At 72.0% G+C, this 230,686-nt stretch carries 156 protein-coding genes and 31 pseudogenes (1 of these 187 cut by a window edge); 92 read left to right on the top strand and 95 right to left on the bottom strand.

The features are described from left to right. The first annotated feature begins 149 nt into the window (after positions 1–149). Positions 150–1,241 (top strand): glycosyl hydrolase family 18 protein, encoded by a 1,092-nt coding sequence (locus tag ACEXOX_RS04695; protein ID WP_406519218.1) that lies wholly within the window; start codon positions 150–152, stop codon positions 1,239–1,241. Positions 1,242–1,295: 54 nt separating this feature from the next. Here the strand turns inward: ACEXOX_RS04695 and ACEXOX_RS04690 are convergent. Continuing rightward, a pseudogene (locus ACEXOX_RS04690) lies at positions 1,296–1,817 on the bottom strand (transcriptional regulator); the annotation flags it as partial. 289 nt (positions 1,818–2,106) lie between these two features. On the opposite strand from ACEXOX_RS04690, the gene ACEXOX_RS04685 reads away from it, so the two are divergent. The 4 genes and pseudogenes from ACEXOX_RS04685 to ACEXOX_RS04670 all read left to right on the top strand — a co-directional run bounded on the left by ACEXOX_RS04685 (position 2,107) and on the right by ACEXOX_RS04670 (position 6,376). Next, the gene (locus tag ACEXOX_RS04685; RefSeq protein WP_406519217.1) at positions 2,107–3,102 is read left to right on the top strand and encodes an NADPH:quinone oxidoreductase family protein; all 996 of its coding nucleotides are present in this window, start codon (positions 2,107–2,109) and stop codon (positions 3,100–3,102) included. Beyond that, positions 3,102–4,309, top strand: a pseudogene (locus tag ACEXOX_RS04680) (acyl-CoA dehydrogenase family protein). The gene ACEXOX_RS04685 and the pseudogene ACEXOX_RS04680 overlap by 1 nt, the downstream one beginning before the upstream one ends. Further along, the gene (locus ACEXOX_RS04675) at positions 4,306–5,475 is read left to right on the top strand and encodes an acyl-CoA dehydrogenase family protein (protein WP_406519216.1); all 1,170 of its coding nucleotides are present in this window, start codon (positions 4,306–4,308) and stop codon (positions 5,473–5,475) included. The pseudogene ACEXOX_RS04680 and the gene ACEXOX_RS04675 overlap by 4 nt, the downstream one beginning before the upstream one ends. A gap of 268 nt (positions 5,476–5,743) precedes the next feature. Then, positions 5,744–6,376 carry a hypothetical protein gene (locus ACEXOX_RS04670; RefSeq protein WP_406519215.1) on the top strand — a complete coding sequence of 211 codons (633 nt, stop codon included), beginning with the start codon at positions 5,744–5,746 and terminating at the stop codon, positions 6,374–6,376. A gap of 119 nt (positions 6,377–6,495) precedes the next feature. Here ACEXOX_RS04670 and ACEXOX_RS04665 read toward each other — a convergent pair whose 3' ends face one another. After that, positions 6,496–6,894 carry a hypothetical protein gene (locus ACEXOX_RS04665; RefSeq protein WP_406519214.1) on the bottom strand — a complete coding sequence of 133 codons (399 nt, stop codon included), beginning with the start codon at positions 6,892–6,894 and terminating at the stop codon, positions 6,496–6,498. A 237-nt stretch (positions 6,895–7,131) separates the two neighbouring features. Between ACEXOX_RS04665 and ACEXOX_RS04660 the strand changes: the two genes are divergently transcribed. Continuing rightward, positions 7,132–8,529, top strand: a complete 1,398-nt coding sequence (locus tag ACEXOX_RS04660; RefSeq protein WP_406519213.1) for a hypothetical protein — start codon at positions 7,132–7,134, stop codon at positions 8,527–8,529. Between the two features lie 24 nt (positions 8,530–8,553). Here ACEXOX_RS04660 and ACEXOX_RS04655 read toward each other — a convergent pair whose 3' ends face one another. Then, on the bottom strand, positions 8,554–9,015 hold the full coding sequence (locus tag ACEXOX_RS04655) for a cell wall hydrolase (protein WP_406519212.1): 462 nt from the start codon (positions 9,013–9,015) through the stop codon (positions 8,554–8,556). 111 nt (positions 9,016–9,126) lie between these two features. Between ACEXOX_RS04655 and ACEXOX_RS04650 the strand changes: the two genes are divergently transcribed. From ACEXOX_RS04650 to ACEXOX_RS04630, 5 genes and pseudogenes are all read left to right on the top strand, one after another. Next, a complete protein-coding gene (locus tag ACEXOX_RS04650; protein WP_406519211.1) occupies positions 9,127–10,725 on the top strand; it encodes an ABC transporter substrate-binding protein in 1,599 nt (532 codons plus the stop codon). Between the two features lie 29 nt (positions 10,726–10,754). Beyond that, a pseudogene (locus ACEXOX_RS04645) lies at positions 10,755–11,719 on the top strand (ABC transporter permease). After that, positions 11,712–12,632 (top strand): ABC transporter permease, encoded by a 921-nt coding sequence (locus ACEXOX_RS04640; protein WP_406519210.1) that lies wholly within the window; start codon positions 11,712–11,714, stop codon positions 12,630–12,632. The pseudogene ACEXOX_RS04645 and the gene ACEXOX_RS04640 overlap by 8 nt, the downstream one beginning before the upstream one ends. Before the next feature lie 65 nt (positions 12,633–12,697). Next, positions 12,698–13,684, top strand: coding sequence for an ABC transporter ATP-binding protein (locus tag ACEXOX_RS04635; protein ID WP_406526227.1), 987 nt, complete (start codon positions 12,698–12,700; stop codon positions 13,682–13,684). Continuing rightward, a pseudogene (locus ACEXOX_RS04630) lies at positions 13,677–14,315 on the top strand (ABC transporter ATP-binding protein); the annotation flags it as partial. The gene ACEXOX_RS04635 and the pseudogene ACEXOX_RS04630, both read left to right, overlap by 8 nt. A 63-nt stretch (positions 14,316–14,378) precedes the next feature. On the opposite strand, the gene ACEXOX_RS04625 reads toward ACEXOX_RS04630, so the two are convergent. Beyond that, a complete protein-coding gene (locus ACEXOX_RS04625; protein WP_406519209.1) occupies positions 14,379–15,587 on the bottom strand; it encodes a cytochrome P450 in 1,209 nt (402 codons plus the stop codon). A 184-nt stretch (positions 15,588–15,771) separates the two neighbouring features. On the opposite strand from ACEXOX_RS04625, the gene ACEXOX_RS04620 reads away from it, so the two are divergent. Next, positions 15,772–16,446: a MarR family transcriptional regulator gene (locus ACEXOX_RS04620; protein ID WP_406519208.1), complete on the top strand. Its 675-nt coding sequence runs from the start codon at positions 15,772–15,774 to the stop codon at positions 16,444–16,446. A 46-nt stretch (positions 16,447–16,492) separates the two neighbouring features. Here ACEXOX_RS04620 and ACEXOX_RS04615 read toward each other — a convergent pair whose 3' ends face one another. Together ACEXOX_RS04615 and ACEXOX_RS04610 are read right to left on the bottom strand one after the other, a co-directional pair. Beyond that, positions 16,493–16,978, bottom strand: coding sequence for an SRPBCC family protein (locus ACEXOX_RS04615; protein WP_406519207.1), 486 nt, complete (start codon positions 16,976–16,978; stop codon positions 16,493–16,495). A 321-nt stretch (positions 16,979–17,299) separates the two neighbouring features. Further along, on the bottom strand, positions 17,300–18,820 hold the full coding sequence (locus ACEXOX_RS04610; RefSeq protein ID WP_406519206.1) for an acyl-CoA synthetase: 1,521 nt from the start codon (positions 18,818–18,820) through the stop codon (positions 17,300–17,302). Between the two features lie 132 nt (positions 18,821–18,952). Here ACEXOX_RS04610 and ACEXOX_RS04605 point away from each other — a divergent pair, with 132 nt between their 5' ends. The 5 genes and pseudogenes from ACEXOX_RS04605 to ACEXOX_RS04585 all read left to right on the top strand — a co-directional run bounded on the left by ACEXOX_RS04605 (position 18,953) and on the right by ACEXOX_RS04585 (position 23,488). Continuing rightward, on the top strand, positions 18,953–19,546 hold the full coding sequence (locus ACEXOX_RS04605) for a hypothetical protein (protein ID WP_406519205.1): 594 nt from the start codon (positions 18,953–18,955) through the stop codon (positions 19,544–19,546). Then, positions 19,543–20,217, top strand: coding sequence for a cytochrome P450 (locus tag ACEXOX_RS04600; RefSeq protein WP_406519204.1), 675 nt, complete (start codon positions 19,543–19,545; stop codon positions 20,215–20,217). Before ACEXOX_RS04605 ends, ACEXOX_RS04600 begins: the two co-directional genes overlap by 4 nt. Continuing rightward, on the top strand, positions 20,217–21,281 hold the full coding sequence (locus ACEXOX_RS04595) for a beta-ketoacyl-[acyl-carrier-protein] synthase family protein (RefSeq protein ID WP_406519203.1): 1,065 nt from the start codon (positions 20,217–20,219) through the stop codon (positions 21,279–21,281). Before ACEXOX_RS04600 ends, ACEXOX_RS04595 begins: the two co-directional genes overlap by 1 nt. A 95-nt stretch (positions 21,282–21,376) precedes the next feature. Further along, the gene (locus ACEXOX_RS04590; RefSeq protein ID WP_406519202.1) at positions 21,377–21,892 is read left to right on the top strand and encodes a hypothetical protein; all 516 of its coding nucleotides are present in this window, start codon (positions 21,377–21,379) and stop codon (positions 21,890–21,892) included. A 109-nt stretch (positions 21,893–22,001) separates the two neighbouring features. Continuing rightward, a pseudogene (locus tag ACEXOX_RS04585) lies at positions 22,002–23,488 on the top strand (aromatic amino acid ammonia-lyase). 66 nt (positions 23,489–23,554) lie between these two features. Here the strand turns inward: ACEXOX_RS04585 and ACEXOX_RS04580 are convergent. Then, positions 23,555–24,334, bottom strand: a complete 780-nt coding sequence (locus ACEXOX_RS04580; RefSeq protein ID WP_030023320.1) for a DeoR/GlpR family DNA-binding transcription regulator — start codon at positions 24,332–24,334, stop codon at positions 23,555–23,557. A gap of 269 nt (positions 24,335–24,603) precedes the next feature. Between ACEXOX_RS04580 and ACEXOX_RS04575 the strand changes: the two genes are divergently transcribed. Genes ACEXOX_RS04575 through ACEXOX_RS04560 form a run of 4 tightly spaced genes read left to right on the top strand, consistent with a single transcriptional unit; the run spans position 24,604 to position 30,746 of the window. Continuing rightward, on the top strand, positions 24,604–25,911 hold the full coding sequence (locus ACEXOX_RS04575; RefSeq protein ID WP_406519201.1) for an MFS transporter: 1,308 nt from the start codon (positions 24,604–24,606) through the stop codon (positions 25,909–25,911). A 13-nt stretch (positions 25,912–25,924) separates the two neighbouring features. Continuing rightward, the gene (locus ACEXOX_RS04570) at positions 25,925–29,017 is read left to right on the top strand and encodes an FGGY family carbohydrate kinase (RefSeq protein WP_406519200.1); all 3,093 of its coding nucleotides are present in this window, start codon (positions 25,925–25,927) and stop codon (positions 29,015–29,017) included. Then, entirely contained in the window at positions 29,014–29,646 is a 633-nt protein-coding gene (locus ACEXOX_RS04565) for a histidine phosphatase family protein (RefSeq protein ID WP_406519199.1), read from the top strand. The genes ACEXOX_RS04570 and ACEXOX_RS04565 overlap by 4 nt, the downstream gene beginning before the upstream one ends. Before the next feature lie 50 nt (positions 29,647–29,696). Further along, the gene (locus ACEXOX_RS04560) at positions 29,697–30,746 is read left to right on the top strand and encodes a 2-hydroxyacid dehydrogenase (RefSeq protein WP_406519198.1); all 1,050 of its coding nucleotides are present in this window, start codon (positions 29,697–29,699) and stop codon (positions 30,744–30,746) included. Between the two features lie 147 nt (positions 30,747–30,893). Here the strand turns inward: ACEXOX_RS04560 and lysX are convergent, their stop codons facing one another. Further along, on the bottom strand, positions 30,894–34,211 hold the full coding sequence (gene lysX, locus ACEXOX_RS04555; RefSeq protein ID WP_406519197.1) for a bifunctional lysylphosphatidylglycerol synthetase/lysine--tRNA ligase LysX: 3,318 nt from the start codon (positions 34,209–34,211) through the stop codon (positions 30,894–30,896). Between the two features lie 26 nt (positions 34,212–34,237). After that, positions 34,238–35,449, bottom strand: coding sequence for an Ig-like domain-containing protein (locus ACEXOX_RS04550; RefSeq protein ID WP_406519196.1), 1,212 nt, complete (start codon positions 35,447–35,449; stop codon positions 34,238–34,240). A gap of 236 nt (positions 35,450–35,685) precedes the next feature. On the opposite strand from ACEXOX_RS04550, the gene ACEXOX_RS04545 reads away from it, so the two are divergent. The 4 genes from ACEXOX_RS04545 to ACEXOX_RS04530 all read left to right on the top strand — a co-directional run bounded on the left by ACEXOX_RS04545 (position 35,686) and on the right by ACEXOX_RS04530 (position 39,101). After that, on the top strand, positions 35,686–36,648 hold the full coding sequence (locus ACEXOX_RS04545) for an ABC transporter substrate-binding protein (protein ID WP_406519195.1): 963 nt from the start codon (positions 35,686–35,688) through the stop codon (positions 36,646–36,648). Further along, positions 36,645–37,454, top strand: a complete 810-nt coding sequence (locus tag ACEXOX_RS04540) for an ABC transporter permease (RefSeq protein WP_406519194.1) — start codon at positions 36,645–36,647, stop codon at positions 37,452–37,454. The genes ACEXOX_RS04545 and ACEXOX_RS04540 overlap by 4 nt, the downstream gene beginning before the upstream one ends. A gap of 62 nt (positions 37,455–37,516) precedes the next feature. Continuing rightward, the gene (locus ACEXOX_RS04535; RefSeq protein ID WP_406526226.1) at positions 37,517–38,296 is read left to right on the top strand and encodes an ABC transporter permease; all 780 of its coding nucleotides are present in this window, start codon (positions 37,517–37,519) and stop codon (positions 38,294–38,296) included. Continuing rightward, positions 38,289–39,101 (top strand): ABC transporter ATP-binding protein, encoded by an 813-nt coding sequence (locus ACEXOX_RS04530; RefSeq protein ID WP_406519193.1) that lies wholly within the window; start codon positions 38,289–38,291, stop codon positions 39,099–39,101. Before ACEXOX_RS04535 ends, ACEXOX_RS04530 begins: the two co-directional genes overlap by 8 nt. 31 nt (positions 39,102–39,132) lie before the next feature. Here the strand turns inward: ACEXOX_RS04530 and ACEXOX_RS04525 are convergent, their stop codons facing one another. After that, positions 39,133–39,903 carry a YwiC-like family protein gene (locus ACEXOX_RS04525; protein ID WP_406519192.1) on the bottom strand — a complete coding sequence of 257 codons (771 nt, stop codon included), beginning with the start codon at positions 39,901–39,903 and terminating at the stop codon, positions 39,133–39,135. A gap of 376 nt (positions 39,904–40,279) precedes the next feature. Here ACEXOX_RS04525 and ACEXOX_RS04520 point away from each other — a divergent pair, with 376 nt between their 5' ends. Continuing rightward, positions 40,280–40,474: a hypothetical protein gene (locus ACEXOX_RS04520; RefSeq protein ID WP_030023303.1), complete on the top strand. Its 195-nt coding sequence runs from the start codon at positions 40,280–40,282 to the stop codon at positions 40,472–40,474. 33 nt (positions 40,475–40,507) lie between these two features. On the opposite strand, the gene ACEXOX_RS04515 is transcribed toward ACEXOX_RS04520, so the two are convergent. Both ACEXOX_RS04515 and ACEXOX_RS04510 read right to left on the bottom strand, forming a co-directional pair. After that, the gene (locus tag ACEXOX_RS04515; protein WP_406526225.1) at positions 40,508–41,710 is read right to left on the bottom strand and encodes a phosphodiester glycosidase family protein; all 1,203 of its coding nucleotides are present in this window, start codon (positions 41,708–41,710) and stop codon (positions 40,508–40,510) included. A 319-nt stretch (positions 41,711–42,029) separates the two neighbouring features. Next, complete coding sequence (locus ACEXOX_RS04510) at positions 42,030–42,572, bottom strand: hypothetical protein (RefSeq protein WP_406519191.1); 543 nt, start codon at positions 42,570–42,572, stop codon at positions 42,030–42,032. Positions 42,573–43,152: 580 nt separating this feature from the next. Between ACEXOX_RS04510 and ACEXOX_RS04505 the strand changes: the two are divergent. After that, a pseudogene (locus ACEXOX_RS04505) lies at positions 43,153–43,757 on the top strand (DinB family protein). Positions 43,758–44,143: 386 nt separating this feature from the next. Here ACEXOX_RS04505 and ACEXOX_RS04500 read toward each other — a convergent pair. From ACEXOX_RS04500 to xylB, 4 genes and pseudogenes are all read right to left on the bottom strand, one after another. Then, positions 44,144–45,561: pseudogene (locus ACEXOX_RS04500) on the bottom strand (family 2B encapsulin nanocompartment shell protein). 96 nt (positions 45,562–45,657) lie between these two features. Continuing rightward, positions 45,658–47,067 carry a family 2B encapsulin nanocompartment shell protein gene (locus ACEXOX_RS04495; protein WP_406519190.1) on the bottom strand — a complete coding sequence of 470 codons (1,410 nt, stop codon included), beginning with the start codon at positions 47,065–47,067 and terminating at the stop codon, positions 45,658–45,660. A gap of 398 nt (positions 47,068–47,465) precedes the next feature. Next, on the bottom strand, positions 47,466–47,768 hold the full coding sequence (locus ACEXOX_RS04490; protein ID WP_406519189.1) for a hypothetical protein: 303 nt from the start codon (positions 47,766–47,768) through the stop codon (positions 47,466–47,468). Between the two features lie 107 nt (positions 47,769–47,875). Beyond that, positions 47,876–49,338 (bottom strand): annotated as a pseudogene (gene xylB / locus ACEXOX_RS04485) (xylulokinase). 147 nt (positions 49,339–49,485) lie between these two features. On the opposite strand from xylB, the gene xylA reads away from it, so the two are divergent. Next, the gene (gene xylA / locus ACEXOX_RS04480) at positions 49,486–50,649 is read left to right on the top strand and encodes a xylose isomerase (protein WP_406519188.1); all 1,164 of its coding nucleotides are present in this window, start codon (positions 49,486–49,488) and stop codon (positions 50,647–50,649) included. Positions 50,650–50,685: 36 nt separating this feature from the next. On the opposite strand, the gene ACEXOX_RS04475 is transcribed toward xylA, so the two are convergent. The 7 genes and pseudogenes from ACEXOX_RS04475 to ACEXOX_RS04445 form a co-directional block, all read right to left on the bottom strand. After that, positions 50,686–51,651, bottom strand: a complete 966-nt coding sequence (locus tag ACEXOX_RS04475) for an acetylxylan esterase (RefSeq protein ID WP_406519187.1) — start codon at positions 51,649–51,651, stop codon at positions 50,686–50,688. A 104-nt stretch (positions 51,652–51,755) separates the two neighbouring features. Further along, positions 51,756–52,598, bottom strand: coding sequence for an amino acid ABC transporter ATP-binding protein (locus tag ACEXOX_RS04470; RefSeq protein ID WP_406519186.1), 843 nt, complete (start codon positions 52,596–52,598; stop codon positions 51,756–51,758). Further along, positions 52,595–53,380, bottom strand: coding sequence for an amino acid ABC transporter permease (locus ACEXOX_RS04465; RefSeq protein ID WP_406519185.1), 786 nt, complete (start codon positions 53,378–53,380; stop codon positions 52,595–52,597). Before ACEXOX_RS04465 ends, ACEXOX_RS04470 begins: the two co-directional genes overlap by 4 nt. Before the next feature lie 30 nt (positions 53,381–53,410). Then, positions 53,411–54,208: an ABC transporter substrate-binding protein gene (locus ACEXOX_RS04460; RefSeq protein ID WP_406526224.1), complete on the bottom strand. Its 798-nt coding sequence runs from the start codon at positions 54,206–54,208 to the stop codon at positions 53,411–53,413. Positions 54,209–54,446: 238 nt separating this feature from the next. Then, positions 54,447–55,369: pseudogene (gene mmuM, locus ACEXOX_RS04455) on the bottom strand (homocysteine S-methyltransferase). 112 nt (positions 55,370–55,481) lie between these two features. Then, entirely contained in the window at positions 55,482–56,360 is an 879-nt protein-coding gene (locus tag ACEXOX_RS04450) for a YceI family protein (RefSeq protein WP_406519184.1), read from the bottom strand. Positions 56,361–56,470: 110 nt separating this feature from the next. Beyond that, positions 56,471–59,460: pseudogene (locus tag ACEXOX_RS04445) on the bottom strand (glycoside hydrolase family 2 TIM barrel-domain containing protein). Positions 59,461–59,799: 339 nt separating this feature from the next. Between ACEXOX_RS04445 and ACEXOX_RS04440 the strand changes: the two are divergent. Continuing rightward, positions 59,800–60,015: pseudogene (locus ACEXOX_RS04440) on the top strand (DUF6480 family protein); the annotation flags it as partial. A gap of 111 nt (positions 60,016–60,126) precedes the next feature. Here the strand turns inward: ACEXOX_RS04440 and ACEXOX_RS04435 are convergent. From ACEXOX_RS04435 to ACEXOX_RS04425, 3 genes and pseudogenes are all read right to left on the bottom strand, one after another. Then, complete coding sequence (locus ACEXOX_RS04435; protein ID WP_406519183.1) at positions 60,127–60,504, bottom strand: nuclear transport factor 2 family protein; 378 nt, start codon at positions 60,502–60,504, stop codon at positions 60,127–60,129. 145 nt (positions 60,505–60,649) lie between these two features. Continuing rightward, positions 60,650–62,010: pseudogene (locus ACEXOX_RS04430) on the bottom strand (SWF or SNF family helicase). Further along, a pseudogene (locus tag ACEXOX_RS04425) lies at positions 62,007–65,129 on the bottom strand (DEAD/DEAH box helicase). The pseudogenes ACEXOX_RS04430 and ACEXOX_RS04425 overlap by 4 nt, the downstream one beginning before the upstream one ends. 189 nt (positions 65,130–65,318) lie before the next feature. Here ACEXOX_RS04425 and ACEXOX_RS04420 point away from each other — a divergent pair. Then, entirely contained in the window at positions 65,319–65,501 is a 183-nt protein-coding gene (locus tag ACEXOX_RS04420; RefSeq protein ID WP_406519182.1) for a hypothetical protein, read from the top strand. 133 nt (positions 65,502–65,634) lie between these two features. Here the strand turns inward: ACEXOX_RS04420 and ACEXOX_RS04415 are convergent, their stop codons facing one another. Continuing rightward, on the bottom strand, positions 65,635–66,462 hold the full coding sequence (locus ACEXOX_RS04415; RefSeq protein ID WP_406519181.1) for a hypothetical protein: 828 nt from the start codon (positions 66,460–66,462) through the stop codon (positions 65,635–65,637). Between the two features lie 154 nt (positions 66,463–66,616). Further along, positions 66,617–66,957 (bottom strand): annotated as a pseudogene (locus tag ACEXOX_RS04410) (hypothetical protein). An 89-nt stretch (positions 66,958–67,046) separates the two neighbouring features. Between ACEXOX_RS04410 and ACEXOX_RS04405 the strand changes: the two are divergent. Continuing rightward, positions 67,047–67,922: an oxygenase MpaB family protein gene (locus ACEXOX_RS04405; RefSeq protein ID WP_406519180.1), complete on the top strand. Its 876-nt coding sequence runs from the start codon at positions 67,047–67,049 to the stop codon at positions 67,920–67,922. Between the two features lie 184 nt (positions 67,923–68,106). Further along, entirely contained in the window at positions 68,107–68,997 is an 891-nt protein-coding gene (locus ACEXOX_RS04400) for a hypothetical protein (RefSeq protein ID WP_406519179.1), read from the top strand. Here ACEXOX_RS04400 and ACEXOX_RS04395 read toward each other — a convergent pair. Continuing rightward, entirely contained in the window at positions 68,884–69,516 is a 633-nt protein-coding gene (locus ACEXOX_RS04395; protein ID WP_406519178.1) for a class I SAM-dependent methyltransferase, read from the bottom strand. The genes ACEXOX_RS04400 and ACEXOX_RS04395 overlap by 114 nt on opposite strands. 273 nt (positions 69,517–69,789) lie before the next feature. On the opposite strand from ACEXOX_RS04395, the gene ACEXOX_RS04390 reads away from it, so the two are divergent. Both ACEXOX_RS04390 and ACEXOX_RS04385 read left to right on the top strand, forming a co-directional pair. Beyond that, a complete protein-coding gene (locus ACEXOX_RS04390; RefSeq protein ID WP_406519177.1) occupies positions 69,790–69,981 on the top strand; it encodes a hypothetical protein in 192 nt (63 codons plus the stop codon). Then, the gene (locus tag ACEXOX_RS04385) at positions 69,960–70,967 is read left to right on the top strand and encodes a NosD domain-containing protein (RefSeq protein ID WP_406519176.1); all 1,008 of its coding nucleotides are present in this window, start codon (positions 69,960–69,962) and stop codon (positions 70,965–70,967) included. The genes ACEXOX_RS04390 and ACEXOX_RS04385 overlap by 22 nt, the downstream gene beginning before the upstream one ends. Before the next feature lie 87 nt (positions 70,968–71,054). Here ACEXOX_RS04385 and ACEXOX_RS04380 read toward each other — a convergent pair whose 3' ends face one another. Both ACEXOX_RS04380 and ACEXOX_RS04375 read right to left on the bottom strand, forming a co-directional pair. Further along, positions 71,055–71,723: an O-methyltransferase gene (locus ACEXOX_RS04380; RefSeq protein ID WP_406519175.1), complete on the bottom strand. Its 669-nt coding sequence runs from the start codon at positions 71,721–71,723 to the stop codon at positions 71,055–71,057. A 111-nt stretch (positions 71,724–71,834) separates the two neighbouring features. Continuing rightward, complete coding sequence (locus tag ACEXOX_RS04375; protein ID WP_406519174.1) at positions 71,835–72,080, bottom strand: hypothetical protein; 246 nt, start codon at positions 72,078–72,080, stop codon at positions 71,835–71,837. 160 nt (positions 72,081–72,240) lie between these two features. Here ACEXOX_RS04375 and ACEXOX_RS04370 point away from each other — a divergent pair, with 160 nt between their 5' ends. Next, positions 72,241–72,909: a GTP-binding protein gene (locus ACEXOX_RS04370; protein WP_406519173.1), complete on the top strand. Its 669-nt coding sequence runs from the start codon at positions 72,241–72,243 to the stop codon at positions 72,907–72,909. 61 nt (positions 72,910–72,970) lie between these two features. On the opposite strand, the gene ACEXOX_RS04365 is transcribed toward ACEXOX_RS04370, so the two are convergent. Then, positions 72,971–73,399, bottom strand: a complete 429-nt coding sequence (locus ACEXOX_RS04365; protein ID WP_406519172.1) for a PPOX class F420-dependent oxidoreductase — start codon at positions 73,397–73,399, stop codon at positions 72,971–72,973. A 141-nt stretch (positions 73,400–73,540) separates the two neighbouring features. Here ACEXOX_RS04365 and ACEXOX_RS04360 point away from each other — a divergent pair, with 141 nt between their 5' ends. Both ACEXOX_RS04360 and ACEXOX_RS04355 read left to right on the top strand, forming a co-directional pair. Continuing rightward, complete coding sequence (locus ACEXOX_RS04360) at positions 73,541–73,948, top strand: roadblock/LC7 domain-containing protein (RefSeq protein WP_030023263.1); 408 nt, start codon at positions 73,541–73,543, stop codon at positions 73,946–73,948. 87 nt (positions 73,949–74,035) lie between these two features. Then, positions 74,036–75,084: pseudogene (locus ACEXOX_RS04355) on the top strand (DUF6397 family protein). A 35-nt stretch (positions 75,085–75,119) separates the two neighbouring features. Here ACEXOX_RS04355 and ACEXOX_RS04350 read toward each other — a convergent pair. Together ACEXOX_RS04350 and ACEXOX_RS04345 are read right to left on the bottom strand one after the other, a co-directional pair. After that, a complete protein-coding gene (locus ACEXOX_RS04350; RefSeq protein ID WP_406519171.1) occupies positions 75,120–76,031 on the bottom strand; it encodes an acyl-CoA thioesterase in 912 nt (303 codons plus the stop codon). Between the two features lie 73 nt (positions 76,032–76,104). Further along, the gene (locus ACEXOX_RS04345) at positions 76,105–78,618 is read right to left on the bottom strand and encodes an RNA helicase (RefSeq protein WP_030023260.1); all 2,514 of its coding nucleotides are present in this window, start codon (positions 78,616–78,618) and stop codon (positions 76,105–76,107) included. A gap of 145 nt (positions 78,619–78,763) precedes the next feature. Here ACEXOX_RS04345 and ACEXOX_RS04340 point away from each other — a divergent pair, with 145 nt between their 5' ends. Then, complete coding sequence (locus ACEXOX_RS04340) at positions 78,764–79,555, top strand: metal-dependent hydrolase (protein ID WP_406519170.1); 792 nt, start codon at positions 78,764–78,766, stop codon at positions 79,553–79,555. A gap of 254 nt (positions 79,556–79,809) precedes the next feature. Further along, positions 79,810–80,052 (top strand): hypothetical protein, encoded by a 243-nt coding sequence (locus tag ACEXOX_RS04335; RefSeq protein ID WP_406519169.1) that lies wholly within the window; start codon positions 79,810–79,812, stop codon positions 80,050–80,052. A 220-nt stretch (positions 80,053–80,272) separates the two neighbouring features. On the opposite strand, the gene ACEXOX_RS04330 is transcribed toward ACEXOX_RS04335, so the two are convergent. Both ACEXOX_RS04330 and ACEXOX_RS04325 read right to left on the bottom strand, forming a co-directional pair. Beyond that, a complete protein-coding gene (locus ACEXOX_RS04330) occupies positions 80,273–82,054 on the bottom strand; it encodes an ABC transporter ATP-binding protein (protein WP_406519168.1) in 1,782 nt (593 codons plus the stop codon). Further along, a complete protein-coding gene (locus tag ACEXOX_RS04325; protein WP_406519167.1) occupies positions 82,051–84,051 on the bottom strand; it encodes an ABC transporter transmembrane domain-containing protein in 2,001 nt (666 codons plus the stop codon). Before ACEXOX_RS04325 ends, ACEXOX_RS04330 begins: the two co-directional genes overlap by 4 nt. Positions 84,052–84,357: 306 nt before the next feature. Here ACEXOX_RS04325 and ACEXOX_RS04320 point away from each other — a divergent pair, with 306 nt between their 5' ends. Further along, on the top strand, positions 84,358–85,092 hold the full coding sequence (locus ACEXOX_RS04320) for a L,D-transpeptidase family protein (protein ID WP_406519166.1): 735 nt from the start codon (positions 84,358–84,360) through the stop codon (positions 85,090–85,092). 134 nt (positions 85,093–85,226) lie between these two features. Here the strand turns inward: ACEXOX_RS04320 and ACEXOX_RS04315 are convergent. The 3 genes and pseudogenes from ACEXOX_RS04315 to ACEXOX_RS04305 all read right to left on the bottom strand — a co-directional run bounded on the left by ACEXOX_RS04315 (position 85,227) and on the right by ACEXOX_RS04305 (position 90,745). Next, positions 85,227–86,680, bottom strand: a pseudogene (locus tag ACEXOX_RS04315) (Gfo/Idh/MocA family protein). Between the two features lie 654 nt (positions 86,681–87,334). Then, positions 87,335–90,285 (bottom strand): annotated as a pseudogene (locus ACEXOX_RS04310) (FAD-binding and (Fe-S)-binding domain-containing protein). A 67-nt stretch (positions 90,286–90,352) separates the two neighbouring features. Next, entirely contained in the window at positions 90,353–90,745 is a 393-nt protein-coding gene (locus ACEXOX_RS04305) for a MarR family winged helix-turn-helix transcriptional regulator (protein WP_406526223.1), read from the bottom strand. Positions 90,746–90,998: 253 nt separating this feature from the next. Here ACEXOX_RS04305 and ACEXOX_RS04300 point away from each other — a divergent pair. From ACEXOX_RS04300 to ACEXOX_RS04290, 3 genes and pseudogenes are all read left to right on the top strand, one after another. Further along, positions 90,999–92,854: pseudogene (locus tag ACEXOX_RS04300) on the top strand (ABC transporter ATP-binding protein). Between the two features lie 118 nt (positions 92,855–92,972). Beyond that, a complete protein-coding gene (locus ACEXOX_RS04295) occupies positions 92,973–93,332 on the top strand; it encodes a hypothetical protein (RefSeq protein WP_406526222.1) in 360 nt (119 codons plus the stop codon). A gap of 44 nt (positions 93,333–93,376) precedes the next feature. Further along, positions 93,377–93,799, top strand: coding sequence for an ASCH domain-containing protein (locus tag ACEXOX_RS04290; protein WP_406519165.1), 423 nt, complete (start codon positions 93,377–93,379; stop codon positions 93,797–93,799). A 21-nt stretch (positions 93,800–93,820) separates the two neighbouring features. On the opposite strand, the gene ACEXOX_RS04285 is transcribed toward ACEXOX_RS04290, so the two are convergent. After that, complete coding sequence (locus ACEXOX_RS04285) at positions 93,821–94,189, bottom strand: hypothetical protein (RefSeq protein ID WP_406519164.1); 369 nt, start codon at positions 94,187–94,189, stop codon at positions 93,821–93,823. 23 nt (positions 94,190–94,212) lie between these two features. Continuing rightward, positions 94,213–94,746: a hypothetical protein gene (locus ACEXOX_RS04280; protein ID WP_406519163.1), complete on the bottom strand. Its 534-nt coding sequence runs from the start codon at positions 94,744–94,746 to the stop codon at positions 94,213–94,215. A gap of 211 nt (positions 94,747–94,957) precedes the next feature. Between ACEXOX_RS04280 and ACEXOX_RS04275 the strand changes: the two genes are divergently transcribed. After that, positions 94,958–95,947 (top strand): hypothetical protein, encoded by a 990-nt coding sequence (locus tag ACEXOX_RS04275; RefSeq protein WP_406519162.1) that lies wholly within the window; start codon positions 94,958–94,960, stop codon positions 95,945–95,947. A 59-nt stretch (positions 95,948–96,006) separates the two neighbouring features. Here the strand turns inward: ACEXOX_RS04275 and ACEXOX_RS04270 are convergent, their stop codons facing one another. The 4 genes and pseudogenes from ACEXOX_RS04270 to ACEXOX_RS04255 form a co-directional block, all read right to left on the bottom strand. Then, a complete protein-coding gene (locus ACEXOX_RS04270) occupies positions 96,007–99,201 on the bottom strand; it encodes a glycoside hydrolase family 2 TIM barrel-domain containing protein (protein WP_406519161.1) in 3,195 nt (1,064 codons plus the stop codon). Positions 99,202–99,504: 303 nt separating this feature from the next. Continuing rightward, positions 99,505–100,152 carry a lactate utilization protein C gene (locus ACEXOX_RS04265; protein WP_406519160.1) on the bottom strand — a complete coding sequence of 216 codons (648 nt, stop codon included), beginning with the start codon at positions 100,150–100,152 and terminating at the stop codon, positions 99,505–99,507. Continuing rightward, complete coding sequence (locus ACEXOX_RS04260; protein WP_406519159.1) at positions 100,149–101,624, bottom strand: lactate utilization protein B; 1,476 nt, start codon at positions 101,622–101,624, stop codon at positions 100,149–100,151. The genes ACEXOX_RS04265 and ACEXOX_RS04260 overlap by 4 nt, the downstream gene beginning before the upstream one ends. Further along, positions 101,621–102,414: pseudogene (locus tag ACEXOX_RS04255) on the bottom strand ((Fe-S)-binding protein). Before ACEXOX_RS04255 ends, ACEXOX_RS04260 begins: the two are co-directional and overlap by 4 nt. A 188-nt stretch (positions 102,415–102,602) precedes the next feature. On the opposite strand from ACEXOX_RS04255, the gene ACEXOX_RS04250 reads away from it, so the two are divergent. Then, a complete protein-coding gene (locus ACEXOX_RS04250) occupies positions 102,603–103,853 on the top strand; it encodes an MFS transporter (RefSeq protein WP_406519158.1) in 1,251 nt (416 codons plus the stop codon). A gap of 91 nt (positions 103,854–103,944) precedes the next feature. Here the strand turns inward: ACEXOX_RS04250 and ACEXOX_RS04245 are convergent, their stop codons facing one another. From ACEXOX_RS04245 to ACEXOX_RS04230, 4 genes are all read right to left on the bottom strand, one after another. Further along, positions 103,945–104,988 carry a methyltransferase gene (locus ACEXOX_RS04245; protein ID WP_406519157.1) on the bottom strand — a complete coding sequence of 348 codons (1,044 nt, stop codon included), beginning with the start codon at positions 104,986–104,988 and terminating at the stop codon, positions 103,945–103,947. Positions 104,989–105,244: 256 nt separating this feature from the next. Further along, positions 105,245–105,709: a hypothetical protein gene (locus ACEXOX_RS04240; RefSeq protein WP_406519156.1), complete on the bottom strand. Its 465-nt coding sequence runs from the start codon at positions 105,707–105,709 to the stop codon at positions 105,245–105,247. A gap of 17 nt (positions 105,710–105,726) precedes the next feature. Continuing rightward, positions 105,727–107,169, bottom strand: coding sequence for a DUF1996 domain-containing protein (locus ACEXOX_RS04235; RefSeq protein WP_406519155.1), 1,443 nt, complete (start codon positions 107,167–107,169; stop codon positions 105,727–105,729). Positions 107,170–107,173: 4 nt separating this feature from the next. Next, positions 107,174–107,899, bottom strand: a complete 726-nt coding sequence (locus ACEXOX_RS04230) for a DUF4142 domain-containing protein (RefSeq protein ID WP_406519154.1) — start codon at positions 107,897–107,899, stop codon at positions 107,174–107,176. Positions 107,900–108,236: 337 nt separating this feature from the next. Here ACEXOX_RS04230 and ACEXOX_RS04225 point away from each other — a divergent pair, with 337 nt between their 5' ends. Continuing rightward, on the top strand, positions 108,237–108,920 hold the full coding sequence (locus tag ACEXOX_RS04225) for a hypothetical protein (RefSeq protein ID WP_406519153.1): 684 nt from the start codon (positions 108,237–108,239) through the stop codon (positions 108,918–108,920). A 262-nt stretch (positions 108,921–109,182) separates the two neighbouring features. Continuing rightward, positions 109,183–110,220: a D-alanine--D-alanine ligase gene (locus ACEXOX_RS04220; protein ID WP_406519152.1), complete on the top strand. Its 1,038-nt coding sequence runs from the start codon at positions 109,183–109,185 to the stop codon at positions 110,218–110,220. A gap of 57 nt (positions 110,221–110,277) precedes the next feature. Here ACEXOX_RS04220 and ACEXOX_RS04215 read toward each other — a convergent pair whose 3' ends face one another. Together ACEXOX_RS04215 and ACEXOX_RS04210 are read right to left on the bottom strand one after the other, a co-directional pair. Beyond that, a complete protein-coding gene (locus tag ACEXOX_RS04215; protein WP_406519151.1) occupies positions 110,278–110,841 on the bottom strand; it encodes a GNAT family N-acetyltransferase in 564 nt (187 codons plus the stop codon). Positions 110,842–111,064: 223 nt separating this feature from the next. Next, entirely contained in the window at positions 111,065–111,463 is a 399-nt protein-coding gene (locus ACEXOX_RS04210; RefSeq protein ID WP_406519150.1) for a hypothetical protein, read from the bottom strand. Positions 111,464–111,607: 144 nt separating this feature from the next. On the opposite strand from ACEXOX_RS04210, the gene ACEXOX_RS04205 reads away from it, so the two are divergent. After that, positions 111,608–112,111, top strand: a complete 504-nt coding sequence (locus ACEXOX_RS04205; RefSeq protein ID WP_406519149.1) for a LysE family transporter — start codon at positions 111,608–111,610, stop codon at positions 112,109–112,111. 17 nt (positions 112,112–112,128) lie between these two features. Here the strand turns inward: ACEXOX_RS04205 and ACEXOX_RS04200 are convergent. Together ACEXOX_RS04200 and ACEXOX_RS04195 are read right to left on the bottom strand one after the other, a co-directional pair. Next, positions 112,129–113,840, bottom strand: a pseudogene (locus ACEXOX_RS04200) (alpha/beta hydrolase). A 14-nt stretch (positions 113,841–113,854) separates the two neighbouring features. Beyond that, a complete protein-coding gene (locus ACEXOX_RS04195) occupies positions 113,855–115,084 on the bottom strand; it encodes a serine hydrolase domain-containing protein (RefSeq protein WP_406519148.1) in 1,230 nt (409 codons plus the stop codon). Between the two features lie 264 nt (positions 115,085–115,348). On the opposite strand from ACEXOX_RS04195, the gene ACEXOX_RS04190 reads away from it, so the two are divergent. Next, positions 115,349–116,956, top strand: coding sequence for an amidase (locus tag ACEXOX_RS04190; RefSeq protein ID WP_406519147.1), 1,608 nt, complete (start codon positions 115,349–115,351; stop codon positions 116,954–116,956). Between the two features lie 114 nt (positions 116,957–117,070). Here the strand turns inward: ACEXOX_RS04190 and ACEXOX_RS04185 are convergent, their stop codons facing one another. Then, on the bottom strand, positions 117,071–117,271 hold the full coding sequence (locus tag ACEXOX_RS04185; RefSeq protein ID WP_406519146.1) for a hypothetical protein: 201 nt from the start codon (positions 117,269–117,271) through the stop codon (positions 117,071–117,073). 115 nt (positions 117,272–117,386) lie between these two features. On the opposite strand from ACEXOX_RS04185, the gene ACEXOX_RS04180 reads away from it, so the two are divergent. The 4 genes from ACEXOX_RS04180 to ACEXOX_RS04165 all read left to right on the top strand — a co-directional run bounded on the left by ACEXOX_RS04180 (position 117,387) and on the right by ACEXOX_RS04165 (position 120,396). Beyond that, a complete protein-coding gene (locus ACEXOX_RS04180; RefSeq protein WP_406519145.1) occupies positions 117,387–117,956 on the top strand; it encodes a GNAT family N-acetyltransferase in 570 nt (189 codons plus the stop codon). 99 nt (positions 117,957–118,055) lie between these two features. Further along, positions 118,056–118,625 (top strand): DinB family protein, encoded by a 570-nt coding sequence (locus tag ACEXOX_RS04175; protein WP_406519144.1) that lies wholly within the window; start codon positions 118,056–118,058, stop codon positions 118,623–118,625. A 129-nt stretch (positions 118,626–118,754) separates the two neighbouring features. Next, the gene (locus ACEXOX_RS04170) at positions 118,755–119,297 is read left to right on the top strand and encodes a hypothetical protein (protein ID WP_406519143.1); all 543 of its coding nucleotides are present in this window, start codon (positions 118,755–118,757) and stop codon (positions 119,295–119,297) included. A gap of 433 nt (positions 119,298–119,730) precedes the next feature. Next, complete coding sequence (locus ACEXOX_RS04165) at positions 119,731–120,396, top strand: hypothetical protein (protein WP_406519142.1); 666 nt, start codon at positions 119,731–119,733, stop codon at positions 120,394–120,396. A 66-nt stretch (positions 120,397–120,462) separates the two neighbouring features. Here the strand turns inward: ACEXOX_RS04165 and ACEXOX_RS04160 are convergent, their stop codons facing one another. Next, positions 120,463–123,675, bottom strand: a complete 3,213-nt coding sequence (locus tag ACEXOX_RS04160) for an ATP-binding protein (RefSeq protein WP_406519141.1) — start codon at positions 123,673–123,675, stop codon at positions 120,463–120,465. A 430-nt stretch (positions 123,676–124,105) separates the two neighbouring features. On the opposite strand from ACEXOX_RS04160, the gene ACEXOX_RS04155 reads away from it, so the two are divergent. Further along, complete coding sequence (locus ACEXOX_RS04155) at positions 124,106–125,242, top strand: FAD-dependent oxidoreductase (protein ID WP_406519140.1); 1,137 nt, start codon at positions 124,106–124,108, stop codon at positions 125,240–125,242. On the opposite strand, the gene ACEXOX_RS04150 is transcribed toward ACEXOX_RS04155, so the two are convergent. Then, positions 125,237–126,202 carry a sigma-70 family RNA polymerase sigma factor gene (locus ACEXOX_RS04150; RefSeq protein ID WP_406519139.1) on the bottom strand — a complete coding sequence of 322 codons (966 nt, stop codon included), beginning with the start codon at positions 126,200–126,202 and terminating at the stop codon, positions 125,237–125,239. The two genes, ACEXOX_RS04155 and ACEXOX_RS04150, sit on opposite strands and share 6 nt — an antisense overlap. Before the next feature lie 140 nt (positions 126,203–126,342). Here ACEXOX_RS04150 and ACEXOX_RS04145 point away from each other — a divergent pair, with 140 nt between their 5' ends. Next, the gene (locus ACEXOX_RS04145) at positions 126,343–126,732 is read left to right on the top strand and encodes a hypothetical protein (RefSeq protein WP_406526221.1); all 390 of its coding nucleotides are present in this window, start codon (positions 126,343–126,345) and stop codon (positions 126,730–126,732) included. A 27-nt stretch (positions 126,733–126,759) separates the two neighbouring features. On the opposite strand, the pseudogene ACEXOX_RS04140 reads toward ACEXOX_RS04145, so the two are convergent. From ACEXOX_RS04140 to ACEXOX_RS04115, 6 genes and pseudogenes are all read right to left on the bottom strand, one after another. Further along, a pseudogene (locus tag ACEXOX_RS04140) lies at positions 126,760–127,842 on the bottom strand (NAD(P)-binding domain-containing protein); the annotation flags it as partial. 74 nt (positions 127,843–127,916) lie between these two features. Beyond that, entirely contained in the window at positions 127,917–129,119 is a 1,203-nt protein-coding gene (locus ACEXOX_RS04135) for an LLM class flavin-dependent oxidoreductase (RefSeq protein WP_406519138.1), read from the bottom strand. Between the two features lie 5 nt (positions 129,120–129,124). After that, positions 129,125–130,267: an ABC transporter substrate-binding protein gene (locus ACEXOX_RS04130; protein WP_406519137.1), complete on the bottom strand. Its 1,143-nt coding sequence runs from the start codon at positions 130,265–130,267 to the stop codon at positions 129,125–129,127. 34 nt (positions 130,268–130,301) lie between these two features. Then, on the bottom strand, positions 130,302–131,135 hold the full coding sequence (locus tag ACEXOX_RS04125; RefSeq protein WP_406519136.1) for an ABC transporter ATP-binding protein: 834 nt from the start codon (positions 131,133–131,135) through the stop codon (positions 130,302–130,304). Then, positions 131,108–132,007: an ABC transporter permease gene (locus tag ACEXOX_RS04120; RefSeq protein WP_406519135.1), complete on the bottom strand. Its 900-nt coding sequence runs from the start codon at positions 132,005–132,007 to the stop codon at positions 131,108–131,110. Before ACEXOX_RS04120 ends, ACEXOX_RS04125 begins: the two co-directional genes overlap by 28 nt. Before the next feature lie 250 nt (positions 132,008–132,257). Beyond that, entirely contained in the window at positions 132,258–132,341 is an 84-nt protein-coding gene (locus ACEXOX_RS04115) for a putative leader peptide (RefSeq protein ID WP_358970165.1), read from the bottom strand. Positions 132,342–132,478: 137 nt separating this feature from the next. Here ACEXOX_RS04115 and ACEXOX_RS04110 point away from each other — a divergent pair, with 137 nt between their 5' ends. From ACEXOX_RS04110 to ACEXOX_RS04060, 11 genes and pseudogenes are all read left to right on the top strand, one after another. Beyond that, on the top strand, positions 132,479–132,901 hold the full coding sequence (locus ACEXOX_RS04110; RefSeq protein WP_406519134.1) for a YjbQ family protein: 423 nt from the start codon (positions 132,479–132,481) through the stop codon (positions 132,899–132,901). A 1,186-nt stretch (positions 132,902–134,087) separates the two neighbouring features. Then, positions 134,088–134,444, top strand: coding sequence for a hypothetical protein (locus tag ACEXOX_RS04105; protein WP_406519133.1), 357 nt, complete (start codon positions 134,088–134,090; stop codon positions 134,442–134,444). Between the two features lie 311 nt (positions 134,445–134,755). After that, positions 134,756–136,510 carry a CBS domain-containing protein gene (locus ACEXOX_RS04100; protein WP_406519132.1) on the top strand — a complete coding sequence of 585 codons (1,755 nt, stop codon included), beginning with the start codon at positions 134,756–134,758 and terminating at the stop codon, positions 136,508–136,510. A gap of 193 nt (positions 136,511–136,703) precedes the next feature. Continuing rightward, a complete protein-coding gene (locus tag ACEXOX_RS04095; RefSeq protein WP_406519131.1) occupies positions 136,704–137,255 on the top strand; it encodes a serine/threonine-protein kinase in 552 nt (183 codons plus the stop codon). Continuing rightward, positions 137,252–137,800 (top strand): protein kinase, encoded by a 549-nt coding sequence (locus ACEXOX_RS04090; RefSeq protein ID WP_406519130.1) that lies wholly within the window; start codon positions 137,252–137,254, stop codon positions 137,798–137,800. The genes ACEXOX_RS04095 and ACEXOX_RS04090 overlap by 4 nt, the downstream gene beginning before the upstream one ends. A gap of 112 nt (positions 137,801–137,912) precedes the next feature. Then, positions 137,913–141,038: an SNF2-related protein gene (locus ACEXOX_RS04085; RefSeq protein ID WP_406519129.1), complete on the top strand. Its 3,126-nt coding sequence runs from the start codon at positions 137,913–137,915 to the stop codon at positions 141,036–141,038. Then, positions 141,035–144,493, top strand: a complete 3,459-nt coding sequence (locus ACEXOX_RS04080; RefSeq protein ID WP_406519128.1) for a hypothetical protein — start codon at positions 141,035–141,037, stop codon at positions 144,491–144,493. Before ACEXOX_RS04085 ends, ACEXOX_RS04080 begins: the two co-directional genes overlap by 4 nt. A gap of 14 nt (positions 144,494–144,507) precedes the next feature. After that, the gene (locus tag ACEXOX_RS04075; RefSeq protein ID WP_406519127.1) at positions 144,508–146,454 is read left to right on the top strand and encodes a hypothetical protein; all 1,947 of its coding nucleotides are present in this window, start codon (positions 144,508–144,510) and stop codon (positions 146,452–146,454) included. After that, a pseudogene (locus ACEXOX_RS04070) lies at positions 146,363–147,208 on the top strand (DEAD/DEAH box helicase); the annotation flags it as partial. The gene ACEXOX_RS04075 and the pseudogene ACEXOX_RS04070, both read left to right, overlap by 92 nt. Before the next feature lie 2,444 nt (positions 147,209–149,652). After that, entirely contained in the window at positions 149,653–153,120 is a 3,468-nt protein-coding gene (locus ACEXOX_RS04065; protein ID WP_406519126.1) for a Zn-binding domain-containing protein, read from the top strand. After that, positions 153,117–155,545: pseudogene (locus tag ACEXOX_RS04060) on the top strand (UvrD-helicase domain-containing protein). The gene ACEXOX_RS04065 and the pseudogene ACEXOX_RS04060 overlap by 4 nt, the downstream one beginning before the upstream one ends. A 1,333-nt stretch (positions 155,546–156,878) precedes the next feature. Here the strand turns inward: ACEXOX_RS04060 and ACEXOX_RS04055 are convergent. Beyond that, positions 156,879–157,454, bottom strand: coding sequence for a DUF1345 domain-containing protein (locus tag ACEXOX_RS04055; RefSeq protein ID WP_406526220.1), 576 nt, complete (start codon positions 157,452–157,454; stop codon positions 156,879–156,881). Between the two features lie 336 nt (positions 157,455–157,790). Next, on the bottom strand, positions 157,791–159,173 hold the full coding sequence (locus ACEXOX_RS04050; protein ID WP_406519125.1) for a flavin monoamine oxidase family protein: 1,383 nt from the start codon (positions 159,171–159,173) through the stop codon (positions 157,791–157,793). 140 nt (positions 159,174–159,313) lie between these two features. Here ACEXOX_RS04050 and ACEXOX_RS04045 point away from each other — a divergent pair, with 140 nt between their 5' ends. The 4 genes from ACEXOX_RS04045 (at position 159,314) to ACEXOX_RS04030 (ending at position 163,146) form a co-directional block, all read left to right on the top strand. Next, the gene (locus tag ACEXOX_RS04045) at positions 159,314–159,943 is read left to right on the top strand and encodes a TetR/AcrR family transcriptional regulator (protein ID WP_406519124.1); all 630 of its coding nucleotides are present in this window, start codon (positions 159,314–159,316) and stop codon (positions 159,941–159,943) included. Positions 159,944–160,501: 558 nt separating this feature from the next. Further along, a complete protein-coding gene (locus tag ACEXOX_RS04040; protein ID WP_406519123.1) occupies positions 160,502–161,683 on the top strand; it encodes an NAD(P)/FAD-dependent oxidoreductase in 1,182 nt (393 codons plus the stop codon). 47 nt (positions 161,684–161,730) lie between these two features. Next, positions 161,731–162,582 (top strand): MBL fold metallo-hydrolase, encoded by an 852-nt coding sequence (locus ACEXOX_RS04035; protein WP_406519122.1) that lies wholly within the window; start codon positions 161,731–161,733, stop codon positions 162,580–162,582. Between the two features lie 171 nt (positions 162,583–162,753). Further along, positions 162,754–163,146 (top strand): caspase family protein, encoded by a 393-nt coding sequence (locus ACEXOX_RS04030; protein WP_406519121.1) that lies wholly within the window; start codon positions 162,754–162,756, stop codon positions 163,144–163,146. 10 nt (positions 163,147–163,156) lie between these two features. On the opposite strand, the pseudogene ACEXOX_RS04025 reads toward ACEXOX_RS04030, so the two are convergent. Together ACEXOX_RS04025 and ACEXOX_RS04020 are read right to left on the bottom strand one after the other, a co-directional pair. Next, positions 163,157–165,501: pseudogene (locus ACEXOX_RS04025) on the bottom strand (FUSC family protein). Positions 165,502–165,903: 402 nt separating this feature from the next. Then, positions 165,904–166,965 (bottom strand): ATP-dependent DNA ligase, encoded by a 1,062-nt coding sequence (locus tag ACEXOX_RS04020; protein WP_406519120.1) that lies wholly within the window; start codon positions 166,963–166,965, stop codon positions 165,904–165,906. Between the two features lie 89 nt (positions 166,966–167,054). Here ACEXOX_RS04020 and ligD point away from each other — a divergent pair, with 89 nt between their 5' ends. Beyond that, positions 167,055–168,059, top strand: coding sequence for a non-homologous end-joining DNA ligase (gene ligD / locus ACEXOX_RS04015; protein ID WP_406519119.1), 1,005 nt, complete (start codon positions 167,055–167,057; stop codon positions 168,057–168,059). 29 nt (positions 168,060–168,088) lie between these two features. On the opposite strand, the gene ACEXOX_RS04010 is transcribed toward ligD, so the two are convergent. From ACEXOX_RS04010 to ACEXOX_RS03980, 7 genes and pseudogenes are all read right to left on the bottom strand, one after another. Beyond that, positions 168,089–168,808 carry a hypothetical protein gene (locus tag ACEXOX_RS04010; protein WP_406519118.1) on the bottom strand — a complete coding sequence of 240 codons (720 nt, stop codon included), beginning with the start codon at positions 168,806–168,808 and terminating at the stop codon, positions 168,089–168,091. Further along, a complete protein-coding gene (locus tag ACEXOX_RS04005; protein ID WP_406519117.1) occupies positions 168,808–169,374 on the bottom strand; it encodes a SigE family RNA polymerase sigma factor in 567 nt (188 codons plus the stop codon). Before ACEXOX_RS04005 ends, ACEXOX_RS04010 begins: the two co-directional genes overlap by 1 nt. A 308-nt stretch (positions 169,375–169,682) precedes the next feature. Next, on the bottom strand, positions 169,683–170,048 hold the full coding sequence (locus ACEXOX_RS04000; protein WP_406519116.1) for a hypothetical protein: 366 nt from the start codon (positions 170,046–170,048) through the stop codon (positions 169,683–169,685). A gap of 80 nt (positions 170,049–170,128) precedes the next feature. Beyond that, the gene (locus ACEXOX_RS03995) at positions 170,129–170,293 is read right to left on the bottom strand and encodes a hypothetical protein (protein WP_406519115.1); all 165 of its coding nucleotides are present in this window, start codon (positions 170,291–170,293) and stop codon (positions 170,129–170,131) included. 338 nt (positions 170,294–170,631) lie between these two features. Next, on the bottom strand, positions 170,632–171,375 hold the full coding sequence (locus tag ACEXOX_RS03990) for an HAD family hydrolase (RefSeq protein WP_406519114.1): 744 nt from the start codon (positions 171,373–171,375) through the stop codon (positions 170,632–170,634). Between the two features lie 24 nt (positions 171,376–171,399). Beyond that, entirely contained in the window at positions 171,400–171,879 is a 480-nt protein-coding gene (locus tag ACEXOX_RS03985; protein ID WP_030019122.1) for an Lrp/AsnC family transcriptional regulator, read from the bottom strand. 217 nt (positions 171,880–172,096) lie between these two features. Next, positions 172,097–173,387, bottom strand: a pseudogene (locus ACEXOX_RS03980) (YeeE/YedE family protein). An 815-nt stretch (positions 173,388–174,202) separates the two neighbouring features. Here ACEXOX_RS03980 and ACEXOX_RS03975 point away from each other — a divergent pair. Both ACEXOX_RS03975 and ACEXOX_RS03970 read left to right on the top strand, forming a co-directional pair. Further along, positions 174,203–175,714 carry an FUSC family protein gene (locus ACEXOX_RS03975; RefSeq protein WP_406519113.1) on the top strand — a complete coding sequence of 504 codons (1,512 nt, stop codon included), beginning with the start codon at positions 174,203–174,205 and terminating at the stop codon, positions 175,712–175,714. Between the two features lie 208 nt (positions 175,715–175,922). Further along, positions 175,923–176,966, top strand: coding sequence for a lactonase family protein (locus tag ACEXOX_RS03970; RefSeq protein WP_406519112.1), 1,044 nt, complete (start codon positions 175,923–175,925; stop codon positions 176,964–176,966). A 73-nt stretch (positions 176,967–177,039) separates the two neighbouring features. Here ACEXOX_RS03970 and ACEXOX_RS03965 read toward each other — a convergent pair. The 7 genes and pseudogenes from ACEXOX_RS03965 to ACEXOX_RS03935 all read right to left on the bottom strand — a co-directional run bounded on the left by ACEXOX_RS03965 (position 177,040) and on the right by ACEXOX_RS03935 (position 183,445). Next, a pseudogene (locus ACEXOX_RS03965) lies at positions 177,040–177,908 on the bottom strand (sirohydrochlorin chelatase). Positions 177,909–178,309: 401 nt separating this feature from the next. Further along, entirely contained in the window at positions 178,310–179,320 is a 1,011-nt protein-coding gene (locus ACEXOX_RS03960) for an N-acetylglucosamine kinase (protein WP_406519111.1), read from the bottom strand. After that, positions 179,313–180,392 (bottom strand): phospholipid scramblase-related protein, encoded by a 1,080-nt coding sequence (locus tag ACEXOX_RS03955; protein ID WP_406519110.1) that lies wholly within the window; start codon positions 180,390–180,392, stop codon positions 179,313–179,315. Before ACEXOX_RS03955 ends, ACEXOX_RS03960 begins: the two co-directional genes overlap by 8 nt. A 22-nt stretch (positions 180,393–180,414) precedes the next feature. Further along, on the bottom strand, positions 180,415–181,092 hold the full coding sequence (locus tag ACEXOX_RS03950; RefSeq protein ID WP_030019129.1) for a uracil-DNA glycosylase: 678 nt from the start codon (positions 181,090–181,092) through the stop codon (positions 180,415–180,417). A 63-nt stretch (positions 181,093–181,155) separates the two neighbouring features. Further along, entirely contained in the window at positions 181,156–182,265 is a 1,110-nt protein-coding gene (locus ACEXOX_RS03945) for a WD40/YVTN/BNR-like repeat-containing protein (RefSeq protein WP_406519109.1), read from the bottom strand. A gap of 263 nt (positions 182,266–182,528) precedes the next feature. Beyond that, positions 182,529–182,798 carry a GlsB/YeaQ/YmgE family stress response membrane protein gene (locus ACEXOX_RS03940; RefSeq protein WP_030019131.1) on the bottom strand — a complete coding sequence of 90 codons (270 nt, stop codon included), beginning with the start codon at positions 182,796–182,798 and terminating at the stop codon, positions 182,529–182,531. A 134-nt stretch (positions 182,799–182,932) separates the two neighbouring features. Further along, positions 182,933–183,445, bottom strand: coding sequence for a VOC family protein (locus ACEXOX_RS03935; RefSeq protein WP_406519108.1), 513 nt, complete (start codon positions 183,443–183,445; stop codon positions 182,933–182,935). A 481-nt stretch (positions 183,446–183,926) separates the two neighbouring features. Between ACEXOX_RS03935 and ACEXOX_RS03930 the strand changes: the two genes are divergently transcribed. Both ACEXOX_RS03930 and ACEXOX_RS03925 read left to right on the top strand, forming a co-directional pair. Continuing rightward, positions 183,927–185,027, top strand: a complete 1,101-nt coding sequence (locus ACEXOX_RS03930; protein WP_406519107.1) for an NADH:flavin oxidoreductase/NADH oxidase — start codon at positions 183,927–183,929, stop codon at positions 185,025–185,027. Between the two features lie 190 nt (positions 185,028–185,217). Next, entirely contained in the window at positions 185,218–186,666 is a 1,449-nt protein-coding gene (locus ACEXOX_RS03925) for a glyceraldehyde-3-phosphate dehydrogenase (protein WP_406519106.1), read from the top strand. A gap of 182 nt (positions 186,667–186,848) precedes the next feature. Here the strand turns inward: ACEXOX_RS03925 and ACEXOX_RS03920 are convergent, their stop codons facing one another. The 4 genes from ACEXOX_RS03920 to ACEXOX_RS03905 all read right to left on the bottom strand — a co-directional run bounded on the left by ACEXOX_RS03920 (position 186,849) and on the right by ACEXOX_RS03905 (position 190,277). Further along, entirely contained in the window at positions 186,849–186,998 is a 150-nt protein-coding gene (locus tag ACEXOX_RS03920; protein ID WP_406519105.1) for a hypothetical protein, read from the bottom strand. A 79-nt stretch (positions 186,999–187,077) separates the two neighbouring features. Continuing rightward, positions 187,078–187,254: a hypothetical protein gene (locus ACEXOX_RS03915; RefSeq protein ID WP_406519104.1), complete on the bottom strand. Its 177-nt coding sequence runs from the start codon at positions 187,252–187,254 to the stop codon at positions 187,078–187,080. 285 nt (positions 187,255–187,539) lie between these two features. Beyond that, positions 187,540–187,779, bottom strand: a complete 240-nt coding sequence (locus tag ACEXOX_RS03910) for a hypothetical protein (RefSeq protein WP_406519103.1) — start codon at positions 187,777–187,779, stop codon at positions 187,540–187,542. After that, positions 187,776–190,277 (bottom strand): ATP-binding protein, encoded by a 2,502-nt coding sequence (locus ACEXOX_RS03905; RefSeq protein ID WP_406519102.1) that lies wholly within the window; start codon positions 190,275–190,277, stop codon positions 187,776–187,778. Before ACEXOX_RS03905 ends, ACEXOX_RS03910 begins: the two co-directional genes overlap by 4 nt. Positions 190,278–190,660: 383 nt before the next feature. Between ACEXOX_RS03905 and ACEXOX_RS03900 the strand changes: the two are divergent. The 10 genes and pseudogenes from ACEXOX_RS03900 (at position 190,661) to ACEXOX_RS03855 (ending at position 203,186) form a co-directional block, all read left to right on the top strand. Next, positions 190,661–193,407 (top strand): annotated as a pseudogene (locus tag ACEXOX_RS03900) (Pls/PosA family non-ribosomal peptide synthetase). A 16-nt stretch (positions 193,408–193,423) separates the two neighbouring features. Continuing rightward, complete coding sequence (locus tag ACEXOX_RS03895; RefSeq protein ID WP_406519101.1) at positions 193,424–196,573, top strand: non-ribosomal peptide synthetase; 3,150 nt, start codon at positions 193,424–193,426, stop codon at positions 196,571–196,573. Positions 196,574–196,674: 101 nt separating this feature from the next. Continuing rightward, entirely contained in the window at positions 196,675–197,679 is a 1,005-nt protein-coding gene (locus ACEXOX_RS03890) for a TauD/TfdA family dioxygenase (RefSeq protein ID WP_406519100.1), read from the top strand. Beyond that, positions 197,676–198,773, top strand: coding sequence for a 2,3-diaminopropionate biosynthesis protein SbnB (gene sbnB / locus ACEXOX_RS03885; RefSeq protein ID WP_406519099.1), 1,098 nt, complete (start codon positions 197,676–197,678; stop codon positions 198,771–198,773). Before ACEXOX_RS03890 ends, sbnB begins: the two co-directional genes overlap by 4 nt. A 78-nt stretch (positions 198,774–198,851) precedes the next feature. Then, positions 198,852–199,835, top strand: coding sequence for a 2,3-diaminopropionate biosynthesis protein SbnA (sbnA, locus tag ACEXOX_RS03880; protein ID WP_406519098.1), 984 nt, complete (start codon positions 198,852–198,854; stop codon positions 199,833–199,835). Between the two features lie 198 nt (positions 199,836–200,033). After that, complete coding sequence (locus ACEXOX_RS03875; RefSeq protein WP_406526219.1) at positions 200,034–201,125, top strand: glutamate--cysteine ligase; 1,092 nt, start codon at positions 200,034–200,036, stop codon at positions 201,123–201,125. 75 nt (positions 201,126–201,200) lie between these two features. Continuing rightward, positions 201,201–202,043, top strand: a complete 843-nt coding sequence (locus tag ACEXOX_RS03870) for an SDR family NAD(P)-dependent oxidoreductase (protein ID WP_406519097.1) — start codon at positions 201,201–201,203, stop codon at positions 202,041–202,043. After that, positions 202,040–202,399 carry a WHG domain-containing protein gene (locus ACEXOX_RS03865; RefSeq protein ID WP_406519096.1) on the top strand — a complete coding sequence of 120 codons (360 nt, stop codon included), beginning with the start codon at positions 202,040–202,042 and terminating at the stop codon, positions 202,397–202,399. Before ACEXOX_RS03870 ends, ACEXOX_RS03865 begins: the two co-directional genes overlap by 4 nt. A gap of 101 nt (positions 202,400–202,500) precedes the next feature. Next, positions 202,501–202,872, top strand: coding sequence for a hypothetical protein (locus ACEXOX_RS03860; RefSeq protein ID WP_406519095.1), 372 nt, complete (start codon positions 202,501–202,503; stop codon positions 202,870–202,872). Further along, a complete protein-coding gene (locus ACEXOX_RS03855) occupies positions 202,779–203,186 on the top strand; it encodes an ANTAR domain-containing protein (RefSeq protein ID WP_406519094.1) in 408 nt (135 codons plus the stop codon). The genes ACEXOX_RS03860 and ACEXOX_RS03855 overlap by 94 nt, the downstream gene beginning before the upstream one ends. 128 nt (positions 203,187–203,314) lie before the next feature. On the opposite strand, the gene ACEXOX_RS03850 is transcribed toward ACEXOX_RS03855, so the two are convergent. Together ACEXOX_RS03850 and ACEXOX_RS03845 are read right to left on the bottom strand one after the other, a co-directional pair. Then, positions 203,315–203,554: a chaplin gene (locus ACEXOX_RS03850; RefSeq protein WP_406519093.1), complete on the bottom strand. Its 240-nt coding sequence runs from the start codon at positions 203,552–203,554 to the stop codon at positions 203,315–203,317. 361 nt (positions 203,555–203,915) lie between these two features. Continuing rightward, positions 203,916–205,580 (bottom strand): annotated as a pseudogene (locus tag ACEXOX_RS03845) (glycosyl hydrolase); the annotation flags it as partial. Between ACEXOX_RS03845 and ACEXOX_RS03840 the strand changes: the two are divergent. After that, complete coding sequence (locus tag ACEXOX_RS03840) at positions 205,570–205,743, top strand: hypothetical protein (RefSeq protein WP_406526682.1); 174 nt, start codon at positions 205,570–205,572, stop codon at positions 205,741–205,743. The pseudogene ACEXOX_RS03845 and the gene ACEXOX_RS03840 sit on opposite strands and share 11 nt — an antisense overlap. Positions 205,744–206,026: 283 nt before the next feature. Here ACEXOX_RS03840 and ACEXOX_RS03835 read toward each other — a convergent pair. From ACEXOX_RS03835 to ACEXOX_RS03805, 7 genes and pseudogenes are all read right to left on the bottom strand, one after another. Further along, positions 206,027–206,416, bottom strand: a pseudogene (locus tag ACEXOX_RS03835) (discoidin domain-containing protein); the annotation flags it as partial. A 41-nt stretch (positions 206,417–206,457) separates the two neighbouring features. Then, a complete protein-coding gene (locus tag ACEXOX_RS03830; protein WP_406519092.1) occupies positions 206,458–208,023 on the bottom strand; it encodes an alpha-amylase family glycosyl hydrolase in 1,566 nt (521 codons plus the stop codon). Between the two features lie 60 nt (positions 208,024–208,083). Then, positions 208,084–208,965 carry a carbohydrate ABC transporter permease gene (locus ACEXOX_RS03825; RefSeq protein ID WP_406519091.1) on the bottom strand — a complete coding sequence of 294 codons (882 nt, stop codon included), beginning with the start codon at positions 208,963–208,965 and terminating at the stop codon, positions 208,084–208,086. Beyond that, positions 208,965–209,912, bottom strand: a complete 948-nt coding sequence (locus ACEXOX_RS03820) for a carbohydrate ABC transporter permease (protein ID WP_406519090.1) — start codon at positions 209,910–209,912, stop codon at positions 208,965–208,967. The genes ACEXOX_RS03825 and ACEXOX_RS03820 overlap by 1 nt, the downstream gene beginning before the upstream one ends. Beyond that, positions 209,909–211,282 (bottom strand): ABC transporter substrate-binding protein, encoded by a 1,374-nt coding sequence (locus ACEXOX_RS03815; protein ID WP_406519089.1) that lies wholly within the window; start codon positions 211,280–211,282, stop codon positions 209,909–209,911. The genes ACEXOX_RS03820 and ACEXOX_RS03815 overlap by 4 nt, the downstream gene beginning before the upstream one ends. 226 nt (positions 211,283–211,508) lie before the next feature. Then, complete coding sequence (locus ACEXOX_RS03810; RefSeq protein ID WP_030019155.1) at positions 211,509–212,522, bottom strand: LacI family DNA-binding transcriptional regulator; 1,014 nt, start codon at positions 212,520–212,522, stop codon at positions 211,509–211,511. Between the two features lie 160 nt (positions 212,523–212,682). Further along, positions 212,683–213,099: a cysteine/serine endopeptidase inhibitor gene (locus ACEXOX_RS03805; protein WP_406519088.1), complete on the bottom strand. Its 417-nt coding sequence runs from the start codon at positions 213,097–213,099 to the stop codon at positions 212,683–212,685. A 465-nt stretch (positions 213,100–213,564) separates the two neighbouring features. On the opposite strand from ACEXOX_RS03805, the gene ACEXOX_RS03800 reads away from it, so the two are divergent. After that, entirely contained in the window at positions 213,565–214,275 is a 711-nt protein-coding gene (locus ACEXOX_RS03800; RefSeq protein ID WP_406519087.1) for a class I SAM-dependent methyltransferase, read from the top strand. Between the two features lie 78 nt (positions 214,276–214,353). Here the strand turns inward: ACEXOX_RS03800 and ACEXOX_RS03795 are convergent, their stop codons facing one another. Together ACEXOX_RS03795 and ACEXOX_RS03790 are read right to left on the bottom strand one after the other, a co-directional pair. Continuing rightward, complete coding sequence (locus ACEXOX_RS03795) at positions 214,354–216,774, bottom strand: ATP-binding protein (protein ID WP_406519086.1); 2,421 nt, start codon at positions 216,772–216,774, stop codon at positions 214,354–214,356. A 244-nt stretch (positions 216,775–217,018) separates the two neighbouring features. Next, positions 217,019–217,720: pseudogene (locus ACEXOX_RS03790) on the bottom strand (BTAD domain-containing putative transcriptional regulator); the annotation flags it as partial. Positions 217,721–218,262: 542 nt separating this feature from the next. On the opposite strand from ACEXOX_RS03790, the gene ACEXOX_RS03785 reads away from it, so the two are divergent. The 5 genes and pseudogenes from ACEXOX_RS03785 to ACEXOX_RS03765 form a co-directional block, all read left to right on the top strand. After that, positions 218,263–219,213: an ACP S-malonyltransferase gene (locus tag ACEXOX_RS03785; protein WP_406519085.1), complete on the top strand. Its 951-nt coding sequence runs from the start codon at positions 218,263–218,265 to the stop codon at positions 219,211–219,213. Further along, complete coding sequence (locus ACEXOX_RS03780) at positions 219,144–219,434, top strand: acyl carrier protein (protein ID WP_406519084.1); 291 nt, start codon at positions 219,144–219,146, stop codon at positions 219,432–219,434. Before ACEXOX_RS03785 ends, ACEXOX_RS03780 begins: the two co-directional genes overlap by 70 nt. Next, entirely contained in the window at positions 219,422–221,413 is a 1,992-nt protein-coding gene (asnB, locus tag ACEXOX_RS03775) for an asparagine synthase (glutamine-hydrolyzing) (protein ID WP_406519083.1), read from the top strand. The genes ACEXOX_RS03780 and asnB overlap by 13 nt, the downstream gene beginning before the upstream one ends. After that, complete coding sequence (locus ACEXOX_RS03770) at positions 221,410–227,274, top strand: SDR family NAD(P)-dependent oxidoreductase (RefSeq protein ID WP_406519082.1); 5,865 nt, start codon at positions 221,410–221,412, stop codon at positions 227,272–227,274. The genes asnB and ACEXOX_RS03770 overlap by 4 nt, the downstream gene beginning before the upstream one ends. Continuing rightward, positions 227,271–230,686 (top strand): annotated as a pseudogene (locus ACEXOX_RS03765) (phosphopantetheine-binding protein); it runs 1,816 nt beyond the window's last position. Before ACEXOX_RS03770 ends, ACEXOX_RS03765 begins: the two are co-directional and overlap by 4 nt.

Below are 230,686 nucleotides of genomic sequence, written 5' to 3'. Positions count from 1 at the left end.
TTCCGACCGTTCGCGGTGCGGGGGCTTCGTTTCCGATCCGTTCGGGGTACGGGAGCTTCGTTTCCCATCCGTTCGCGCTACGGAGGACGGCACAGCCGTTCGGCGCAACCGGCGCGGCGGGCCCGCCGTACCCGGGACAAGCTCGGGACATGGACCAAGCATCGGCTCCCCGGGCCCGGCTCGGGCTCGTCTTCCTGCTGTCGGCGGCCGGGATCGCCGCTGCCCTCACCCCCGGCGCCGCGGCCCAGGACCGTACGGGCGCCTCGGCTCCCGCCGCCGCGGAGCCCGCCCGTACGGCCTCCGCCTGGCTGCCCTACTGGGACGACACCAAGGCCGCCTACCGCGACGCCCTCCAGCACGCCGCGCAACTGCACACCGTCAGCCCCTTCTGGTACCGGGCCACCTCCGCCACCACCATCAAGAGCCAGCACGGCGCGGGCGACAAACAGGTCATCGCGGGCCTGCACCGGGCCGGGATCAAGGTCGTACCGACCGTCAACGAGTCCATGGACGCCACCGCGATGGCCGCGCTGCTGCACGACCGGTCCCGCCGCCACGCGCACATCGCGGCGCTGCTGCGGCTGGTGGCCTCGCGCGCGTACGACGGCATCGACCTCGACTACGAAACGATGGCGACCACCGGCAGCGCCCGGATGCGCGAGCGCGTACGCACCGGGTACGCGCTGTTCGCCGACGAGCTGTGCGCCAGGCTGCACGCCAAGGGCAAGACCTGCGTCATCACCGTCATGGCCCGCACCGGCACCTCCGGCAAGGCGTACGACTACACGCGCCTCGGCAAGGCCGCCGACCGCGTCCGCATCATGGGCTACGACCTGCACTGGGCCGAGGGCTCCCCGGGGCCGCTGTCCTCGCTCGCCTGGTACGAGGAGTTCCTGCGCTACGCCACCCGCACCGTGCCGCGCGACAAGCTCGAAGTGGCCTTCCCCGGTTACGGCTGGGACTGGACCCAGGGCGTCAAGGCCCGCGCCAAGCACCTGACCTGGAAGGAGGCGGAGGCGCTGCGCCGCCGCAAGGGTGCCGCCTACCGCTTCGACACGAAGTCCGGCACGCCCCACTTCACATACAAGGTGGGCCGGGCCGTGCACCACGTCTGGTACCAGGACGCACGCGGGGTCGCCGCGCACCTGCCGCTGCTGAAGAAGTACGGCGTACGGAACACCGGGCTGTGGGCGCTCGGGTTCGAGGACCCGCGGTTCTGGAAGGCGCTGGGCGGCGAGTAGCCGCAGCGCCGCCTCGGACGGGCTGCCGGCCCGCGCGGTGAACATCGGCAGGCCCTGCCCGGACGCGTCCGGCGTGTGCAGCATCTCGAAGTCCAGCTCCATGGCGCCCACCAGCGGGTGGTGGAAACTCCTCACGCCGAAGCTGCGGTCGTTGAACGTGTGCCGCGACCAGAGCGTGCTGAACTCGGCGCTCTTCATGGGCAGCTCGCCGATCAGCTCGGCCAGCTGCTGGTCGTCCGGATGCTGCCCGGCCGCCATGCGCAGCGCGGCGACGGCCCGCCGAGTCTTCGTCTCGCGGTCCGGGTACAGCTCGCGGGTGTGCGGGTGCAGGAACAGCAACCGCTGGGTGTTGGGCCGGTCCAGCGGCCGTCCGGGGCTGTCGAAGTCCAGGTGCCCGGCGACCAGCGCGTGCCCCGCAGGATTCCACGCCAGCTCCTCACGGCGCAGGCCCGGTACGCGGCGCCGGGCGCCGTAGGAGACCAGGCCGACGTCCTCCGGCTGGAGGCGGGCGCGGCGGGCCCGGAGGAAGTTGCCCAACTCGGCGGTGGTGTGTCCGTAGGGGGCAGTGTCGTCCACCGGGCGGTGCGGTGCCCGACCCTGCCGGTACCAGGCTCCGGGCGCCGCCGGTCGCGGAGTTCGACGGCCCGGGCAGGCTCCGGGCGGCCGCCGGTCGCGGACCTCGACGCCCCACGTACCGGGCTCCGGGCGCTGCCAGGTCGCGGACTGCGCAGCCCCCGGTGCCAGCCTGCCCGCGATCGGCTGTTCCCTCAGGTATACCGACCGCTTAGTATGCCGAGGGTCGCGGGACCCCGGCGGGATCCGGCACCCCGCGCTCCCCGCGTACCCGAGGTCTGTGGAGGCACCTGTGAAGGCATGGCGCGTACACGAGAACGGCGAGCCTCGCGAGGTGATGCGGCTGGAAGAAGTGCCGGACCCGCGGCCCGGGCCGGGACAACTGCTGCTGCGGGTGCGGGCGGCCAACGTCAACTTCCCCGACGCGCTGCTGTGCCGCGGCCAGTACCAGGTACGTCCGCCGCTCCCCTTCACGCCGGGCGTGGAGATCTGCGGCGAGGTGCTCGCCGCGGGCGAGGGCGCGTCCGCCGAGGTGGGCGCCCGGGTCCTGGCCCAGCCCCCGCTGCCGGACGGCGGCTTCGCCGAACTGGCCCTCGCGGACGCCGCGACGGTACGCCCCGCACCGGGCGCCCTGGACGACGCGGAGGCGGCCGCGCTGCACATCGGCTACCAGACCGGCTGGTTCGGCCTGCACCGCCGGGCCCGCCTCCAGCCCGGCGAGACGCTGCTCGTGCACGCCGCGGCGGGCGGGGTCGGCAGCGCCGCCGTCCAGCTCGGCAAGGCCGCGGGGGCGCGGGTCATCGGGGTGGTGGGCGGCCCCGACAAGGCGGCCGTCGCCCGTGAACTGGGCTGCGACGTGGTGCTGGACCGCCGCACCGACGACCTCGTGGCCGCCGTCAAGGAGGCGACCGGCGGCCGGGGCGCGGACGTGGTCTACGACCCGGTGGGCGGTGACGCGTACGCCAAGTCCGTCAAGTGCGTCGCCTTCGAGGGCCGCATCGTGGTCGTCGGCTTCGCCAGCGGCGCCGTACCGGCACCCGGCCTCAACCACGCCCTCGTGAAGAACTACACGATCCTCGGCCTGCACTGGGGCCTGTACAACACCAAGGACCCGGCCGCGGTCGACGCCTGCCACGAGGAGCTGACCAAGCTGGCCGCACAGGGCGTCGTCAAGCCGCTGATCGGCGGCCGGGTGCCGCTGTCCGGCGCGGCCGAGGCGGTCCAGCGCGTCTTCGACGGCACCACCACCGGCCGCCTCGTCGTCGTCCCCGGTCCGGAGGACGCGTGATGACCGAGGAGATCACCGAGGCCGGGAGCCTCGATGCCGAAGGACTGCGCCGCCGCACCGCCGACCTGCTCGCCGCCCATCCGCCCGCTACCACCGACCCGCTCGACTTCCTGCGCGCCCGCTTCGACGCCGGGCTGGCCTGGGTCCACTTCCCCCGGGCCTCGGCGGACTCGACGCGCCGCGCGCGCTCCAAGTCGTCGTGGACACCGAGCTGGAGGCGGCGGGCGCACCGGACAACAACCCCCGCCGCATCGGCATCGGCCTGGGCATGGCCGCCCCCACCATCCTCCGCTTCGGCACCGACGAGCAGAAGAAGCGCTTCCTGCGGCCGCTGTGGACCGGCGAGGAGGTGTGGTGCCAGCTGTTCAGCGAACCCGGCGCCGGATCGGACCTGGCCGCGCTCGCCACCCGCGCCGTACGGGACGGCGACCACTGGACGGTGGACGGCCAGAAGGTCTGGACGTCCGGCGCCCACCAGGCCCGCTGGGCGATCCTCATCGCCCGTACGGACCCGGAGCTGCCCAAACACCGCGGCATCACCTACTTCGTGTGCGACCTGACCGACCCCGGCGTCGACGTGCGGCCGCTGCGGCAGATCACCGGCGAGGCCGAGTTCAACGAGGTCTTCCTGACGGGCGTACGGATTCCCGACGCGCACCGCCTCGGCGCGGTGGGGGAGGGCTGGAAGGTCGCGCAGACCACGCTGATGAACGAGCGGGTGGCGATCGGCGGTGCCCGCATGCCGCGCGAGGGCGGCATGATCGGCGTGGCCGCCCAGGCGTGGCGGGCACGACCGGAAGCGCGTACCCACGACCTCCACCAGCGGCTGCTCGGCCTGTGGGTGGAGGCCGAGGTCGCCCGCCTCACGGGGGAGCGGCTGCGCCAGCAGCTCGCGAAGGGGCAGCCGGGGCCGGAAGGCAGCGGCATGAAGCTGGCGTTCGCCCGGCTGGCGCAGCAGATCAGCGGCTGGGAGGTGGAGTTCCTGGCCGAGGACGGGCTGGCGTACGACGACTGGACGCTGCGCCGCCCCGAGGGCGTGGACTTCACCGGACGCGAGGCCGGCTACCGCTACCTGCGCGCCAAGGGCAACTCCATCGAGGGCGGCACCTCCGAGGTGCTGCTCAACATCGTCGCCGAACGCGTCCTGGGGCTGCCGCCCGAGCCGCGCACCGACAAGGACGTCGCGTGGAAGGATCTCCCCCGATGACCGCTCCGAGCAGGGCCCAGGCAGCCCCCGCGCCGCCCGGCGCCGCCCCCGACCTCCTCTACTCGGAGCCGGAGGACGACCTGCGGGCCGCTGTCCGTTCGCTGCTCACCGACCGCGGCGGCCCGGCCGCCGTTCTCGCCGACCTGGAGAGCGGCCGGACGCACGACACCGGACTGTGGCGCTCTCTGGCCGCCGACATGGGCACGGCCGGGCTGCTGGTCCCCGAGAAGCTCGGCGGGCAGGGCGCGAGTGCCCGCGAGGCCGCCGTCGTGCTGGAGGAACTGGGCCGCTCGGTGGCGCCCGTTCCGTACCTGACCAGCGCGGTACTGGCCGTGACGGCGCTGCTCGGCTGCGAGACGGACCGCCCGGAAGTGGCCGCGCCGCTCGCCGCGCTCGCCGAAGGGCGCAGCGTCGGCGTGCTCGCCGTACCCCTGCCGACGGGTCCGGGCACCCTGCCGGAACCGGCCGTACGGGCCGACGCGGACGGAGCGTTGAGCGGCGAGGTGACCGGTGTCGCGGACGCCGCCGCCGCGGACGTGCTGCTCGTACCGGCCGACGGCCCGTACGGATACGCGCTGTACGCCGTGGACGCGACGGCCGACGGGGTGCGGACCGCGCCCGGCACACCGCTCGACCTGACTCGCACCCCGGCCCGGGTCACCCTCGACCGCGCCGCCGGACGGCTGCTGGCCGGACAGGACACGGCCCGGGCGGCGGTGACCGGGGCGCTGCTCGCGGGCGCGGGGCTGCTCGCCTCCGAACAGCTCGGCATCGCCGAATGGTGTCTGGCCGAAACCGTGCGGCACACCGCCCAGCGCACCCAGTTCGGGCGTCCGGTCGGCTCGTTCCAGGCGCTCAAGCACCGGATGGCCGCGCTCTGGCTGGAGGTCGCCTCGGCCCGGGCGGCGGCCCGCAACGCCGCCGACGCGCTGGCCACCGGCAGCCCGGACGCGCGGGTGGCGGTGGCGGTCGCGCAGGCGTACTGCGCGCCCGTCGCGGTGCGCGCGGCCGAGGAGTGCATCCAGCTGCACGGCGGCATCGGCATGACCTGGGAACACCCCGCGCACCTGTTCCTCAAGCGCGCCAAGGCCGACGAGATCGCCCTGGGGACACCGGGCCGGCACCGTGAAGCGCTGGCGGAGCTGGTGGAGCTCCCGGCTCCGTAGGCGCTTCCGGCGCGCTGGTGCCCCGTACGGCCCGGTTCCGCACCGGTCCGTGCGGGGCGCCGTGCGTCCTGGCGACGGCGAGGGCCGGTATTCGGCCTGCTTCCGCAGCTTGCGAAAAATGGCCATATGCAAGACATCTACGGCTTTCCCGGAGTGGACGATACGACCGGCCTGATGCGGGATGTCCTCGCAGAGCACAGGGCCGAGCGGGCGGCACGGGTCCTGACCGCCGAGGAGGCCGCGGCGTTCGCCAGCTGGTCGCGCGCGCGTGTCCGCCGAGGAGGAGACGCGCTGGCTGGCCGCGCTGACCGGCGACGACGGGTTGCTCGGCTTCGAACCACCGGCGCGCCCCGACAGTGCCTGGGTCCTGCACGCCAAGTACGAGGTCCCGCGGCGCCCGGCCGACGCGGACGCCACGACGGGCTCGGACGACTGCCGTGGCGAAACGGGCTGGCACACGCCATCCGGGCCCCACTGGCGGCGCCTGCGCTGGTCGGAACTGGCCGAACACCTCGGCGCCCCGGTCGTCGAGGAAGGCTCCCACCCGGACCGTTACCAAGTGCGCCCACGCGGCTCCTGGGACTTCGGCCTGCCGGGCGACGTGCTGTGGTCGAGCGAGGGCAGCCTCGACCATGAGACCTGGCACCGGCTGGTCGACCTGCTCATCGAGCAGAGCCCGGACGGCCCGGACACCCGCTGCCTGGTCCACTTCCGCCGGAACATGTTCTATTTCCACGTCCCCACGGTGCTCACCGGCCGCCTGGGCGACGCCCACGGCCTCTGCCACCACCCCGCCTGGGGGCCTACAGCCCCTCCAACATCTGGCCGGTGGACCGGAGCTGGGTCACCTTCACCCACTACGACCTGCACGGCACCAAGGTCGCCGGGCCCACCCCGCTGATCGAGGCCCTCCTCGCCGATCCCGTTCTCGAAGCGCTCCGGCTTCCGTGGGCGCCCTGAACCGTATGTGGGCGCCCTGAACCGTCCGGGCAAGCCCTGAACCGTCCGCGGGCGGTCGTCCTATCCGACGAGACTCAGGGGCCCGCTGACATCGCTCTCCTTGCCGTCCTGAGTCGTCACCTCGACCGTGTAGGAGGTGCCCGGCGGCACGGTGGGCAGGGTCGCCAGGGCCTCGCCGGCCTTCTTGCTGCCCGCCTTGGGTGCCACCAGCGACAGCCGGTCGTGTCCGCCGGACGGCGTGCGGGTGCTCAGCCAGACGTCCACCTCCTTCCCGGTGGTGTTCGACCACTGGACGAGGAGGCTGCCCGCCACCTTCGCACTGGAGCCGGCGGCCGGTGTCGTGACCTTCAGGGCCGGATCGGCGGCGGACGGGGCGGCGGCCGGTCCGACCGCGAGGGCGGCCGCCACGGCGGCGGTGGCGGCTCCGACGGCTATGCCCTGGGCCTTCGCCGTACGCATGATGACCTCCGTTTCGTCGGGGGCGGTCGGGCGAAGCTTCCCCGCGCGGTGAGATCATCACGGGTGCCGGGGCGACGGCCACCTCACCGGGGGCCCTTGAGTGGCCGGGGCGCCGCGGCTGTACGACACTGTGTCCGCGCGGCGGTACCACGCCCGGTGTCCAGGTGCGTGCGGCAGGGCTCCGCCCGTTACGGAACCGTTATGTCTAAAAAGTGCGGTTCGGGTAGCGTCGTCATCATGAAGATCGCACCCCGTCGCCCCTCGGCCTCCGGGACGGCGCTCCGCCGGTACCCGCAGGCCGGCCCGGCGTCCCTGCTGGCCGCCGTCCTCCTGGCGGTGCTCACCGCCGTGGCCCCCGGCGCGCGGGCCGCCGGAGGACTCGACGAGGCGGCGGACGCCCTGAAGCAGGGCCCGGTGTACGTGGACCCGCGGGCGTCCGGCGAGCTGTCGTCCGCCGACGCGGACGCCCTCGCCAAGAAGATCAAGGACTCCGGGAAGCCGGTCTTCGTCGCGGTGCTGCCCAAGGCCGCCGAGTACCGGCCCGAGACCCTGCTGCCCGACCTGCGGACCAAGACCGGTGTCAGCGGCGTCTACGCCGTCGAACTCGGCGACCGGTTCAACGCGGCCGCCGACGCCCGGGTGATGTCCCACAGCTCCGTACGCAACCTCGTCGGCGCGGTCCAGCGCTCCGGCTACGGCACCACCAAGGAACGCCTGAACAGCTTCGTGGACACCGCGACCCAGCAGGCGTCCGGCCACGAGCCGGCCTCCTGGGGCGGTGACGGCGCCGGTGTCAGCACCGGCGCGCTCGTCGGCCTGGGCGCGCTGGTGGTGGTCGGCGGCGGTGGCGCCTTCGCGCTGCACCGCCGCAACAAGAAGCGGCGGGCCGAGGAGGAGCGGGCCGCGCTGGAACAGCTGCGCGTCGTGGTGGACGAGGACATCACCGCTTTCGGTGAGGAACTGGACCGGCTCGACTTCACCCCGGGCGAGCCCGGCGCCGACGACGCGATGCGCGCCGACTACAGCCACGCGCTGGACGCGTACGAGAGCGCCAAGACGGCGATGGCCGGCGCCGAGCGCCCCGGCGACGTCGAACAGGTCACCAAGGCCCTGGAGGACGGCCGGTTCGCGCTGGCCACGCTGGCCGCGCGGCGCGAGGGCAAGCCGCTGCCCGAACGCCGGGTGCCGTGCTTCTTCGACCCGCGGCACGGGCCGTCCGTCGCGGACGCGGAGTGGGCGCCGGACGGCGCGGCACCGCGCACGGTCCCGGTCTGCGCCGCCGACCAGGCGCGCCTGGCGGACGGCCAGGAGCCGATGGCCCGCACGGTGCAGACCGAGTACGGGCAGCGTCCTTACTGGGACGCGGGCCCGGCCTACGGCCCCTGGGCGGGCGGTTACTTCGGCGGCGGCATGCTGCCGGGCCTCCTCATGGGCACCATGCTCGGCAGCGTCATGATGGGCCCGTCCGCCTACGCCTCCGACTTCGGCGGCGGCCAGCAGGGCGCGGAGGGCGGTGACGTCTCCGGGGCGGACTTCAACCCGGACGACTTCTCCGGCGGCTTCGGTGGCGGCGGGGACTTCGGCGGCTTCGGCGGCGGCGACAGTGGTGGCGGCTTCGGCGGCGGGGACTGGTGACGCGCGCCGCCCGGCCGGTGGCGGCTACCGGCTGACCGGCGCCGCCCGCACCCGCTTCGCGCCCAGGAACCGCGCGTAGCGGGCCCGCCGGGCGAAGTCCGCGTACGTCCACACAGCGGGCCGTCCGGCCTCCTTGCACAGGTGCAGCACCTGGCCGGGCGCCAGGTGCACGCCCACGTGCGCCCCGTACCCGGCGGGCCGTCCCGGCGCCTCCCCGGCGTCGAAGAGCACCAGGTCCAGCGGGAGCGGCGGATCGGCCCGTACGGTCGCCACGGTGTCGGCCCACAGCTCGGCGGACCGCAGCGGCGGCACCTCGCGTCCGAAGTGGCGCAGCACGGCGTAGGCGTAGAGCTGGCAGTTGGCGCCCGCCGTCACGTCGTACGGGTGGCGGCCGCCCGGCAGCGGGCCGGCGCCGGGGTGCCGGGAGCCGGCGTACGGCACGTCCCGGAGGGCGGCGGGCAGGTACGAGAGCGGGTCGGAGATCATCCGCCCATCGTGCCGGGCACCGTGGTGGGGGGTGGCGAGGATTCCGCTTCTCACATGTTGTTTAATTGCCTGCACTTTGCAACAACGTACGGTCTTCAGTAGGGAGTGGGCATGAGGTCCCGGTCGATACGCTCGGCGGCCGCCACGGCACTGGCGGGAACGGTAGCGCTCACGGCGGCGGCCTGCTCGACGCCCGGCAGCGACAAGGGCGGCGCGTCCGGAGCCCAGGACTCCGCCGTGGTCGGCATCGCCTACGAGCCGGAGTCGCTGAGCCCGCTGCTGGGCTACGGCAAGGACGGCAACTCCAAGATCTTCGACGGGCTGCTCACCCACGACGCGGACATGAAGCTGAAGCCCGCGCTGGCCGCCAAGCTGCCCGAGGTCTCCGACGACGGCAAGACCTGGACGTACACGCTGCGCGACGGCGTCACCTTCAGCGACGGCAAGCCCTTCACCGCCGACGACGTGGTCTTCACCTACGAGACCATCCTCGACGCGAAGACCAACAACGCCTCCAAGGCCGAACTGGACGCCCTGGAGAAGGTCGAGAAGAAGGACGCCCGCACCGTCGTCTTCCACCTCAAGTACCCCTATGCGCCCTTCGCCGAGCGCACCGTCCTGCCGATCGCCCCGCAGCACGTCGCGGGCAAGCAGGACATCAACCACGGCTCCTTCACCACCGCGCCGATCGGCACCGGCCCCTACATCCTCACCAAGTGGTCCAAGGGCGAGAAGCTCTCCTTCAAGGCCAACCCGCACTACTGGGGCGGCGCCCCCAAGGTGAAGAACTTCACCATGGCGATCATCAAGGACGACGACGTACGCGCCACCCGGCTGCGCTCCGGCGACCTCGACGGCGCGATCCTGCCGCCCAATCTCGCCGCCACCTTCAAGGCCGACAAGGACAAGAAGTCCCTGGCCGCCAAGACGTTCGACTACCGCACCGTCACCCTGCCCACCGCCAACGAGGTCACCGGGGACCAGGCCGTCCGCCGGGCCCTGGACATCGCGGTGGACCGCAAGGCCATGGTCGACGGCATCCTCGACGGCGCCGGCAAGCCCGCCTACGGGCCCGTACCGACCGACAGCCCCTGGTTCGCCAAGGGCACCGAGCGCACCCACGACCTGAAGAAGGCCGAGCAGCTCCTCGACGACGCCGGCTGGAAGAAGGGCGAGAACGGCATCCGCGCCAAGGACGGCCGGCCCGCCTCCTTCAAGCTCTGGTACCTGGCCGGCGACAAGCTCCGCCAGGAGCACGCGCTCGCCTTCGCCTCCGACGCCAAGAAGGCCGGCATCGAGGTGAAGGTCGAGTCCGGCCCCTGGGAAGCGATCATGCCGAACATGAAGACCGACGCGGTCCTCGCGGGCGGCGGCAGCCCCGCCGATCCGGACTTCGACCAGTACCTGCTGCTGCACTCCTCGCTGGCCGGCGACGGCTTCAACAACATGTCGCGCTACGACAACCCCAAGGTGGACAAGGCGCTGGTGGACGCCCGCCGCACCGACGACAAGGCCGCGCGCAAGGCCGGCTACGACGCCGTGCAGCGCGAACTCGTCGACGACCCGGCGTACGTCTTCCTCACCCACATCGACCACCTCTACGTGGTCAAGGACCGGTGGAAGGACCTCACCACCCAGGTCGAGCCGCACGACCACGGCCTGGCCTCCGGCCCGTGGTGGAACGTGGAGGACTGGCAGCCCGCCACGTGAACCGCCTCGCACAGCTGCCCTGGGGCCCCATGGCGCGGATGACGGGACGGCGCGCCCTGTTCGCCGTACCCGTCCTCCTCGCCGTCACCCTCGGCGTGTTCGCCGTCGCGGCCGCCGCGCCCTTCGACCCGGTCAGGGCGTACGCGGGCACCGCCGGGCTCACCGCCTCCCAGGCGAACCTCGACCAGATCCGGCAGAATCTCGGCGTCGACCAGCCGCTGCTGGGCCGCTGGTGGCACTGGCTGACCGGCGCGCTCACCGGCGACCTCGGCGACTCCGCGACGCTGCGCGCACCCGTCTCCCAGGTCATCGGCGAACGCATCGGCTGGTCGGTGCTGCTGTGCGCCCTGGCGTTCGTGACCGCCATCGTCCTGGGCACGCTGCTGGGCGTCCTGGCGGCCCGGCGGCCCGGCTCGATGCTCGACCGCGCCGTCACCTCCGCCGCGTACACCCTGGAGGCCGCCCCGCCGTTCTGGCTCGGACTGCTGGCCGTCTGGCTGTTCGCGCTCAAGCTGGGCGTGCTGCCGGCCGGCGGGCTGACCGACACCGGCAGCGAGGTCGCCACGGCCGGCCAGATCGCGCGCCACGTCATCCTCCCGGCCCTGGTCCTCGCCGTCTCCCAACTTCCCTGGTTCGTGCTGTACGTACGGCAGGGGTCGGCGACGCCCTGGAGGAGGACCCGGTGCGCGGCGCGCGGGCCCGCGGCCTCAGCGAGCGCACCGTCCTGTGTCGGCACGCCCTGCGCTCCGGGCTGCTGCCGGTCCTCACCCTGATCGGCTCGCGGGTACCGGAACTGATCACCGGCGCGCTGCTGGTGGAGTCCGTCTTCAGCTGGCCGGGCATCGCCGCCGCCACCGTCGACGCGGCGACGAGCGTGGACTTCCCGCTGCTGGCCGCGCTGACGGTGCTCGCCACGATCGCCGTGCTGATCGGCAACCTGCTCTCCGACCTGATGTACGGACTCGCCGACCCGAGGGTGGGCTTCGATGGCTGAGACGATGAAGGCACCCGGCGGGACGACCCGGACCCCCACCGCCACCCACTGGCACCAGCGCCCCGCACGGCGCGGCGGCACCCGCACCCGTACCCGGACCCTGCGCGTCCGCACCTCCGCCGTCCTGGTGGCGGCCGTCGTGCTGGCCGTGCTCGTCGTCCCCCTCCTGTTCCCCCTGGACCAGCAGGCCGTCGACCTCGCCGCCAAACTCCGGGCGCCCTCCCTCTCCCACCCCTTCGGCACCGACGACGTGGGCCGCGACCTGCTGCTGCGCTGTGTGTACGGGCTGCGCGTCTCGCTGCTGGTCGGCGTGGTCGCGGCGCTCGTCGCCACCGTCATCGGCACCGCGGTCGGCGCGCTGGCCGGAGCGCTCGGCGGCTGGGCGGACCGCGCCGTGATGCGTGTCGTGGACCTGTTCTCCTCCGTGCCGCACCTGCTGCTCGGCATCTTCATCGTGGCGATGTTCCGGCCCGGTGTCTGGCCCGTGATCATCTCGGTGGCGCTGACCCACTGGCTGTCCACCGCCCGGATCGTCCGGGCCGAGGTGCTCTCCCTGCGCTCGCGCCCGTACATCGACGCGGCCGTCTCCGGCGGCGCCTCGCGGTGGCGGGTCGCCGTCCGCCACCTGCTGCCGGGCGTACTGCCGCAGGCCGGACTCGCCGCCGTCCTGATGGTCCCGCACGCCATCTGGCACGAGTCCGCCCTGTCCTTCCTGGGACTCGGACTGCCCGCCCACGAGGCGAGCCTCGGCAACATGGTCAACAGCGCGCGCAGTTCGCTGCTCGCGGGGGACTGGTGGCCGACCCTCTTCCCGGGCCTGTTCATCATCGTCCCCACGCTGGCCATCGCGGGCCTGGCCGGCGTCTGGCGCGAACGCATCAACCCACGCCGCCGATCGGAGCTGATGCTGTGACCACGCCGCCCGCACCCCCGGCCGCTCCCGTACTGTCCGTGCGCGACCTCTCCGTACGCTTCCGGATGCGCGGCGGGCGGCACGTCGCCGCCGTCACCGGCGTCTCCTTCGACCTCGCGCCCGGCCAGTGCCTCGCGCTCGTCGGCGAGAGCGGCTGCGGAAAGTCCGTCCTGGCCTCCGCGCTGCTCGGCCTCCTGCCGGGCAACGCGCAGACCGCGGGCACCGCACACCTGGACGGCACGGAACTGCTCACCGCCTCCGAACGCGAACTGTCCCGCTCCGTACGCGGCCGCCGCATCGGCCTGGTGCCCCAGAGCCCCGCCGCCCACCTCACCCCCGTACGCACCGTACGGGCGCAGCTGGAGGAGACCGTCCGGGAGCTGACCGGCACCCCCAAGCACGCACTACGGGCCGCCGCCGAGCAGGCCGCGGCGCGTGCCGCTTTCCCCGCCGACCACCTCGACCGCCACCCCCACGAACTCTCCGGCGGCCTCGCCCAGCGCGCCGCCACCGCCCTCGCGCTGGTCGGCGACGCCCCGCTGCTGCTCGCCGACGAACCGACGACCGGTCTGGACCGCGACCTGGTGGACCGTACGGTCGACGAACTGCGCCGCCACATCGACGCGCCCGGGGACACCGGAGGTGTCGGCGCCCCCGGAGACTCCGGAGCCCCCGGGCGCGCCCTCCTCATGATCACCCACGACCTGGCGGCGGCCGAGCGGATCGCCGACCGGGTGGCCGTCATGTACGCCGGCCGGATCGTCGAACTCGCCGACGCGACGGATTTCTTCACCACTCCCGGACCGCGCCACCCCTACGCCCGAGGCCTGCTCGAAGCCCTCCCCGGCCGTGCCTTCACCCCCATCCCCGGCATGCCCCCGGAACTGGGCGACCTCCCGCCGGGCTGCGCCTTCGCCGCCCGCTGCGACCGGGCCACGGACCGCTGCGCGACCGCCGTGCCCGCGCTGACGGACGGCGCCGCCTGCCACCACCCGCTGGGAGAACCGGGGGAGCCCGTGGCCGCCGTACGAGAGGGAGCAGCCGGTGCTTGAACTGTGTGCCGTCACCGCCGGGTACGACCGCGCCCGCCCCGTCGTCCGGGACGTCTCGCTGCGCGTCGAAGCCGGCGAGGCCGTCGGCCTGCTCGGCCCCAGCGGCTGCGGCAAGTCGACCCTGGCCCGGGTAGCCGCGCTGCTGCACCGCCCGGACGCCGGCACCGTCGTCCTCGACGGCCGGCCCGTCAGCGGCTACCGCCACCGTGCCACCCCCGCCGAGCGCACCGCGTACGGCGTGGTCTTCCAGCAGCCCCGGCTGTCCGCCGACCCGCGCCTCCGCCTCGCCGACCTGATCACCGAACCCCTGCGCGCCGCCGGCCGCCGCACCGAGGTCCCCACCCGCCTCGCCGAACTGGCCCCCACCGTGGGCCTCTCCGGCGACCTCCTGTCCCGCCGCCCGCACGAGGTGAGCGACGGCCAGCTCCAACGCGCCTGCCTGGCCCGCGCCCTGGTCCTGCGTCCGCGCTGGCTGATCTGCGACGAGATGACCGCGATGCTCGACGCGTCGACGACGGCCGCGCTGGTGGCGGTGGTCGAGGACTACCGGCGCGAGTCGGGGGCGGGACTGCTGGCGGTGGGACACGATCGCGTCCTGCTGGAGCGGTGGTGCGACCGGACGGTGGGGTGGGGGAGCTGGGCTCCTCCGGGACGGGCGGCTGAGCGGGCACGGGCAGCGCCTCGGGGCTCCCGGTCACACGTCCCAGGCGACCGGCAGGCGCTTGACCCCGTAGATGTCCGCGGTCTCCGGGCGCAGGCCGACCTCTTCGGCCGGTACGGCCAGGCGCAGCGTGGGGAAACGGTTGACCAGCGCGGGGAACGCGACCCGCATCTCGACACGGGCCAGCTGCTGGCCCAGGCACTGGTGGACGCCGTGGCCGAAGGCCAGGTGCCCGCCGCCCTGCCGCCGGAGGTCGAGCACGTGGGGATCGGCGAAGCGCTCGGGGTCACGGTTGGCGGTGTTGATCGACAGGATCACCGGCGAGCCGGCTTCGATGGTGTGGCCGCCCAGTTCGACGTCCTCCAGCGGCATCCTCATGAACGTCTTGGCGACACTCAGATACCGCAGCAGCTCCTCCACGGCCCGGTCGGCGAGCGCGGGGTCGCCGCGCAGCGCGGCCAGCTGCGCCGGGTTCCGCAACAGCGCGAAGGTGCCCAGTGCCAGCATGTTCGCGGTGGTGTCGAGCCCGGCCGCCAGCAGGATCAGGCTGATCCCGCGCAGCTCCTCCTCGGTCAGGTCGCTGTCGGTGAGTTCGCTGAGCACGTCGTCGGTGGGGTGCGCGCGCTTGGCGGCCACCAGCTCCGCGAGGTAGGTCTGTACCGCCGTGTAGGCCGCTATCAGCTCCTCGTCGGTCGTCTCCCCGTTCATGAACGACTCGACCTGTGTCTGGAAGGAGCCCCGGTCCTCGTACGGCACCCCCAGCAGCTCGCAGATCATGACGGCGGGGATGGGCTTGGCGAACGCGGTCACCAGATCCGTCGGCGGTCCGGTCTTCTCCATGGCGTCCAGGCAGTCGGCGGTGATCTGCTCGACGCGCTCGGTGAGCAGCCGCATCCGCCGGACGGTGAACTTGCCCGCCAGCGGCTTGCGGTACCGCCGGTGCTCCGGGTCGTCCGTGAGGAGGAACTCGCCGGGCGGCGCCGGGGGGACCTCGATGTCGCCGTAGTCGATGGTCGGGTGGTAGCGCATCAGCTCCTTGCGTGAGCTGAACCGCGGGTCGGCCAGGACCGCGCGGACCAGGTCGTATCCGGTGATCAGCCAGCCGGGTTTGCCGCCGGGGAAGGTGTAGCGGCTGATCGGGCCGTGCCGGCGGGCGTCGGTCAGCCCGGCCGGCGGGTCGAAGGGGCAGCCGGGCTCACGTGCTGCCGACAGCGTGCTGACGGTGTGGAGGGGTGCGCTCATGACCGGTCCTCATATCGCGATAGTACGTGTTTTGGCGTGCCTCGAAAGCTACGTTGCGTTTGGCACCTCGTCAATCGCCCAAAAACCGTAACCGCAGGTGTACGAGGGGAATTTGATGCAATGACGCTGGCATCGAACGCAACGGTGCGTTGCAACGAGCGTCGGCGAAGGCAATACTGCCGCCATGCCAGGAGGACGACTGACCCAGCAGGACCGCCAGCGCGTCGCGGCCGGACTCGCCGACGGGCTCACGTACGCCGAGATCGCCAGGCGGCTCGGCCGGCCGACCTCGACGATCAGCCGGGAGGTCGCACGCAACGGCGGCGCCGGCGGCTACCGGCCCCAGCAGGCGCACCGGGCGACGGCCCGGAGGGCGCGGCGCGGCACACCGGCACCGCCCCGGGCATCCGGAGGGCCGGGCAGCCCGATGGAACAGGAGGTGGTGGAGCTGGCGGTCAGGTCGGGGCTGCCGAAGACCACGGCGCGCGTGCACGTCGACCTGCTGCTGGCCGAGGACGGCAGACGCACCGCGGCCGAGCTGACCCGCAGGCTCGGCGTCAGCCCGGCCTCCGTGTCCGTGGCCGTGAACTACCTGGTGCAGCACGGATATGTGCGGCGCGAGCGCGACCCGCACCGGCGCCGCGACGTCTACGTGGTCGACGACGACGCCTGGTACCACTCGGTCGTGCTCAGCGCCCGGCGGACGCTGGAGTCGGCGCAGGCCGCACTGGCGGCGGCGGAGGCGTTCGGGCCCGACAGTCCCGTGGGGGAACGGCTGGCCAGGTCGGGAACGTTCCTGGAACGGGTCGTCCTGGACCTGTGGGAATCGGCCGACCGCTGGCGTTCCCTCCTGTCGTGACGCCTGACGTGACGCCTGTCGTGACGGGGCGTCCGCCGCCGGGTGTTCAGGCTCGGGGCGCCGGTGCGGCCAGCCCGGCCAAGTGGTGCAGTGAACGGGTGAGATGCTCCGGGCCGAACGGCGGGAAGTGGAGGTACTCCCGGATGGACTGCGGTACCGCCGACCAGTCGTAGGTGAGCGTGACCTCGGTCCCGGACGCGCCGAGCGGTGTGAGGTCGTAGCGCCAGAACCAGCCGCCGAACTCCAGGCGCCCGTCTTCCTTCTCCTGACCGGTCAGCCAGCTGATGGTGCGCGGCGGGTCGAGCACCTCGACCTGGTTGGCCACCTGGTAGTCACCGTCGGGATGGTCGACGTGGTACATCGCCATCCGGAATATCTGCCCCACCTCGGTCAACGGCGCCCGGTCGACGGGTTCCCGGACCCAGCCGGTGCCGTCGATCGTGGAATGGGCCGCCGGGTCCGCCAGCACCGCGAAGACGGTCGCGGCGGGCGCCGCGACCGTCAGGGTGGCGCTCACGCTCTCCTGGTCCATGGTGTGCACACTCCTTGTCGTCTCGTCGGTCGGGTGGGTGGAACAGGCGCACGCCCGCCCTGACCTGCGCCTGCGGCCCATTGTCAGTGGCTGCTGGGATGGTTGGCACAGTTCGGCGCACCGGCCGAAGCCGGTGCCCGGGCCGCCGCGTGCGGCACCGCACGCACCTTACGCCGCGTCAGGAGGAGCGCTGTACACGTCTGTTCGCCGGTTCGTGCCCGAATGAGCATCGAGTCGGAAGTCGTCGACGCGGTGTACGAGCCCGTGCCGGCCAGGGGCGCGCCCGTTGTGGGGGCGGGAGAGAGGGGTGGGGAGGTTGGGTCAGGACGAGCCGTAGCGGGCCCTGAGGTGTCGGCGGGCGGTCTTGCCGGTGCCGGAGCGGGGGAGGTCCGGGGCGATGACGGCGGAGCGGGGGATCTTGTAGCGGGCCAGGCGGCCGGCCAGGGAGGCGAGGACCTCGGCCGGGTCGGGGGCCGCGCCCGGGGCCGCCACCAGGACCGCGAGGCCGACCTCGCCCCACTCGGGGTCGGGCACCGGGATCACGGCGCAGTCGGCGACGTCCGGGTGGGCCAGCAGCGCGTGCTCGACCTCGGAGGGGTAGATGTTCTCGCCGCCCGAGATGATCACCTCTTTGATGCGGTCGACGATGGTCACTCCGCCGTCGGTGTCCGTGCGGGCGGCGTCGCCCGTGCGCAGCCAGCCGTCCGTGAAGGCCGCTTCGGTCTCGTGCGGGCGGTTCCAGTAGCCGGTCATGACGTTGGGGCCGTGGACGAGGAGTTCGCCGACGGCGTCGGTGGAGGGGGCGGGCACGGACGTGGGGGCGGGCGCGGGTGCGGGGTGCGCCACGCGGACGTCGGTGAAGAAATGCGGGACGCCTGCGCGGCCCCGGCCGGGGTCGGTGCGGCCGTCGTGGGTCAGCAGGACGCCAGGGGCCGCTTCGGTCATGCCGTACCCCTGGCGCAGGGTGAGCCCGCGGTGGGCGAAGGTGTCGATCAGGGGCTGGGGGGTCGGTGCTCCGCCGCACACCAGGGTGCGCAGGGACGACAGGTCGGCGTCCGGCCAGCGCGGGTGGGCGGCGATCCGGCGGAACATCGTGGGGACACCGAACAAGGACGTGACGCGGTGCCGTTCGACGGCTTCGAGCGCCGCGCCCGCGTCGAAGGTCTCCAGCAGGACGCACGTGCCGCCCTTCAGCAGCACCGGCAGAGCCTGCATGCCCAGGGCCGCGGCGTGGTAGAGCGGCGCGGCGACCAGGGCGGTCTCGTCGGCCGTCAGGTCCTCGTCGATCAGGACGTTGACGGCGTTCCAGGTGAGGTTGGCGTGGGTGAGCACGGCGCCTTTGGGGCGGCCGGTGGTGCCGGAGGTGTAGAGGATGAGGCAGGGGTCGTCGGGCGCCACGGCCTCGTCGATCGGGTCGGGCACGGGGGCGGAGGCGGGCGCGGGGGCGGTGCATCGGGGCGGGGGCGCCTCGATCAGCCGTACGTCGCCGTCCGGGGGCGGGCCGGGGGAGTGGCCGCAGTGCAGCAGTACCCGGGCGCCGCAGTCCGTCAGTTGCCAGGACAGTTCGGGCGGGGCGAGCCGTACGTTGAAGGGCACGAACACGGCGCCGAGCAGACCGGTGGCGAAGAGGGACGCGAGGAACTCGGGCCGGTTGGGGCCGCGGAAGCCGACCCGGTCGCCCTTGCGTACGCCGTGCTGCCGCAGGGTGTGGGCGATGCGCGTGGCGTGGGCGTGGAGGGCGGCGTAGGTCACCCGGAGCCCGCCGTCGTGGATCAGTGCGGTGCGGTGCGGTGTGCGCCGCGCCCGCCGTGCGGTCCAGGCGCCGATGCCTTGGTTGTGCATGGGTGTCCCTGTCCGGTCTGCTGCGGTGATCTGTTGCCGCGTCATCCGTTTGAGGGGGATGACGGAGTGACATGGTATTACTGATGGTAATTTATTGATGACACTGTGTATTCCAAGTGTGGGGAGGCTGTGGTGGCCGCTGGTCCCGGTACGGCACTTCTGATGGACGCGCGGGTCCGCCTCAGTCCCGAGGCCGAGCGCATCGACACCCGGGGCGAGCCCCCGGTGTGGCGTGCGGAGCTGCCCGACGGCTCGCCCGTCTGGGTCGCGAGCGGATACGACGCCGCGCGCCGGGTGATGACGGACGGCGGCTTCGCCAAGCCGGCCGTCCGCGGCGGCGAGCGATGGACGCGCTATCTGGGATTCACCGGCCCGCAGGTCACCGACAGCATCGTCCGCAGCATGCTCAACACCGACGGCGATCTGCACCGCCGGCTGCGGGAGCTGGGCGCGTCGGCGTTCACGCCCGACCGCGTACGGGCCGCCGTCGACCGCGCCGAAGAGACCGCGGCGGAGCTGCTGGACGAGATCGCCGGGCGCGGCCGCGCCGACCTCGTCCGCGAGTTCGCCCATCCGTTCGGCGTCCGGGCGGTCACCGGACTGCTGGGATATCCGCCCGACTTCGTCCGGCGCGTGCTGGAGCTGCGGCGCTGGGGCCCGTCCCCGCTGTTCGATCCCCGGGCTCGCCCGACCGCGTGGAGTACGCGGCCGACCGCGAAGCCATGAGTGAGCTGATGCACGACCTCGTGGCCTACCGGCGGCGCAGACCCGGGGCCGACGCCGTCAGCGCGATGATCGCGCACGCCGATGCCGCCGGCCTCGACGAAGGCCAGCTCACCTCCACCCTCTTCCTGCTGCTGGTCTCCGCCTACGAGCCCGTCGCCGACTTCCTCACGTCGAGTCTGTACGCGCTCTGGCACCGCCCCGACCTCCTCGCCGAGCCCGCCCTGGTCTTCGAAGGCTTCGACGAACTGCTGCGCTACACCTCGCCCCTGGCGGCCACCATGCCCCGCTTCGCCCTGGAGCCCACCGAGCTGTACGGCGCGGAGCTGGCACCGGGCGATGCCGTCATCGTGCACATCGCCCTCGCCAACCGTGACCCGCGGCGGTTCGCCGCCCCCAACCGCCTCGACCTGACGCGCACCGTCGGCCAGGACCTCGCCTTCGCCCACGGCCCGCACTTCTGCCTCGGCAGCGGCCTCGCCGTCGGCCTGTGCCGTACCGCCCTCGGCGCCGTACTGCGCCGTCTGCCCGGTCTCGCCGCCGCCCAGCCGCTCGACACGCTGCCCTGGCAGCGCGGTTCCACCGGCGGCATCACCCACCTGCACGTCACCGCGGGCCTGACGGCGCTGCCCGTCACCTACCAGTCACAGTCCCGGCACGCGGTGGTCTCCTGATGGCCCGCGTCACCGGCCTGTCGGTCCTCACCGCGTACGGCCACGGCCCGGACGCCCTCTGGAAGGGCCTGACCTCCGCGACACCCGCCACCTCCCCGGTCACCCGCTTCGACACCGCGCGCCACCGGGCCCGTCACGCCGCCACGCTCCCCGGCACCCCCGACCTGTACGGGGAGCTGGCCGACCTCATCGGTGAAGCCTGCGACCAGGCCGAACTGTCCCCCGACGACCGGGCTGCCACGCCGCTCGTCCTCGCCCTGCACGCGGGCCCGGACACGGCCTCCCTGGCCGTCGAACTGGCGGGCGCCTGCGGCCTGCGCGAGGTGCTCACCGTCCACACCGCCGCCTGCGCCGCCTCCAACACCGCCGTCGCCGAGGCCGCCCACCTCGTCAGGACCACGGCCGAGCGGCGGGCCGTCGTGGCCGGCGGCAGCTTCGTGGACGCGAGCATGTTCGCCGCCTTCGACAGCGCCGGCATCCTCGCCCCGGACGGCGTCTGCCGCCCCTTCAGCGCGGGCCGCGAAGGCCTGGTGCTGGGCGACGGCGCGGCCGCCGTGGTCCTCGAACACACCGGCACCGCACCGCCGTGGGCCACCGTCCGCGGCTGGGGCAACGCCGCCGAGGCCCACCATGTCTGCCGCCCCCACCCCGACGGCCGGGGCCCCGCCGCGGCCGTCACCACCGCACTGCGCCGCGCCGGGGTCACCGGCGACCGGATCGGCTATCTCAACGCCCATGCGACCGCCACCCCCGCCTTCGACGCGGGTGAGGCCGCCGCCATCGTCAGCGCGCTCTCCCCGCACGGCGTACGGGTCCCCGTCAGCTCCACCAAGGCCCTGCACGGACACTGCCTGGAAGCCTCCGGCCTGGTCGAACTGGCCGTCTGCGCCCTCGCCTTCCGCCACGGGGAGCTGCCCGTCAACGCCAACCACCTCGCCCCGGACGAGGACTGCCCCCTCGATCTGGTGCTCGAACCGGGCCGCGCCCCGCAGTCCCGCTACGCGCTCAGTCTCAACAGCGGTTTCGGCGGCGTCTGCACGGCCCTCCTCCTGGCGATGCCGTAACCGCACCGCAGCCATGCCGCCACAGCCGTGCCGCCATCCCCGACCACCCCGTACCGCACGACGCCATGAGTGCGGAGGAGCCTCATGAGGACGCCATGGAACTGATCGTAGAGACCCGCGCCCAATGGCCGCCGGCGGACGACCCGGCAGCGCGCCTCCCGGAGGTCCCGCGCTTCGACACCTCCGCCTTCGCACCCCTGCTGGTGGCCGTCGGCGAACGCTGCCTCGCCGACCGCTACGGCACACCGCCGCTGCCCCCGGCGCTCGGCGCGCGCACCGCGCTCGTCCTCGCGGCCACCCGCGGCGACGTGGTCACCCAGACCGCCATCGACGACGCGGTGGCCGGACAGCAGCAGGTGCCCAAGCCCCTGCTCTTCCAGAACGTGCCCTCCACGGCGCTCGGTCACCTGAGCACCGTATGGGGCCTGACCGGCCCGCTCGTCGCCACGCTCGCCATCGGCGACCCGCTGGTCGCGGCCCGCACCGCCGCCGCGCGCGTCATCGCCACCGGCGACGCCGACCAGGCCCTGGCCATCGCCGCCGACCCCGGCGACAGCCCGCGGTCGCCCGGTACGGCCTGGGCCCACCTGTTCACGGCCGGTCGGCGCTGACTGCCCGCACCGGCCCTACCGGGACCGGCTGCCCGCCGCGCTCCCGACCGTCACCGTTGCCGCGCATCCCCGCCCGCGGCGGCACCGTCGTCCCCACCCAAGGAAAGCGATGCCCTCGAACCTGCCGCCCTCCCCGGCCGAGCTGCGATTCCCCTCGGTCCTGACCCCCGAGACGCTCGAAACCGCCGCCGGGCCCGTCACCGTACGGCTCGACGACGCCTCCCGCGCCGCCGTCGCCCGCAGCCACGACTACCTGCACACCTGCATCGGCGAGGGCCGCGAGATCTACGGCACCACCACCGGCTTCGGCCCCCTCGTCGTCTACGCGGGCCAGGACCAGGGCGCCGACCAGTGCGAGAACGTGCTCTGCCACCTCGAAGTCGGCCAGGGGCCCGACCTGGAACCGCCGGTGGCCCGGGCCGCCCTGCTCACCCGCCTGTGGAGCCTGGCCAAGGGCCGCTCCGGCGTGGCGCCCGGCGCCGTGGACGCCCTCGTGGCGATGCTCGGCACGTCCTTCGCGCCGGTGATGCCCGAGTACGGATCGGTCGGCGCCAGCGGTGACCTCGCACCGCTGGCCCATGCCCTCAGATCCCTCCAGGGGCGGGGCGACGCCTACGTCGGCACCACCCGCATGGCCGCGGCGAAGGCCCTCGCCGAGACCGGGCTGCTGCCCGTGGAACTCACCGGCAGGGACGCGCTCGGCATGGTCAACGGCACGTCCGTGACCGCGGCCGGTGCCGGGCTCGCGCTCGCCCAGCTGCACCGCTCGGTGGTCGCCGGCACCGCGCTGACCGCCCTGCTCGCCGGTGTCCTCGGCTGCCGCCCCGACTTCACCGCCCCCGAGATCTTCGAGGCGCTGGGCCATGAGGACACCGCCGAGCGCGCCGCCGACCTGCGCGAACGGCTCGCCGGTCACGAGCCGAGCGGCACCCGCGCCCTCCAGGAGCCCTACACCCTGCGCTGCGCGCCGCACATCCTCGGCGCCGCGGCGACCAGCCTGCGCCACGCCCGCCAGGTCGTCACCGACGATCTCAACGGCATCAGCGACAACCCCCTGCTCTTCCCCGAACGCGACGTCGTCGCGCACGGCGGCAACTTCTTCGGCCAGCAGGTCGCCTTCGTCGCCGATCTGATGTCCATCACCGCGGCCCAGCTCGCCAACCTCGCCGAACGCCAGCTCGATCTGCTGATCGACCCCGCCGCAACGGCGGCCTCAACCCGATGCTCGCCGAGGACCCCGGCCGCGACCACGGCGTGCAGGGCATCCAGCTCGCCGCGACGTCCCTGGTGGTCGCGATGCGCCGGGCCGCCACCCCCGCCGCCATGCAGAGCGTCCCCACCAACTGGCACAACCAGGACATCGTCCCCTTCGGCACCCAGGCCGCGTTCACCGCGCTCCGGCAGGCCAGGACGCTGCGCCTGCTGCACGGTTCGCTCGCCGTCGCCCTGCGCCAGGCCGTCCACGTCGGCACCCGGCGCCCCACCGCCGACGCCGGCGTCCGCCTCCTGGACGCGCTGGAGCCGACCGTGGCGCCGGACCGGCCGTGGGCGGTGTCCGTACGCGACGCCGCCGACGTGCTCGACCGCGTGTGCTGATCCGGAGGCGGTACGTGCCGATCCGGAGGCGGTGCCTGCCGATCCGGTCACCGCTCACCCGTGCGCTCAGGGCCGCGGCACCACCAGCACCTCGGTGCCCCGCGCCCGTACGGCCCGGATCTCGGCCGCAGGCAGTCCGTCGTCCACGATCAGCAGGTCGAAGTCGGTCAGCGGCGCGAGCGCGTACAGGCCGCCCTTGACGAACTTGGTGTGGTCGGCGACCAGCACCCGCCGCGCCGCGCTCCCCATCATCGCCCGCTTGACCTGCACCGTCTCCGGCGAGGTGTGGTAGCAGCGGCCGTTGGTGACGGCGGTGGTCGACAGGAACAGCACATCGGCGCGGAAGTCCCGTACCGCGTCCGCCGTGTGCGGGCCCATGAACGCGTCGTACGCCGGGAAGTAGGCACCGCCCAGCGTGATCAGCGAGATGCCGGGCTCCTTGGCGAGGGTGGTGACGGCCGGCAGCGAGTTGGTGATGACGGTCAGCGGCGTGTGTTCGGCGAACCGGTGCGCCAGCAGGAGGCAGGTGGTGCTGTCGTCGAGCAGGACGGTCTGGCCGGGTACCAGCAGGGTCGCCGCGGCCCGCGCCAGAGCCTGCTTGACCGGCGCCATCACCGCCATCCGGTCGGCCACGCTCCCGTGGAACTGCGCCGACGGCAGACCGGTCGCCCCGCCGCGTACCTTGCGCAGCCAGCCCTGCGCCTGGAGGGCGTCCAGGTCGCGGTGGGCGGTCATCAGGCTGACGCCGTACTCCTCGGCGAGGTCCGAGGTGCGGACGAAGCCGCGGGCGATGACGGTGTCGCGCAGGCGGCGGCGCCGCTCCTCCTGGGCTTCGAGCCGGTCCATGGTGCCTGCCTTCCGCGCCGTGCCAGGGCCGCCCGGCGGTCGGGGCGCGGCGTACGCCGTGTGAATTCGCCGCGTTATGTTCGCACGGATTTAACGTGGCGTGCGCGCGGAGCGCGGCCCTCACCGGGGGTGCCGGTATGACACAACATGGCAGGCCACCGGCCCGGTGCGAAGATTTCCGGCCACCATTGACGCCCGTTTCGGCCGAACTGTTGCATCGGCTCCGTCCGCTCCGCAGGCCCCTTGCCGCCTTAGAAAGGGGAGATTCGATGACGAACCCTCCTCCGCGTTCGCTGATCACACGCCTGGGCATACCGCCGACCCTGGCCTGGGGCTACCTGGGCCTGCTGCTGTTCATGATCGGCGACGGTGTCGAGTCCGGTTACCTCTCGCCGTACCTGATCGACCAGGGGGTCCCGGAGCCCCGGGTGGCGCTGCTGTTCACCGTCTACGGCATCGCGGCGGGCGTCGCCGCCTGGCTCTCCGGCGTGCTGTCCGAGCTGTGGGGCCCGCGCCGCGTCATGTGGACCGGCCTGGCGATCTGGGGTGCCTTCCAGGTCGTCTTCCTCGCCGCGGCGGTCCCGCTGGGGAGCTACCCCCTGATGATGCTGGGCTACGGCCTGCGCGGCCTGGGCTATCCGCTGTTCGCGTACGGGTTCCTCGTCTGGATCGCCGGGGTCGCGCCGCGGGCGCGGCTCAGCACCGCCATGGGCTGGTTCTGGTTCGCCTTCACGGGCGGTCTGCCCACCCTCGGCTCGCTGGTCGCCAGTGGCCTCATCCCGCACATCGGCGCGTATGCCACGCTGTGGGCCGCGCTCGTCCTGGTCGCCGTCGGCGGCCTGATCGCCCTGCTGCTGGTCCGCGACGACCGCGGTGGCCCCCGGCCACGCTCCGAGGGCGACGGCCCGCTCGCCACCCTGCTCGGCAGCGTCACGATCCTGTGGCGCAACCCTCGGGTCGGCACCGGCGCGCTCGTACGGACCGTCAACACGGCCTCGCAGTTCGGTTTCTTCGTCATCCTGCCGGTGCACTTCACCCGGACCGTCGGCTTCAGCCTCACCCAGTGGCTGCACCTGCTCAGCGCGATGTTCGCGACCAACATCGTCGCCAACCTGCTGTGCGGGATGATCGGCGACCGGTTCGGCTGGCGCCGCACCATCGCCTGGTGCGGCGGCGCGGGCTGCACCGTCAGCACCCTGCTGCTCTTCTACGTACCGCAGGCGGCGGGTGCCAACTTCGGCCTCGCCCTGGTGGTCGCCGCGTTCTACGGCGCTACGCTGGCGGGATACGTCCCGATATCGGCACTGATGCCCTCGCTGGAGCCGCACCACAAGGGCCAGGCACTGGCGGCGCTCAACCTGGGCGCGGGCGCCAGCACCTTCGTCGGACCGGCCGTCGTCGCCGTCTTCGCCGGACCGCTCGGCGTCGAAGGGGTGGTCTGGATCTTCGCGGGGATGTACGCGGTCAGTACCGTGCTCACCGTCTTCCTGAAGCTGCCGGACGAGCCGGGCACGGCGCCGGGCCGAGCGGCCACCGCCGCCGCGCCCGCCGCGCCGTCCGCCTCCGCACCGGCGTGAGAGGACGCACCTGATGTCCGTACTGACCATCGACGTCGGCACCACGATGATCAAGTCCGTGGTCTTCGACGACCGGGGCCGCGAGATCGCGGTCTCCCGGCTCGGCACCGAAGTGCTCCGCCCCCACCCGGGCCGCGCCGAGCAGGACATGGACGCCGTCTGGAACGCCGTCGTCTTCACCGTACGCAACGCCCTGTCCGAACTCGCCGGCCGACCCGGCCCGGCCGACCCCGTATGGCTGGTCTCCTTCACCGCCCAGGGAGACGGCGCCTGGCTCGTCGACGACCGCGGCCGCCCCACCGGGCCCGCGATCCTGTGGTCCGACGGCCGGGCGGGCGACCTCGTCCGCCAGTGGCAGCAGGACGGCGTCCTCGAAGCCGCCTTCCGCCGCAACGGTTCGTTGACCTGCGCCGGAATGCCCAACGCCATCTTCGCGTGGCTGGCCCGGCACGACCCGGACCGGCTCGCCCGCTCGCACGCCGCGCTCACCGCCGCCGGCTGGCTCTTCCTGCGGCTGACCGGCGTCACCGCCGTCGACGAGTCGGACGCCTCGGCGCCGTTCCTCGACCACGCCACCGGCGCGTACGACCCGTACCTGATCGACCTCTTCGGCCTGGCCGCGTACGAGCGGCTGCTGCCGAAGGTGCTGGGCGAGCACGAGCGGATCGCCGAGATCACCTCCGAGGCGGCCGGCCGGCTCGGGCTGCCCGCCGGCCTCCCGGTCGTCATGGCCCCGTACGACATCGCCGCCACCGCGCGCGGCGTCGGCGTGGTCAACCCCGGCCAGGCGTGCAGCATCCTCGGCACCACCCTGTGCACCGAGATCGTCCGTACGACCGTGGACACCACCGGCGAACCGTCCGGCATCACCATCGCCTACCGCGGCCGGGAGCGCGTCCTGCGCGCCTTCCCGACCCTCAACGGCGCCGAAGTGCTCGGCTGGGCGGCCCGCACACTGCACCTGTCCGGACCGCCGGAACTGTCGCGGCTGGCCTTCGAGTCCGAACCGGGCGCGAACGGCCTGATGTTCCTGCCGTACCTCTCCCCGGCGGGCGAGCGGGCCCCGTTCCTCGACGGACACGCCCGCGGCGGGTTCTGGGGCCTGTCCCTGGAACACACCCGCGCCGACCTGGCCCGCGCGGTCTTCGACGGCCTCTCGCTCGTGCTGCGCGACTCGCTGACCGCCTCCCGTACCCACGTCACCGAACTGCGCCTGTGCGGCGGCGGCGCCAACAGCGACGCGTGGTGCGCGCTCATCGCGGACGCGACGGGCGTACCGACCGCCCGCTCCGGCGACACCGAACTCGGCGCCAAGGGCGCCTTCCTCACCGGCCTGGTGCTGTCCGGAGCCGAGTCCAGCATGCACAGCGCCGCCACCAAGTACGTACGGATGCGGTCCAGCTGGGAGCCCGACCCGGAGCGTACCGCCCGGTACGCGGAGCTGTACGAGGACTTCCTGTACTGGCGTGACCTGGCCCGTGAGGCGGGCTGGCGCCCCGGGGCCGGGCGGAGGAACACCCCCGAAGCCCCCGACCGTCCACCGGCCCGGCCGCACCCGATACCCGCACCGCCCGAACACCCCGACCGAGGAGCCCCCACCGTGTCTGACGCCCTGACCGCCGACGCCGTCTGGCTCGGCCTCGACCTCGGCACGCAGAGCGCCCGCTGCGTCGCCGTCGACGGGACCGGGCAGTTGCTCGCCGCCGCCTCCCGGCCGCTCACGAGCCACCGCGACGGCAGGCGCCACGAGCAGGACCCCGAGCAGTGGTGGAGCGCGCTGTCCGCCGCCTGCCGCGCGGCCCTCGCCGGAATCGACCCGGCCCGGGTGCGCGGCCTGGCCCTCGACGCCACCTCCGGTACGGTCCTCCTCGCCGACGCCGACGGCACCCCGCTCACCCCCGGCCTGATGTACGACGACGGGCGCGCCGCCGATCAGGCCGAGGCCGTCAACGAGGCCGGGGGAGCGGTGTGGCAGGACCTCGGCTACCGCACCATGCAGCCCTCCTGGGCCCTGCCCAAACTGCTCTGGCTGCTGCGCCAGGACCCCGGCCTCGGCGAGCGGGCCCGGCTGCTGCACCAGCCCGACCTCGTCACCTGGCGGCTGACCGGCCACCAGGTGCCGTCCGACGCCAGCCACGCCCTCAAGACCGGCTACCACCTCACGGAGGAGCGCTGGCCGTCGGCGGAGCTGACCCGGCTCGGTGTGCCCGAGCGCGTCCTGCCGCAGGTCGTACGGCCCGGAACCGTCCTCGGTACGGTCTGCCCGGCGGCCGCCGCGGCCACCGGCATCCCCGAAGGCACCACCGTCGTCGCCGGGATGACCGACGGCTGCGCCGCCCAGATCGGCGCCGGAGCCCTCGCCCCCGGCGCCTGGAACGCCGTGCTCGGCACCACCCTCGTCCTCAAGGGCACCAGCCCGCACCTGATCCGCGACCCGCACGGCGTCGTCTACTGCCACCGCGGACCGGACGGCAACTGGCTGCCCGGCGGCGCCTCCAGCTCCGGCGCGGGCGTCATCGCCCGGCACTTCACCCCGGGGAACGGCGACGACCTCGACGCGCTCACCGCACAGGCCGCGCGCGAAGGCCGGGACTGGGACGCGGTCACCTACCCGCTCGTGTCGGCGGGCGGAGAGCGCTTCCCCTTCCGCGCCACCGACGCCGAACCGTTCACCCTCGGCGACGTCCCCACCCGCGCCCAGGAGTTCCACGCCTGCCTGCTCGGCGTCGCCTGCGTCGAACGCCTCTGCTTCGACTACCTCGACCACCTCGGCGCCCCTGTCGACGGACCGCTCACCTTCACCGGCGGCGGCGCCCGCAACGCCTACTGGTCGCAGCTCCGCGCCGACCTGCTCGGCCGCCCCGTCCACCTGCCCGAACAGGCCGAAGGCGCCCTCGGCATGGCCGTGCTCGCCGCCACCTCCGGCGGCGTCACCCTCCAGGAGGCCGCGGCCGCCATGGTCCGCACCGGCACACCGGTCACGCCCGACCCGGCCCGTACCGCCCGCCTGCTCCCCGCCTACCTCCGCTTCCTCGACGAACTGACCCGCCGTGGCTGGCTCGACCAGACCGTGGCCGACCACGCCCGCAGGAGGGCCGCACCGTGACCGACTTCATCCTCGTACGCCACGGCGAGACCGAATGGCACGCCGAGAACCGCTACGCCGGGCTCACCGACGTGGCGCTGACCGGACGCGGTGAGGAGCAGGCGGCGGCCCTCGCCGACTGGGCCGCCACCGCCCGCCTGGACGCCGTCTGGTGCTCCCCGCTGTCCCGCGCCCGCCGCACCGCCGCACCCGCCGCCGCGGCCTGCGGCCTGACCCCGCACATCGACGAACGCCTCTACGAGGTGGACTTCGGCCGCGGCGAGGGCCTGACCAAGGCCGAGATGCGCCGGCGCTTCCCGCAGGAACTGGAGGCGTTCCTCGCCGACCCGGTGGGCCACCACCTGCCCGGGGGCGAGGACCCCCGCGCCGCCGCCCTGCGCGCCGCCGACTGCCTCGCCGACATCGAACGCGCCCACCCGGACGGCCGGGTCCTGATCGTCGCCCACTCCACCCTCGTCCGAGTCCTGCTCTGCCATCTGCTGGGCATCCCGCTAGCCGACTACCGGCGCGTCTTCCCGCAGCTCCTCAACGGCGCGCTGACCGAACTGCGCGTCCGTGACGGCCAGGCCGCGCTGCTGCGCCTCAACGCCCCCGCCATGCCCGCACCGGTCCCCACCGCACCGCACTGACCCGCCTCCCGTACGTACGCCGACACCGCACACCCAGGAGAAAGACCCCCATGAGCAGCCCCACCGTCCTCGCCGCCGGCAACCACTTCATCCTCCCCAGCCTGCTCACCGAGGCGGTCCAGGAGGCCACCGGCGGCACGGTGACCGCCGACGCGATCCGGGAGCTGCAACTGCCCTGGCCGCACACCCCGCTCGGCAAGGTCGCCGAGGTCGACGAGGCGTCCGGTACGGAGGACCAGCTCATCGAGGCGCTCCAAGGCGTCCGGATCTGCGTCACCGAGCACGCCGCCCTCACCGAGCGCATCCTCGCCCACTGCCCGGACCTGGAACTGTTCTGCGTCGGCCGCGGCGGGCCGGTCAACGCCAACCTGGCCGCCGCCACCCGGCACGGCGTCGCCGTCTGCTACGCCCCCGGCCGCAACGCCACCGCCACCGCCGAGCACACCCTCACCCTGCTCCTCGCGGCCGCCCGCGGCGTCGGTGACACCCACACCGACCTGCGCCGGGGCGTGTGGCGCGGCGACTACTACGACTACGACAAGTGCGGCATCGAGATCGAGGGCACCACCGTCGGCCTGGTCGGGTACGGGGCGATCGGCAGCCGGGTCGCCAAGGTGCTGGCCGCGATGGGCGCGCACGTCCTCGTCCACGACCCGTACGCCGCCCCCGAGGCGCTGGTCGGCGTCGCCGAGCAGGTCGGCCTGGACGAGCTGCTGAGCCGTTCCCGCATCGTGTCCCTGCACGCCCGCCTCACCGAGGAGACCCGCGGCATGATCGGCCGCGCGCAGCTCGCCGCCATGCCGCACGGCTCCGTCCTGGTCAACTGCGCCCGTGGCGCCCTCGTGGACTACGACGCGGTCTGCGACGCGCTGGAGTCCGGGCAGCTCAGGGGCGCCGGCTTCGACGTCTTCCCCGAGGAGCCGGTCCCGGCGGGCTCCCGCCTGCTGGCCGCGCCCGGCGTGGTGCTGACCCCGCACATCGCGGGCGGCAGCCGCCAGGTCGCGCACAAGGCGGCCCGGATCGTCGCCGCCGAGGCCGCCCGTTTCCTGCGCGGGGAGCCGCTCGCGCACTGCGCCAACCCGGACGTGCTGGGCGGCTGACCCAGGCTCGTACCGGCCTTCCCGGCACAGGCTTTCCCGGTACGAGCCTTTCGGTACGTGCCTTCCCGGCACACGCCTCCCGGCACACGCCTCCCGGTACGACGAAGGGCCGCCCCCAGACGGGGACGGCCCTTCACCCGCAGGTGCCTACCGGCGCCGCACCAGCGGGAACGGCAGCGTCTCGCGGATCGACAGGCCGGTGAGGAACATGACCAGCCGGTCCACGCCGATGCCCAGACCACCGGTCGGCGGCATCGCGTATTCGAGGGCCTGGAGGAAGTCCTCGTCCAGTTCCATGGCCTCCGGGTCGCCGCCCGCCGCCAGCAGCGACTGGGCGGTCAGCCTGCGGCGCTGCTCGACGGGGTCGGTCAGCTCGGAGTAGGCGGTGCCCAGCTCCGTGCCGAAGGCGACCAGGTCCCAGCGCTCGGCGAGCCGCGGGTCCTTGCGGTGCTGGCGGGTCAGCGGCGAGACGTCGGTGGGGAAGTCCTTGTAGAAGGTGGGCAGCGTGGTCTTCTCCTCGACCAGCCGCTCGTACATCTCCAGGACGACGTCACCGCGGCCCATCTCCGGCTTCACCGGCACCCCGGACCGCTGGCACAGACGCCGCAGCACGTCCGGGTCCGTGTCCGCGTCGACCTCTTCGCCCAAGGCCTCCGAGATCGCGCCGTAGACCGTCTTGACCGGCCAGATGCCCGAGATGTCGTGCTCGACGAGCTTGCCGTTCGCATCCGCCTTGCGGGCGGTGGCGCTGCCGAACGCGGAGACGGCCGCGCCCTGGATCAGCTCACGGGTCAGGTCGAGCATCACGTCGTAGTCGGCGAACGCCTGGTACGCCTCCAGCATCGTGAACTCGGGGTTGTGCTTGTAGGAGATGCCCTCGTTACGGAACGTGCGTCCCATCTCGAAGACCTTCTCCATACCGCCCACGCACAGCCGCTTGAGGTACAGCTCGGGCGCGATGCGCAGATACAGGTCGAGATCGTAGGCGTTGATGTGGGTCTGGAAGGGACGCGCGTTGGCGCCGCCGTGGATCTGCTGGAGCATCGGCGTCTCGACTTCGAGATAGCCGCGCTCGATCAGACCCTGGCGCAGCGCCTGCACCGCGGTGCTGCGGGCCCGCAGGTTGTCCCGCGAGTCCGGCGAGACGACCAGGTCCACGTAGCGCTGGCGGACCTTGGCCTCCGGGTCGGTCAGACCGCGCCGCTTGTCGGGCAGCGGGCGCAGGCACTTGGCCGTCAGCCGCCAGTGGGTGACGAAGGCCGTCAGCTCACCGCGGTCACTCGCGCCGACCTCGCCCTCGGCCTCGATGTGGTCGCCCAGGTCGATGTCGCCGGAGAACCGTGCCAGCTCCTCGGCACCGGTGCCCTCGCGGGTCAGCGCGACCTGGAGGTCGCCCGACCAGTCGCGCAGCACCGCGAACAGCACCCCGCCGTGGTCACGGGTCAGCAGCACCCGGCCGGCGATCCGTACGACCTTGCCGGTACGCGTACCGGGCTCCAGGTCCGGGTGCTCGTCGCGGACGGCACCCAGCGTGTGGGTGCGCTGCACACCGACCGGGTACGGATCGGTGCCCTCCGTGCGCAGCCGCTCCAGCTTGCGGTGCCGGATGCGGACCTGCTCCGGCAGCGCCGCCAGCTCCCGCTCGCGCAGCTCCTCCTCACTGGCGGCGGGCTTCTCCACCAGGCCCAGCTCGTCCAGGGACGGCAGGTTGGCGGTGCTGGCCGGGGTGAGCGCCCGCTTCTTGTGGCCCTTGCCCCACAGCTTGCCCAGGCTCGGTACGGCCACGAAGCCCTCGGCGATGCCGGACGCCATGCCGATACGGGCCAGGGCGCCGGTGTCCGCGTAGCACAGGAAGCGCGGGTACCACTCGGGCGCGTACTTGGCGTTGGAGCGGTACAGCGCCTCCAGTTGCCACCACTTGGAGAAGAACAGCAGCAGCTTGCGCCACACCTTCAGCACCGGACCGGCGCCGATCCGGGCGCCCTCCTCGAAGGCCGACCGGAAGACCGCGAAGTTCAGCGAGATGCGGCGCACCCCGATCTGTCCGGCCTGCGCGCACAGCTGGGCGACCATGTACTCCATCACGCCGTTGGGCGCGCTGCGGTCGCGGCGCATCACGTCCAGCGAGATGCCGTCCTTGCCCCACGGCACGAACGACAGCAGGGCCATCATGTTGCCGTCGCCGTCGAACGCCTCGGCCAGCAGGCAGTCACCGTCCTCGGGGTCGCCGAGCCGGTCCAGCGCCATCGAGAAGCCGCGCTCGGTCTCGGTGTCGCGCCAGGCGTCCGCCCGGTGGATGACCTCCTGCATCTCCGCGTCGGACAGCTCGGAGTGCCGGCGGACCCGGAAGGTGGCGCCGGTGCGCTCGACCCGGTTGACGGCCTGGCGGGTCACCCGCATCTCGCGGCCGTCCAGGTCGAAGTCCTTGACGTGCAGGATCGCCTCGTCGCCGAGCTGCAAGGCGCTCAGGCCGCTGCGCGCGAACGCCTTGGCGCCGTCCTCGCTGGCGCCCATGACGGCGGGCTGCCAGCCGTAACGTCCGGCGACCTTGAGCCACTCCTCGATGGCCGGGCCCCACGCCTCCCGGTCACCGACCGGGTCACCGCTGGCCAGGCAGACGCCGACCTCCACACGGTAGGTGACGGCGGCCTTGCCGCTGGGCGAGAAGACCACGGCCTTGTCCCGGCGGGTGGCGAAGTAGCCGAGCGAGTCCCGGCCGCCGTAACGGGCCAGCAGCGCCCGGATACGGGTCTCCTCGTCACCGTGGAGCGCGGCCTCCATGCGCTGCGACCGGAAGAGCACCCGGGCCGCGTTCAGCAGCGCCACCGCGCCGAACAGACCGAGCAGGAAGATGATCCAGTGCGGCGGGTGGCCGTGGAACTGGTGGTTGCTGAGCAGACCGCCGCAGACCCGGTCGGCCGCCCACAGCAGCCGGCTGTCGGCGCCGCGCTCCAGGCTGCCCGGGAACAGCGACACCAGGCCCCAGCCGACGAGGATCGAGACCACCAGGCCCGCGACCAGCACCCCGGCGGCACGCCAGAACGCGCCGCGGCGGGTGATCGCGTAGAACTCGCGGTGCGCGACCAGCAGCAGGACCAGCGCGGCCGTGCACAGCACCAGGGAGAAGTAGTACTCCGGGTAGCCGTCGATCACGAAGAGCGCGTCGGTCAGGGTGACCAGCACCATGTAGACGACGGCGAACCACAGGGCGACCCGTTTGCGTGCGGTCATGGCCGCGGCCAGCAGCGAGAGGAAGACCGCGTACGCGAGGTTCGGTTCGACCACGATGGTCAGGGTGTCCAGCCATTGGATGACCGGTTTCAGGGCGCGTCGCAGCGGCCCGATCAGCGCCGTGACGGCGCAGAACAGCCCCAGAAGGCTGAAGAAGATGGCGAAGCCGTTGGGCACGCGGCGGCGACAACGCGCCCACGCCGTTATTTGGTCCTGGTCCTGCACGGTGCTCATTCCGTCACACTAGGCTCTGTAAGGGGTCAGCTGCTCGATGGAAGGGCGCTCTTCTTCTGCCACTGGGACCAGTCGACCATCCAGTCCCCGAGTCCGTTGTTCTCGGCCGCCCTCCCCCGTTCGGAGGAACCGGTGACCTCGAACGGGTCACCGACGCGGACCTTCGCGTACAGCCAGTCGGCGTCGGCGTCGGTCAGCCCGATGCAGCCGGAACTGTCGTTGACCCGGCCCACCTTGCCGGCGTCCCACGGCGCCGCGTGCGCGTAGGTGCCGGAGCTGGTGAGCTTCATGGCGTCGCGGACCGTCTTCTCGTACGCGTCGGCCGGCCCCACGGTCTCGGAGTTCATGGTGATCGTGCCCTCCTTCGCCATGAGCGGGAAGATGCCTGTCCAGGTGGAGTGCCGCGAATCCGGCTTGCCGGCGGAGAAGGGGATGTCCTTCACCTCCTTTCCGTTCTCGGTGAACGTCAGGTGCTTGCTGTCCAGGTCGACCGTGATCACATGGCGGTCGCCGATGGTGAAGTTCAGGTCGTAGTCCTTGGCGAAGTAGCGGCCGCCGCCGGAGTCCACGCCGTTCAGATCGGCGCGCAGCCCCACCCTGGTGCCCGGCCGCCAGTACTCCTTCGGCCGCCAGTCCACCCGGTCCTTGCCGGAGAAGTCCTTGACCCAGCCCCACGCGCCGGCCGTGCCGTTGTCGGTGGTGACCTTCAGGTGCTTCTCCACGGCGGCCTTGTCGGTCACGGGGAAGTCGAAGGTGATCGAGACGGGCTGCGCCACGCCGACGGTGGCGCCCTGCGAGCCGGGGCTCAGCACGAGCTTGTTCAGCTTGTCGGCCTGGGCGGTGGTCAGCGACTCCTTGACCGTGTTCGTACCGCCCTGGGCGTTCCGCGCCTCGGCCGCGACCGAGTACCTGGTGTCCGGGACGGTCGGCTCGTGGGAGGTCCACACCCGGCCGCCGTCGCCCAGCCCGCCGGGCAGCCGACGGCCCTTCGGATCGGTCACGACGACCTTGACCAGACTGCCGCCCTCCGCGCTGACCTGCAGTTTGTCCCCTGCCTGCACCGTCTTCACGCCGTTCGCCGCACTCAGCGACACCCGTACCGGAGCGCCCTTGGACGCGGATGCCGCGGGGCCTCCGCAGGCGGTCAGCGCACCGATGCCGAGCAGCGGCACCAGGACCAGCGCGGCCCGCGCAGGGCGCGGCACGAGGCGGCGGTGCGGGGCGGGGGCAGGGGTCATCTAAGGGCTTTCCGTTGCAGCGGTCCGGCGGATGTCGGCCGCTAAGACGCGAACCATCTGCAATTCGTTGCGGTGCGTGACGTGATCCATGACACGTCGCGCCACCGGCGGGCGTCGCGCCCGCGCGCCGGCGTGGTCCGTGGTCCGCTCCTCCGGTGTGCCGCCTCGCCGGCTCCCTTCCGTCCCGATGCCCGTGCACCGTTGACGACGGCACCGCCCGCCCCTACGGTTCCCGCGTGTATCGCTTACGGACCACCGCGGCGGCAGCAGCAGCACTCCTCCTCACCCTCACCGCGTGCGGGAACGACGGATCCGGGCCGGGCGGCGACGGCCGGGACAGCATCGAGATCGGCGCGCTCTCCATCGTGGACACCGCACCCGTCCACCTGGCCCGGTCGCTCGGCTTCTTCGCCAAGCAGGGCATCGACGCGAAGATCACGCCGGTGCAGGGCGGCGCGTACAGCTCCTCCGGTGTCGTCAGCGGCCAGTTCGACTTCGGCTTCAGCAACACCACCACCCTGCTCACCGCCCGGGAACAGGGACTGCCGCTCAAGGCCGTGGCCAGCGGGGTGGCCTCCACCGGGCAGACCGGACGCGGCAAGGACTACAGCGCCGTCCTCGTGCCCGAGGGCAGCGCCATCAAGTCGGCCAAGGACCTGCCCGGCCACAAGATCGCCGTCAACCAGCTGAAGAACATCGGCGACACCACCATCCGCGCCGCCGTGCGCCGGGCCGGCGGGGACCCCGAGAAGCTCGAATTCACCGAGATCCCGCTCACCGACATGCCCGCCGCCCTGGCCGCCGGACGGGTGGACGCCATCTGGACCGTGGAGCCCTTCCAGACGCAGGCCAAGGACCAGGGCGCCCACGAGGTGTGCTGGCCGTTCGCCGAAGCCACCGACAACCTCACCGTCGCGATGTACTTCACCAGCGAGAAACTGCTCCGCGAGAAACCGGACCTGGTCAAACGCTTCACCGCCGCCGTCAACCAGGCGCTGGCGCACGCCCGCGCGCACCCCGAGGCGGTACGCGCGGAACTGGCCAAGTACACCAAGATCCCGCCCGCGGTCATCCGGCGGATCGTGCTGCCCAAGTGGCCCACCGCGATCAACCGCCCGTCCGTGCAGGCCATCGCCGACTTCGCCCGCGAGGACGGGGTCCTCTCACGGCCCGCCGACGTCGGCGCGCTGCTGCCGTGACCCGCCGAGGGGCACGCGCCGGGGCGCCGCTGAGCACACCACGCGCCGCCGGACTCGGCCTCCTGGGCCTGGCCTGCCTCTTCGCCGTCGCCGAGGCGGTGCCCCGGCTCGGCCTCGTCGACCCCCGCCACCTGCCGCCCGCCACCGCGATCCTGCGCCGCCTCGCCACCGAACTGGGCGACGCGACCCTGTGGACCGCGCTCGGCGAGACCCTGCGCTCCTGGGCGCTCGGCCTCGCCATCGCCTGCTGCCTGGCCGTCGCCCTCGGCGTCCTCATCGACGCCGTACCGGGGCTGCGCGCCGCCACCGCCTCCACCATCGAGTTCCTGCGGCCCATCCCGTCCGTGGCACTGATCCCGCTGGCCACCCTCCTCTTCGGCGCCGAGACCGGCTCCACCCTCCTCCTCGTCGTCTACGCCTCCTTCTGGCAGGTGCTCATCCAGGTGCTGTACGGCGTGGCCGACGTGGACCCGGTCGCCCGCGAGACCGCCCGCAGCTACCGCCTCGGCCGCTGGGCGCACCTGCGCCACCTCGTGTGGCCGACGGCCCTGCCGTACGTGATGACCGGCCTGCGGCTGGCCGCCGCGGTGGCCTTCATCCTCGCCGTCACCGCCGAACTGGTCATCGGCAGTCCCGGGCTGGGCCTGCGCATCCAGCTCGCCCAGTCCGGCGGCGCGGTCACCGAGGTCTACGCGCTGATCGTGCTGGCCGGGCTGGTCGGGGTCACCGTCAACGCGGGGGTGCGGGCTGTGGAGCGCCGGGTGCTCGCCTGGCACCCGTCCGTACGGGGCGAGGCGGCGCGGTGAGCACGGCACGTACGGGGCGGGACAAGGGGACGAGCGCGGCAGGCGAGCGTCCCGCCGGGCCGCTGCGGCGCGCGGGCCTGCGCCTGCTGCGCGTTCTGGGCCTGCCGGCCCTGCTGATCCTCGGCTGGTGGGCCTACAGCTCCGCAAGCCCCACCTTCTACCTGCCGACGCCAGGCCGGGTCGCCACCGCCTTCGCTAAGGTGTGGTTCTCGGCGCGGATCACCGAGGACGTCCTGCCCAGCGTGGGCCGGCTGCTCACCGGCTACGCCCTCGCGGGCCTGCTCGGCGTCGGCCTCGGCGTCGCCATAGGCTCCTCGCGCGCCCTGCGGGCCGCCGCCGAACCCGTACTGGAGTTCTTCCGCGCCGTACCGCCGCCCGTCCTCGTCCCGCTCATCATGCTGCTCGCGGGGCTGGACACCGCGATGAAGGTCCTGGTCATCGTCTCCGGCTGTGTGTGGCCCGTGCTGCTCAACACCGTCGAGGGCGTCCGCGCCGTGGACGAGGTGCTGGACGACACCGGCCGCTGCTTCGGGCTGCGCGGGGTCGCCAGGCTGCGCCATCTCGTGCTGCCCGCCGCGAGCCCGCAGATCATGGCGGGCCTGCGGCAGGCCCTGTCGGTCGGCATCATCCTCATGGTCATCGGGGAGATGTTCGCCAGCACCTCCGGCCTCGGTCACACCGTCGTCCTCTTCCAGCGCGGCTTCGCCATCCCGGAGATGTGGAGCGGCATCGTCGTCCTCGGACTGCTCGGGTTCGGCCTCTCGGTCGCCTTCCGGGCCGTCGAACGCCGCATACTGGCCTGGCACTTGGCGCGTGGCGAGGAGCGGGGACGGCATGCTTGAGATCACCGGGCTGGGCAAGGTCTACGAGGGGCGCGGCGGCGTCGAGGCACTACGGAAGATCGACTTCCGGGTGGCCGACGGCGACCTGGTGTGCGTCGTGGGGCCCTCCGGCTGCGGCAAGACGACCCTGCTCAAGTGCCTCGCCGGGCTGCTGTCACCGACGACGGGCGAGGTACGGGTCGCGGGCCGCCGGGTCACCGGCCCGCCGCCCGGCATGGCCGTCGTCTTCCAGGAGTACGGGCGCAGCCTCTTCCCCTGGATGACCGTGCGCAAGAACGTCGAACTCCCGCTGCGCGAGAAGAAGGTGCCCGCGCCACGCCGCCGCGAACTGGTCGAGGAGGCCCTGACCGCCGTCGGCCTCGCGGACGCCGCGGCGGCCCACCCGTGGCAGCTCTCCGGCGGCATGCAGCAGCGCGTCGCCATCGCCCGCGCCCTCGCGTACGAGCCGCGGGTCCTCCTGATGGACGAGCCGTTCGCCGCCGTCGACGCGCAGACCCGGGCGGAGCTGGAGGACCTGCTGCTCACCCTGTGGCGACGGCTGGGAGTGACGACGCTGCTGGTCACCCACGACATCGACGAGGCGGTCTACCTGGGGCGGCGGGTGATCGTCCTGTCCTCGGCGCCCACCGTCGTCCAGGAGGACCTTCCGATCGACCTGCCGGCCGCCCGCGACCAGATCGCCACCCGCTCCGCCCCGCGCTTCGCCGAGCTGCGGGCCCATGTCTACGCGCAGATCCAGCACGCGAAGAACGGCGTAGCGGGAGGGGACGCTCCGGTGCGGGAGGCGGAGCAGTCCGAACCGTAGGGACTCGGCGGGGAATTCCGGCCGTGCGCCCTCAGCCGGTGAACAGCCGCCCGCACACGAGGAAGGCCAACAGCAGCACCGAGCACAGCACCTCCACGGCGCCGACCACCGCCACCGGCACCCGGCGCGTGGGTAGCGCCATCGCCCGTACGAAGTACAGGACGAAGGGCACCGCCAGCCACGGGTCCAGCGAGACGGCGGCCACCACCGCGAGTCCGTGATAAACGGCCGACGCCACCCGGAAGGTCCCGCTCCCGCGCTCGCGGATCATCGTCTTCACGTACAGCACGGTTCCGGTGAAATACAGCAGACAGGCCGCGGCGGCCCGCCAGGCACCGGAATCGACGGTGCCGCTGCCCAGCCGGTACGAGACGAGCAGCATTCCGCAGGCGGGCACCACGGCCGTGATTCCGTTGACCGTGGCGCGTTCCTTGTTGCGGTACGCGTAGCCGATGTTCACGGCGAAGAACGGCGCCGCACACAAGGCCGCGATCAGCAGCCGGGGACGCGCCACCGCGAGCGGTACGGCGCATACGGCGAATGCCGCGCCGAATCCGGTGAGCGGAGCGAGATGACGGCGCGGCGCCCGCGGATTGCGGGAGACGCGGCGCAGCCGGACGTATTGCTGGGCGTGGAATGCCGCGCAATAGGCCAGCAGCCACGCGGGCAGCAGGACGGCGTGCCACCCGTCGAATCCGCCCAGCAGCGCCCCCGCCAGAAGGGGCACGACCAGCATGGCCCAGGCGCCGTGCTGGTTCGGTATCCAGCGGCGGAGGGCGCGCCGCCCGGGCGAAGTGCTCATCCCACGAATATAGGTGCTGCGCAAGCCGGTTCGGGCGGCCGAAGGTCCGGGACCTAGGTCCCGCGTGGCGGGTGCCTTTCTTTCCGTGCGCTCCCTCCGGTCCCTTTCCGTACGCCCCCTCCCCGACATCCCCCGCCTTTCCCCCCGGCGCCCTGCCCGACTTCTCCGGCTTCCCCCTGACTTTCGGCCCGGCTCTCCCACCCGGCTTTCCCGCCCGGCCCGGGCCGGTAATTGCGGCCGGTCGCGCGTGCGTCCGCCGGTGACCCGTAGTGATCACCTGTATGGCGCACCCGCGAAGACAGGGGAAAAGGGGCGGAATGGGCCACACTGGCGGCCGTTGTCGTCCGTTCGGGCGGCGGGGTGAGGAGGTTCTGTCGTGGCTGTCTCGATCTCGGTCGTCGTGCTGCTCGTCGTGCTGACCGTCGTCTTCCTTCGCAGCGGACGACTGAAATTCACGCATGCCCTCGTCTGTATGCTGCTCGGTTTCTATCTGGCGGGCAGCAATCTGGCGCCCGACATCCAGAACGGGCTGTCCGGCGCGGCGGACGTGGTGAGCAGCGTCCGCCCCTGAGCGCGCCGGCGTGCGGCCCGCAGTCGCCGGCTCTCACCCCCGCGCGAACACGCCGACGGCGTTCGGGACCGGCCGTTCCGCGCCCGCCGACGGGTGGTTGCGCACGATCGAACCGGGGCTGCCCGGCTCGCGCGTGACGAGCGTGGAGGAGCCGCCGCCGTCCAGGTTGACCGCGTCCCGGGCGCCCAGCCGGTCCATCAGGCCGGCCAGTTCGCGTACCGTCGCCCCCGCCCGTCCCGGCGCGCCGTCCAGGGCCAGCAGCAACAGCCGGTGCCCGCCCGCGCCGACGCCGGCGGCGGTCCGTACGGCCGGGGTGACGGTGTCCAGACCGGCCAGCGGCTCGTCGTCGCGGACGATCGGGAAGCCGCCGACGGCGAAGCGCAGCGGTGCGGGCCGTCGCCCGGTCAGGGCGTGGCCGACCCGGACCCGGTCGCCGACGTGCAGTTCGCGCAGCTGCCGGGCGCCCTCCTCCCGGCCGACCAGCGTCGTCGTCCCACGGGGGATGCCGCCCCGGCCGGGCACCTGCGCGGCTTGCGTCACCCGGCCCTGCCGGACCGTGACCTCGTACGTCTCCGTACTGCACGGCGCGGCCCGGTCGGTGTCCGTGCCGCAGGTCGCCCGGACGCGCGAGGTGGTGCCCCACCGGGACGTGAACGCGCCGATGCCGTTCACCGGCAGCGCGTACTGGTTCAGGCCCTTCAGGGGGAGCGCGCCCGCCGACGTCAGGACGGCGCCGCGCAGGGACAGCCGGTCCAGTCGCGCGCGGCGGTCGAATCCCACCCCGATGACGTCCTTGTTGTTCGTCCCCGGGGGCAGGGCGGGGCCGAAGCGCTGGCCGTCGGGCACCGCCGCTTTCAGATGCCGCCCGGAGGCGATGGCCGGGCCCACGGGGGCGCCGGTCGCCTCCACACCGGGGTGCTGGGTCTCGCTGATGTTGAAGAAGTCCGCGTTGACGGCGGCCACCGCGGCCTTCGCGTCGGCCAGCCGGGAGACCGGGGCCCGCGCGCCGACCGCGCCGGGGTACAGCAGGTCCACCGCGACACGCCGGTCGGTCAGATCCACCGTCAGAAGGTGGCCGTGCGCGATGCCGCGCCCCACGGGGATGTCGAAGGCGCGGTACGTCACTCCCGGCGCGACGCGGACCGCGCGCCCCGGCTGTGAGGTGCTGTCCTGAGCGGTGGCCCCGGAGGCCACTCCGCTCCCGGCCAGAACGCCCCAGGCCGTGAGCGCCGTCAGCACCGCCCGAGCACGAACGAATCGATTCTTCACGCTCCCCCCAGACGTCGCGGTAACGGTCTCACGGGTACGAGCAGCCCACTATGGCCCGGAGGTGTCGGAAAACCGTACAACCGCCGTACGGCCGTCGTGTCGCTTTCGTCCCCCGGGCACCGGAACCGCTCCGCCGCGCCAGGGGCGTGGCCACGGCCCTGGACCGGCGGAGCGGAAAGCTGAGGGGGACGGAAGGGGACGGAAACGCGTGCGGGGGCCGCGCCGGTGCGGTGCCGGCGGGGGAAGGCGGTCCTGCCGCGCGGAACGCGCGGACGGTGCGGCCGGGTCAGGCCTGCGCGCCCGCCGGGGGAGTGGTCGGGCAGATCACGCGGGTGGCGGGGGTGAAGTAGGTGCCGTCCTTGGCGGGCTGGCCACCGGCGAACTCGGTGTAGACGTACGAGTAGAAGGCGACGTCCGGGTAGCCGCAGGAGGAGTCGGCGCCGATGGTGTAGGTCATGGTGACCGTACGGGTGGCGCCGGGGGCGATCGGCACGGCGTACGAGGCGCCCTGACCGGCGGTGCAGGTCACGCCGGGGTCGGCGGTACAGGTCTTCCAGGTGTACTTCAGGCCGCTCGCGGAAGAGGTCTCCCACGTGGGCTGGAACGACTGCCACACGAACCGCACGTCGGCGGTGCCGGTGTTGGTGAACGTCATGGTCACGGTGACGTCCGAGCCCGGGGTGGCCTGCGCCTTGTCCACGGTGAAGGCGAGCGCCGGGGTGTCGGCGGCGGACGCCGGGGAGGCGCCGGCCAGGCCGAGGACGGAGACGACGAGGGCGAGGAGGGCGGCGAAACCGGCCCTGCTGAAGCTGCTCATTGTTCTGCGCATGACCAGGGAGCGTAAGGCGTGATCCGCTCTTCGGGGCGGTTCCGGGAGAACCCGTTCTTTCGACCGAAAAGGACGGGCCACCCCGCAAATGACCTCCTCGCGGCCGGAATCGCGCGAAGCGGCCGGATTGGGATACCGGGCGGCGCCCGGTTCCGTACGGTCGTCGCGGGGGCGGCGAGCGCTCCGGCGAGGCCCGTCGGGCGGCGCACGGAGAGGGGCCGGCGGGCCCGGCCGGGCGGAGACGCAGCGGTAGGAAGGACGCGTGCGGCGGCGCGCGACGGCCCGTCGGCTGCGCCGGCCTCCCGGGGCCCACGGACCACAGCGGCGGCGAGCGGCTGCCGCATGCCGATTCCGGCCAGGCCGTGTCCGCGTACCGGTACGCGCCCGACGCCGCCCGGCCTGGCGTGAAGCAGCCGCCCGGGGAGGGCGGAAGACGCGGCTCAGCGCCCCACAGGCCCCCCAGTCACTGCCGGCACACGGTCAACGGCCCGCCGTACGGCATGGTTCCCGGCCCGGCCCACGCGCCGCGGAGCCCGCCTCGGGGAACATCGGTACGGGATCTTGAGACCACGAGCAGCCCATGACAGGCTCACGCCGCATGATCGATGAGTTCGCGAAGGACAACCTGCACGGGAGACTGCGGCGGGACCGCGAGGCACTGCTCTGGAAACTCGACGGCTTGTCCGAGTACGACGCCCGCCGGCCTTTGACAGTGACCGGGACCAACCTCCTGGGCCTGGTCAAACACGTGGCCACCGTCGAGGCCAGGTACTTCGGCGAGGTCTTCGGCCGCCCTTCCCCGGAACCGCTGCCCCGGTGGCAGGACTCCGACGGCAGCGATCTGTGGGCGGCCGAGGACGAGACCCGCGATCAGATCACCGGGTTCTACCGGCGCACGTGGGAACACTCGGACGCGACGGTCAACGCGCTTCCCTCGACGCCCCCGGCTGCGTGCCGTGGTGGCCGGAGCCGCATGCCCGCACGAACCTGTTCGCCGTCATGGTTCATGTCCTCGGCGAGTCCATCCGGCATGCCGGGCACGCCGATGTCCTGCGCGAGGGCCTCGACGGCCGCACCGGGTTGCGCGCCGAACACGAGAAGCGGATCGACGAGGAAGCCCGTGCGGCCTACTGCGCGAAGATCGAGCGGGCCGCCGCCAGGACGGCCGCCCCCACCAAGGCCTAGTCGGACGTACCGGGCAGCCTGACATCAGCTCCCCTGCCGGCGCTTGCGATGTCCGGGCACCCCGGCCACCTGATGTGCCCGCGACACCCGATGCGGGCGGCCGGCCCACGCCTACGTCCTCCTCGTCCAGTTCGGGCGCGTCCGGGGCGCGCGGCGGGCGCAGGGCCCCGGTGGCCGGCCGGAGGGGAACGCACTCCGCCCGCCGCTCCGGCGCCCTGCGGGCGGGAGCGGCGGGCGGTGTCCGGCCGGAGCTGCGGTCCGGCCGGACGGAGGCGTGGCCCGGCGCCGGGCGGGGCGGAGGCGCGGCTCGGCGCCGGGCGTGTTGGAGGTGCGGCTCGGCGCCGGGCGTGTTGGAGGTGCGGCCTGGCGCCGGCCGGAGGCGCGGCCTAGTGACCGATCTCCACGTCCTCCAGCACGCCCAGCGCGTCCGGCACCAGTACGGCCGCCGAATAGTAGGCGCTGACCAGGTAGTTGATGACCGCCTGTTCGTTGATGCCCATGAAACGGACCGACAGGCCCGGCTGGTACTCGTCGGGGATGCCCGTCTGGTGCAGCCCCACCACGCCCTGGTTCTCCTCGCCGACCCGCATGGCGATGACCGAGCTGGTCTGGTCGGGGTTGACCGGGATCTTGTTGCACGGCAGCAGCGGGATACCGCGCCAGGCCCGGACGGCCGTGCCGCCGATCTCCGCGCCGGTCGGGTAGATGCCGCGGGCGTTCCACTCCCGGCCGATCGCCGCGATGGTGCGCGGATGGGCGAGGAGGTACTGGGTCTTGCGGCGCCGCGAGATCAGCTCGTCGAGGTCGTCGGGGGTGGGCGGGCCGCTGTGGGTGTGGATGCGCTGGGTGAGGTCGGCGTTGTGCAGCAGGCCGAACTCGCGGTTGTTGACCATCTCGTGCTCCTGGCGCTCGCGCAGCGCCTCGATGGTCAGCCGCAGCTGCTGGTCCAGCTGGTTCATGGGGTCGTTGTAGAGGTCGGCGACCCGGGTGTGGATCTTCAGCACGGTCTGCGCGACGCTCAGTTCGTACTCCCGCGGCGCCAGCTCGTAGTCGACGAAGGTGCCCGGCAGCGCGGGCTCGCCCACATGGCCGGAGGTGACGTCGATGGCCGCCTCGCCGTGCTTGTTCTGCGGCGGCACCTGGGCCGTGCGGAAGCGCTCCAGGTGTTCGCGCAGCGCGGGGAGCGGTCCGCGAGCTGTTCGTACTCGGCACGGGGCAGCGTCAGTACGGTCACCCGCGTCACGGCCCGTACGGAGTGCTCCCAGGTTGCGTCCGGCGACAGCAGCGCCGCCTCGCCCAGGTGGTCGCCGTCCGCGAGCACGCCCAGGACCGTTTCGTCACCGTACTTTCCGGCGCCGATCCGGTTGAGCTTGCCGTGCGCGATCAGGACGACCCGGTCGGCCGGCGTGCCCCGCTCGACCAGGACGTCACCGGGCGCGTACTCCTCCTGGACGAACCGGCCGGCCAGCGCCTCCAGCGCCGACGGGTCGTCGAAGTCGCGCAGCGGCGGCAGTTCCCGCAGCTCCGCGGGGATGACCCGGACCTCGGAACCGGTGCTGGTGAACTCGATCCGGCCGTCCCCGAGGGTGTGGGTCAGGCGCCGGTTGACGCGGTACGTACCGCCGGAGACCTGGGTCCAGGGCAGCACGCGCAGCAGCCAGCGGGAGGAGATCCCCTGCATCTGCGGCACGGTCTTGGTCGTGGTGGCCAGATTGCGTGCCGCGGCTGTCGCCAGGCTCGTGCGCGCCTGGTCGGTGCCCGGGACGGCGCCGGGGCCGGACGTCGGGTCCGCCGGTGTGGTCATGGGGGGATTCACCTGTTCCTGTCGGTCGTTCCGCGTCGTGCGTCATTTCTCGGCAAACGGTTCTTCAATGGTTTGCCATGGCTGGAATGCGGTGGCTCATCGGCCGGTCTGCACGTCTTCCAGAATTCCCAGTGCGTCCGGTACGAGAATCGCGGCGGAGTAGTAGGCGCTCACCAGGTAGTTGGCGATCGCCTGGTCGCTGACGCCCATGAAGCGGACCGAGAGGCCCGGCTCGTATTCGTCGGGAATTCCCGTCTGGTGCAGGCCGACGACCCCCTGCTTCTCCTCGCCGGTGCGCATCACCAGAAAGGAGCTGGTGCCGTCGGCGGAGACCGGGATCTTGTTGCAGGGGAAGATGGGCACGCCGCGCCAGGAGGGCAGCGAGTGCCCCATGAAGTCGACCGCCGTCGGGTACAGGCCGCGGGCGCTGCACTGCCGGCCGAAGGCGGAGATGGCCTTGGGGTGGGCGAGCAGGAAGGCCGGGTCCTTCCAGACCGTCGCGAGCAGTTCGTCCAGGTCGTCGGGGGTGGGCGGGCCGCTGCGGGTACGGACGCGCTGGGTGAGGTCGGCGTTGTGCAGCAGGCCGAACTCGCGGTTGTTGACCATCTCGTGCTCCTGGCGCTCGCGCAGCGCCTGGATGGTCAGCCGCAGCTGTTCCTCGACCTGGTTCATCGGGTCGCTGTACAGGTCGCCGACGCGTGTGTGGGCCCGCAGCACGGTTTGTGCGACGCTCAGTTCGTACTCGCGCGGCGTGAGTTCGTAGTCGGCGAAGGTGCCGGGCACGCGTGGTTCGCCGTGGTGGCCGGAGGCGACCTCGATGGCCGACTCGCCACTGGCGTTGCGCGGCGGCGCGGCGTCCGTCCCGGCTGCCGCGAGGTGTTCGCGCAGTTGCGGGGAGCGGTCCGTGATCTCCTGCGCGGCCTGCCGGGGCAGTGCCATGACGGTGACCCGGGTGACCGCGCGGTAGGTGTACTGCCAGGAAGCGGCGGTGTCGGTGAGCAGCTCGTCGCCGAGGTGGTCACCCCCGGCCAGGGCTCCCAGAACCGTTTCGTCGCCGTACTTGCCGGCGCCGATCCGGTCGACCCGGCCGTGCGCGACGAGCACCAGGCGGTCGGCCGGCGTGCCCGCCGCGGCGATCACGTCCCCGGGCGCGTACTCGTGCTGGACGAAGCGCTCGCCGAGCGCGCCGAGCACCTCGCTGTCGGTGAAGTCGCGCAGCGCGGGCAGCTCGCGCAGTTCGTCGGGGATGACCGATACTTCGGTGCCGGAGACGGCGAAGTCGACGCGCCCGTCCCCGACGGTGTAGGTCAGCCGCCGGTTGACGCGGTACGTGCCGCCCGAGACCTGCACCCAGGGCAGCAGCCGCAGCAGCCAGCGCGAGGTGACGCCCTGCATCTGCGGGACGGTCTTGGTGGTCGTGGCCAGATTGCGTGCCGCGCCCGTCGTCAGACTGGAATTCTGCGTCTCGCCCCCGGGGCCGGGAATGGTCTCGTCGGTAACCGTCACGTCTTCGCCACCAATCTAGGGAAGTTGACAATCGGACGGCGGCCGGAGCCACGGCCGTTCCGTGCGACGAGGCCCGTGCCGCTCGCCGCACTGAACATAGACGTGTTGTTTTAATGTGGGCAATCACTCAAAAGAGTGGCATGAAAATTAATTGAGATGGACAGGTTTAGTGGAATCCGTCGTTGGAAAGTGTGCCGTGGTGATTCCGCTGGAGCAGCAGCGGACGGCACGGTGACGACGGAAGGCCGACGAGCTGACGGAGCGGAACATTCACCGGACCGGACCGGAAAGAAACCGGCGCGCGGCGGCCGCGCGGGCAGCGGGTCTCCGAGTCTCGTCAGTGGGTACGTACGTACGGATACGGGTGCGGGGCGTCCGAGCGGGCCTCGGACACCGTCTCAGCCGGCGACGTCCGGCCGGCCGGCCCCGAGCGGCCCGTACATCTCGGCGAACGCCATGTCGGCGCACCGGCCCAGACTCGTCAGCAGCCCGGCGGCGTTCTCCTGGGGTGCCGGAGAGGCCGCCGGGCCGGCGTACTCCTCCAGCACCAGGTAGGCCCCGGGCTCGGGGAGGGGGAACCAGCGATAGGTCGGGCCGCACGGCTCCGGACCGGCCGCCTCGTGCAGAGCGGTGGCACTCCGCTCGGTGCCGTCCTGCCGACGGTCGCGGACATCGAACCGGGCACGAACAAAGATGCTCATGCCCGGCACCCCATCACAAGATCCGCGCTCGCGGTACGGCGCCGTCCGAATCCGCTGCCCGGATGCGGACTTCCGCCGACCGCTTGCCCCACGGGAATATGCCCCGGTCAGGCCCCCAGCAGCGGCCCGCCCGCCGCCAGCGTCTCCGCCAGCCGCTCCCGCGCCGCCGTGTCGCACGGCACCGCCGGATACTCGGCGCCGCGTGCCGTCCCCCACCGACGCGCCACCGCCGCCGGGTCCTCGCCCAGCAGCAGCCCCGCCGCCTGCGCCGCCGCGCCCAGGGCGACCAGCTCGCGGGCCTCCGGCACCACCACCGGCCGCCCCGAGAGGCGGCGCACGGTGTCCCGCCACGCGTTCCCGCGGGCTCCGCCGCCGATGAGAAGCAGCGGCGCGTCGGCCGGTACGTCCTCGTCCACGATCCGGTCCAGCGCCTGGAGCAGCGCGAACACCGCACCGTCGTACGCCGCTTGGAGCAGCTGACCGCGTGTCGTGTCGTGCCGCAGGCCGTGCAGCAGCCCGGACGCCCGCGGCAGGTCGGGCGTGCGCTCACCGTCGAGGAAGGGCAGCATCACCGCCGACCCGCCGGGCTCGACGTGCTCCCGGTCCAGCCCGAGCAGGGCCGCGACCCGGTCCACGGCCAGCGTGCAGTTCAGGGTGCAGGCCAGCGGCAGCCAGTCGCCGCGCGCGTCGGCGAACCCGGCGACCGTGCCCGTCGGATCGCCGTCCGGGCGCCGGGTGGACACCGCGTAGACCGTGCCCGACGTCCCGAGGCTCAGTACGGGCTGCCCGGGGCGCAGCCCGAGTCCCAGCGCCGCCGCCATGTTGTCGCCGGTGCCCGTGGCGACCAGCGCGCCGTGGGACAGGGGAGTTCGCCGTCCTGTACGGTGCCCGCCGCCTCACCCGGCAGAGCGACCCGCGGCAGTGCCTTCGGGTCCAGGCCGATGTGCCCGAGGATCTCCGCGTCGTACGCCTCGTCGGCCGGCGACCACCAGCCGGTACCGGAGGCGTCGCCGCGGTCGGTGACCGCCGCGCCGCCGATGCGTTCGGTGAGGTAGTCGTGCGGCAGCCGCACCGCGGCCGTCGCGTCGGCCGCCGCGGGTTCGTTCTCGCGCAGCCAGGCCCACTTCGTCACGGTGAACGCCGGCAGCGGCACGCTCCCCACCCGCCGCGCCCACGCCCCCGGCCCGCCGTAGTCCGCGAGCAGGCGCCGGTGCTGAGGCGCCGACCGTACGTCGTTCCACAGCAAGGCTGGCCGCACCGGCCGCCCCGACGCGTCGAGGGTGACCAGACCGTGCTGCTGGCCGGCGACGGACACGGCCGCCGCCTGCCGCGCGGCGTCACCACACTGGTCCAGCGCCGCGCCGAGCGCGCGCCACCACTGTTCGGGGTCGCTCTCCTTGCCCGCGCCGCCGAGGTCCGAACCGTCGGCGGCCGTGCCGCCGGTGACCACGTGCGGAGCCTGGCCGCGGGCCACGACCCGGCCGGTCGCGGCGTCCACCACGAGCGCCTTGGCCGACTGGGTGGAGCTGTCCACGCCGACGACGAGCGGTCCCGCTGCCTGTGTGCTCAACGCGCTCTCCTCTTCGCACCGCGGGGAACGCCCCGCCGGACACCGGATACCTCGCCCGTCCCGGGGCTTCCCCGGCGTGCTGCCGCATATTAGTTTGGCCCCGCCTTATTGTGTAAAGCGCCATGACGAATGGGCCGAGGAGTCGCGATGAGCTGTCAGCCCGTGCCCGAGGACAAGTTCAGTTTCGGCCTGTGGACGGTCGGCTGGCAGGGCCGCGACCCCTTCGGGGACGCCACCCGCCGCCCGCTCGACCCCGTCGAGTCCGTCCACCGGCTGGCGGAACTGGGCGCGTACGGCATCACCTTCCACGACGACGACCTGATCCCCTTCGGCTCCGGCGACATCGCGCGCGAGGCGGCGGTCAAACGTTTCCGCCAGGCACTGGACGCCACCGGCCTGACCGTGCCGATGGCCACGACCAACCTCTTCACCCATCCCGTCTTCAAGGACGGCGCGTTCACCGCCAACGACCGCGACGTCCGGCGCTACGCCCTGCGCAAGACCCTGCGCAACATCGACCTCGCGGCCGAGCTGGGCGCCCGTACGTACGTGGCGTGGGGCGGGCGTGAGGGCGCGGAGTCCGGCGCGGCCAAGGACGTTCGCGCGGCGCTGGACCGGATGCGGGAGGCATTCGACCTGCTCGGCCAGTACGTCGTCGAGCAGGGCTACGACCTGCGGTTCGCCATCGAGCCCAAGCCCAACGAGCCGCGGGGCGACATCCTGCTGCCCACCGTCGGCCACGCGCTCGCCTTCATCGGGCAGCTGGAGCGGCCCGAGCTGTACGGCGTCAACCCGGAGGTCGGGCACGAGCAGATGGCCGGGCTCAACGTCCCGCACGGCATCGCCCAGGCCCTGTGGGCCGGCAAGCTCTTCCACATCGACCTGAACGGGCAGTCCGGCGCCAAGTACGACCAGGACCTGCGCTTCGGCGCCGGGGACCTGCGCGCCGCCTTCTGGCTGGTGGACCTGCTGGAGACGGCGGGCTACGAGGGCCCCAGGCACTTCGACTTCAAGCCGGCGCGCACCGAGGATCTGGACGGGGTGTGGGCCTCGGCGGCCGGCTGCATGCGCACCTACCTGCTTCTCAAGGAGCGCGCCGCGGCCTTCCGCGCCGACCCGGCCGTCCAGGAAGCCCTGCGCGCCTCCCGGGTGGACGAGCTGGCCCGGCCCACAGCCGAGGACGGACTCGCCGGTCTCCTCGCGGACCGTACGGCGTACGAGTCCTTCGACGTGGAGGCGGCCGCCACCCGCGGCATGGCGTTCGAACAACTCGACCAGCTGGCCATGGACCACCTGCTGCGGGCCCGCTGACCCGCCCCCAGGGGGACGGCTCGCACGAGAGCCCGGTCAGCTGAACAGCTTGCGCAGGAAGCGGATCTCCTCCGTCCGCTGATGCCCGCCGCCGCCCTCGTGCCCGTTGAACCGCCACAGCCGCAACTCCTTGGGGCCCGCGTAGTGGTGGTACGCGGCGAAGCCGGTGGAGGCGGGCGTGATCGGGTCGCGCAGCGCGGTCCCGAAGAGCGCGGGGGCACTCGCGCGGGCCGCGAAGTTCAGGCCGTCGAAGTGGTCGAGGGTGTGGAGGGCGGCGTCGACCTCGGTCCGGGCCCCCGCGAAGTAGCGGGAGAGTTCGCCGTACGGGCCTTCGTCGGTGATCTCGACGGCGCGCCGCACATGCGTCAGGAACGGTACGTCGATCAGCGCGCCCGCGAGCCCGGGCACCAGCCCGGCGACGGCCAGCGCGATGGCACCGCCCTGGCTGCCGCCCGCCACTACGACACGCCCGGCGTCCACCGCCGCGTGGCCGCGCGCTGCCGCCACGGCCCGTACGCCGTCGGTGTAGACCCGGCGGTAGTAGTAGTCGTCCGGGTCGAGCAGCCCTTGCGTCATCTTGCCGGGCACACCCGGGTGAGGGGAGCCTACGGGGTCTGGGGTGGAGCCGGGCCGGTTGGGGCCGCTCTGTCCCCGGGTGTCCATGACCAGTGTCGCGTAGCCCGACACCGGCCACATCAGCCAGTCCTGCGGATGCAGCCGGCCGCCTCCGTACCCGAGGTACTGCACGACGCAGGGCAGCGGGCCGCTGATCTCCCGGGGCAGCAGGAACCAGCCCCGGATGCGGTGTCCGTCGTAGCCCGAGAACTCCGCGTCGTACGTATGCAGCAGTGACAGGCCCGCGTCGGTCTCCTCGAAGCGCGCGTCGAGGTCGTACGCACCGGCCTCGTCCAGCGTGCGCCGCCAGAACGCGTCGAATCCGTCGGGTTCGGGCAGCGGCGGACGGTAGCTGCGCAGCTGGTCCAGGGGCAGGTCGACGAACAAGCGGTGCCTCCAGGTCGGGAGTGGACGGCGGGCCCGCGGCAGTCTCCGGCGCTCGCCGGGTACCGGGCGCGCAACCTACCAGCCGCCGCCCGCCGCCCGCTCGGTCACGGCGCGGGCCGCTCCTCCTCCGGCCCTGGTGCACCGGCCTCCGACACCTCGCTGAGCCCGGCGGCCGCCGGATCGAGCACCCGGGCCAGGAACGTCCGCGTCCGCTCGTGCTGCGGATCGGCCACCACCCGTTCCGGTGGCCCCTCCTCGACGATCACCCCGCCGTCCATGAACACCACCCGGTCGGCGACCTCCCGCGCGAAACTCATCTCATGGGTGACGACGAGCATCGTCATACCGTCCTGGGCGAGGGACCGCATCACCGCCAGCACATCACCCACCAGCTCCGGATCGAGCGCCGAGGTCGGCTCGTCGAAGAGCATCAGCTCCGGCTCCATGGACAGCGCGCGGGCGATGGCCACCCGCTGCTGCTGGCCGCCCGACAACTGCGCCGGATACGCGGTCTCCTTGTCGCTCAGACCGACCCGCGCGAGATTGGCGCGCGCGACCCGCTGCGCCGCGGCCCGGTCGCGACGCAGCACCCGTCGCTGGGCGATGGTCAGATTCTCCCGGACGGTCAGGTGCGGGAAGAGGTTGAAGGACTGGAAGACCATCCCGATCCGGCGCCGGACCCGGTCGATGTCCACATCCGGGTCGGTGACCTCGGTGCCCGCCACGGTGACCCGGCCCGCGGTCGGCTCCTCCAGCAGATTCACACACCGCAGCAGCGTCGACTTGCCCGACCCCGAAGGACCGATGACGCACACCACCTCGCCCCGCTCCACGGAGAAGTCGATGCCCTTGAGCACCTCCAGCGCGCCGAAGGACTTGTGCAGTCCCTCGACCTCGATCGCCCGTCCTGCCGTCGCCGGCTCGCCGTCGGTGCGCACCGCCGTCACCTCGCCTTCGCCGTACGGGCCTCCAGCCGCCGGACCAGCTGGCCCAGGGGGAGGGTGATGACGAGATAGAGCAGGCCGGCCACGAGGATCGGCGTCAGGCTCTTGTGCTCGTTGAGGGCGTCCCGCCCGAAGTTCGCCAGCTCGAACTGACCGAGCGACAGACCGAGCAGATAGACCAGCGAGGAGTCCTTGGTGAGCAGGATCAGCTCGTTGGTCAGCGGCGGCAGGACGATCCGGAACGCCTGCGGTATGACGATCGAACGCATCGCGCGGCCCGACGACATCCCCAGCGAACGCGCCGCCTCGGCCTGCCCCTTGGGCACGGCCTGGATGCCGGCCCGGATGGTCTCCGCCATGTACGCGGCGCCGACCAGGCCCAGCGAGAGCATCACCGTGATGTTCATGTCCAGCGCGACCTCGAAGGCCAGCGGCACGCCGAAGCCGAGCGCGATGAACACCAGCAGCGCCGGCACCCCGCGGAAGAACTCGATGTAGGTGACGGCGAGCCAGCGGTACGGCGGCACCCGCGACAGCCGCATCAGCGCCAGCACCAGCCCGAGCCCCAGACCGAACCCGAAGCCGAGCAGGGTGTACAGGACGGTGTTGACCAGCGCGGTGGTGATGATGTCGGGAAACAGCGCCTTGGCGACTTCCACGTCGAAGAACGCGTGGCGCAGCGTCCCCCAGTCGGCGACCAGGGCGAGGACGAGCACGGCGGCGGCCAGCACGGCGTACTGACCGCCGCGCAGGAGGCGGGCCCTCCGGCGTCGGGACAGGGGCATCGGTGTCGGCTCCTCTTGCTGGCCGCGGGATCAGCGCTGCTTGGGCGTGGTGCCGAACCACTTCTTGTAGATCCGGTCGTAACTGCCGTCGGACCGGGCCTGCTTCAGCACCTCGTTGATCTTCTTGCGCAGCGCGTCGTTGCCGGTGCGCACGCCGATCCCGTAGTGCTCACCGGTGTCGAACTCCGCCGTCACCGCCGTGTCCGGGTTCTGCTTGACGTAGTCGAACAGCACCCCGTTGTCGTTGATGCCCGCGTCCACCTGCCCGGACTTCACGGCGGTCAGCAGCAGCCCCAGGTCCTCGAACTCGACCAGCTCGACGCCCGCGCCGTGCTTCTTGGCGTACTCGGCGCCGGTGGTGGCCTTCTGGTAGCCGAGTTTCTTCCCCTTGAGGTCCTCGACCTTCTTGTAGGCGCCGCCCTTCTTGGTGATGAGCGCCTGGGTGGCGTCGAAGTACGGGTCGGAGAAGTCCATGACCTGGTCGCGCTTGGCGTTGATGGTCATGCCCGCCGCGGCCAGGTCGCACTTGCGGATGTTGAAGTCCTGGCCGGTTTCGATGCCTTCGAAGGGCGTGTTGACGATCTCCTGCGGCACCTTCAGCGCCTTGGCGACCAGATCGACCAGGTCCACGTCGAACCCGACGATCTTGCCCTCCTTCTTCACCTGGAAGGGCGCGTACGGCAGGTGGGTGCAGGTCTTGAGCGTGCCGGGGGAGACGAGCTGGACGCCAGAGGCCGACTTCTCGCCGGCCGCCCCGCCCGACTTGGTGCTGGTGCAGCCCGTGGCGAGGAGGGCGGCGGCCGCGACGAGGGCGGCCGTGGCGGACATCGAGGAGCGAACGGACACTGGTCCTCCGGATCAGGATGCGGCCCCACACTCACCGGTCGGAGGTGAGTTGGCTGCATCCTGCCACCGGCCAGGGCCGATGTCGCCGTCGTCAGTGTTGCGACCGGGTAACGACCGGTGCCGGTCCGTGCCGCCCATGGCGCTGCGTACGGCGGGGCTCCCGAGCCCGTGTTCGCGTCCCGGCCCGCGTGCGGACGTCGGCTTTCAGCCGGTCAGCCGGTCAGCCGGTCAGCTGCCGCGCCAGCGCCGCCACCGCGTCCGGCCCCACCCGGCAGCAGCCGCCGACGAGCCGGGCTCCCGCGGCGGTCCAGGCCGCGACCCGGTCCGCGCTGAAGGCGGGCGTACCGCACCAGGCGCGGGCCTGGGCGTCCCAGCTCTCGCCGCTGTTCGGGTAGACGACCACCGGTTTGCCGGCCGCGCGGGCCGCCACCGCCACGGCCCGGTCGGCGTCCTCGGGGGTGCAGCAGTTCACGCCCACCGCCACCACCTCGGGGACGTCGGCGGCCAGTGCGAAGGCGTCCGCCAGCGGCTGCCCGGCCCGCGTGCGGTCCCCGGCCGCGCTGAACGACAGCCAGGCCGGCACACCGAGGTCGCGCACCGCCCGCAGCAGGGCCAGCGCCTCGTCCGCGTCCGGCACGGTCTCCAGCGCCAGTACGTCGGGACCGGCCGCGGCCAGCACCTCCAGCCGCGGACGGTGGAACCGTTCGAGTTCGGCCACCGACAGCCCGTAGGCCCCCGGTATTCGGAGCCGTCCGCCAGCATCGCGCCGTACGGACCCGCCGACGCGGCGACGTACAGCGGCCCCGCCGCGCCGGCCGCCGTCGCCTGCCGCGCCGCCTCGCGCGCCAGCTCCACACTGCGCCGCAGCAGCCCGGCGGTCTCCGTCGCACCGATGCCCCGCGCGGCGAACCCCTCGAAGGTCGCCTGATAGCTGGACGTGATGGCCACCTGGGCGCCCGCCTCGTAGTACGCGCGGTGCGCCGCGACCACGGCGTTCGGGTCCTCGGCGAGCAGCCGCGCCGACCACAGCGCGTCGCCGAGGTCGTGTCCGGCGGACTCCAGCTGGTTGGACAGCCCGCCGTCCAGGACGAGCGGGCCCGCGGCGAGGGCGGCGGCGAACGAGGGCGCGGCAGTGGTGCTCATGCCGTCCAGCTTCTCACCCGGTGCCGACAGGACGTCTGCCCCGCACCCGGTCCGGGTGCCCGCCGCACACCCGGCCACGCCCGGATGCCCGCCGCGCATCCGGACACCCCGGTCACTGCGCCTCGACGGCCTGGATGTCCATCTCCACGCGGATCGTCGCGCCGATGGCCGCGATGCCCCGGGCGAGCATCTTGCGCCAGTCGAGCGTGAAGTCCTCCCGGTGCAGCTCGGTCACCGCTGTGCACGCCGTACGCGTCTCGCCGCCCATGCCGGTGCCGAGGCCCAGGTACCGGGTGTCCAGCTGCACCGACCGGCTGACGCCGTGCAGGTGCAGCACCCCCTGCACGGCCCAGCGGGCCCCGCCCTTGTGCACGAACCGCTCCCCGGCGAACTGCAGATACGGGTAGCGCGCCACGTCCAGGAACTCCGCCGAACGCAGGTGGTCGTCGCGCATCTTCACCCCCGAGTCGATGCTCGCCGCGTCGATCGTCACCTCCACCCGCGAGTCCCGCATGTCCGGCGCGATCCACAGGCCGCCCTCGAAGTGGTTGAACCGGCCGTGGATCTCGGCCAGTCCGATGTGCCGGGCGGTGAAGCGGATGGACGAGTGGTCGGGGTCCAGCCGCCACTGCCCCGGCGTGGGCATCTGCGGTGCCGGGGCCGGCTCCAGCCCCAGGGGCCGCGGCGCGGTCCGCACTCCCTCGGTCACCAGGCTGTCGAACCGCTCCGGACGGAAGCCGTCGCAGGTGACCACCACGTGGTATGCGGCGGGTGCCAGCGTCGCGGTGAACATGCCGTTGGGGTCCGTCTGGCCGCGCGTGACCTCGGTGCCCTCGGTGTTGCGCACCGACACCCCGGCCCGTGCCATCGGCAGCCCGACGGGGTCCTGGACGCTGAGGTCCAGCGCACCGGCACCGCGCGGGATCGGGGCCGGTGCGGGGGCACTGCGGGCGGAGCGGTCACGAAGACGGGTGAGGATGGCGAGCGCCATGGCAGGACGGGGCCTCTCGGTCAGTTGTGTCGAAAAAGGTGCATCTCCATCCTGTCATTGGTTTAGACCGCTGAGTACGACAGCTGTCAATACCCGATGAAACGTGAAATTCATCGCACCGGGGAGAAGGTGATGGCGAACCGGGCGGGAGCCACCGTCAGCTCGTGCTGCGGCAGCACCCCGGGCCCGCAGGAAGCGCTGCCGATGCCGTGCTGGGCATGGTCGAGGTGGATCCAGATCCAGTCGCCCGGGGTGAGGTCGGTGGTGTGCCGGGCGGCGTCCAGCTGCTCGCTCGTCCAGCGGCGCGCGCTGAACCAGAAGGACGGCTCGCCCTCGGCACGCAACGCCGAGCCGTCGATGCGGGACAGCTCCACCCAGCGCACGTCCGCCCGCGCCCCGTTCTCCTGCGGACGCACGTACGGCGTCTGCAACGAGTCCACCGGCATCCGCCACAGTCCGGTCCGCGACGCCGCCCTCGTGTCCGGATACGCCTCGCCCGGACCGCCCCCGTACCACCGCGCCGTCGAGAGGTTGCCACACACACCCAGCCGCACACCGAGCCTGGGCAGCGGGCAGGGCCAGTCGCCGTACGGCCGGACCGACACCTCCAGCCGCAGCCGCTCGCTGTCGGCGGTCCAGCGGTACTCCGTGTCGAGCGCGAGGTCCGTACCGGCCGGCGCGACCCGGGTGCGTACTACTACCGCGTGCCGGTCGCACTCCACGGACGCGACACGGTGCCGCATCCGGTGCAGACCGATACGGCGCCACTCTGCCGCGCGGTGCGGGCCCGGCTGCCAGGGCGCACCCTCGTCGTTGTCGGTCGGCGCCCGCCACACGTCCAGCTGGGGCCCCTTCAGGTGGCAGCCGTCGAGATACCGGAGCACACCGGTGGTGGCGTCGAAGGCGCCCGGGCCGAGGAGGATGAGGTTGCCCTCGCCGCGCCGGGGCGACGCGCTCGGGGCGGTCGGACGGGGCGTGGGGCGCGGCGGGGTGGCGGGCAGCTGTCCCCAGGCGACCTCGTGACCGGCCATGGCCCAGGCCGTGTCCCCGGCCAGGGACGCCCGCACCGTCCACAGCGCCTCGCGGCCGCGCCGCCCGCCGGGCTCCGGGGGAGCTTCACCTCGGCGTGAGCGCCGGGGGCGAGCGGCGGCACGGCCAGCGGCCCTTCGGCGAGCACCTCGCCCTCGGCCTCGTAGGACCAGTGGAACGCCAGGTGGGCCAGGTCGCTGAAGTCGTGCAGATTGGTGATCCGGACGGTGCCGGGCGCGGCGCCCTCCCGGCCGCCGTCCTCGCCCGCGGCGTCGATCCGTACCGGCTCGACGACCTTCTTGAACTCCACCAGCCCCGGCGACGGCGCCCGGTCGGGGAAGACCAGGCCGTCGCAGACGAAGTTGCCGTCGTGCAGCTCCTCGCCGAAGTCGCCCCCGTACGCGTGGAACACCTCGCCGTGCGGGGTGCGCTGCCGCAGCCCGTGGTCGATCCACTCCCACACGAAGCCGCCCTGGCAGCGTTCGTACGTCTCGAAGAGCCGCTGGTACTCGCGCAGCCCGCCGGGCCCGTTGCCCATCGCGTGCGCGTACTCGCAGAGGATGAACGGCAGGGCACGGCGCCGGGCGTCCGCGGCCGGGTCGGCGAGCGGCTCCTCCTCCCGCCGGCCGATCCGTTCGACCTCGGCGTGCTCCGCGTACATCCGGGAGTAGACGTCGGTGTCGGCGCACGACGGGTCGCCCTCGTAGTGCAGCGGCCGGGCGGGGTCGCGGTCGCGGGCCCAGGCGGCCATGGCGGACAGGCCGCGGCCGGTGCCGCACTCGTTGCCCAGCGACCACATGATCACGCTGGGGTGGTTCTTGTCGCGCTCGACCATCCGTCGCATACGGTCCACCAGGGCCGGGGTCCACGCCTCGTCGTCCACCGGGTTGTCCCGCCAGTCCTGCTGCCCGAAGCCGTGCGTCTCCAGGTCGCACTCCTCGACGACCCACAGGCCCAGCTCGTCGCACAGGTCGAGGAAGGCGGGATGCGGCGGGTAGTGACTGGTGCGGACGGCGTTGACGTTGTGCTGCTTCATCAGCAGCAGATCGCGGCGCATCGCGTCGGGGCCCAGCGTGCGGCCGTGCCGCGGGTCGAACTCGTGCCGGTTGACGCCGCGGAACAGGACACGGCGCCCGTTGACCTTCAGCAGACCGTCTTCGACGCACACGGTGCGGAAGCCGACGCGCAGGGGCACGCGCTCGCCGGATGTGCGCAGCTCGGCGTCGTACAGCTGCGGGGCCTCGGCCGTCCACGGTATGACGGGCACGGTCGCGCTCTCCCCGGTCGCCAGGTCCAGGCCGAGCGCGGGAACGGTGACCCGGCCCGCCGGCGCGCAGTCCACCCGGAGGGTGCCGTGGCCGGTGCGGTGGTCGTAGGAGGCGTGCACGAAGTGGTCCAGGACGGCGCCCGCGGGCCGGTGGTGCAGCGTGACGTCCCGGAAGACGCCGGGCAGCCACCACTGGTCCTGGTCCTCCAGATAGCTGCCCGAGGACCACTGGTGGACGCGGACCGCGAGCACGTTGCGGCGCGCCCGCAGCAGATGGCCCACCTCGAACTCGTGCGGCAGCCTGCTGCCCTTGAAGTGCCCCAGCTCCTTTCCGTTGAGCCACACCCGTGCACAGGACTCCACACCTTCGAAACGCAGCAGCGCGGGCCCGGGTTCCCACGTGTCCGGAAGGTCGAAGGTGTGCCGGTGGTCGCCCGTCGGGTTCTCGTCGGGCAGCCGCGGCGGATCGACGGGGAACGGGTAGCGGGTGTTGGTGTAGGCGGGCGCGCCGTGGCCCGCGAGCACCCAGTGGCCCGGCACCCGCAGCCCCGGCCAGTCCGTGTCGTCGAAGTCAGGCCGGGCGAAGGAGACGTCCGCGGAGCGGGCGGTCGGGAGGAGGCGGAACCGCCACATCCCGTGCAGCGACATCCGCCGCGCGTCCGAGCGGGCGAACCAGGCACGCGGCGGGCGGCAGCCCCGGCCGGGGGAGACGTCCTCGTAGTACGGGAGGTGCTGCGGGGCGCGGGGGACGGGTGGGGCGGTTTCGGAGTGCCCGGCGGGGGCCGGGCGGTTTTCGGCGGCGATGTGTCTTTCGGGTGCGGTGTGTGCTCCGGGAGTGCGTCGTGCGGGTGCGGTGCGATCGGCGTCGGGTGCGGTGCGGGGACCGACGTGTTCGGCGTCGGGCAGGGGCAAGGGTCCTCCTAGCTGCGGGGACACGGCGAGGCGTGGGGGATCACGTCAGCGAACCACGCGCGGCCGCGTGCCGCGACCACATACGAATGATTGATTGCTGAAGCACTCGCTCCGCTTCGTAGGGGTCCCGAGCGCCTTTGCCCGTGCCGAGGGAGCCGGGTACTCCGGGCCGTACGCCCCCCATTTTGGATCAGCGGGTGACAACCGCTCGTCCCCGGGCACCCGGGCAGCATGAACGATGCACCGAAGAATCCGGACCCGGTACCGGAGCACACCGCCGGACTGGAGCCGGGCGGCGGGGTCCCGCCGGGCGAGACACCGCCCGCCGAGGGCAGCACCCCGGACGCCGGGCCCCTGGAGACGCACAACCCGACCCGCGGCTGGTCCAAGGGGCCGGTGCTGGCGCTCGCCGTCGTGGTCGTCCTTGTCGCCGCCTTCTTCATCGCCCGTATCTGGGGGTGTAGGCACGCGGGCCGGGTACGGGAGACAGGGCGGTGGCCGCGCGGGTCAGGTACGGGCGGGCGGTGCGAGACCGCGCAGGCCAGATACGGGCGTGGCTCAAGACGGCTTGCGCAACGGCCCGGTGTAGTCACGGAACAGCAGGATCTCGCCGTCCCGGATACGGAACAGTTGCACCGAGCGCCCCTCGAACGCGTCGCCACGCCCCACGCCCTTGGCGAGCGTCTCCGTGACGACGACCTCCGGGTCCTCGGTGCGGTGCACGGCGAGCGTCCGGAGCACGTCGACGCGCAGGGCGGACATCGCCGCCCGTGCGAACGCGCGGATCGCCTCCCGGCCCTCGATGCGGTCGGGGATGTCCGGGCCCGCGAACGGCAGCTCGATCACGCCGTCCGGCGCGAACAGGTCCGCGAAGGCGTCCGTGTCCTGCGCCGTGACCGCGACGCACCGCTGTTCGAGGACGTCCAGGGGGCTCACAGCAGGCATGGTCCCTCCGATCCCGCGCCGCCGGGCCGGCGGTCGGCGCACCGGCCTCTGACGCCGAGCAGAGTAGCGCCGTGCCGCACGGGCAGTCAGCCCGCGCGGCACGCGTGGCGGCTCGGCGCCCCCGCCCTAGTACCGGCTACCCGGCCTCCTCCTCGCCACCGCGCACCGCCGCGAGAGCGGCCGCGGGGTCCTCGGCCGCCGGACCCGCGGGCCCCCACTGCCCGCGCTCCTTCCGGTACGGCCACCATCGCCCGTCACGCCCGAGTCTGAGCTGTGCGCCGCCGCCGGCCACGGTCCAGCGATTGCGGTCGTGGCGCAGCTGTGGTGGTGGTTCGTCCGCCTCCCAGGCGTCGGCGAGCTGAGCCGTCGCGCGGGCCAGGGCCGCCGGTTGCGGGGTCCACTCCTCCTCCAGTACGGCAAGCGCCGGTACGCCGCCGTACTCCCACGCTTGTACGGCCAGGGACAGCGCTCTGGCCGTACGTCCTGAGCCGGTCGCCAGTCGTGCGACGGTCCGGGAGTCCGGCCCGAGCGCTGCCAGACGTACGGCGTCCTGGGCGCGGGTCAGCGCTGCTTGTGGCGGCGCATCGGCATGCCCGGGGGCCAGCGCGTCGGCCAGCAGCCGCTGAGCGCGCGCCGCCGTGTCACCCACCAAGAACTCCAGCGCCGGCACGTCCACTCCGGGAGCTGGATCCGTCCCCCTCCGAGGACCGGAGCGGCGCCCGGCTCGACCACGGCGGGCGGGGGCGCGGGCAGCGGCGGCAGGATGTCGCGTGCGGCGTACGCCTCCGTCGCCGGTATGCCCTCGGACGCCGCCGGTTCCACCGCGCACTCACTGGACGCGAGCTGCTCAGTGGCTTCCCGCGCGCGCATGGCGGTACGGGCCTGAAGGTCCTCCAACAGCTCCTGCTCGCCCCGCCCGCGCATCAGCAGCAGCACGAAAGGGTCCTCGTCCAGAAGGCGGGCCGTCTGGTGGCAGAGCGCGGCAGTGTGGGAACAGTGGTCCCATGCCCCGCAACCGCACTCCGCCTCCAGGTCACCGATGCCCGGGAGCAGTTCGATGCCTGCGGCGGCCGCGTCCTCCACCAGATGCGGCGGCATGTCGTGGTCCAGCAGCGCCGCGATGTGCCCGGCCCGGTCCGCGACCAGGTCCAGGAAGCGGTCCCAGTCCGCCGCGCTCAGCTCCTGGAGCAGCACGTCGCAACGGTACGGCGTACCGTCACGGTCCCTGACGACCGCCGTGATCCGGCCCGGCTGTACGGAGACCGCGCCCACCGCCCCCGCCCGCGCGTGCCGGCGGCCCTGCTTGACCTGCTGGCCGTCCAGCGCGCTGTCCGCCAGCGCCTTCAGCCAGGCCAGGCCCCACCAGGTCCGCGCGAAGCCACGGCCGTGCGCCGGCGGCAGGGCGGCGAAGGTACGCTCCCTGCCCGGCCCCGGAAGGCGCGTGTCCCCGGAAGGTTCCGGGCGAGCTTCCCTGGCGTCCTCGTACAGGTTCCTCATCGCTCGCTCCCTCGCAGTGCCACCAGGTCCGCCAGCTCGGCGTCGGTGAGTTCGGTCAGCGCGGCCTCGCCGGACCCGAGCACCGCGTCCGCCAGCCGCTGTTTGCGCGCCAGCAGGCCGGCGATCCGGTCCTCGACCGTGCCCTCGGCGATCATCCGGTGGACCTGCACCGGCCGGGTCTGGCCGATGCGGTACGCACGGTCGGTGGCCTGCGCCTCGACCGCCGGATTCCACCAGCGGTCGTAGTGCACGACATGGGCGGCCCTGGTCAGGTTCAGCCCCGTACCCGCCGCCTTCAACGACAGCAGGAACACCGGCACCGCACCGTCCTGGAAGCGGCGCACCATCTCCTCGCGCCGCGCGACCGGCGTGCCGCCGTGCAGCAGCTGCGTCGGCACGCCGCGCCCCGCCAGGTGCGTTTCGAGCAGCCGCGCCATCCGCACGTACTGCGTGAACACCAGCACCCCCGCGTCCTCGGCGAGAATCGTCTCCAGCAGCTCGTCCAGCAGCTCCAGCTTCCCGGAACGGCCCGCGATCAGCGGCCGCTCCTCCTTGAGGAACTGCGCCGGGTGGTTGCAGACCTGCTTGAGCGAGGTCAGCAGTTTGACGACCAGACCGCGCCGCGCGAGGCCGTCCGCCGCCGCGATCTCGCCGAGGCCCTCGCGCACCACCGCCTCGTACAGCCCGGCCTGCTCCTTGGTCAGCGCCACCGCCCGGTCGGTCTCCGTCTTCGGCGGCAGTTCGGGCGCGATGCCCGGATCGGACTTGCGGCGGCGCAGCATGAAGGGGCGGACGAGCCGGGCCAGCCGGTCGGCGGCAGCCGGGTCGGCGCCGCCCTCGACAGCCGTGGCGTAGCGCTCGCGGAAGCGGCCCAACGACCCCAGCAGCCCCGGCGTGGTCCAGTCGAGAATGGCCCACAGCTCGGACAGGTTGTTCTCGACCGGCGTGCCGGTGAGCGCCACCCGGGCGCCCGCGGGAAGGCGGCGCAGCGCCTTGGCCGTCGCCGAGAACGGATTCTTCACGTGCTGCGCCTCGTCGGCGACGACCAGGCCCCAGCGGGTCGTCGCGAGCTTCGCCGCGTCCAGCCGCATCGTGCCGTACGTGGTGAGGACGAACCCGCCGTCCGTCAGGTCCGCGAGGCTGCGCCGGTCCGCGTGGAAGCGGTGTACCGGGGTACCGGGCGCGAACTTCTCGATCTCCCGCTGCCAGTTGCCCATCAGGGAGGCCGGGCAGACGACGAGCGTGGGCCCGGCGGAGGCGGGGTCGCTCTGCCGGTGCAGATGCAGGGCGATGAGGGTGATGGTCTTCCCCAGTCCCATGTCGTCGGCGAGACAGCCGCCGAGGCCGAGGGAGGTCATGCGGTGCAGCCAGTCGAGGCCGCGCAGTTGGTAGTCGCGGAGGGTGGCGGCCAGGGCGGGGGTTGCGATATGGGCTGCTCGGTGGCGGTGTTCGGGCCGGTGGCGTCCGGAGCAGTGGCTTCCGGAGTGATGGCTTCCGGAGTGGTGGCTTTCATTACGGCGGTGTCCGGTGCGGTGGCTTCCGGTACGGCGGTGTCCGGTGCGGTGAGCCGGTCGCGGAGGCGGGCCAGCCAGCCGGACGCCTGCACCTCCACCCGGGCGCCGTCCCCGGACTCGGCGGTCCCGGTGAGCGCCGCGCCGAGCGCGTCGATGGGCGTCACCTTGCGGTCCTGGCGGTCACGGGCCGCCCGCAGCGCCTCGGGATCGACGAGCACCCACTGGTCACGCAGCCGTACCAGCGGACGTCCCGACTCGGCCAGCCGGTCCAGCTCCGCCCTGCTGATCTCCTGGTCACCGACGGCGAAGCGCCAGCTGAACGCGAGCAGCGCGTCGGCCGAGAGGAAGGACGGCACGCCGGACGCGGCGCGGTCCCGACCGGCAGCGTCGTCGTCCGGGCCCGCTTGCGCGTGCGGTGGCGCGTCGTCCTGGTCGGGCGGCCCCACCACGGCCCGGGTACTGAGCCCACGTACCAGGTCCCGTGGCCAGTGCACCTGCACACCGGCGGCGGCCAGCGCACGCGAGGCCGGTCCGAGCAGCTCGGCGATCTCCTCGTCGGCGAGGTCCACCGCGTCCGGCACGGCGGCGGACAGCAGGGGCGTGAGCGGCGCCCAGGCAGCGGCGGCGCGGCGCAGCGTGAGCAGGGTGTCCATCCTGGCCCGCGGGCCGAACGCCTGCCCGGTGGGGAGTCGCCCGCCCACACCTCGGCGGCGTCGGCGACCAGGGCCGGGTCGGTGGGGTCGTGCAGTTGGAGAACGGCGGTGAAGCCGGCGCGGCCGGTGGCGGCGGCCACGGGGCGGTCCGTGTCCGTTCCGGGCAGTTCGGTGATCTCCACACGCAGGGAGATCCGTACGCCCGCGTCGTGCCCGGCCGCCACATCGGCGGCCCAGTCGCGCTGTTCGGGGATGTGCTGCGGCTCGGGCGCGGCGAACGCCGGTCCGCCGGTGACCAGGGGGCGGCGGGGGAGCGGGGCAGGCCGTCCGCCACCGCGTCCAGGAAGTCGCGTACCAGGCGCTCCGGATCCGGCAGCAGTACGGGGCCGGAGCCGGGGCCGGCGCTGCCGGAGAGCGGGACGGCGTGCGCCTGCGGCGGCAGCGATGCCGCCAGTTCGCGCAGCCGCTCGACATCGTCGGGGTCGAGCGGGCCGACGCGCCACGCGTCGTGACCGGAACGGCTCACTCCGGGCAGCAGCCGCCCGCGGGCGACGAGTTGCAGCGCCAGTACGGCGGCGGCACCCCAGAAGGCCGCTGCCGGGTCGGACGTACGGGACGCACGGGCGCGGGTGAGGACGGGCAAGGCGTCGGCGACGGGCAGCACGACGGCCGGAACGTCGATCAGCTCGATGCCGTCCCCGTTGCCGGCCCTGTCTCCGTTCCCGTTCCCCTTCCCGCTCCCGTCGCTGTGGCTGTCGTCCGGTCCTGGGGCGGTCGGGACGGCGATGGTCAGCGACTGCGTCGGCCACCCGGTCCCTTCGTCGTCTGCCGTGCCGTCCGCACGCCAGAAGGCGACCTGCCCCGTACGGGCGGGATCGGCGGGCAGGAAGACCGCCGCGCAGTGCGCGAGCGCGGCCGGTGGTGCGGAAGGTGCCGAGGGAAGAAGTGCCACGTGCAGCAAGCTCCTCAAGTTTGACTACTGGCGACCGGAGCGCCCGAGGGTACAGCACGACCGGGGGTGGCGCCGACCGCTGCCCGCGGTGGCCCGGCGGCCCGTCGGCACGGAGGGAACCCCTGGGGCCGAAAAGGCGTTCAATGGGGTACAGCGAGCGCGGCAACCGCCGCGGAAGGGACGTGGAGGATGTCCACGAACGCAAAGGTCGCCGTCGGCGGCGTGGCGGCGGGAGTGATCCTGCTGTGGCTGCTGCCGTTCTGGGCGGCGGTGCTGGTCATGGTCGGTGTGCCGGCGGTGTCGTATCTGACGCTGGATCCCTCGCAGCGGCGCAGGCTGCGCCGCGTGACCCGCAAGGAGATAGGCCGCTGACCGGGTGGCCGGTGCCCGGACGTCCGGCGGTGTGAGCCGGGCGGGCGGCCGGGCCGCGACGACGTCCCCGTCAGCTGGACCCGTGGGCGAACGGCTCACGGGTGGGGCGCCGCCACGGCTCAGGACCGGACCGTCAAGCCGGCCGGACCGCCAGCGCTTCCAGCGCCCGCAGCAGCCCCGGCAGCTCGGGCCCACGTCCCACCGGCAGTATCTCGCCGGGCTGCTCGTCCAGGAGGACGAACGCGATGTCGTCGGTACGGGCCACCAAGCTCCAGCTCGGGCCGTCCACACGGAGCGTACGGGCCTCGTCGGCGGCGAAGGACGAGCGGATGCGCCCCGGTGGTGGCGGCTCGGCCACGTAACCGCGTGCCTCGGTCAGGGCCCGCCGTACCCCGGCGTGCGGCTGGGCCCCCGGATCGACGAACGTGACCTCGCCCTCGACCTGTTCGCGCCAGGCCGCCCATTGGAGCGCGATCCCGTCCGCGCCCATCCGGCGCTGCGCCGGCCCCCACTGGGTGGCGTCCGGCGGCCTGAGTACGGCCGGACCGCCCTCCTCCGGTTCCGGGTCGTGCGGCGCGGGCACCCCCGGCGCCGCGACGGCGAGCGCGATCGGCCAGCCGGGCAGTGCCTCGACCATGCTGTCCTCGTCGGGTGAGAGGTCGTACTCCATCCCGCAGTCCCAGGCCGCGACAGCGCACGCGACGAGCGAGACGTCGTCCGTCACCACGGTCCAGCGCGCACCCGTGCCGTCCTGCCCGAGGACCAGGCCGTACCCCTGCTCGTACGGTGCGAGGCCGAGCCCGGCGCACACCTCGGGATAGTCGTTGCCGAGCACGCTCGGGAACTGCGCGGGCGTCAGCAGTACGGCCGACAGGACGAGCAACTGGTCCTCGGCGACGCCCTCGGGCGTGGCTCCGCCGGAGTTTTTGGCCGTGGACGTACCGGCGCTCTCGGTCGACACCCGGGGCCTCCCCATCCGATGCGCATCCGATCAGTCGTCGGCGCACCCTAGTTGGCCGGGCGGCGGCTTGTCACCAGTCGTACGCCACTGCCCCGGAAACCGGCCACCCGGAGCTCGGCCCCTGCCTCGGCCCCGGTCCTCCTGTCTCGGGCTCTCAGGCCACCGGCAGATTGAGCAGATCACGCGCCACCGTCTGCGGCGACTCGCCGCGCTCCCGGGCGAGCGCGATCACCGCCCGGCAGGCCAGCTCGTTGATGCCGAAGGCGAGCGCCTCGGGGAGACCCACTCCGCCGACTCGGTGCTGCGCTCGTCGTCGTCCTCGGCACACGCCGCCACATGGGCGGCCGCGGCCTCGAAGATGTTGTGCCGCCGCTTCGCCCCGGGGGCCCGGGGCTCGTCGCTGCCCCGAAGGTGCGTCCCGGTGCGGTCGTGGGTGAAGAAGTCCCGAAGGTCACGGAAAAATTCGGCTATTTCGCGCAAGAATCCGGTCATCATGTCCCCCATATCCGGTTCCCGTTCCGGTCGTTCCAGTGTGCCCCCGACGCTTACGATGGGAACTTCGGCGACGAAAGGGCGGGTACTCGGTGCGGCGTTATGACTGGCTCAAGGAGATCCAGCGGCTGGACCCGGAACGGGACTTTCTGCGTATCCACCGCATCACCACGACGTACGAATTCCCGTGGGACGTCGCGCGCGCCCTGGAGCTGGCGCTCTACCGCACCTACGCCGTTCCCAGCATCGGCCGGCTGCTGGCCGAAACCGCCGAGCTGACGGACCGTACGCAAAAGCGCTACGACGACACCGCGCTCCTCCTCGACTCGGTGATGGAGCACGGCTTCGACTCCGAGGACGGCCGGACCGCGATCCGCCGCATCAACCAGATGCACCGCGGTTACGACATCACCAACGACGACATGCGGTACGTGCTCAGCACCTTCGTGGTGGTTCCCAAGCGCTGGCTCGACCAGTTCGGCTGGCGCCGGATGAGCGAGCACGAAAAGCATGCCTCGGCCGTCTACTACCGCACCCTCGGGCGTCATATGGGTATCACCGGCATCCCGCGGGACTTCCAGGAGTTCGAACGCTGCCTGGACGATTACGAGCACGCGCATTTCGGCTGGGACGAGGGCGGGCGCCGGGTCTCGGACGCGACACTCGGCCTGATGGCGGGCTGGTACGGTCCGCTGGCCCCGGTGGTGCGCCGCGCGAGCATGGCGCTGCTGGACGACGCCCTGCTGAACGCCTTCCGCTACGAGCGTCCCGGACCGGCTGTCCGTGCCGCGGTGCACGGCGCGCTGCGGCTGCGCGCCAAGTCCGTACGCCTGCTGCCGCCGCGCCGGCGCCCGCACTACGCCCGCCAGAACCCGGAGATCAAGGGCTATCCGAACGGCTTCACCATCGCCGACCTCGGCACCTTCCCCCAGGGCCGCCCCACGGGCGGCTGCCCCGTACCGCATTGAGACGTCTGGCGAGCGCAACTGTCTCCGCATGATCGCCGTCGCTCGTTCCGGCGCCATACTTGAGCGGTGACCGAGGAAGACAGGAAGTACGCCCGACGGTGGCCGGCCGAGCACGGCGTCACCCCGGACGGCGGACGCGTGGTGCGACCAGCAGGCGCCGGGCGAGGTCCTGACACCGAACGAGGTGGCGCACGCGTGGGCGGACGAGGCGCTGTCCGACTGCGCCCTGGACGCGTCCGCCCGTCTGCGGCTCGCGTTCGGCCTCCTGGACCTGCTGGGCGACTACTGGGTCATCTGCGAGCTCCGCTTCGCCGTACGGGACGAGCGGCACCCGTTGCCGGCGGACCCGTTCTGGGACGCCTGCCGTCGGCGGCTGGAAGGGCCTGAAGAGCCCGAAGTCCTCCTCCACTCACTCTGGGCGGACTGGTTCGAGGACCGGGCCACCGCGGAGGAGGCGTTCGCCGAGGTGCTGGGCGACGACGTGAACGCCATGGGTGCACCGGACGACGGCACCGCAGAGACACCGGGTCCGACGATGACGGTCCGCGCGGCGCCGGGTCTCACGACGCCGCATGTCACGATGCCCGAACTCGCGACGCCGGACGGTGCGACGCCGGACCTTGCGACGCCGGACGGTGTGGCACGGGACGCCATGCTCCGTCGCGCCGCCCGGGTCATCGGCGTCTCGGGGCCCGTGCCCTGGCCGGTGAAGCACGCCGCGTACCGGACCGCCGCGACGGTCCCGCACCTCCACCCCGCGCTGTTCCGCGGCCTCCTCGGCAGCTACCACGACCTGTACGGCGATCTCGACCCCCGCGCCGCTCTCGCTCTCCTGGACGAGCTGGACCTGCCGACCGCCACCGAGCACCTGGCTCCGCTGCGCGCGGCCCTCACGGCTGGCCACCGCAACCACTACAGCGCACCGGACGCCTGGCCCCGGGTGCCGGGTGCCGGACGCGTCTCAGGCCCCCTGACGCACGGCCAGCGCCAGGTAACGGGCGTCCTCGTCCACGTACCGCACCAGGTCCCAGCCGGAACGCGCCAGCAGCGGCCGCAGATTGGGCTCGGCCCGTAGGTCGCCCGGCGTGATCGGGCGCCCCTTCCGTGCCGCCAGCGCGGCCCGCCCGACCGGGTGGAACAGCGCGAGCCGGCCGCCGGGCCGGACGACCCGGGCGAGTTCCGCGAGACCCGCCCGGGGGTCGGCCAGATGGGACAGCAGACCGGCGGCGAAGACCGCGTCGAGCGCGGCATCCGGCAGGGGGAGCCGCTGCACGTCAGCGAGCACCAGAGGCGCCAGACGCCCACGTCCGGCCCGCACGGCTGCCGCGAGCATCTCGGGGGTCAGGTCGGCGCCCAGCACCGTCCCGCCCACCCCGACGGCGGCCCGCAGGACAGGCAGCGCCCGCCCCGTACCGCAGCCCGCGTCCAGCACCCTGTCTCCGGCGCGCAGCTCCATCGCCGCGACGCCCGCCTGGTAGGCGGGACCGTCGTCGGGGAACCGCGCGTCCCAGTCGTGCGCCCGGGAGCCGAAGAACTCCCGCACGTCATGCGCCTGAGCGGTGTCCTCGGGAGCCTTGGCGGCGTCGTCGTCCATACGGCAACTCTAGGGCGCTTCTGACGGATCTCCGCGGCATCGCGACGCCGCACCCACTCTCGCCGCACGGCGCAAAGGGACAGGTGGCTCCACCACATGACCCTTCACACCGCACGCCGAGCGCACGCACCGAACACCGCTCAGTGTGCTCCACGGAGATCCATCAGAAACGCCCTGGGCGCCGCTGATCGTCGGCGGGTCGCGGTGGTTGGTGCCGCAACTGTTTCCCCTCGACGTCTTACGTTCCCGGCCGCCCGGCGTAATCATGCAGGCATGACGGACACGGGGAAGTGGAATTTCGTCGACCATTTCGGTGCCGATCCGCAGGGCCTCGTCGACGCGGCGGCTCTCCTGCAGCACGCGGTGACCACCATCTGTGACGCCGGCGGTGGCACGCTGGTGATTCCCCCGGGCGTTACCGGATGCACAGCACGGGAACGGTGGTGCCGGATCCGGGAAACCTGACCGTGATCGCCTACGGCGCCCATATTTTCCGCAGCGACACCTCCACCATCGACACACTCTGGGGCGGTGGTTTCTCCCACGACGGCTACAACGGTGCGTCCAACATCAGCATCCACGGCGGTCTGTGGGACGGCGGCCCGGGAAATCCGCGGCCGCTGGACATGTTCGCCTTCTGCTCCGCGGAGAACATCCTGTACGCGGACCTGGTGGTCGAGAACATTCCGGACTGGCACGCGATCGAGTTCCACGGCGTCCGCAACGGCACGGCGCGCAACTGTGTCTTCCGGCGCTTCAAGGCCACCACGCCGACCCGCTTCTTCTCCGAGGCGATCGAGGTCCAGGAAGCGCCGGACGGTACGCACAGCAGCGGCATCGTCGTGGACGGCTGCTCGGCCGACGGGTATGGAGCCCTGGTGGGTACGCACACGGCCACTTTCCCGGGCCGTTTCCACGACGGCCTGCGGGTGGTGAACAACAGGATCACCAACACCAAGAACTACGCCGTACGCGCGCACAACTGGCGTCACGCGGTCATCGCGAACAACCTCATCGAGGACTGCAACAGCGGAATTCACGTACAGGTGGATCCCGCCGCGCAGTACCGGTCGTGGTACTGGTCGCAGACCGAGGACATCATCATCGCGCACAACGTCCTGACGCACATGGGGCTGGAGAAGCAGCCGGGCCAGGGAGCGCGGCACGCCACCATCGGTGTGTACGGAATGGCGGACACACCGATGGAGAACGTCGTCGTGACGGGGAACATCATCCGTGACTGGGCCAGTTCGAACGGCATAGCGTTGCAGTACGTGCACGAAGCTGTGGTCACCGGAAACGTCGTGAAATACAGCCAGGGCGGCGACGGCACCGCGATACTGTTCGCCTCCTGTTCCGGCGGAACGGCCACCGGAAACAATGTCCGTTACGCCGGTTCGGGCGTGGTCGGCGCCGAAGTCTCCGCCGGAAACAGGATCAGTCTCCGGTGAGCGCGGTGCGTCGTGGTGCCGCGCGGCGCGTGGTGCCTACGGTGAACGCGGGCGGCTGGGCGGCCGAGCGGTCAGCGGGTCCGTCGGTCAGTCGTTCACCCGGGCCAGTGAGAACCCGTCGTAGCCCTTGCGGCCCACGGTCTGCACCGCGGTGGCGGTCAGCTTCGGGTTCTCGGCGATGAGTTCCAGGAACCGGCGGATGCCGCGGATCGAGGGATCCGTACTGTCGGCATCGGCGATGTTCCCGCCCCGCACGACATTGTCCCCGATGATCAGGCTGCCGGGGCGGGTGAGTTCGAGCGCCCGCTCCAGGTAGTGCGGGTTGTTCGGCTTGTCCGCGTCGATGAAGACCAGGTCGAACGGTTCGGCGTGCTCGGCGACGAGCTGCGCGAGGCTGTCGAGCGCCGGAGCGACGCGGACCTCGGTGCGCTCCGCGAGGCCGGCGCGCGCCAGGTTGGCGCGGGCTACCGCGGCGTGCGTGGGGTTCGCCTCCAGGGAGATCAGACGGCCGTCGGCGGGCAGGGCGCGGCCGAGCCAGATGGTGCTGTAGCCGCCGAGCGTGCCGATCTCCAGGATGCGCCGGGCGCCTTGAGTCCGGGCCAGGAGGTGGAGCAGTTTGCCCTGCGTGGGGGTGACGCTGATGTGGGGTAGACCGGCCGCTTCGCTGTCACGCAAGGCCGCATGCAGCGCTTCGTCGTCCGGGGCGAGCAAGGAGTCGAAGTAGTCGTCGACCGTGTTCCACTGCTGCTGAGACATGGGATCCCTTCGCCTACCTATTTAGGTTCGCTAACCAAACTGTACGGGCGCGTGCGCCTGTCCGGGTGATCTGCGTACGGACACCGATGCCGCTGCGGTCACGCCCGCCTCTCAGGTGCGGTGGCCCCGCTCGTGCAGCGGCGTGAGGTGGTCGCACAGTTCGCACCGTGGCGCGTCGTGGGCGGCCCGGATGCCGAGCAGCGGCTCGCCGCAGATGGCGACCAGCGGCCGTACGGGCGACTCCCGCGGATGGCAGATGCGGCAGACGTTGTGCCAGGGGCCGGCCTCGTTGTCGCCCGCGGCGGGAACGGCCGCGATGTCCGCGCCGGTACCGGTGGCCTCATGGGTGGACATCATCAGCCTTCTTTCTCGCGTCCCGCCGGCGCGTCGGCCGGTCTGCGGCGCGGGCTCCCCGTTGGTGGCACCCGGCCGGACCGTGGCCGGGGCTTTCTTCCGAAGCGTATGAACTTGTCAACTCCGTGCCACGCTGTGTAGCGAAAGGAGTACGGTCCTCGCCATGGTTTTCGAGGCGCACGACGAACCCCACGACGTACCTGTAGCGCCTGCTGCCGGGCCCGCGAACACCCCGGACGACAGTGCGGACGACGGCGTCGACGACAGTGTGCTGGCTCTGAAGATCCTCGTGGCGGGCGGATTCGGGGTCGGCAAGACGACGCTGGTCGGCGCCGTCAGCGAGATCCGGCCGCTGCGCACGGAGGAGCAGCTCAGCGAGGCGGGCGCCGCGCTGGACGACGCCCGGGACGTGGTGCGCAAGCCCACGACCACCGTGGCGATGGACTTCGGCCGCATCACCATCAGGGCCGGACTGTCGCTGTACCTCTTCGGCACGCCGGGGCAGGACCGTTTCTGGTTTCTCTGGGACGACCTGGCGCAGGGCGCGCTGGGCGCCGTGGTACTGGCCGACACACGCAGGCTGGAGGACTGCTTCCCCGCCGTGGACTACTTCGAGAACCGCGGGATTCCCTTCCTGGTGGCCGTCAACTGCTTCGCCGAAGCGCGCGCTTACGGGGCAGACGAAGTGGCGCGGGCGCTCGACCTGGACCGGGGCACGCCGGTGGTGCTGTGTGACGCGCGGGACCGCGACTCGGGGAAGGAAGTGCTGATACGGCTGGTCGAGCACGCCGGGCGGGTGTACACCGCCAGGCTGCTCGACTCGGTGGGGTGAGCGCGCGCCCACGGCTGTCACCCTCCGGCGCGCCTCGTCGCCGGAGCGCGGCCCGGCGGCATCAGCGGGCGAGATCGGCGACAGCGACGACCTTGCTGATCCGGACCCGCACGAGCAGCTCCCCGGGGACGCCGTTTCGCGCGCCGTACTCCTCGGCCCGCCCCTCGCCCATGTAGCGGGCCGCGATACGGGTGGCCCAAGCGCGCACCTCGGAGAGTTCGTCGCTGGTCTCGGCCAGGCCCTCCACGATCACGAAGCTGAACGGCGGGCGGTCGTCGTCCACACAGAGCGCGATACGGCCGTCCAGGGCGAGGTTGCGTCCCTTGACCGTGTCGGCGCCGGTGTTGAAGACGAGGTCGTCGCCGTCCAGCAGGAACCACACCGGCGCGATGTGCGGGCTGCCGTCGGCCCGTACGGTCGACAGCTTGCCGGTGCGGGTGCCCTCGGACAGGAAGCCCTGCCACTCGTCCTTGCTCATTTTGCGTGCCATACCGCCATCCTCCGCCATGCGGCGCGAACGGGCCGCGCGGCCGCACCGAGCGCGTCGGCCCGGCCGGGTCGCTTGCCCGGACGGCGCGGGTGGTCCAGGCTTGCACGGCAGTTGCCCACGGGGACACGGGGAGGAAGAGGTATGGCTCTGAGCAGCGGACTCGACTGGCTGCTGGACGATCTGACCGAACGGATCGACCAGGTGCGGCACGCCTTGGTGCTGTCCAACGACGGACTCGTCACGAGCGCGAGCGAGCGGCTGGCGCGGGAGGACGCCGAACACCTGGCGGCGGTCGCGTCGGGGCTGCACAGCCTCGCCAAGGGCTCCGGGCGGCACTTCGAGGCCGGGCGGGTGCGGCAGACGATGGTCGAGTTCGACGACGGCGTGCTGTTCGTGACGGCGGCGGGGGATGGCAGCTGTCTGTGCGTACTGGCGGGTCCTGAGGCCGACATGGGGCAAATCGCCTACGAAATGGCGCTGTTGGTCAACCGTGTGGGGGAACACCTGGGGGTTGCGGCCCGGCGGCCGGAAAGTTGTCCACAGGGCTGAAGTCGGGGGTTGACCGACTGTCGTACCCCACCGCTATCGTCGTCACTGTCGGTAACGAACCGGCGGGGATCCGTGGCGGATCCCGCGATGGAAGCGATGACGGGGGAGTGCGGCATGACGGTGATGTGCGACGGGCGGCAGGCGCCGGCGACGCTCACGGCGGAGGAAGAGCCCATCGCGGGGCTGCTGCTCACGCCTGGGCGAGCGGCCCGCGAACTGGGCCTGCGAAGCGGAGAGTTCGAGCTGGCGGCCCAGTTGGGGGAAATCCTGACGCTGCCGCCGGAACCCGAAGCGCGGCCCGGTCCGGCCGGTCCGTGGAGGCGGCGCAGGGTGCCGGCGGAAGAGGTCCGGCGGCTGCGCGCCGAAGAAGGCTTCCCCGGCACGCTGCGTGAGCGCCTGCGGACGGTCGGCGCGGCCGAGGCCGCCGAACTGCTGGGCATCGGCGCGGGCCGTTTCCTGCGGCTGGCCCGCGCCGGCTGCTTCGTCCCGGTCCGCTTCTACGTGAACCGCTACGGCGCCGTGGTCTGGCTCTACCTCGCCACGGAGCTGACGGAATGCGCCGCCCGTCAGCCGGAGCTGCTGCGGGGCGACCTCCCCTGGTGATCAGGGTCATGCTCGACGGCGGGCAGGACTGGCGCGGCCGGAAGTGGCGCAGCCGCCGGGTGGCCCGGCTGATGGGCCAGGCGGTGGACGACTGGGAGTCGGCGGCGGTGATCGCCGCGGTACTGCCGCCCGAGGAGCTGGCCTCGGTCGTCGAAGACCCACTGGAGCGTTCCGTGCTACGACGCCTGCGCCCGGCCCTGGCCCTGCCGGGGGTGAGCCCGGCAGCCCGGGAGGCGGTCGAGCGGGCGACGACGGCGGAAGAGTTCGACGAGGTGCTCTGGTACCGCGTCAACCTCTCCCGCTCCCTCGACCGTGCCCGCCACCGACAACCGGCGGCCGGCCGTCTACGCCACCCCACCCGACCAGGCGGCACCGCACCGACCGGACCGGAAGGCGCTCCCTTCCGTATTCCCGCGGCCCCCACAGCTCCCACGAGCCCTGCGACCGCCGCGGCTCCCGCATCCTCCCTGCCGCCGCTGCGGTCACCCGTCCTGGCGGCGCCCGCCCCGAGGCCGACACCTCGCGAGACCTGACCTGTGCGCCATGACCCGGGGACGGCCGGAACCGTCTACGCTCCCGTCCCCTCCGCGTACGGCTGCTCCAGGCTGTGGTCCTTGGTGTGGGGGCGCAGGAGACCTTCCTGGACGACGGAGACGAGGAGGTTGCCCGCGCGGTCGTAGATGCGGCCGCGGGCCAGGCCGCGGCCGCCGGTGGCGATGGGGGACTCCTGGTCGTAGAGGAACCACTCGTCCGCGCGGAAGGGGCGGTGGAACCACATCGCGTGGTCGAGGGAGGCCATGTCGAAGCCGCGCGGGCCCCAGAGCGGTTCGATCGGGATGCGGACGGCGTCCAGCAGGGTCATGTCACTGGCGTAGGTCAGCGCGCAGGTGTGGATCAGCGGGTCCTCGCCCAGCGGCCCGACCGCGCGCATCCAGACCGCGCTGCGCGGCTCCGCGCCCTCGATCTCCTCCGGCTTCCAGCGGAGCCGGTCGACGTAACGGATGTCGAAGGGCTGCCGGCGGGCCATCCGCTCCAGCGCCTCGGGCAGCCCGCCCAGGTGCTCGCGCACCTCGTCGGCGACGGTCGGCAGCTCCTCGGGGGCGGGGACCACGCGGCGCATCGGCAGTTGATGTTCGAAGCCCGGTTCGGGCCGATGGAAGGAGGCGGTCAGATTGAAGATCGTACGACCCTGCTGGACGGCGACCACCCGGCGCGTGGTGAAGGATCGGCCGTCCCGTACCCGCTCCACTTGGTACACGATCGGCACGCCCGGCCGTCCCGGGCGCAGGAAGTACGCGTGCAGCGAGTGCACGGGCCGGTCGCCCTCGGTGGTCCGCCCGGCCGCGACCAGCGCCTGTCCGGCCACCTGCCCGCCGAAGACGCGCTGGAGGCTTTCCTGCGGGCTGCGGCCGCGGAAGATGTTCACCTCGATCTGCTCCAGGTCCAGCAGATCCACCAGGCGCTCGGCGGGATTGGTCATGGCCGTACGTCCTCCGTCGGGTGTCTCGACGCCCTTGCTCGGTGGTGCGCCCCGCGAAGGGCGCACCACCCGGTCACAGCTGGCCCACGGCGGTGACGCGCACGACCGCGCGCCCCTCCTCGTCGGAGGCCGTCAGGTCCACCTCGGCGGAGATGCCCCAGTCGTGATCGCCGTTGGGGTCGGCGAAAGTCTGCCGTACCTTCCACAGCCCGTGCTCGGGTTCCTCCTGAATCTGCAACAGCTTGGGCCCGCGCGCATCCGGACCGGTGCCCAGCTCGTCGTACTCGTCCCAGTACGCGTCCATCGCCTCGCCCCAGGCGTCCGCGTCCCAGCCGGACTCCGCGTCCATCTCGCCGAGCTCCTCGACCTTGTCCAGCGCCGCCAGCTCGACCCGCCGGAACAGGGCGTTGCGTACCAGCACCCGGAACGCCCGCGCGTTCGCGGTGACCGGCTTGACCTGGTCCGCCCGCTCGGCGGCCTCCTCGGCCGTCTCCTCCGCCGGGTTGGCCAGCTGCTCCCACTCGTCCAGCAGGCTGGAGTCCACCTGGCGGACCATTTCGCCCAGCCAGGCGATGATGTCCTCGAAGTCCTCGGATTTCAGGTCGTCCGGCACGGTGTGGTCGAGCGCCTTGTACGCGCTCGCCAGGTAGCGCAGCACGATGCCCTCGGTGCGGGCGAGCTCGTAGAACGAGGTGAACTCGGTGAAGGTCATCGCCCGCTCGTACATGTCGCGGATGACCGACTTCGGCGACAGCGGGTGGTCGCCCACCCACGGGTGGCTCTTGCGGTAGAGGTTGTACGCGTGCGAGAGCAGCTCCTCCAGCGGCTTGGGGTACTCGACGTCCATGAGGCGCTCCATGCGGTCCTCGTACTCGACGCCGTCGGCCTTCATCTGGGCCACCGCCTCGCCCTTGGCCTTGTTCTGCTGGGCCGCGAGGATCTGCCGCGGGTCGTCGAGGGTGGACTCCACGACCGAGACCATGTCCAGCGCGTAGGAGGGCGACTCCGGGTCCAGCAGGTCGAACGCCGCCAGCGCGAAGGTGGACAGCGGCTGGTTGAGCGCGAAGTCCTGCTGGAGGTCGACGGTCAGGCGGACGATCCGCCCCTCCGCGTCCGGTTCGGCGAGGCGCTCGACGATGCCGCCGTCCAGCAGCGAACGGTAGATGGCGATGGCACGGCGGATGTGCCGCAGCTGGTTGCGGCGCGGCTCGTGGTTGTCCTCCAGCAGCTTGCGCATCGCCTCGAAGGCGTTGCCGGGCCGCGCGATCACGGACAGCAGCATGGCGTGGGTGACCCGGAAGCGGGAGGTCAGCGGCTCCGGCTCGGAGGCGATCAGCTTCTCGAAGGTGTTCTGGCCCCAGTTGACGAAGCCCTCCGGCGCCTTCTTGCGGACGACCTTGCGGCGCTTCTTGGGGTCGTCACCGGCCTTGGCGAGCGCCTTCTCGTTCTCCACGACGTGCTCGGGCGCCTGGGCGACGACGAAACCGGCGGTGTCGAAACCGGCCCGTCCCGCGCGGCCCGCGATCTGGTGGAACTCCCGGGCCCGCAGGGTGCGCACGCGCGTGCCGTCGTACTTGGTCAGAGCGGTGAACAGGACCGTACGGATGGGGACGTTGACGCCGACGCCGAGCGTGTCCGTACCGCAGATGACCTTCAGCAGGCCCGCCTGGGCGAGCTTCTCGACCAGTCGGCGGTACTTGGGCAGCATGCCGGCGTGGTGCACACCGATACCATGCCGGACATAACGGGACAGATTCCGTCCGAACTTGGTCGTGAAGCGGAAGTTGCCGATGAGCGCGGCGATCTCGTCCTTCTCGGCGCGGGTGCACATGTTGATGCTCATCAGCGCCTGCGCCCGCTCCACGGCCGCGGCCTGCGTGAAGTGCACGATGTAGACGGGGGCCTGCCGCGTCTCCAGCAGCTCGGTCAGGGTCTCCGTCATCGGGGTCGCCCGGTATTCGTACGACAGCGGCACCGGCCGGGTCGCGGAGCGCACCACCGCCGTCGGCCTGCCGGTGCGCCGGGTCAGGTCCCCCTCGAACCGCGACATGTCGCCGAGCGTCGCCGACATCAGCACGAACTGGGCCTGCGGCAGTTCCAGCAGCGGGATCTGCCAGGCCCAGCCGCGGTCCGGCTCGGCGTAGAAGTGGAACTCGTCCATGACGACCTGGCCGATGTCGGCGTCCTTGCCGTCCCGCAGCGCTATGGAGGCGAGCACCTCGGCGGTGCAGCAGATGACGGGGGCGTCCGCGTTGACGGAGGCGTCGCCGGTGAGCATGCCGACGTTCTCGGTGCCGAAGAGCTTGCACAGGTCGAAGAACTTCTCCGACACCAGCGCCTTGATCGGCGCGGTGTAGAAGGTCACCTCGTCACGGGCCAGCGCGCTGAAGTGCGCACCCGCGGCGACCAGGCTCTTTCCCGACCCGGTGGGGGTGGACACCACGACGTTCGCCCCCGAGACCACCTCGATCAGCGCTTCTTCCTGGGCAGGGTAGAGCGCGATGCCCTGCTGTTCGGCCCAGCTCGAAAAGGCTTCGAAGAGGGCATCGGGGTCGGCGTCGTTCGGGAGATGATCGATGAGGGTCACGCCCCCATACTGCCTTCCCGTGGTCCGGATCGGACAACCGGCGGGTCAGACCTAGATCATCTGACGCTACGCTGTGTCGCCGACCCGGCGTCAGAACCCGGGGATCCGAGCACATGTCCAGATCGATCCGGGATGGGGAACGACCATGATGGGACCGGCGCACTCGCTGTCCGGCGCCGCGGCCTGGCTGGGGGTGGGCGCGGCGACGGCGGCCGCGGGCTGTCCGATGCCCTGGCCGGTGCTCGTCGTCGGCGCGCTGATCAGCGCCGGCGCGGCACTCGCCCCCGACCTGGACCACAAGTCGGCCACGATCTCCCGTGCCTTCGGACCGCTCTCGCGGACGGTGTGCGGCGTCGTCGACACCATCTCGCACGCGGTCTACAAGGCCACGAAGATGCGTGGCGACTCGCAGCGCAACGGCGGGCACCGCACCCTCACCCATACGTGGGTGTGGGCGGTCCTGGTCGGCGGCGGGATGTCCCTCCTGGCGGTCCAGGGCGGCCGCTGGGCGGTGCTCGGCATCCTCTTCGTCCACATGGTGCTGGCGATCGAAGGACTGCTGTGGCGGGCGGCCCGGGTCTCCAGCGACGTCCTGGTGTGGCTGCTGGGCGCCGCGACGGCCTGGATCCTCGCCGGAGTCCTGGACCAGCCGGGCAACGGGGCGGGCTGGCTGTTCACCGAGCCCGGCCAGGAGTATCTGTGGCTGGGGCTGCCGATCGTGCTCGGCGCGCTGGTCCACGACATCGGCGACGCGCTGACCGTCTCCGGCTGCCCGATCCTGTGGCCCATCCCGATAGGCCGCAAGCGCTGGTACCCGCTCGGCCCGCCGAAGGCCATGCGGTTCCGCGCCGGAAGCTGGGTGGAGCTGAAGGTACTGATGCCCGCGTTCATGCTGCTGGGCGGCATCGGAGCGCTGGGGGCGCTGGGCTACATCTGACGGGCGGCGGGACGGCCCGGGCGGCGTGGGGCAGACGGCATGGCGGGGGGCTTCGCCTCCACCCGGCAGGTCGCCCGCCACCCGGCCGGTGTCGTGCCCGGCTCTTGATCGTCGGCCCTTCCGCAAGGACAGGGCTGGTGCGCTGGTTCGCTGCTGCTCCCGGGAGGAGAGGTACGGCGACGGTCCGGGCCGCGATGTCCCGGAGGGCCGCCATGACGAGGCCCAAGACCGTTTTGTCCGCGGATGGCCCGATCATGTTCGAGGGCCGATGGCAGAGCCTGATGCTGTCGAATCTCTACAGTCACCTGGGCCGGACCCGTACCTCCGCCGAAGCGGCCGTCGGAGGTGGCCGGACCCGTCCCGTCGTTCTGCTGGTCTACACGGAGATCCCGGAGCGTTTCCGGGCCGGTGTGACACAGATCAAGGCGACCGACGTGGCCATGAGACCGGTGTGGCCGGGGAGCGGCTGTTCACCGGTGTGGCCGCCGTCGATCTGATCCGCAGCGCCACGGGCGCTCTCGGTTCCCGGCAGCGGAGCCGCGCTCCCTGGAGCCGTCGGCGTCGCGGTCCCGGAGCCACCCGGTGGCGCGGCCCATCGGCACCCCGCCACCGGGCTGCGCCCCGTCCTTCCGCTTCGCTCTCCACCCGACCGCCCAGCTACCCGGCCACCCGGCCACCGCCCCCGTCACCCGTGCCCCGGCCTCCGGCTCCCGCCCCCTACCCGTGCCAGGACCGCCACAGCGCCGCATACGCCCCGTCCGCCGCGACCAGCTCGTCGTGGCTGCCGAGTTCGCTGATCCGGCCCTCCTCGACCACCGCGATCACGTCCGCGTCGTGCGCGGTGTGCAGCCGGTGTGCGATCGCCACGACCGTACGGCCGTCCAGGACCCGGCCCAGGGAGCGCTCCAGGTGCCGGGCCGCGCGTGGGTCCAGCAGCGAGGTCGCCTCGTCGAGGACGAGGGTGTGCGGGTCGGCGAGTACCAGCCGGGCCAGTGCGATCTGCTGGGCCTGGGCCGGTGTCAGGGTGTGGCCGCCCGAACCGACCTCGGTGTCCAGGCCCGCCTTCAGGGCCCGCGCCCAGCCGTCCGCGTCGACCGCGACGAGTGCGGCCCACAGCTCGGCGTCCTCGGCCTCCGTACGGGCCAGCAGCAGGTTGTCGCGCAGCGAACCCACGAAGACGTGGTGCTCCTGGTTGACCAGCGCGACGTGCGTGCGCACCCGCTCCGGCGGCATCCGGGACAGTTCGGCGCCGCCGAGCGTGATCTCGCCGGTACGCGGGGCGTAGATCCCGGCGAGCAGCCGCCCGAGGGTCGACTTGCCCGCACCGGACGGCCCGACCAGGGCCATCCGCGTCCCCGGCCGGACCCGCAGGGAGACCTCGTGCAGGACGTCGACACCGGCGCGGTAGCCGAACCGCACCCCGTCGGCCCGTACGACCCGCCCCGACGGCTCCGTCCGCTCGTCGGCGGCGTCCGGTTCGATCTCCCGTACGCCCACCAGCCGTGCGATGGACACCTGGGCGACCTGGAGCTCGTCGTACCAGCGCAGAATCATCGACACGGGCTCGCTCATCATCTGCGCGAGCAGCGCACCCGTCGTGAGCTGACCGGGCGTGATCCAGCCGCGCAGCACGAACAGGCCGCCGAGCAGCAGCACCGAGGCCAGGATCAGCACATGCGTCACGTTGACGACCGGGAAGAGCACCGAGCGGAGGTAGAGGGTGTAGCGCTCCCACTGAGTCCAGGAACGGACCCGCTGCTCGGACAGCTTGATGCGGCGTTCGCCGAGCCGGTGCGCCTCGATGGTGCGGCCCGCGTCCACCGACTCGGTCAGCGCCGCCGAGACCGCGGCGTACCCGGCCGCCTCGGAGCGGTAGGCGTGCGGAGCCCGCTTGAAGTACCAGCGGCAGCCGACGAGCAGGACCGGCAGGCCGACGAGGACGGACAGCGCCAGCGGGGGCGCGGTGACGGTCATGCCACCGAGCAGCAGCACGATCCAGACCACGCCGATGGACAGCTGCGGCACCGCCTCACGCATCGCGTTGGACAGCCGGTCGATGTCCGTCGTGATGCGGGACAGCAGGTCGCCGGTCCCGGCCCGTTCCAGCACGCCCGGCGGCAGGGCCACGGACCGTACCAGGAAGTCCTCGCGCAGGTCGGCCAGCATCTCCTCGCCGAGCATCGCGCCGCGCAGCCGTACCAGGCGTACGAACACGGTCTGGACGGCCAGCGCGAGGACGAACAGGGCGATGGCGCGCGGCAGGTGGAGCTCACGGGCCCCGGCGCCCAGGTCCTCGACCAGCCCGCCGAGCAGGTACGGGCCGACCATGGAGGCGACCACGGCGATCGCGTTCACGGCCACCAGCAGGACGAAGGCGCGCCGGTGCCGACGGATCAGTCCGCCCACGTAGGCGCGTACGGTGGCGGGCGAGCCGACCGGCAGGGTCGTGGCCGTCCGCGGGGCGTCCGGATCGTGCTCCGGTGGCGCCAGGCCGATCATGCGCTCTCCTCGATCTGGTCGATCCGGTTGATCTTGTCGAATTCGTCGATCCGGCCGATCCGGTCGGTCTCGAAGGGCCGGTCGGTCTCGACGAGCTGGTCGGTCTTGTCGGGCCGGTCGGTCTGGTTGATGTGCTCGCTGCCGGTACGGACGAACCGCCCGCCGGACGCCGCAGGAACGGCCACGGACCCGGCCGGACCGGCCACGACTCCGGCCCCCGCCGCACCGGCCACGGACGCCGTCGCCGGTTCCGGTTCTTCTTCGGTCTCCCGGGTCACCACGGCCCGGTACGCGGGGACGCTGCGCAGGAGTTCACGGTGCGTGCCGGTGCCCGCGACCTGGTCGGCGTCGAGGAAGACCACCCGTTCGGCGCGGTCCAGCAGCAGCGGGCTGGAGGTCAGCACCACGGTCGTGCGGCCCGTGCGCAGGGCCCGCAGCCCGTCCGCGATCCGGGCCTCGGTGTGCGAGTCGACGGCGCTGGTGGGCTCGTCCAGTACCAGCACCTCGGGGTCGGTGACCAGCGACCTGGCCAGCGTCAGCCGCTGCCGCTGCCCGCCCGACAGGGACCGGCCGCGCTCGGTGATGTGGGTACGCATCGGGTCGCCGGAGTCGTCGGCCGAGCCCTGCGCCAGCGCGGTCAGCACGTCGCCGCACTGTGCCGCCGCCAGCGCGTCCTCGGCCCGTACGGCTCCGGAGGACGGGATGTCCAGCAGCTCGCCGAGCGTCCCGGAGAGCAGGACGGGGTCCTTGTCCTGGACGAGGACGGCCGTACGGGCGGCCTCGCGTGGCACGTCGTCCAGGGCGGTGCCGCCCAGCAGCACCGACGGGGTGCCGTCCGGCACGTCGGCGGGGTGGCCGCCGAGCCGGTCGGCGAGCCGTCCCGCGGCGTCCGGGTCGCCGCACACCACCGCGGTCAGCTGCCCGCTCGGTACGCACAGCCCGGTGACCGGGTCGTACAGGTCGCCGCCGAGCGCTGCGGTCCCGGTGATCCGCCCTTCGGCGGGTCGGCTCAACGCCAGGACGCGCGCGGTGCGTTTGGCCGACGGTTTGGAGAAGGAGTAGGCCATCGCGATCTCTTCGAAGTGCCGCAGGGGGTAGAGCAGGAAGGTCACCGCGCTGTAGACGGTGACCAGTTCGCCGACCCCGACCCGTCCGTCGAGCGCCAGCCTGGTCCCGTACCAGACCACCGCGATCAGCAGCAGCCCCGGCAGGACGACCTGGACGGCGGAGATCATGGACCACATGCGGGCGCTGCGCACGGCGGCCCGGCGGACGTCCTGGGACGCGCTCCGGTAGCGGCCGAGGAAGAGTTCCTCGCCGCCGATGCCGCGCAGGACGCGCAGGCCCGCGACGGTGTCGGAGGCCAGTTCGGTCGCCCGGCCCGCCTTCTCGCGCTGATCGTCGGCGCGGCGGGTCGCGGGCGGCAGCAGTGGCAGGACGGCCAGGGCGAGGACGGGCACACCGACGGCCACCACGACGCCCAGCGTGGGCTGGTAGACCACCAGGGCCACACAGACGCCGACGGAGGTGAGCGCCGCGGCGCCGAACCGGGAGACGGCCTCGACGAACCAGCCGATCTTCTCCAGGTCGCCGGTGCTCACGGCGACGACCTCACCGGCGGCGACCCGCCGGGTCATGGCGGACCCCAGCTCCGTGGTCTTGCGGGCCAGCAGTTGCTGGAGGCGGGCCACCGACGTGATCCAGTTGGTGATCGCGGCGCGGTGCAGCATCACGTCGCCGACCGCGACCAGCGCGCCGAGCAGCAGCAACAGTCCGCCGGCGAGCAGCAGCCGGGAGCCGGAACGGTCCACGACGGCCTGCACCGCGATGCCCACCGGGACGGGGAAGGAGGCCACACCCCCGGTGTGCACCAGTCCCCAGCACAGTGCCTTGGTCTGGCCGCCGAGCTGCTGCCGGTAGAGCCACCGGAGCAGGCGGCCACCGGAGCGGACGTCCGGAACTCCTGGATCGGCATGAGGAAGATCGCGAATGTGCATGATGTCCAAAGTTCGGTTCGGATGACGACGTTGCGGGTCTGGACGTGGCCGGGTGTCGGACGGGAGGCCCGTGGGCCCGTACACCGGAGGCCGGTAAGCGCGGTGGCCCGTAGGCCCGGAGGGCGGCCCGTGGCGTGGTGAGGTGTGCCGGGCGCCGTACGGGCGCGCGGGCAGGAAGAAGGACGGTGCTTCGGGGAGCCATGGAAGACTGGCGCGTCGCGGAGCTCCGGTTCAACCGGTTTTCCGCGCGGGGCGCACACAACGGGCCACCGCCGTACGGTCCGTACGCGCCGTCCGGGTGCGACCATGGGAGTCATGCGAACTGCGTGCTGCATGGTACGAAGGGCGACACTGGCCACGATGGGACTGGTCCTGCTGGCGGGTTGCGGCGCCGGCGGCGGATCGGCGAAGGACGACGGAAAGGGCCGCGGCGGCCGCACCACGGGGGCCGCCGCGTACACGAAGAGCATCCCGGGCGTGGGGGCGAAGCTGCGCTCCCGCATTCCTGGGGACGCACGGCAGGTCGTGGCCGTGTACGGAAAGGGCGCCGATGCGCCGGACGCCACGCTGGTCCTGTACACGAAGGCCCCGAAGGGGTGGGAGCGCACCGCGACCTGGCCCGCGCACAACGGCAGGAAGGGCTGGACCACCGATCATCACGAGGACGACCTGCGCAGCCCGGTCGGCGTCTTCGGCCTCTCCGACGCGGGCGGCGTGCTGCCCGATCCGGGCGCGAAGCTGCCGTACACCCACTCGTCGGCCTTCACCCCGCCGCCGTACTGGGAGAAGAAGACCCGGCACGACTTCGACCATGTCATCGCGATCGACTACAACCGCGTCAAGGGCACCACACCCCTGGACCCGACCCGGCCGCAGGGGAAGAAGAAGGGCGGCGGCATCTGGCTCCACCTGGACCATGGCGACGGCACGTCCGGCTGCGTGAGCATCCCGAAGGCGGGGATGGTCTCGCTGCTGCGCACGCTCGACCCGCGGCAGCATCCCGTCGTGGTCATGGGGGACGCCGCACATCTCGCCGCCTGAGCCGGCCGTACGGTACCGGGGTCCGTGCCGCGACCATGCGGAACCCCGGACCGCGCCGCGACCGTACCGTGCCGTGCCATGCCAAGCCGTGACGGCCGGGCCGGACGGGTCTCGAACCCGCCCGGCCCCGCCCGTCACCCCTTCGGCTTCGGCGAGTCCACGCCCTGCCGCGGCTTGCGCCACAGCCCCCGGGTGAAGTCCGGGATCTCCTGCGGCTCGCCCTTCGCCCTGATCGAGGCGTGGCTCAGCGGCACCGGCGCGCTCCAGGTCGCCGCGTCGTACACGTCGAAGTCCGGTACGAGCCCGAGGTGGAAGCACTGCATGAGCCGGTACAGCATGATGTAGTCCATGCCGCCGTGGCCGCCGGGCGGGTTGGCGTGCTCCTTCCACAGCCAGTGGTCCCACTCCGCGTACTTGCTGAAGTCCCCCACTCGTCGTTGGTGTGGTCGGGCTCGATGTAGATCCGCTCCGGGTAGTCCTCGAAGACGCCCTTGGTGCCGCCGAGGCTGTTGATCCGGCTGTACGGGTGCGGGGTGGACACGTCGTGCTCCAGCCGCAGCACCCGGCCCTTGGCGGTCTGTATGAGGCTGAAGGTGCGGTCGCTCTCGATGTAGGTCTCCCGCCAGCTCGGGTCGCCGGGCGGCATGTGCGCCTCGCGGTACTCGGCGAGGCCCAGGGCGGGGGTGCCGAAGCTGGAGATCCGGACCACCCGGTCGCCGCGGTTGATGTCCATGTAGTTGGCGATCGGCCCGAAGCCGTGGGTGGGGTAGAGGTCGCCGCGCAGCCGGGTGTGCCACAGCCGCCGCCACGGGCCCTCGTAGTACGTCGGGTCGAACATCAGCTGGCGCAGGTCGTGGTTGTACGCGCCCGCGGCGTGCAGCAGCCTGCCGAAGCGGCCCGCGTGCGCCATGCGCAGGACGCGCATCTCGTTGCGGCCGTAGCAGCAGTTCTCCACCTGCATACAGTGGCGGCGGGTGCGTTCGGAGAGGTCGACGAGGTCCCAGAGCTCGTCCATGCGCATGGCCACCGGGCATTCCACACCGGCGTGCTTGCCGTTCAGCAGCGCCGACTTGGCCATCGCGAAGTGCCAGTCCCACGGGGTGGCGATGTACACGTAGTCGAGGTCGCCGCGCTTGCACAGGTTCTCGAAGTCGTGGTCGCCCTTGGTGTAGGCGGTCGGCGCGGGCTGACCGGCGGCGGTGACCAGTTGCACCGCCTTCGCGGCCTTGTCCCTGACCGGGTCGCAGACCGCCACCACCCGTACACCCGGGATGGCGAGGTAGAGGGGCAGCATTCCCATGCCGCGGTTGCCCAGGCCGATGAGGCCGATCCGTACCGTGCTGCGTCTTTCGAACGGTACGCCGATCATGGTCTTGTGCCGGCCTCCCGGAGCCGCCGCCGTTCCCTGGCCCGCGCCGGCCGCGGCGGCGCTGCCCGTCCCCAGTCCGCCGATGCCGAGGCCGGCTCCCGCCGCTCCGGCGGTCCACAGAACGGAGCGCCTGGTGGGACCGGTGCCGTCGGGCCCGGAGCCCGCCTCGTGGCCGTCGTTCTCGTGGGGCTCGTGGTTCTGCGATGGTGCCTCGTTCATCGGTCCTCCATAGGAACGGATGGTGCGTGGCGGAAGCGTGAACCTCGCTGAGGACGCTTGTGCGGCTCGCTGCACAAGAGGGCCGCCAGGACTGATCTTTTGTGCGGAGGTCCGGAGCCTGCCTGGTACGGACCGCGGCGGAGTGCGTTCCGCTTCCTGCGCAACTCCCTGGAATCCCTTGCGGAAGCACTTCACGGGTCAACCGGCGGAAGCTCAGGCTCCCTCGGACATTCCCTCCACGGCGGCCCGGTACGCGGCTCCCCGCGCGAAGACGGCCCGCGGTGCCCTGCCACCGTGACTGCCGGGGCACGGCGCTTCCCGCAGGCCCGACCGTCACGGTTCCCGCCGCCCCGGTGCGGGTATCCCCCGCCGGGGGGACGCTCACGTTCGATTTGCCCCGTAGGCCGTCACCCGTCCCGCCACGCCCTCCGGCCACGCCCTCCGGCCTGTGCCGCCCTCCGGGCCGCGCCCCCACCCAGGCCACACCGGCCAGCCGCATCCCTCCGGCCTGTGCCGCCCCCCGCTCACGACCGCGCCCGCTCACGGCCGCGCCCCTCCACCCCGTCTCGCCCCCCCGGCTCACGCCGCGCCCCTCCACCCCGTACCGCCCCTCCACCCACGCCCCGCCCCGCCCCCCTCCCGCCTCCCGCCCCGTCACCCCCGCGTAGCCCACTCCAAAGCAAGCAGCGCCGAGTAATACCCCCGGCCGCCCGTAGCGTGGTCCATCCCCACCTCGCACATCCGGTTCGCCGACAGGTGCGCGTCGAAGTGCCGGGACGTCACCTCCGCCGCCTCCTTGGCGGTCGCCGCCTCCGTCAGCTCCTTGTGGAGCATGCCGCGGTCGCCCGCGAAGGCGCAGCAGCCCGCGTCGTCCGGGACGACCACCTCCGTCGCGCACGCCTCGGCGACCGCGCGCAGCTGTGCCTCGTCGCCCAGGTGCCGCATGGAGCACGTCGGGTGGAGTACGGCGGAGCCGACCGTCCGCAGCACCTCCAGGTGCGGCAGCAACTCCTCCGCTGCCCACACCACCGAGTCGACGACGGTCAGTTCGGCGTGCAGCTCCCGGTTGTCCGGGGTGAGGTACGGCACGACCTCGTGGGCGATGCCCAGCGTGCACGAGGACGCGTCCACGACCAGCGGCAGCCGCCCGCCCGCCGTCCAGCCCCACGCGGCCTCGACGATGCGGTTGGCCATCACCGTGTTGCCCTCGTCGTAGCCCTTGGAGTGCCAGATGGTGGCGCAGCAGGTGCCGTTCACGTCGTCGGGGATCCACACCGGCCTGCCCGCCCGCGCGGACACCGCCACGACGGCCTCGGGCAGCGACGGGCCGTCGAAGCCGTCCGGTTCGCCGAAGATACGGTTCACGCAGGCCGGGTAGTAGACCGCGGCGGCGCCCGCGCGCCGGGTCGCGGGCAGTCGGCGGGCCGCCGCGCCGGGAAGCTGCGGCAGCCACTCCGGTACGAGGTCGGGGCGTACGGCCTTGCGTGCCGCGCCGGTCAGGGACTGCAACAGCCGGTCGGCGCGCCCGTCACCGATCCGGTCGCCGATCTTCGCGGCGGCGGCCACCGCCAGCCGTGCCGACCGTTCGACCGTCTTGAAGTGCCGGGCGGTCAGGGCCGCGGCGCGTTCCTCCCTGGGGAGTGGCGCCGGTGCCGGAACTCCTTCATCATCGCGCCGGTGTCGATACCGACCGGGCAGGCCAGCTTGCAGGTGGAGTCGCCCGCGCAGGTGTCCACCGCGTCGTACCCGTACGCGTCCAGGAGCGCGCCGGTGACCGGTGAGACCGGGGCCTGGCGCATCATCTCCCGGCGCAGCACGATGCGCTGGCGCGGCGTCGTGGTGAGGTCCTGGCTGGGGCAGGTCGGTTCGCAGAAGCCGCATTCGATGCAGGGGTCGGCGACCGCCTCGACCTGCGGAATGGTCTTCAGGCCGCGCAGATGCGCCTTCGGGTCGCGGTCGAGCAGGACGCGCGGGGCCAGGATGCCGTGCGGGTCCACGGTCTGCTTGACGCGCCACATCAACTCCGTCGCGCGCGGGCCCCATTCGAGCTCCAGGAACGGGGCGATGTTGCGGCCGGTGGCGTGCTCGGCCTTCAGGGAGCCGTCGAAGCGCTCGACGGCCAGCGTGCAGAACTCGTCCATGAAGGCGGCGTAGCGCTCCACGTCCGCGGGTCGGGCGGCGTCGAAGGCGAGCAGGAAGTGCAGGTTGCCGTGGGCGGCGTGGCCCGCGACCGCCGCGTCGAAGCCGTGCCGGGCCTGGAGTTCGAGCAGCGCGGTGCAGGCTTCGGCGAGCCGGGACGGCGGTACGGCGAAGTCCTCGGTGATCAGCGTCGTACCGGACGGGCGGGAGCCGCCGACCGCGGTGACGAAGGCCTTGCGGGCCTTCCAGTATCCGGCGATGTCCCCGGCGTCGCGGGTGAATTCATTGGTGACGGAGGCGACGGGCGCGACCAGCTCCAGTCCCGCCAGCACCTCGCGCGCGGCCTCCTCCTGCGCCTCCCGCGCCGCCTCGTCGGGCGCGCGGAACTCGACCAGCAGCGCGGTGGTCGTCTTCGGCAGCTCCGCCCAGTCGGCCGGCACGCCGGACACGCTCACCGAGGCGCGCAAAGTGTTGCCGTCCATCAGCTCGACGGCGATCGCGCCCGCCTCGTTGAACAGCGGCACCGCGGCGGCCGCGGCGCTCAGGGTCGGGAAGAACAGCAGGGCGGTGGAGGTGTACCGGTCCAGGGGCAGCGTCTCGAAGACGGTCTCGGCGATGAAGCCGAGGGTGCCTTCGGAGCCGACCGTCAGTCCGCGCAGGATCTCGACGGGGGTGGCGCCGTCCAGGAAGGCGTCCAGGCGGTAGCCGTTGGTGTTCTTGATCTCGTACTTGGCGCGGATCCGGGCCACCAGCTCCGGGTCCGCCTCGATCTCCGCCTTCAGCGCCATGAGTCCCTCGCACAGGGCGGGCTCGGCGTGCGCCAGCTCCTCGTCGGCCGCCGGGTCACCGGTGTCCACGATCGTGCCGGAGGGCAGGACGAGGGTGACCGAGGCGAGTGTCCGGTAGGAGTTGCGGGTGGTGCCCGCCGTCATGCCGGACGCGTTGTTGGCGACCACGCCGCCGAGTGTGCAGGCGATGGCGCTGGCGGGGTCCGGGCCGAGCAGGCGGCCGTACCGGGCGAGTGCGGCGTTGGCTCGTACGACCGTGGTGCCGGGCCGGATACGGGCCCGGGCGCCGTCGTCCAGCACCTCGACGCCCGCCCAGTGCCGGCGTACGTCGACGAGGATGTCCTCGCCCTGCGCCTGCCCGTTGAGCGAGGTGCCGGCGGCACGGAACACGACGTCGCGGCCCTTGCCGTGCGCGTAGGAGAACACCGCGGAGATGTCGTCGACGTCCTCGGCCAGGACGACGACCTGCGGGACGAACCGATAGGGGCTCGCGTCGGAGGCGTACCGCACCAGGTCGGAGATCGTGTGCAGCACCTTGTCCGGGCCGAGCAGCGCCGTCAGCTCGTCGCGCAGCCGCTGCGGTGTGCCGGACGCCTGCCGGTCGGGCACCCGGTCGGGGTACGGGCCTTCGGTGGTGGCCGGCCGCAGGGTCCAGGGCTTCGGTTCCAGCAGGGGCATGACGACTCTCCTCCGGTCTGGTTCCGGCGGCGCTCCGGCGTCCGACGCGACCGCCCGGTCCAGTGTTTCAGCAGCGTGCGGCAGGTCCGTCCACCAGGGTGGACAGCAGGCCGCCGAGCACCTCCCGCTGTTCCGCGGTCAGTGGCGCCAGGATGTCGCGCGCGGCGTCCCGGCGCGCGCCGCGCAACGCGTGCAGCGTCGAACGGCCGGTGTCGGTCAGCTCGATCCGTATCACGCGGCGGTTGGCGGGGTCCGGCACCCGGCGGACCGCGTCCTTCGCCTCCAGGGCGTCGACCAGCGTCGTCACGGCTCGCGGTACGACCTCCAGGCGCGCGGCCAGGTCTGCCATCCGGGGCGGTGTCCCGTCGCGGTAGTGGTCCACGATGCGCAGCAGCCGGGTCTGCGCAGGGGTCAGCGCGATGTCGAGCGTCGCCATGTGCCGCTTCTGCGCGCGGTGCATCCGGCGGGTGAGCCGTACGAGCTGCTCCGCCAGGTCGGGGTCGGCGAGGGCTGGACCGATGTCGGCGGGACCGGGACCGGGATCGGCGAGGACGGGACCGGAACCGGAATCGGGATCGGGACCGGGATCGGTGGTGGCCGGATCGGGGGAGGAGGACATGGCCGGAGGGTATCAGGACCACGTTCATTGTGAGTATAGGTAACCATTGGTTATGCTCGGCGGGACCCGCATCCGTACCCCTGCGAAGGAGCCCATGCGCCCCGACGGACCCGAGTGGACCCCGCCGCCCAGAGACCCGGCCCAGCCGGCCCAGGTGCGGCGCATCCTCGCCCTCTTCCGCCCCTATCGCGGCCGGCTGGCCACGGTCGGCCTGCTGGTGGCCGCCTCCTCCCTGGTCTCGGTCGCCTCCCCTTCCTGCTCCGCGCCGTCCTGGACGTGGCGATCCCCCAGGGCCGCACCGGCCTGCTGACCCTGCTCGCCGCCGGCATGATCGTCACCGCCGTGCTGACCAGCGTCTTCGGCGTCCTGCAGACCCTGATCTCGACCACCGTCGGCCAGCGCGTCATGCACGACCTGCGCACCGCGGTCTACGCCAAGCTCCAGCGGATGCCGCTGGCGTTCTTCACCCGCACCCGCACCGGCGAGGTGCAGTCCCGCATCGCCAACGACATCGGCGGCATGCAGGCCACCGTCACCTCCACCGCGACCTCCCTGGTCTCCAACCTCACCTCCGTCGTCGCCACCGTCGTCGCCATGCTCGCCCTCGACTGGCGGCTGACCCTGGTCTCCCTGCTGCTGCTCCCGCTCTTCGTCTGGATCAGCCGCCGGGTCGGCAACGAACGCAAGCGGATCACCACCGCGCGGCAGAAGCAGATGGCCGCGATGTCCGCGATGGTCACCGAGTCACTGTCGGTCAGCGGCATCCTGCTCGGCCGCACCATGGGCCGCGCCGACTCGCTCACGGCGAACTTCGCCACCGAGTCCGAGCGGCTGGTCGGCCTGGAGGTCCGCGCCAACATGGCCGGACGCTGGCGGATGGCCACCATCGGCATCGTCATGGCCGCCATGCCCGCCGTCATCTACTGGTCGGCCGGACTCGTCCTCCAACTCGGCGGCCCGGCCTTCTCCATCGGCACCCTCGTCGCCTTCGTCACCCTCCAGCAGGGCCTGCTGCGCCCCACCGTCTCGCTGCTGTCCACCGGCGTGCAGATGCAGACCTCGGTCGCACTATTCCAACGCATCTTCGAATACCTCGACCTGCCGGTGACCATCACCGAACCGGCGCACCCGGTACGCCTGGCCGAGCCGCGCGGCGAGGTCCGCTTCGAGCACGTCACGTTCGCGTACGACGACCCGGAGCGCGAGGACGGCGCCGCGCCCGCCCCGGCGACCCTGTGCGACATCGACCTGGACGTCCCGGCCGGCAGCAGCCTGGCCGTCGTCGGGCCGACCGGCAGCGGCAAGAGCACCCTGAGCTACCTGGTGCCGCGGCTGTACGACGTGACGGACGGCCGGGTCACCCTGGACGGTACCGACGTCCGCGACCTGGACTTCGACTCCCTCGCCCGCGCCGTCGGCGTGGTCTCCCAGGAGACGTACCTCTTCCACGCCTCCGTCGCCGACAACCTCCGCTTCGCCAAGCCGGACGCCACCGACGAGGAGATCGAACGCGCCGCCCGCGCGGCCCAGATACACGACCACATCGCGGGCCTCCCGGACGGCTACGACACCCTCGTGGGCGAACGCGGCCACCGCTTCTCCGGCGGCGAGAAGCAGCGCCTGGCCATCGCCCGGACGATCCTGCGCGACCCGCCCGTCCTCGTCCTCGACGAGGCCACCAGCGCGCTGGACACCCGGACCGAACACGCGGTGCAGCAGGCCATCGACGCCCTCTCCAAGGGCCGTACGACGATCACCATCGCGCACCGACTGTCCACCGTCCGCGACGCCGACCAGATCGTCGTCCTCGACGCGGGCCGGATCGCCGAACGCGGCACCCACGGCGAACTCCTCGCCGCCGACGGCCGTTACGCGGCCCTGGTCAAGCGTGACGCACACCTCGTCCCCGACGGTGATCGCCCCCTGTCCGCCGACCTGACCCACGGGTAAGGTCGGCCCCGACCGCACCGGACCGACCTCAGGAGCGCCCGTGGCAGCCACCGACCGCACCGCAGACCGTTCCACAGACCGATCCGCCGGCCGTTCCACCGACCGCTCCGCTCTGACGATGGCCCGGATGCTCGGCGGCATGGGGGCGCTCCACTTCCTCGCCCCCAAGCCGTTCGACGCGATCGTCCCCCGCGCCCTGCCGGGCTCCCCGCGCACCTGGACGTACGTCAGCGGCGCCGCGGAACTCGCCGTGGCCGCCGCGGTCGCCCTGCCGCGCACCCGCCGGGCCGGCGCGCTGGCCGCCGCCGGCCTGTTCGCCGCCGTCTTCCCCGCCAACATCAAGATGGCCCGCGACTGGCGCCACCGCCCGGCGCCCCTCAAGGCCGTCGCCTACGGCCGCCTGCCACTCCAACTGCCCATGGTCGCCTGGGCCCTGCACACGGCACGAGCCACCGGCCGGCAGGAAGCCCGCCCCTGAAATGCAGGGGCGGGCCGCACCACCCTCCCCCTAGGGTGAGCCGCATGCCTGCCCACGAAGCCCTGCCGCCCCTCGAATTCGCCTTCCCCGGCCCCCTCCGGGACCGCCTCGTCGCCGCCGTCCTCTCCGGTGCCAAGACCACCACGTCGGGCCTGCTGGCGGACTACGAGCGCGAAAACGACCCACTGCCGCGCGCCGGCGACCGCTACCAGGTCCCCGACTCCGACGGCCGCCCCGTAGCCGTCATCGAGGTGACGGAGGTACGGGTACTGCGCCTGGCCGACGTGGACCTGCAACACGCCGTGGACGAGGGCGAGGGCAACGAGACAGTGGCCGACTGGCGAGCCGACCACGAAAGCTTCTGGCACAGCCCCGAAATGCGCGAGGCCCTCGGCGACCCGGAGTTCCATGTCGACGACGACACCCAGGTGGTGGCCGAGCGGTTTCGGGTGGTCGAGCGCCTGTAGGGCGGAGACGCTGCGGCGGGCTCAGAGGCACGCCGCATCCACCACCTCCGCCATCGCCCGATACTCGGCGTCCCCAAGATGCTTACGATCGCCGCTGTCGTAAGCGGGCAGCAGTGCCAGCGGATTTGTCGGGTCCGCCAGGGCCGTCGCGATCAGGTCGCGGTAGCCCTCGATGAGCTGTGCGGCGGACAGGTCCGGGTTCGGGCGGTACGTCGGGAAGCCCGTCTTGTCCACCTCGCTGAATCCGATGTCGTCCAGGCCGGCGAGGACGATCACCGTCCGTACCCCTGGCTTGTCCAGGACGTCCCGCCGGAAGCGTGCGCCGGCCCGCTCGCCGAACCAGGGCGCGTCGTCGAGCAGCAGGTTTCCGCCGATGCCGGCGTTGAGCACCGGGCGGTCCAGGCCCGCGGCGGTCAGCCGGTCGCCCTCGGCGCGGCAGGCGGTGGTGAACGCCTGGGCGTGGAAGGTGGTGGGGCCGGTCGGCGAGGGAAGTACAGGCTCACCGTGAGCTGGTCGAAGGGGGTCACGGGGAGTTCGGCCGCGTCGCTCCAGACCTCGCCGCCCGCCGGGATGCGGACGGATTCGGTGCCCGAGAAGGCCAGTCGGCGTGTCGTTTCGGTTCGCACGGCCGCGCCCTGGGCCGTACGGGCGAGGGTGGTGCCGCCGACCTCCAGGGGAGCGCTGCCGAAGCGGTTGGAGAAGCGGACGCGGGCCGCCGTGCCGGAGCCGGTGACCCGGACGACCTGACGTGCCGTCTGGTCCGCGAAACCCTCCTCGGACCAGTTCTTGTCGAGCCGGTGCTGGGGCGCTGTACGGAGGTTGTCCAGCCGGCGTTCCGCACGGTGGTGTCGCTCATGGTGATCACTCGCTCTTCCGTCGTCGTTGCGGTGATCACGAGTCTGGCGAGCGGGTGGAGGGACACCCAGACCTCTGAGCTGCGTACGCATCCGGTGCCTATCAGCGGGAGGGACACCCTGCGGGGGCCGCCGCCCCGCCCGGCGGTCAAAGGTGGCGCAATCTTGATCGTGAGGCGTCAGGAAGCGTGCTGAGTGGAGTTTCACCCGATCACACCCGGCAAGGCGAACGGCACACACCCCACGGGACATCACCCTGATTCCCCGAAACCCCGACGGACACGAACGCACACAAGGAGGCGACGTGCTCGACAGCACAGCCGAGCCGGGCCGCCGGAGCGCCCTGGCCGTCACCGCCGCGGCGGGCCTCAGCCTTCTCACCGCCTGCGCCGGTACGGCGGACAGCGACACGTCACCACGCGGCGCGCCACCGCCCCGGGCCTCGGGCACCCCCGGCAGCCGGACGGGCAGCCCCACACCCGAGCCGGCCAGGAAGCGGCCCCAGCTGCCGCGCGGCGGCCGCGAACTGTTCCCCCGTCACCGGCTCGCCGGTTACTGCGGCCTGCCCGGAGCCGCCGCCCTCGGCCGCCTCGGCACCGGTGACCTGGACCAGCGCGCCCGCGAGATCGAGAAGCTCGCGCAGACCTACGCCACCGACCGCGAACCACTGCCCGTCCTGGAACTCCTCGCCGTGGTCGCCAACTCCAGCGCCGGCCCGGACGGCACCTACCGCACCCGCACCTCCGCCGACACCGTCCGCCGCTTCCACGAAGCGGCCCGCAAGCACCGTGCGCTGCTGCTCCTGAACATTCAGCCGGGCCGTGCCTCGGCGCTCGGCGAGGTCAAGGCGCTGCGCGAGTGGCTGGTGCACCCGGATGTGGGGGTCGCGCTCGATCCCGAGTGGGAGATGGGCCCGGGCGAGAAGCCGGGCGACTCCTACGGGAGCACCGACGGCGGCGAACTCACCGAGATCGCCCGCTACCTCTCCGGCCTGGTCCGCGAGCACGACCTGCCGGAGAAGGCGTTCGTCTTCCACCAGGTGGCGACCTCGGTGGTCGAGGAGCAGCACGCGTTCCGGCCGCAGCCGGGTGTCGCCGCCATCAAATGCGCCGACGGCATCGGATCGCCGGGACTGAAGCGCGGCACCTGGAACGACCTGGTCAGAAACCTGCCCCGCGGAATGCACACCGGCTTCAAGCTCTTCTACGACGAGGACACCGAAGGCAGCCGCCTGATGACCCACAAGGAGGTCCTGGCGCTGCGCCCGCAGCCCGAGTACGTCATGTACGAGTGACGGCGCGCCGGCCCGCGTGCCCCGCTCCGCGACCGACACCCGGAGCGGGGGCACCGGCTTCACGCCGGCCGCAGCCGGTACGCGTAGCTGTAGGGCCGGTCGGCGTGCAGCAGGTACGTGTCTAGCGGCGGCGCGCCCCACGAATCGTTTCCGCCGACACCCGTCTGCCGGTGATTGACGCCGAGGACCGTCTCAGGGCGCCGCTTCAGCTCGTACGGATGCTCGTGCCGCTCGCTCTCCAGGTCGGAGGGCGCGTGGTGCAGGGCGCTCAGTTCCAGCAGCGGCGCGCCGTCGCCGGGCTCCGCGCGTACGGTCAGTCCCGTGCCGTCGCGGCCGGTGAGCGAGGCGCTGCGGACGTCGGTCACGTTGCCGGTCTGCTGCGGCCGGACGTAGTTGCCGAGCTGGGCGTCGACGCTGCCGCGATACCGGCCGACGAAGGCCGCCGTGTGCCGGTCCCAGTAGTTCTCGTGGGGCCCGCGCCCGTACCAGCTGAAGATCTCCAGCCCGGCCGGTACGGTCAGCAGCGCGCCCACCACGGGCAGGTCGGGCAGCCCGGCGCCGGGGGTCAGGGTGTGCCGGACGCGCACCTCGCCGTCGCCGCGCACGGTGAAGACCGTGTCCCACCGGGAGACGGCAGGGGAGGTCGGCAGGGTGGCCGAGACGTCGATGGTCACTTCGGAGGCGGACGGCTGGGCAGGCTTGACCCGTGTCACCGTGCGTTTGGCGCCCGCTTCGCGCCAGGTGCGCAGCGTGTTCTGCGCGCCCCGGCCGATGTCGTTGTCCGTGGGGCCGCGCCAGAAGTTGGGCACCGGACCGGCGGTCAGCAGGGCCCGTCCGCGGTGGCGGTAGGCCGACAGGGTGCCGCTCGCCTTGTCGAGGACGAGTTCGAGGTCGGGCCCGCTCACGGTGACCGCGCGGTCCGACTCGGTGAGCCGCAGGGGCGGCAGCCCGGCGGGGGAGGGCTCGGCGGGCGCGGGGGTGTGCCAGGGCAGCGCGAGTTGTTCGGCGGCGACGCTGTGGCCCGCGTCGGCCCAGGTGGTGGCGTGCCGTAGCACGAAGGAGAGATTCAGCCAGTACTCGGCGCCGGGGGCGGGCCGTTCGGGCCGGCTGAACGGAATGCGTACGGTCGTGTCCCGGCCCGGTGCGGCCTTCGGCGCGGGAAGGGTGCCGTGCTGGACGCGTTCGCCGTCCCGGGTGACTTCCCAGCGCAGCTCGTAGGCGTCCAGGCCGAGGAACAGCTGCCGGTTGGTGATCCGTACGGTGCCCGTGGCGAGGTCGGCGGCGGCCATCCGGACGGCCTGGTAGACCTTCTTGACCTCGTGGATGGCCGGGTGCGGCGCGCGGTCGGCGGCGACGATGCCGTTGCAGCTGAAGTTCCAGTCGGTGGGGTAACCGGGGTGCCAGTCGCCGCCGTAGGACAGGTACGTGCGCTTCGGGTCGCCGGGGACGGGCAGCCGGATGGCCTGGTCGACGAAGTCCCAGATGAAGCCGCCGTGCAGGTTGGGGTAGCGCTCAAAGACGTCCCAGTACTCCTGGAAGTTGCCGGTGCTGTTGCCCATGGAGTGCGCGTATTCGCACAGGATGAACGGTTTCGGGTTGCCGGATCTGCCGTACCGCTCGACCTCGTCCGGCGTGCTGTACATGCGGCTCTCGATGTCGGCGACCGCGTTCATGCCCTCGTAGTGCAGCGGCCGGGACGGGTCGCGGCGGCGCGTCCAGTTGGCCATCGCGACGAAGTTGAGCCCCTGACCTGCCTCGTTGCCCAGCGACCACACCACGACGGACGGGTGGTTCTTGTCCCGCTCGACCATCGACCGCATCCGGTCCAGGCACGCCCCGGTCCACGCGGGGAGACTGCCGGGCAGCCGGTCGCGGACCCCGTGCGACTCCAGGTTGGCCTCGCCGATCACGTACAGGCCGTACTCGTCGCACAGCTCCAGCCAGCGCGGATCGGCCGGGTAGTGGGACGTGCGGACGGCGTTGATGTTGTGCTGCTTCATGATGCGGATGTCCTGGAGCATCCGCTCCTCGGGAACGGCCTGCCCGTGGTCGGGGTCGGTCTCGTGCCGGTTGACGCCGCGGAAGACGACGGGCTGCCCGTTGACGGTGAGCTTGCCGGGCCCGTACGCGACGGAGCGGAAGCCGACCCGGGTGCTCTGCACGTCGGCGGTGCGGCCCGCCGGATCGGTGAGGGTCAGCACGAGCGTGTAGAGGTGCGGGGCCTCGGCGGACCACAGGCCGGGGGCGCGGACGGTGGTCTTCGGGGTGACCGTGGCGTCCTGCCCGCCGGTGAAGCGGACCGGCGCGGTCAGCGGGGCCGGCAGCGCCGGCCGCCCGTGCCCGTCGTACAGCTCCGCTCTGAGCCGGTGTTCACCCGCCGCTGCCGCGCCCCGGTTCCGTACCGTCGCGGCCACGGTCAGTTCCGCGTCGCGGTGGGCGGCGTCCAGGGCGGTGTGGACGTGCAGGTCCTGAAGGTGCACGGGTGCGAGGGAGTACAGGTACACGTCGCGGAAGATCCCGGACAGGTCGATCATGTCCTGGTCCTCCAGCCAGCTGCCGTCGGACCACCGGTAGACCTCCACGGCCAGCACGTTCGTGCCGGGACGCAGCCGCTCGGTGATGTCGAACTCGGCCGGGGTGTAGCTGTCCTCGCTGTAGCCGACCCGCTCGCCGTTGACCCACACGAAGAACGCCGACTTCACGCCCTGGAAGGAGAGCAGGGTGCGGCGGCCGTCCCAGTCACCGGGCACGGTGAAGGCGCGCCGGTAGGAGCCGACGGGGTTGAAGCCGTGCGGGACGTGCGGCGGCCGGGGGTCCTCGTAGCCGATCCACGGGTACTTGACGTTGAGGTAGATCGGTTCCGGGTAGCCCTCGATCTCCCAGTTGGAGGGCACGGTGATGCGGTCCCAGCCGCTGTCGTCGTACTGCGGCGCGAAGAAGTCGCGGGGCCGCTCGTCGGGGTTCTTCGACCAGCGGAAGCGCCAGCTGCCGTTGAGCGAGCGGTAGTACGGGGACGCGCGGAACTTCCCGGTACGCGCCGCCCGGTCGTCCCCGTACGGGACGAGGCGGGCGCGGGCCGGTTCGCGGTTGACCTGGAAGGTCCGCGGGGCGGCGTCCCACTCGGCGGGGGCGGTGGGGACGGGTGTTCCGGTCGTGGCAGCGAAGGAGCGTTTCTGCGCGGCGAACGCGGCCCATCCGGCCAGGGCGGCGCCGGTGGCGAGGAACGACCTGCGGTCGATGCGGCGTACGTTCATGAGAGGGCTCCGAACGTAAGGCAACAGGAAGCGTCAGGGTCGAACACTGGCGCCGAGCATGACAAGGCATCCGCACGCCACTTCCCGCCGCCGCACCCCGGACGCGTCCCTCAAGAGCCTGTGTCATAACCCCGGCCGGGCGCCCGCCGCCTGGCACGCACTCCCCCAGCTACCGCTGGGAGGTGCCCCCACGCTGCGTTGCCGAAACGCCCACGTAGCTCCGCTACGAAGACGCTCCGGCGCCTTGCGATCGCACGCACCAGACGACGGGCGCTGATCCGACCGGGGGTATGACACAGGCTCTCACCCCTCCGACAACAGCACGACCTCCAGCTTCCGCGGCCCGTGCACCCCTTCGACCCGGTCCAGCTCGATGTCGCTGGTCGCCGACGGGCCGGAGATCCACGTCAACGGGCGGGCCGGGTCCAGCCGTTCGAGCGCCTGCGGCACCGAGTCGACGACCTGGTCGGGTACCCGGACCACGCAGATGTGATGGTCCGGAATGAGCGTGATCCGGCGACGGCCCTGGTCGGGCGAGCCGTCCAGCACGATGGTGCCCGTCTCGGCGATCGCCACCGCGCAGCCGGTGACGACACTGCCCACCGAGTCGAGCTCGCGCGCGGTGCTCGCCGCCCGGTCATGGACACGGGTGGGACCGGTGGCGGCCGTCCACCGCGGGTCCAGCCCGGGCGGCACGAGCACCGTCTGCGAGCCGTGGCGGGCCAGCAGGCGCTCGATCAGCAGGTGCACGTCGTCCGCGGCGCAGCGGTGCACCAGCGCCCGGTACTCCGCGAGGTGCTCGGCCAGCAGCGCCACCCGCTCCTCCGGCGTACGGGAACCGTGGACGCGCAGGTAGTCGCGGGGGACCGGCGGGTCCTCGTACCCCTCACCGCGCGGTACGTCCGCCAGCGCCCGGCGCACCCGCGCCAGCACCACATCCCGGCTGCTCACTTCGCCCGCTCCTCTCCCCGCGTACGCCGCCACCAGTCCCGGAAGGACTCGGCCGGCACCACCGGCAGATCCCGGGTGTCCGTCCAGGCACGCCCCGGGCCCGGCAGCCGGCGCGGATGCAGCCGCCGGGTACGGGCCGCCAGCCGCTGCCCCGTACGCAGCACCCCCGGGTGGTCGAACGCGAAGCCCGCCGCGCGCATCGCCGCCCGCTCAGCGGCGTGCCCCTTGGCCGGTTTGAGGACGGTCTTCACGCCGCGCCGCGTCACCCGGCCACCCTGCACCACCCGCTCCCGCAAGTGCACCAGCACCTCGGGAATGTCGATGGCCACCGGGCACACCTCGTAGCAGGCGCCGCACAGCGACGACGCGTACGGCAACGAGGCGTCCAGCTCGCTCGCCGTACCACGCAGCTGCGGGGTGAGGATCGCGCCGATCGGCCCCGGGTACACCGAGCCGTACGCGTGCCCGCCGGCCCGCTCGTACACCGGGCACACGTTCAGACAGGCCGAGCAGCGGATGCAGCGCAGCGCCTGGCGGCCCACCGTGTCGGCGAGGGTGTCGGTGCGCCCGTTGTCGAGCAGCACGAGGTGGAAGGCGCGCGGCCCGTCGCCGTCCGTCGTGCCGGTCCACATCGAGGTGTACGGGTTCATCCGCTCGGCCGTCGAGGACCGGGGCAGCAGCTGGAGGAAGATCTCCAGGTCCTGCCAGGTCGGCACCACCTTCTCGATGCCGACGACCGAGATCAGCGTCTCCGGCAGGGTCAGGCACATCCGGCCGTTGCCCTCGGACTCCACGACCACCAGCGTCCCGGTGTCGGCCACCATGAAGTTGGCACCCGAGACGCCGACCTTCGCGGTCAGGAACTTCTCGCGCAGATGCAGCCGCGCCGCCTCCGCCAGCTCGGCCGGCGCGTCCGACAGGTTCTCCGGCGCCGGACGGCCCCAACGGCTCATCCGCTCCCGGAAGATGTCCCGGATCTCGCCCCGGTTGCGGTGGATTGCGGGCACCAGGATGTGCGACGGCCGATCGTCGCCGAGCTGCACGATCAGCTCCGCCAGATCTGTCTCGTACGCGCTGATGCCCGCCTCGGCCAGCGCCCGGTTCAGCTCGGTCTCCTGCGTGGCCATCGACTTGACCTTGACGACCTCGCGCTCACCCGTCTCCCGCACCAGCCGGGCGACGATGGCGTTGGCCTCGGCGGCGTCGGCCGCCCAGTGCACCTGCCCGCCGGCGGCCGTCACCGACTCCTCCAGCTGTTCCAGGTAGTGGTCGAGGTGGCGCAGCGTACGGTCCTTGACGGCGGCGCCCGCGGCCCGCAGCCGCGCCCAGTCGTCCAGCTCCGCCACCGCCTTGGCCCGCTTGTCGCGGATGGTGTGGGTGGCATGGCGCAGATTGCCCCGCAGCCGGGCGTCCTGCGTGGAGGACGCGGCGGCCGCGGGGAACGCGGGCATGCCGAGATACGTACCGCTCACCGCTGGCTCCCTTCCGTGGGGCGGGCGCGGGCCGGTCCCCGCGCGTCGGCCTCCGTGGCGGCCAGGATCTCCGCGATGTGCACGGGCCGGGCCGCCGCGCCCTGCCGCTGGAGTGTGCCGCCGATGTGCATCAGGCAGGAGTTGTCGACCGTGCAGACCGCCTCCGCCCCCGTCTCCCGGACCGCCCGTGCCTTGTCGGCGCCCATCGCGGCCGACACCGCCGGGTTCTTCACCGCGAAGGTGCCGCCGAAACCGCAGCACTCCTCGGCACCCGGCAGCTCCCGCAGCTCCAGCCCCCGTACGTGCTCCAGCAGCCGGCGCGGCCGGTCGCCCAGGCCCAGCATCCGCAGGCCGTGGCAGGTGGGGTGGTAGGTGACGGTGTGCGGGTAGTACGCGCCCACGTCCGTCACCTTCAGCACGTCGACCAGGAACTCGGTCAGCTCGTACGTCTTGGGCACGGCGCTCGCCGCCGCCCGCGCCAGCTCCCGCCCGGCGCGCCCCTCGTCCCGGGCCCTCGCCGCGATCCGCGGATAGTTGTCCCGCACCATCGCCGCGCACGATCCGGAGGGGTGACCACGTAGTCGTAGTCGGCGAAGGCGCGGTCGAAGCGGTGCACCAGCGGCTCCGTCAGATGCCGGTAACCGGTGTTGAACTGGGGCTGACCGCAGCAACTCTGCTCCACCGGGAATCCCACCTCGACCCCGAGGCGTTCCAGCAGCGTGATCACTGCCCGGCCGGTGTCCGGGTAGAGCGTGTCGTTGATGCAGGTGACGAACAATGCTACGCGCACGTTGCCATCTCCTTTCGGCTGCCGTCGACCGCTGGCGGCGGGCCGTCTCACCGGTACATGATCACCTGTCGGCTCATCCTGCCCCAGCGGCGGGCGAAGGAGAAGGACCCGGAGCGGAGGACCATGACACGTGCGGAGCAGGCCGAGGCCGGAACGGAGGAGGGGCGCCGGACGGCGCGCCGCGGCAGGTGTCGCAGCTGCGGCAGCTGGCCGCGGCGTCGGTCGGCAACGCCGTGGAATGGTACGACTGGTACGCGTACTCCTTCCTGGCCGTCTACATCGCCGACCGGGTCTTTCCCCAGGGCACCGGCAACTCCCTGGTGCCGCTGCTGTCCACCTTCGCGGTGTTCGCGGTGGGCTTCTTCATGCGGCCGGTCGGCGGGCTGCTGATGGGCGCGGTCGCCGACCGCCGCGGCCGCCGGGCCGCGCTGACCCTGACCATCCTGCTGATGGGCGGCGGCAGCCTGCTCGTCGCCGTCACCCCCACCTACGCGGCCACCGGCGTGCTCGCGCCGATCGTGCTGGTCGTCGCCCGGCTGGTGCAGGGGCTCTCGGTGGGCGGCGAGTTCGCCGCCTCCACGACCTTCCTCGTCGAGTCGGCCGGGCCCGGCCGGCGCGGGCTGTTCTCCAGCTTCCAGTACGTCTCCACCACCGCGGGCCAGCTGCTGGCGTCCGGCACCGCCGCCCTGCTGGCGGGCGTACTGACCGACGGCCAGATGGGGCAGTGGGGCTGGCGCCTGGTGTTCCTGATCGGCGCGGTGTTCAGCCTGCTCGGTCTGTGGATCCGCAGCGGGGCGCGCGAGACGCGCAGCGAGGAGCAGCGGGCAGCCACCCGCCCCGGCATCTTCGAGGCGCTGCGCCGCTACCCGCGCCAGTCCCTGCTGATCTGCGGCATCACCGCGGGCGGCACCCTCGCGTACTACACCTGGACCACCTACCTGCCCACGTACGCGCAGGTGAACGCCGGATTCGACAAGAGCGAGGCGCTCACCGTCGGCACCTTGTCGCTGCTGTTCTTCGCCCTGCTCCAGCCGCTCGGCGGCCTGCTGTCGGACCGTATCGGCCGCAAGCCGCTGCTGCTCGGCTTCGCGCTGGGCTTCGCGGTGCTCGCCGTACCGCTGCTGCACCTGGTGACCGACGCGTTCTGGTCGCTGCTGCTCGTGCAGTGCGCGGGCATGGTGCTGCTGACCGGGTACACCGCGGTCGCCGCCGCCGTGAACGCCGAGGTCTTCCCGGCCCGGGTACGGGCCGCCGGCATCGGCTTCCCGTACTCGCTGACCGTGGCGCTCTTCGGCGGCACCGCGCCGTACGTGGGCACCTGGTTCAAGCAGGCCGGGAACGCGGACCTCTTCCCCTGGTACGTGTCCGCCCTCTGCCTGGTCTCCTTCGTCGTGTACCTGACCCTGCCGGAGACCGCCAAGCAGAAGCTGGACACCTGAGAGGGATGTGCGTGCGGGCCGTTCACGGTCCGCACGCACATCCCGAACGGCCCGCACACCGCTGGGGGCCGGGTACGTCACACCGGGAGCGTCACTTGCGGGCGACGATCGCCGCGTTGGCGCCGGGCGCCTCGAACGGCACCTTGCGGACCTCCGAGAACCCGGCGTCGGCCAGCCAGGAGCTGTACTCCGCCGCCGTGTAGTTACGCCCGCCCTCCGTCTCGACCAGCATGTTCAGGCTCATCAGGGCGGCCGGGGCGGGCCCGGTCAGGTCGTCGTCGACCATCAGCTCGCTGATCACCAGCGTGCCGCCGGGCGGCAGCGCCGCACAGCACTTGTCCAGCAGCATGCGGTTGGTGGCCTCGTCCCAGTCGTGCAGGATCATCGACAGCACGATGATGTCGTGCCCGCCGGGCAGGTCGGGCTCGGCGAGGAAGTCGCCGGGGTGGGTGCCGATCCGGTCGTCCAGTCCGGCGTCGGCGACGTTGCGTTCCGCGACCGGGCACACCTTCGGCAGGTCGTAGACCGTCGCCTTCAGCCCCGGGTGCCGCCGGCACAGCTCGATGGCGTACGCGCCGGAGCCGCCGCCCACGTCCAGCAGCCGCGCTCCGGCGGTCAGGTCCACCACCGCGCCCAGCCGCTGCGCGGTCCACGACGACAGCGCGTGCATCGCCTCCCAGAAGACGGCCAGCAGGCCCGGGTCCTCGGTGGCGAACAGATGCGGCTGCTTGTCGGGGTCCCAGGTGGTGGGCCGGTTGGTGCGCACGGCCTCACCGAGCCGGCCCCAGCCGGGATACAGCCGCTGGTCCAGCATCCGCAGCCAGCCGCTGAAGTGGTACGGGCGGCCCGGCACCAGATAGGCGTCGGTCAGCGCCGAGTTGACGAAGCGGCCGTCCCCCCGGCGCTCCAGCAGGTCCAGCGCCGCGCAGCCGGTCAGCAGCATCCCCGCCGGCCGTACACCGATCTCCAGCTCCTCGGCGCACTCCTCGACCGTGCCGCCGCCCAGCCGGTCGAGCACCCCGAACAGGCCCAGCTCGTCGGCGGTCGCCAGCGTCTTGAACGCCCAGAACCCGGTGGCTAACTGCATCAGCGGCAGCGGGGACGCAGTCGGCGCGACGGGGTGCGGGGATGCCATGGGATGCCTCCAGCAATCGGTACGGGATTGGTACGGGGACGTGCGGGGGAGCGCACGGAAGTTCACGGACGCGAACATACGTCCGTGTGCGTGATCACTTCCACCGCCGGGAGGCTGTCACACACGGAAAACGGGCACCGAAGGCGGTGCCCGGGAAGCGGAACGAACGGTGCCGTTCCGCCCTGGCGCGGGCGGGACGGCACCGTTCGGGTACGGGGCGGGGCGGCTGGGGAGCGCCGGGCCGCGCCTCGGCGCGTCAGGGGGAGTGGCCGTGCCCGGCGCCCGACTCGACGGTGCCGCCCAGGCTGTCCCGCAGCGGCAGCAGCGCGTCACGGGAAGGGCCGGTGACCGACCAGCGGGTGCCGACGAGATAGGTGCCCCCGTACGCCTGAGCCTCGGTGAGCCAGGCGCGCTTCTTGGCGTCGCCGCTGAAGGTCAGGATACGGAAGACACCGGCGCCGGTGGTGCAACCGCCTTCCCGCAGTTCCTGCGCGTCGAGAATGATGTCGGCACGGCAGCCGAGAGCGGCGGCGATCCGTGCCATGGAGGCGGGCGGGCCGGCCGGGCCGGGGGAGGGGGCGGTGGGGTCGGCGGGCACGGTGTGCCGGGTGGGCTGGGGAGCCGGGGCGGGGGTGCCGTTCGCGTAGCCCGCCACGACGATCGCGCAGGCCAGGCCGCCCGCCGCCAGGAGGGGAAGGGCGGGCCCGGACGGTAACCTCATGGGGAGATCCGTTCTCTTCAGCGGCAGTCGCGACCGGAATTGATGCAGTCCACGGCCGTACGCATCAGCCGCTGTGGCATCAGGTTGATGAAGTCGCCGTGATCCGTGACCGGGTTGTGCAACTGGTCGGGGAAACTGTCCACCGCGTACAGCGTGTTCGGCGGAATGGCATAGGTCAGCCGCTGCACCAATCGCGGAACGGCCCGGAATCCGTTACGGCACTGCCCGTTCCGGCCCGGGAAGACCAGGTGCGTACGGTGATTGGCGCTGTCGACATTGCGCCCGTCCCAGCAGCTGGGAAAAACCAGTGACCGTACGACGTTGCTGCCTCGCGGACAGATCGGGTACTTGTTCCTCAGCTGCCGGTCCTCGAAACCGGTGCAGCTCCACGAGGCGTTGGCGTTGGCCGGGCCGTTGGTCAGCGCTTTCGCGTCACCGGTGAGATCGCGCAGGAAAGGCGGCATGGCGGTGACCTTTTCCGCCCCGCTCCCGTCGAAGGTCAGCGAGACCTCGGCGGGTCGTACGATCGTGCCCACATTGCCGTCCTGGCCCCCGCCGGGCGCGTCGGCGTCCTTTTCCCGCCCGTTGTCCCGCAGTCGCAGCACCGGCCAGTAATAGGCGGACCTGTCCCCGTTGCCGCACGTCGTGCCGGCCCCGGCCAGTTCGTTGTCGGAGGAGAACGCGTCCGTCGCCAGATTTCCGACGTAGTCGTGCAGGTGGTGAGCGCCGTTGCTCACCCCCGGCGCCACGATCAGGTTGTCCGGGTTGTTGTGACCGTTCTCGTTGCGCCCGCATTCCGACCGGAAGGAACCGCCTCGCCCGCCCGGTGATCCGCCGCCGCTGGTGTTCGGCCGTACGGTGGTGATGCCGACGAAATCGCTGCGGAACGGGCCGTTGTCCGCGCTGTTTCCGTCCCGCGCACCCCGGGGAGCGCTCTGTACGGCGGCGGTCCTCCCCGTCGTGCGGCACGCGCTGAGCCGGTCGAGCGCGCCGGGCTGCCCGCCGGCCCGGCGCAGAGCCTCCGTGATGCGTCCGATGGTGGCGCCGCGGTTCCGCTCCAGCTCGGTCAGCACCCGGTCCCGCGCGCCGGGGTCGGCCGACCAGCGCTGGAACGCCCTGGCGACCTGGCTCTCCAACTGCCCGAGTTTCCGGTTCACCTCGGGGGCTGCCTGCGCCGGAAGGCTGCGCAGCCGCTGGCCCACGTCCGGGCAGCTGATCGTTTGTCCGGCCACCGTGGCCTCGTCCCCCACTCCGCCCGCTCCCGGCCCACCTGCCCCCGGCCCACCCGCTCCGGTGCCGGCCAGCGCCTGGGCGGCGATCACCGCCGTACCCCCGCACGCCGCCAGCGCCGTGACGATCAGCGCTCCGCTCCGCTTCGACAGACGTGCTCTCTTGTGCGGACGTGTCGTCCTCCGCCGAGGACGCACCGCCCGCGCCGTTATCCGCTGCTGCCGTTTCATGACATCACTTCGCTTCACTTCGCGGGTGGCGGCGCCACCGTAGCCGTGCCGGGCCCGCCGGAGGCCGCCCGCCGTCGAGTGCTCCGAAATCGACCAGTCCGGTCTGTTCCAGGGCCGTGATGTGATCGAGGACGACGGTATTGGCACGTGTGGCCAGGTCCCGGATCACCGCATTACGGGTGTTCGCCCGTACTTGGGCGACGAGGGAGAACACCTTTCCGTGCGCGCGACGCGCCAGATTCACGAATAGCCGCTCGTACGTGTCGCCTTCGGCCGTGTCGAGCTGGGTGAGCCAGCCCTGCTGCTCCGGAGTCGGCTGTCCGGGGAGCGTGACGGCCAGCGCCCGGGCCGCGTCGGCGGCCCGCTGATTGAGATCGGTGTGCCCCTCCGCCAAATGCCGGCCGGCGTGCTGCACGGCCTGCCGCTTTCCGCGTCGCAGCGCCTGCCGGCCGGCGGGAAGTTCCCACAGCCCGGCCTGTCGTACCTTGGTGACGAATTCCCGGTCGAGCGGTGTCAAAGGGCCCGACGGTGTGTTCCACACCCCGGGCCCGTCGTTCCGCGCGGCGGGAACGGAACTGTCCGCGGCGCTGCCGCTGCTCGCGAACAACTGCACCGGCAGCAGAATGGCCACGGCCGTCAGGGAAAGACCGGCGACGACCAGCCCGGTGCCCACCGAGAACCGCGACCGCACACCGACGGTCACCGAACGCCGCCGTCCGACGCTTCGCAAGGTGCCCTCCTTCTCCGGGTGACGGGAAAGAGGACGCTAATGCGGAGCCGGGCCGCCACCGCCGTGTTGGCGCCAACCGGACAAAGAACCGCCACGGCGCCCATCGCTTGCTACAGTGCCCGGCCGCGCCGACCGGCGCGGGAATGCCGACCCGTACCCCTTTACGCCCTCACAGCCGGTGAAGCCCAGGGCGACACGCCGGTCGATGCGGGGCAATCGGGTGATTCGGTGCCGTCTGCGTCACCAACGGCAGCACAGCGTCAATACCTTCAGCAAACACAGCAACGCTGCCGGTCAGCCGTGGCCGACCGCAGCCGTACATGAAGGAGACGTCCCCATGTCCGCACCGCGCCGCCTGCTGACCACGGCCTGTGTGACCGCGCTCGCCCTCACCGCGCCACTCGGCGGCGGCCTCTCGGCGGCCGCCACCCCGGAGGGCCCGCGCCCGGTGCCCGCACCCCAGGGGGACCTGACCCGGGTGGGCAAGGGCAGCGGGGAGTTCTGCCTGGCACCGGGAGCCGGCCGCGCCCTCGCCAAGGCCCATGTACGGATGAACGCCGTCCGCCCGGCCCGGCTGACCGGCACCCGTGAGCAGCGGTGCGTCAGCGCACCGATCACCGGCGGGACGTTCGACCGCAGCCTCTCCAAGGGCGAACTGCGCTTCGACGGAGGCTTCGAGTTCACCCGCGGCGGCCGCTACCTGCGCGTCAACCACCTGAAAGCGGACTTCGCCACCGGCCGGATCTCCGGGGACGTCCGGGGCGCCCGGCCCGCCCGGGCGGCCTTCCTGGCGTTCACCCTGGACCGGAAGAACGTCCGGGTCTCCTCCGGCAAGGTCACGGCACGCATCACCTTCACCCTGACCAGCCAGGGCGCCGCGTCCTTCAAGAGCGCCTTCGGCACCGCCCCGGTCGAGGCGGGTGACCGGCTCTTCGAGGGCACCGGCACCGCCGACGTCCACATGCCCCACCCGGCCAACACCCTCCGCCCGGCCCGGACGACGCTCGATGTGCAGCAGTGACCGGTCGCGAGTGCTGAAACATGGGCTGCGTGCGCTGAACACCGGTTGCGTCCGTTGAGCACCGGCCGCGCTCACTGAATAGCGGCCGGGGTGGGCCCTACGTCCCGCGCGTCACGCACCCGACACAGGGTCCGCCCCGGCCGCCCTGCGCCCGGAGCCCGGTGACAAGATCAGTGCGGCCCCGGCCGTGATTCGGGACGCGTCCGGCGGCGGCACGGCGCAGCTACGGGCCCCGGCCACCCGGGTGCGGCAGAATCCCCGTATGCGTGTTGTGATCTTGAGTGGTGGAGAGAGTTCGGAGCGAGACGTCTCCCTGGCCTCGGGCTGGTCGGCCGCCCGGGCCCTGCTGGCACGGGGACACGAGGTGACGCTGGTCGACCCGGCCGCCGCGGCGCCGGTCCTGGCCGGGCCACTGGGTCCCGGGGACACGGTCGAGGGCGTCGCGGTCGGCAAGGAGCCGCCGTCCCGCGCGGAGCGCCACCGGCTGCGGTCCCGCATGCACGCCGCCCTGACCGGCGGCCCGGTCCTGGAACTGCTGCGCGGCGCCGACCTGGTGTTCCTGGCCCTGCACGGCGGTTGGGGCGAGGACGGGCACGTACAGGCCGTGCTGGAGATGGCCGGCGTACCGTTCACCGGCGCGGACAGTGCGACCTGTGCGGCGGCGTGGCACAAGGGGCGGACGCAGGCGGTGCTGGGCGCGGCGGGGCTGCGGGTGGCCGAGCGGGCACTGTGGCGGCCCGCGGCGTCCGACGTGCCGCCGGCCGTCGAGCGGCTGGTGGCGGCCGGGCCGGTGGTGGCCAAGCCGGTCGCGGACGGTTCGAGTGTGTCCGTCCACCGCGTCGACTCGCTGTCGCAACTGGCGCAGATCGCCGCCGAGCTGCGCTCCGAGGACGTGGAACTGATGGTGGAACCGTTCCTGCCCGGGCGGGAGTTCACCGTGGCGGTGGTCGGTGACCAGGTGCTTCCGGTGATCGAGATCGAGCTGACGACGCCGGTGTTCGACTACACGGCCAAGTACCAGCCCGGGGCGGCCGTCGAGGTCTGCCCGGCGCGCGTCCCGGACGACTTCGCGTCCCGGCTCCAGGAGCAGGCCCTGCGGGCGCACCGGGCCCTGGGGTTCGGCAGCGGCACGTACTCGCGTACCGACTTCCGCTGCGACGCGGCCGGCGAGCCGTTGTGCCTCGAAGTGAACGCGCTCCCGGGCCTGACGGCGACGAGCCTGGTGCCGCTCGCGGCGGCCGGGGCCGGCTGGACCTACCCCGACCTGGTCCAGCGCATCGTGGACCTCGCGACGCGCTGAGCGGGCAGCCCGCCGGGCCGGTGCCGTAGAGGGGCCGTAGCAGGGGCCGCAGTGGGATCAGGCGGTCGCGCGCAGGAGATGCAGATGGCCGTCGAGCGGGTAGAGCGGCGGCGACGCCGGCAGGATCCGGTCGAACCCGTAGCCGCACTTCTCCGCGACACGGCAGGACGCCAGGTTGTCCGCCTGGTGCAGGAGTTCGAGGCATTCCAGACCGTCGGCCCGGAACGTGTCGAAGGACCAGGTGGTCAGGGCTTGAAGGGCCCGGGGAGCCACACCTCGCCCCCGGGCCCACGCCGCGGTCCAGTAGCCGACCTCGGCGACGGGCTTGCCGGGCACGGCGCCCTTGAGCACCGCATTGCCCACCAGCCGCGGTGGCGCATCGGGGACGGCTTCCAGCACGGCGAAAGCGAGCCGGTCGCCCGCGGCCCAGTCCTCCTCCTGGACCGCGATCCAGCGCAGTCCGTCGGCCTCGCTCTCCAGCGGAGTGCTTTCCCAGCGGTACAGCTGCGGATCCCGGTACGCCTCGATCAGTGCGGCAGCGTCACCGCCGTTCCAGGGGCGCAGGGTGAGCGCGGGTGCGGCCGGCGTCGCGGCGGCCGTGAGTAAGACGGAGGTGTGCACCGGCCGATCATAGGCACTAGCACTCGCGTTCGGGACGGCTGAGGACCGACGCGACGGCTCGGCGCCTCCCCGTACGTACCGCTCCGGCACTGACCACGATGACCCTCGCGATCGTCATCCGTTCAGCCGCGGAAAGCGGGCGCCCGCGCGGGCGTTGTACCTGAGAACGTGACCTCCGTGAGTCCGTGAGGCCGTAGGCGTACTGGGCCGGTGCACGCCGCCGTTACGGGATCGGCTCGCCCGGCGGGACGAAGGCGTCGGCGCCGTCGGCGTCTTCGACGTACCCCTGGGCGTCGACCGTGATGGCGGTCGCCTTCCCCTGCGACGTGATCAGCCACGCCAGCACCTGTTCCGTCAGCGGACTTCCGCCAGGGCCCTGGTCCGTCCAGTGCACGCGCCACCCGTCACCGGGCACCGCGGCCACCACCTGGTCGGCCTGTTCGAGGTGGGAGAAGTCCTCGTAATCCATGACCGGGCGCAGGGCGCCGCGCTCGGTGTCGACCACGAGCGCCGCTCCGGTCGCCGGGTCCCAGGCCTCTACCTTGACCGTGCGCCCGGTCCTGGAATCCGTGCCGTTGAAGATGGCGGTCCAGCCGGTCTGATTGAAATAGCGAAAGTTCACTTCCGTATTGTCGCGTACCGCGACGGGCGCCCGTCCCGCGGCGACAATGGCTTGGCCTTCGCGTGCTGTATCCGCGCCTGTACTGGTGGTCTGTACCCGCCCCCGCTCCTGCCCCCGCTCCCTCCCCGCCCCCGGCGGCCCGAGATGACCGAAGCGCTTCTGACCGGACTGCTCGCCGGCTACGGCATCGCCATGCCGGTCGGCGCCGTGTCGGTGCTCATCGTCACGCTCCCCGCGCAGGTCTCGTTGCGCCACGGCCTGGCGGCCGCACTCGGTGTCGCCACGGCCGACGGGCTGTACGCGCTCGTCGCCGTCGTCGGTGGTGCGGCGTTCGCGGCGGTGATCGCCTCTGTCACCCGTCCTCTGCGACTCACCGCCGCGGCCGTACTCGTCCTCCTGGCCCTGCGCGGCCTGGTGACCGCTGTGCGCGCTCACCAGGCCGCTGCTCCCACAACCGCCGTCAGCGCGGTCTTCGTGGCCGCCGAGTTCGCCGCCTCGGCGAGCTGGCAGCTCCTGCTGGCCTCGGGCGGCGCCCTGTTCGGCCGTCTGCTCACCGGTGCCCGGGGCCGCCTGGCCATGGCAGTCCTCGGCAACAGCGTGATACTGCTGCTCGCTGTCCGTCTCGGCTGGACGGCCATGGCCTCCTGAAGAAGGGGCTGGGCGGCCTACTTGACGCAGGTCTCGTCGGCCGCCGGCAGTTTCCCGGTGGCCAGGTACCGGTTGACCTTGGCGTCCACGCAGGCGTTGCCGTACCTGCCGTACAGGGCGTGGCGGTCGGCGCCCTTGAGCGTGAGGAGCTTGGAGCTCGGCAGCAGGCCGTGCAGCGCCACACTGCTCCGGTACGTGGTCCGCGGGTCGCCGGTGGCGGCCACGATCAGGACCGGGGCGTCGCGTCGTACCTGGGTGGGCTCTTCGCGCGGCCGGTCCCAGAAGGCGCACGGGCTGATGTTGTCGGCCATCGCGCCGAGCAGCGGATGCTTGGCACGGCCGCGCTGGATGTCCCGCCAGTAGACCTCGGGGTCGCGCGGGGCGGCCTTGTCCCCGCAGAGGATCGCGGTCTGTACGCCGCCGGGCTGATCGTCGGTCTGGATGAACCGCAGTACGCCGATGAACTCCGGCGACAGCCGGGTCGGTTGCCCGGCCACGGCCTTGGCGAGTACGGAGAGCTGCTCGCCGAGCCCGGCCCGAGCCTGGTCGGTGTCGTCGGCTATCGCGGCGAAGAGCAGGAGCGGCACCTGCGTGTCGTCGATACGGTAGCGTTCCGGCGCGGTGCCGATCGTCAGCGGACGCCGCGCGGACGCTTCGAGGATCCGGCCGATGGTGTCGAGCACCTCGGCGCGCGTGCGGCCGAGGTGGTAGGTGGCGTCGCGGCGGGCCGCCCAGTCGGCCCAGGCAGCGAGGGCCTGGTCGTTCTCCTCGATGGCGTACTGCAGTTGTCGGGGAGTGTAGTCGTCGGGAGCGAGCGCCCCGTCGAGCACCACCCGGTCGAAGCGGCCCGGGAACATCTGGGTGTAGACGGTGCCCAGGTAGGTTCCGTACGAGTACCCCAGGTAGGAGATCTTCCGTTCGCCGAGCGCGCCTCGGACGACGTCCATGTCGCGAGCCGTGTTGCGAGTGCTGATGTGGGGCAGAACCGTCGGCGCGGCGGCCCGGCACTTGTCGGCCAGGCTCTTCTGGAAGGCGACCTGACGCTCGAAGCTCGCGCGGCTCAGACCGGCCGAGAGGAAGTGGGTGCCCACGGGCCAGCCGCAGTTCAGCGGGGTGCTGCGGCCGACGAAGCGCGGGTCGAAGCCGATGATGTCGTAGCGCGGCCCGACCTTCTTCATCGCTTTGCGGATGTCCGGCGGGGACGAGAGGCGGGCCCGCCGGGCCCGCCGTTGTTGAGCAGGATCGCACCGATGCGGTGGTGGGTGTCGGTCGCCTTGAGCCGGGAGACGGCGATGGTGATCGTGCGGCCCTGGGGGTCGGAGTAGTCGAGCGGTACGGTCGCGTCCGCGCACTGCACGCCGGCCCGGTCCAGGTCGCGGCCCATTGCGTCGTCGGGGCCCTTGGCGCAACTGCCCCAGCCGAGACGCTGGTGGTAGTAGCGGTCGAGCCCGGCCCCGGGACCGGTGCGGCGGTCGGCGGCATCCGCCGTACCCGCTGCACTGGCCGTGGCGTCGTGGTTCCCGGCGGGGGCTGAGGCGGGTGTGGCGGCATGGGCCAGGCCGGGGGATGCGGTGAGGCAGGCTGCCAGGGCCAGGCCGGCCGCCGCGGAGCGGCGCACGGTCGGGCGGGCGGCAGTCGCCTGTCCGGCCGAGGTCTCCGGGGCCGAGGCGGTCACCGGGTCCGGGGTGGTCGCCAGGTCCGAGGCAGGCACCGCTCCGGGAGAGGACATCGGGCCGGGGGCAGTCATGAGGTCTCCTTGGGCTGCTGACGACGAGTGGGAGCGCAGAAGGCGGTCTCGGCGGCGGCACGGTAGTCCGCTTCGGCCTGTTCGGTGCCGGGTATTGCGGTCAGGGCGAGCGCGATGCCCCGGCCGCCGGGACCGACAGCGCCCAGCGCACGGTGTCCGCCGGGCACCGTCCCGCCGTGCCCCCACCACCAGCCGCCGCACTCCAGCGGCGAGGCGATCAGCCCGAGTCCGTACCGGGCGCCGGGCCACAGCCGGTCCGGGTCGGCGGGCACGGTGCGCTTCATCTCGGCCAGCCAGCGCGCGGGCAGCAGTTCCCCGCCGAACAGGCCGCGGAAGAACCGGTTCACGTCGGTGGGCGTGGAGACCAGCGCGCCACCGGCGCCACCGAAGGTCATGTTCCACGCGGTGCCGTCGGACAGCGGCGCGCCCGGCTCGTCGGTGGCGGAGAAGTAACTGTGCGAGTGCGAACCGCGGATACGCGGACTGTCACCGGGCCAGTAGGTGTCGCGCAGGCCGAGCGGCCGCAGGATCCGGCGGGTCACTTCCGCCTCGACGCCGTGCCCGGTGACCTTCTCGACGATGAGGCCGGCGAGGAGGTAGTTGGTGGTCGCGTAGTGCCACTTCTTCTCGGGAGGCGGCATTTTCAGTGCGGTGGCGATCAGTTCGCGGGGTTCGGCGTGGCGGAACCGCCACTGTTCCACGGGCAGCTGGACGAGGGCCGCGGTGTAGTCGGGAAGGCCGCTGGTGTGCTGGAGCAACTGCCGTACGGTGATCGTGCGGCCGTCGTAGCCGTTGCCGCGGACCAGGCCGGGGAGGTAGCGCTCGACCGGCGCGTCCAGCGCGATCCGGCCCTCCGCGGCGAGCTGCAGGACGACCGTCGCGGTGAACGTCTTGGTCACGCTGCCGATCCTGAACCGGTCCTCGGCACGCATCGGGCGCCCGGTCTTCCGGTCGGCGACACCACGGGCGACGTCCCACCGGCCGCAGCGCGGGTCGCTCGTCTCGGCCGCGACGCCCGGTATCCCGTGCCGGGTGACGAGCGTGTCCAGGGAGGCGGCGAGCGTGCCGCGCGCTGCCGCACAGTCGGCGGATCCGGCCGAGCGTCCGGCGGGCCCGGTCGTCCCCGCTCCGGCCGAGCGTCCGGCGGTGCCCGGAGCGCCCGCGCCCGACCCGGCCGCTTCCGCGGCGGGCGCCACGAGGGCCAGTACGACCGATGCCGTCGCCAACGCCGCCGCGCACCGGCCCGGTCGGCGCGTACCGGCGGATGATCTCTTCACAAGGTTCGGTGTGTGTCTCACATCGACAGACGCTAGAGGCACAGGCGTCCGTCCGCACTGCGGAAATCCCGCCGTCACCAGGGTGGCCAACCCCCTGCGTTCGCGGCGGAATTGTGCTGCTTCTGCCCGCCTGCCCAGGCCCGAAGCGGTCGGCCCGGGGAAGGGGAGCGACACCCTTGCGCCGCGAGCGCCCCGTGTAGTCGGCTGTCCCTCATGGTGAAGCGGAGAATTGCCACACTGATCGCCTTCCTGGTCACCGGCTCCCTGGCCACGGGCGTACCGGTCCCTCGCGCCGAAGCCGCCGGGCCCGGCGCCGGCGGTGCGTCACCGGCCGCCGGTTCGTCCGCGCTGCCGGGCATCGATCTCGACACCGTGACGATCCCGGAATTGCGGACGCGGATGACGGACGGCTCGCTGACCTCCTCGGCACTGACCAGGGCCTATCTGTGCCGGATCAAGGCCGTCGACCCCAGGATCCACGCGGTCCTGCGCACCGACCCCACCGCCCTGCGCCAGGCCGCCGCCAGCGACGCCAGACACCGGCGCGGCGACACCCTGGGACCGCTGGACGGCATCCCCGTCCTCCTCAAGGACAACATCGACACCCGCGACATGCCCACCACGGCCGGATCGCTGGCCCTGGCCGGCAGCCCGCCGGACACCGACGCCGCCCTCGTGACGCGGCTCCGGGAAGCGGGCGCGGTGATCCTCGGCAAGACGAACCTGTCGGAATGGGCGAACTTCCGCGCGACGAAGCCGACGTCCGGCTGGTCGGCGGTCGGCGGGCAGACCCGCAACCCGTACGTACTGGACCGCAACCCGTGCGGCTCGTCCTCCGGATCGGCCGCCGCCCTCGCCGCCTCGCTGGCGCAGGTGGCGATCGGCACCGAGACGGACGGCTCCATCGTGTGCCCGGCGGGGATGACCGGAGTGGTCGGCCACAAACCCAGCCTCGGCCTGGTCAGCGGCTCCGGCGTCGTACCGATCTCCGCCGAGCAGGACACCGCGGGGCCCATGGCCCGTAACGTCACCGACGCCGCGCTCACCCTCTCGGTGCTCAGCGGCGGCGCCACCGGGCCCCGGCAGGACGCCGCCCGCGCCCTCGCGGAGGCGGCACAGCGGCACCCCGGGTCGCTGCGCGGCAAACGGATCGGGCTGTGGCGGCTGCCGTCGCTCGGCGCCGAGGTGGACGCCGTGATGTCCCGTACGGCGGCACGGCTGCGCAAGGCCGGGGCGCAGGTGGTCGAGGTGACGCCGCCCTACCAGAAGCGCCTCGCCGAGCTGGAGTTCCCCGCCCTGCTGAGCGAGTTCCACCGGGACATCGACGCCTACCTCGCCACCCGCAAGGGCCCGCGCGACCTCGCCGAACTGATCGAGTTCAACCGTACCCACCCGGCCGAACGCACCTGCTTCGCCGGTCAGGAACTGTTCGAGCAGGCGCTCGCCGCGCCGCCCACCACCGATCCGGGATACCGGGCGATGCGCGCCGAGTTGAAGGACCTCTCCCAGCGGTCCATCGACGAGACCCTGGCCGCCCACCGCCTGGACGCCATCGCCGCTCCGACGAACCCGCCCGCGTGGACGACGGACTGCGCACGGGGCGACAACGACGTGATCCCGTCGTCCACCCCCGCGGCCGTGGCCGGCTACCCGTCGCTGTCCGTCCCCGCCGGATTCGTGGGCGAACTGCCCGTCGGCGTACTCCTGACGGCCGGAAACCACCAGGACGCCGAGCTGCTGGCCCTGGGAGCGGCGATGGAGCACCGTCTGGACGCCTGGCGGGCACCGCGCTACCTGCCGACATTGGGCGAGGGCGGCTGACAACGGCGTCCGGCCGTCCGGCCACGCAGCCGTACGCGCTGAACTGAGCACCACGGCGCGCCCGGTCGCGAACCGAGGCGCCCAAGAGGTGAGGACCCGGGCCGAGACGGCCGATCACCAGGCACCCCGGGTCCCCGGGAACGGCGGCACCTCGTCCATCGCCCGCAGCAGCCTGCGCGCCGGTTCGGCCTCCTCCGGCCGTACGGACAAGGCGAGACCCGCGACGAGCGGCCGCCCCGCACGTACGGCCGCTCGCGCGGCCGCCTCCCAGCCGGGCTGCTCCCGGTAATGCGCGCGGTACTTGTCGGCGCGCATCAATCCTGGCCTGATGTCGACCTAACGGGCAGCTAACGCTCATCCGGCGGTGGCCGGAAGAGCGGGGCAGGCCACCTTTGGACGTCGGGCGGTGCCGGAACGGTACGGTAGGCACGTGGCGTCGACACACAGCAGGTCAGCAAGGGGTGAGGCGGCGGAGGCCATCACCTACCGGGCGGCGGAGAGCGAGCGGGACCGGTCTGCCGTCATCAAGGGCGAGTTCACCTCGGACACCGTTTTCGAAGTGGTCCGCTCCGAGCACGGGTTCACTCTTCGGCCAGTGCCGCTGGACCCGCCGGTGCACAAAGTGTTCCCTGACGACGAGTCGGAGAGCGACGAGGCCACGGGCGACGAGCGCCGGTTCGTCGCGTTGGACGGCGATCACGTGTGCGGCTATGTGGACACCGCGTACGAGCCCTGGAACCGGCGGCTGACCATCGTCGACATTGAGGTGGCCGGGCCGTACCAGGGACGGGGCATCGGCCGCACGCTGATGCGATACGCCGTCGAACGGGCCCGGGAGTGCGGCGCCGGGCACGTGTGGCTGGAAGTCACGAACGTCAACGGTCCGGCCGTCCGCGCCTACCAGCGGATGGGGTTCGGTTTCTGTGGCCTGGACACGACGCTGTACAGCGGTACCGCGTCCGAGGGCGAGACGGCGCTGTTCATGAGCCTGCCTCTGTAGGCGGTTCCTCGACGGTCCCTCGACCGAGCAACGGCCGGTGCGTCCGTACCGGACATCGGGTCGACCAAGTACTGGCGGGCCCGGCCCGTGCGGTCGACCATGGCACGCATGAGTGACCACCCCGCACGCTGGAGCCGGGCGACCACCTACCCCGACATGTGGGCCGACCCGGACGACGACCCCCGCGACTCCGAAGGCGACGGACCCGAGGGCGAGTCGGCGACATTGCTGGACTTCCTGACGAACTACCGCCTCACCCTCCGCATGAAGTGCGAGGGCCTGGACGCGGAGCAACTGGCACGCCGGTCGGTACCACCGTCGACGATGTCCCTGCTCGGCCTGGTCCGGCACCTCGCCGAGGCGGAACGGGACTGGCGCAACTGGATCAGCGACGGCGACCCGCTGCCGAAGCTGTACAGCGCGCGGGACGCGGACTTCGACCAGGCCGTCGCCGAGCAGTCCGAGGCCGACACCGCGTACCGCGACCTGGAGCGCGAACAGGCCGCGACCGATGCCGCGCTGGCCGGCCACCCGGATCTCGGCGAGCGCCTGGGCAGGGAGCGCGTCTCCGTCCGGGAACTGCTGGTGCACCGGATCGAGGAGTACGCCCGCCACTGCGGCCACGCCGACCTGTTGCGCGAGCGCATCGACGGAAGGGTGGGCCAGTAGCGCCCGCGTCCCGCCGGAACGCCGTTCCTCCCCGAGCTGCGTGATCGCTTCTGGCATCCGCCGGTTCCCGTCACGCGCCCCCAGGGCAGAGCCGCCTCACCGGGAGGCGGCCGGACCCGGGGAGCCCCCATGGCACCGACCGCACCCGACTTCGGCCCCCGCATCGACCCGTACGCACCGTACGATCCGCAGCGCGACTGCGACCCCACGGCCAAACCCGGCGTCATCGGCTTTCGCGACCTGGTCCTCGCCGCCTACGCGGGCACCAGGGACCTGGGCATCAGCCGGTCCTGCGGCAGCGGCGGACAGAGCGAGCACAAGGAAGGCCGGGCCTGGGACTGGGGCGTCGAGGTCAACGGCCAGGCCCACCTCGCCGACGACTTGATCACCTGGTTGCACGCCACCGACCGGCACGGCAACCCCCACGCGCTGGCCCGCCGCTTCGGCATCATGTACATGATCTGGAACCGCCGCATCTGGATGGCGAACCGCCCCGACGCCGGCTGGCAGCCGTACCGGGGCAGCAACCCCCACACCAACCACATCCACTTCAGCTTCTCCTGGCCCGGCGCCCGCAAGGAGACGACCTGGTGGACGGGCGCGGCCCCCGGGCGGCCGTCCGGGCGAGCGTGGGAATTCCGTCGGTGGTGGACACGGGTTCGGGCATGGTGATCTTCGGGGTGGAGGCGTCGGGCGGGGTCACCCATCGGTGGCAGACCGCTCCTGGGGGCGCGTGGTCGGGATGGACCGGGCTGGGGCGTCCGGGGAGCCGGGCGGTGGGCCGGCCGTGGGCTCTGGTGGGGCGTTACGGCAAGTTGGTCGTCTTCGTGCGGGGGGAGGACGGCGCGCTGTGGCACACCTGGCAGTCGGAGGCGGGGGAGTGGGCGCCTGACTGGGTGGCGTTGGGCGGGCGTCCGGCAAGTGATCCGGCGGTGGTTCTGAGTCCGAATGGCGCGTTGTCGGTGTTCGCCCGCGATGCGGGGGCCGGGTGACGCACACGTGGCAGCGGGGGCCGGAGCAGGGGTTCGCCTGGAATGACACCTGGGTGGACATGGAGGGTTCCGTCCGTGGGCGGCCTGTTGTTCTGGTGGGACGTGACGGTGGGATGGTGCTGTTCGCGCGGGGCGCCGACGACGGGTTGCAGCACCGCTGGCAGACGGGTGTTGGGGGACCGTGGTCGGCGTGGACACCGTTGCAGGGGCGTCTGGCGAGTGACCCGGCGGTGGTTCTGAGTCCGCATGGTGCGCTGTCGGTGTTCGCCCGCGATCCCGGTGGGCGCGTCACCCATACCTGGCAGCGTGGCCCGGAGCATGGTCATACGTGGAACGATGGGTGGGTGGACATGGAGGGGTCGGTGCGCGGGCGTCCTACGGTTCTGGTGGGGCGCGATGGCGGGATGGTGCTGTTCGCGCGGGGTGCCGACGATGGGTTGCAGCACCGCTGGCAGACCGGTGTCGGAGGTCCGTGGTCTGGCTGGGCTCCCTTGCACGGGCACCTCGTGAACGATCCGGCCGTCGTGCTCGACCCGCACGGTTCTCTCTCCGTCTTCGGGCGGGGGCCGGACGGCCGTGTCACGCACACGTGGCAGCGGGGGCCGGAACAGGGCCATGCCTGGAACGACACCTGGGTCGACATGGGAGGCGACCTGTCCGACGACCCACCGGAGGCCGGGGCCGGGGCCGGATCCGGAGCCGAGAGGGAGACCCACGCCGAGACCGAAACCGGCGGCGCCTCCGGTACCGCTCCCCTCCCCACCCTGACGTCCGGATAGACGTCGCCGACTCCGCCGTACGGCCGTCCCGCGCACACGGGGGTGCGGGGCGGCCGTACGGCGGCTTCACAAGTGCCAGCGGGCTTCCTCGGCCGGCGCGTAGCGGCACATCGCGCCGGTCGACACGGACGCCTGGAGGTGGGCTGCGAGTTCGGGGTGGTGCGCCGCCAGGCGGCGCAGGCTGTCGCGGATACGGGCGGTCACGTTCTTGCGGGCGCGGTCGGTCTCGTCGCCCAGGCGGCGGGGGCGTCCGGCGAGCCCGGCGGCGTTTCGGAGTTCGGCGAGGAGGGCTTCCCGCTCGCGGTCGTATGCCGCGGCCGTGCGGTCGTCGCCGCGGGCAGCTGCCCTGTCGATCTCGTCGTCCAGAACTTCCAGGCGACGCCGGTAGCGGGTCTTCGCCTCGTCGTCCAGGACCGCATCGCTTCCGAGGGCGCCCGCGGCCGCGGCCACGGGCGCACTGTCCGGGTACAGCAGGCGCATGGCCGGGACGTCCTGGCCTGGACGGCCGAGCAGCGTGTGCAGGTCCGCCAGTCCTTTGGCGTCGGGTACGTGGGCGGTGCGGCCTGCGTAGCGGAGACGCCATACAGCTCCGATACGTGCGAACTCCCGTGCTGGTGAAGTGGACTGTGTGGACGGAGTGGGTGTGGGCGAGGGGCGGAGACTGCGGGAGCGGTCGGCGATGTGCGGCATGCCCAGTTCGCGAGCCTCGGACTCGGCGTCGCGGAGCAGCGCGGTGGCCCGGTCCTCGTCGTCGGGGCCCGCGCGGGCGAGCAGGGCGCGGGCCAGTTCCATACGGGCGCGTACCAACCAGGGGCGGCCATGGAGCCGGTCGGCGGACTGCCGGGCAGCGCTGAGGTCCCGTACCGCTGCTTCCCATCGCTCCTCCGCAGCGTGCAGCAGGCCCGACCACAGTGCTGCCGGGCCGCTGATGTCCCAGCCGAACAGGGAGACCAGCCACTGCCCCCGGTACGGCTCCAACGCGGCGTGCGCCTGTCGGCAGCGCGCCGGGTCCTGGGACGCGGCCGCGCTCTGCGCCAGCAACCGGACCCGCAGCGGGGCGATACCGCGCTCCAGCACGCTGTCGCCGGGCGGACCGTCCCCGGGCCAGGGCACCGCTCCGGCCGAGGCGTTGCCCCGCTCCAGTGCGGTGATGCCCGCCAACAGGTGGGTGTACAGAGGGTCATGTCCCGGTGTCGCGTGGTGGGCCCGTTCCGCTTCCGGGAAGGTGCCCTGGAGGAGGGAGAGCGCCCAGCGGTGGTGGCCGATGAAGTACTGGTAGTAGTTGACGTGGGTGCCGCTGAGGGACAGGGTCCGGGCGAGCAGGTCGTCGGCCTCGGGGAAGGGCCCCATGAACGCGTAGACGACGCTGCGGTCGATGACCGAGATCATGCTGGTCCGGGGCAGTCCGCAGGCGTCCTCGCCGGCCACCATGGCGTAGAACTGCCGGAGGAACGCGGGGTCGTCCAGTTCGAGCAGGGCGACCCAGCGCATGGAGGCCGCCAGGTGCTCCATCCAGGCATCGGCCCGGCGGCGGGACACCTCCATCAACTCTCCGGCGACGGCGACCCGCTGTGCCGCCGTGCGCGGCTCCCACACCGCGTGCAGGCGCGCCCACAGCCCCAGGTGCAGGGCATCGTCGTCCCCGGCGGCGCGGGCGGCCGCCACGACACGGCAGGCCACCTCCTCCACGGGCCCGGCACCGCCGGGAGCACCGGGGGCTCCGACTCCGTTGCCTTCAGGACGAGCACCGACCCCGCCGCCCTCAGGACGAGCACCGGTAACCAGTACGCGGCGTGCCTCCCGCAGCATCCGGGACTTGAGCCCGGTCCCGTCGCCCCGGCCGTCCGCGTTGTGCAGCGTGAGCGCCACGCGGCCCACGAGCGCGGCGTCGCCCGTGCCGGACGCCAGCGTCGCGGCGTCCTCGTACACCAGCCAGGAACGCTCGTGCTCGCCGAGGAGTTGGAGTTCGGCGCCGAGGTCGAGGGCGAGCAGCACGTGGCGGCGTGGATCGCCGGTCCCGAGCCGTTCCAGCGCGCGCCGGTAGTGCCCCACCGCCTCTTCGCTGGCCAGCCTGCACACCGCGTGCCGGGCCGCGGCCGCCAGGATGTCGACCGCCTCGCCGGCGTCGAGGTCCGGGCCGGCGAAGTAGGCATGTCGGGCCAGATCGGTCGGCCGCGCCCGGTCCCCGGCGCCGGCCGTGCACCGCAGCGCGCGTACGGCGGCGGCGTGCAGGTGGCGGCGCCGGTCCTCCGCCAGCCCGTCGTACAGGGCCTCCCGTACCAGGTCGTGGGTGAAGACGTACGTATCGGCCGCCGCCGGCTCCAACAGCCCGGCCGCGACCGTCTCCCCGAGGAGTACGGCGGCGTCCGGCTCCGGCGTCCCGGCCGTACGGGCCAGCGTTCCCGGCTCGAAGCGGCGGCCCAGCACGGCGGCGGCACCGAGCAGCCGTACGGTGGGCCCGCCGAGCAGCGACAGCCGCCGGTGCACCACGGCGCGGACCCCGGGGGCGACGGCGGCCACGGACTGGCCGGCGGACCACAGTCGGGCCGTCTCCTCCACGAAGTACGGGTTGCCGCCGGTGCGTGCGCACACCTCGGCGGCCGTGGCCGCGTCGGGCCGACTGCCGGCCGTACGCGCCACCAGCTCCTCGACCTGCGACGGGGCCAGGCCCGCCAACGCGACGGTGGTGGCTTTCGCCGCCAGCCGGGGCAGCAGCGGCCGCAGCGGGTGATCGGGCCGCTGCACCTCCACGTCGCGGTACGTGCCGATCACGAGCAGCCGCTCGAACCAGGCGTGCTGTGCCGTGAACTCCAGCAGGCGCAGCGACGCGGTGTCCGCCCAGTGCAGATCCTCCAGCACCACGGTCACCGGGCGAATCCGCGAGATGACGGTCAGCAGGGTGGTCACCGCGTCGAACAGCTCGAAGCGCACCGCGTCCCCGGCACCCGCCTCTTCGCCCAGCAGCACGGAGAGCGCTCCTCCGGCGGCCGTCGCCGCGGTCTCCCACTCCTCGGCGGCCGCGCTCCGCCGCAAGCTCCGCACCGCCTGCGTCCACGGCCAGAAACCGGGTGTGCCGTCGAAGTCCCAGCAGGCCCCGTGCACCACCAGCATGTCGCCGTGCTCCCGCGCCTCGCCCACCGCGCTGCGCACCAAGGCCGTCTTGCCGATGCCTGCCTCACCCGTGACCAGTACCAGCCCGCCGTGACTGGCCCGCGCCCGCTCCAGACGGGATCGCAGCATCCGCACGCTGTGTTCCCGACCGATCAGCGCGGTTTCCATGGGGCCGTCCTTCCGGGCGCGGGTTCGCGGATTGTGGACGGCGGTTCGTAGCTCGTAGCTCGTGGTCTGCGGGCCTGCGGACCCGGGTTTTTGGGCCAGCGGGCTCCCGGGCTTACCGGCTCCCGGCTCCCGGGCTGCCCGGCTCCCGGTACGCCCGCGTCCGGACAGCCGGACGCCGTGCCATGCCATGCCGTCACTGCCTTGATAGCCGCAGGCCGGGAAGGCGCGCGGCGTTACGGACCGACGTCACCTTCCCGAGTGCACGGGATTCCGGGTGTGCTTCCGGAGAGGGCGGTGCGCTGCCCGTTGTCGGTCACCTGTCAGGGCTGTCGGCCCGATGTCACCGCCCTGTCAGCGGGGCCCGGCACCCTTCCAGAGATCCCGCCGGACGCCCGTCCGGCAGCCACGCGACACACAAGGAACACGCACCATGACCACGCACGTCACGATCATCGGCGCCGGCCTCGGCGGCCTCACCCTGGCCCGCGTCCTGCACGTCCACGGCATCCCGGCCACGGTCTACGAGGCGGAGCCTTCCCCGACGGCCCGCGCGCAGGGCGGCATGCTCGACATCCACGACTACAACGGACAACCGGCCCTCCGGGCCGCGGGCCTGATCGACGAGTTCCGCGAACTCGTCCTGGAAGGCCGCCAGGCGATACGGATCCTCGACCGGGACGGCAGCGCCCTGTTCGACAGGGCCGACGACGGTACGGGCGGGCGCCCCGAGGTGCAGCGCGGTGAGTTGCGCCAGATCCTGCTCGACTCGCTGCCGGCCGGCACGGTCCGTTGGGGCCACAAGGTCAGCGGCGCCCGCGCACTCGGTGCGGGCCGCCACGAGGTGACCTTCGCCGACGGCACCACCGTCACCACGAGCCTGCTGGTCGGCGCGGACGGCGCCTGGTCACGCGTCCGGCCGCTGCTCTCCGACGCCACCCCCGAGTACACCGGCAGGGCTTTCGTCGAGACCTGTCTGTTCGACAGCGACAGCCGGCACCCGGCCACCGCGAAGGCGGTCGGCGGCGGGTCGCTGTTCGTGCTCGCGCCGGGCAAGGGCATCCAGGCTCACCGGGAGCGGGGCGACACCCTGCACACCTATGTGGTGCTCACCGAGCCGCTGGACTGGTTCGACGCCGTCGATTTCACCGATCCCGCCGCGGCCGCCGCGCGGATCGCGCAGGAATTCGCCGGCTGGGCCCCGGAACTCACCGCGCTGATCACCGACGGCGACACCGCGCCGACCCTGCGCCCCGTCCACACCCTGCCGATCGGCCACCGGTGGGACCGGGTCCCGGGAGTGACCCTGCTCGGCGACGCCGCCCACCTCTCGGCTCCGAACGGCGAGGGCGCCAACCTGGCCATGTACGACGGCGCCGAACTCGGCACGGCCCTCGCCTCGCACCCTGACGCCATCGAGACCGCCCTCACTGCGTACGAGCAGGCCATGTTCCCCCGCGCCGCCGAAGCCGCCGCCGAGGGCATCCGACTCCACGAATACCTCTTCGGCGACGACGCGCCCCACAGCCTCGTCACCGCGTTCCTGGAAGACGAGCAGCAGGGCTCATGAGCCACCAGGTGCACGGGGCGCGGCCGTCCACGGCCCGCCCTCCCGGGTCCAAGGCCGTAGCTTCTCCGGGTTGCGGACCGCCCATATCCGGGTGGCGCGCCCGCCGGAGACGTCGAACGCGGCCACGGTCACGACGACGCCGGCCCGCCGGGCCACCAGGCCCGGCACTCCGTTGACCGACCGCTCCAGGAGTTCGAGCCCGGGGGCCTGGTCGGCGACAGCGGCCAGGTACGGGGCGATGCGCGCCCCGCCCTCGACCGGGCGCGGGACGGCACCGGCCAGACCGCCGCCGTCGGCGGTCAGCACGGCGGCCGGGTCGAGAAGACCGACGAGCGCCGCGATGTCCTTGGCCTCCCACGCCTCCTTGACCCGCCTCAGCACGTCCGCCCGGCCGGTCGCCGAGGGCCACGCGGTGCGCGCGTCGCCCACCCGCCGCCGGGCGGAGGCCGCCAGCTGCTTGCAGGCCGCGGGAGTCCGGCCGAGAACGCCGGCGATCTCGGCGAACGGATACCGGAAGACGTCGTGCACGACGAACGCCACCCGCTCGGCGGGCGTCATCGCCTCCAGGGCGACGAGAAAGACCATGCCCACCGACTCGTCCAGCACGATCCGGTCGGCGGGATCCGCGCCGCCGGTGCCGACACCCTCCGCCTGACCCCACTCGGCGCGGTCGGGCAGCGGCTCGGGCAGCCAGGCGCCGACATGGCGTTCACGACGGGCCCGCGCCGAGCCGAGCAGGTCCAGGCAGATGCGGCTGGTCACCGTCGTCAGCCAGGCGCCGGGGGACCGGATCTCCTCCCGCCGGTTCCGCGGCAGCCCGTACCAGCGTCCGTAGGCGTCCTGTACGGCGTCCTCGGCCTCGGTCACCGAACCCAGCAACCGATAGGCAACATTGATCAGTTGACGTCGTTCGTCAACCGTCCCGCCCGCTCCGGCCCCGGCCGCCCCGACAGTTCCCATGCTCCCGGCCGCCCCCTCGCCTTACCTTCCGCAGGCCCGCGTCGTCGAGCTGATGAGACCTTATCGACCTGCTGCCCGTGGACGGGGACCTGTTGCCCGCGGACGGGAGAGAGGACTGTGACATGACCCCTCAGTCGACGATGAAGAAGACGAAGACGGCGGCAGCGGAAGCTACGACGGTGAACACATCGCGCCACCCCTCCTTCCTGCGGATCGCGATAGCCCTCCAGACCCTGACCGTCTTCCTCCAGGCAGTCACCGCCGGACTGCTGCTGACCTCACCCTTCGGAGCGACGCTGCACAGCGCCGGAGCCCGCGTGATGTACGGGGCGTCGATGCTTTACGTCCTCGCTGCGGTACTGGCGTGGAAGCCGGGCGGCGGCCCGGCCCGGCCGATCTGGCACGCGTCAGGCTTTCTCGTACTCGCCTCGGCCCAGGTGGTGCTCGGCATCGCGCACGTCTCGTCGGCCCATCTCCCGCTGGGTGTTCTGATGTTCGGCCTGAGCGTGCTGGCTCTGGCCCGGCGCTGAAGCCTGATTGCCGGAGCTGGGCCGTCGCGCCTGACCGCTGCCGTCCGTCCGCAGGAGCTGTCGGATGTCGCGCACGGCCGCGCGTCCGGCGCGGTTGGCGCCGATGGTGCTGGCGGAGGGGCCGTAGCCGACGAGGTGGACACGGGGGTCCCGGACGGCGCGGGTTCCGTCCAGGCGGATGCCGCCGCCGGGCTCGCGAAGTCCGAGAGGCGCCAGGTGGTCGATGGCGGCGCGGAACCCGGTGGCGTACAGGACGGTGTCGGCCTCGACGGTGTGGCCGTCGGACCAGACCGCGCCGGTCTCGGTGAGGCGGTCGAACAGCGGCAGCCGCTCCAGTACCCCGCGTTCGCGCGCCTGCTGCATGGCCTCGGTCATCGGCAGCCCCGTCACCGACACCACGCTCTGCGGCGGCAGGCCCTCCCGGACCCGTTCCTCGACCCGTGCGACGGCCGCCCGGCCTTGCTGTTCGTCGAACGGGCCCTCGCGGAAGACCGGTGGGCGGCGGGTCACCCAGGCGGTCCCGGCGGCGACCTCGGCGATCTCCAGCAGCTGCTGGACGGCCGAGGTGCCGCCGCCGACGACGATCACGCGCCGCCCCGCGAAGTCCTGCGGCCCGCGGTAGGCGGAGCTGTGCAGTTGGCGGCCGCGGAAGACGTCCTGGCCGGGGAAGCGCGGCCAGAAGGGCCGGTCCCAGGTGCCGGTCGCGTTGACCAGGGCCCGGGTGGCGTACGTCCCTTCCGAGGTCTCCAGCAGGAGCCGGCCGTCCGCGCCGTCGCGTACGGTCCGGACGTCCACCGGCCGGTGCACCCGCAGCCCGAAGGTCCGCTCGTACGTGTCGAAGTACGCGCCGATCACCTCGGAGGACGGCCGGTCCGGGTCGGCGCCGGTCAGCTCCATACCGGGCAGCGCGTGCATCCCGTGGACCTTCCCGTACGTCAGGGTGGGCCAGCGGAACTGCCACGCGCCGCCCGGCCGCGGCGCGTGGTCCAGCACGACGAAGTCCCGGTCCGGCTCGTACCCCACCCGCCGCAGGTGGAAGGCGGCGGCCAGGCCGGCCTGGCCGGCTCCGGCCACGACGACCTCGGTCTCCCGCACCCCGATGTTGTTCATGTTTCTACCAACCAGGGTGGGGGTGAAAATCTTCCGCGGGCCCGCAGAGCCTCACGCCTTCAGTCCCCGCCCTTTCAACGGCCTCCCGCGACCAGGAGCGGCGCCGCCCCGGGGGCGGAAACCGGACGCCCGCCGGCCGCCGGACCATCGGGGCGGTCAAGGACACCGGGCAGCAGCCCTCGGGCGGCCAGCTCGGGCCGCACCCCCTCGCCGAACCAGTACGCCTCCTCCAGATGCGGATAGCCGGACAGGACGAAGTGCTCGATGCCGAGAGCGTGGTACTCCTCGATCCGGTCGGCCACCTCCGTATGGCTGCCGACCAGCGCCGTTCCCGCCCCGCCGCGCACCAGGCCCACCCCGGCCCAGAGGTTCGGGGAGACCTCCAGCTTGTCGCGGGAACCGCCGTGCAGGGCCAGCATCCGCTGCTGGCCCACCGACTCGCTCTTGCCCAGCGCCTGCTGCGCGGCGGCCACGGTGTCCGCGTCCAGATCGCCCAGCAGCCGGTCCGCCGTGGCCCACGCCTCCTTCGCCGAGTCGCGCGAGACGGTGTGCAGCCGGATGCCGAAGCGGACCGTACGGCCCTCCCGCGCGGCGAGCCCCGAGATCCAGTCGATCTTCTGCTTGACCTGCTCGGGCGGCTCGCCCCAGGTGAGGTACACATCGACGTTGCGGGCGGCGACCGGCCCGGCGGCCGCCGACGAACCGCCGAAGAAGATCTCCGGGAGCGGGTCCGGCGGCAGCGCGGTCAGACCGCCCTCCACCTGGTAGTGCTCCCCGTGGAAGTCGAACGGGGCGCCACCCCACACTCCCTGTACCACCTGGAGGAACTCGTCCGTACGGGCATATCGCCGGTCGTGGTCCAGCGTGTCACCGAAGCGCCGCTGCTCGGTGGAGTCGCCGCCGGTCACCACGTTCAGCAGCAGCCGGCCGCCGGAGATCCGCTGGTACGTGGCGGCCATCTGCGCCGCCAGCACCGGCGAGATCACCCCGGGCCGGAAGGCGACCAGGAACTTCAGCCGGTCGGTGACCTGGGTGAGCGCGGTGGTGGTCAGCCAGGCGTCCTCGCACCACGTTCCGGTCGGTGTGAGGACCGCCTCGAAGCCCAGTTGCTCGGCGGCCTTGGCGATCTGCGCCAGGTAGTCGATGTCGGGTGCCCGTACGCCGCTGACCGGGGTGATGCGGTCGCGCCGGACGCCGCCGTCGGTGTACGCGTGCCGGTCGACGAGGGTGCGCCCGTCGCCGCCGGTCGGCAGGAACCAATGAAGATGCACGGTCACGGTGTTCAGCCGGCCTTTCCTGGAGAGCTGTCGGTGTGCGGAGGGCTGCCGGCGCCCGGGGAGCTGCCGGTGCCCGCAGAGTCGTAGGTACGCGGCGCCGTGCTCGAAGGCGGCAGGCTGCCGTTGAACCGGGTGTCGACGAAGGAGGAGAAGTCGACGCGGCCGGGGATCAGCCGGAGCGCGGCGAAGGTGTCGGCGATCTGCTGCTCGGACGCGACGGCCGGCCGGTCCAGGGCCACCGTCACCGCCGTACCCCGCGTCTGTTTGACTGCCGCCAGCGCCACGTCCCGGGGCAGGCCGGTCTCCGCGGCCCACGCCTTCGCCGAGGCGTCCGGGTGCCGGTGGACCCAGTCCTGCGCCCGCCGCAGCCGGTCGACGTAGTCCTTGAGCGCCGCCGACTTCTCGGGATCGTCCAGGGCGGCGGGCGCGGCGACCTGGAAGCTGAGACCGTTGACGACGCCTTCGCCGGTGGTCAGGATCCGCGCGTCGGTCTGGTCGAGAGCCTGCGAGGTGTACGGGTCCCACACCGCCCAGGCGTCCACCCGGCCGCGGCTGAACGCGGCCAGGGCGTCGGCCGGCTGGAGGTGGTTCAGCGTCACGTCCTGCGGCGTCAGCCCGGCCTTCTTCAGGGAGGCCACGAGCTGGTAGTGCGCGGAGCTGCCCTGCGCCACCGCGATGGACTTCCCCTTCAGCTGCGCGGGCCGGGTGAGCGGTGAGTCCTTCTTGACCAGCACCGTTTCGCCCGCGGACGAGCCGTGCGTCGCCGCGATCACCTTGAACTTCGAGTGCGCCGCCGCGGCGAAGACGGGCGGCGTGTTGCCGACCCCGCCGACGTCCACGGCCCCGGCGTTGACCGCCTCCAGCAGGGGCGGGCCGGAGGTGAAGGTCGACCACTGGATGCGGTAGGGGAGGTTCTCGAGTTCCCCGGCCGCCCGCAGAACGGCCTCGGAACCGCCCTTCTGATCACCGACGTTGAGGGTCACGGACCCCTTGCCGTCCGTCCCGCCTCGGGCTCCGCCGCTCCCCGAACCGGTCGCCCGGGACGCCCCGCCGCACGCGGTGAGCGTCAGGAGGAGGAGGGGGACCAGGAGGGCGGGGAGCAGCAGGGCGGTGCGCGCATGCTTGCGAGTTCCGTTCCGTCGCTTCACGTCCTCTGCCTCTGCCACTGCCACCTGCGACCCCTCACTGCCCGACCGCACGGTCCACCCCCTCCACTCCCAGGCGGTCCAGCAACAGTGCGCGCAGGCCGGCGAACCGGGGGTCGGCGATGTCACGCGGGCGCGGCAGATCGATCTTGTTCTCGTACGCGATCACACCGTTCTCCATCACCAGCGCGCGGTCGGCCAGCAGCAGCGCCTCGTCCACGTCATGCGTGACCAGCAGCACCGCGCAGCCGCGCTCCTGCCACAGTTCGGCCACCAGCTTCTGCGCCTTGATGCGCGTCAACGCGTCCAGCGCGCCGAACGGCTCGTCCAGCAGCAGCAGATCGGGTTCGCGTACCAGCGCCCGGGCCAGCGAAGCCCGCTGCGCCTCGCCGCCGGACAGCGTCTTGGGCCAGGCATCCGCACGGTGCCCGAGACCCACCTCGGCCAAGGCCCGCTCCGCCAGTCCCCGTTCCGGGTTGCCCGGCAGCCCGAGCAGCACATTGCGCCACACCCGCTTCCACGGCATCAGCCGGGGCGCCTGGAAAGCGACGGCCTTGCGCCGCGGTACCAGCACCTGGCCCTCGACCTCCCGGTCCAGCCCGGCCAGTACCCGCAGCAGCGTCGACTTGCCGCAGCCACTGCGCCCGAGCAGCGCGACGAACTCACCCGGCGCCACGTCCAGCCGCAACCCGTCGATCACGGCCCGGCCACCGAACGCCCGGCCGAGCCCCCGCACCCGTACGGCAGCGCCTTCCGCCGCCGCACCCCGCACGGCCTCCCGGCCCTCTCCTCCCTCTCCACCTTCTGCTTCCGGCGCGGGCCCGGTAACTGTCTGCGTTTCCGTCACCGGCCGGTGAACGTCGGTCGCCATTGCAGCAGCAGCCTTTCGAGAGTGCGGACGATGAAGTCGGCGAGCAGCCCGAGGGCCGCGTACACCACCAGGCAGACCACGATCACGTCGGTACGGAAGAACTCCCTGGCCTGGTTCATCAGGAACCCGAGACCGTCGTCGGCGTTGACCTGCTCGCCGAAGACGAGCGCCAGCCAGGCGGTGGCGAGCGAATACCGCAGCCCCGTCATGGCACTCGGCAACGCCCCCGGCAGTACGACATGCCGGATCAGCCCCCAGCGCCCGAGCCCCAGCGAGGTGCCGGCCTCCACCAGCTGCGCGTCCACACCGCGAATCCCGGCGTACACATTCAGATACAGATGAAAAGCCACGCCGAGCGAGATCAGCGCGATCTTCGGCGCCTCGCCGATGCCCAGCCAGATGATGAACAGCGGGATCACCCCCACCCACGGCACGGACCGCAGCACCTGCACCACGGGATCCACCAGGTCCTCACCCAGCCGCGACAGCCCGGACGCCAGCGCCAGCAGCACCCCGGCGAGCACGCCGACCACGAGCCCGACGGCGACGCGTTGCAGTGACACGAACATCGCCGACGGCAACGTCCCGTCGGACACCAGCGTCCAGGCCGTACGGGCGATGCTCCCGGGCGAGGCGAGGATGTCGCTCTCCAGCGCCCCGCTCGCACTCAGCGCCTGCCACAACACGAGCAGGAGCACCGGCACCACGGTCCGGCGCAGCCAGCGTGGTGCGCTCCGGCGGCCGGCCGACACGGGTACGACGGGGATGAGGTCCGGCCCGGTACGCGGCCCGACGGCCGGTGCCACCGGGGTCGCCGCCCGCTCGGCGCGCGGCGGCGCGGCACCGGGCGGCGCGGCCTGATCAACAGTCATGAACACTCCAAGACAGAGGTGGCGGCTCACCCCTTCCGTGCCGGGTACAGCGGGAACACAGCACCGGGTACGCGGCACGGCTGCGCCGAACCGAACACATGAAGGGAAAGGGATGTGCCAAGAACACGCCGAAACGCGCGGCTCAGGCGTCGAAAACCGTCAGGAAACGCCGCTCCGATCAGCGGCACGAGTGGCGTCGGCGACCTGAGGTACGCCGACCGAGCGCCGGGACGTCAGCGACGTGAAGACGTCAACAGCCGCGGCGACACGCGGAGGACGCCACCCGCAGCAGGTCGATGTGACCGCGCGTGGTGAGCCGGGCTGACGTAGACATGTCGCTGAACGTAGCGGCGTGCCTGAAGAAGGGTCAAACAGCGTCTCGCCTGCTGGACCTTTGTTGCGCGGGCATTGCGCGCGGGTCGGGCGGCCGCCGTGCCGGGATTCGTATGTCCGATCTGAGAGGATCGGAGCATGGCTGCTAGTTTCACGACGCGAGAGATCGACGTCAGGACCGGTTCGCACGAGGTGGTCCACGACCTGACCCGGGAGTGCGCTTCCTTCCTGCGGGAGGCCGCCGACGGCCGGGACGGTCTGCTCAATGTTTTTGTACCGCACGCAACCATGGGCGTGGCCCTGATCGAGACGGGTGCGGGCAGCGACGACGACTTGCTGGCCGCGCTGCGGGATCTGCTGCCGGCGGACGACCGGTGGCACCACCAGCACGGAAGCCGGGGTCACGGCCGCGACCACGTGCTGCCCGCACTCGTACCGCCGCACGCCACACTTCCCGTCGTCAGCGGTGAGCTGGCGCTGGGAACCTGGCAGTCCGTCTGTCTGGTGGACACGAACGTGGATAACCCGAACCGGCAGGTACGGCTGAGTTTTCTCGGTTAGGGCGCCGCGTCAGTGGGACTGTAGAGGCGAAGTCCGGCCGCACCAAACGACCTGGCAGAGTGCCGTTGCCGTTCCAGAGCCCTCTCGGATCTGCCGTCCACAGTGATCGAGAGCTGCGTAGGTCGGCCGCACCAGAGCCTCATGCTCGTACTGACCGAGCAGTAGGTATCGGGTGGCCTCGCGAGGACTCCGGAGAGAAGATCTTCTCCCCGGAGACGGGGTGGTTTCCGTTCTCCGTGGATCAGTTTGCAGCGAGCGTTGCACTGCACGAGTGGATTCACGGACGGTCCGGCTCAGCTCAGCTTATTCCTGTAGCGGCAGGTGTGGCAGCGGTCGCGTCTGTCTCTCCCTGCGGGGTAGAACACGCCAGCGCAGTAGGGTTCTTTCACCGCCGTCCGCCTGGGAGATGCGTGATCGAGCTGTCGGAGTTGATACGCCGCTACCGGCACGAGCCCCCGTGTCCGCGCGAGGTCTCCTCTGGGCGGCCATGGACGTCCGTCGGCCTGGACACGGTCCGCGCCTGCCGCGGACGTTTCTGGAGCAGGCTGCCTCGGGCTACCTCAGTGACGATGAATGGGACATGTTGGATGATGCCTGGTTTGAGCAGACATCCGCCTATCTAGCAGAACCGTGTCGGGGTGCCAGAGGCCCACTGCGCCCGAACCACCTTCGCCCTGGTATGGGGGGCGGAAGTCAGCCGGCCGTGCTATCAGCTCGTCGACTACCTTGAGCAGCACGCCCATGTCGAACGTCGGCATTTCAGTCCGCCAGCCGGATTCTGAGAGGCAGCAGTCCACGCGGCGCCCCGCACGTCCGGCAACTCGCCGATGCCGCAGAACAGCAGTGGCGCCTGCGCCGCGCAGCCCACTTGTTCGCGCACGTCGCCGGGTAGCACGATGACAGGGTGCTTCACGGCGTTACTCGGTCACGTATTCACGCAGGGGTACTGCCGGACGCCGAGCGTTCCCTGACCAGCCCGTTTCTCAACGCTGCTGCCGGGCCGGCCAGCAAGTCCGACGAGTACTGGGCTTATGCGTCAGGACGTGCTTCAAGCGCTGATGGACGCGCACAAGGCAGCGGAACAGTGCCACGATGAGGCGAAACTCGCCTCGCTGTGGGATTGTGCCGAGACTTTCGCGTCCCGGACGCGACGCGAGCGGCACCCTTGCGAGAAGCCGCTTCGGACATGAAAGCCGCTGAGAGGTTGATAGCCGAGACGGTCGAGGAAGGGAACACGCGGCTCTTGTTCAGCCTGGCCTCGATCAGAGAACTGGCGGGAGACCGCGAGGCGGCTACTCGGTACGCACTCGAAGCTGCCGATCAGGGTGACTCCGGTTTCCTCGGCGTCTTGACGGAGCGGAGGGAACGGGATCACCACCCGGCAGCTCGACGGCTGGCTCACCACGCGGCTGATGCTGGGTGCGCGCATGCCCTGGTCCGGCTGGCCATGCTTCGCACCTCGGCGGAGGAGACCGACAGCCAGTGGTTGTGGCTCTGGCGATATGGCCTGACCGCAGATGGCTGCATCGGCCGACCTTGGTGACGTTGCGAGCTGTGGGTCAGAAGCAGCGGGCCGCCGTCGGCAGTCTCCTCCTGCGGAGGAGTTTCCAAGGACTTGTCCAATAGGGAAAGACCCAACTTCCGTGGCCACGGGAAGGAAAGGATCGCATGCAGAGGACCCACGGCCATGCTACGAAGGCAACACGCGGCGTCTTGGAGAACCTTGGATGCCATGCCTGGTGTACGAGGCAACAGGAAGGTCGTCGGGGTTGCCGGCGCGGCTTCGTCTTGCGAACATGCGTCGGATGTCGCGAAGACCTGACGTGACAGTCAAGATCGATTCGGGGTGGCGGCATGCGGGCGTGGGTGGTCAGAGCGGGGCGGCGGGGCGAGCGTGAGGCGGAGGCACTGGAGCGCGGGCTGGTGATCGCTGGCTGGCCCGGTACCGAGGACCTTTCCAGCAGTACCGGTCGCAGCGAGATACGCCATGTCGTTGATGCTGCATATCCGGATGAAAACGCGTACACCCGCGGCAACTGGACGGGCCAGCTCTTCCGCTTCCGGCACGAGATGGCCGTGGGCGATCTCGTCGTGCTGCCCCGAGCCGACGGCACGTACGCGATCGGCTTTGTGACCGGTGAATACGCATTCCGGCCGGGCGAGCCGGACGGAATGCGTCACGTGCGTCGCGTCGATTGGAAGATCAGGGAACTGACGCGTGACACCTTCCGGCCGGATCTGTTGCAGTCGCTGGGGTCGTTGCAGACCGTCTTCGAGCTGCGCCGTTACGACGCGGCGAGGCGTCTCGCGGAGGTGGTTCAGGGGAATGCCGACCCGGGCAGGCCGGATGACGGGGAGCCTGGCGCGAGCCTGGTCGCCCGACGCCAGCTGATCGAGAGGGTAGGGGACGAGGACCGTCAAGCGGCTGAACCCACCCGGCTCACCGTTCGCAAGCTCCTGGAACTGTGGGATGCGGAGCGACGCTCCCCGGCTGCCGTGGCACGGATCCAGCGCGACCTCGACGACGCGGGCCTGTTGTCGATTCCTCCCTTCACGGAAGGCACGCTCGACAGCGTCATCGCAGTGGTGGCGGCGGGCGAAGAACCTGTCGCGGACGGAGCCACTCTGCTCACGCGGCTTGCTCGTGCCGAGGCAGTGGGCGAGCCTGCCGGTGCACCGACCTTCGGGGAGAGCACGCCGGAGGCTCGAGACATGTCCGGTGTGGTTCAGCGCGTGGTCGGAGCGACGCACACGGGCCTTCCGGGGCAGCGAGCGGGCAACACCGACCGAGGCGCGGGGGCGATTTCGACAGGAGTGCCGACCGCCAATGCGGACGAGGCCGGCGAGGTGGACGCGGACGGGGGCACGGGGCATCCGTCTGTCGCCTATCTCGTGGGCAACCTCCCCTCGGCGAACGTCCCCGTTGACTTCGTAACGCCCGCGGATACTCTGGCGAACGCGCAGACTCGGATGATGCTGAAGGAGTTCAGTCAGCTACCCGTCCTCGACGATAATGGCCGGTTGCTCGGCGCCGTCAGCTGGACATCCATCGGTGGTGCGCTGATGTTCAGTCCCGACGCGACTCTCGCCGACGCCACCGTCCCCGCTCCGGAAGTCCCTGCGACGGAACATCTCCTCGATTGCATCGGTCTGATCGAGAAGCACGGCTTCGTACTGGTCAGAAACGACGCGCACCGGGTGTGCGGGATCGTCACTCCGTCTGACATCGCTGTCGAGTTCCGCACTCGCGTCAGCCCGTTCGTACTGATCGAAGAGGTCGAGCAGCGACTCCGGCGGATCGCCGACCGGTGTCTCGGTATCGAGCACATCCGTGCATGCATCGCGAAGACGAACAAGAAGAGGGCGGGTCTGGCCGAAGACGCCTCGGCGCTCAGCTTGGGCAACTACCCCCACCTCTTCAGGGACCCGGCTGCCTGGGAGCACGCTCGGCTCCCTCTCGACCAGAAGCACTTCACCGATGCCCTCAAGCAATGTGCCGAGCTGCGCAACGACCTGATGCACTTCAGTCCGGACCCGATCGGTCAGGAGGAGATCGACTTCCTGAACGGTCTGCTCGGTCTGCTGCGGAAGCTGGATGCGTCAGGATGACGGCCTCACAGACCTGGGATTGTCGTCCCGAGTTCGCGAGAGGGCTCCCGGCCACAGAGCGGTGATCAGTATGCTGATGCGGTGATGTGTCATTGCCTACTCCCTCCGCCCATTGCTTGCGCCAAGGCGGACATGTACGTGCCGGGGGCGGTCGCATCGTTCGAGCGGCCGGCGGGGGAGTCAGGTGAGCGGCTTGAGCCATCCGGAGCGGATCGGGCCGTACGCCGTCGAGCGGCGCCTCGGTGCCGGCGGGATGGGGGAGGTCTACCTCGCCTATTCGGTGGCGGGCGACCCGGTCGCGGTGAAGGTGATCCGACCCGAGCGCACGAACGCGCACAGTCGGGCACGTTTCGAACGAGAAGCGGCCATCGCGCGCACCCTGACTGGCACGGGGCGCGTCGCTCGCTTCATCGATGCCGACCCGACCGCCGACCTGCCCTGGCTGGCCACGGACTACGTCCCAGGCCGCTCCGTATACGACACCGTGGACCACGGCGAGCCGCTGTCCGTACTGCACGTGGCCAGCTTGGGCGCACTCCTGGCCGAAGGGCTCGCCGCCGTGCATGCCGTAGACCTGGTACATCGCGATCTCACGGCCAAGAACGTCATGATGGGCGACTTCGGCCCGGTGATCATCGACTTCGGGCTCGGCGCGTTCGTCGGTGCGGAGAAAGGCTCGATGTCCCAGGACGGCACCATCCTGGGCACGGTGGCCTACATCCCCCCGAGCAGGCACTCGGAGTGACCGATGTGACACCGGCGGCCGACGTCTACGGCCTAGGGACGGTGCTGCTGTACGCCGCCACAGGCCACGCGCCGTACAGCGGAGTTTCGTGGCCCGCCGTCGCCGCCCAGGTGTCCAACCCTGAGGTCGCCCCCGACCTGTCGGGACTGCCCGAGGAGCTGGCGGCAGTCGTCACACCGATGTTGGCCCACCGGCCGGATGACCGCCCTTCCCTCGCGCACGTGACGCGCCAGTGCGCCGACCTCCTGCGTCGCATGGGCACGAGCCCGGCCCGAGCCCGCCGCTCCCTGATCGAGCAGACGACGCCCAAGGACCATCCCACGATGGTGCTGCCGCAGCCCGACGCGCACATGCTCGATCGCCTCGACGAGCTGGACCGGCAGTTGCGCGAGGAGTCGGAGCCGGAGCCGCCCGTGGTGGACGAACCGGCTGTTCCCGCCCCGGAGCCCCCGAGCAGAGGGCGGCCTCCAGCCTCCCGCCGGGTCGCCGGTGAGCTTCGCGACCGCTATGCGGCACGCCGAGAACTGGCCTGGTCAAGCCGCTGACACGACCGTGACAGCGCGGCGGCTGTTGGCCGGCACAGCCCAGCGGTACACCTGAGTACGACACCACCAGCGTCATATCCGACGCGTAGCAACAGCATCAGAGGAGCAGCACGTGACCACGGCGAAGCAGCCCGAGATACCCGAGGCGCGCGACGCCGCCCCCGGGGCCTCGCCGGGCACGAAGGCGGCATTAGCGCCCGGCGCCCAGGTGCGCGTGCGTGACGAGCAGTGGTTGGTCAAGTCCGTCGATGAGTCCCGCGACGGGTTGATGCTTGAGGTCAGCGGCGTCTCTCCGTTCGTACGCGGCACCGACGCGGTCTTCTACGAGGGCCTTGACCAGATCGACGTCCTCGACCCGCGCCGCACCCGACTGGTGCCTGATGACACCTCCAAGCACGCCAAGGCGCGCCTCTACCTGGAGGCGGTCATCCGCAAGACTGCCCTCCCACAGACCGAGCACGGTCTCGCGCTGGCGGACTCGCACCTCATGGACCGGCAGGAGCATCAGCTGCGCCCCGCTGAGCTGGCACTGTCCATGCGCAACCCACAGCCCCGCCTCCTGATAGCCGACGTGGTGGGCCTCGGCAAGACCCTTGAGATCGGCATCGCCCTGGCCGAGCTGATCCGGCGAGGCCGTGGCGAGCGCATCCTCGTGATCACCCCCGCGCACGTGCTCGAACAGTTCCAGCGCGAGCTGTGGACCCGCTTCTCGCTGCCCCTCGTACGGCTCGACTCCACCGGCATTCAGCGCATCCAGCAGGAGATCCCGGCCGGGCGGAATCCCTTCGCGCACTTCAAGCGGGTCATCGTCTCGGTCGACACGCTCAAGTCAGCCACGTACGCGCACCACCTGGAGAACATATCCTGGGACGTGGTGGTCATCGACGAGTCGCACAACCTTGTCAACAAGGGCACCCGCAACAACCGCCTCGCCCGTCGCCTGGCCGAGCACACCGACGCGCTGATCCTGGCCTCCGCAACCCCGCACAACGGCGACGCAGAGTCGTTCGCCGAGTTGATCCGCATGCTCGACCCGGCAGCGATCGCCGATCCGAAGAACTACAAGGTCGCCGATCTCGACCACCTCTACATCCGGCGTACGAAGACCGACCGTGAGGTGCGTGACGGTCTCAAGGACAAGCCATGGGCCGAGCGCGGTCCCTCGCTTCCGGTCCCGGCACCGGCGACCCCCAAGGAAGCCGCCGTCCTGGAGAAGCTCGCAGCCGAGTGGACCCCGGGCGAGACGGACCGGTCCTCGGCGTGTGCCGACCCACTGGTCGCCTACAACTTCCTCAAGTCGTTCCTCTCCTCGCACAAGGCCTTGCAGAAGTCCGTCACCAAGCGCCGCGCCTACCTGGACGACCCCAAGCGCAAGGACGACACCGACGAACGCCGTGCCGCGCTTGCCACCGAGCGAACCGCGCTGACCGAACTCGACGCCCTGCTTGCCGACTTCACCGACGCCGACTCCGCCAAACTCGACGCCCTCGTACGCACCCTCAAGGACCTCGGCGTCGGCCCGCGCTCGGAGCGACGCGTCGTCGTCTTCTCGGAGCGGATCGCCACTCTGACCTGGCTCGCCCAGGCGGTACCCGCACGACTCGGCTTCAAGCAGAAGGCGACCGACACCGATGAGTCCCGCCCTTGGAAGGCGTACGGCGGCACCGTCGAGGTCATGCACGGCGATACGACCAACGACCAGCAGCAGCGCGAGATCGTCGACCGCTTCGGCCGCGCCGACGAACCCGTACGTCTGCTCTTCACCGGCGACATCGCCTCCGAGGGCGTCAACCTGCACCACCAGTGCCACGACCTGATCCACTACGACCTGCCCTGGTCCTTGATCCGCATCGAGCAGCGCAACGGCCGCATCGACCGCTACGGGCAGTCCGTCAGTCCTGAGTTCCGTGCCATCACCCTCACCGCCGACGTGCCCTGGCGGCGCGACGAGGAGACTGGCGAGCAGCTCACCCTCGACGACCGGCTCGTCGGCACCCGCCTGTTGCGCCGAGAGGCTCAGGCTCACGAGATCGAGAGCGGCGAGGGCAGCGCGGAGGCGGTCACGGGCCTGTACGACGACAAGAAGGAAGAAGACCGCCTCACCCGCGATCTCATCAAGGGCAGCACGGTCGACCGGTCCATCAAGCAGTCCCAGGAAAACGCCGGCGGCGTCCTCGCCGATCTCCTGGCCAATGCCAATGCCCGTCTCACCGACCCCACAGCAGCGCAAGCTGTCAGCGTCACGGCCCCGGTGCGCGAGGCCGATGTACCGCACGTCTTCGCCGATACCCGGGCCTACTTCCACGCCGCGATGGATCTGATCTATCCGGAAGCCGAGCGTGAGGCCCTCAACTGGCGGCCGGAGACGGCTGGGGGCCGCATCGAGTTCACGCCGCCCGACGATCTGCAGTACCGGTTCCGCGAGCTGCCCAAGTCGTACCTCGTACAGGAGAAGATCCTCACCACACCTCGGTACGACGGCACCCTGAAGATCACCTTCGACAAGGCGTACGCCGCCCAGCGCCTGGAGGCGGCCCGCAACGTCAAGCAGGGCAAGAGCGACGAACCCACCTCGCAGTGGCCCAACGTCAGTTACGTCGGCGACATCCACCCGGTTCTGGACTGGATGACGGACAAGGTGCTCGCCAAGCTCAAGTACGACGAGGCGTTCGTCCTCGCCTACCGGGCCGATGCGGCCAAGGCCGCGGCCATCGATCCCGGTCTTCCGGCCGCGCTGACCGGGCCGGTCTTCCTCCTCCAGGGCGCCTACTCCAACGCGGCGGGCCGCCCGACGGTCGTCGAATGGATGGCAGTCACAGGCTTGGCCGAGGCGAATCCCCGCGTCTGGCGCATGGATTCGGCCTTCCTCACCGCCTGCGGAGTCGGCCCCGGCATGCCGGCCCGCGACAAGCCCGTCGAACCCGAACTCCTCCAGTCCCTGGTGTCCCCGGCCGTTGATGCCGCCGAGGCGTACCTGCGAGAGCGCCGCGCCGACTACGACCGGCAGGTCGACGCCTACCTCGCCCCGTACGAGGAGAAGGTGCGGGACTGGGAGCAGGAGGCCCTGTTCGCGGTCGGTACCGGCCAGCGGAAGCAGGAGGTGTTCGAGACCGCCGAGCGGCGTCGTGCCCTCGTCCGCCGCCTGCGGACCGAGGGAGACCCGATGTTGCGGGTCCTCGCCGCACTCGAACCCCTGCACTCCACGATCGCCGGCGACGCTGAGGAGCCCGCCCGATGAGCTATACCTACGACTCCTTCGCCAACCGCGGCGAATACCTGGCAGCCCACTACTTCAGCGAGGAGCTGGAGAACACCCTCAAGCGCAACAAGGCGGGCGAGGAGGGCCTGTTCAGTCTCTGGACCAACCGCGAGACCGACCCGCACGACTCCCGGCTCACTCCGCGCGAACTTCTGCCGAAGCTGCGTGGTGAGTACACCGCCACCGTACGGCCCCACCTCGCGGCCCGGGCGCAGGAGGGGTACGAGGACATCACCGACGAGTGGGCCGAGCGGGTCACCGCCTGGCACACGGACGTCCTCGCGGCCCTGGGGTACGAGGACCCGGGCGGCCGGACGCTCACCGTGCACAACGCCGGCAGGGAATACGATCTCCAAGTCGCCTGGCACGGTGACGGTATCGTCGCCCTCGACTGCGGCTGGACCGACAGTCTGGATGACGCCCTCGATGCCGACGGGCCGGGGGCGGTCCTGCACCCGCTCAAGACCGCCGAGGGCACGCTCACGGCTGGGGAGAAGCTGGCCGGCTGGCTGTTCCAGAGCGAACTGCACGAGGCGGGCGGCGAGGCGCCTCGCATCGTGCTCCTGCTGTGCGGCGGAGTCCTCGTGCTCGCCGACCGCACCGCCTGGGCCGAAGGCCGCTACATTGCCGCGAGTCTGGACGCGGCCCTGGCCCGTAACGACACCTCGAAGTCCGGCGAGCTCGCACTGCTCGCCGCACTCTTCTCCCGCGACATGCTCGCCCCGCGCACGGACGGCAAGGGCCGCCGCATCGACGACCTGCTCAAGGCGTCGCGCGACAATGCCGTCGGCGTCAACTCCGAGCTGCGCAAGGGGCTTCAGCGCTCCGTAGAGATCATCGCCAACGAGGTACTGGAGCGTCTGCGCGAGGCGGGCGTCGAACCGATCGAGATCGAGAACCCGCAGCAGGGTCCCATCGCCAAGCAGCTCACCCGCGAGTCGCTGCGCTACCTCTACCGCATCCTGTTCCTCCTGTACGCCGAGGCCCGCCCCGAGCTCGGCATCCTGCCCGCCGACGACTCCACGTACGAGGCGGGCTACTCGGTCGCCCGCCTGCGCGAGCTGGTGGCACGCGAGCGCAAGCTGGTCGATGAGGAGAGCCGGGGCGGCTTCCACCTGTACGCGTCCCTCGACGTTCTCTTCAACAAGGTCAACTTCGGGCATCGTCCGCACGGTACCGAGCGAGATGATCACTTGGGTGCCGGTGAGCGCAGTGAGCTTCGCGGGCTGCGCTTCGAGGCGCTGCGCAGCGAACTCTTCGACCCGAAGGCCATCACGCTCATCGGCCGCAACGTCGTCCACCCCGAGTGCGACGAGGAGACGCAGCCGCAGTGGCTCGACCTGCGGCTGCGCAACGAGGCCCTGCACCAGGTACTGCGCCTGCTCACCATGAAGGAGGCGGGAGCGAAGGGCCGGCAGGGCGGCTTCATCTCGTACCGCAACCTGGGGATCAACCAGCTCGGCGCGGTCTACGAGGGGCTGATGTCCTACACCGGCAGGATCGCGGACGAGGAGCTCGCCGAGGTCGCCAAGCCGGGCAACAAGAGCGGCGGCAAGCAGTACGGAGACCCCGAGAAGGGTTCGTGGCTCATCCCCGCACACCGGCTGAGCGACTACCCGGAGAACACGCACGTCGTGTATTCCGCGCAGGACGCCGAGCAGTACGGACTGCGCGGCCCGAAGAAGTACGCCAAGGGGACATTTGTCTACCGTCTCGCGGGACGCGACCGCGAGACCTCCGCCTCGTACTACACCCCCGAATCCCTGACCAAGGTCACCGTCGAGCTGGCGCTCAAGCACCGCACCACGGCCGAGACGCGGGCGAGCGACCTGCTGAAGTTCACGATCTGCGAGCCGGCGCTCGGATCTGGCGCGTTCTTGAACGAGGCGATCAACCAGGTCGCTGAGGAGTATCTGAAGCGGCGGCAGGAAGAGCTGGGCGTTAGCCTGGACACGTCGAAAGCGCTTGATGCGAAGCAGAAGGTCAAGGCGTACATCGCGCTGCACAACGCGTATGGGATCGACCTGAACGCGACGGGTGTGGAGCTGGCGGAAGTGTCGCTGTGGCTCAACACCATGCATCCGGGTATGCGAGCGCCTTGGTTCGGATTACACCTGCGGCGCGGCAACTCACTTATCGGCGCGCGTCGTTGGGTGTTCGAGGCGGACCGGGTGAAGAAGGAGCGGACGATTGGCGCGCAGACGCCGACGAAGCTGCCGTTCCGGTCGCGGGAGGACGGCGCAGAGCAGGCGCTCCCCAAGGGGGCTGTGCACCAGTTCTTGCTGCCGACGCTCGGGTGGGGCGCCGTCGCGGGCGCTAGCGGGGACGCCAAGAACCTCGTCGAGAAGCTGGCCGGGGAACAGGTGCGGCGGCTGAAGGCATGGAAGAAGGCGATCGCCGCCAAGCCTAAGTCGACGGGCGGGAAGAGCAGTGAACTGGCCCGGCTGCAGGCGGTGGCGCGGCGCGTCGAGTTCCTGTGGCAGCTCGTCGCCAAGCGGATGGAGCTCAGCGAGCGGGAGATCGCGCGCACAATCGACGTGTGGGGTGCCGAGGGGGAAGAGTACGGCTTCCTGCGGCGCGACAAGCATAACGCGGGCGATGGTGCGCTGCCGCTGACCAAGGAGCAGGTTTTCGCGGACCTCTTCGAGGCGGAGGGATCTCCGTACTGGCGGCTCAAGCAGGTCATGGACGCGTGGTGTGCGCTGTGGTTCTGGCCGCTGGATCAGGTGGGGCTGCTCGACGGGTCGGACCCGGAGTACGCGACGACGCCGGTCGTCGCGGCTGGAGAGGGCGTCGACCTTGACGGGCTGCTGGCGTCGGTGGTGGAGACGCCGGCGCCCCGGTACGTCGAGCAAATCACCTTCGAGGACGAAGGCAAAGGCGAGGTCGTCGAGCAGCAGGAGATCAAAAAGCGGGCGGCTTCGGGGGCGAAGAAGAAGAGGAACGGACCGGCACCTCGTCGAGCGATCGTCCCGCTGACGAACCTCGCAGACTGGCTCGACTTTCTTGAGTCCATGGTCGGCAGGAGGGACCTGCAGGAGGGCACGATCGTCTCCTCCGTCGACTCGCTGGAGGAGTTGAAGCACCTCGAAGAGGTGATCCAGGCCCAGCCCGAGATGGACATGGACGAGCCCCGGAAGGCGGTAGAGCAGCGGTATCCGTGGATGCGGGTGGTGCGAGACATCGCCAAGGAACAGGGTTTTCTGCACTGGGAGTTGGACTTTGCGGGGGTGTTCGCCGGGAAGAATGGAGGGTTTGACCTGCAGGTGGGGAATCCGCCTTGGGTACGGCCGGACTGGAAGGAGAACGCGGTCCTTGCCGAGTACGAACCCTGGTTCATGCTCACAGAGAAACCGAAGGCCGAGGAGAAGCATCGGCGGCGAGAGGCCGAGTTGGCGCGGGGGGTGCGCAAGAGTACCTGCTCGGCGAGATGACGAACACTGTGACGATGGCGTCGTACCTGGCGGCAGAACCGGTGTATCCGTTGGTCTCGGGAAGCCGACCGGACCTCTATCGGGCGTTCATGTGCGAGGTGTGGGACCACGCGGCGGGCTCGGGAACAGTCGGCATGGTGCATCCGGACACGCACTTCGCGGGGGACAAGGAGGCGGAGCTGCGGGCGGCGGCGTATCGGCGGTTGCGCATTCACGGTGATTTCGTCAACGCCGGAAACCGCTTCTTCCCGCCGCCCGTGGGGCGGTCCAGCCACTTCGGCGTGCACATCTACGGTGCTGCCGGAGAGATCGACTTCGACTCGCTGTCGTGGCTCTTCTCCGTAGACGTGCTTCGCGGGTCCGCCAACGCTAAGGAAGAAGGTGTCGACCCTGGTGTCAAGTACGACGGGGACTGGGACGGGCGCCCGCACCCGAAGCGAGTGGTCCGCGTGACCACGGACACCCTGAAACGCTGGCAGCGGCTCGCCGGTGACGAAGGGCCGGTGGAGCACACCCGGCTCCTCACGCCGGTGAGCACCGCCGAGGACCCAGCGATCGATGCACTCGGCCTCTACCCCCTGCGACTCGGTGAGCTGGGCCCGGACATCACCCAGGGGTACAACGAAACCACTGCCAAGAAAGCGCAGTTCGGTCCCAGCAAGGACCAACGGCTCATCGACTTCAATACCGGCATCGATGGCCAGCACGATTACTCCGCGGCGTCGTGGAGCGAGGTACTTCTGAAGGGCCCTCAGATCGGCGTGGCCAACCCGCTGTTCAAGCAGCCGAGCCAGGGCGGTGGCGAGGTGCGCGGACTCAACCCGCAGGCGCTCACGGATGACGCGGTACCGGAGTCGGAGTACCGGCGGGTGGCCTCGGAGGACGTGTTCTTGGGGGCGCAGGACCGGTGGACCGACTGGGATGCGTACGAGGCGCTGCTCGCGTCGAATGAGGAGCGGGAGCTGGCGCGGCTGAAGGTTGCCGAGAAGCGGAAGGTGTTGTCGGAGGACGTCGAGGACGCAGAGATCGAGGCGTTTCTGTGGGCGAAGGCCGGTACGCCGTACAGCGAGCGGTACAGGGTGGCGTGGCGTGAGATGGTCGCGCCCGATACCGAGCGAGCGCTGTACGGGGCAATCGTCCCGCCTGGCACCACGCACATTCACGCAGTCCGTTCCACCCGAGTAGCGAGCCCTCGTGGAACATCCCTTATGGCTGGCTTCCTGGCTTCGTTGCCGTTGGACTACCTGTTGCGTACTGCTGGCGTTGGGCATCTTGACGTTGCTCAGGCCAAGCGCTTGCCAGCACCGCAGCCGGATCACCCCCTAGCCCCCGCCCTCCTCCTCCGCACCCTCCGCCTCAACTGCCTGACCAACGCCTACGCCGACCTCTGGTCCGACCTCTACGACCACAAGTGGCAGGCATACGAGCCCTGGGCGATCGCCTGGCCGGGCATGCGGACAGAGCTGCACGCCGTCGCCCCCACCTGGCAGCGCGACACCGCACTCCGTACCGAGTACGCCCGTCGCGCCGCGCTCGTGGAGATCGACGCATTGGTCGCCGTATGGCTGGGCATCGATGCGGACACCCTCATCGCCATGTACCGGGCCCGTTTCCCGATCATGCAGGACTTCGATCGCGTCACGTACTTCGACGCCACCGAGCGGAAGATTGCTGGGGACCGCTACACCTACGGCTTCGACCAAACCAAGGACCACTGGACCCAGTTCGAAGCCTTCCGTGAGGCCGTAGGCGCCCCGACACCCGATGGCGTGCTCCCCGCCGAGCCCGCCACCCCGCTCCCCGAGTCCGCCTCCGTCCCCGACGGCTACACCGCTCCCTTCTACAAGGCCAACCGCGAGCGCGAGATGCGTGCGGCCCACGCCTACTTCACCCAGCGCCTTAACGAGGACATCGCCAAGGGTCTGTGGGACCCCGTCAAGATGGAGGTTCCGAAGCCGTGAGGCCGACGCTCGAAGCGCAGGGGCTGAAGGAGAGCCTGCTCCAGTACCTGTCCACCACATACGGGCTCGCCGACGAGGGTGTGCGGAAGGCGCTGCACGCGTTTCTCGGGGACGAATCGGCCGGGATGTTCCGGGGCCGTACCTCCGTCTTCGGACCCCCTTCACCCGTGCCGACGACGGCTGGCAGGAGCACCTGGACTGGCGCCGTACTGACGGCTGGGCACCGTACGCGCACCAGGCCCGCGCTTTCGCACGCCTCACCACGCGCAACGGTCACACTCCTGAGCCCACCCTCGTCACCACCGGCACCGGCTCCGGCAAGACGGAGTCGTTCCTTTACCCGGTTCTCGACCACTGCGCCCGCGAGCGCGCCGCAGGTCGTAACGGCGTCAAGGCCGTCTTCCTCTATCCCATGAATGCCCTGGCCACCGACCAGGCCGGCCGTATCAACGAACTGCTCACCGAGCACGACGCGCTGAACCGCGTCCGTGCCGGCCTGTACATCGGGGACAAGGCGGCGACCGAGTACGACCGGGTCTACACCCGTCGCCAGGACATGCAGCTGTCCCCGCCGGACATTCTGATCACCAACTACAAGATGCTCGACCTGCTCCTCCAGCGTGCCGCCGACGCACCGCTGTGGGAGGGGTGCGACATCCGGTACGTCGTCGTCGACGAGTTCCACACGTACGACGGCGCGCAGGGCACCGATGTGGCCATGCTCCTGAGGCGTCTCGCCTCCGCCGTCGGGGCCACCCGCCCCGACCGGCCGCTGGGGACGCTCACGCCCCTCGCTACCTCGGCGACCCTGGCCTCCGGCACGGACGCCGGTGGCGTACGCGACCTGGTGACCGTAGCCACGAACGTCTTCGGCACGGCCTTCACCGAGGACGCGATAGTCGGCGAGGACCGGCAAACCGTGGACGCGTTCATCCCCGGGGCGAAGTTCCTGCCCGGTGAAGTCCCGTTTCCCGAGGCGATCACGACCCTGCCCGATCCGGCGTCCGGCCCCGACGCGCTCGCCGCACTCGCCGAGGTCGTCACCGGCGTTCGCATCACTGACCCGGTCGAACTTGGGCGCGCCCTCAAGCGCAACCGGCTCACGTACGCCGTCCTCAAGGCCTTCGACGGCAACGTCCGTACGTACGACGAGATCCTCGATGTGATGCGCCGCAGCGGCGCGAAGCGCTGGGAAGAGGCGATCACCACCCGCCCGCACCTCGCCGCGCTCGCCCTCGCCCGGTTCGTCGCCCTGCTCTCCGTGGCGCGCGATCCGGACGCGCCCGCCGGTCTCGTCCGTCCCTTCGTGCAGGTGGAGCTGCATCAGTGGGCGCGGTCCGTGTCGCGGATGCTGCGGGGTGTGCTGCCGTGGCCCCGGGCCGAGTTCGCGTGGGACGGTGACGGGGCGCCGACGCCGTCACGGGCCACGCCGGAGACCACGACGTCCCGTGGCACTGACCTGTTCCTTCCCGCTGTGTACTGCCGGGAGTGCGGGCGTTCCGGGTGGTCCGTCCTCGCGCCCGAGTCGGATATGGAAGAGTTGACCCTCAAGGCCCACAAGATCCGCCGGGCCTCCGTCACCGCCGACAAGGCCAAGTTGCGCACCCTGGTCGCGGCTACCGACAACGAGGCCCGCGAGGGCAACGGCCGGACGAAGATCGACCGCGCGTCGCAGAAGACGCTGACTGCTGGTGGTGCCGGGGTTCTCATGATCTTCGATGGTGCGGCGGGCCGACTTCGCCTGCCCGACCCGATCGAGGACTACGACGGCGACGGCAACCCACGCCCGGCGACCGCCGATTCGGCCTTCGTACTCGTCCTCCTCGGAGACACCGCCGAGCGGGCCGCCAAGGACGACTGGTGTCCGGCCTGCGGCACCCACAACGCGATCCGCTTCCTCGGAACGGGCTCGGCCGCCCTTGCCGCCGCGTCCGTCACCCAGCTGTTCACCGGCGGGGAGATGGACAGGGAACAGCGCGAGACCAAGACGCTGCTGTTCAACGACTCGGTGCAGGACGCCGCGCACCGGGCCGGGTTCGTCGCGTCGCGCTCGTACACCTTCTCCCTGCGGGCCCTGTTCGCCAAGCACCTCAGCGAGCAGCGGCCCAGCGCCCTCAACGACCTGATCGCCGACGTCGTCGAGGCCACCACCGACCGCGAGACGCTCGCCGCCGTCGTACCGCCGGACCTGCACGACGACGCGGGTGTGGACCGGCTGCTCTCGGGCAAGGGGCGCGGCGGGGACAAGCGGACGTGGGACCTCATCGGGGAGCGTTTCGCGTTCGAGGCGGCGATGGAGTTCGGCCACCGCTCCCGGAACGGGCGCACCCTGGAGCTGACCCGTACCGCCGCCTCCTGGGTGGACATCCCCGATGCACAGGCCGCGATCGCCCTCGTGCGTACCGCACACGCAGAGGCCGCGCAGCGCGGGCTTCAGATCACCGAGCACGACGACGCGCGCTATCTCGTCTTCCTGCGCGGGACGCTGGAGCGACTGCGCACGCGCGGCGCGGTCGGCCACCGGTGGCTCGCCAAGTTCCTGGACGAGGCGGGGACCAGCCGCTTCTACATCTGGGGCGGCCGACCGCGCGGTATGAAGGCCTTCCCGAGTGGAGTCGCCGCGCCGACGTTCCTCCTCGCCCGCCCCAAGGACAAGAGCGAGTTCGACTTCGCGGCCGGGCGCCTGTCCTGGTTCCAGACGTGGGCGCAGCGCTGCCTGGATCTGACCCGCGAGCAGGCCGACGACTTCTGGGTGCGCCTCCTGCCCCGCCTCGCCGACGCAGGCCTGCTCTCGGCGCGCACTCCGCGCGACACGACAGCCCGTTTATACGGGCTCCAGCCCGGTGCGCTGCGGCTGCAGCTGCTTGCCGACAAGGAGGTCAACGAGGCGTACGTACGCTGCCCCAAGTGCTTCTGGGAGCAGACGGTGCACCCCACGCTGCTCGACCAGTACCACCAGCAGCCCTGCCCCGCGTACCGCTGCTCGACCGGACGGCTCATCGCCGGGGATCGGTGGCGGGAGACGACAGACCGTCACGATCGGGACCGTGACTACCGCGAGGACTACTACCGCAGCCTGTACCGGCGGGCCGGCACGTACCAGGTCATCACCGCCGAGCACACGGGTCTGCTCTCCCGCGCCCGGCGCGAGCGCGTGGAAGAGGCCTTCCGCAAGGGGAGGGGTTCAACGACCCGAACGTGCTGTCCTGCACGCCCACGCTGGAGATGGGCATCGACATCGGCGACCTGTCCGCCGTGGTGCTCGGCGCGCTGCCGCGCCGGCCGGCGAACTACGCGCAGCAGGCGGGGCGCGCGGGGCGGCGTACGGGCAATGCGTTCCTCCTGACGATCCCGGACCGTTCGCGACGTGACCAGTACTTTCTGGAGCAGCCGCGCGAGATGATCGACGGGCTGATCGTGCCGCCCGGATCGTACCTCTCGGCGATCGAGATCCTGCGCCGCCAGTACACCGCGCATCTGCTCGACCTGGCGGCGCGCGGACGGCTGCTGCGCGAGGACGGCAAGCCGCTGGCCGCACTGTCGCGGAGGGTGGACGAGCTGTTCGGGCCCTCCGGCTACCTCGCCGACCTCACCGATGCCGCCCTCGCGCACGGAGAGGAGCTCGTCGCGGGGTTCCTGGCGCTCTTCCCGACCGGGGTGAGCCAGACCGCCGCCGAGGAGCTCAAGCAGTACGCGACGCGCGGCATACGCAGCGCCGTGGAGAAGGCTGAGCGGGAGTGGGAGCGCGAGAACAACAAGCTGCGCACCCGCATCCGCACCATCCGGGCGGCGATCGATGAGCTGAAGGACGGCGACGAAGAACAGGCCCGCACAAAGGCCGAGTTGGAGGCCGAGTGGCACGCCCTGTCCAAGGCGGGCGGGGCTCGGCAGCGGCAGCCGTCCCAGAACGTGCTGTGTGACCTGGGGCTGCTGCCGAACTACGCGCTGGCCGACGCCACGACGACTCTGGACGCCACCGTCTACTGGCCCGAACCCACGCCGGCCGATCAGAAGCCGCGCTACAAGTCGAAGACGTATTCCTACGAGCGGCCGCGCGCTTACGCGCTGTCCGAACTCGCCCCCGGGAACACCTTCTACGCCGAGGGCTACAAGCACCGCGTCACCGGCATCGACATCGTCACCGGCAAGGAGCAGGACTGGCGCACCTGGCGATTCTGCCCCTCCTGCGGGTTCGTGCGCACCGAGCACGCCGAGAGCGACATCGCACCCTGTCCGCGCTGCGGCGACGATGGCATCACCGACTCCGGCAGCCTGTGGCAGATCGTGCAGCCCACCGTTGTCACCGCGCGCGCCAAGCGGGACGACGCGCGGATCGGCGACGAGAGCGACGACCGCGACCGGCGCTACTACACCGTCATCGATACGGTGGACATCGCCCCCGAGCACTTCGTGGCCGGAAAGTCCTGGCGGCACAAGCGTGAGATCTTCGGCGTCGATTACACCCGCAGGGCCGTGGTCCGCAAGGTCAACGCCGGGCCGCTGCGCATCGGCGCGCAGGAGAACGACCAGCTCGCGGGCCACAGCGTACGCATCGCGCCGTTCCAGGTGTGCATCTCCTGCGGGGCCGCCAGCGCGGACGGGCGGCCGGTCTTCGACGACGACCGTGACGCCGTCGACAACTCCGCCAACCGCCAGAGCGACGTCAAGCACCACACCCCTTGGTGCCCGGTGCGACGCGGAGCGAAGGGCGTCCCGCAGGAACAGGTCCTGCTCGCCCACGAGCTGGAGACGGAGGCCCTGCGCATCCTGCTGCCTGCCGCAACCGTCCTGGTCGAGGAGAAGATCCACTCCTTCCAAGCCGCCCTGCGCCTCGGTGTGGACCGCGCCTTCGGCGGCGACCCGCAACACCTGGACACCACGCTCGCCTCCATGCCCGACCAGGCCACCGGCGAGAAGCGCAACTTCCTTGTCCTGTACGACAAGCTGCCGCACGGCACCGGCTACCTCGACCGGCTCACCGCCCCGGCCGACTTCCGGCAGGTCCTTGAGAATGCCCGCAGCATCCTGGTCGACTGCCCTTGCAACGACGAGAGCAGGGCAGCATGCCACCGCTGCATGCTGCGTTACGCCGAGGACCGGCACGCCGAGTACATCTCGCGCCAGGCCGCTCTGGAGATCCTCGACGAGCTGCTGGGCACCGACACCGACGCCTGGGACACCGAACAGGTCGGCAACACCGACCAGATCGGCCTGGACGGACAGGTCGAGTCCGACCTCGAGACCCGGTTCCTCAAGGCCCTGCGCGGCTGGGCCGCCAAGCGCGATGACACCGTCCTCGACGAGAGCGGCGACAACAGCGGATACCTGCGCCTGGACGAGGCCGGCACGGTGCACGGCTGGCGGCTCACCGCTCAGCGCAACGAGGGCTTCACGCGTACCGACTTCACCTTCGAACGCACCGACGGGCCTAAGCAGAAGATCACTGTCTACCTGGACGGGCACCGCTACCACGCCACGCGCAAGCACAACCGGCTCGCGGGCGACGCCGACAAGCGCAACCGGCTGCGCGCAGATGGCCGGATCGTATTCCAGCTGACGTGGGACGACCTCGATGCCTTCGAGCAGAAGGCCTCGGTTTCCGGTGCGGGTGGGGCCGCGCGGGAGACCGCCGAGGCTGTGTGGCCGCCGTATCCGCACAGCGCTCGCGATGTCGCCAAGCAGCTGTACGGCGGCGGGGACGACCTCGCCGACACCGTCTTCGCCGACCCGATGAGCATGCTGCTCTCCTACCTGCGCGGACCGGACAACCCGCTCTGGGGCAAGCGGGCGACCGCCGTGGTGGGAGGCCTCCTGGGAGGCGACACGGAGCAGCTCGTCGGTAACGGCACCCCAGAGCAGGCGCGTGAGCGGCTCGGCCGGGTGCTTCAGGCCTGGGGCGACACCGGTGGCATCGACCCGTCACCCGTCACGGGATCCAGCACCCTCAACCTCTTCCAGGCGTGCGACGCCTCCGGCCTGCCCGTCGCACTCCTCGTCGACGGGGCCACACAGCGCTTCACCGCGCTGGTCTGTCTCGACGACACCGACCCGACCCAGCTCGGCACGCCGGAGCACAAGGCGCGCTGGCGCGCCTGGCTCCAGTGGTCCAACGTCCTGCAGTTCCTCGCGTACGACGGCGGCGACGGCGCCCAGCTGACCACCTCCGCGGCCGGCGATTTCGACCCGTCCGTACTCAAGGCGCTCGGCGGCGTCGGCGAACTCGAAACTCTCGTCATGCGCCACGGCAGCGCGGCGGCGGGAGCCGGCCTGATCGCGCGTCAACCCTCGGGTGACTCTCGCGTCGAGGCGGCCCTGCGCGACCTGCTCTGGGACCGGGGGATCCTCGAACTCCTCGACGAGGACGGCGCCGACGCCCCTCTCACCCGCCTCGCGCACCTCCTCGCCGACCGAGGAAAGAAGGCCCCCGCGTACGGCTACGAGCTCGGCGAACGAGGCTGGCTCGCCGACTTTGCCTGGCCTGACGCCGAGCGCAAGATCGCCGTCATGGTCGACCTGTATGACGAAGAGGACGAGGAGAGCGTCAAGACCTGGGGCGCCTACCGCGACGCGGGATACACCGTCCGCACCGCCGAGGAGTGGCTCGCCGACCTCGACGCGCTTCTCGCCGCACTGCCCGACTCCGACGAACAGAGTGCCGCACGATGACAGCCCGCCTGAGCCTGTACCAGAAGGCCGAGAACGAGCTCTACAAGATGGACTCGTCGGTCAAGACGAAGTTCTACGACTTCTGCCACCTCTTCCGGCAGAACCCGGAACACCCAAGTCTCGACCTCAAGCCGCTCAAGGGTGACGGCCGCATCTACCGGGCCAAGATCAACCTCAAGTACCGGGCGTTGTTGGCCCGTGCGGGGGCTGGCGCCGACGGTGTACAGCAGTGGCTGGTCGTGGCCGTCCGGCACCGTAAGGACGTCTACGAAGAGCTGTCCGTCGCGATCAACCGGATCACCGGTGAGATCGAGTTCGTCGATCTCGGTGTGGTCGGCCAGAGCGTGCTGCAGCGCGCGGGACTTCAGCTGACGCCGGCCGCGGACGAGGCGGAGGCCGGGGCCGTGCCTCAGACCGAGGCCCCGCTGCCCGCCGCCCCGGTCGGGGAGCAGCCGACCCCGGGCTCGGTCGCGGAGCCGCGTGCCTCGGTCCCGGAGGAAGAGGCGACCGTACCCGCGCCCGCTTCTGCCGCGGCCGCGCGGCCGGTGATCGGCGACTGCACCGCCGAGGACCTGCGGCGCCTCGGCGTGGCCGAAGCCCTCGTCGACCTCGCGCTCACGGTCACCACCGAGGAAGAGCTCGATCAGCTCATCGCCGGCGCCCCGCGGCTGACCGCCGAGGTTCTCACCGGGCTCGGCTCCGGCATGGACATCCAGGAGGTCGAGGACGAGATCACCCGGCCCGCCGCCGCCGAACTTGAGCCCGGTTTCGAGAACGACATGGCCGCGGCCCTGTCCCGCACCGCGGTCACCACCGTGGACGACGACATTCGCAACGTCCTGGCCGAAGGCGACTTCCGCGCCTGGAAGGTCTACCTTCACCCCACCCAGCGCAAGGCCGTCGAGAGGCACTACAAGGGCCCCGCGCGCGTCAGCGGTGGACCGGGCACCGGCAAGACCATCGTCGCGCTGCACCGCGTAGCGCGCCTCGCGTCCCAACTTCCCCCGGCCACGGCAAGCCGATCCTGCTGACCACCTACACCAAGAACCTCACCGCCGACCTGCGCTCGCGCCTCACCTCTCTGGTGGGGCCCGAGCTGCTGGAACGCGTCGACATCAAGCACATCGACCAGCTGGCCCAGGGCGTCCTCAACGAGAACACCGCCCCTGGCTCGCAGCGCTCCCTCACCACCGACGACAAAGCCCTGGAAGCCCTGCGTGAGATCCTCTTCGAGTATGACGAGAAGCGCTGGGACGCCGAATTCCTCCTCGACGAGTGGGAACAGATCGTCCTCGGCCAGTCCCTCGCCACCCGCCAGGACTACTTCAAGGCCCGCCGGGCCGGCATGGGTAAGGCCCTGACCCGTCCCGAACGCGCCGCCATCTGGAAGATCCTCGACCAGCTCACCTTGCGCCTGAACGGCATCAGCCGCGAGACCTGGGCCCAGGCCGCCGAGCGCGCGGCGCGCTATGAAATGGAACGCGCCGCCAAGATCCGGACCCGTGCCGAGCGCAAGGAAGAGGTCGGTGGCGGCGATCTGATCCACCTCGACACCAACAGCTCGGGCATGCGCTACCTGCGCCACCGCTACCAGCACATCGTCGTCGACGAGGCCCAGGACCTCAGCCCGGCCCACTGGAAGATGTTGCGCGCGATGGTGGCCCAGGGGCCCGACGACCTGTTCATCGCGGGCGACACACACCAGCGCATCTACGACCGGCAAGTCACCCTGTCCACCGTCGGCATCAACATCCGCGGCCGCTCCTCGAAGCTGACCCTCAGCTACCGCACTACCCAGGAGATCCTCGACAAGGCCGCCATGGTCGTCGGCGACGCCACGTACGACGATCTGGACGACGGCACCGACAACCTGGACGGCTACCACTCCCTGCTGCGCGGCCCTGTCCCCGAACTGGTCTCCTGCGCCGACTGGGACGACGAGATCACCCAGCTCGCCACAGCGCTGAAGAGCTGGCGCGAGGAGATCGTCCAGCCGACCGAGGACGGCACTGTGCGCGACCCCAGCGGTACCATGGCCGTCTGCGTCGTCGACGGCACCATGGCCGGACGAGTCGCCGCCGACCTGGAGATGAAGCACGGCATCACCACCGCCACCCTCACCAAGGACGGCCCGCAGGGCGGCGGCGAGGTCCACATCGGAACCATGCATCGCTTCAAGGGACTTGAATACCAGAAACTTGCCGTGGTCGGCGCGAGCGACGGCGTCCTGCCGAGCGCCACAGTCGTCGAGAAGTACCAGAAGCGGGACCCCAAGCGCTACGAACGCGAGCTGAAGAAGAGCCGCAACCAGCTCTTCGTCGCCACTACCCGCGCCCGCGACGTTCTGCGCATCTCTTGGCACGGAGCGCCGAGCCCGATCCTGCCGGTGCAGACGAAGCCGCGTGCCCGGGGAGTGCCCTGTTGACGTGGGCTTGCAGTGGTGTGGCCGTGGACGTGACCGGCCCGGTGAGAATGGGGTATCTGGAGCTGTGCGCCACCAAGCCATATGGCCTGGCGCGTGTGCGAGTGGGGCGAGCTTCCGGGTGGCAGTGGCTTCTGGGGGCGGCGTGGCGTGAACGGGGCTCTCAGTGCCGGTAGTTGCCACCGACAGGGCCGTAGCGTTTCACGTCCCTTTGTCTGTGCCGTGCTCGACGCGGCGGTGACGGCGGGTCCGGATACATGGATCCGGCGTGCTGAGGCCTTGGTCGTGGCCGGGGTCGCGGCGTATGCCTCAGCCGTCATGGTGGTGCTTGGTGAGGGGGCGAGGGGCTGGAGGAGGTGGGCGGTAGAGCGGCCAGGCCGGAGGATCCTGTGGCTTTGGCCATGATGCGTTCGGCGTAGGAGGCGGTTTTGCCGTTGCCGGTGAGGGGCTTTGGCCCAGGCGGTGAGCCGGGTGCGCATCCAGCTCACCGCGGTGAGTGGGTGAGGCGAGGCGGTCGGCGGCCACGACAAGAGCTGCGGTAAGCGCTGCGGGCAAGGCATCGGGTTCGTGTGCCGGGGCGCTGGGGTTGCCGCAGAGCTCGTGGACGAGTTGGGCCAGGGCCGTCGTTCCGAGTGCCCGTGACCGAGGCGCGGATCGAGGGCGGTCGGGTCTTCCAGCCCGGAGGCGGGCAGCATGACGGGAAGGTGCCGTGGTGACCAGCGGCGATCTGTGGGAGGGCCCGGCGTGATCTCGTGGGATCGCCGTGTCCGCCGGGTTTGACAGTGCTCTTCCCGCTTGCGGTGCTCCAACCGGAACCGCAAGGCGAGTTCAGCAAACAGAAGACACTCACTCTTCACGCTGAGGAAATGTGTCGCATGGTCGCGATCATCCACACTGATGAGGCGCTTGGAGAGGTCCGAGTTCGCCTGTCTCTCTGCCTGTCGCACTGCCGTGACCAGGTGCGACCTTGCCGACGAGTCCCTCCACGTCGTTACCGGGTTTCAATCCGCGGGATCCCCGGATTGTCCGGACACTGTGGCAGGACGATGACATCCTCGTCGGCGAGATCGCGGAACGCAGCTATGCGCAGCTCGCCGCAGACGGCTTCGGTCTCGCCCGTGCCAGCATCCCCGTACATGGCGCGGTCCGGCAGTTCCGAGACCGATACCCCAGATTTCAGACCCTTTGGGGGTGCACATCCACGTAAGACCGTGTCAGTCCAGGGGGCGCTCATCGGCTACCCTGACGGTCGCCTTAACGGAGGTTGGTGGACACGAACACCGACAACCCGAACCGTGTGGTTCGGCTGAGTTTTCTCGGATAGGACGCGGTCGGCTCAGCCCTTGTCCAGAGCGGCTACCAGACTGGCCACGATGACGGTGTTGAAGACGAAGGCGACGACCGCGTTGGCCGCTACCGTCCGTCGCATTTCCCGTGAGGTGACGTTCACGTCGGTCGTGCCGAATGTCGTCATGACTGACAGGGCGAAATAGACATAGTCGGCCCAGACCACGGTCTCCGCGCCGGGGAATTCCAGCCCGCGCTGGTTCTCCAGCAGGTCGTCGGCGTGAAAGGCGACCGCGAAGGACGCCATCACACAGACCCAGGCGTCGGCGACGAGGACGAGCGCCACCGCGACACGGGGAGCCAGCGGCAGCGACGACGCGACGTACCCGGGGCGCCACACCACCGCCACCGCGAGGGCGGCGACCGCGATGGAGATCGACACTCCGGGCCCGGGCGCGGTCCCCAGCACGTACCGCTGGACGACCGTGCCGCGGGCCGTGCGTCGCGCCCAGAGACGGATCCGCTCCGGGCCGGCCGTCGAAAAGGCGATCAGTGTGGCGACGAGATAACTGGAGAGATAGGCGAACAGCGCGAATACGCCGACGTCCGCTGCTGAGACCTGCATGATGCTGTCGTCGACCGCGAAGGCCAGAACGGCCGCCGTGCAGGCCGCAATGGCGAAACTCCAGGTTGCCCGACGGCGTTCGGAGAGCCAGGAATGTGCCAACAAGCTCCTCCATACATGTGAGCGTCCGCCTTCCCGGAGCAGCAGAAGTGTAAATGCCGCGGTGCCGTTTGTCGGGCAGGCGCCCGGGAAACACGGAGGCTCCTCGACGGGGCCCATTCAGTAGGAGTCACTGGAACATGTGCGCCGTCGGAAGTAGGGCGTTGTCCGCGGTACAGCTCCAGACCGGCTCCGCGACCGACACCCCGTCACTCGCCCACCAGGGCCGACGAGCGCTCAACGCACGACCCGACACGAATGTCTCCCAGCCTCCGAGCCGTCGGCCAGCATCGCCGCAACGTTCCGGGCAGCGGCCGCGCCGGTCTCCATGGCGCCCTCGATTCCTCCGACGCCCACCGGCGCGATGTCGCCGCCGGCGAAGTGAACGCGCCCGTGGGGCTCGCGCAGCAGCGGGACGGCGCCGCTCAGGTTTCCGGGCCGGTGATGCGCCCACGCTCCCTGGGAGTACTGGTCACCGACCCAGTCGTGGCCGGCCGTCTCGCGTACCTCGATGCCGGGGACGAAGGTCCGCAGCGCGGCCTGCACGCCCTCTCGGTCCCCGGCGCCGACGGCCGAGGGGCCGGAGGCGAAGCACACGACGAGCGTGTCGCCGTCGTGCCGGTACTCCGTCCGAGCGGTGTTGACGGGGTTCTTGCCGACCGGGGCGAAGGCGCAGAAGGACTCGATCTCGCCCCGGACCCGCGCCCAGATCTTGGCGGTGCGCACCGGGTGCTTCTGGTCGATCACGGCGCGGGCCGGCGGCGCGACGTCGGGGGTGATACGTACGTCGCCCAGGGTGTTGATCGGCAGCGCGACGACGGCGGAGCGGGCCCGGACCCGCTCACCGGTGCCGGTGGTCACGAGGACGCCGGAGCCGTCGTCCTCGATGGCGCTGACGGGGGTGGACAGTCTGACCTCCGCCTGGGATTCGCCGAGGACGGCGTCGAGGAGGCGCTTGGTTCCGCCCTCGATCGGCCAGAAGCCGGCGGTCTCCAGGAACGCGCCCCAGTCTCCGAACGTCGTGGCCGCCCAGAGGAGCAGCTGGGCGACGCCCTGCTCGCCGGGGGAGTGGACGAGGGTGGCCAGCGCCCCCTCCAGTACGTCCCTGTCGTGTACGGAGAGGTGCAGCGAGTCGAGCCTGGACGCGATGGTCTCCTTCTCGACGGCGCTGTTGTCGACCGCGGTGACGTCGTGCGGCATCGGGAAACGCGCCCGCGCGTCCGCGAAGAACCGGGCGGCGAGGGGAGCGACGGCGTCGGCGTGGTCGAGCTGACTGCCGGCGTGCACCGTGCCGTCGGCCAGCCAGAAGACCGTGTCGATGTCGAGCGGCGTGGCCAGCGGGATGTCGTGGCGCTGGAGTTCGTGCCACACGTTCGGCTGGGTCCAGTGCACGTAGGTGCCGCCGAACTCCACCTGACGGCCGAACGCTTCGGCCAGGTGGGTCCGGCCGCCGACCCTGTCACGGGCTTCGAGGAGCAGTACGGAGTGCCCGCTGGTGCTGAGGTCCCGCGCCGCGGTGACTCCGGCGAAGCCCGCACCGATCACCACTACGTCGTAGGCGCTGTCGTGCGGGCTGTCGGGAGAGCTGTCGTGGGAGTCGTACGGAGAACTGGTGACCATGGCTTGCTCCGTTCTTCCGCCCTCGGCGTGTGCCGGGGAGTTTCTCGAACTCGAATCGAATTCGAGTTTCGAGGAGTTTGCCGTGGCTGTCAACTCGTCGGCAAGGCCCGGTGAGGGCGCGGCTGATACGATCTCGAATCGTGTTCGAGAAGAATCCGGCAAGCCAGGCCGCGGCTCGCCCGGCGGTGCAGCGCCGCGGGGTGGAGCGCAGGCGGGCCATCCTGGACGCCGCCGAGGCCCTGCTCGGCGAGAAGGGCTACGAGGCCGCCACACTCAAGGCGATCGGCGAGCGGGCGGGCATTCCGATCGCCTCCGTGTACCACTACTTCTCGGACCGTCACCAGGTCGAGGCCGAACTCATGCGGCGCCACGCCCATGAGCTGGACGTATGCATCGCCAACGCGCTGGACGACCCCGGCCCGCAGACGCTGCGCGAAGCCGCTGACGCCGTCATCGACCCCCTGCTCGGCTACTTCCGCCGCCATCCCAGTTGCACCGAACTGTGGTTCTCGGGCCGTAGCGCGACGGTCGGCGAACTGGTCCGCGCATTCGACGCGGCGCAGGCCGAACGGCTCTGGCACCTCCTCGTCGAGCGCGGACTCCTGCTCGCCGACACGCCCCGGCTCGCCCTGCAGATCGCCTTCGAGGTCGGCAGCCGGCTCTTCGACATCGCGTTCCGGAACTCGGCCGTCGGTGACGACGCCACGATCGGCGAGGCGCGACGGCTCATCACCGCTTATCTCGCTACCTATGCCCCGGACAAGGCCTGACGCATAAGCGTCCAATGCGGCCTCGACGTACGAGTCGTGTACGGCCGAGCCGCCGTGCTCCCGTGTCAGGCGGGCGCCGGTGGTGATGTGCGGCAGGTGTTCGTTGACGGCCCGGCCCGCGCCTGCCAATGCGTGGGCCACGGCCGGTTCATGACAGTGCGACATGTCCTACCCCCTTCCGGTCTGCTGCCGTCGTCATGGCCGTACCGCGGCCCGGAGTCTGGTCGGCTCGGCATGCTTCGCAACCCGTCGTCGGAGATTGACGGCACTGCTCCGGCCTCTTAAAGTCGAACACGATTCGAGATCGAGAATGGCAGGGGAAGGACCGGCCGCCGCGGCAGCCGGTCCGGGAGCGCTCGATTTCTCCCGCCCGGACCGAGTCGTCAACGAGGTCGTCGCCAGCACCGCCAGCACCGACAGCGAGAAGGCATAAATGATCACCACAGGCATCACCTACGCGTCGTTCACCGGCTGGATCGCTCCCCCACCGATGCCAGACCGGCCCTCGAAGGCGAACTCACCTGCGACGTCGCGGTCGTCGGCGGTGGACTCGGCGGCATGGCGGCAGCACTGCGGCTGGCCGAGCGCGGGGCGGACGTCGTCCTGCTCGAAGCGGGGGTCTGTGGCTGCGGGGCGGCATCGCGCAACGCGGGCCAGCTGACCGGTGCCCCGGCGGGTGACCCCCAGATCCTGAGCGCGACGCAGCCGCGCCGCTTCCCCGGGATCGTCCGGTTCGCCGAGGAAGCCGTCCACTTCACCGAGAAGATGATGAAGGGGCTCGGGATCGACTGCGACTACGAGCCGACGGGCAATGTCGTGGCCGCCGTCACCCGGGGACAGCTCCGCAAGGCGCAGCGCAACGCGCGGATCCTGCAGAAGGCGGGCGCGGACGCCGAGTTCGCCGACGGCCGTGCCCTCGGTCTGCCGGAAGCGTTCCTCGGCGGCATCCACGAGCGCGTCGGAGGCATGCTGAACCCCGGAAAGTTCGCGCTCGGTCTGCGCGGGGCCCTGCTCGAGTCGGGAGTGCGGGTGTTCGAGCACACTCCCGTACGGGCCGTGGAGCCCGGGGACGCGGGGGTCGTCGTCGGTGTGCCGCGCGGACGGGTCCGTGCCGAACGGGTCCTCCTCGCCACCAACGCCCACTCCCGTGACCTCGCGATCGCTCCGCGGCGACTGGCCACACCGATCTGGGTCAGCATGGCCGAGACGGAACCGGTCGACCCCGCACGCCTGGAGGCGACCGGCTGGACGAGCCGCGCCGGCATCGCCACCCAGCACAACCTCATGCAGAGCTACCGGCTCACCCCGCGCAACACGATCGCCTTCGCCGTCCGCCGCATCCAGACGTCGCGAGGCGCGCCGGCGGCTCGCGAGCCGGACGCCGCGGTCGTGGCGGAGCTGGGCCGCGGCTTCCACGACCGGTTCCCGTCCCTGCGTGATGTGGCGGTCAGCCGGGCGTGGGGCGGGTGGATCGCGATGACACCCTCGTGGCTGCCGGTCGCCGGGGAGGCCGCGAAGAACGTCTTCTACGCCGTCGGCTGCAACGGCCACGGCCTCGCCCAGGCCCCCTACCTCGGCACCCTGCTCGCCGACCGGCTCGCGGGCGGCGGCCTCCACGGCGACCTCGGCGCCGTATGGCGGAAGCAGCCGCGCTTCGCTCCCTCCCCGGTCGCCAACGCCCCGGCGCTGCGCGCCGCCTGGGCGCTCGACCGGCTGTCGGACTGGGCGGGGAAGCGATAGCCGTGGCACCACGCACCACGGGATGTACCACGGCGGAATACGGCGGGGTGAGCGTGCTGGTGGGCCCCGGCCGGGGCGCCTACCCGTACGCCAACTCGCTGCTCGTACGGGGTGCGACGGCAACACTGGTCGTCGACCCGTCACTGTCCCTCGTCGCGGACGCGCCGCCCGCGGACCTGGTACTGGTCAGCCACGCGCACGAGGACCACATCGCCGGCCTGGGCAGTTACGACGTACCGGTACACGTCCACGAAGGCGACCTCGACGCGCTGCGCTCCCGAGAGGCGCTGGTCGCCGGGCTGGGACTGCCGCCCGACGCGGCCGACGCCGCCGACCAGGAGCTGCGGGACCGGTTCCACGTGCGCGGACGCCCGGACGCGGCGGGGTTCGACGACGGCACCGTGTTCGACCTCGGCGGCCGCACGGTGACCGCCGTACACCTCCCCGGCCACACGGCAGGCCACTGCGGCTTCCTGGTCGAGCCGGACGGATTCCTCTTCGTCGCGGACATCGACCTGACGTCGTTCGGCCCGTACTACGGTGACCTGGGCAGCAGCCTCATGGAGTTCGAAGCGTCGATGCGCCGGTGCCGGGAGATCGACGCGCGCTGGTACGGCACGTCCCACCAGAAAGGCGTGATCGAGGGCGCCGCGGAATTCCGGCACCGGCTGGACGCGTTCGCCGGCGTGGCGAAGCGGCGGGAGGCGGCGCTCCTCGCGTTCCTCCGCGAGCCGCGCACCGTCGAAGAGATCGCCGAGCACCGGCTGGTCTACCGGCCGCATGTGACAGGGCCGCACGTGCGGCCGGTGGAGCGGCGGACGGCGGTGCAGCATCTGGACCGGTTGTCGGGGGAAGGGCTGGTGGTGGAAGTGGAGCGGGGGCGGTTTCGGGCGGTGTAGGTCCGGGCCGTCGTCCGGGACGCCTGCTGGTGCGGCATCTTGGCCGTTCCGTATCGGTGTACCGGGGAAATCGCCGACGCTAGTGTGCACATCCGGCCCCGTACGGCACGTGTGTCGTGGCGGGCCGGCCGGATGCGGGTGCAGCGCGCAGGGGACGGCGGTGGGGCAGGCGTGGGGCGGCGATTGTTCATCGCGCTGGGGAGCGGGCGTTACTGCAACTTGCCCGAAGAGGACCAACTGCCGGTCGTGGCCACGGACATCGTGGCGATGACGGAACTGCTGGAAGAGTTCGGATACCGGCGCGTCCTCGCCGGGCTGGGGGAGTACGACGGTGCCGAACAGATCCGCCGGAAACTGAGCCACTGGTCCAGGGACTGCGAGCTGACGGCCGACGACGTCGTCGTCCTGTACTTCGCCGGCCACGGAGTGGTCGAGGACCGGGGGCGCCACTACCTGCTGTGCTGGGACTCCCGGGACCTGACGGCGCGGGAGACGGGTGAGGCCGTCGGCTCCGGCCTGGGAGGCGGGGCCGACGGCCTGTCGGAGGCCTCCGGACATCGCTGATCCGGTGGCTTCAGGCCCGCGCGGACCCGGCCCCGCGGCGGTCGGCGTTCTTGCCCTTCGGCTCCGGTCGTCCCGCCACCGGTACGCCCAGCGGGCGGGCGAGGCCGGAGACGCCCTCGTCGAGGCGCTGGAGGTGGCGCAGGACGCGGTAGGTCACCGTGCCGGGGTTCGGGGCTCCGGAGCCGTCGGATTCGAGGAGGGAGATGATGGTGGCGCCGGAGCTGACCTTGGCGTCGGTCTTGTCGCCGCGTACGTGGGCGGTGATGGTCTCGATGTTGTGGGCGATGCGCCGGCCGACGCGCTCCAGGCGGGGGTCGGCGGCGATGGTCTTGCTGTACGGGAGCAGTTCGGCGGTGGCCGCCAGGGAACGGGCGTGGTAGGCGCTGGTCTCCAGCAGGGCGACGAGGTAGCGGACGGTCTGGCGGCGTCCGCGCAGCGGGCTGATCGGGTGGGTCAGCGGGCGGGTGGAGGCGCGCAGCTCGTCCAGGGCGGTGTCCAGGTCGCGGGAGAGGCCCAGCAGGTCGGTGGCGGGACCGCCGCTGAGCTGGTCGACGGAGGCGGAGACCACCTCGTCGAGCTTGGTCAGGACGGTGCCGAGGAGGTCGTCGGTGCGCCGGTCGGTGTGGACCGGCAGGACTATGGCGGCGGCGATGATGCCGCAGGCGGCGCCGAGGGCGGTCTCCTCGACGCGCAGGACGAGGACGTCGAGGCTGTAGGTGTTCAGGAGGGTGTAGAGCAGGCCGAGCATCGCCGTGACGAAGAAGGACATCAGGGCGTAGGAGAGGGGCGCCGTGAAGAACATGGCGAAGACGAAGAGGAGGATGAGCGCGAACGCCGTCCAGGTGTGGTTGCCGACCAGGCCCGCGAGCCCGACCCCGGCGACCACACCGAGGACCGTACCGAGCAGCCGCCGGTAGCCCTTGATGATGATCTCGCCCGTCGAGGCGGTGTTGAGGAAGACGACCCAGCAGGTCAGCACCGCCCAGTACCAGCGCTGGGCGGACAGGAACTCGCCGCCGACGATGGCGAGCGTGGAGCCCACCGCGATCTGGAAAGCGGCCCGGGTGGTGGGCCGCTGGAGCCCCTTGCTGTCGTCCTCCCCGGGCTCCTCCGCGCCGCCGGCCAGCGCGACGTCCTCGGCGTCGAACTCCTCACGGGAGCGGGTCGTCGCCGGCGTGTCGTCGGACTCGTCCTGCGGCCCGTCCAGCGCGAGCCGCAGGCCGAGTACGGAGCGGGCGGCCTCACCTATACCGCGGAAGACGTCCTGGACGGCGATCGAGGCGCGCGGCAGGTTGTCCTCGTCGCGGTAGCCGAGCAGCCGGTTGCGTACGTGGGCCACGGCCGTGCCCGGCTGGTCGGACGCTCCCCGGGACACCAGCAGGTGCAGGGCGTTGAGGTCGCGGCGCAGCGTGACGGTCGCGGCGTCCTCGGCCGGCATCTCGTTCTTCGCCGTGGGCAATGGTGCCTGCGGCAGGTGGAGGGTGAGGGTGTCGGCGCGCTCGGCGGTGCGCGCGTTGAGCAGCAGGACGCCCAGCCGTTCGGTGGCGATCTCGGCGTCCGCGATGCGGCGTTGCAGCAGCGCGGCACCGGCCGCGTCCCGCGTGCCGTCCTCCAGGCGGCCCTGGATCATCAGCGCCGACTCGTGCAGCCGCGCGGTGTGCCGCCGCAGGTCGTCGAGGACCTTGTCGAGCTGGTCGGGACGGGCGTCCAGCAGCTCGATGTGGGTGGCGACGAGCTGGGCGACCCGGGCCCGGAAGGCGCCGCGCAGCCACCGCAGGATGCGCTGCGGTGTCTCCGGTACGACGGTGAAGCGCACGACGGCGCTGCACGCGAAGGCGACGGCCAGGGTGAGTGCCAGGACGGGCAGGGCGGACAGGGTGGTGCCGACGAACAGGGAGACGAAGTAGGTCTGGAAGCCGATCAGGCCCAGGGCGGTCCCGCGGTCGCCGAAGCGGCGGCAGTAGACGGCGCCGAAGATGAGGGCGACGAAGAAGATGTCGCCCGCGATCACCTGGCTGTGCAGCAGCGCGCCGAGGAGACCGCGGCGAGCGCCGTGGGCAGGCCGAGCGCGAGGGTGACCGCCTGGCCGCGTACCTGCTTCTCCTTGATGGCGAAGGTGGCGACCATCGCCGTCATGGCGCCCGCGACGAGGTGCGTGACGTCGGTGCCGACGACCGCGAGGACGACGAGGGTGAGCGCGATGGCCGCCACCGTCCGCAGTCCCGCCATCAGCCGCAGCAGTCCGGGATCGGACGCCGCGAATCGGTCCCACACGCCGGTCAGACTCCGTCGTATCACTGCCCCCACGCTGCCGTACTCTCCCGTCTTCACCGTGAACTGCCAACGCTTCAGCATCCCATGACCGGGAATTGTCCGGTGGCGGTTGTGGGGGAGGGCCGGGGTTTGTGGCGGGGTTGTGACGATCCTGGAAATGCTGCCGACGATGTGCGTCCGGTGGGGCCAGGACCAGCGCGTACGGCAGCGCCGGTGCCAAAAGATTTGCCGGCGCTCTTATATCTATGCCGACGTCCAGGGCGAATCCGCGCAGCGGCAGTGACCATGACGTTGTTTATGCGGCGGCCCGTGCCTGCGCTTATGTGGCGGTCAATGATTACAGCGGGGAGAAGACCGCGGAGTTCGCGGGGTATTGCGTGAAGCTCAACACGGCTGGCGCCGCACGGTCGTTCGGTGACGCGTACACCTCGTGAATGCGCAGCGACGGCAGGCAGGCGAGCGGAACGGGTACGGCGCCGGGTGTCATGCCCCGAGGACCGCGGAGAGGTCGTAACGGACCGGCTCCTCCAGCTGTGCGTACGTGCACGACGCCGGTTCGCGGTCGGGGCGCCAGCGCCGGAACTGGGCGGTGTGCCGGAACCGGTCACCCTGCATGTGGTCGTAGGCGACCTCCACCACACGCTCCGGGCGCAGCGGCACCCAGGACAGGTCCTTCTTGCCCGTCCACCGGCTGGGGCCGCCGGGCAGCCGGCCTGCCGCCTGGGCTTCCTCGCTGGTCCACTCCTCCCACGGGTGACCCGCGACGGACTCCATCCGCAGCGGCGCCAGCTCCTCCATCAGCTCCTGTCGCCGGCGCATGGGGAAGGAGGCGCACACGCCGACGTGCTGGAGGCGGCCCTCCGTGTCGTACAGGCCCAGCAGCAGGGACCCCACGACCGGGCCGCTCTTGTGCGGTCGCAGGCCCGCCACGACGCAGTCGGCGGTCCGCTCGTGCTTCGTCTTGACCATCACCCGCCGGCCCGGCCGGTACGGCATCCCGGGCGGCTTCGCGACGATCCCGTCCAGCCCGGCTCCCTCGTACTGCTCGAACCAGTCGCGGGCCACGTCGAGGTCCTCGGTGACGGGCGCGGTGAACACCGGGTCGGCGGCCTCGCGCAGCGCCGTCTCCAGGGCGTCCCTGCGGTCCCGCTGCGGTACGGACATCAGCGACTCGTCGCCCAGCGCCAGCAGGTCGAACGCGACGAAGGACGCCGGAGTCACCTCCGCCAGGTGGCGTACCCGGGAGTCGGCGGGGTGGATGCGCTCCAGCAGGGCGTCGAAGTCCAGCCGCCCTTCCCGGGCGATGACGATCTCACCGTCCAGTACGCAGCGCGGCGGCAGCTCGGTACGCAGGGCCTCCACCAGCTCGGGGAAGTAGCGGGTGAGCGGCTTGCCCGAACGGCTGCCCAGCTCGGTCTCGGCGCCGTCGCGGAAGACGATGGCACGGAAGCCGTCCCACTTGGCCTCGTACTGTATGCCGGGCGGGATGTCCGGGGCGGCCTTGGCCAGCATCGGCTCCACCGGGGGCATCACGGGAAGATCCATGCGGCGATTGTGCGGCGGGGCCTGCCGTCCGGGCGGCGGTACGCGCCCGCCGAGGGGCGGCGGGTGCCCGTACGGCCTAGTTTGGGGGCATGGCAGAGTCGCTGGAGCTGGACGTGGGCGGGCGGACGGTCCGGGTGTCGCACCCGGACAAGGTCTACTTCCCGCAGCGCGGCTTCACCAAGGCCGACGTGGTCCGTTACTACCGAAGCGTCGGCGACGGCGTGCTGCGCGCCCTCCGGGACCGGCCCACCACGCTGGAGCGGTACCCCGACGGCGTGGGCGGAGAATCGTTCTTTCAGAAGCGGGCGCCGAAGAACCTCCCCGACTGGATCCCCACCGGCCGGATCTCCTTCCCCAGCGGCCGGTACGCCGACGAGATCTGCCCCACCGAGCCCGCCGCCGTCCTGTGGGCGGCCAACCTCGGCTGCCTGACCTTCCACCCCTGGCCGGTCCGCCGGAGCGACACCGACCACCCGGACGAGCTGCGCATCGACCTCGACCCCCAGCCGGGCACCGGCTACGCGGACGCGGTACGGGCCGCCCTCGCCCTCCGGGACGTCCTGGACGGCCTCGGCCTCACCGGCTGGCCCAAGACCTCCGGCGGCCGCGGCCTGCACGTCTTCGTGCCCATCGCGCCCGACTGGACCTTCACCCAGGTCCGGCGCTCGGCGATCGCGGTGGCCCGGGAACTGGAGCGGCGCGACCCCGGGCGGATCACCACCTCCTGGTGGAAGGAGGAGCGCGGCGCCAAGATCTTCGTGGACTACAACCAGACCGCGCGGGACCGCACCATCGCCAGCGCCTACTCCGTACGGCCCTTCCCGCACGCGCCGGTGTCCGCCCCGCTGCGCTGGGAGGAACTGGCCGACGCCGTACCGGAGGACTTCGACCTCGGCACCATGCCGGCCCGCTTCGCCGAACTGGGCGACCTGCACGCCACCATGGACCGGCACCCCTGCCGCCTGGAGGCCGCGCTCGAACTCGCCGACCGCGACGAACGCGAGCACGGGCTCGGAGACCTCCCGTACCCGCCGGAGCACCCGAAGGCGAAGGGCGAACCGAAGCGGGTGCAGCCGAGCCGCGCGAAGAAGTGACGCGCGGCACGGGCCCGTCGGGGGACTGCTCAGAAGGCCCCCCGTACGCGCAGGTCGCCACCGGACGCTCCGTCCGGCGCCCGGGCCGTCGCCGCGTACGAGTCGTCCTTGGCGTCGCGGCCGCCTGCCGCGTGGTTGTACTGGCCCGCGAAGACGTACCGCCCGGCGGGCACGGTCCGGCCCGGCTTCAGCGTCCACCGGTAGACCAGCGCACCGTCGTGCTCGTCCACGGACACCGTGAAGTCGGCCGGGGGCAGCGTGCTCCAGTGGCCGGTGGTCGCCACACCACCGGTCTGGGCGATCCGCAGCTCCACGGTGAGCGTGGTCAGCGGCCGCTTCGTCCGGAGGGTGACGTTGCTCTGCGCCCAGTAGGTGTTGCTGTACGGGTCCACCGAGCCGTCCGACCACAGCGGGCCGTCCTCGGTGCGGTACGGAGGAGCGGGGGAGGCGGGCCGGTCCTCGTCCGGTCCGGCGGGGCCGGCCGGGCGTGTCGTCACCTTTCCCGGGCCGGGAGGCTGCACGACCGTCGCCACCGTGTAACCACCGGCGACGAGCGCCCCCACCGTCGCGGCGGCCGCCAGGGCGGCCCGCGGCCACGACCGGGACGGCGCCGGCCGGCGGCGCGACGCCGTACCGCTCTCGGCGGAGCCCGCCATGCCGCGCTCCACCCGCGCGAGCATCCGGGCGCGGTCGGGGCGGTGGGCCCGCGCCGCGTCACGCAGCTGCCCGCGCACGTCATCGTCCCCCATCACTTCCTCCTCCCCGCGAGGTCGTCCACGACCCCCGCGCCCAGGTGCCGCTGGAGTTCCGCCATGCCCCGGGAGGTCTGGCTCTTGACCGTTCCGACCGATATGCCCAGCGCCCGGGCGGTGTCGCGTTCCGACAGGTCGAACGCGTGCCGTAGCACCACGCACGCGCGCTTACGGAACGGCAGCCGCTCCAGCGCCTGCCGGACGTCCACGACGGCGGCCACGTCGGGACCGTCCGACCGCTCGGGGCGCTGGGACCAGAACAGGGCGATCCGGCGCCGCTCGCGCACGGTGCTGCGGATGCGGCCGCGGGCCATGTTGGCCACCACACCCCGGGCGTAGGCCACCGGGTGTTCCGCGCCGCGCACGCGATCCCAGCGGTGCCACAGGGCGAGCAGCGCGTCCGCCGCCAGGTCGTCGGCGGCGTCCGTCTCACCGGTGAGCAGGTGGGCCAGGCGGGCCAGTTCGGCGTGGTGGCGTTCGAAGAAGGCGTGGAACTCCGCCGACGCCTCAGCGGTGCCGGGGGCGTCGCGCACGCTTCTCGGAGGGGCGGCGGACGAGATCATGCCGGTCCTCCGGGATGCGGCGGCTGCGGCCGGTGGCCGATGCGGGGGAAAGGGCTGACCACGGGCGGGCTCTCTCGGTCGGGGACACTCTGTCAGCCCCTCAGTTGCCGCCGGTTCGGGAAAGGTTGCCGCCGGGGTGGGGAAGGTTGCCGCCGGTACGAAGAAGGTCACCGTCGTTGGGGGAGAGGTCTTCGTCGTCTGCCGGACCACCGTCGCCGTCGCACGGGCGGAGCTCCCCACGGGCGCGTCACGTGGGGAGCTCCGCCGTCAGGCCCGGGGCCGGGCCGCGGTGTGCGGAGCGTCCGGCGTCACTTGCACGCGGTCGCCGCCCGCACGGGGGAGGCGGGCGAGGGCCGGGAGGCGGGGGAGAGGCGGTTCGCGAACCGCAGCCGCTCCACCGGGTAGGCCTTCGGGTACGTCCGGTTGATGATCTCCAGATTGTTGGCGAGCCGCACGTCCGCGGTGATCAGGGAGAGGCGCAGCATCTTGGTCTGGCCGACCACCTGGGTGTCCTTGGCCTCCAGGTTCTGCCCCGTCGCGGCGGCCCGGGCCCGCAGTTTGTCGATCACGGCGGTGCTCGCGTAGGTGCTGCTCTTCTTTCCCGACCGGTTCTTCAGGAAGGTGTTGAGCCAGGCCCGTTCCGCGTTGCCGCCTGCTCCGAACTCACTGTTCACCTGCGGCACGATGCACGGCCGTCGCTTTCCCATGGCGGTGTCGAGCCGGTTCAGGTACGCCGTGGACCGCTTGGCGTGGATCAGGACACCGGTGTCCAGCGAGACGTACTCCTTCTGGGCCCGGGGGAGGCGTGGGACGGCTCGGGTGGTGTGGCGGCGGGTGCGGCCGCCGCGGACAGCGCGGTCGCCGTCACGGCCAGGCAGACGGCTATCAGGGACTTCGTCGCGGGCGCTGTGTGACGCATGTCTTTCCTACCTGCTTTCGGGGTGGGCGGATCGGCGACGTCCCCGGTGCTCCGGGGGCGTGTCGGACGCGGGTGGCAGGAAAGGGGTGCCCGGCCGGGCGGCACTCGGCATGAGCCGGACGGCAATGTCGCACGAACCGGTGAATACGGGGCGGGGCGCACCAACCGGTGTCGGCGGGCTCCCGTACGGGGGCGGGGCCGGTTCCTCCAGTCTCCGAGAAGCGCTTCCTTCCGGGCTCCCGGGCGCTTTCACCAGCCGTGGCCGGGCACCGGTCCACGGATCGGCAGCACTGCTGCACATGGCGGAGCGCACGCTCCGTGATCCCACGGGCGAAGGGCTACTGGGCCCGTCGGTCCTCGTACTTCTCGTCCTTCGTGATCCACCGGTGCGCGGCGTCCGCCGTGAATTCCTTCTGTCCGCCCGGCAGGAACAGTCCCGCGCTGCCGAACGCCGGGTCCGTCGCCGTCTCCGGTACGTACGGGATCGCCACGCACCGCATCCCCGCCCGGCGTGCCGCCTCGGCCCCGGGCGGCGCGTCCTCCAGCACCACGCAGGTCTCCGGCGCGGCACCCAGCCGCCGTGCCGCTTCCAGGAAGACGTCGGGCGCGGGCTTGCCCTGCGCGACCTCTTCGGCGGAGACGAGAACCGTCAGCCACGCGTCCAGGCCGGTGGCCGCGAGAACCGTCTCGATCGCGGACCGTGAGGAGCCGGAGGCCACCGCCATCGGGTGCCCGGCCGTGTGCAGCCGCTCCACGAACGTCCGCATCTCGGGGAAGACCTCGGTGTGCGCCCGCGCCAGTTCGAGGTAGGCGCGGTTCTTGCCGGCCAGCAGCTCGTCGACGGGCGCGTCGATGCCGTACTCCCGCTGGAGCGTCTCCAGGGTCTCGCGGGTGCCGATGCCGATGAAGCGGGTGTGGTGTTCCCAGGTGAAGTCGGTGACGCCGTACTGGGCGAGGACCCTGCGTCCCGCCTCGTAGTAGTTCGGCTCGCTGTCCACGAGCGTGCCGTCCAGGTCGAAGATGACGGGCGCGGGGGAAGCGGCGGGAGAAGTGGCGGGGGAAGCGCCGGCGGAAATGCTCATGGGGTCAGCATGCCAAGGCGCCTGTCAGCGCGGCCCGGTGGTCCCGCCCACCGCTTCGACCAGCGGCAGCATCCGGTGCGGCACCCGTTCCCGCAGGGCCACCTCGGTCCGCGTACGGACCACGCCCGACATCTTGATCAGCCGCTGGATCACGTCCTCCAGATGCGCCGCGTCCCGAGCGACGACCCGTGTGATCAGGTCGCCGCCGCCGGTCGTGGAGAACGCCTCGATGATCTCCGGCACCTCGGCCAGCTCGTCGGCGACGTCTTCCAGGTGCCCCTGGGTGACCTCGATGTGCACGAAGGCGAGTACGGGGTGGCCGAGCGCGGCGGGCGAGAGGCGGGGCCCGTACGCGGTGATCACGCCGTCCCGCTCCAGCCGGTCCAGACGCGCCTGGACGGTGCCCCGGGCGATGCCGAGGATACGGGCGTACTCCCGCACGCTGGTGCGCGGCTGCTCCAGCAGCAGCCGCAGGATCTTCGCGTCGAGCGTGTCCACGGCCATGGGCCAACGGCCTCCTCGGGAGCGGTGCGGGGTCCGATGACTGTACCAACGGCCCAGTTGTCGGCGTGCAGGGCGGCCGGTGGTCAGGGCTAGAGGTCACCGCGTAGTGGTCGTCCGGCCAGCGGCCAGCGGCCAGCGGCCAGCGGCCAGCGGCCAGCGGCCCTCAGGCGTCGGCTCCGGCCGTCGTCATCTGTCGCCTGTCATTCGCCGTCATCTGTCAGCAGACACCGTCACCGGGCTTCGGATTGGCCAGTCGGAAGACGGGCCGCAGTTTCAGACCTGCCCAGGTGCCGAGCAGTGCCGTCGCACCCCAGATCCAGCCGTGCAGGCTGCCGGAGGCGATGCCGGCGAGGTAGGCGCCGATGTTGCAGCCGCCGGCCAGCCGGGCGCCGATGCCCATCAGGACGCCGCCCGCGACCGCCGCGACCGCGGTGCGCCAGGGGTGCCCCGGTGCAGGGCCCAGGTGCCGCCCAGAGCGGCCGCGACCGCCGCGCCGATCATGATGCCGATGTCGGTGAGGCTGGTCTTGTCGGCCAGTACGGGGCCGGACAGCGTGTGCGCGTTCGCGGGCTTCTGCCAGTACGACCAGGTCTCCGGATGCCCGCCCAGCGCACTCACCAGCTTCGCGCCCCACAGGCTGAACGCGCTGGTCACACCCCACGCCCCGCCGGACACGAGGAGCACGCCGCCGCCCAGTACCGCCAGCACCACCGCGCCGGCGGCCAGCGGCCACGAGCCGCGCAATACACGCGCGGCCCGGGTCTTCGCCGACGGCACCGGGCCGGTCGGCGGCGGGTTGCGGCGCGCCTGGACCGCCCGGCTGACGGCCACGACGGCGGCCAGCGCCAGGATCGTCACGGCCCACGAGCCGAACCAGCCGATGTGGTCGGCGAACACGACGGGCTCGAACGCGGGCAGGTCCCGCCACAGGTCGAACTGCCAGGCGGCCAGGGTCGAACCCGCGATGAAACCGCCCAGCGTCAGCACGATGGAGGTCTGTCCCGACCCCACCGCGAACAGCGTGCCGGAGGCGCAGGCACCGCCCAGCTGCATACCGACGGCGAACACGAACGAGCCGAGGAGCAGCCCGACGCCGAGCGGCCCGCCGGAGGGCTCGGGAGCCGATCCGAACAGTCCGGTGCTGGTGCCGATGACCAGGGCGAACAGCGTGGCCGTCGTCCCCAGCAGGAGCGCGTGGGCGCGCAGCCCGGTCCCGTTGCCCACGGCGACCAGCTGCCGCCACGCCGAGGTGAACCCGAACCGCGAGTGGAACAGGGCCACTCCCAGTCCGAGCCCGAGCAGCAGCAGGACGCCGGGCTTCGCCCCGTACGAGGCGAAGACGTAGCCCGCCAGCGCCACGGCGATCAGCAGACCGACGACGAGCGGCAGACGGCGGACGGGCGGCGCTGGAGGAGCGGCGGGCCGGGGCCGGGAGGTGGGGGAGGGGGCGAGCAGGGGCGCGGCGGGGCGGGGGTTCCGACGAGCGGGTCAGGGGGAGCTGTGGTCACAGCGGGCTCCGTGAGGTGAGCGGTGAGCGGCGGGCCGAGCGGGGAGGGGAGGGGCGTACGGCGCGGCGGGGGGCGGGACGGCACAGGGCGGTGCCCCGGGTGCCCGAGGCGCACGTCACTCCGGAAAGGCCGGGGGCGGGGAAGTCGTGATCGCGGACGTCGGCGCCTTCGGTGCGGCGCCGGCGGCAGGCTTCAGCGGGGACAGAGCCCGTCGTCGACGCACCAGGCCGAGTTCGCGAAGAGCGCGAGACAGAGGAGGCGTGCGGGTGCGGACATGACGACGAGGGTAATGCGTGGACGATGCACGCGGTTGCGGCGTTCCGTCATGTGGACGGGTGAATGAGATGTGGCGAGACGGGGTGGGGCACGGCACTGGGGAGTGAACTGGACGCGGAGGGGACACGGGCGGGGTGCGGGCCCGGAAAGGGGACGATTCGAGCCGTCGGGCCATCCTTCGCGCCAATGGCCACCTTCTGGCCCAGGCGCCGCTGTCAATGCTGGGCCAATGGCACAGCCTTTTCCGGCTCTGTTGAGCCAACAGTAGTGTTGATGTTGTCATAGGCGAGTCGATGGCGCTGCGGATCTCCGCGGCGCCTTTTTGATGCGAAGACGCGGAGCCGCGCCCATGGAGCGGCGCGCCGGCGGCCGCGTCACCGAGCCGAGGCAGCGGAACCGCAGAGCGGAGCCGAAGCGCCGGGCTGAACGACGACGGAGCTGACGACAACAGAGCTGCACGACAACAGAGCTGAAGTGACACCGAGCTGATCGACACAGGGTCGAGCAGCACAGAACTGATCGCCAAGGGGTGGGAAACCGTGTTGAAGAGGGTGTTCGTGGCGCCGGACCCGGGGCGGCTGCGGCTGCGCAGCGCCGCGCGGGCCGTCGTGGGCGTCGGACTGGCGGTGGCCGTGTGCGCCGCCGTCGGCCACTCGCTGGTCGGTGCCGTGGTGGGCGGGGTCGCCGCGCTGCTCGCCTTCTTCACCGTCGCGGACTCGACGGTGCGCGGGCAGATGGTCTCCACCGCCCTGCTGCCGCTGGTCGGCTTCCCGGTGCTGGCCGCCGCCGCGCTGCTGCACGACTATCCGCTGGTACGGGACATCGCCTTCCTCGTCACGGTCGGCGTGGGCGTCTACGCCCGCCGCTGGGGCCCGCGCGGCAACGCGCTCGGCATCTTCGCGTTCATGTCCTTCTTCGAGGCGCAGTTCCTGCGTACGGTGCCCGAGCAACTGCCGGAGCTGTACGCCGCCACCGCGCTCGCGCTCCTCGCCTGCTCCGTCGTCCGCTTCGGACTGTGGTGCTACGAACGCCGTACGCCGCCGCCCGCCGTCCCCGTCCTCCCGGGCGGCAAGGGACTCGCCCGTGCGACGACCCGCCAGGCACTCCAGGCGACCGTCGGCGGAGCCGTCGCCTTGGCCGCGGGCCAGCTGCTCTCCCACGAACGCTGGTACTGGGCGGTCGGCGCGATGTGGTGGATCTTCGTCAACACCGCTTCGCGCGGCGAGACCGTGGTGCGCGGCTTCCGCCGGATGCTGGGCACCCTCCTCGGCATTCCCGCGGGCCTGCTGATCGCCGTGCCCCTGCACGGGGCCCTGGCGCCCACGGCCGTCCTCATCGCCGTCTGCGTCTTCTCGATCTTCTACGCGTCGCCGGTCTCCTACACCTGGAACATGCTCGCGGTGACCCTGATGGTCGGCCTGCTGTACGGGCTGCTGGGCGTCCTCGACCCGGGCCTGCTCACGCTGCGCCTGGCGGAGACCGGCGTCGGCGCACTCAGCGCGCTGCTGGCCGTCCTGGTCGTACTGCCAGTCACCACGCACGCCACGACGGACGCCTGGGTCCAGCGCGCGCTGCGCTGTGTGCACCACTGCACCGCCGAGGCCGCGGCCCGCATCGCGGGCACGGAGAGCGCCGACCCGGCCCCGCTCGTCGCGGAGCTGGAGGTGCTGCTCCGCAAGGTACGGATGTCCCTCGCACCGCTGGTGCATCCGCTGGCCCCGATGCGCGCCCGCCGGGAACGGGCCCGGCAGGTGCTGGCGCTGCTGGACGACTGCGCCCGTGAGGTCCGCGGGCTGGCGTCCATCGCCGCCGACCCGGTGGCGTCGCACGACGCCCGGCTGACCGCCGCCTGCCAGCGTGTGGAGGCCGCCGTCGAGGCGCTCACCACTCCGCAACAGCCTCGTGAGGCCGCGGCTGCCACCGCGGCCGCCGCACCGCACGCGCCTGCCCTGGAACCGGCGCTCGCCCACCTGCACAGCCTGGAACGCGCCCTAGCTGAACTGGCGGCCCCGCTGCGCAGCTCCCCGCGTCCGCCGCTGGCCGACGCCTGACGGGACCGCTGCCGCACCGGCCGATGTGCCCCTGTGCCGACCGGTGCGGCGCGGAGTCACCGAGCGGGACCGTGTCCGCTGCCCGTCACCCGTCGCCCGACGGCCCGTACCCGACGGCAGACCCCCACCGGCCTGTTAGCGTCAGCGCGTACGACTCCGTACAACTCCGTACGACGCGCAGGGCGGACGAAGGGCAGGCGTGACGCCGATGGGTACGACAGGCAGCGGACAGCGGGCGTACATCGGGTCGTTCACGTCCGCGGGCGGGCGCGGTGTCAGTACGGCGGCGGTCGACCCGGAGACGGGCGCCCTGACCCCGCTCCACGCCACCGACGAGGTGTCCGACCCGAGCTACCTCGCCGTCTCGCCAGACGGCCGCCGCCTCTACGCGGTGAGCGAGACGGCCGAGGGCGCTGCCGCCGCCTTCACCCTCAGCGAGAACGGCCCGGTGCCGCTCGGCGCGCCCGTGCCGGTGCGGGGCGCCGCCCCCACGCACCTCGCCCTCTGGGGCGGGCACCTGCTGACCGCCAACTACACCTCCGGCAGCGTCAGCGCCCTGCGCGTAGCGGCCGACGGCAGCCTCGCGGAGCCCGCCGCCGTGCTCCGGCACGAGGGCCGCGGCCCGAACCCCGACCGCCAGGAAGGCCCGCACGCGCACGCCGTGTCACCCGACCCCTCCGGCCGCTGGCTGCTCAGTGTCGACCTGGGCACCGATTCCGTACGCGTCTGCGAACTCGACCCGGCGAGCGGGGAGCCCGTGGTCCGTCACGAGGTACGGCTGCGGGTGGGCAGCGGGCCCCGGCACCTCGCCTTCCACCCGCGCGGCGGCCACGCGTACGTCGTCCACGAGCTGGCCTCCACGGTCACGCCGTGCCGCTGGGACGCCGCCACCGGCACCCTCACGCCGCTGACCGAGACGGCGATCCTGCCCCCGGACGCGGGCGACAACCACCCGTCCGCGCTGGTCGTCTCGCCCGACGGCCGCTTCGTCTGGGCGGCGAACCGCGGCCACGACAGCATCTCGGTCCTGGCCGTCGATCCGTCCGGAGACGGCCTCACCCTGGTCACCACCGTGCCGTGCGGCGGGCACTGGCCACGCGACCTGGCACTGCACCCGGGAGGGCGGCACCTCTACGCCGCCAACGAGCGCTCCGGTGACGTGACCTGGTTCTCCCTCGACCCCGCGACCGGGACACCGGAAGCCGGCGGCTCGATCGCGGTCCCGGCCGCTTCCTGCGTGGTCTTCGCCTGAACCGCCGCACGGCCTGTCCGTACGGAAGGCGTACGGACAGGCCGTGCGGCCACATGGTCACCGGCTGACAAGATCACCGCACCGGCGCGTGCTGTCCCGCCGCCTGTAGCGTGATGCCCAGCGCCGACGCGTAGTTCGACAGCACCAGGCGGCCGACCGTCCCGTACGCGCCCAGGGGCTCCGCCGCCGAGCAGCCCGCCTCCGCTGCCGCCGCCCCCACCAGGCCGTCGGCGATCTCGGGGCCGATCAGGTACGGGGCCAGGGCCAGCTGCTGCGAGCCCGAGGAACGCAGCTCGTCCGCCGTACGGGAGATGGCGCCCTCCTCGTCCAGCGCGGCGGCCAGCACCGGCACGGCCAGGCGGGCGGAGAGCAGCATGCCGGTGATCCCGGCGGCCTGTACCGCCTCCTCGCCGCCCACGGTGGCGAGGACGATGCCGTCGGCGGCCGTCGCGACCGTGAACAGGCGCGCCCGGTCGGCACGGGCCAGACCGGCTTCGGAGAGGCGGACGTGCAGGGCCTCGGCGAGCAGCGGGTGCGGGCCGAGCACCTCGGTCAGCTCGGCGGCCGAACCGCTGTTCATGACGGCCTGGCGTATACGCCGCAGCAGCGCGCTGTCCGGCCCGGCGAGCAGCGGCACGACCACCGCGGGCGGGCCCTGCCGCTCGGGCTGCGAGCCGTCGCCGGTCCGCGCCTTGTGCTCATTGGCGGCCTGGGCGAGCACGGCCTCCAGCGCCGGGTACTCGGCGTCGCCGCCGTCCACGAAGCCGATCCGGGCGTCGAGGCCGGGCAGTTCGGAGCGGGCGATGCTGGTCACCTCCGCCGCCAGACTGCGCGCGGCGGGGGTGGGGGTGCCGGGAACGGCGAGAACCAGGAGGGCGCGCCCTCGGGCGCGGCGACGGGTTCCGGTCGGCGGTGGCGACCGGACTGCCGGGGACGCGGCATTCGTACAGGCAGGCCAGGTGCGGCGCCCGAGCTCGGAGAAACTTCGTCAAAACGGGGCGAGCCGGGTGCGGGCCCAGTGGGGGAACTCATGGCGTCGCATGTTAACGCCTCGGGGGTCCCCCGCGCGGCGGGAGGGCTGGGTCGGGAGGTATCCGTCCCGAATTGTCCCGCGCGCCGTATGGGCAGGTCAGAGCCCGAATCGAGCGTCGGTGCGAGCCCGCCGGGGCCTTGGCGGCGAGAGCCGGGCCGCGGCCCGGCGGGCACGGTCCCGCGCGCGGTCCGGGCCCTCCGTCGCTGGAACGATTCGGCGGGCATTCATGACAACTTCCGGAATTCACGGCTTTACGGCTTTTACGTCACCCACGGGCGCCCGCGCCGCCCGTGCTCCCTGCCGCGTCTCCCTACCGCGTGACCCGCAGCAGCTTCTCGTCCGTGGGCAGGAGCAGCCGGCCGGTGGCCAGTGCCGCGGCGACGCGCAGTGCCCCGGTCAGCGGGTCACCCTCCGCCTCGACCCGCCGGGCGTGCGGCAGCAGTGCGTCGAACGCCGTGCGCAGCGGCGCCAGAAGCGGCTCTCCCAGATGCAGCAGGCCCCCGGTGAAGGCCACCACGCTGCCGTCCGCCGCGGGGCAGACCGCCGCTGCCGCCTCCGTCAGGTGCCGCGCGGCCCTGTCCAGGACGTCCGCCGCAACGGGGTCGTGCCCGGCGCAGGCCGCGACCTCGGGCGCGAACGACGCCAGGACGGCCGTCCGGTCGGCACGCGGATACAGCATGCCGGGCAGCTCGGCCGCCGGACCCCACAGCGCCTCCATACGGGCCAGCAGCGCGGGGGAACCGCCCGTACGCCCGTCATGGGCGCGCAGCGCGGCCTCCAGCCCGGCCCTCCCGATCCAGGCGCCGCTGCCGCAGTCGCCCAGCAGGTGCCCCCAGCCGTCGGCGCGGCGCCAGCCGCCGGCCGCGGTGAGGTCCGTGCCCGTCGCGATGACGCCGGTGCCGACGGCGACGACGGCGCCCGGCGTCTGACCGAGCGCCCCGGCGTACGCCGTCACGGCGTCGGCGGCCAGCGCGAGCCGCCGCACCCCGAACGCCTCCGCCAGCGCCCCGGGCAGCTCGGCGCGCAGCTCCGTGCCGAGCGACGCCATGCCGGCGGCGCCGACACACACCGCGTCGAACCGCCGGGCCCCCGTGTCCCGCATCAGATCCTGCGCGGCCGGCACCAGTTGCTTGAGCAGCTGATGGGCGTCCAGGCCGTTCGGGCCGGTGCCGATCGGCTCCTGGGAGGTGTACGAGGCGAGCGGCCGCGCGTCCCCGCCGTCCGCGCGGGCGACGGCGATCCGCAGCCCGGAGCCGCCCGAGTCCACGCCGAGGACATGACCGGGCGCCGGGCCTGCCGCACCGCTCCTGGGCTCAGCCAAATCCGCGCGCGTCCTGCTTGAGGGCGGTGTCCACGGTCAGCGCCGTGGCGACGACCAGGCTCCGCAGCGGCTCGGGAAGCTGGACGTGGACCTGCAGGACGTAGTTGTCCGCGGTGGTGAACATCGTCTTGGCCAGGCCCTCCCAGGTCTTGGTGATCCGGGCGACCTCGGTGTCGGTGTGGTCGACGATGGCGAAGTTCCAGGCGCGCCAGTTCTCCGCCTTGATGGCGCCGACCTGCCGGCCGCCCGCCATCATCGCGAAATTGATCTTGCCAATGGCGTTCTGCTGCACGATCTCGCCGACCGGCTGCCCGTCGGGCCGCTCCACCAGCACCTTCGACTTGATGAACTTCGCGGGGCGGGTCAGCGCCAGCTGAGGCTGCCCGTAGGCGTCGCGGATCTCCAGCCGGTGGGTCATGTACTGGTCGAGGCTGGAGACGATCCGCAGTACCTTCTTCGCGGTGCTCTGGCCGACCTGGACGACCGTGCCGAGGGTGTTGCCGTGCTGGTCGAAGACGCTGTATTCGTTCGTCACCTCGATCAGCTTGGCCTTCTGGTTCACCACCAGGACCGGTTCGGTGAACAGCGTCCCGCCGCCCTGGGCGGTGGGCGCGACCCCGGCCTGCTGCTGCACCTGGTACTGCACCTGTCCCGGGTTGCCGCCCGGCTGCTGCCCGTAACCCGGCTGCGCTCCCGGCACCGGGCCGCCGTGCATCGGCTGACCGGCTCCGGCGTGCTGCCCGACCGGTACCGGCTGCCCGGCCTGCGGCGCGAGCTGCTGCGGCATCGGCTGCCCGGCGCCCTGCTGCTGGGGCGCGTACGCCTGGCCGGGGCCCTGCTGGCCGTACGGCTGCCCGCCCTGCTGCTGAGGGGCGCTCTGCTGCCCGGCCTTCACGTACGACGGCTGCTGCGCTTGCTGCTGCTGGGCCTGCTGCGGGGCCGATGCCTGCGCCTGGGCCGGACGGCCCTCGTGCGTGTGCTCGGTCCACCGGGATCCGTCCCACCAGCGCAGCCGGTCGGGCGTGCCCTGCGGGTCGGCGTACCAGCCCGCAGGGATGTTCGCGTTCGTCATGCGGGCACACTATCCCGCAGGGTCAGGGCAGTCTCCAGTCCACCGGCTGTGCGCCCTGCCGCACCAGCAGGTCGTTGGTCCGGCTGAACGGGCGCGAGCCGAAGAACCCCCGGTCGGCCGACATGGGGGAGGGGTGCGCGGACTCCACCGAGGGCAGGTCGCCGAGGAGCGGCCGAAGATTGCGCGCGTCGCGGCCCCACAGCACCGACACCATCGGACGGCCCCGGGCGACCAGGGCCCGGATGGCCTGCTCCGTGACCTCCTCCCAGCCCTTGCCGCGGTGCGCCGCCGGTTTGCGCGGCGCCGTCGTCAGCGCCCTGTTGAGCAGCAGGACGCCCTGTCGCGTCCACGGCGTCAGATCGCCGTTGGACGGCCGCGGCAGCCCGAGGTCGGAGGCCATCTCGCGGTAGATGTTCTCCAGACTCCCGGGCAGCGGGCGGACGTCCGGCGCGACGGAGAAACTCAGGCCCACCGCGTGACCGGGCGTCGGATACGGATCCTGCCCGACGATGAGCACCCGGACGTCGTCGAAGGGCTGTTGGAAGGCGCGCAGCACATTGCTGCCCGCCGGGAGATAGGTACGCCCCGCGGCGATCTCCGCCCGCAGGAACTCGCCCATCCTGGCGATCTGCCCGGCGACCGGCTCAAGTGCCTTGGCCCAGCCGGGTTCGACGATTTCATGAAGAGGTCGTGCAGCCACGACCGTCACCCTACTGGCCGCAGGGTGATCCTCTTCAACCGACGGCCCGATCCGCCGCCCCGCTCAGCCGACGGCGACTGCCCGTACGCACAGCACGTCCGGCAGGTGGGAGGCGAGCTGCTGCCAGCTGTCGCCGTCGTCCGCGCTGGCGAAGACCTCTCCGTTGCGGTTGCCGAAGTAGACCCCGGCGGGGTCGGTGTCGTCGACGCACAGCGCGTCCCTGAGCACCGTGCCGTAGTGGTCCTCCCGGGGCAGGCCGTCGCTGAGCGCCTGCCAGCTCGCACCGGCGTCCTCGGTGCGGTACACCCGGCAGCGGTGCTCCGCCGGGACACGGTCGATGTCGGCGGTGATGGGGAAGACGTACGCCACGTCGGCCCGGCGCGGGTGGGCCGCCGCCGCGAACCCGAAGTCGGAGGGCAGCCCGCCGCCGATGTCCGTCCACTGCGCGCCCGCGTCGTCGCTCCGGTAGACGCCCCAGTGGTTCTGCAGATAGAGCCGGTCCCGGTCCACCGGGTCCTGCGCGATCTTGTGTACGCACTGTCCGAACTCCGGGTCGGGGTCCGGGAGGAACACGGCCTTCACGCCGCTGTTCGACGGGGCCCAGCTGCGGCCGCCGTCCTTCGTACGGAACACACCGGCGGCGGAGACCGCGACCGTCACCGCGTCCGCGTCCCGCGGGTCCGTGATCACCGTGTGCACCGCCAGCCCGCCTCCGCCGGGCTCCCACCGCTCCCGGGACGGGTGGTCCCACAGAGGGCGTACCAGCTCGAACGTCTCGCCCCCGTCCGCCGACCGGAACAGTCCGCCGGGCTCCGTCCCGGCGTACACCACGTCGGGCGCGGCCGGGCCCGCCGGATGGAGCTGCCACACCCGCTCCAGCGAAGTCTCCGTGTCCGGCGGGTACGTGACGGGTGGGCGGGGCGGCTCCCGCCAGGTCTCGCCGAGGTCGTCGGAGTGGAAGACCGAGGGACCCCAGTGGGGGCTGTCCGCGCCGACCAGCACCCGGGGTGTCGGACGGCGGGTGTCGATGCCGATCGCATACACCGCCTGCGCGGCGAAGTGCGGCCCGCCCAGCTCCCAGTCGCCGCGCCGCCGCCGGCCGATGAACAGTCCTTTGCGTGTGCCCACCGCGAGGAGGACGTCTGTCTTGTGCGAAGTCTTGCCGGATGCCATGCCGGACACCTCCGGGACGCCGTTGTCTCAGGTGTCGTTCAGTCTGCACCCGACCACTGACAACGGCCCTCCGGCGCCCCGTTCGCGCAGGTCAGCACGTGTGTGCCTGCCGTTCTCGGCCGGCTCCGAGCGGCTGGCTCCGAGCGGCCGGCTCGGAGCCGGCCGCTCGGGAAACGGGAAGAGCCGGCCGACCGGGGAAACGGGAAGAGCCGGCCCCCTGTCACCAGGGGACCGGCTCTTCGCCGTCGTGCGGCCGTGCCGCGTCAGTGCCGTTGGTTACGGCCGATGGTCACGCGGTAGATCACCAGGACGATCACCGACCCGATGATGGCCGCGATCCACGTCGACAGGTGGAAGAAGCCGTTGATCGACTCCACCCCGAAGATCACCTTGCCGAGCCAGCCGCCCAGCAGACCGCCGACGATGCCGATCAGCATGGTGACGAGGCATCCACCCGGGTCCTTACCCGGCATCAGTGCCTTCGCGATCGCACCCGCCAGCAACCCGATCAGGATCCACGCGATGATTCCCATGGCAGCTCACCTCGTTCACAAATAAGATCAAAACGCTTCGACTCTGGTGTTTCCCGCTTTTGCGGATCGAAACACTGCAAGTGCATCGGTTCTCTGTGCGACCCCCTCCGGCGCGTCTGTAACGACCGCGGCGCTCAGGGGCGCCACCGGCGCCGGCCGGCCGTCCGCTCGTACGGCTGCGGGTCCGGGTAGGTCAGCAGTTCCAGCGTGCTGCCCCAGGGGGTGCGCAGGTACGCGAACCGGTTGCGCGCCCCTTCCTCCGGCCCGGGCAGGGGCTGCGGCGGCCCGAGAGGCACCGCGCCCGCCACCTCGGCCCGCGCCACCGCGGCGTCCAGGTCGTCCACGTAACAGGCCAGGTGCTGCCACCCCAGGTCGCAGGGGACGACGGGGGACCGCTGCCGCGGTCCGGTGAACTCGAACAACTCGATGCCGGGCCCGTTCGGCAGGGCCAGCATCCGCATGGCCGCCTGCGCGGTGCCCGGCGGCACCCCGAGGCGCCGCTCGACGTCCTCGCCGCCGTTGGGGCCGTCCTCCCGGGGCAGCGTGTCGTACAGGACCTCCGCGTCCAGCGCCGCCGCGAAGAAGGCGGTCGCCGCGTCGATGTCGGGAACCGTGACGCCGATGTGGTCGATGCCGCGCGTGGCCATGTGCGCGTCCTCCTCGGGTGCCGCGGAAGGGGGCGGCGATACGGGGGCGGGGTCGCCCCTATGTCCAGCACGGCCGCGGCTGAACGGCCATGCGGTCCGTGATCCGGCCACTGCCCGGGTCTCCCACGCTGAGGCACCCCGCGGCGGAGCTTGCGGCGAAGCTCACCCGGGGCGTCAATAATCGCTCGAACGAGATGTCCGGGGCCCTTATCGTGAGCCAGTCGGCTCAGGGCGGTGCTCCGGGCCGGACGGCCGGTCGCGGCGGTACGGGGGTACGCCGCGAGCCGGACGGGCAGCGGCGTGGAACGACGTGCGGGGCCGGACCCATCGAGGGCCGGCCCCGTTTGCGTGCGCCGACGCGGTGTCCCACGAAACCCCCTCACGGCAAGTACGAGATCCCTCGTAGTTTGACAGCTCCCGTACTACGAGGGTTATCGTACGAAGCGTCAAGCCGAAGCATCACCGAACGCGGGAGTCCGTCGTGAGCGCACTGTTCGAGCCCCTCACCCTCCGGTCGCTGACCATCCCCAACCGCATATGGATGGCTCCCATGTGCATGTACTCGGCGGCGCCGGACGGTCCGGAGCAGGGCGCGCCCAACGACTGGCACTTCCAGCACCTGGCCTCGCGCGCCGTCGGCGGCACCGGGCTGATCCTGACCGAGGCGACGGCGGTGAGCCCGGAGGGGCGCATCAGCCCGTACGACCTGGGGCTCTGGAACGACACGCAGACCGCCGCGTTCCGCCGCATCACCGACTTCCTGAAGGTGCACGGCTCCGTCCCGGGCATCCAGATCGCCCACGCGGGGCGCAAGGCCTCCACCGAGCGTACGTGGGTGGACCGCGGGGCTTCGATCGCCCCTGGTGAGGGGTACGGATGGCAGCCGGTGGGCCCGAGCCCGCTGGCGTTCGACGAGGCGTCCGCCGAGCCGGCGGAGCTGTCGGCCGAGGAGATCCAGGAGATCGTCGGGCAGTTCGCGGCGACCGCGCGGCGGGCTCTGGAGGCCGGCTTCGAGGTGGCGGAGATCCACGGCGCGCACGGCTACCTGATCAACGAGTTCCTCTCGCCGTACACCAACCGGCGCACCGACGAGTACGGCGGCTCGTACGAGAACCGCACCCGGTTCGCGCTGGAGGTCGTGGACGCGGTGCGGGCCGTGTGGCCCGAGGAGCTGCCGGTGTTCTTCCGGATCTCGGCGACGGACTGGCTGTCGGAGAACGCGGACGACGAGCGCGAGGGCTGGACCGCCGACGACACCGTGCGCTTCGCCGCCGACCTGAAGGCGCACGGCGTGGACCTGCTGGACACCTCCACTGGCGGCAACGCCCCCGGGGCGAAGATCGCGGTGGGCCCCGACTACCAGGTGCCCTTCGCCGAGCGGGTCAAGAAGGAGACCGGGCTGCCGGTCGGCGCGGTCGGTCTGATCACCGAGGCCCAGCAGGCCGAGAAGATCATCGTGGACGGCCGGGCGGACGCCGCCCTCATCGGCCGTGAGCTGCTGCGCGACCCGTACTTCGCCCGCAACGCGGCCCGCGAGCTGGGCGCCGACGTCCACGTCCCCAACCCGTACCACCGCTCCTGAGGCGTAAGGCCCGCCCTGCCGGTCCGGATCCCGTACGCCGGGTGCCCGGTCGGCAGGGCGGGCGCCTTCGGGTTGTGTTGTCATGTCCGCGTCAGTAAGCACCGTGTCGCCGGTCACTACGGCACCCCGTGCACAACGAAAGAGCGGTGGGGTTAGCATCTGAGCACCGCCTAGCTCGAAAGATGGACCTGTGACTGTCAACGAGGACTCGTTCACAAACTGGAAGAACCGCGAGGAGATCGCGGAGTCGATGATCCCGATCATCGGGAAGCTGCACCGGGAACGGGACGTCACGGTCCTGCTCCACAGCCGCTCCCTGGTGAACAAGTCGGTGGTCAGCATCCTGAAGACGCACCGATTCGCGCGCCAGATAGCCGGCGAGGAACTCTCGATCACCGAGACGTTCCCGTTCCTTGAGGCCCTCACCGCTCTCGACCTCGGTCCCTCCCAGATCGACATCGGCCGGCTCGCCGAGACGTACAAGGCCGACGAGCGCGGCCTGTCGGTGGCGGAGTTCACCGCCGAGGCCGTCGCGGGCGCCCTGGGCGCCGACAAGATCGAGCGCCGGGAGGGGCGCGACGTCGTCCTCTACGGCTTCGGCCGCATCGGTCGGCTCGTCGCCCGGCTGCTCATCGAGAAGGCCGGCTCCGGCAACGGCCTGCGGCTGCGCGCGGTCGTCGTGCGCAGGGGCGGTGAGCAGGACATCGTCAAACGCGCCTCGCTGCTGCGCCGCGACTCCATCCACGGCCAGTTCCAGGGCACCATCACCGTCGACGAGGCGAACAGCACCATCGTCGCCAACGGCAACGTGATCAAGGTGATCTACGCCAACGACCCGTCGGAGGTGGACTACACGGCGTACGGCATCAAGGACGCCATCCTCATCGACAACACGGGCAAGTGGCGCGACCGCGAGGGGCTCTCGAAGCACCTGCGCCCCGGCGTCGACAAGGTCGTCCTGACCGCCCCGGGCAAGGGCGACGTCCCGAACATCGTGCACGGCGTCAACCACGACACGATCAAGCCGGACGAGCGGATCCTGTCCTGCGCGTCCTGCACCACCAACGCCATCGTCCCGCCGCTGAAGGCGATGGACGACGAGTACGGGGTGCTGCGCGGTCACGTCGAGACCGTCCACTCGTTCACCAACGACCAGAACCTGCTGGACAATTACCACAAGGCCGACCGCCGCGGCCGCTCGGCGCCGCTCAACATGGTCATCACCGAGACCGGTGCCGCCTCCGCCGTCGCGAAGGCGCTGCCCGACCTCCAGGCGAAGATCACCGGCAGCTCGATCCGGGTCCCGGTGCCGGACGTCTCGATCGCGATCCTCAACCTCCAGCTCGCGCGCGAGACCAGCCGCGAGGAGGTCCTCGAACACCTCCGCGACGTGTCGCTGACCTCGCCGCTGCGGCGTCAGATCGACTTCACCAGCGCCCCCGACGCGGTCTCGAACGACTTCATCGGCTCGCGGCACGCCTCGATCGTCGACGCCGGTGCCACCAAGGTCGACGGCGACAACGCGATCCTCTACCTCTGGTACGACAACGAGTTCGGCTACTCCTGCCAGGTCATCCGCGTCGTCCAGCACGTCTCCGGGGTGGAGTACCCGACCTACCCGGCGCCGGTGACCGGCTGATCCGGACACCCGGCTGAACCGGACCAACGGCCGACCCGGCCGGTCCGGTTGTCCGGACACGAGGCGGCAGCAGGACGGCGACCGGCCCTGAAGGGCGCTCAGGTCACTCTCCCGCTGCCGCCGTCGGCCGTCCCCACAGGCCGGCACCGCAGCCCGTCACCACAGGCCGGTGCGACCGGCTGTCACCACCGGCCGTCACCGTACCGCCGGTGCAGCTCGCTGATCTCCTGATCGTCGCGGGCGGCCATGGACCGCGTGCGCCGTACGCCGGCTTCTATGGCGAAGAGCACGAGCCCGCCGACGAGTACCGACCCGAGCAGTAACACCACCACGAATTCCACCTCCACCTCCTACCCGGCGCCCGCCGTGTTGCAACGGACTCTCCGGCGCGCACCGGAACCGGCCCGCCGGTCACGGCGATACGTGGAAGCTGTACGCATGGCCGCAGGCGTCACAGGCGAAGCGGCCGTTCAGTCCGTCGTTGGCCGTCTGGCAGCGTGGACACGGGGCGGTGGTGAAGTACTCCGGCCGCCGCCCGGCCGCGTCCCCGGTGGCCACGCCACCCGGCCCTGATTCACCCTCTGTCATCCGGACGCTCCACAGTTGCACGACCACCCGCCATCCGGTCCCTGAATCACCTGAGCACCACACCGGCTGCAATACATGACTGCTCCTCGACCCGCACCACAGCACCCCGCGCTCAGACCGAGTACACCTATCTCAACATCGCCACGCCGTTATTCAGAGAATGTCCGGAAACAGCGTGGCGTTCCGGATGCGGGACGCCGCACGGTCCTCCGGCGCACATCGCGGCGCCGACTGTCCCACCAGGACGCCCGCGAAGGAACCCGCCCCCTGGGCGGCCGGCGCCTTTCAGCCAGGCGCGACGTCCACCCAGGCGATCCGGGTGGCGGGATCCGGCGCGTACGAGCAGTACGCGCCCGTCCGTACGCTGCGCTCCAGGTGCTGCCCGAGGACCGGATCGTGCGCGAAGACGCGTTTGACCACCGCTTTCAGGGCCTTGGTGACGCTCAGCCGGGCCCGCTCGCTGTCGGACGCCGCCCGGCGGTCGCGGCCGCCGAGGCCGACGGCACCGGCGAGCTGCTCGGTCACGGCGTCGAGTTCGATACGGGCCTGTTCGGCCCGCCCGGTGTCGTGGAAACGTTCCGCCTCGTCCAGTTCCTCGGCCAGCTCGCGCAGCCGCCTGCGGTAGGCGCCCTTCGCCCGGGCGTCGAGGACCGGCCCGGCGTCGCCCGTCCCCGGGGACACCGGCCCGTCCGGCGCGGCCGGGCCGCCCCGTGCCGTACCGCGGCCGGCCGCTGCCAGTTCGCGTGCCGGGAACTCCCGGTCGGGCGCGGCGAGCAGCCGGGCCAGGTAGCCCAGACCCACCGTGTGCTTGAGGTGGACGGTGCGGCCGTCGTGGGCGAGCGCCCAGTAGTCCCCCGCCTGCGCAGCGACGCCTGGTGCGGCGCTGCCGACGGCGTGTCGCCGGGGCCGCGCGGTCCGGCCGGCGCGGGGGTCGGGAGCGGCGGGTCCGTACCGAGTTCCGCCGCGGTGACCAGCACGGCGGTCGCGGGCGGCCACTGCCGGCCGTGGTCGCGTGCCTCCTCGAAGCGCCGGTCGCCCAGTTCCCTGCGGGCCTTGGCGATACCGGCCGCCCGCCAGCCCTTGAGGAACGACAGCAGCGCGGCGCCGGACTTCTTCCGGGCCGTGTCCGACGCGCCGAACAGCGCGGCGGCCTGCTCGTGGTGCTGGTCGGACACGGCCAGCATGGCGGTGATCTGGAAAACCTCGGCGAGGCCCCACGGAGCGTCGAGCCGGTGGAACAGGCGCAGCGCCTCACCCGTACGGGCACGGGCGTCCCGCACGTCACCCAGGCCCCACGAAGCGGTGGCGAGGGTGAGTTCGGCCCAGGCGATGCTCTTCGGCTCCCCGGCCTCGCACAGCAGGCGGAACGCCGTCCGGCCGTGGTGCTCCGCCTGCGCGAAGTCGCTCCGGGTGACCTCCACCATGGCCAGGAACAGGTACGACCAGCCCACCAGCCACGGCTCGTCGGTCTTCAGCGCGGCCGTCAGCGACTCGCCCAGCGTCTCGACCGCGGCGTCCGGGTTCCCGAGCAGCAGCGCGCCGAACCCGAGGTACTGCAGGGAACACACCAGTCCCGGCAGGTCACCGTCGCGCCGTGACAGGCGCTCGGCCTCGGAGCAGGAGAGCCAGGCGCGCTCCGGGTCGCCCTGGATCACGGCGAGCAGACCCAGCCCGTTCAGGGCCCGTACGCGGCCTTTGGCGGCGGCGTTCCGGTCGGCTGCCAGCGCCCTTTCGAGCCAGACGCGTCCCTCGGCATAGCGCCCCTGTACGTCCCAGAAGGACGCGAGGGCCCCGGCCATACGGACCGCGCCGTCGATGTCGTGGGAGGTCAGCAGCCATTCGAGGGCGGCACGCAGATCGTCGTGCTCGGCCTTGAGCCGTTCCAGCCACACCGCCTGGTGCGGGCTCCGGAACCGCTCCCACGCCTGCTCGGCGAGGCCGTGGAAGTACGCGGCGTGCTGCGCGGACAGCGGGCCGAGCCCGCCCCGCTGCCGCAGCCGGGCGAGCCCGTAGGCGCGCAGTGTCTTCAGCAGCCGGTAGCGGGTGGGGGCGCGCCGGGGGACGACCGTCACCAGCGACTTGTCGACGAGCCGCAGGAGCAGGTCGCCCGGGCAGGCGGTGCCGGTCTCCGCCGTGGCGACGGCCTCCACGGCGTCCAGGGTGAAGGCGCCGGCGAAGACCGACAGTCGTTCGAACAGCTTCCGTTCGGGCTCGCTGAGCAGGTCGTAGCTCCACTCGACGACGCTGTCCAGGGTCCGGTGGCGGCGCAGCGGGGCCCGGTTCTCCCAGGCCAGCAGCCGGAACCGGTCGTCGAGCCAGCGGCTGAGCTGCTCGGCGTCGAGCGCGTTGGACCGCGCCGCGGCCAGTTCGATGGCCAGCGGCAGACCGTCCAGCTTCCGGCAGATCTCGGCCACCGCCGCCGCGTTCGCCTCGGTGACCGCGAAGCCCGGCTCGACCGCCGCGGCCCGGTCCGCGAACAGCCGGACCGCGTCGTACTCCAGGACGGCGGCCCCGGCGGCCTGCGCGGGCGGTGTGGCGAGCCCCGTGACCGGCCAGAGGGCTTCACCGGGGATGCCGAGACGCTCCCGGCTCGTCGCCATGACGCGTAGGTTCCGGCAGGCGGACAGCAGCGGCAGCACGAGCTGCGCGACCGCTTCCACGAGATGTTCGCAGCAGTCCAGCACCAGCAGCATGACCTTGTCGCGGAGCCGCTCCGCCAGGACGTCCGGCAGCGTTCTGCCCGCCTGTTCCTGGACGTCCAGGCCCGCCGCGACGGCATGGGTGACCAGCAGCGGCTCGCTCAGCCCCGCCAGTTCCACGAAACGCGCTCCGTCCCGGTAGCGGGACGTGAGACTCGCGGCCACCTCGATGGCGAGCCGGCTCTTGCCCGCCCCGCCGGCCCCGGTCAGGGTGACCAGCCGGTTCCGTTCCAGGCGCGCGCGGACTCCGGCGGCTTCGCGGTGCCGGCCGACGAAAGGCGTCAGCGGCGCGGGCAGTTCCTTCGATCCTCCGGCCGACACCATCTTCGACGCTCCAACCCAGCGGCGCATCGAAGCGCCACCCCCCGGTCGCGAGAATAGGTTCGCGGCGGGCGGCGAAACAACCGAAACCGGCTTCGTGTTCGGCCGGTAACGGCTCTGACCTGCGAGTTGTGCAGGGCGCCGACCGGCCGGCGGGGCCGGCGAGCTGTGCGGCGCCACCGGTGAGGCAGGGGCTGGAGCGGCGGCACGGCTGCCGCGGGCGTACTACTCCTACGGCGGACGGCCTCCGTCGGACGGCCCGGTCCGGGGGAGTTTTCCCGGGTGTTACGTGAATTTTCACGGTGTTCCCCTCCGGGTCACGCCTCCATCGACGAGGGGCCCGATCCGCCGGGCCCGTGACTCCGCTACTCCGAGGAGCTCACGTGGTGGGAAAATCCGTCGAGGCGCCACCGGCAACAGCACCGCCCGAATCAGCGGGGCCGTCCGAACCGGCAGCACCGTCCGAACCAGCGGCTCTGCCCGGAACAGCCGGACCGTCCGCGCCGGCAACGCTCTCCGCACCAGCGGCCCCGCCCGCACCGGCCGCCCTCGCCGACGTCCTCGCCGCGGTACTGGCGGACGTCCTCTCTGCCGAACGCGTCGCGCCCGACGCCCACTTCTTCACCGACCTCGGCGCCGACTCGCTGGTCATGGCCCACTTCTGCGCCCGGGTCAGGAAACGCGGAGGTCTCCCGTCGGTGTCGATGCGGGACGTCTACCGGTACCCGACGATCACCGGTCTGGCGGCGGCGTTCATCGACACCGCACCAGGACAGCCACCGGCCCCGTGCCCGGCTCCGACTCCGGCCGCCGCCTCCGCCACACCCCGGCCCCCTGCCCCGGACCCGGGCCGGGCCGCGTCCGAGCCGCCGCCCCCACGCCCCGTCGGCACACCCGCGTACGTCCTCTGCGGCACCCTGCAACTCCTGACGTTCCTCGGCTACTCCTACCTCGCCGCCGTCGCCACCGCCCGCGCCTGGGACTGGATGTCCGACGAGTCCGGCGCGGGCGGCATCTACGTACGGGCGGTCCTCTGCGGAGCCGCCGTGTTCCTCGGCCTGTGCGCCTTCCCGGTCCTCGCCAAGTGGGTGCTCGTCGGGCGGTGGACGCAGCGGGAGATACGCGTCTGGAGCCTGGCGTACGTCCGGTTCTGGGCCGTCAGGACGCTCGTGCAGGCGAACCCGCTGGTCCTGTTCACCGGCTCACCGCTCTACGCCGGCTACCTCAGGGCGCTGGGCGCGAAGATCGGACGGGACGTCACGATCCTGTCCAAGCACGTGCCCGTCTGCACCGACCTGCTGACCGTCGGAGCGGGCACGGTCGTCCGCAAGGACGCGTACTTCACCTGCTACCGGGCCGACGCGGGGGTGATCCGGACCGGCCCGGTCGTCCTCGGCCAGGACGTGCTGGTCAGTGAGGCGACGGTGCTGGACATCGGTACGTCGCTGGGCGACGGGGCCCGGCTCGGCCACGCCTCCGCCCTCCACACGGGACAAGCCGTGCCCGCAGGGGAGCACTGGCACGGCTCGCCCGCGCAGCGTACGGAGGCCAGTCACCGGATGCCCGACGCGGCCTCCCGCAGCACGCCGCGCACGGCCTACGCGACCCTGCAACTGCTGAGCGCCCTGCTCGTGTACCTGCCGCTGGCCATCGGCGGGGTGAGCATGCTGCTGGCCGCGGTGCCGTACCTCGCGACGCTGCTGGCCCCGGGGCCGCCGGCCTTCACGGGCTGGTCGTTCTACGGCCAGGCCCTGGCGGCCTCGGCCGCGCTCTTCTCCGGCACGCTGACCGCCGGATTCCTCGTGGTGGTCACCGTGCCCCGGCTGCTCCACCTCGCCCTCGAACCGGGCCGGGTCTACCGGATGTACGGCCTGCACTATTCGCTGCACCGCACGATCGCGCGGATGACCAACGTCAAGTTCTTCACGACGCTCTTCGGCGACAGCTCCTACATCGTCCCCTACCTCGGCCGCCTCGGCTACGACCTGTCGCGCGTCGAGCAGACGGGGTCCAACTTCGGCACGGACGTCAAGCACGAGTCGCCTTACCTCAGTTCGGTCGGCAGCGGCACGATGGTCGCCGACGGCCTGTCCCTGATGAACGCGGAGTACTTCCGGACCTCCTTCCGCCTCTCCCGTGTCACGATCGGTTCCCGCAACTTCCTCGGCAACGACGTCTGCTACCCGCCGGGGGCAGGACGGGCGAGAACTGTCTGCTCGCGACGAAGGTCGCGGTTCCCCTCGACGGGCCCGTACGGGAAGGCGTGGGCCTCCTCGGCTCGCCCTGCTTCGAGATCCCGCGCTCCGTCGAGCGCGACGCCGCCTTCGACCATCTGCGGGAAGGGGACGCGCTCCGGCGCCACCTGGCCGCCAAGAACGCCTTCAACCTCCGGACGATGGGCCTGTACCTGCTGGCCCGGTGGGGGCAGGTGTACGTCCTGACCCTGCTCGCCTGGGCCGCCGCCGACCGGTACCACACGCTCGGCGCCACGGCGATCGCGGCGGCCTCCGTCCTCGCGCTGCTCTTCTCGCTCACGTACTCGGTGTGCGTCGAGCGGGCCGTCACCGGGTTCCGGCGCCTGACGCCGCGCTACTGCTCGATCTACACGCCGTACTTCTGGCGGCACGAACGTTTCTGGAAGCTGCACGCCATGCCGTCGCGCTTCTTGAACGGCACCCCGTTCAAGAGCCTGCTCTGGCGGGCGCTCGGCGTACGGCTCGGACGGCGGCTGTACGACGACGGCTGCGGCATGCCCGAACGTTCCCTCGTCACGATCGGGGACCACTGCACCCTCAACGCGGGCAGCGTCATCCAGTGCCACTCGCAGGAGGACGGCACCTTCAAGTCCGACCGCATCGTCATCGGCAGCGGCTGCACCCTCGGCACCCGGGCCCTGGTCCACTACGGCGTCACGGTGGGCGACGGCGCGGCGCTCGCACCCGACTCCTTCCTCATGAAGGGCGAGGAGATGCCCCGGCAGGCGCGGTGGGGCGGCAACCCCGCACGGGAGATGCCCGTACGGGAGACACCGGCCGGGGAGCTGCCCGCAAGGGAGACACCGGCCGGGGAGCTGCCCACCCTCGCCCCGCGGAGCGGTTCGCAGGCCCCGCACCACCCCGAGCGTACGGACTGAGAGCGGAGGAAGACCGATGGCGAAGACAGCGGAGGAAGCCGGCCGCGCGTTCTGGCGCGGCGTGCCCGACGGCGGCGGCTTCACCGCCGTTCCCCGGTGGGCACACCGTCCCGTCCCCGGACTGGCCGAGTACCGGGCGGCGGTCCCGGCCGGTCTCGTCACGGCCCTGGAAGGCGTCGCGGACGAACTGGCGGTGCCGCTCCGGACCGTACTGCTGGCGGCACACGCCAAGGTCCTCGCCGCGCTGACCGGCGACCAGGAGGTCACGACCGGGTACGCCGCGGCGCCGGGCGGCCGGCCGCTGCCCTGCCGGCTGACAGCCGCCCCCGGCTCGTGGCGGGCCCTGGTGCTGCACACCCGCCGAGCCGAGTCACGGCTGCTGGCGCACCAGGACGTCCGGCCCGGCGAGCCGGCGCGCCGGCCGGACCGGGAGACGCTGCTGTCCGAGGCGGTCTTCGATCCGCACGACGCCGGTGGCAGGCTCCCCGAGGGCGTCGTCCTGTCGGCCGGCGTCGCCCGGTGCCACGGCCGCCTCACCTTGCGGCTGCGCCATCGCACCGACGCGCTCGACACCGAGTGCGCCGCCAGGATCGCCGGATACCACCTCACCGCCCTCGCGCTGATCGCCGCCGACCCGCACGCCGACCACACCCGCCAGAGCCTGCTCTCCGCCGACGAACTCCACCATCAGCTCGAAGGTCTCGCGGGCCCCCGCAGGGGCCTGCCCGACCACCGCGCGCACGAGCTCTTCGAACAGCAGGTGGCGGCCCGGCCCGACGCCGTCGCGGCCGTCCAGGGCGCCCGCAGCTGGACGTACGCGCAGCTCAACGCCCGTGCCAACCAGCTCGGCAGGGCCCTGCTGGCCCGCGGGCTGCGCCGCGAAGGAGTCGTCGCGGTGGTCACCGAGCGGAACCTCGACTGGACGGCCGCCGTCCTCGCCGTCCTCAAGGCCGGCGGCGTCTACCTGCCGATCGAGCCGCATTTCCCCGCCGACCGTGTCGCCACCACCCTCACCCGGGCCGGCTGCTCCCTCGTGCTGACCGAGCACGGCAGCACCGGCACCCTCGACCAGGCCCTGGAAAAGCTGCCCGAGGTGCGGTGCCTGACCGTCGGCACGGCGTACGCGGAACAGCACGCCGACGGCGACCTGGGCAGCACGGTGACCGCCGGACAGCTCGCCTACATCTACTTCACCTCCGGCTCCACCGGCGAGCCCAAAGGCGCGATGTGCGAACACGCGGGCCTGCTCAACCACCTCTTCGCGAAGATCGACGACCTGGAGATCGGCCCCGATCAGGTGGTCGCCCAGACCGCGCCCCAATGCTTCGACATCTCGCTGTGGCAGCTGATCGCCGCGCTCCTCGTCGGCGGCCGGACGCTCCTGGTCGAACAGGACGTGATCCTGGACGTCCCCCGGTTCGCCGACCGGATCGCCGAGGGCCGGGTGAACGTCCTCCAGGTCGTACCGTCCTACCTGGAAGCCGTGCTGTCCTACCTGGAGCAGCACCCCCGCGCCCTGCCCGACCTGCGGTACGTCTCCGCGACCGGTGAGGCGCTGAAGCCGGAGCTGGCGCAGCGCTGGTTCGCCGCCCGGCCCGGCACCGCCCTGGTCAACGCCTACGGACTGACCGAGACCTCGGACGACACCAACCACGAGGTGATGCGCCGCGCACCGGGCGGGGCACGGGTCCCGCTCGGCCCGCCCGTCGCCAACGTACGGGTGTACGTCGTCGACGAGCACCTCGCACCGGTCCCGCTCGGCGCCCCCGGCGCGATCGTCTTCTCCGGCGTCTGCGTCGGCCGCGGCTACGTCAACGACCCCGAACGCACCCGCGCCTGCTTCGGCACCGACCCGCACCGGCCCGGACAACGCCTCTACCAGGGAGGCGACTTCGGACGCTGGCGGCCCGACGGGAAACTGGACTACCTCGGGCGCCGCGACGCCCAGGTCAAGGTCCGCGGCTTCCGTATCGAGACCGGCGAGGTGGAGAACGCCCTGCTGCGCGTGCCCGGTGTCCGCGACGGCGCCGTGATCGTCACCGAACGCGCAGGCCAGGGCGCCCGCCTGGTGGCCTTCTACCGCGGCCGGCGGGCCCTTGCCGCCGACCTGCTGCGCAGCCGGCTGGAACAGTCGCTGCCCGCGTACATGGTGCCCTCGGCCTTCCACCGGCACGACGGCCCGCTGCCGCTGACCGCCAACAGCAAGACCGACCGCAAGGCCCTCGCGGCGCTCGCCGCCGAACTCGACGACGCGGGCGGCCGGCACCTCGCGCCGCGGACACCGGCCGAGCGGCGGCTCGCCACCGCGTGGGCCGCGGTGCTCGGCGTCCCGCAGACCCGCATCGGCCGCCGGGACCACTTCTTCGACCGGGGCGGCACCTCGCTGGCCGCGGTGAAGCTGGCGATCCTCCTGGACCGCGCGGTCTCCCTCAAGGACGTCACCCGGCACCCCGTCCTCGCCGACCTGGCGGACGTGCTCGACAGCAGCTCCCGGCCGCCGGGCACGGAGCTGCTGCGGCCGCTGACGGCTCCGGACGGCGCGCACGACGGTGCCCTGGTGTGCTTCCCCTGGGCGGACGCCGACGCGGCGGCCTTCCAGCCGCTGGCCGACGCACTGCGCCACAGCGGGCGGGCGGTGTACGGAGTCGAACTGCCCGCTCCCGACGCGACCGCACCGGGCGGCCCGCCCACGGCATCGGCGCAGGCCGTCGCGGAAGTCGTCGCGGAGATCGTCGCCGACATCGTCCGCCTCGGCCTGACCGGACCGCTGCTGTGGGGACACTCCTCGGGAGCCGCGTACGCCGTGGAGGCGGCCAGGCAACTGGAGGAGCGCGGTACGGCGGCCCGGCGGCTGTTCATCGGCGCGCAGTTGCCCGGTGACGGCCACGACGAGCGCGACGCCGCCGACGAACGGGCTCACCACTATCTCGCCCACGCCCTGGCCGCCCCGCCCACCGCACGGCTGTCCACGCCGGTCACCGCGGTCGTCGCCGCCGACGACCCGCGCACCGCCCGCTTCCGGCACCGCTACCGGGACTGGAGCCCGCTGGCCGCACACGTCGACCTGTACGTCCTGACGACCGGCGGCCCCTGCTTCCCGCGCACCCGGCCGGCCGACACGGCGCGTGCCGTACTGCGCGCGGCCGAACTCCTCGCGCCCTCCTGAAGGCCCCGGACCCTTCCCGCGGACCGCCACCCGCGACCGAACTCGACCAAAACCGACCGAACACGACCTAACCCGACGGAACTCGACCGAAAGAGCCTGCCATGCCGCACCCGCCCGCCACCCCGCCACTCGACCTGAACCTGCTCCCCGGCACGCCCCCGGTCCTCCTCGCCGAACCCACCGGCGACGCGGCGAGCTGGGCCGCCGGCTACCGGGACACCCTGCGCACCCTCGCCGTCGAACACGGCGCGGTCCTGGTACGCGGCCTCGGGCTGCACGACGCCGACCAGGCCGGCGCCGTCTTCCGGCACCTGGCCACCGGCCTGCTCACGGAACGCGAGGCCTTCGCCCCGCGACAGGAGTACGCCGACGGCGTGTACTCCTCCGCGAAGTGGCCGCCCTACCAGCCGATGTGCATGCACCATGAACTCAGCTACACCCTCACGGCCCCCGGCCTGCTGCTCTTCGCCTGCCTGACCGTGCCGGGCAGCGGCGGCGCCACCGCCGTCGCCGACGCGTCCGCCGTCCTCGACGCGCTGCCCGCCGAGCTGACCGGACGCTTCGAGCAGGAGGGCTGGCTGCTCACCAGGAGCTACAACGACGAGGTCGGAGCCTCCCTGACCGAGGCGTTCGGCACCGACGACCGCCGTGCCGTCGAACGCTACTGCCGTGGCCACGCCATCGACTTCGCCTGGCAGCCCGACGGCGGCCTGCGCACCCGCCAGCGGCGCGGAGCCGTGCTGCGTCACCCCGTGACCGGCCACCGCTGCTGGTTCAACCAGATCGCCTTCCTCAACGCCTGGACGATGGACCCGGAGGTGCGCGAGTACCTCACCGACATGTACGGCGCCGACGCGCTGCCGTTCGACACGCGCTACGGCGGCGGCGACCCGATCGGCGAGGACGTCGTGCACCTGCTCAACACCGTCTACGAGGCCCACACCGCGCGCGAGCCGTGGCAGCCCGGCGACCTGATGATCGTCGACAACATCCGTACGGCCCACAGCAGGGAGGCCTACGAAGGGCCGCGCGACGTGCTCGTGGCGATGACCGACGCGGTGCACCTGACCGCCCGCGCGTCCGGCACGGAGGCAATCGCGTCATGACGTCCACCCGCCCCGCCGGGACGGCGGCCGGACCGCTGGCGCCGCGCACCGCGCCGTCCTTCGCGGTGATCTCCGGCGCCCAGGTGCAGCAGGCCCTGCGCGGCCGCGAACGGCAGATCGTCCAGCTGGTCGAAACCGCGTACCGGCTGCACGGCGCCGGTGACACGGTCGACCCGCCGTCGTACTTCCTGAACCTCCCCGACCGGCCGGACTCCCGCATCATCGCGCTGCCCGCCTCGATCGGCGGGCCCACACCGGTGGACGGCCTCAAGTGGATCTCCAGCTTCCCGCGGAACGTGGCCGCCGGCCTGCCCAGGGCCTCGGCCGTGCTGATCCTCAACGACCATGCCACCGGGTACCCGTACGCCTGCCTGGAGAGTTCGATCATCAGCGCCACCAGGACGGCGGCGTCCGCGGCCGCGGCGGCCGACCGGCTCGGCCGCGGCCGTCCGCGCCCGCGCCGCGTCGGCTTCTTCGGCACCGGCCTGATCGCCCGCTACATCCACACCTTCCTGGCCGCCACCGGCTGGCAGTTCGACGCGGTGGGGGTGTACGACGTGTCCGCCGACAGCGCGGCGGGCTTCCGCACGTACCTGGAATCGGCGGCCGCGACGGGGCGGGAAGAGCCCTCGGCCGGCGCCGCCCAGGTCACGGTGCACACCGACCCCGGGCAGCTGATCCGCACCAGCGATCTCGTCGTCTTCGCCACCGTCGCGGCCCGGCCGCACGTCAGCGACCTCTCGTGGTTCGCGCACCACCCGCTGGTGCTGCACGTGTCACTGCGCGACCTGGCCCCCGGAATCCTGCTCGACGCGGCCAACTTCGTCGACGACGCCGACCACTGTCTGCGCGCCGGCACCTCACCCCACCTGGCCGAACAGCTCACCGGCGACCGCGGCTTCGTCACCGGGACGCTGGCGGACGTCCTGGCCGGCCGGGTGAGCGTGCCCGCGGACCGGACGGTGGTCTTCTCGCCCTTCGGCCTGGGCGTGCTCGATCTGGCCGTCGGCGCCTTCGTCCACGACGAAGTGGCCCGCGCCGGAGGCCTGCACCTCATCGACGACTTCTTCCACGAATTACGCCGGTACGGATGAACGCGGCGCCGGTACAGAACGACCGGCCGCGCCGGCCCGGATGAACGACTGCGTGCACTGCAGAACGAGGGGGACGAAGTGCCAGTCATATCCTTGCCGCTGGATTTCAACGAGGAGGACCTCTACGTCGACCTGCGGGCGACGTTCGGGCATCCGCTCTACCTGAAGTGCGAAGGCTTCAACTTCGCCGGCTCGATCAAACTGAAGGCCGCGACGGAGATGGTGGCGGCCGCGGAACGCGACGGGGTGCTCACACCGGGGGCCACCCTGGTCGAATCCTCGTCCGGGAATCTGGGCGTGGCGCTGAGCATCATCGCGGCGAGCAAGGGCTACGGGTTCCTGTGCGTGACGGACGCCCGCTGCAACCTGTCGGCCCGGCGGACGATGGAGGCGCTGGGCAGCCAGGTCCATGTCATCACCGAGCCGGACGCCGGGCAGGGCTTCCTCGGCGCGCGTATCGACTACGTACGCAACCTGACCGCCTCGGACGACCGCTACGTCTGGCTCGACCAGTTCACCAGCCCCGACAACTGGAAGGCGCACTACCGCAGTACCGCACCGGCGATCGCCCGCCAGTTCCCACGCCTGGACGTCCTGTTCGTCGGCGCCGGCACCACCGGGACCCTCATGGGCTGCGCCCGCTACTTCCGCACCTGGCACCGCCCGGTGCACGTCGTCGCGGTGGACAGCGTCGGCTCGGTGTCCTTCGAGGGCGCCCCGGGCCGCCGGATGATCCCCGGCCTGGGCACCAGCGTCCCACCGCACCTGCTCGACACCTCCTACGTCGACGAGGTGGTCCGGGTGGAGGAGACGGACACCATCCGTACCTGTCACCGGCTGGCCGGCCGCGGCTTCCTCTTCGGCGGTTCCACCGGCACCGTCGTCAGCGGCGCCACCGCCTGGCTCAGCCGCCACCACCCGCACCGCCTCACCGCCGTCGCCATCGCCCCGGACCTCGGCGAGCGCTACCTCGACACCGTCTACCGGAACACCTGGCTGCGGGACGCCTACGGCGAGGACCTGCTGGCCACCGACGGGCTGGCGGCCGCACGGTCCGCCTGACCCGGGTACGCCGCCCGCCCAGCGCACCGCCGTTCGGGTACGCCCCCGCCCGCGTACGCCGTGGCCGCGGGGCCCCGGCCGTAGGCTGTCCGGCGCCGGGGCCCCGGCCGGTTCACGGAGCCCCGGGAAGTCACCGGGCGTGAGCGGCCGGGGCCGGGGTACGCGAGCGGTTCCGAAGACGGAGGAAGGGTGGACGACGTGCGCAGTGTGGGTGTGGAGGAGGAACTGCTGCTGGTGGACGCGCGGACCGGCGAGCCGCGGGCGCTCTCGGCGGCGGTCCTCGCGGCAGCGTCGCGTGACCCGCTGGGCAACGAGGACGTCTTCGAGAGCGAGCTGCACCGGCAGCAGCTGGAGTTCGCCACCCGGCCGCAGACGGACATGGGCGACCTGGCCAAGGAGATACGGCGCTGGCGGGCGGAGGCGGCACGCCACGCCGAGGGCGTACAGGCGTCGGTGGCCGCCCTGGCCACCTCACCGCTGGAGGTGAGCCCGACCATCGGCAGCGGCGAACGCCATCAGTGGCTCGCGGAGAACTTCGGCCTCACCGCCCAGGAACAACTGACGTGCGGCTGCCACATCCACGTCTCCGTGGACTCCGACGAGGAAGGCGTGGCCGTACTGGACCGGATGCGGCCCTGGCTGTCCGTCCTCCTGGCGATGAGCGCGAACTCGCCGTTCTGGCAGGGCGAGGACAGCCGCTACAGCAGCTACCGCAACCGGGTGTGGGGACGCTGGCCGTCGGCCGGCCCGGTCGAGGTGTTCGGCTCCGCCGACCGCTACCACGAGCAGGTCGGCGACATGACCGCCAGCGGCGTGCTGAAGGACGAGGGCATGGTCTACTTCGACGCCCGCCTGTCCCGTACGTACCCCACCGTCGAGACCCGGGTCGCCGACGTGTGCCTGGACCCGTCCACCACCGTGCTGCTGGCCACCTTGATACGCGGTCTGGTGGAGACGGCGGTACGCCAGTGGCACGACGGCGTCCCGCCCGGCCGCCACACCGTCGCACTGCTGCGCCTGGCCACGTGGCGCGCCGCCCGCTCGGGGCTGGAAGGCGAACTCATCCACCCCGTCACGATGCGGCCGGCCCCCGCCGAAGCCGTCGTACGGGCCCTGTTCGACCACGTACGCGACGCCCTGGAGGACAGCGGCGACCTCAGACACGCACAGGAGGCGCTGGCCACCCTGCTGAAGACGGGCAACGGCGCCCGCGTACAACGGGAACTGCTGCGCAGCACGGGCAGCCTGCGGGACGTGGTCACCGAATGCGTACGGCGCACGCTCGACTGAGACGGGCACGCTGCCGGTACGGGCGGGGGAGCGGGGCCCGTCCGCTCCGCACAGCCTGCCGTGATCGGAGGGGACATGGACCACCTGAGGGACAGGACCGCCGTGGTCACCGGCGCCGCGAGCGGCATCGGACGGGGCATGGCCGAGGCGTTCGCCGATGAGGGCATGCGGGTGGTGCTGAGCGACGTGGAGGAGGCGGCGCTCCAGGCCACGGCGGCGGAACTGAGGGACGCCGGAGCCGACGTGCACGCTGTCGTCACCGACGTGGCGGAGGCGGACGACGTCACCGCGCTCGCCGAATCCGCCCTGCGCGCCTATGGCGCCGTGCACGTGCTGTGCAACAACGCGGGTGTCTACACGGGCAGCAAGCCCAGCTGGGAGAGCACCCTCGACGACTGGGCGTGGATCCTCGGTGTGAACCTGATGGGCGTCGTGCACGGCGTCCGCACGTTCCTGCCGGTCATGATCGAGCAGAACGAGGAGGCACACATCGTCAACACCGCCTCGATGGCCGGCCTGCTGCCGGGCGGCTCGCTGTACGGGGCGACGAAGACCGCCGTCGTCTCCCTCTCGGAAACACTGCACCTGGAACTCGTCGAGAGCGGCCGCACGCCGCGCGTGTCCGTACTGTGCCCCGGCCTGGTCGACACGGACATCTACCACTCCCAGCGCAACCGGCCGGCCCGCTACCCCGACGCGGGCCCGATCCCGGCCAACTGGTCGACCGAGGCGGCCCGGAAAGCCTTCAAGGACTTCGGCGTCCCCCCGCGCGCCATCGGCGACGAGGTGGTGCGGGCCATCCGCGAGCAGCGCTTCTACGTCCTGACCCACCCGGAATACCGGGACCACATCGAGCACCGGGCCCAGCAGATACTCGACGGCGCGAATCCGACGCTGCTGCCCCCGCCGGGGAAGTGAAACGGGATGTGCGGGATGTTGCCGGACCGTCCGCCGTCAGGCTCGCCGCGAGGCAGCGGCACGGTGCATCGCAGTCCTTCGTCCCGTCGGCCCGGGTCGGCGGCCGTGACCCGGTGCGGCCGCTGGTCGCGGCGATCGACCGCGCCGTGGCGGACCGTGTCCTCGCGGGCGACACCCCACGGATCGCCGTCTCGCTGTGGGTCGCCCTCCACGGACTCGTGACCCTCGAACTCGCCGGTGCCCTCGAAGGCGCCGCGGCCGAGACCGCGTTCCGGTCGACGGTCGACGCCGTACTGCGCGGCTGGGCGACCCCCGCCGCCATTCCCGGTCTCCGGCGCGCGGACACGGCGCCGTGAGACCGCGTTCGGCGCACCCGCCGGCCCGGGACTGTCATACATTGGCGTGACAGCGGCAGGCGGCGGGCCCAGGCCGGTCCGCCGCGGTGGGTGGGGGAAGAATGTCGGGACAGACCGTCGCGAGCCTGATCGAGAAGCTGCGACCCGGTGGACCGGGACCGTCCCGTCTGTGGTGCGCCCAGTGCGCCGCGCTGCTGGACGTGGACGGCACGGCGGTCTCGCTCTACTTCGACGGCTCCCAACTCCTGTGGCACAGCGACCCGGACGGGGCCTGCCTGGACGATCTCCAGTTCACCCTGGGCGAGGGGCCTGGCCTGGACGCGGCCCGCGACGGCGCCCTGTGTCTGGTCGCCGATCTGTCCCGTTCCTGCGGCTCCCGTTGGCCGATGTTCGCCGCACAAGCACGGGAACTGGGCATCCGGGCGGTCTTCGCCTTCCCCTGCGGCTCGGTGCGCTCCGCGTCGGCGCTCTGACCTGCCACCGGCGCACGCCCCACCGGCTCGCACCGGAGAGCGCCGCCGACGCGCTGACGCTCGCGGACGCGCTGACCCTGTTCCTGCTCGGCGGCCGGCACGCCCGTACGCGGGTACTGAGCCCTTCGGACCTGCACCGTACGGAAGTCCACCAGGCCACCGGAATCCTCAGCGTCCACCTCAGGGTGCCGCTGGGCAGCGCCCTGGCGCGGCTGCGCGCCCATGCCTTCGCCAGTGACCGTCCCGTCACGGATGTGGCCCGTGACGTGGTGGCCGGGCGGCTGCGCCTGCCGCGCGACGCCGGCAGCGCGTGACCGTACGGGCCCGCGAGACGCACAAGGGGGACGCACACGACGAAGGTGCGGGACGGCCGTACAGCCGTCCCGCACCGGGCATCGCACGCCGGTCCGCCCGGGGGCGGTGGCGCGTCAGGTGGTCAACGTCAGTCGTTGACGCAGGTGTTGCCGAAGGCCGGGTTGAGCAGGCCGATGACGTTGATGGTGTTGCCGCAGGCGTTGACCGGCACGTGGACCGGAACCTGCACGGTGTTGCCGGAGACCACGCCGGGCGAGTTCAGCGCCGCGCCCTGGGCCCCGGAGTCGGCAGTCGCGAGGCTCGCGCCGCCCAGGATGATGGCGCAGGTTCCCGCGGCGGCGACGGCAGTCTTGATGGCACGCGACATGGAAGGTTGCTCCTCGTACATTGAGAAAAAGGACAGGCGGCCTGGCGGGGACACCCGGTGCCCGCCACCACGGCTGGTGGGCCGCCGACAACCAATCAACCCGATGCGGCGCCGTTTGTCGCGAAGAACGGAAGGTGTTCACCCTATTTAGGGTGGAGATCGAATCAGCGTATTATTTCTCCAGGTCAGGGCAGGATTCGCCGTCACCCTGCCGGGGGACGGGCCGCCGGGGCCCGGCCGCCCGCCCCACTCGCCGGTGTCGGTCGCAGCGGCCGGCTGTTCACCCCGACAACGAACCCGGCACGTCGGTGGACGACCTCCGGACGCGGGGCGGACGCGTCACCCGGGCGGGACGGACGTGTCAGTCCACGTTGATCTTGAAGGTTGAGGTGGTGTTGTGGATGTTCTGCGCGTTGTCGCGGAGCGTCAGACGGTGGAAGGACGCCTGGCCCACGGCCGGGCCGCCGGCCGCTTCGTTGGCCCAGATACCGAAGCCGGACCGGTCGTTGTACTCGTCACCGCTCTTCTTCGCCCCGGAGACGGTCACGTCGGACAGTTCGGTGTCCTGGACCGGGTTCTGCGGCTGCTGGCCGACGTAGTTCGTCTGGAACATGATGCCGTGGTACGTCGGGTCGGTGATCGTGGCGCCCTTCACCCGGATCGCCCGGAAGGGCTTCGACGCCGAGTAGAGCCAGATGCCGGGGAAGGTCTGGCCGTTCCAGAAGTGGCCGCCCGCGCGCTCGATGCCGAGGTTCTCGAACGTGGTCTGCCCGGGGCCGAAGCCGTTCATCGGGATGCCGAAGTCCAGCGAGGAGATGGTCACGCCGGCGTAGACCAGGGTGTCCACGACGCGGATGTTGCGGAAGGTGTTGAGCTGCCCGCCGTACACGGCGAGGCCGGCGGCCCGCCAGGTGAGCTTGGAGGTCAGGTTTTCGTAGACGTTGCGCGTCTGTTCGCCGCCGCCCGAGTCGAGCGCGGAGAACAGCGCGAAGGAGTCGTCACCGGTGGCCCGTGCCTCGTTGTTGGTCACCAGGTTGTCGCTGGAGCCGTTGGTCATGTTCAGGCCGTCGGCGAAGGTGTTGCGGATGCGGTTGTCGCGGATCGTCATCCGGTCGGTGTTGGCGCCCCAGTAGAGGCAGACCATGTGCTCGGCCCAGATGTTCTCGATGGTGATGCCGGAGATGTTCTGGAAGTCGAAGACCTTGCCGGGGCCGTCGATGCGCGAGGTGTAGTTGCCGAAGTACGCGAAGCCGGCGAACGTCGAGCCGTCGGCGCCGTCGGCGGCGCGGAAGCCCACGTCGGTGTTCTGCTGGCCGGCCGGGGCGTGGAAGCGGGTGAACCACGGCCCGGCGCCGATCACCTTCACCGGCTTGAGGTAGACCTGGAACTTGCTCGACGTCTGGTAGTCGCCCGGCGGCAGATAGACGCCCTTGATCCGGCCGGTGGTGTCCATCCGGGCCCGGTCCAGCGCGTTCTGCACGTCCTGGTGACCGAAACCGGCCGGTTCCACGAACGCCTGCCGGTCCGGGTTGGGCGCCGCTGCCACCTTCTCGAAGTCGACGAAGTCGACCGCGTACGAGGAGGGGTTGTCGGCGTCCTTCTGGAGCCGGATCTTGCTGCCCGCCGGCACGGTGCGGCCGAGGTCGAGATGTGCCTCGTCGTAGATGTGCCGGGCCGGGCCCGCGCCCGGGTCGTTCACCGGGGCCGCCTCCGGACCGTACAGCCAGGCGTATTTCGACGTCAGGTCGAAGGGCTTGGCCTTCTGGCCGTTCACGTAGACGTTGAGCTTCGCGTTCGTTCCGCCACCGCCGGGAGCGTCCGGGATGGAGAAGCGGGTGACCAGGGTGTTGGTCTCCACCGGGGTGGTGAACTCCACGTACTGGCCGGTCTGCTTGAGGGTCACGGCCTTGCGTCCCGATGCCTCGCCCGCCAGGTCGCCGATCCTGCGGTTCGGGCCGACCACCTGCGCGCCGCCGCCGGTGGCCCCGGACTCCGCCTCCACCGTGGTGTACGGCATGGTCGCGCCGGTCGTGGCCCTGGCCCCGGCGCGCCGGGGCTGCGGTGCGGGCTTCGCGGGCGACGGGGTGAAGGCCGCGCGGGACGAGCCCTGGCCCGCCGCGACGGTCCGGGTGACCGTACGCCCGTCAGGTGACTGGTTGCCTGACGTGTCCCGGGCCCGCACGCTGTAGGCGGTCCGGTGGGTCGTGCCGCCGGGCGCGGTGGTGTCCTCCCAGTGCGTCGCCGTCGCGGGCAGCCCGGCACGCAGCCGGCCGTCGGCGTAGACGTCGTAGCCGGACGCGCCGGGGGTCTGCTCCCAGCGCAGCGTCGCGCCGTCCAGCCGTACGTTCCGCGGCGCCTCGGGGGCGCCGTGTCACCCGACGCCGTGGGGAACAGGGCGAGTTCACCGACCCGCTGCGCTCCGGCCACCCGGACGTACCGCACCGGCGCGCCGTCCAGGCGCAGGGTGACGTCGCCCTGGCGGGCCTTGGAGTCGGACAGCTCGACGAAGTCGCGTCCGTTGACGGAGCCTTGGAGCTGGACCTGCTGGGCCTTGCCGGGCAGCGTGAGCTCGACCCGGTCCAGGCGGCGGGTCGCGCCGAGGTCGGCCTGTATCCAGCGGGCGGCGCTGCCCTTCGCGTAGGTGTCCGGGTCGCCGTCCTGGGCGCGGGCGGCCCCGTCGCCGCTGAGCCGCGCCGTCAGGGGGCCGACGCCGGAGTCGGCCGGTCTGGTTGCGGCTGCGGCTGCGGCTTCGGCGGAGAATGCCTGCCAACTGGTCGCCAGCAGGCCGGTGCTGAGCACGGCGGCCAGTACGGGCCGCCAGGCCCTTCTGTGCGGCGGGGTGGTGCGTTGTGTGGAGCCCATGACTTTCCCTTCTGTGGGGAGAGGGCGGCGGTCGGCCTGGGTCAGGCCCGCAGCCAGACCGCCGTGTCCTGCGGCAGGGTGCCCACTGGTGTCAGTGGGCCGGAAGCCAGCAGGAGTTCGGAGTGCGGTGGCAGCGCCATGTCGGCGGTACCGAGATTGACCACGCACAGCACGCTGCCGCCGCCTGGCACGTCGCGCGCGAAGGGGAGCGCATGCGGCGCGTCCGTGGGCAGCCAGCGCAGCGGGCCCGCGTCCCGGAAGGCGACACGCAGCCGCAGCGCGGTGCGGTACAGCGAGAGCATCGAGTCCGGGTCGGTGGCCTGGCGGTCGGCGGCGTACCGTTCCCAGCCGTCGGGGCGGGGCAGCCAGGACGGGCCGTCGCCGCCCGCGTGCCAGGGCAGCGGCACCCGGCAGCCGTCCCGGCCCGGGGCGACTCCGCCCGAGCGCGCGTACATCGGGTCCTGGATCAGTTCACGCGGGATCTCGGCCTCCGGCAGGCCCAGCTCCTCGCCCTGGTAGAGGTAGACGGAACCGGGCAGGGCCAGGGTGAGCAGCGCGGCGGCGCGTGCCCTGCGGGTGCCCAGGGCGAGATCGGTAGGGACTCCGAAGCGCTTGCGCTCGAAGGCGAAGCCGGTGTCCTCGGCCCGTCCATAACGGGTGACCGTACGGGTCACGTCGTGGTTGGCCAGGACCCAGGTGGCGGGAGCGCCGACGGGGGCGTGCGCGGCCAGTGTGAGGTCGATGGACGCGCGCAGTTCGGCCGCGTTCCAAGGGCGGGCCAGGAAGTCGAAGTTGAAGGCGGTGTGCAGCTCGTCGGGGCGCAGGTAGCGGGCGAACTGCTCGGCGTCGGGCAGCCAGATCTCCCCGATCAGCACGGCACCGTGCTCATCGGCCAGCCGCCGCCAGGAGCGGTAGATGCCGTGCAGCTCCGGCCGGTCGTGGAAGGGGTGCGGGCCGCCGTCGCGGGGCATGTCGGGCAGGCCGTCGGCCTTGGCGAGCAGCGCGGCGGAGTCGATGCGTACGCCGTCCGCGCCGCGCTCGAACCAGAACCGCAGCACGTCCTCGTGCTCGCGGCGCACCTCCGGGTGGCTCCAGTCGAGGTCCGGCTGCCCGGGGCTGAACAGGTGCAGGTACCACTGCCCGTGCTCCGTACGTGACCAGGGCACGCCGCCGAACTCGCTCACCCAGTCGTTCGGCGGTCCGGGGGAGGGCGGCCGGAAGTGGAACCGGTCCTGTTCCGGCGATCCGGGGCCCGCGGCGAGCGCCGCCCTGAACCACGGGTGCTGGTCCGAGACATGGTTCGGCACGATGTCCACGATGGTGCGCAGTCCCAGCCCGTGCGCCTCGGCCAGCAGTTTCTCCGCCTCGGCGAGGGTGCCGAAGGCCGGGTCGACGGTGCGGTAGTCGGTGACGTCGTAGCCGCCGTCGGCGAGGGGCGAGAGGTACCAGGGGGTGAACCACAGGGCGTCCACGCCGAGTTCCGCCAGGTACGGCAGCCGGGCGCGGATCCCGGCCAGATCGCCGGTGCCGTCGCCGTTCCCGTCGGCGAAGGAGCGGACGTACACCTGGTAGATGGCAGCGGTACGCCACCAGTCCGTGCGGGACAAAGGGGAGTCCTTTCGTACGCGGTGCGAGGTGTACGGGGGAGTGGGGACGGCGCGGTGCGGTCAGCCCTTGAGGCTGCCCGCGCCGAGACCGGCGACGATCTGCCGCTGGAAGACCAGGAACAGCGCGATCAGCGGCAGCGAGGCCAGGACCAGGCCCGCCACCAGGCTGTTGAGCGGGGTGTCCTGGGACACGCGCTGGAGAAAGACGCTCAGCGGCTGCTTCGCCGGGTCCGGCAGCACCAGCAGGGGCCAGAGGAAGTCCTTCCACGCGGCGACGACCGACAGGATCGACACCACGGCGAGGATCGGCCGGGACAGCGGCAGCACGATCCGCCACAGGGTGCCCAGCGGGCCGGCGCCGTCGATCCGGGCGGCGTCCAGCAGTTCGTCCGGCACTCGGTCGAAGAAGTTCTTGAGGATGTAGATGTTGAAGGCGTTGGCGGCGGCGGGCAGCCAGACCGCGCTCGGGCTGTCGAGCAGGTTGCGGTGGAACAGCGGGACGTCGACGACCGTGAGGTAGACGGGCACCAGCAGCGCGGTGGCGGGCATCATCAAGGTGACCAGCATCAGTGCCAGGACCACGTTCCCGAACCGGGGCCGCAGTTTGGACAGCGCGTACGCGGCCGGTACCTGCACCGCGAGCTGGATCAGCCAGGCACCGCCCGCCAGCAGCACCGTGTTGAGGAAGTAGCGGGTCAGGTCCATCTCTCGCCAGGCACGGCCGTAGTTCTCCGGGTGCCACTCGGCAGGCACGTAGGTGGGCGGGTTCTGCGCCAGCTCAGCCGGCGACTTCATCGCGCCCGTCACGGCCCAGTACAGCGGCACCAGGAACGCGACGGTGAACAGCGCCAGGGCCACCGCCAGCACCGACCAGTAGACCAGCTTTCCCTTGCGGGTGCGCAGGACGGCGGGGCGGACGAGGGTACGGGTCGAGGCGGCCATCAGCCCTCCTTGGTGCGGGTCAGACGCAGGTAGAGGGCCGAGAACGCGGCGAGGACGAGGAGCAGCATCAGGCTGAGCGCGCTCGCGGTGCCGAAGTCGTTGTAGACGAAGGCGTAGCGGTAGACGAGGAACATGACGGTGACCGTGGAGTCGTCGGGCCCGCCGCCGGTCATCACGTACGGCTCGGTGAACACCTGCATCGTCGCGACGATCTGGAGCAGCAGGAGGACCAGCAGCACGAACCGGGTCTGCGGGATCGTGACGTGGCGCAGCCGCTGCCACAGGTTGGCGCCGTCCAGCTCCGCCGCCTCGTACAGCTCGCCCGGGATGGTCTGGAGCGCCGCGAGGTAGATCAGGGTGGCGGTGCCCATGTTGGCCCAGGTGGAGACGATCACCAGGGAGACCAGTGAGGTGGACGAGGAGTCGAGCCAGGCGGAGGTCGGCAGATGGAGGGTGCGCAGGACTTCGTTGAGCAGTCCCGGGCCCGGGTCGTAGAACCACTTCCACATCAGCGCCACGACCACCGGTGGCAGCATGACCGGCAGATAGACCAGGACCCTGAAGTACGCGCGGGCGTGCCGGAACTCGTTCAGCAGCACCGCGGTCAGGAACGGCACGAAGAAGCCCAATACCAGCGCGTACGCGGTGAACACCGCGGTGTTGCGCCAGGCGGTGGCCAGCAGGGGGTCGGCGAAGAGCTTCTCGAAGTTGCTCAGGCCCGTCCAGGAGCTGCCGGTGGCGAAGTTGACGTCCTGGAAGGCCAGCAGCACGTTGCGCACGATCGGCCACCACGAGAACAGCGCGAAGATGACCACGGCGGCGCACAGGAATCCGTACGCGGTCAGGTGCTCGCGCACCGAGCGGCGCAGGCGGGCCGCGCGCCGCCCGTGCTCCGCGGTGGCCGGTGACCGGGAGGACGGTTTCTTCAGCAGGGGCGCGGTGGTCATCGGAGCGCGCTGTAGATCTGGTCGGCCTTCTTCTGCGCGGTGGCGAGCAGCGCGTCGATGTCGGCGTCCTTGTCGGTGAGGACCGCCTGCATCGCGTTGTCGAGCACGGCGTAGACCCGCTGTGCCTCCGGGGGTTCGAGTACGCCGGTGACGCGGGGTGCCGCGTCCATGAAGGGCTGGTAGTTGCCGACGGGGATGTTGGCGTACGTGCGCTTGGCCGCCTCCACCCGGTCGCGGACGGAGCCCTTCCAGATGTCGGGGGTGGGCGGCATGGGCAGTCCGACGGGCAGCTTCGCGTCGAGGTTGTCCCGGATGTTCTGCTCGACGAGGTCCGGGTCGAGGTACTTCCACTGGAGCCACCTGATCCCGGCCGCGACCTTCTTCGGGGAGGCCTTGGGGTTGATCATGTAGCCCTCGCCGCCGATCAGGGTGGACCTGCCGTCGGGTACCGGCGCGAGGCCGTAGTCCTGGTACCTGCCGCCGAACTGCTTGGCGATGACGGTGATGTTGTCGGCGGCGGCGATGTACATCCCGAGTTTGCCGCTGCCCATCATCCGCTGGACGTCCTCGGCCTGGAGCAGCTGTTTGCTGCCCATCGAGTTGTCCTTCCAGCGCATGTCGTGCAGGTCCTGGAGGGTGGCCTTGCCGGCCGCCGAGTTGAACGCGGCCGTCCAGCGGCCGTCCTGCTCGGTGGCGATCCGGCCGCCCCGGGAGTACAGCTCCGCGGTGAAGTGCCAGCCGCCCTGGTTGTTCTTGGAGAAGTCGGCGTAACCGGCGGTGTTGTCGCCGAGCGCGGCGATGCGCCGCGCCGCGGCGCGGACGTCCGCCCAGGTCCGCGGCGGCTTGTCCGGGTCGAGTCCGGCCCTCTTGAACAGCGCGCGGTTGTAGAGCAGGCCCATCGAGTAGTTGGCGGTCGGCAGGCCGTACTGGCGGCCCTTCTCGTCCTGGAACACCTTCATCAACTCGTCCTGGACGTCCGTGCGGTGCGGCATGTCCTTGACGTGGTCGGTGAGGTCGGCCGCCTGACGCTTCGATATCAGGCCACGGGCGTCGGTGAAGTACACGTAGAAGACGTCTTCGAGCTTGCCGCCCGCCAGCTTGGCGTTGAAGGTCTTCGGGTCCATGAAGCCCTCGCGCGGCACGATGTCGATGCCGGGGTTGGCCTTCTCGAACTGCTTCACGTGCTTGTCGAAGAGCGCACGCTCGAACGCCTGCGTCGTGGGCGGCTGTCCGTTGACGGTGAGCCGCACCGTGCCGCCCGGCGCGTCCTCGGCGCCGTCGGTGCTGCTGGTGCCGCAGGCGGTGAGCGCGGTCAGGGACACGACGGTGACGCAGGCGAGCGTGAGTCCGCGTTTTCTCGTGGATGACATCGGTGGACCCCTCTGAGCGTGAGCGAGGCGGCGAGCGAGGCGGCGGGCGCTGGCGCTCACTCAAGCACCGGGGTCAGAAGAGCGCAATATCGCGTCCGCTGTCTGCAAATTGTTGACAGCGCTTTGGGCAGCTTGGCGCCCGCGCTGCCGACGCTTCCGACGGTCGTCCGGGGCACGGCGGCCTTCCCGGGGGCGGCGGCCTTCCGGGTTCCGGCGGTCTTCCGGGCTACCGCGCGGCGCGGGGCCCCGTCGATCCCCGTACGACCAGCTCCGGTTCGAACAGGATCTCGTCCCGGACCACCTCCCGGCCGTCGATCTGCGCCGTCAGCAACTGCACCGCGGTACGGCCCAGCGCGTCGATCGGCTGCCGGACCGTCGACAGCGGCGGCTCCGTCACGGTCATCAGCGGAGAGTCGTCGTACCCCACCACCGAAACGTCCTGCGGCACCCGCAGCCCGCGCCGGCGCGCGGCCCGCACCGCGCCCAGCGCGATGATGTCGCTGGCGCAGACGATGCCGGTCACCCCGGCGTCCAGCAGGCGGGAGGCCGCCGCGTGGCCGCCCTCCATGGAGTACATCCCGCGCACCACGTGCTCCGGCGGCAGCCCGGCGCCGCCCGCGGCCCGTGCCACCGCCTGCCCGGCGGCGAGCTTGCGCCGCGAGGGAACGTGGTCGGACGGGCCGAGCGCCAGGCCGATCCGTTCGTGCCCGAGCGAGGTGAGGTGGCGCCAGGCCTGCTCCACCGCGACCGCGTCGTCGGTGGAGACGCAGGGGAAGTCGAGGCCCGGGATCGGCGCGTTGACCAGCACCACGGGCAGGTTCCTGGCGTGCAGCAGCCGGTAGTGGTCGTGCGGCGCGTCCGCCTGGGCGTACAGTCCGCCCGCGAACACCACGCCGGAGACCTGCTGCTGGAGCAGGAGGTCGACGTAGTCCGTCTCCTGGATGCCGCCCGGCGTCTGGGTGCAGAGGACGGGGGTCAGCCCGCGCTGGGCGAGCGCGCCCCCGACGACCTCGGCGAAGGCGGGGAAGATCGGGTTCGACAGCTCCGGCAGCACCAGCCCGATGAGCTTGCCGCGCTCTCCGCGCAGTTGGGTCGGCCGCTCGTAGCCGAGCACGTCCAGCGCGGTGAGCACCGCCTGCCGGGTGGCCTCCGAGACACCGGGCTTGCCGTTCAGTACCCGGCTGACGGTCGCCTCGGAGACGCCCACCTTTTTCGCCACCAGCGCAAGTCGTCGCGTCATGTACGCAACGCTAGCGCAAACAACGCAAGTATTTTGCGGTGTCGCCGGAACGCGAGCGGGCCCGAGGGCGGGCGCGGCGGCGCGAGAGCGCACCGGTGCCCGTCGGACCCGCTCCGCCGCGGCCGCCGCCGTCACTTCAGGACAGCCGGCCGCGGCCGGTTCAGCGGACGAACTTCCAGCTGACCGCCGGGACCATGTCGGTGCCCGCGGGCACCAGCTTGCGGAACGCCGCCTGGCTGAGGTCGATGTGCGTCGGGGCGCAGGACGGGCACTTGTCCTTGACCGGCACGGTGATGGTCCGGCCGTTGTAGCTGACCTGCACCTTGATACCGGAGCACAGCGGGTCGTTGTTCGGGTTGGGCGTGGTCCAGTAGGAGGCCGAGACGGCGACCAGGTCCTGCGAGGTGGCGTCGATGGGCGTGCCACAGGCGCCGTAGCCCTTGTCGTTGTAGTAGGTCATCTTGCCGTTCATGGTCTGGCCGATCGGCACGGCGTGGGCCGTGCCGGTGCCGAGGGCGATGCCGGTGACGGCTACCACGCCGCAGACCGTCGTCCTCCAGCGTCTGGATGCGCGCATGATGTCTCCTCGTCCGAGTGGGTTCGGGCAGATGCCGGGAGATGCCTCGGGCAGCCGCTGCCGGGCCGCGATGCGCCCGGCGATGCGCAACGGCAGGGAGCGGCCGGCGCGTTGCCGTCGCCGGCGCGCTCGGTGTGCCGGCACACGGGCTTCAGGGGGCGGCGGCTCACGAAGCACTCCCGAGCACATGAGTTTCATGGACCGCGGCCGCCCCACAACCCCCAATGGGCTCAGATGTCCTGAAGTCGCGGATATGTTCGCCGGGTTGGCCCGGAACGGACGGTTGGCGTCCGCTGCCGGAGCCGGGCGCGCGGGGCTCGTGCGCCGCTGGGGAACGTTTCGGATGTAAGCCGCTCAAGCCGGGTGCGGGGGTGACTCGTACGATGGCGTCACAACTGATCGTGTTTTTCGGAGGGGCCGTATCGTGCCGAACGGGACCGGTGGACAGCGCAAGCGACGGCAGGGGTGTACGGCGTCGACGCCCCGTACGCGTTGTTCGGCCTCGGCTGCGGAGCGGTCGGTGCGACGCTGGCGGGATTCGGCACGCTCTCGGGGCCCGGGATCGGGGTGGCCTGGCTGCCGTTTCTGTGCGCGCTCGTGATGGCGGCCGCCTTCGTGCTCTACGTGCACGCCACCCGGCGGGGCAAGTTCACCGTCTGGGAGGACCTGCTGGACGGGCTGGAGCTGCGCGGGAACGAGCGGCTCCTGGACCTCGGGTGCGGGCGCGGCGCCGTACTGCTGGCGGGCGCCCGTCGCGTACCGCAGGGCCGGGCGGTGGGGGTGGACCTGTGGCGCGGCGTCGACCAGACGGGCAACGCGGCGAGCGCCACGGCACGCAACGCGCGGGCCGAGAGCGTGCAGGACCGGGTGGAGCTGCGCACCGGCGACCTGCGGGACCTGCCCTTCGGTGACGGCGAATTCGACGTCGTGCTGTCCAGTCTGGCCATCCACAACATCAAGGACGCCGAGGGGCGGCGCCGGGCGGTGACCGAGGCGGTACGCGTCCTGCGGCCCGGAGGGCGCCTGGTGATCGTCGACATCGGCGGCTCCGTCCCCTTCTACCGCGACGTCCTGGAGGCGCTGCCGGTCAGCGGGCTCGGTGTCCGCTCGGCGGGCTGGCGGATGTGGTGGGGCGGGCCGTGGATGCGGACGCGCGTGGTCACCGCGTCCGGCTGACCGGCCGCGCGTCCCGAGGGGAGCGGGCCGGCCGGCCGGGCCGTGGCACCGGGCCTCAGCCCGAGAGGGCGACGTCGGTCACGTGCCGGCCCAGGAGGTCGTGCAGCAGGGCGGTGGTGGGCAGGGCGTGGTGGAGGTAGACGTGCTCGCGGCGGTGTTCGATGACGGCGAGCATCGTGCGGAGGGTGGCTGTGGCGTCGTCGCGGCGGCCGGCGTGGTGCTGGGCCTGGGCGAGCAGGCCGAGGTGCAGGGGAGACGCAGATGGGAGCGGGAGGGGCGGAGTTCGGTGAGGCCGGCCTGCATCTGGGCGAGGCCCTCGTCCTCGCGGCCCAGGTGGGTCAGGGCCCAGCCCTCGGTCAGGCGCAGCATCGCCGTCCAGTACAGCAGCCCGTGCTCCTCGGCCAGCCGTACCCCTTCGGCGGAGGAGGCCCGCGCGGTCTCGGCGTCGCCTTCCCAGGCGGCGAGGACCGCGTCCACGTACAGGGCGAAGGACCGGTCGGAGGGCCTGCTCTCGTACGCCGTCAGGCCCTGGAGCTGGCTCCGGCGGGTGCGGGCCGTGTCACGGTCGCCCAGGATCCAGTGGGTGAAGGCGTCGTAGGACCGGCACGAGACGCGCGGGTCGTGCTGGAACGTACGGGCCAGGGTGCGGCCCTCCCGGGCGAAACGATCCGCCAGCCCGACGCTCCGCTCCAGTTCCGCGAGCGCCTCCGGCAGCCGGCCGCGTACGTGCAGCGCGACGCCCTTGCCGTACGCCGCGCCCAGCAGCGCCACCGGATGGCGCGTACGGCTGCCGATGTCCCGCAGCAGCCGGGAGAACTGCCGGGACTCGTCGTACCGGCCGGTGACCAGGAACGCCGAGCACAGCGCCCACAGCACCGACGGGTCCTCGGGCGCCCGGGTGACCGCCCCGAGGGCGCGGCCCCGGCTCAGCGCCGCTTCCGCCTCGGCGTCGCCGTACCCGCGGACCATGGCGAGCAACTGCCCCAGCTGGATGTACAGCCGCTGCTCCAGCGCGCGGGCGGACGCGTCGTCACGGGGCAGCAGGCCCGCGAGATGCACGGCCCGGCGCAGCCACGTCTCGACCTTCTCGTACGCCAGGTGCTGCTCGGCCTGCTCGGCGGCGCGCAACAGCCGGGGAAGGGCCTGCCGGGCGGGCAGCGCGTCCTGGGCGTGCCAGGTGTGATGGGCCAGGCGCTCGAACTCCTCGGCACCCACCTGGTCGCCGCCGCGCGTGCACAGCGACTCGGCCACCCGGGCGTGCAGCCGGTGGCGCTCGTCGCGCGCGAGCACGTCCAGGAGTGTCTCGCGGACCAGCGCGTGCACGAAGTGCAGCCGCCCGGGATGGTGCGGGTCCTCGCCGAGCAGGCCCGCCCGGATCGCCTCCGTCAGGGAGGACGCCACCGGTTCGTCCTCGGCGGCGGTGCAGTGCAGCAGGTCCGTGTCGATCTCGGTGCCGATGACGGCACACAGCCGCAGCACCCGCAGGGCGGGCTCCGGCAGGGTGGCGAACCGCTGGCGCAGCGCCTCGCGCACCCCGGTCGGCACCTGCGCCCGCAGTACGTCGGTGGCGTCCGCGTCGTGCAGGCGCCGCGCGTCGCCCAGGAGTGACAGCAACTGCATGACGAAGTACGGGTTCCCCTTGCTGCGCTGGTGCAGCGCGTCCACGACGTCCGCGCCGACCCCGCGCCCGGCCTGCGCCTCCACCAGGGACGCGACGGCACCGCGGGACAGCCCGCCGAGCCGCAGCGTCTCGGTCCTGGGACCCCGCAGGATGTCGGCCAGCACCCGGCGGATCGTGGCGTCGGAGTCCGCCTCGAAGTCCCGGGCGGTGAGCACGATGCTGATCCGGTGCCCGTGGCGGCGGGTGCCGAGCAGTCGCAGCAGGTCGAGAGAGGCGGCGTCGGCCCAGTGCAGGTCCTCCAGGAGCAGGACCAGCGGCCGCTCGGCGGCCAGCGCGAGCAGCACCTCGCACACCGCGTCGTGGGTCAGGAACCGTGCCTGGGCCCAGTCGTTCTCGGGCCCCTGCCCGCCGGCCGCGGCCGCCCGCTCGGGCATCACCGGGGCGAGCAGCGTGTCGAAGGGCGCGGTGGCGGTGCGGAAGGCGTCCGGCCGGGTGGCCGACAGGTGGCGCAGTACCTGGGTCCACAGCCAGTACGGCGGTACGCCCTCACCGGGGAAGCAGTGGCTCCAGACCACGTCGAGCGCGTCCCCGGCGGCCTCCAGCGCCGGGGCCAGCTCCATCAGCAGCCGCGTCTTGCCGACCCCGGCGGCGCCGAGTACGCAGGCCAGGTACCCGTGTCCGGTGGTCGCGCCGGCCGCTGACGTGGTGAGGCGGTGCAGCTCCTGGTCCCGGCCCGTGAACGGCCAGGGTGCCGCCGCGCCTTCGGGCCCGGAGCCCGGGCAGTCGTCCGGGGCGGGGGCCGGCCGGGCGGGCAGCCGGCTGACGCCGCGCAGTCGCCGCGGCCCTGCCGTCCGTGCGCCTCTGGCCGGGCCAGGCACCGCCGCACCCCGGTCCGTGTTCCGCGCGGACCGGCGGGTCCGCGCGGCACGGGCCGGCGCGGCCGCTTCCGGCGGATGCGTGGCCGCGTCCACCGGGGGTGCTCCGACGGGAAGGCCGGCTCCCGCTGCGGGCCTTCCGGCGGGCCGGGGAGTCGGGCGGACCGGGCGGACCGTCGGCGGCCGGAGCGGCCGCGAGGCGGGCCGCCGGACCGCTGTCGTCCAGCTCCTGGCGGAGGATGGCGGTGTGCACCCGCTGGAGTTCGGCGGTGGTGTCCACGCCGAACTCCTCCACCAGGTGGCAGCGCGTCCGCTCGTACACCTCCAGCGCCTCGGCCTGCCGTCCCAGGCGGGACAGTGCCGTGATCAGATGCCCGACCAGGCGTTCACGGGCCGGGTTGCGGCGTACTTCCAGGCCCAGTTCGGCCGCCACCTCCTCGGCGGCCCCGAGCGCGAGCCGGGCCTCCGCGCAGGACTCCAGCGCGGTGAGCCGGACCTGCTCCAGGCGGGTGGTCTCGTCGGAGAGCGGCGGCTGGGAGCCGAACTCCGTGTAGGGCGCGCCGCGCCACAGCTCCAGGGCCTCGGTGAGCCGGTCGCGGGCGCCGCGCGGGTCGCGCCGGTCCAGGAGCTGCCGTCCGTCGGCGACCATCTGCTCGAAGCGGAACGCGTCGACCTGGTCCGGGACGAGCTGGAGCACGTATCCGGGCGCCTGGTAGCGCAGGACGGACGAGGTGCCCTGACCGGCTGCCGGGGCGAGCACCCGGCGCAGGTGGGAGAGGTGGCTCTGAAGGGTGGGGACGGGGTGCCGCGGGGGCCCCTCGCACCAGAGTTCCTCGATGAGCAGTTCGGTGGGGACGACTCTGCCGAGGCGGACGAGGAGCAGGGCGAGCAGGGCCCGCCGTCGTGGCGGGCCGAGGGGGAGGTCGGTACCGCCGAGCCGGGCCGACATCGGGCCCAGGACGCGCAGTACGGGCTCGGGGCGGCCGGCCGGGGCCCGGCGGTGCCGGAGAGCTCCGGCAGGGGTGTGGGGGGCGGGGTGTGGGGTGTGCACATGTCGGTCCCAATCGTTCTCACGCCGGCGGCTGTGCAGGGGACGTGCCGGACCGTAACCGGATCCATCCGGAAAGTGATCATGGCATATGTGGCGAGACGTTCAAAGATCGGCAACCAGCCAAGGCAATCGTCCGGCAAGCGGAACGACAAGGAAGTGGAAAGCCGCGGCGGGGTGGCCGGCAAGCGTCCGTCAGCGGCCGGACCAGGGGGTCGCAAGGGGCTGGCACACGATGGCGGCAGCCGCCTTCCGGTCCGGCCGACGACCGTCGCCGGGCCGGGCGGGCGCGTCGCACCGAACCGAAGCAACCACCTCGCGAACAGGGACGACATGCTCACAGAAGGCCACGACAGCAGCGCCGGGCGCGGTCCCGCGCCCCGCGGCACGGACCGCACCGGCTCCCCGGCCGCCCGCCGGCCCGCGACCGCCTGAGGGGTGCCGTGCGCTCAGCGATCCTTTTCCCCGGACAGGGGGCGCAGTTCCGCGGTATGGGTGCGGACGTCTTCGGGCGGTATCCCGGTCTCACCCGGTTCACCTGCGACATCCTGGAATACGATCTCGTCGCGCTGTGCCGCGACGACCCGGACGGACTGCTTTCGCAGACGCGGTACACCCAGCCCGCCCTCTACACCGTCAACGCGCTGCACACCTTCGAACGCACGCGGCGCGAGGACCGGCCCGCCGACTGCTACCTCGGGCACAGCCTCGGCGAATACAACGCCCTTCTGGCCGCGGGTGTCTTCGATTTCGAGACGGGCCTCCGGCTCGTCAAGAAACGTGGCGAACTCATGGCCGCGGCGAGCGGCGGCGGAATGACCGCCGTCCTGGGCACGACCGCTTCCCGGCTGGACGAAATCCTTGCGCGGGACGGCATCGAGGGCATCGACGTGGCGGGGTACAACACCGACGAGCAGATCGTCGTGGCCGGGCCCGCCGGACCGCTGGGCGCCGTCCACGCCGCGCTGGAACGCAGGAAGATCCGCTTCGCCCCGCTCCGGGTCAGCGCGCCCTTCCATTCCCGTTACATGGCGTCCGCCCGCGCCGAATTCGAGGAATACCTTCGCAAGTTCACCTTCGCCGATCCGGAACCGGAAGTCGTCGCCAACGTCACCGGCCGGCCGTACGAAAAGGGTGCCGTCGTTTCCACGCTGAGCGCGCAACTCGTCGAACCGGTGCGCTGGACGGACAGCGTCCGCCACCTCCTTTCCGTGGACCCCGGAACGGAATGCGAAGAGGTGGGCGGAAAGTCACTGCTGCGCATGGTGGAAAAGATCCGGGCGGCCGCCACCCCGCCCGCCCCCTCGACCCCAGGACCTGAGGCATGGACAGAACACAGAAGATCCAGCAGTTCATCGAAGAGCGCTTCCTCGTCGAGTTCGGCGGTGAGGTGACGGCCGAGACGGACCTCTTCAAAGCGGGGGTCGTCGACTCCTTCGGCTACATCCAGCTCATGTCCTTCATCGAGGACGAGTTCGCGCTGCGGATCTCCGACGACGATCTCCTCGCGAACGTCTTCGTCTCGCTCGCGGACCTCGACGCCTTCGTCGCGAGCGTGGCCGAAAAACGCGCCTCGGCGGGCGCCGGACAAGGAGGCGTACCGTGTGCGGACTAGCCGGCTTCATCGCCCCGGCGCTCCCGGCCGACGACGCGCCCGGGGTCATCACCTCGATGCTGGGACACATCAGGCACCGCGGCCCGGACGAGGCGGGGTACTACCTCGACGACGGCGTCACGATGGGCGCGGTACGCCTGTCGATCGTCGGCCTGGCCACCGGCGCGCAGCCCATGGCGGATCCTGACGAACGGTACTGGATCTGCTTCAACGGTGAACTGTACAACCACATAGAACTCCGCGAGGAACTGCGCCGCCTCGGCCGGCCGTTCCGCACCGACTCCGACACCGAGGTGGCGCTCCAGGCGTGGATCCAGTGGGGCGAGGCCTGCCTGCCGCGCTTCAACGGTGCCTTCGCCCTCGCGATCCGTGACGCGCTCTCGGGGGACCTCGTCCTCGCCCGCGACCGTTACGGCAAGCGCCCGCTGTTCTACACCGACCACGGTGACGCGTTCCTCTTCGCGTCGGAGATGAAGGCGTTCCGCGCGTTCCCCGGGTTCGGGTTCGCCCTCGACCCACGCGAGCTGGCCTCCGTCTACGCCCTGTGGACCCCGCTGCCCGACCGCACCCCGTTCCGGGGCGTCCGCCAGCTGCCGGTCGGCGGCGTGCTGACCGTCCGCGGGGACCGCCGCAGCCTGCGCACGTACGAGGAGCTGCGGGTCGACGCACCGGCGTTCACCGGTACGGAGGCCGAGGCGGCCGCCCACGTCCGGGAGGCGCTGCGCACCAGCGTCGAGCTGCGCCTGCGCAGCGACGTCGAGGTCGGCGTCTACCTCAGCGGCGGCCTCGACTCGTCCATCGTCACCAAACTGGCCACCGACCTCTCGCCGCACCAGGTGCGCACCTTCTCCGTCCAGTTCGAGGAGGCGTCGTTCGACGAGTCGGACAGCCAGCGGGTGGTGGCCGGCCACCTCGGGACGCGGCACTCCGCCATCTCCGTCACCGGCGCGGACATCGCCGAGGGATTCGAGTCGGCGGTGTACCACGCCGAGGTCCCGGCGTTCCGTACCGCCTTCGTGCCGATGTATCTGCTGTCGCGCCACGTACGGGACGCCGGGATCAAGACGGTCCTCAGCGGTGAGGGGGCCGACGAGGCGTTCCTGGGCTATTCGCTGTTCCGCGAGACGCTGCTGCGCGCTTCCTGGCACGACCTGGACGAGGACGAGCGGCAGCGCAGGCTCGCGGGCCTCTACCCGGAGCTGGAGCATTTCGGCCCCGCGCACCGCAGACACCTCACAGGCCTCTTCCGCCAGTTCTCCACCGAAAGCCTGCCGGGGCTCTTCTCCCACGAACTCCGCTACCAGAACGGCCGATTCGCCGTACGGCTCCTGAAGGACCGCGACGAACCGTTCGCGGATCTCCTCGCCATGCTGCGCGCGGACCCCGGGTACGCGGCCCTGTCGCCGGTGCAGAAGGCGCAGTGGCTCGAATACAAGACGCTGCTGGCCGGCTACCTCCTGTCGACCCAGGGGGAACGCATGAGCCTGGCCCACAGCGTCGAGAACCGCTGCCCGTTCCTCGACCCCGCCGTCGTCCGCGCGGCCGCTTCGGTGAACCTGCGCTTCGACGACGGATTCGAGGAGAAGGCGATTCTCAAGAAGGCGTTCCGCGGTGAACTGCCGGAATCGAGCCTGACCCGCCCCAAACAGCCCTATCGCGCACCGGGTGCCGCCGTGTTCAAGAAGCAGCGCCCCGACTATCTCGAACTGCTGCTCTCCGACGCGGAGCTGGCCAAGTTCGACTGGGTCGATCCCGTCTTCGCGAGAAAACTTGTCAACAAGATCATGACCACCCCTGACGAGCAGATCAGCACCAAAGAGGACCAGGCGTTCGTCTACCTGCTCTCGACCGCGGTCCTCCACCAGCAGTTCGTCCTCGACCGGGAAAGGTATATGGGTATCCCATCCGAAGCCGGACTGAAGTTGCGTACGACCGTGGACCACCGCCGGGCGCGGCTGAGCGCCGGAGGCGCCCGATGAGCGATCCGCGGTCCCCGCACCCGGACGACGTGGCGGTCATCGGCCTCGCCCTCCGCTTTCCCGGCTCCGAGAATCTGCCGGAGCTGTTCGGTCATCTCGTCCAGGGCCGGTCGCTGATATCCGAGGTACCGCCCGAACGCTGGTCGAAGGAGCGCTATTTCGGCGAGCCGAAGAGCGGCACCGACCGCACGAGCAGCGTCTGGGGCGGCTTCATCGAGCACGCCGACCGCTTCGACGCGTCGTTCTTCGGCATCTCGCCGCGGGAAGCCGAGAGCATGGACCCGCAGCAGCGGTTCGCGCTGGAGCTCTCCTGGCAGGCGATCGAGGACGCCGGATACCGGGCGAGCGCCTTCGCGGGCACCCGGACCGGTGTCTTCATGGGCGTCTGCCACGCCGACTACGCGGAACTCATGGAGCGCGAAAAGGCGCCCACCGACGTGTACTTCCCCACCGGTACCGCGTATTCCGTCATCGCCAACCGCGTCTCGTACTTCTTCGACCTCCAGGGCCCGAGCATCACCAACGACACCGCGTGCTCCAGCTCGCTGGTCTCGGTCTACGAAGCGGTCTCCGCGCTGCGCAACGGCGAGTGCGGCCTCGCCCTGGCCGGCGGCGTCAACCTGATCTGGTCGCCGAAGCACTTCATCGCCTTCAGCCAGGCGAGCATGCTGTCGCGCACCGGCCGCTCGCGCGCCTTCGACCAGGACGCCGACGGGTACGTACGGGGTGAGGGCGGCGCGGTCCTCGTGCTGAAGCCCCTCGCACAGGCGCTGGCCGACGGCGACCAGGTGCACGCCGTGATCAAGGGCATCGCCACCAACCACGGCGGGCGGACCAGCTCCCTGACCGTCACCAACCCGGCCGCGCAGGCGGACCTCGTCGAAGGGCTCTACACGAGCGTCGGCATCCGCCCCGACTCGGTGACGTACATCGAGGCGCACGGGCCGGGCACCCCGGTCGGCGACCCGATCGAAGTGGTCGCGCTCAAGCGGGCGTTCCGCGCCCTGCACACCGCGCACGGCACCGAACCGCGGCCGGAGAGCTGCGGCATCGGGTCGGTCAAGACCAACATCGGGCACCTCGAAGGCGCCGCCGGCGTCGCCGGTATGGTCAAGGTGATCGGCGCCCTCGCCTGCCGGACACTGCCCGCGACGGTCAACTTCACGCGGCAGAACAAGCTGGTCAAGCTCGACGGCAGTCCGTTCCGCATCGTGCGCGACACCCAGCACTGGGACGCGCCGCCGCCCGGTCCCGACGGCGGCGCGGCGCCGCGTCGCGCGGGCGTCAGCTCCTTCGGCTTCGGCGGCACCAACGCGCACGTGGTGCTGGAGGAGCACTTGCCCGCGGCCGACGACGCGCCGGCCGACGAACCCGGCGGCCCGCACCTCGTACCGCTCTCCGCGAAGACCCCCGACCGGCTGCGCGCCGTCGCCCGAGCCCTCCTCGGTCATCTGCGCGCGTCGGAGGACGAGGACGGTCCCACCGCCGCGCTGCGGCCCGCACAACGGCTCGCCGACATCGCGTACACCTTGCAGACCGGCCGTGAACCTATGGCCGCACGCGTCGCGTTCGTCGTGAGCGACCGCGCCGAACTGGCCGCGTCCCTCGACGCCTTCCTGGACGGCACACTCGCGGACTCCGCGGCGCACACCGGCACCGGGACGGCGGCCGACGACGCGGCCGGACTCCTGGAGGCCGCGACGCGCTGGGCCGAGGGCGGCCCCGAGGAGGACTGGGCCGCGAGGTACGCCACGCAGGACGAGGACGCCCGCCCGCGACGCGTACGGCTGCCCGTCTACCCGTTCGCCCGCGAACGCCACTGGTTCCGCGCCCCCTCAAAGGACGCCGCGCCGGACACGCGCACGGCGCTGCACCCGCTCCTCCACCGCAACACCTCCAGCCTCTCCGAGCAGCGCTACACCTCCGCCTTCACGGGCGACGAGCCCTTCCTCGCCTCCCACCAGGTACGCGGCGCACGCGTGCTGCCCGCCGCCGCGTACGTGGAGATGCTGCGTGCCGCGGTGGTGGCGGCCGTGGGTCACGGTGACGGCCGGAGCCCGGCCGTCCGCCTGCGCGACATCGCGTGGCTGCGCCCGCTGGTCGTGGGAGACGCCCCCGCCGAAGTACAGGTGGGGCTCTTCCCCGGGGAGGACGACGACGGCACCGTCTCACTCACGGTGTACACGGGCCCGTCGGCACTCGACCCGACGGCCGTCGTCCACTGCTGGGGCACCGCCGAGGCGGACGCCCCCGAAGAGCCGCAGGCCCTCGACCTGAACGCGCTGCGCGCGGCCTGCCCCACCCCGCACGACCCCGCGGACGCGTACGCCGCACTGCGCGAGCAGGGCCTCCAGTACGGCCCCGGGATGCGCGGCATGAGCGAACTCCGGCTGGGCGACACGGAACTCCTCGTCCGGATCGAACAGCCGCGCTGCGGCGAGGAGGGCACCGGACACGCCCTGCCGCCCAGTGTGCTGGACGCGGCGCTCCAGGCCACGCTGGTCCTGATGGCGCACACCGCGCCGGGCCCGGCCGCAGGACCGGCGCTGCCCTTCACGCTGGACCGGGTGGACATCCACCGGCCCTGCGGCTCCGGCACCTGGGCCTGGGTACGGCGCAGCGCCGACAGCGGCGGTGCCGACACCTTCGACATCGACCTCTGCGACGGCGAGGGCGTCGTCGGCGCACGCCTGCGGGGACTGGTGCAGCGCGCCGCACCGGCTGACGGCGCATCCGCACAGGCCGGTGCCCTGGCCGCCGGTGCCGCGGCGCCGCGTGTCGTCGCGGGCACCTGCCGCTGGGCGGACGCGCCGCCCGCCACGGACGGGCCCGGCACCGCCACGGGCGGGCCCGGCATTGCCACGGTGCACGGCTTCCTCGCGGGACGGGCCGCCGGCCACGCCGCCGCGGTCGCCACCGCCGCCGGAAGCCCGGTGACCGCGCTGCCCGCCGTCACCGCCGACCGGGTGGCCGACGGCGTGGACGCCGTACTCGGGCTTCTCGCCGGACGGCTGCGGGACGTGCTCGGCGCCAGACCCGACCGGCCCCACCGCTTCGTCGTCCTCGTGGACGACCGGGTGCCCCGGCACTTCCACGCGCCGCTCACCGGCCTCTTCCGGACCGCCGCCCTGGAGAACCCGCTCGTCGGCGGACGCCTGGTACGCGTCGCCGGACTCGACACCGCCACGCCCGAGCGGGTCGCCCGCCTCCTCGCCGAGGAGGGCGCGGACCCGTACGACGCCTGCGAACTCCGGCGCCCCGAGGACGGTTCCGCCACCCGCCAGGAGTGGCGGCCCGTGGACGTCGCGCTCGGCGACGGGCCGCGCGTGCCTCCGCTGAAGGAAGGCGGCGTCTACTGGGTCACGGGCGGCCTCGGCGGGCTCGGGCTGCACCTGGCGCGGTACTTCGCGCGGTGCCCCGGCGTCACCGTCGTACTGAGCGGCAGGACGGAACTCGCGGAAGCGGGCGACGCCACCCTCGCCGCGCTCCGCGAAGCCGGTGTCGAGGCGCGCTACCTGCCCGCTGACGTCACCCGTAAGGACGACGTGGAGCGCGCCGTCCGCACCATCACCGGCGAGCACGGCCGGCTCGACGGCGTGGTGCACGCCGCGGGCGTCCTGCGCGACGCCTATCTGCTGCACAAGGACGCCGCCGACCTTCCCCTGGTGACGGCGCCCAAGGTACGCGGCGCGCTGCACCTCGACGCCGCGACCCGCGACCTCGCGCTCGACTTCTTCGTCGTCTTCTCCTCCGTGGCGGGCGTGTACGGCAACGCCGGGCAGGCCGACTACGCCGCGGCCAACGCCTTCCTGGACGCCTTCGCGCAGCACCGACAGGCCCTCGTCGGCGTCGGGGAACGCTCCGGCCGCACCGCCGCCGTGAGCTGGCCCCTGTGGGCCGACGGCGGCATGACGGCCGACGCCGTGACGCGCGCGACGATGCGGGCGGAACGCGGCTGGGAGCCCCTGCCGACCGAGGACGGCCTGCGTGTCCTGGGGCGCGTCCTGGACGATGACGCCCCCACTCATGTCGTGGTGGCCTTCGGGGCGGACGCGACCATCGCCCTTGAGCGGCGCCTGCCCGCCGCCGGAGCGGCACCGGGCACGTCCGGTGCGTCCGGTCAGTCCGCGGACGTGGCCGGGCTGGATGACGCGGAACTGCTGGAGCGCACGGTCGCCCTGCTCAAACACCACCTGGGCGAGGTGCTGCACCACGACCCGGCCGCGATGGACGCGACGGCCAACCTCGTCGAGTACGGGATCGACTCGCTCAGCATCCTGGAGATGACCGCGCGCCTCGAAGCGCTCTTCGGGCAGCTGCCGAAAACGATCTTCTTCGAGTACCTCACGATCGAAGGGGTCGCCGAGTACTTCGCCGGGACGCACCGCGACAAGCTGCCGGCCGTGCTGGGCGCGGCGGACGGGCCGGAGGACGCAGGCGAGGCGCAAGCGGCATCGGCCGGTGAACCGCCCGCTCCGCGCGCACGGTTCGCCCGTACTGCCCCAGCGCGTACCGCACCGGCCCGTACCGGCATCACCCGGCCCGCTGTACCCGACCGCGACGACCGCGACGACCGCCACGACATCGCCGTCATCGGCATCTCGGGCACCTACCCCGGCGCGGACACGCTCGACGAGCTGTGGACGCTCCTCGAAGAAGGCCGCCACACCTTCGAAGAGGTCCCGCGCGACCGCTGGGACCACGACGCGATCTACAGCCCCGACCGCGGCGTCCCCGGCAAGAGCGCCATCCGCACCGGCACGTTCCTCCGCGACATCGACCGGTTCGACCCGCGCTACTTCCGTATCTCCAAGCGCGACGCGGAACTGATGTCCCCGGAGGTGCGCCTCTTCCTCCAGACCGGCGTGGAGGCCCTGGAGGACGCGGGGTACTCCCGCGAGACCCTCCAGCGGCAGTACGACGGCGACGTGGGCGTGCTCGTCGGCGCCATGAGCAACCACTACGGGCTGCACGGCTTCCAGAACAGCCTGCTGCGCGGCTCACCCGCCAGCGGCAGCTACACCGGGACGCTGCCCAACATGCTGTCGTACTTCTACGGGTTCACCGGCCCGTCGATCTTCCTCGACACGATGTGCTCCGGCTCGTCCACCTGTGTGCACCAGGCCGTCCAGATGCTGCGCGCCGGCGAGTGCCGGATGGCGGTGGCCGGCGGCGTCAACCTGCTTCTGCACCCCTACAACCTCGTCACCTCCTCGCACGAGCACTTCACCACCGCCACCTCCGACGTGATCCGCAGCTTCGGGCTCGGCGCGGACGGCACGATCCTCGGCGAGGGCGTCGGCGCCGTCGTCCTCAAACCGCTCGCCGAGGCCGAGCGCGACGGCGACCACGTGTACGGCGTCATCAAGGGCACGGCCCTGTCCAACGCGGGCGCCCGCAACGGCTTCACCGTGCCCAGCCCGCACGCCCAGGCCCGCGCGATCGGCAAGGCGGTCCAGGACGCGGGGATCGACGCCCGTACGGTCAGCTACGTCGAAGGGCACGGCTCGGGCACGTCGCTCGGTGACCCCATCGAGGTCAAGGCGCTGACCACCGCCTTCCGCGAGCACACGGCGGACTCCGGGTTCTGCGCCCTCGGCTCGGTCAAGTCCAACATGGGGCATCTGCTGCACGCGGCCGGCATGGTCGGCCTGGCGAAGGTGCTCCTCCAGCTGGACAAGCGCACCCTCGTCCCGTCGCTGCACAGCGCGGAACTCAACCCCGACATCGACTTCTCCGGCACTCCCTTCCGAGTGCAGCGCGAACTCGCCCCTGGGAACCGGCGGTCACCGAGGACGACGGGCGCACTGTCGTCCATCCGCGGCGCGCCGGGCTCACTTCCATCGGCGCGGGCGGCATGAACTCGCACATCATCATCGAGGAGTACGTCCCGGACACCGCCGCGCGCCCGTACGCCACCACCGACGGCCGCGACGAACTCTTCGTCTTCTCCGCGATGACCGACACAGCGCTGGAGGCATCCCTCGACCGCTTCCGCACGTACCTGGAGCAGGCCGACCCGGCCGACCTGCCTGCTGTCGCCCATACCCTGCGCGTCGGCAAGAACGAACTGCCGCGCCGCTGGGCCTTCTTCGCCAAGGACATCCAAGAAGCCCTGCGGGCCGTCGAACGCCGGCTCGCGGGGGAAGGTGACCTCGATGCGGCCCTGGCGAGCGATGACCCGCGCGCCGCGGAAGCCCGCGAGCTGGCCGTGACCTGGACCGGCGGCAAGAGCGTCGACTGGGCCCGGCTGACCGGATCGCGCCGGCTGCGGCGCGTCCCGTTGCCCGCCTACCCGTTCGAGCGGGTGCGGTGCTGGGTGCCGCAGGAGGACGGCGCGCCGTCCGTCCTCGCGCCGCTCGCCCTGCGCGACAAGCTCCACCCGTTCCTCGGCCGCAACGAGTCCGACCTCGACGGCCTGCGGTACGGCCTCGACGTGCACCTGGACGACCTCGGCGACTACGGATACCAGCGGGACAAGGAACCGCGGGTCGTTCCCACCTTCGCGATCGACCTGGCGCTCGCCGCGGCGAAGGTCTCCGGCTTCACGGCCGACCCCGTGGTACGCGGCCTGCGGCTGCCCGCCCCTGTCGCCTGGGAGACCACCGAGCGGCTGGTCACGACGGTGATCGAGCCCGTGGGCGAAGGCGCGGCGAGCGGCGCGGTGTTCGCGCAGGACACGTCGGGCGCCCGGACGCTCGTCGCCGCCTTCGAGGCGTACGACGCGCACGAGGCGGGCCCGTCCGCCCCGCGCTCCGAGCGCGACGTGTCGCCGGCCGGTCTGCGCGACAGTGCGGTCCGTGCGCTCGGCGCGGACGAGGTGCGGGCGGAGTTCGCCGAGGGCGGTCTCGTCCACCCGGCGCTGCTCTCCGGGGTCGCGGGCGCGTACTGGCTGCCCGACGGGCGGCTCGTCCTGGACGTCACCGTGCCGGATCTGCGGCGCGACACCGTACGGCGCAACGTCACCATCGCCCCGCACGTCCTCGCGGCCGTCACCCAGGGCCTGCGGCTCGACGCGAAGCATCGCGGCCTGCCGCGCTGGCAGGAGACGCGGCCGCACCGGATCGCGGAAGTGCGCGTGTTCGGCGCGGCGGGCGACGGCGAGGTGGCACACGTCGTCCTCGTGCCGAATCCCGCGTCCGCCGGTGACCGGCCGTTCGAGGGCACGGTCCGGCTGCTGGACGGCAGCGGCGAGGTGCGCGCGGAGTGCGTGGGGGTCAGGTGCGACGACGACGGCGTACAGGACGTCGTGCCGCATGAACCGCGCGAACGGCGGCGGAGCGTTCCGCGTGCGGAACCCGAGGCCCCCGGCGACGGCCTCACCGCGTTCGCCGTCGCCGAGCTGCGGACCCTGGCGTCCGGCATCCTCAAGTACGAGCCCGCCGAACTCGACGCCCACACCGGCTTCGACGCCTTCGGCTTCGACTCGATCTCCTTCGTCACCTTCTCCCGGCTCATCGGGGAGCGGCTCGGTGTGGAGGTGACGCCCGCCGCGTTCTTCGACGTGAACACCTTCGACGCGCTGGCCCGGCACCTCGTCGCGGAGGACGGGGAGACCGTGCGGGCCGCGTACGAGCGGTCGGGGAGCGCGGCGGCGGGAGCTGACCGGGTGACCACCATCTCCCCTGAGCCGACGATCTCCGCGCGTACTGCCCCGGCCCCCGTGGCCGTACCGGCCCCCGCTTCCGTGGACCCGTCGCAGCCCATCGCCGTCATCGGCGCCGCGGGCCGCTTCCCCGGCGCGCCCGACCTGGACACCTACTGGGCCAACCTCGTCGCGGGCCGGGACTCGGTCACCGCCTTCCCCCTGGACCGCTACGACGCGGCGTACCGGCGTGTCGCCGAGGCCGCCGACTTCCCCGGCACGCCGGTGTCCTGGACGACGTGGACGCCTTCGACGCGGAGTTCTTCCGCGTCTACCCGCGCGAGGCGGAGCTGATGGACCCGCAGCACCGCCTCGCCCTGGAAACGGTCTGGAGCGCGCTGGAGGACAGCGCGTACACGCCCGCCGGCCTGCCCCGGAACACCGGCCTGTTCCTCGGTGTCTCGGGCACCGACTACGCGACGCTGCTCACGACGTACGGGGTGGAGCCGGACGCGTTCACCTCGACCGGCAACGCGCACTCGATGCTCGCCAACCGCATCTCGTACGTACTGGACCTGCGCGGCCCCAGCGAACCGGTCGACACCGCCTGCTCCAGCTCGCTGGTCGCCGTCCACCGGGCCGTCGAGGCCATCCGGTCGGGCGCGTGCGAGGCGGCCGTGGCCGGCGGGGTCAACCTGCTGCTCAGCGTGGACACGTTCGTCAGCGCGCACCGCGCCGGGATGCTCAGCCCGGACGGCCGGTGCAAGACCTTCGCGAGCGACGCGGACGGGTACGTGCGCGGCGAAGGCGTCGGTGCCGTGGTGCTCAAGCCGCTGGCCGCGGCCGAACGCGACGGGGACGCGATCCTCGCGGTGCTGCGCGGCAGCGCGGAGAACCACGGCGGCCGGGCCAACTCGCTGACCGCGCCGAACGCCGACGCCCAGGCCGAACTGGTCACCACGGCGATGCGCGGCACCGACCCCGACACGGTCGGCTACATCGAGGCCCACGGCACGGGCACCGCACTGGGCGACCCCGTCGAGGTACGGGCCCTGCACACCGCGTTCCGCCGGCTCGGCGCCACCGGCCGGGCCGCCTGCGGACTCGGGTCGGTCAAGACCAACATCGGCCACCTGGAGGCGGCCGCCGGCATCGCGGGGCTCCTGAAGGTCGTCCTCGCGATGCGGCACGGCGTCCTCCCGGCGACGCTGCACTGCCGCGAGATCAACCCGTACATCGAACTCGACGGCGGACCGTTCCGCGTCGTGCGCGAGAACGAGCCGTGGCCGCGCCCGCGCACCGCGGACGGCCGGCCCGCGCCCCGGCGCGCGGGCGTGAGCAGCTTCGGCTTCGGCGGCGCCAACTGCCATGTCGTGGTGGAGGAATACGTGCAGGACGATGCCGGAACCGAGGCCCTGGAGGCCAGCGAGACAGTGGACGCCACCGACCCCACCGACATCACCGACCCCATCGACATCACCGACGTGATCGTGCCCCTCTCGGCACGGACGCCGCAGCAGCTGACCGAGGCGGCGGGAAACCTCCTCGCGTACCTCGAAGGCCCCGAACCGGCGGCCCTCCGCTCGGTCGCCTGGACCCTTCAGGCGGGCCGCCAGGCGATGGCTGAACGGGTGGGCTGGGTGGTCCGCTCACGCGAGGAACTCGTAGGCAAACTGCGCGCCTTCGTC

The organism is Streptomyces sp. Ac-502 (genome assembly GCF_045222935.1).
Lineage (GTDB): Bacteria > Actinomycetota > Actinomycetes > Streptomycetales > Streptomycetaceae > Streptomyces > Streptomyces monomycini.
The sequence above is the reverse complement of the archived record's forward strand: the minus strand, read 5'-3'. Positions and strand labels throughout refer to the sequence as shown.

Coding starts and splice junctions, on each gene's coding strand:
- ACEXOX_RS03970 (WP_406519112.1), top strand. CDS start 175,923: ATGGGTACGACAGGCAGCGGACAGCGGGCGTACATCGGGTCGTTCACG.
- ACEXOX_RS04420 (WP_406519182.1), top strand. CDS start 65,319: ATGTCCACGAACGCAAAGGTCGCCGTCGGCGGCGTGGCGGCGGGAGTG.
- ACEXOX_RS04110 (WP_406519134.1), top strand. CDS start 132,479: ATGGCTGCTAGTTTCACGACGCGAGAGATCGACGTCAGGACCGGTTCG.
- ACEXOX_RS04695 (WP_406519218.1), top strand. CDS start 150: ATGGACCAAGCATCGGCTCCCCGGGCCCGGCTCGGGCTCGTCTTCCTG.
- ACEXOX_RS03945 (WP_406519109.1), bottom strand. CDS start 182,265: ATGGCATCCGGCAAGACTTCGCACAAGACAGACGTCCTCCTCGCGGTG.
- ACEXOX_RS04460 (WP_406526224.1), bottom strand. CDS start 54,208: ATGTCCGCCACGGCCGCCCTCGTCGCGGCCGCCGCCCTCCTCGCCACG.
- ACEXOX_RS03810 (WP_030019155.1), bottom strand. CDS start 212,522: ATGACGCGACGACTTGCGCTGGTGGCGAAAAAGGTGGGCGTCTCCGAG.
- ACEXOX_RS04395 (WP_406519178.1), bottom strand. CDS start 69,516: ATGGACGACGACGCCGCCAAGGCTCCCGAGGACACCGCTCAGGCGCAT.
- ACEXOX_RS03850 (WP_406519093.1), bottom strand. CDS start 203,554: ATGTCGCGTGCCATCAAGACTGCCGTCGCCGCCGCGGGAACCTGCGCC.
- ACEXOX_RS03890 (WP_406519100.1), top strand. CDS start 196,675: ATGCCGCACCCGCCCGCCACCCCGCCACTCGACCTGAACCTGCTCCCC.
- ACEXOX_RS04625 (WP_406519209.1), bottom strand. CDS start 15,587: ATGAGCGCACCCCTCCACACCGTCAGCACGCTGTCGGCAGCACGTGAG.
- ACEXOX_RS04010 (WP_406519118.1), bottom strand. CDS start 168,808: ATGGGGGACGATGACGTGCGCGGGCAGCTGCGTGACGCGGCGCGGGCC.
- ACEXOX_RS04100 (WP_406519132.1), top strand. CDS start 134,756: ATGCGGGCGTGGGTGGTCAGAGCGGGGCGGCGGGGCGAGCGTGAGGCG.
- ACEXOX_RS04350 (WP_406519171.1), bottom strand. CDS start 76,031: ATGACCAATCCCGCCGAGCGCCTGGTGGATCTGCTGGACCTGGAGCAG.
- ACEXOX_RS04055 (WP_406526220.1), bottom strand. CDS start 157,454: ATGCAGGTCTCAGCAGCGGACGTCGGCGTATTCGCGCTGTTCGCCTAT.
- xylA (WP_406519188.1), top strand. CDS start 49,486: ATGAGCTGTCAGCCCGTGCCCGAGGACAAGTTCAGTTTCGGCCTGTGG.
- ACEXOX_RS04330 (WP_406519168.1), bottom strand. CDS start 82,054: ATGATCGGCCTGGCGCCACCGGAGCACGATCCGGACGCCCCGCGGACG.
- ACEXOX_RS04205 (WP_406519149.1), top strand. CDS start 111,608: ATGACCGAAGCGCTTCTGACCGGACTGCTCGCCGGCTACGGCATCGCC.
- ACEXOX_RS03825 (WP_406519091.1), bottom strand. CDS start 208,965: ATGGCCGCCTCGACCCGTACCCTCGTCCGCCCCGCCGTCCTGCGCACC.
- ACEXOX_RS03955 (WP_406519110.1), bottom strand. CDS start 180,392: ATGACGAACGCGAACATCCCTGCGGGCTGGTACGCCGACCCGCAGGGC.
- ACEXOX_RS04290 (WP_406519165.1), top strand. CDS start 93,377: ATGCCTGCCCACGAAGCCCTGCCGCCCCTCGAATTCGCCTTCCCCGGC.
- ACEXOX_RS04295 (WP_406526222.1), top strand. CDS start 92,973: ATGGCCCGGATGCTCGGCGGCATGGGGGCGCTCCACTTCCTCGCCCCC.
- ACEXOX_RS04450 (WP_406519184.1), bottom strand. CDS start 56,360: ATGGCGCTCGCCATCCTCACCCGTCTTCGTGACCGCTCCGCCCGCAGT.
- ACEXOX_RS04185 (WP_406519146.1), bottom strand. CDS start 117,271: ATGCGCGCCGACAAGTACCGCGCGCATTACCGGGAGCAGCCCGGCTGG.
- ACEXOX_RS04570 (WP_406519200.1), top strand. CDS start 25,925: ATGTCCGTACTGACCATCGACGTCGGCACCACGATGATCAAGTCCGTG.
- ACEXOX_RS04490 (WP_406519189.1), bottom strand. CDS start 47,768: ATGAGCATCTTTGTTCGTGCCCGGTTCGATGTCCGCGACCGTCGGCAG.
- ACEXOX_RS04120 (WP_406519135.1), bottom strand. CDS start 132,007: ATGACTGTTGATCAGGCCGCGCCGCCCGGTGCCGCGCCGCCGCGCGCC.
- ACEXOX_RS04360 (WP_030023263.1), top strand. CDS start 73,541: ATGGCTCTGAGCAGCGGACTCGACTGGCTGCTGGACGATCTGACCGAA.
- ACEXOX_RS04080 (WP_406519128.1), top strand. CDS start 141,035: ATGAGCTATACCTACGACTCCTTCGCCAACCGCGGCGAATACCTGGCA.
- ACEXOX_RS04270 (WP_406519161.1), bottom strand. CDS start 99,201: ATGAACGTACGCCGCATCGACCGCAGGTCGTTCCTCGCCACCGGCGCC.
- ACEXOX_RS04235 (WP_406519155.1), bottom strand. CDS start 107,169: ATGAAACGGCAGCAGCGGATAACGGCGCGGGCGGTGCGTCCTCGGCGG.
- ACEXOX_RS04610 (WP_406519206.1), bottom strand. CDS start 18,820: ATGCACAACCAAGGCATCGGCGCCTGGACCGCACGGCGGGCGCGGCGC.
- ACEXOX_RS04125 (WP_406519136.1), bottom strand. CDS start 131,135: ATGGCGACCGACGTTCACCGGCCGGTGACGGAAACGCAGACAGTTACC.
- ACEXOX_RS03840 (WP_406526682.1), top strand. CDS start 205,570: ATGGTCGCGCCGGTCGTGGCCCTGGCCCCGGCGCGCCGGGGCTGCGGT.
- ACEXOX_RS04190 (WP_406519147.1), top strand. CDS start 115,349: ATGGTGAAGCGGAGAATTGCCACACTGATCGCCTTCCTGGTCACCGGC.
- ACEXOX_RS04225 (WP_406519153.1), top strand. CDS start 108,237: ATGTCCGCACCGCGCCGCCTGCTGACCACGGCCTGTGTGACCGCGCTC.
- ACEXOX_RS04650 (WP_406519211.1), top strand. CDS start 9,127: ATGAGGTCCCGGTCGATACGCTCGGCGGCCGCCACGGCACTGGCGGGA.
- ACEXOX_RS04600 (WP_406519204.1), top strand. CDS start 19,543: ATGAGTGAGCTGATGCACGACCTCGTGGCCTACCGGCGGCGCAGACCC.
- ACEXOX_RS03935 (WP_406519108.1), bottom strand. CDS start 183,445: ATGGCCACGCGCGGCATCGACCACATCGGCGTCACGGTTCCCGACATC.
- ACEXOX_RS04660 (WP_406519213.1), top strand. CDS start 7,132: ATGAAGATCGCACCCCGTCGCCCCTCGGCCTCCGGGACGGCGCTCCGC.
- ACEXOX_RS04155 (WP_406519140.1), top strand. CDS start 124,106: ATGACCACGCACGTCACGATCATCGGCGCCGGCCTCGGCGGCCTCACC.
- ACEXOX_RS04635 (WP_406526227.1), top strand. CDS start 12,698: ATGCGCGGCGGGCGGCACGTCGCCGCCGTCACCGGCGTCTCCTTCGAC.
- ACEXOX_RS04145 (WP_406526221.1), top strand. CDS start 126,343: ATGAAGAAGACGAAGACGGCGGCAGCGGAAGCTACGACGGTGAACACA.
- ACEXOX_RS04245 (WP_406519157.1), bottom strand. CDS start 104,988: ATGGCATCCCCGCACCCCGTCGCGCCGACTGCGTCCCCGCTGCCGCTG.
- ACEXOX_RS04560 (WP_406519198.1), top strand. CDS start 29,697: ATGAGCAGCCCCACCGTCCTCGCCGCCGGCAACCACTTCATCCTCCCC.
- ACEXOX_RS04575 (WP_406519201.1), top strand. CDS start 24,604: ATGACGAACCCTCCTCCGCGTTCGCTGATCACACGCCTGGGCATACCG.
- ACEXOX_RS03915 (WP_406519104.1), bottom strand. CDS start 187,254: ATGACAGAGGGTGAATCAGGGCCGGGTGGCGTGGCCACCGGGGACGCG.
- ACEXOX_RS03870 (WP_406519097.1), top strand. CDS start 201,201: ATGGACCACCTGAGGGACAGGACCGCCGTGGTCACCGGCGCCGCGAGC.
- lysX (WP_406519197.1), bottom strand. CDS start 34,211: ATGAGCACCGTGCAGGACCAGGACCAAATAACGGCGTGGGCGCGTTGT.
- ACEXOX_RS04380 (WP_406519175.1), bottom strand. CDS start 71,723: ATGTCTCAGCAGCAGTGGAACACGGTCGACGACTACTTCGACTCCTTG.
- ACEXOX_RS04005 (WP_406519117.1), bottom strand. CDS start 169,374: ATGATCTCGTCCGCCGCCCCTCCGAGAAGCGTGCGCGACGCCCCCGGC.
- ACEXOX_RS04530 (WP_406519193.1), top strand. CDS start 38,289: ATGCTTGAGATCACCGGGCTGGGCAAGGTCTACGAGGGGCGCGGCGGC.
- ACEXOX_RS04160 (WP_406519141.1), bottom strand. CDS start 123,675: ATGGAAACCGCGCTGATCGGTCGGGAACACAGCGTGCGGATGCTGCGA.
- ACEXOX_RS04655 (WP_406519212.1), bottom strand. CDS start 9,015: ATGATCTCCGACCCGCTCTCGTACCTGCCCGCCGCCCTCCGGGACGTG.
- ACEXOX_RS04325 (WP_406519167.1), bottom strand. CDS start 84,051: ATGCACATTCGCGATCTTCCTCATGCCGATCCAGGAGTTCCGGACGTC.
- ACEXOX_RS04335 (WP_406519169.1), top strand. CDS start 79,810: ATGTTCGAGGGCCGATGGCAGAGCCTGATGCTGTCGAATCTCTACAGT.
- ACEXOX_RS04340 (WP_406519170.1), top strand. CDS start 78,764: ATGATGGGACCGGCGCACTCGCTGTCCGGCGCCGCGGCCTGGCTGGGG.
- ACEXOX_RS04075 (WP_406519127.1), top strand. CDS start 144,508: ATGGCGTCGTACCTGGCGGCAGAACCGGTGTATCCGTTGGTCTCGGGA.
- ligD (WP_406519119.1), top strand. CDS start 167,055: ATGGCAGAGTCGCTGGAGCTGGACGTGGGCGGGCGGACGGTCCGGGTG.
- ACEXOX_RS04375 (WP_406519174.1), bottom strand. CDS start 72,080: ATGATGTCCACCCATGAGGCCACCGGTACCGGCGCGGACATCGCGGCC.
- ACEXOX_RS03780 (WP_406519084.1), top strand. CDS start 219,144: ATGGACAGAACACAGAAGATCCAGCAGTTCATCGAAGAGCGCTTCCTC.
- ACEXOX_RS03940 (WP_030019131.1), bottom strand. CDS start 182,798: ATGGGAATCATCGCGTGGATCCTGATCGGGTTGCTGGCGGGTGCGATC.
- ACEXOX_RS04525 (WP_406519192.1), bottom strand. CDS start 39,903: ATGAGCACTTCGCCCGGGCGGCGCGCCCTCCGCCGCTGGATACCGAAC.
- ACEXOX_RS04365 (WP_406519172.1), bottom strand. CDS start 73,399: ATGGCACGCAAAATGAGCAAGGACGAGTGGCAGGGCTTCCTGTCCGAG.
- ACEXOX_RS03990 (WP_406519114.1), bottom strand. CDS start 171,375: ATGAGCATTTCCGCCGGCGCTTCCCCCGCCACTTCTCCCGCCGCTTCC.
- ACEXOX_RS04150 (WP_406519139.1), bottom strand. CDS start 126,202: ATGGGAACTGTCGGGGCGGCCGGGGCCGGAGCGGGCGGGACGGTTGAC.
- ACEXOX_RS04280 (WP_406519163.1), bottom strand. CDS start 94,746: ATGCGTACGCAGCTCAGAGGTCTGGGTGTCCCTCCACCCGCTCGCCAG.
- ACEXOX_RS03815 (WP_406519089.1), bottom strand. CDS start 211,282: ATGTCATCCACGAGAAAACGCGGACTCACGCTCGCCTGCGTCACCGTC.
- ACEXOX_RS04550 (WP_406519196.1), bottom strand. CDS start 35,449: ATGACCCCTGCCCCCGCCCCGCACCGCCGCCTCGTGCCGCGCCCTGCG.
- ACEXOX_RS04175 (WP_406519144.1), top strand. CDS start 118,056: ATGGCACGCATGAGTGACCACCCCGCACGCTGGAGCCGGGCGACCACC.
- ACEXOX_RS04615 (WP_406519207.1), bottom strand. CDS start 16,978: ATGGACCAGGAGAGCGTGAGCGCCACCCTGACGGTCGCGGCGCCCGCC.
- ACEXOX_RS04675 (WP_406519216.1), top strand. CDS start 4,306: ATGACCGCTCCGAGCAGGGCCCAGGCAGCCCCCGCGCCGCCCGGCGCC.
- ACEXOX_RS04170 (WP_406519143.1), top strand. CDS start 118,755: ATGGCACCGACCGCACCCGACTTCGGCCCCCGCATCGACCCGTACGCA.
- ACEXOX_RS03860 (WP_406519095.1), top strand. CDS start 202,501: ATGTCGGGACAGACCGTCGCGAGCCTGATCGAGAAGCTGCGACCCGGT.
- ACEXOX_RS04050 (WP_406519125.1), bottom strand. CDS start 159,173: ATGGTCACCAGTTCTCCGTACGACTCCCACGACAGCTCTCCCGACAGC.
- ACEXOX_RS03770 (WP_406519082.1), top strand. CDS start 221,410: ATGAGCGATCCGCGGTCCCCGCACCCGGACGACGTGGCGGTCATCGGC.
- ACEXOX_RS04510 (WP_406519191.1), bottom strand. CDS start 42,572: ATGCGCAGAACAATGAGCAGCTTCAGCAGGGCCGGTTTCGCCGCCCTC.
- ACEXOX_RS04595 (WP_406519203.1), top strand. CDS start 20,217: ATGGCCCGCGTCACCGGCCTGTCGGTCCTCACCGCGTACGGCCACGGC.
- ACEXOX_RS04465 (WP_406519185.1), bottom strand. CDS start 53,380: ATGCCCCTGTCCCGACGCCGGAGGGCCCGCCTCCTGCGCGGCGGTCAG.
- ACEXOX_RS03905 (WP_406519102.1), bottom strand. CDS start 190,277: ATGGTGTCGGCCGGAGGATCGAAGGAACTGCCCGCGCCGCTGACGCCT.
- ACEXOX_RS04040 (WP_406519123.1), top strand. CDS start 160,502: ATGGCGGCAGCACTGCGGCTGGCCGAGCGCGGGGCGGACGTCGTCCTG.
- ACEXOX_RS04390 (WP_406519177.1), top strand. CDS start 69,790: ATGACGGACACGGGGAAGTGGAATTTCGTCGACCATTTCGGTGCCGAT.
- ACEXOX_RS03805 (WP_406519088.1), bottom strand. CDS start 213,099: ATGCGCGCATCCAGACGCTGGAGGACGACGGTCTGCGGCGTGGTAGCC.
- ACEXOX_RS03985 (WP_030019122.1), bottom strand. CDS start 171,879: ATGGCCGTGGACACGCTCGACGCGAAGATCCTGCGGCTGCTGCTGGAG.
- ACEXOX_RS04320 (WP_406519166.1), top strand. CDS start 84,358: ATGGGAGTCATGCGAACTGCGTGCTGCATGGTACGAAGGGCGACACTG.
- ACEXOX_RS04580 (WP_030023320.1), bottom strand. CDS start 24,334: ATGGACCGGCTCGAAGCCCAGGAGGAGCGGCGCCGCCGCCTGCGCGAC.
- ACEXOX_RS04305 (WP_406526223.1), bottom strand. CDS start 90,745: ATGCACCGCGCGCAGAAGCGGCACATGGCGACGCTCGACATCGCGCTG.
- ACEXOX_RS04640 (WP_406519210.1), top strand. CDS start 11,712: ATGGCTGAGACGATGAAGGCACCCGGCGGGACGACCCGGACCCCCACC.
- ACEXOX_RS04665 (WP_406519214.1), bottom strand. CDS start 6,894: ATGCGTACGGCGAAGGCCCAGGGCATAGCCGTCGGAGCCGCCACCGCC.
- ACEXOX_RS04620 (WP_406519208.1), top strand. CDS start 15,772: ATGCCAGGAGGACGACTGACCCAGCAGGACCGCCAGCGCGTCGCGGCC.
- sbnB (WP_406519099.1), top strand. CDS start 197,676: ATGACGTCCACCCGCCCCGCCGGGACGGCGGCCGGACCGCTGGCGCCG.
- ACEXOX_RS03995 (WP_406519115.1), bottom strand. CDS start 170,293: ATGCGTCACACAGCGCCCGCGACGAAGTCCCTGATAGCCGTCTGCCTG.
- ACEXOX_RS03895 (WP_406519101.1), top strand. CDS start 193,424: ATGGCGAAGACAGCGGAGGAAGCCGGCCGCGCGTTCTGGCGCGGCGTG.
- ACEXOX_RS04370 (WP_406519173.1), top strand. CDS start 72,241: ATGGTTTTCGAGGCGCACGACGAACCCCACGACGTACCTGTAGCGCCT.
- ACEXOX_RS04590 (WP_406519202.1), top strand. CDS start 21,377: ATGGAACTGATCGTAGAGACCCGCGCCCAATGGCCGCCGGCGGACGAC.
- ACEXOX_RS04115 (WP_358970165.1), bottom strand. CDS start 132,341: ATGTCTACGTCAGCCCGGCTCACCACGCGCGGTCACATCGACCTGCTG.
- ACEXOX_RS04020 (WP_406519120.1), bottom strand. CDS start 166,965: ATGGATCTTCCCGTGATGCCCCCGGTGGAGCCGATGCTGGCCAAGGCC.
- ACEXOX_RS04220 (WP_406519152.1), top strand. CDS start 109,183: ATGCGTGTTGTGATCTTGAGTGGTGGAGAGAGTTCGGAGCGAGACGTC.
- ACEXOX_RS04240 (WP_406519156.1), bottom strand. CDS start 105,709: ATGAGGTTACCGTCCGGGCCCGCCCTTCCCCTCCTGGCGGCGGGCGGC.
- ACEXOX_RS03820 (WP_406519090.1), bottom strand. CDS start 209,912: ATGACCACCGCGCCCCTGCTGAAGAAACCGTCCTCCCGGTCACCGGCC.
- ACEXOX_RS04165 (WP_406519142.1), top strand. CDS start 119,731: ATGGTGCTGTTCGCGCGGGGCGCCGACGACGGGTTGCAGCACCGCTGG.
- ACEXOX_RS04105 (WP_406519133.1), top strand. CDS start 134,088: ATGAAAGCCGCTGAGAGGTTGATAGCCGAGACGGTCGAGGAAGGGAAC.